At 68.3% G+C, this 230142-nt stretch carries 180 protein-coding genes, 1 tRNA gene and 7 pseudogenes (1 of these 188 only partly in view); 86 read left to right on the top strand and 102 right to left on the bottom strand.

The window, feature by feature from the left end; all coding sequences use genetic code 11:
- From ACEVQ6_RS15500 to ACEVQ6_RS15475, 6 genes are all read right to left on the bottom strand, one after another.
- On the bottom strand, window positions 1–681 hold the 5' end (the start) of the coding sequence (locus ACEVQ6_RS15500; protein ID WP_374889925.1) for a methyl-accepting chemotaxis protein. The gene continues 1104 nt to the left of window position 1, outside the view; 681 of the gene's 1785 nt are visible here — the first part of the coding sequence; the start codon lies at window positions 679–681; the stop codon falls past the left edge of the window.
- Between the two features lie 277 nt (window positions 682–958).
- Entirely contained in the window at window positions 959–2227 is a 1269-nt protein-coding gene (gene repC, locus ACEVQ6_RS15495; RefSeq protein WP_374889924.1) for a plasmid replication protein RepC, read from the bottom strand.
- A gap of 186 nt (window positions 2228–2413) precedes the next feature.
- Complete coding sequence (repB, locus tag ACEVQ6_RS15490) at window positions 2414–3424, bottom strand: plasmid partitioning protein RepB (protein ID WP_374889923.1); 1011 nt, start codon at window positions 3422–3424, stop codon at window positions 2414–2416.
- Entirely contained in the window at window positions 3421–4665 is a 1245-nt protein-coding gene (gene repA, locus ACEVQ6_RS15485; RefSeq protein WP_374889922.1) for a plasmid partitioning protein RepA, read from the bottom strand. The genes repB and repA overlap by 4 nt, the downstream gene beginning before the upstream one ends.
- 1340 nt (window positions 4666–6005) lie before the next feature.
- Window positions 6006–6515 (bottom strand): hypothetical protein, encoded by a 510-nt coding sequence (locus ACEVQ6_RS15480; protein ID WP_374889921.1) that lies wholly within the window; start codon window positions 6513–6515, stop codon window positions 6006–6008.
- Window positions 6516–6555: 40 nt separating this feature from the next.
- Window positions 6556–7332 carry a GntR family transcriptional regulator gene (locus ACEVQ6_RS15475; RefSeq protein ID WP_374889920.1) on the bottom strand — a complete coding sequence of 259 codons (777 nt, stop codon included), beginning with the start codon at window positions 7330–7332 and terminating at the stop codon, window positions 6556–6558.
- 171 nt (window positions 7333–7503) lie between these two features.
- On the opposite strand from ACEVQ6_RS15475, the gene ACEVQ6_RS15470 reads away from it, so the two are divergent.
- The 4 genes from ACEVQ6_RS15470 (at window position 7504) to ACEVQ6_RS15455 (ending at window position 11702) form a co-directional block, all read left to right on the top strand.
- Complete coding sequence (locus ACEVQ6_RS15470; RefSeq protein ID WP_374889919.1) at window positions 7504–8727, top strand: MFS transporter; 1224 nt, start codon at window positions 7504–7506, stop codon at window positions 8725–8727.
- Between the two features lie 439 nt (window positions 8728–9166).
- Window positions 9167–9373: a hypothetical protein gene (locus ACEVQ6_RS15465; RefSeq protein ID WP_374889918.1), complete on the top strand. Its 207-nt coding sequence runs from the start codon at window positions 9167–9169 to the stop codon at window positions 9371–9373.
- Complete coding sequence (locus tag ACEVQ6_RS15460) at window positions 9370–10779, top strand: amidase (protein ID WP_374889917.1); 1410 nt, start codon at window positions 9370–9372, stop codon at window positions 10777–10779. Before ACEVQ6_RS15465 ends, ACEVQ6_RS15460 begins: the two co-directional genes overlap by 4 nt.
- 2 nt (window positions 10780–10781) lie before the next feature.
- On the top strand, window positions 10782–11702 hold the full coding sequence (locus ACEVQ6_RS15455) for an NAD-dependent epimerase/dehydratase family protein (RefSeq protein WP_374889916.1): 921 nt from the start codon (window positions 10782–10784) through the stop codon (window positions 11700–11702).
- A gap of 556 nt (window positions 11703–12258) precedes the next feature.
- On the opposite strand, the gene ACEVQ6_RS15450 is transcribed toward ACEVQ6_RS15455, so the two are convergent.
- Window positions 12259–13536, bottom strand: a complete 1278-nt coding sequence (locus tag ACEVQ6_RS15450) for an NAD(P)/FAD-dependent oxidoreductase (RefSeq protein ID WP_374889915.1) — start codon at window positions 13534–13536, stop codon at window positions 12259–12261.
- A gap of 206 nt (window positions 13537–13742) precedes the next feature.
- Here ACEVQ6_RS15450 and glnT point away from each other — a divergent pair, with 206 nt between their 5' ends.
- From glnT to ACEVQ6_RS15430, 4 genes and pseudogenes are all read left to right on the top strand, one after another.
- Window positions 13743–15128: a type III glutamate--ammonia ligase gene (gene glnT, locus ACEVQ6_RS15445; RefSeq protein ID WP_374889914.1), complete on the top strand. Its 1386-nt coding sequence runs from the start codon at window positions 13743–13745 to the stop codon at window positions 15126–15128.
- A gap of 174 nt (window positions 15129–15302) precedes the next feature.
- Window positions 15303–16199 (top strand): class II glutamine amidotransferase domain-containing protein, encoded by an 897-nt coding sequence (locus ACEVQ6_RS15440; protein ID WP_374889913.1) that lies wholly within the window; start codon window positions 15303–15305, stop codon window positions 16197–16199.
- Between the two features lies 1 nt (window position 16200).
- A pseudogene (locus ACEVQ6_RS15435) lies at window positions 16201–16890 on the top strand (GltB/FmdC/FwdC-like GXGXG domain-containing protein).
- A 10-nt stretch (window positions 16891–16900) separates the two neighbouring features.
- Window positions 16901–18226: an FMN-binding glutamate synthase family protein gene (locus ACEVQ6_RS15430; protein WP_374889912.1), complete on the top strand. Its 1326-nt coding sequence runs from the start codon at window positions 16901–16903 to the stop codon at window positions 18224–18226.
- A gap of 39 nt (window positions 18227–18265) precedes the next feature.
- On the opposite strand, the gene ACEVQ6_RS15425 is transcribed toward ACEVQ6_RS15430, so the two are convergent.
- Window positions 18266–18907 carry a helix-turn-helix domain-containing protein gene (locus ACEVQ6_RS15425; RefSeq protein ID WP_374889911.1) on the bottom strand — a complete coding sequence of 214 codons (642 nt, stop codon included), beginning with the start codon at window positions 18905–18907 and terminating at the stop codon, window positions 18266–18268.
- A 505-nt stretch (window positions 18908–19412) separates the two neighbouring features.
- Between ACEVQ6_RS15425 and ACEVQ6_RS15420 the strand changes: the two genes are divergently transcribed.
- Window positions 19413–20837, top strand: a complete 1425-nt coding sequence (locus ACEVQ6_RS15420) for a GGDEF domain-containing protein (protein ID WP_374889910.1) — start codon at window positions 19413–19415, stop codon at window positions 20835–20837.
- A 33-nt stretch (window positions 20838–20870) separates the two neighbouring features.
- Here the strand turns inward: ACEVQ6_RS15420 and ACEVQ6_RS15415 are convergent, their stop codons facing one another.
- The 4 genes from ACEVQ6_RS15415 to ACEVQ6_RS15400 form a co-directional block, all read right to left on the bottom strand.
- A complete protein-coding gene (locus ACEVQ6_RS15415; RefSeq protein WP_374889909.1) occupies window positions 20871–21659 on the bottom strand; it encodes an SDR family oxidoreductase in 789 nt (262 codons plus the stop codon).
- A 15-nt stretch (window positions 21660–21674) separates the two neighbouring features.
- Window positions 21675–23162: a sugar ABC transporter ATP-binding protein gene (locus tag ACEVQ6_RS15410; RefSeq protein WP_374889908.1), complete on the bottom strand. Its 1488-nt coding sequence runs from the start codon at window positions 23160–23162 to the stop codon at window positions 21675–21677.
- A gap of 35 nt (window positions 23163–23197) precedes the next feature.
- On the bottom strand, window positions 23198–24130 hold the full coding sequence (locus ACEVQ6_RS15405; protein WP_374889907.1) for a substrate-binding domain-containing protein: 933 nt from the start codon (window positions 24128–24130) through the stop codon (window positions 23198–23200).
- A gap of 125 nt (window positions 24131–24255) precedes the next feature.
- Window positions 24256–25233 (bottom strand): ABC transporter permease, encoded by a 978-nt coding sequence (locus ACEVQ6_RS15400; protein WP_374889906.1) that lies wholly within the window; start codon window positions 25231–25233, stop codon window positions 24256–24258.
- Between the two features lie 212 nt (window positions 25234–25445).
- On the opposite strand from ACEVQ6_RS15400, the gene ACEVQ6_RS15395 reads away from it, so the two are divergent.
- The 5 genes from ACEVQ6_RS15395 to ACEVQ6_RS15375 all read left to right on the top strand — a co-directional run bounded on the left by ACEVQ6_RS15395 (window position 25446) and on the right by ACEVQ6_RS15375 (window position 30637).
- Window positions 25446–26255, top strand: a complete 810-nt coding sequence (locus tag ACEVQ6_RS15395) for a transketolase (RefSeq protein WP_374889905.1) — start codon at window positions 25446–25448, stop codon at window positions 26253–26255.
- Window positions 26255–27220, top strand: coding sequence for a transketolase family protein (locus ACEVQ6_RS15390; RefSeq protein WP_374889904.1), 966 nt, complete (start codon window positions 26255–26257; stop codon window positions 27218–27220). Before ACEVQ6_RS15395 ends, ACEVQ6_RS15390 begins: the two co-directional genes overlap by 1 nt.
- Before the next feature lie 135 nt (window positions 27221–27355).
- Window positions 27356–28825, top strand: a complete 1470-nt coding sequence (locus ACEVQ6_RS15385; RefSeq protein WP_374889903.1) for an FGGY family carbohydrate kinase — start codon at window positions 27356–27358, stop codon at window positions 28823–28825.
- A gap of 22 nt (window positions 28826–28847) precedes the next feature.
- Complete coding sequence (locus tag ACEVQ6_RS15380) at window positions 28848–29798, top strand: sugar-binding transcriptional regulator (RefSeq protein WP_374889902.1); 951 nt, start codon at window positions 28848–28850, stop codon at window positions 29796–29798.
- Window positions 29799–29851: 53 nt separating this feature from the next.
- Complete coding sequence (locus tag ACEVQ6_RS15375; protein ID WP_374889901.1) at window positions 29852–30637, top strand: SDR family oxidoreductase; 786 nt, start codon at window positions 29852–29854, stop codon at window positions 30635–30637.
- 124 nt (window positions 30638–30761) lie between these two features.
- On the opposite strand, the gene ACEVQ6_RS15370 is transcribed toward ACEVQ6_RS15375, so the two are convergent.
- Entirely contained in the window at window positions 30762–38156 is a 7395-nt protein-coding gene (locus ACEVQ6_RS15370; RefSeq protein WP_374889900.1) for a beta strand repeat-containing protein, read from the bottom strand.
- A gap of 513 nt (window positions 38157–38669) precedes the next feature.
- Window positions 38670–41621: a hybrid sensor histidine kinase/response regulator gene (locus ACEVQ6_RS15365; protein ID WP_374889899.1), complete on the bottom strand. Its 2952-nt coding sequence runs from the start codon at window positions 41619–41621 to the stop codon at window positions 38670–38672.
- A gap of 260 nt (window positions 41622–41881) precedes the next feature.
- On the opposite strand from ACEVQ6_RS15365, the gene ACEVQ6_RS15360 reads away from it, so the two are divergent.
- Together ACEVQ6_RS15360 and scpB are read left to right on the top strand one after the other, a co-directional pair.
- The gene (locus tag ACEVQ6_RS15360) at window positions 41882–42835 is read left to right on the top strand and encodes a DUF1403 family protein (RefSeq protein WP_374889898.1); all 954 of its coding nucleotides are present in this window, start codon (window positions 41882–41884) and stop codon (window positions 42833–42835) included.
- Between the two features lie 3 nt (window positions 42836–42838).
- Window positions 42839–43501, top strand: coding sequence for an SMC-Scp complex subunit ScpB (scpB, locus tag ACEVQ6_RS15355; RefSeq protein ID WP_374889897.1), 663 nt, complete (start codon window positions 42839–42841; stop codon window positions 43499–43501).
- 553 nt (window positions 43502–44054) lie between these two features.
- Here scpB and ACEVQ6_RS15350 read toward each other — a convergent pair.
- Together ACEVQ6_RS15350 and ACEVQ6_RS15345 are read right to left on the bottom strand one after the other, a co-directional pair.
- Window positions 44055–45044 (bottom strand): Tim44 domain-containing protein, encoded by a 990-nt coding sequence (locus ACEVQ6_RS15350; RefSeq protein ID WP_374889896.1) that lies wholly within the window; start codon window positions 45042–45044, stop codon window positions 44055–44057.
- 458 nt (window positions 45045–45502) lie between these two features.
- Window positions 45503–45931, bottom strand: coding sequence for a hypothetical protein (locus ACEVQ6_RS15345; RefSeq protein WP_374889895.1), 429 nt, complete (start codon window positions 45929–45931; stop codon window positions 45503–45505).
- 201 nt (window positions 45932–46132) lie between these two features.
- Here ACEVQ6_RS15345 and ACEVQ6_RS15340 point away from each other — a divergent pair, with 201 nt between their 5' ends.
- On the top strand, window positions 46133–46714 hold the full coding sequence (locus ACEVQ6_RS15340) for a DnaJ domain-containing protein (RefSeq protein WP_374889894.1): 582 nt from the start codon (window positions 46133–46135) through the stop codon (window positions 46712–46714).
- Between the two features lie 113 nt (window positions 46715–46827).
- Here the strand turns inward: ACEVQ6_RS15340 and ACEVQ6_RS15335 are convergent, their stop codons facing one another.
- Window positions 46828–47049 carry a hypothetical protein gene (locus tag ACEVQ6_RS15335; protein ID WP_374889893.1) on the bottom strand — a complete coding sequence of 74 codons (222 nt, stop codon included), beginning with the start codon at window positions 47047–47049 and terminating at the stop codon, window positions 46828–46830.
- 137 nt (window positions 47050–47186) lie between these two features.
- Here ACEVQ6_RS15335 and ACEVQ6_RS15330 point away from each other — a divergent pair, with 137 nt between their 5' ends.
- The 3 genes from ACEVQ6_RS15330 to ACEVQ6_RS15320 all read left to right on the top strand — a co-directional run bounded on the left by ACEVQ6_RS15330 (window position 47187) and on the right by ACEVQ6_RS15320 (window position 51630).
- Window positions 47187–47840, top strand: a complete 654-nt coding sequence (locus tag ACEVQ6_RS15330) for a TetR/AcrR family transcriptional regulator (RefSeq protein WP_374889892.1) — start codon at window positions 47187–47189, stop codon at window positions 47838–47840.
- Window positions 47841–47952: 112 nt separating this feature from the next.
- Window positions 47953–50703 (top strand): calcium-binding protein, encoded by a 2751-nt coding sequence (locus tag ACEVQ6_RS15325; RefSeq protein ID WP_374889891.1) that lies wholly within the window; start codon window positions 47953–47955, stop codon window positions 50701–50703.
- A gap of 207 nt (window positions 50704–50910) precedes the next feature.
- Window positions 50911–51630, top strand: coding sequence for a spermidine synthase (locus ACEVQ6_RS15320; RefSeq protein WP_374889890.1), 720 nt, complete (start codon window positions 50911–50913; stop codon window positions 51628–51630).
- On the opposite strand, the gene ACEVQ6_RS15315 is transcribed toward ACEVQ6_RS15320, so the two are convergent.
- Genes ACEVQ6_RS15315 through ACEVQ6_RS15275 form a run of 9 tightly spaced genes read right to left on the bottom strand, consistent with a single transcriptional unit; the run spans window position 51588 to window position 59402 of the window.
- Complete coding sequence (locus ACEVQ6_RS15315) at window positions 51588–52502, bottom strand: Pnap_2097 family protein (protein WP_374889889.1); 915 nt, start codon at window positions 52500–52502, stop codon at window positions 51588–51590. The genes ACEVQ6_RS15320 and ACEVQ6_RS15315 overlap by 43 nt on opposite strands.
- On the bottom strand, window positions 52499–53773 hold the full coding sequence (locus ACEVQ6_RS15310; protein ID WP_374889888.1) for an MSMEG_0569 family flavin-dependent oxidoreductase: 1275 nt from the start codon (window positions 53771–53773) through the stop codon (window positions 52499–52501). The genes ACEVQ6_RS15315 and ACEVQ6_RS15310 overlap by 4 nt, the downstream gene beginning before the upstream one ends.
- Window positions 53774–53786: 13 nt before the next feature.
- Window positions 53787–54074: an MSMEG_0570 family nitrogen starvation response protein gene (locus ACEVQ6_RS15305; RefSeq protein ID WP_374889887.1), complete on the bottom strand. Its 288-nt coding sequence runs from the start codon at window positions 54072–54074 to the stop codon at window positions 53787–53789.
- Entirely contained in the window at window positions 54067–55230 is a 1164-nt protein-coding gene (locus tag ACEVQ6_RS15300) for an MSMEG_0565 family glycosyltransferase (protein ID WP_374889886.1), read from the bottom strand. The genes ACEVQ6_RS15305 and ACEVQ6_RS15300 overlap by 8 nt, the downstream gene beginning before the upstream one ends.
- Window positions 55227–56204, bottom strand: a complete 978-nt coding sequence (locus ACEVQ6_RS15295; RefSeq protein WP_374889885.1) for a sll0787 family AIR synthase-like protein — start codon at window positions 56202–56204, stop codon at window positions 55227–55229. The genes ACEVQ6_RS15300 and ACEVQ6_RS15295 overlap by 4 nt, the downstream gene beginning before the upstream one ends.
- Complete coding sequence (locus ACEVQ6_RS15290; protein ID WP_374889884.1) at window positions 56204–56746, bottom strand: MSMEG_0567/Sll0786 family nitrogen starvation N-acetyltransferase; 543 nt, start codon at window positions 56744–56746, stop codon at window positions 56204–56206. Before ACEVQ6_RS15290 ends, ACEVQ6_RS15295 begins: the two co-directional genes overlap by 1 nt.
- Window positions 56743–57891 carry an MSMEG_0568 family radical SAM protein gene (locus tag ACEVQ6_RS15285; protein WP_374889883.1) on the bottom strand — a complete coding sequence of 383 codons (1149 nt, stop codon included), beginning with the start codon at window positions 57889–57891 and terminating at the stop codon, window positions 56743–56745. Before ACEVQ6_RS15285 ends, ACEVQ6_RS15290 begins: the two co-directional genes overlap by 4 nt.
- Window positions 57797–58864 carry a Nit6803 family nitrilase gene (locus tag ACEVQ6_RS15280; protein ID WP_374889882.1) on the bottom strand — a complete coding sequence of 356 codons (1068 nt, stop codon included), beginning with the start codon at window positions 58862–58864 and terminating at the stop codon, window positions 57797–57799. The genes ACEVQ6_RS15285 and ACEVQ6_RS15280 overlap by 95 nt, the downstream gene beginning before the upstream one ends.
- Window positions 58865–58919: 55 nt before the next feature.
- On the bottom strand, window positions 58920–59402 hold the full coding sequence (locus ACEVQ6_RS15275) for an MSMEG_0572/Sll0783 family nitrogen starvation response protein (RefSeq protein ID WP_374889881.1): 483 nt from the start codon (window positions 59400–59402) through the stop codon (window positions 58920–58922).
- A gap of 366 nt (window positions 59403–59768) precedes the next feature.
- Between ACEVQ6_RS15275 and ACEVQ6_RS15270 the strand changes: the two genes are divergently transcribed.
- The gene (locus ACEVQ6_RS15270) at window positions 59769–61172 is read left to right on the top strand and encodes an aminotransferase-like domain-containing protein (protein ID WP_374889880.1); all 1404 of its coding nucleotides are present in this window, start codon (window positions 59769–59771) and stop codon (window positions 61170–61172) included.
- Window positions 61173–61749: 577 nt separating this feature from the next.
- Here the strand turns inward: ACEVQ6_RS15270 and ACEVQ6_RS15265 are convergent.
- Complete coding sequence (locus ACEVQ6_RS15265; protein WP_374889879.1) at window positions 61750–62280, bottom strand: DUF4269 domain-containing protein; 531 nt, start codon at window positions 62278–62280, stop codon at window positions 61750–61752.
- Window positions 62281–62357: 77 nt separating this feature from the next.
- The gene (locus tag ACEVQ6_RS15260; protein ID WP_374889878.1) at window positions 62358–63860 is read right to left on the bottom strand and encodes a xylulokinase; all 1503 of its coding nucleotides are present in this window, start codon (window positions 63858–63860) and stop codon (window positions 62358–62360) included.
- Window positions 63861–64054: 194 nt separating this feature from the next.
- Between ACEVQ6_RS15260 and ACEVQ6_RS15255 the strand changes: the two genes are divergently transcribed.
- From ACEVQ6_RS15255 to ACEVQ6_RS15230, 6 genes are all read left to right on the top strand, one after another.
- Window positions 64055–64678, top strand: coding sequence for a glucose-6-phosphate isomerase (locus ACEVQ6_RS15255; RefSeq protein WP_374889877.1), 624 nt, complete (start codon window positions 64055–64057; stop codon window positions 64676–64678).
- A 29-nt stretch (window positions 64679–64707) separates the two neighbouring features.
- Complete coding sequence (gene eda, locus ACEVQ6_RS15250) at window positions 64708–65361, top strand: bifunctional 4-hydroxy-2-oxoglutarate aldolase/2-dehydro-3-deoxy-phosphogluconate aldolase (RefSeq protein WP_374889876.1); 654 nt, start codon at window positions 64708–64710, stop codon at window positions 65359–65361.
- The gene (locus ACEVQ6_RS15245) at window positions 65358–66308 is read left to right on the top strand and encodes a shikimate dehydrogenase (protein WP_374889875.1); all 951 of its coding nucleotides are present in this window, start codon (window positions 65358–65360) and stop codon (window positions 66306–66308) included. Before eda ends, ACEVQ6_RS15245 begins: the two co-directional genes overlap by 4 nt.
- A complete protein-coding gene (locus tag ACEVQ6_RS15240) occupies window positions 66305–67237 on the top strand; it encodes a phosphoglycerate dehydrogenase (protein ID WP_374889874.1) in 933 nt (310 codons plus the stop codon). The genes ACEVQ6_RS15245 and ACEVQ6_RS15240 overlap by 4 nt, the downstream gene beginning before the upstream one ends.
- Window positions 67238–67249: 12 nt before the next feature.
- Window positions 67250–68107, top strand: a complete 858-nt coding sequence (locus ACEVQ6_RS15235; RefSeq protein WP_374889873.1) for an MBL fold metallo-hydrolase — start codon at window positions 67250–67252, stop codon at window positions 68105–68107.
- Between the two features lie 84 nt (window positions 68108–68191).
- A complete protein-coding gene (locus tag ACEVQ6_RS15230; RefSeq protein WP_374889872.1) occupies window positions 68192–69076 on the top strand; it encodes an SIS domain-containing protein in 885 nt (294 codons plus the stop codon).
- Window positions 69077–69163: 87 nt separating this feature from the next.
- On the opposite strand, the gene ACEVQ6_RS15225 is transcribed toward ACEVQ6_RS15230, so the two are convergent.
- Complete coding sequence (locus ACEVQ6_RS15225; RefSeq protein ID WP_374889871.1) at window positions 69164–70078, bottom strand: LysR family transcriptional regulator; 915 nt, start codon at window positions 70076–70078, stop codon at window positions 69164–69166.
- 160 nt (window positions 70079–70238) lie between these two features.
- On the opposite strand from ACEVQ6_RS15225, the gene ACEVQ6_RS15220 reads away from it, so the two are divergent.
- The 3 genes from ACEVQ6_RS15220 to ACEVQ6_RS15210 all read left to right on the top strand — a co-directional run bounded on the left by ACEVQ6_RS15220 (window position 70239) and on the right by ACEVQ6_RS15210 (window position 75729).
- Entirely contained in the window at window positions 70239–71048 is an 810-nt protein-coding gene (locus tag ACEVQ6_RS15220) for an alpha/beta hydrolase fold domain-containing protein (RefSeq protein WP_374889870.1), read from the top strand.
- Between the two features lie 61 nt (window positions 71049–71109).
- Window positions 71110–72300 (top strand): efflux RND transporter periplasmic adaptor subunit, encoded by a 1191-nt coding sequence (locus tag ACEVQ6_RS15215; protein ID WP_374889869.1) that lies wholly within the window; start codon window positions 71110–71112, stop codon window positions 72298–72300.
- 228 nt (window positions 72301–72528) lie between these two features.
- Complete coding sequence (locus ACEVQ6_RS15210) at window positions 72529–75729, top strand: efflux RND transporter permease subunit (RefSeq protein ID WP_374889868.1); 3201 nt, start codon at window positions 72529–72531, stop codon at window positions 75727–75729.
- A gap of 703 nt (window positions 75730–76432) precedes the next feature.
- Here ACEVQ6_RS15210 and ACEVQ6_RS15205 read toward each other — a convergent pair.
- The 6 genes and pseudogenes from ACEVQ6_RS15205 to ACEVQ6_RS15180 all read right to left on the bottom strand — a co-directional run.
- Window positions 76433–77502, bottom strand: a pseudogene (locus ACEVQ6_RS15205) (IS3 family transposase); the annotation flags it as partial.
- 102 nt (window positions 77503–77604) lie between these two features.
- A pseudogene (locus tag ACEVQ6_RS15200) lies at window positions 77605–77700 on the bottom strand (oxidoreductase); the annotation flags it as partial.
- 81 nt (window positions 77701–77781) lie between these two features.
- Window positions 77782–81723, bottom strand: coding sequence for a calcium-binding protein (locus tag ACEVQ6_RS15195; protein WP_374889867.1), 3942 nt, complete (start codon window positions 81721–81723; stop codon window positions 77782–77784).
- A 318-nt stretch (window positions 81724–82041) separates the two neighbouring features.
- Window positions 82042–82461 (bottom strand): annotated as a pseudogene (locus ACEVQ6_RS15190) (integrase core domain-containing protein); the annotation flags it as partial.
- A 57-nt stretch (window positions 82462–82518) separates the two neighbouring features.
- On the bottom strand, window positions 82519–85284 hold the full coding sequence (locus ACEVQ6_RS15185) for a bifunctional diguanylate cyclase/phosphodiesterase (protein WP_374889866.1): 2766 nt from the start codon (window positions 85282–85284) through the stop codon (window positions 82519–82521).
- A gap of 99 nt (window positions 85285–85383) precedes the next feature.
- Window positions 85384–87141, bottom strand: coding sequence for a methyl-accepting chemotaxis protein (locus ACEVQ6_RS15180; RefSeq protein WP_374889865.1), 1758 nt, complete (start codon window positions 87139–87141; stop codon window positions 85384–85386).
- A 328-nt stretch (window positions 87142–87469) separates the two neighbouring features.
- Between ACEVQ6_RS15180 and ACEVQ6_RS15175 the strand changes: the two genes are divergently transcribed.
- Entirely contained in the window at window positions 87470–88663 is a 1194-nt protein-coding gene (locus ACEVQ6_RS15175) for a helix-turn-helix domain-containing protein (protein WP_374889864.1), read from the top strand.
- A gap of 341 nt (window positions 88664–89004) precedes the next feature.
- Window positions 89005–90462, top strand: a complete 1458-nt coding sequence (locus ACEVQ6_RS15170; protein ID WP_374889863.1) for a TolC family protein — start codon at window positions 89005–89007, stop codon at window positions 90460–90462.
- A gap of 204 nt (window positions 90463–90666) precedes the next feature.
- On the opposite strand, the gene ACEVQ6_RS15165 is transcribed toward ACEVQ6_RS15170, so the two are convergent.
- The 14 genes from ACEVQ6_RS15165 to ACEVQ6_RS15100 form a co-directional block, all read right to left on the bottom strand.
- Window positions 90667–91983 carry an HlyD family type I secretion periplasmic adaptor subunit gene (locus ACEVQ6_RS15165; RefSeq protein ID WP_374889862.1) on the bottom strand — a complete coding sequence of 439 codons (1317 nt, stop codon included), beginning with the start codon at window positions 91981–91983 and terminating at the stop codon, window positions 90667–90669.
- Window positions 91984–92008: 25 nt separating this feature from the next.
- Window positions 92009–93700, bottom strand: coding sequence for a type I secretion system permease/ATPase (locus tag ACEVQ6_RS15160; protein ID WP_374889861.1), 1692 nt, complete (start codon window positions 93698–93700; stop codon window positions 92009–92011).
- Window positions 93701–94115: 415 nt separating this feature from the next.
- Window positions 94116–99224, bottom strand: a complete 5109-nt coding sequence (locus tag ACEVQ6_RS15155) for a VCBS domain-containing protein (protein ID WP_374889860.1) — start codon at window positions 99222–99224, stop codon at window positions 94116–94118.
- 644 nt (window positions 99225–99868) lie between these two features.
- Window positions 99869–101596, bottom strand: a complete 1728-nt coding sequence (gene cysC / locus ACEVQ6_RS15150) for an adenylyl-sulfate kinase (protein WP_374889859.1) — start codon at window positions 101594–101596, stop codon at window positions 99869–99871.
- Window positions 101593–102432 (bottom strand): phosphoadenosine phosphosulfate reductase domain-containing protein, encoded by an 840-nt coding sequence (locus tag ACEVQ6_RS15145; RefSeq protein ID WP_374889858.1) that lies wholly within the window; start codon window positions 102430–102432, stop codon window positions 101593–101595. Before ACEVQ6_RS15145 ends, cysC begins: the two co-directional genes overlap by 4 nt.
- Before the next feature lie 182 nt (window positions 102433–102614).
- On the bottom strand, window positions 102615–103256 hold the full coding sequence (locus ACEVQ6_RS15140) for a flavin reductase family protein (protein ID WP_374889857.1): 642 nt from the start codon (window positions 103254–103256) through the stop codon (window positions 102615–102617).
- Window positions 103253–104044, bottom strand: coding sequence for a GntR family transcriptional regulator (locus tag ACEVQ6_RS15135; protein WP_374889976.1), 792 nt, complete (start codon window positions 104042–104044; stop codon window positions 103253–103255). Before ACEVQ6_RS15135 ends, ACEVQ6_RS15140 begins: the two co-directional genes overlap by 4 nt.
- Before the next feature lie 2 nt (window positions 104045–104046).
- Complete coding sequence (locus ACEVQ6_RS15130) at window positions 104047–104544, bottom strand: nucleoside deaminase (RefSeq protein ID WP_374889856.1); 498 nt, start codon at window positions 104542–104544, stop codon at window positions 104047–104049.
- Window positions 104545–104562: 18 nt separating this feature from the next.
- Complete coding sequence (locus tag ACEVQ6_RS15125) at window positions 104563–105645, bottom strand: ABC transporter ATP-binding protein (protein WP_374889855.1); 1083 nt, start codon at window positions 105643–105645, stop codon at window positions 104563–104565.
- Between the two features lie 4 nt (window positions 105646–105649).
- Window positions 105650–106465: an ABC transporter permease gene (locus ACEVQ6_RS15120; RefSeq protein ID WP_374889854.1), complete on the bottom strand. Its 816-nt coding sequence runs from the start codon at window positions 106463–106465 to the stop codon at window positions 105650–105652.
- A 2-nt stretch (window positions 106466–106467) separates the two neighbouring features.
- Window positions 106468–107403, bottom strand: coding sequence for an ABC transporter permease (locus ACEVQ6_RS15115; protein WP_374889853.1), 936 nt, complete (start codon window positions 107401–107403; stop codon window positions 106468–106470).
- 20 nt (window positions 107404–107423) lie between these two features.
- On the bottom strand, window positions 107424–108557 hold the full coding sequence (locus tag ACEVQ6_RS15110) for an ABC transporter substrate-binding protein (protein ID WP_374889852.1): 1134 nt from the start codon (window positions 108555–108557) through the stop codon (window positions 107424–107426).
- An 836-nt stretch (window positions 108558–109393) separates the two neighbouring features.
- On the bottom strand, window positions 109394–110083 hold the full coding sequence (locus ACEVQ6_RS15105) for an SDR family NAD(P)-dependent oxidoreductase (protein WP_374889975.1): 690 nt from the start codon (window positions 110081–110083) through the stop codon (window positions 109394–109396).
- Between the two features lie 340 nt (window positions 110084–110423).
- Window positions 110424–111968, bottom strand: coding sequence for a cryptochrome/photolyase family protein (locus ACEVQ6_RS15100; RefSeq protein ID WP_374889851.1), 1545 nt, complete (start codon window positions 111966–111968; stop codon window positions 110424–110426).
- Window positions 111969–112600: 632 nt separating this feature from the next.
- On the opposite strand from ACEVQ6_RS15100, the gene ACEVQ6_RS15095 reads away from it, so the two are divergent.
- Complete coding sequence (locus tag ACEVQ6_RS15095; RefSeq protein WP_374889850.1) at window positions 112601–114922, top strand: glucose/quinate/shikimate family membrane-bound PQQ-dependent dehydrogenase; 2322 nt, start codon at window positions 112601–112603, stop codon at window positions 114920–114922.
- A gap of 372 nt (window positions 114923–115294) precedes the next feature.
- Here ACEVQ6_RS15095 and ACEVQ6_RS15090 read toward each other — a convergent pair whose 3' ends face one another.
- The 7 genes from ACEVQ6_RS15090 to ACEVQ6_RS15060 form a co-directional block, all read right to left on the bottom strand.
- Window positions 115295–116071: a hydroxypyruvate isomerase family protein gene (locus ACEVQ6_RS15090; RefSeq protein ID WP_374889849.1), complete on the bottom strand. Its 777-nt coding sequence runs from the start codon at window positions 116069–116071 to the stop codon at window positions 115295–115297.
- A 181-nt stretch (window positions 116072–116252) separates the two neighbouring features.
- A complete protein-coding gene (locus ACEVQ6_RS15085; protein WP_374889848.1) occupies window positions 116253–116819 on the bottom strand; it encodes an AAA family ATPase in 567 nt (188 codons plus the stop codon).
- Window positions 116820–116828: 9 nt separating this feature from the next.
- Window positions 116829–117674, bottom strand: a complete 846-nt coding sequence (locus tag ACEVQ6_RS15080; protein WP_374889847.1) for a class II fructose-bisphosphate aldolase — start codon at window positions 117672–117674, stop codon at window positions 116829–116831.
- Window positions 117671–118471 carry an ROK family protein gene (locus ACEVQ6_RS15075; protein WP_374889846.1) on the bottom strand — a complete coding sequence of 267 codons (801 nt, stop codon included), beginning with the start codon at window positions 118469–118471 and terminating at the stop codon, window positions 117671–117673. The genes ACEVQ6_RS15080 and ACEVQ6_RS15075 overlap by 4 nt, the downstream gene beginning before the upstream one ends.
- Entirely contained in the window at window positions 118468–119283 is an 816-nt protein-coding gene (locus ACEVQ6_RS15070; RefSeq protein ID WP_374889845.1) for a carbohydrate ABC transporter permease, read from the bottom strand. The genes ACEVQ6_RS15075 and ACEVQ6_RS15070 overlap by 4 nt, the downstream gene beginning before the upstream one ends.
- Window positions 119276–120160 (bottom strand): carbohydrate ABC transporter permease, encoded by an 885-nt coding sequence (locus ACEVQ6_RS15065; RefSeq protein ID WP_374889844.1) that lies wholly within the window; start codon window positions 120158–120160, stop codon window positions 119276–119278. Before ACEVQ6_RS15065 ends, ACEVQ6_RS15070 begins: the two co-directional genes overlap by 8 nt.
- Window positions 120161–120171: 11 nt before the next feature.
- Complete coding sequence (locus tag ACEVQ6_RS15060) at window positions 120172–121437, bottom strand: ABC transporter substrate-binding protein (RefSeq protein WP_374889843.1); 1266 nt, start codon at window positions 121435–121437, stop codon at window positions 120172–120174.
- A 139-nt stretch (window positions 121438–121576) separates the two neighbouring features.
- Here ACEVQ6_RS15060 and ACEVQ6_RS15055 point away from each other — a divergent pair, with 139 nt between their 5' ends.
- Window positions 121577–122443 carry a MurR/RpiR family transcriptional regulator gene (locus ACEVQ6_RS15055; protein WP_374889842.1) on the top strand — a complete coding sequence of 289 codons (867 nt, stop codon included), beginning with the start codon at window positions 121577–121579 and terminating at the stop codon, window positions 122441–122443.
- Between the two features lie 139 nt (window positions 122444–122582).
- Window positions 122583–123641 carry a D-alanyl-D-alanine carboxypeptidase family protein gene (locus ACEVQ6_RS15050; protein WP_374889841.1) on the top strand — a complete coding sequence of 353 codons (1059 nt, stop codon included), beginning with the start codon at window positions 122583–122585 and terminating at the stop codon, window positions 123639–123641.
- A 178-nt stretch (window positions 123642–123819) separates the two neighbouring features.
- Here ACEVQ6_RS15050 and ACEVQ6_RS15045 read toward each other — a convergent pair whose 3' ends face one another.
- Window positions 123820–124830 (bottom strand): ABC transporter permease, encoded by a 1011-nt coding sequence (locus tag ACEVQ6_RS15045; RefSeq protein ID WP_374889840.1) that lies wholly within the window; start codon window positions 124828–124830, stop codon window positions 123820–123822.
- A gap of 70 nt (window positions 124831–124900) precedes the next feature.
- On the opposite strand from ACEVQ6_RS15045, the gene ACEVQ6_RS15040 reads away from it, so the two are divergent.
- The 3 genes from ACEVQ6_RS15040 to ACEVQ6_RS15030 all read left to right on the top strand — a co-directional run bounded on the left by ACEVQ6_RS15040 (window position 124901) and on the right by ACEVQ6_RS15030 (window position 126434).
- Window positions 124901–125356 (top strand): RrF2 family transcriptional regulator, encoded by a 456-nt coding sequence (locus ACEVQ6_RS15040; protein WP_374889839.1) that lies wholly within the window; start codon window positions 124901–124903, stop codon window positions 125354–125356.
- Between the two features lie 641 nt (window positions 125357–125997).
- Window positions 125998–126201 carry a hypothetical protein gene (locus tag ACEVQ6_RS15035; RefSeq protein ID WP_374889974.1) on the top strand — a complete coding sequence of 68 codons (204 nt, stop codon included), beginning with the start codon at window positions 125998–126000 and terminating at the stop codon, window positions 126199–126201.
- A 23-nt stretch (window positions 126202–126224) separates the two neighbouring features.
- Window positions 126225–126434, top strand: coding sequence for a dodecin (locus ACEVQ6_RS15030; RefSeq protein ID WP_374889838.1), 210 nt, complete (start codon window positions 126225–126227; stop codon window positions 126432–126434).
- 203 nt (window positions 126435–126637) lie between these two features.
- On the opposite strand, the gene ACEVQ6_RS15025 is transcribed toward ACEVQ6_RS15030, so the two are convergent.
- Genes ACEVQ6_RS15025 through ACEVQ6_RS15010 form a run of 4 tightly spaced genes read right to left on the bottom strand, consistent with a single transcriptional unit; the run spans window position 126638 to window position 131302 of the window.
- Window positions 126638–128134 (bottom strand): ABC transporter permease, encoded by a 1497-nt coding sequence (locus tag ACEVQ6_RS15025; RefSeq protein WP_374889837.1) that lies wholly within the window; start codon window positions 128132–128134, stop codon window positions 126638–126640.
- Window positions 128131–128976, bottom strand: a complete 846-nt coding sequence (locus ACEVQ6_RS15020) for an ATP-binding cassette domain-containing protein (RefSeq protein WP_374889836.1) — start codon at window positions 128974–128976, stop codon at window positions 128131–128133. Before ACEVQ6_RS15020 ends, ACEVQ6_RS15025 begins: the two co-directional genes overlap by 4 nt.
- A gap of 5 nt (window positions 128977–128981) precedes the next feature.
- Entirely contained in the window at window positions 128982–129950 is a 969-nt protein-coding gene (locus ACEVQ6_RS15015) for an ABC transporter substrate-binding protein (RefSeq protein ID WP_374889835.1), read from the bottom strand.
- Window positions 129951–129982: 32 nt separating this feature from the next.
- Complete coding sequence (locus ACEVQ6_RS15010; protein WP_374889973.1) at window positions 129983–131302, bottom strand: LLM class flavin-dependent oxidoreductase; 1320 nt, start codon at window positions 131300–131302, stop codon at window positions 129983–129985.
- A gap of 888 nt (window positions 131303–132190) precedes the next feature.
- Here ACEVQ6_RS15010 and ACEVQ6_RS15005 point away from each other — a divergent pair.
- Both ACEVQ6_RS15005 and ACEVQ6_RS15000 read left to right on the top strand, forming a co-directional pair.
- Window positions 132191–133120, top strand: a complete 930-nt coding sequence (locus ACEVQ6_RS15005; RefSeq protein WP_374889834.1) for a sulfurtransferase — start codon at window positions 132191–132193, stop codon at window positions 133118–133120.
- 95 nt (window positions 133121–133215) lie between these two features.
- On the top strand, window positions 133216–134388 hold the full coding sequence (locus ACEVQ6_RS15000; protein ID WP_374889833.1) for a YeeE/YedE family protein: 1173 nt from the start codon (window positions 133216–133218) through the stop codon (window positions 134386–134388).
- 79 nt (window positions 134389–134467) lie between these two features.
- Here ACEVQ6_RS15000 and ACEVQ6_RS14995 read toward each other — a convergent pair whose 3' ends face one another.
- Window positions 134468–135112 carry a peroxiredoxin-like family protein gene (locus ACEVQ6_RS14995; RefSeq protein WP_374889832.1) on the bottom strand — a complete coding sequence of 215 codons (645 nt, stop codon included), beginning with the start codon at window positions 135110–135112 and terminating at the stop codon, window positions 134468–134470.
- Between the two features lie 333 nt (window positions 135113–135445).
- On the opposite strand from ACEVQ6_RS14995, the gene osmF reads away from it, so the two are divergent.
- The 11 genes and pseudogenes from osmF (at window position 135446) to ACEVQ6_RS14940 (ending at window position 147227) form a co-directional block, all read left to right on the top strand.
- The gene (gene osmF / locus ACEVQ6_RS14990) at window positions 135446–136357 is read left to right on the top strand and encodes a glycine betaine ABC transporter substrate-binding protein OsmF (protein ID WP_374889831.1); all 912 of its coding nucleotides are present in this window, start codon (window positions 135446–135448) and stop codon (window positions 136355–136357) included.
- Window positions 136358–136552: 195 nt separating this feature from the next.
- Window positions 136553–137713, top strand: a complete 1161-nt coding sequence (locus ACEVQ6_RS14985; protein WP_374889830.1) for an ABC transporter permease — start codon at window positions 136553–136555, stop codon at window positions 137711–137713.
- Window positions 137710–138648 (top strand): ABC transporter ATP-binding protein, encoded by a 939-nt coding sequence (locus ACEVQ6_RS14980; RefSeq protein WP_374889829.1) that lies wholly within the window; start codon window positions 137710–137712, stop codon window positions 138646–138648. The genes ACEVQ6_RS14985 and ACEVQ6_RS14980 overlap by 4 nt, the downstream gene beginning before the upstream one ends.
- Entirely contained in the window at window positions 138645–139394 is a 750-nt protein-coding gene (locus ACEVQ6_RS14975; protein ID WP_374889828.1) for an ABC transporter permease, read from the top strand. The genes ACEVQ6_RS14980 and ACEVQ6_RS14975 overlap by 4 nt, the downstream gene beginning before the upstream one ends.
- 226 nt (window positions 139395–139620) lie before the next feature.
- Window positions 139621–139917: pseudogene (locus ACEVQ6_RS14970) on the top strand (transposase); the annotation flags it as partial.
- Window positions 139918–140507: 590 nt separating this feature from the next.
- A complete protein-coding gene (gene bchI, locus ACEVQ6_RS14965; RefSeq protein ID WP_374889827.1) occupies window positions 140508–141545 on the top strand; it encodes a magnesium chelatase ATPase subunit I in 1038 nt (345 codons plus the stop codon).
- A 5-nt stretch (window positions 141546–141550) separates the two neighbouring features.
- Window positions 141551–143380 carry a VWA domain-containing protein gene (locus ACEVQ6_RS14960; protein ID WP_374889826.1) on the top strand — a complete coding sequence of 610 codons (1830 nt, stop codon included), beginning with the start codon at window positions 141551–141553 and terminating at the stop codon, window positions 143378–143380.
- Window positions 143377–144324 carry an alpha/beta fold hydrolase BchO gene (gene bchO / locus ACEVQ6_RS14955; protein ID WP_374889825.1) on the top strand — a complete coding sequence of 316 codons (948 nt, stop codon included), beginning with the start codon at window positions 143377–143379 and terminating at the stop codon, window positions 144322–144324. Before ACEVQ6_RS14960 ends, bchO begins: the two co-directional genes overlap by 4 nt.
- Entirely contained in the window at window positions 144321–145937 is a 1617-nt protein-coding gene (gene crtI, locus ACEVQ6_RS14950; RefSeq protein ID WP_374889824.1) for a phytoene desaturase family protein, read from the top strand. The genes bchO and crtI overlap by 4 nt, the downstream gene beginning before the upstream one ends.
- Entirely contained in the window at window positions 145934–147085 is a 1152-nt protein-coding gene (locus tag ACEVQ6_RS14945; RefSeq protein ID WP_374889823.1) for a phytoene/squalene synthase family protein, read from the top strand. The genes crtI and ACEVQ6_RS14945 overlap by 4 nt, the downstream gene beginning before the upstream one ends.
- Window positions 147078–147227, top strand: coding sequence for a hypothetical protein (locus ACEVQ6_RS14940; RefSeq protein ID WP_374889822.1), 150 nt, complete (start codon window positions 147078–147080; stop codon window positions 147225–147227). The genes ACEVQ6_RS14945 and ACEVQ6_RS14940 overlap by 8 nt, the downstream gene beginning before the upstream one ends.
- A 37-nt stretch (window positions 147228–147264) precedes the next feature.
- On the opposite strand, the gene ACEVQ6_RS14935 is transcribed toward ACEVQ6_RS14940, so the two are convergent.
- Genes ACEVQ6_RS14935 through crtD form a run of 3 tightly spaced genes read right to left on the bottom strand, consistent with a single transcriptional unit; the run spans window position 147265 to window position 150047 of the window.
- Window positions 147265–147531 (bottom strand): hypothetical protein, encoded by a 267-nt coding sequence (locus ACEVQ6_RS14935; protein WP_374889821.1) that lies wholly within the window; start codon window positions 147529–147531, stop codon window positions 147265–147267.
- 36 nt (window positions 147532–147567) lie between these two features.
- Window positions 147568–148458, bottom strand: a complete 891-nt coding sequence (locus ACEVQ6_RS14930) for a carotenoid 1,2-hydratase (RefSeq protein WP_374889820.1) — start codon at window positions 148456–148458, stop codon at window positions 147568–147570.
- Window positions 148459–148460: 2 nt separating this feature from the next.
- Window positions 148461–150047 (bottom strand): 1-hydroxycarotenoid 3,4-desaturase CrtD, encoded by a 1587-nt coding sequence (gene crtD / locus ACEVQ6_RS14925; RefSeq protein WP_374889819.1) that lies wholly within the window; start codon window positions 150045–150047, stop codon window positions 148461–148463.
- A 100-nt stretch (window positions 150048–150147) separates the two neighbouring features.
- On the opposite strand from crtD, the gene ACEVQ6_RS14920 reads away from it, so the two are divergent.
- The 12 genes from ACEVQ6_RS14920 (at window position 150148) to pufC (ending at window position 161272) form a co-directional block, all read left to right on the top strand.
- Window positions 150148–151020 (top strand): polyprenyl synthetase family protein, encoded by an 873-nt coding sequence (locus ACEVQ6_RS14920; protein WP_374889818.1) that lies wholly within the window; start codon window positions 150148–150150, stop codon window positions 151018–151020.
- Between the two features lie 10 nt (window positions 151021–151030).
- Window positions 151031–152179 carry a methyltransferase gene (locus ACEVQ6_RS14915; RefSeq protein ID WP_374889817.1) on the top strand — a complete coding sequence of 383 codons (1149 nt, stop codon included), beginning with the start codon at window positions 151031–151033 and terminating at the stop codon, window positions 152177–152179.
- A 210-nt stretch (window positions 152180–152389) separates the two neighbouring features.
- Window positions 152390–153328 carry a chlorophyll synthesis pathway protein BchC gene (gene bchC / locus ACEVQ6_RS14910; RefSeq protein WP_374889816.1) on the top strand — a complete coding sequence of 313 codons (939 nt, stop codon included), beginning with the start codon at window positions 152390–152392 and terminating at the stop codon, window positions 153326–153328.
- A complete protein-coding gene (locus ACEVQ6_RS14905; RefSeq protein WP_374889815.1) occupies window positions 153325–154326 on the top strand; it encodes a chlorophyllide a reductase iron protein subunit X in 1002 nt (333 codons plus the stop codon). The genes bchC and ACEVQ6_RS14905 overlap by 4 nt, the downstream gene beginning before the upstream one ends.
- Before the next feature lie 9 nt (window positions 154327–154335).
- Window positions 154336–155910: a chlorophyllide a reductase subunit Y gene (bchY, locus tag ACEVQ6_RS14900; protein ID WP_374889814.1), complete on the top strand. Its 1575-nt coding sequence runs from the start codon at window positions 154336–154338 to the stop codon at window positions 155908–155910.
- The gene (gene bchZ / locus ACEVQ6_RS14895; protein ID WP_374889813.1) at window positions 155904–157352 is read left to right on the top strand and encodes a chlorophyllide a reductase subunit Z; all 1449 of its coding nucleotides are present in this window, start codon (window positions 155904–155906) and stop codon (window positions 157350–157352) included. The genes bchY and bchZ overlap by 7 nt, the downstream gene beginning before the upstream one ends.
- 55 nt (window positions 157353–157407) lie before the next feature.
- Window positions 157408–157641, top strand: coding sequence for a hypothetical protein (locus tag ACEVQ6_RS14890; RefSeq protein ID WP_374889812.1), 234 nt, complete (start codon window positions 157408–157410; stop codon window positions 157639–157641).
- Between the two features lie 115 nt (window positions 157642–157756).
- Window positions 157757–157978, top strand: coding sequence for a light-harvesting antenna LH1, beta subunit (gene pufB, locus ACEVQ6_RS14885; protein ID WP_374889811.1), 222 nt, complete (start codon window positions 157757–157759; stop codon window positions 157976–157978).
- 11 nt (window positions 157979–157989) lie between these two features.
- On the top strand, window positions 157990–158187 hold the full coding sequence (gene pufA / locus ACEVQ6_RS14880; protein ID WP_374889810.1) for a light-harvesting antenna LH1, alpha subunit: 198 nt from the start codon (window positions 157990–157992) through the stop codon (window positions 158185–158187).
- A gap of 127 nt (window positions 158188–158314) precedes the next feature.
- Entirely contained in the window at window positions 158315–159160 is an 846-nt protein-coding gene (gene pufL / locus ACEVQ6_RS14875) for a photosynthetic reaction center subunit L (protein ID WP_374889809.1), read from the top strand.
- A gap of 13 nt (window positions 159161–159173) precedes the next feature.
- Window positions 159174–160136, top strand: a complete 963-nt coding sequence (gene pufM, locus ACEVQ6_RS14870; RefSeq protein ID WP_374889808.1) for a photosynthetic reaction center subunit M — start codon at window positions 159174–159176, stop codon at window positions 160134–160136.
- A gap of 11 nt (window positions 160137–160147) precedes the next feature.
- Window positions 160148–161272, top strand: a complete 1125-nt coding sequence (gene pufC / locus ACEVQ6_RS14865; RefSeq protein ID WP_374889807.1) for a photosynthetic reaction center cytochrome PufC — start codon at window positions 160148–160150, stop codon at window positions 161270–161272.
- Between the two features lie 370 nt (window positions 161273–161642).
- On the opposite strand, the gene idi is transcribed toward pufC, so the two are convergent.
- From idi to bchF, 15 genes are all read right to left on the bottom strand, one after another.
- Window positions 161643–162194 carry an isopentenyl-diphosphate delta-isomerase gene (idi, locus tag ACEVQ6_RS14860; protein ID WP_374889806.1) on the bottom strand — a complete coding sequence of 184 codons (552 nt, stop codon included), beginning with the start codon at window positions 162192–162194 and terminating at the stop codon, window positions 161643–161645.
- A gap of 299 nt (window positions 162195–162493) precedes the next feature.
- On the bottom strand, window positions 162494–163708 hold the full coding sequence (hemA, locus tag ACEVQ6_RS14855; RefSeq protein ID WP_374889805.1) for a 5-aminolevulinate synthase: 1215 nt from the start codon (window positions 163706–163708) through the stop codon (window positions 162494–162496).
- A gap of 73 nt (window positions 163709–163781) precedes the next feature.
- Window positions 163782–164648 carry a putative photosynthetic complex assembly protein PuhE gene (gene puhE / locus ACEVQ6_RS14850; RefSeq protein ID WP_374889804.1) on the bottom strand — a complete coding sequence of 289 codons (867 nt, stop codon included), beginning with the start codon at window positions 164646–164648 and terminating at the stop codon, window positions 163782–163784.
- Between the two features lie 6 nt (window positions 164649–164654).
- Entirely contained in the window at window positions 164655–165764 is a 1110-nt protein-coding gene (gene acsF / locus ACEVQ6_RS14845; RefSeq protein WP_374889802.1) for a magnesium-protoporphyrin IX monomethyl ester (oxidative) cyclase, read from the bottom strand.
- Entirely contained in the window at window positions 165761–166078 is a 318-nt protein-coding gene (locus ACEVQ6_RS14840; RefSeq protein WP_374889801.1) for a hypothetical protein, read from the bottom strand. Before ACEVQ6_RS14840 ends, acsF begins: the two co-directional genes overlap by 4 nt.
- On the bottom strand, window positions 166075–166569 hold the full coding sequence (puhC, locus tag ACEVQ6_RS14835) for a photosynthetic complex assembly protein PuhC (protein ID WP_374889800.1): 495 nt from the start codon (window positions 166567–166569) through the stop codon (window positions 166075–166077). The genes ACEVQ6_RS14840 and puhC overlap by 4 nt, the downstream gene beginning before the upstream one ends.
- Before the next feature lie 9 nt (window positions 166570–166578).
- Window positions 166579–167265: a photosynthetic complex putative assembly protein PuhB gene (puhB, locus tag ACEVQ6_RS14830; protein ID WP_374889798.1), complete on the bottom strand. Its 687-nt coding sequence runs from the start codon at window positions 167263–167265 to the stop codon at window positions 166579–166581.
- Window positions 167262–168038 carry a photosynthetic reaction center subunit H gene (puhA, locus tag ACEVQ6_RS14825; protein ID WP_374889796.1) on the bottom strand — a complete coding sequence of 259 codons (777 nt, stop codon included), beginning with the start codon at window positions 168036–168038 and terminating at the stop codon, window positions 167262–167264. Before puhA ends, puhB begins: the two co-directional genes overlap by 4 nt.
- Window positions 168039–168061: 23 nt before the next feature.
- The gene (locus tag ACEVQ6_RS14820; protein WP_374889795.1) at window positions 168062–169501 is read right to left on the bottom strand and encodes a BCD family MFS transporter; all 1440 of its coding nucleotides are present in this window, start codon (window positions 169499–169501) and stop codon (window positions 168062–168064) included.
- Window positions 169498–170226 (bottom strand): magnesium protoporphyrin IX methyltransferase, encoded by a 729-nt coding sequence (gene bchM / locus ACEVQ6_RS14815; protein WP_374889794.1) that lies wholly within the window; start codon window positions 170224–170226, stop codon window positions 169498–169500. The genes ACEVQ6_RS14820 and bchM overlap by 4 nt, the downstream gene beginning before the upstream one ends.
- 28 nt (window positions 170227–170254) lie before the next feature.
- Complete coding sequence (gene bchL, locus ACEVQ6_RS14810; RefSeq protein ID WP_374889793.1) at window positions 170255–171184, bottom strand: ferredoxin:protochlorophyllide reductase (ATP-dependent) iron-sulfur ATP-binding protein; 930 nt, start codon at window positions 171182–171184, stop codon at window positions 170255–170257.
- A complete protein-coding gene (locus ACEVQ6_RS14805; protein WP_374889792.1) occupies window positions 171181–174948 on the bottom strand; it encodes a magnesium chelatase subunit H in 3768 nt (1255 codons plus the stop codon). Before ACEVQ6_RS14805 ends, bchL begins: the two co-directional genes overlap by 4 nt.
- Complete coding sequence (bchB, locus tag ACEVQ6_RS14800; protein ID WP_374889790.1) at window positions 174920–176503, bottom strand: ferredoxin:protochlorophyllide reductase (ATP-dependent) subunit B; 1584 nt, start codon at window positions 176501–176503, stop codon at window positions 174920–174922. The genes ACEVQ6_RS14805 and bchB overlap by 29 nt, the downstream gene beginning before the upstream one ends.
- A complete protein-coding gene (locus tag ACEVQ6_RS14795) occupies window positions 176500–177828 on the bottom strand; it encodes a ferredoxin:protochlorophyllide reductase (ATP-dependent) subunit N (protein ID WP_374889789.1) in 1329 nt (442 codons plus the stop codon). Before ACEVQ6_RS14795 ends, bchB begins: the two co-directional genes overlap by 4 nt.
- A complete protein-coding gene (gene bchF, locus ACEVQ6_RS14790; protein WP_374889788.1) occupies window positions 177825–178349 on the bottom strand; it encodes a 2-vinyl bacteriochlorophyllide hydratase in 525 nt (174 codons plus the stop codon). The genes ACEVQ6_RS14795 and bchF overlap by 4 nt, the downstream gene beginning before the upstream one ends.
- A 467-nt stretch (window positions 178350–178816) precedes the next feature.
- Here bchF and ACEVQ6_RS14785 point away from each other — a divergent pair, with 467 nt between their 5' ends.
- From ACEVQ6_RS14785 to ACEVQ6_RS14760, 6 genes are all read left to right on the top strand, one after another.
- On the top strand, window positions 178817–179596 hold the full coding sequence (locus tag ACEVQ6_RS14785) for a cobalamin-binding protein (protein ID WP_374889786.1): 780 nt from the start codon (window positions 178817–178819) through the stop codon (window positions 179594–179596).
- Window positions 179593–181041, top strand: a complete 1449-nt coding sequence (locus ACEVQ6_RS14780; protein WP_374889785.1) for a helix-turn-helix domain-containing protein — start codon at window positions 179593–179595, stop codon at window positions 181039–181041. The genes ACEVQ6_RS14785 and ACEVQ6_RS14780 overlap by 4 nt, the downstream gene beginning before the upstream one ends.
- 122 nt (window positions 181042–181163) lie before the next feature.
- Window positions 181164–182093 (top strand): chlorophyll synthase ChlG, encoded by a 930-nt coding sequence (gene chlG, locus ACEVQ6_RS14775; RefSeq protein ID WP_374889783.1) that lies wholly within the window; start codon window positions 181164–181166, stop codon window positions 182091–182093.
- A gap of 11 nt (window positions 182094–182104) precedes the next feature.
- Entirely contained in the window at window positions 182105–183478 is a 1374-nt protein-coding gene (locus tag ACEVQ6_RS14770; protein ID WP_374889781.1) for a BCD family MFS transporter, read from the top strand.
- 4 nt (window positions 183479–183482) lie between these two features.
- Window positions 183483–184733, top strand: a complete 1251-nt coding sequence (locus ACEVQ6_RS14765; protein WP_374889779.1) for a geranylgeranyl diphosphate reductase — start codon at window positions 183483–183485, stop codon at window positions 184731–184733.
- Window positions 184730–185014, top strand: coding sequence for a hypothetical protein (locus ACEVQ6_RS14760; RefSeq protein WP_374889777.1), 285 nt, complete (start codon window positions 184730–184732; stop codon window positions 185012–185014). Before ACEVQ6_RS14765 ends, ACEVQ6_RS14760 begins: the two co-directional genes overlap by 4 nt.
- Here the strand turns inward: ACEVQ6_RS14760 and ACEVQ6_RS14755 are convergent.
- A complete protein-coding gene (locus tag ACEVQ6_RS14755) occupies window positions 184989–185435 on the bottom strand; it encodes a TspO/MBR family protein (RefSeq protein ID WP_374889775.1) in 447 nt (148 codons plus the stop codon). The two genes, ACEVQ6_RS14760 and ACEVQ6_RS14755, sit on opposite strands and share 26 nt — an antisense overlap.
- A 385-nt stretch (window positions 185436–185820) precedes the next feature.
- Between ACEVQ6_RS14755 and ACEVQ6_RS14750 the strand changes: the two genes are divergently transcribed.
- Window positions 185821–186210, top strand: coding sequence for a c-type cytochrome (locus ACEVQ6_RS14750; protein WP_374889773.1), 390 nt, complete (start codon window positions 185821–185823; stop codon window positions 186208–186210).
- Window positions 186211–186981: 771 nt separating this feature from the next.
- Here ACEVQ6_RS14750 and ACEVQ6_RS14745 read toward each other — a convergent pair.
- The 9 genes and pseudogenes from ACEVQ6_RS14745 to leuC form a co-directional block, all read right to left on the bottom strand.
- Window positions 186982–187227 carry a hypothetical protein gene (locus ACEVQ6_RS14745; protein ID WP_374889772.1) on the bottom strand — a complete coding sequence of 82 codons (246 nt, stop codon included), beginning with the start codon at window positions 187225–187227 and terminating at the stop codon, window positions 186982–186984.
- Between the two features lie 179 nt (window positions 187228–187406).
- Window positions 187407–187652 carry a hypothetical protein gene (locus ACEVQ6_RS14740; protein WP_374889770.1) on the bottom strand — a complete coding sequence of 82 codons (246 nt, stop codon included), beginning with the start codon at window positions 187650–187652 and terminating at the stop codon, window positions 187407–187409.
- 162 nt (window positions 187653–187814) lie between these two features.
- On the bottom strand, window positions 187815–188972 hold the full coding sequence (locus ACEVQ6_RS14735) for an iron-containing alcohol dehydrogenase (RefSeq protein ID WP_374889768.1): 1158 nt from the start codon (window positions 188970–188972) through the stop codon (window positions 187815–187817).
- 14 nt (window positions 188973–188986) lie between these two features.
- Entirely contained in the window at window positions 188987–189505 is a 519-nt protein-coding gene (locus ACEVQ6_RS14730) for a flavin reductase family protein (protein WP_374889767.1), read from the bottom strand.
- A 37-nt stretch (window positions 189506–189542) separates the two neighbouring features.
- Window positions 189543–190484 (bottom strand): 3-hydroxyacyl-CoA dehydrogenase, encoded by a 942-nt coding sequence (locus ACEVQ6_RS14725; RefSeq protein WP_374889766.1) that lies wholly within the window; start codon window positions 190482–190484, stop codon window positions 189543–189545.
- A gap of 2 nt (window positions 190485–190486) precedes the next feature.
- Window positions 190487–191368 carry an isocitrate lyase/PEP mutase family protein gene (locus ACEVQ6_RS14720; RefSeq protein ID WP_374889765.1) on the bottom strand — a complete coding sequence of 294 codons (882 nt, stop codon included), beginning with the start codon at window positions 191366–191368 and terminating at the stop codon, window positions 190487–190489.
- Between the two features lies 1 nt (window position 191369).
- Entirely contained in the window at window positions 191370–192023 is a 654-nt protein-coding gene (locus tag ACEVQ6_RS14715; RefSeq protein WP_374889764.1) for an isochorismatase family protein, read from the bottom strand.
- 55 nt (window positions 192024–192078) lie between these two features.
- Window positions 192079–192672, bottom strand: a pseudogene (leuD, locus tag ACEVQ6_RS14710) (3-isopropylmalate dehydratase small subunit); the annotation flags it as partial.
- Entirely contained in the window at window positions 192669–194090 is a 1422-nt protein-coding gene (gene leuC, locus ACEVQ6_RS14705; RefSeq protein WP_374889972.1) for a 3-isopropylmalate dehydratase large subunit, read from the bottom strand. The gene leuC and the pseudogene leuD, both read right to left, overlap by 4 nt.
- Before the next feature lie 180 nt (window positions 194091–194270).
- On the opposite strand from leuC, the gene ACEVQ6_RS14700 reads away from it, so the two are divergent.
- On the top strand, window positions 194271–196328 hold the full coding sequence (locus ACEVQ6_RS14700) for a hydantoinase/oxoprolinase family protein (RefSeq protein WP_374889763.1): 2058 nt from the start codon (window positions 194271–194273) through the stop codon (window positions 196326–196328).
- A gap of 4 nt (window positions 196329–196332) precedes the next feature.
- Complete coding sequence (locus tag ACEVQ6_RS14695) at window positions 196333–198105, top strand: hydantoinase B/oxoprolinase family protein (RefSeq protein WP_374889762.1); 1773 nt, start codon at window positions 196333–196335, stop codon at window positions 198103–198105.
- Between the two features lie 150 nt (window positions 198106–198255).
- Here the strand turns inward: ACEVQ6_RS14695 and ACEVQ6_RS14690 are convergent, their stop codons facing one another.
- The gene (locus ACEVQ6_RS14690) at window positions 198256–199305 is read right to left on the bottom strand and encodes a LacI family DNA-binding transcriptional regulator (protein WP_374889761.1); all 1050 of its coding nucleotides are present in this window, start codon (window positions 199303–199305) and stop codon (window positions 198256–198258) included.
- Between the two features lie 158 nt (window positions 199306–199463).
- On the opposite strand from ACEVQ6_RS14690, the gene hisD reads away from it, so the two are divergent.
- Window positions 199464–200783 (top strand): histidinol dehydrogenase, encoded by a 1320-nt coding sequence (gene hisD, locus ACEVQ6_RS14685; protein ID WP_374889760.1) that lies wholly within the window; start codon window positions 199464–199466, stop codon window positions 200781–200783.
- 91 nt (window positions 200784–200874) lie between these two features.
- On the opposite strand, the gene ACEVQ6_RS14680 is transcribed toward hisD, so the two are convergent.
- From ACEVQ6_RS14680 to ACEVQ6_RS14660, 5 genes are read right to left on the bottom strand one after another with little or no spacing between them, the layout of a single operon-like run.
- The gene (locus ACEVQ6_RS14680; protein ID WP_374889759.1) at window positions 200875–201648 is read right to left on the bottom strand and encodes an SDR family NAD(P)-dependent oxidoreductase; all 774 of its coding nucleotides are present in this window, start codon (window positions 201646–201648) and stop codon (window positions 200875–200877) included.
- The gene (locus ACEVQ6_RS14675; RefSeq protein WP_374889758.1) at window positions 201617–202543 is read right to left on the bottom strand and encodes an NAD-dependent epimerase/dehydratase family protein; all 927 of its coding nucleotides are present in this window, start codon (window positions 202541–202543) and stop codon (window positions 201617–201619) included. The genes ACEVQ6_RS14680 and ACEVQ6_RS14675 overlap by 32 nt, the downstream gene beginning before the upstream one ends.
- A 16-nt stretch (window positions 202544–202559) precedes the next feature.
- Complete coding sequence (locus tag ACEVQ6_RS14670) at window positions 202560–203567, bottom strand: ABC transporter permease (RefSeq protein ID WP_374889757.1); 1008 nt, start codon at window positions 203565–203567, stop codon at window positions 202560–202562.
- Window positions 203539–205125, bottom strand: coding sequence for an ATP-binding cassette domain-containing protein (locus tag ACEVQ6_RS14665; protein WP_374889756.1), 1587 nt, complete (start codon window positions 205123–205125; stop codon window positions 203539–203541). The genes ACEVQ6_RS14670 and ACEVQ6_RS14665 overlap by 29 nt, the downstream gene beginning before the upstream one ends.
- Before the next feature lie 5 nt (window positions 205126–205130).
- Window positions 205131–206258 (bottom strand): sugar ABC transporter substrate-binding protein, encoded by a 1128-nt coding sequence (locus tag ACEVQ6_RS14660; protein WP_374889755.1) that lies wholly within the window; start codon window positions 206256–206258, stop codon window positions 205131–205133.
- A 308-nt stretch (window positions 206259–206566) separates the two neighbouring features.
- Between ACEVQ6_RS14660 and ACEVQ6_RS14655 the strand changes: the two genes are divergently transcribed.
- From ACEVQ6_RS14655 to ACEVQ6_RS14640, 4 genes are all read left to right on the top strand, one after another.
- On the top strand, window positions 206567–207640 hold the full coding sequence (locus tag ACEVQ6_RS14655) for an LLM class flavin-dependent oxidoreductase (protein ID WP_374889754.1): 1074 nt from the start codon (window positions 206567–206569) through the stop codon (window positions 207638–207640).
- 31 nt (window positions 207641–207671) lie between these two features.
- Entirely contained in the window at window positions 207672–208445 is a 774-nt protein-coding gene (locus tag ACEVQ6_RS14650; protein ID WP_374889753.1) for an SDR family NAD(P)-dependent oxidoreductase, read from the top strand.
- A 118-nt stretch (window positions 208446–208563) separates the two neighbouring features.
- Window positions 208564–209325, top strand: coding sequence for an SDR family NAD(P)-dependent oxidoreductase (locus ACEVQ6_RS14645; protein WP_374889752.1), 762 nt, complete (start codon window positions 208564–208566; stop codon window positions 209323–209325).
- A gap of 114 nt (window positions 209326–209439) precedes the next feature.
- A complete protein-coding gene (locus ACEVQ6_RS14640) occupies window positions 209440–211077 on the top strand; it encodes a GMC family oxidoreductase (RefSeq protein WP_374889751.1) in 1638 nt (545 codons plus the stop codon).
- 323 nt (window positions 211078–211400) lie between these two features.
- Here the strand turns inward: ACEVQ6_RS14640 and ACEVQ6_RS14635 are convergent, their stop codons facing one another.
- Genes ACEVQ6_RS14635 through ACEVQ6_RS14620 form a run of 4 tightly spaced genes read right to left on the bottom strand, consistent with a single transcriptional unit; the run spans window position 211401 to window position 216720 of the window.
- Entirely contained in the window at window positions 211401–212789 is a 1389-nt protein-coding gene (locus ACEVQ6_RS14635; protein WP_374889750.1) for an MmgE/PrpD family protein, read from the bottom strand.
- A 34-nt stretch (window positions 212790–212823) separates the two neighbouring features.
- Window positions 212824–213237 carry a hypothetical protein gene (locus ACEVQ6_RS14630; RefSeq protein WP_374889749.1) on the bottom strand — a complete coding sequence of 138 codons (414 nt, stop codon included), beginning with the start codon at window positions 213235–213237 and terminating at the stop codon, window positions 212824–212826.
- On the bottom strand, window positions 213234–214898 hold the full coding sequence (locus ACEVQ6_RS14625; protein ID WP_374889748.1) for a GMC family oxidoreductase: 1665 nt from the start codon (window positions 214896–214898) through the stop codon (window positions 213234–213236). The genes ACEVQ6_RS14630 and ACEVQ6_RS14625 overlap by 4 nt, the downstream gene beginning before the upstream one ends.
- 25 nt (window positions 214899–214923) lie before the next feature.
- A complete protein-coding gene (locus ACEVQ6_RS14620) occupies window positions 214924–216720 on the bottom strand; it encodes a dipeptide ABC transporter ATP-binding protein (protein ID WP_374889747.1) in 1797 nt (598 codons plus the stop codon).
- A gap of 273 nt (window positions 216721–216993) precedes the next feature.
- Between ACEVQ6_RS14620 and ACEVQ6_RS14615 the strand changes: the two genes are divergently transcribed.
- The 6 genes from ACEVQ6_RS14615 (at window position 216994) to ACEVQ6_RS14590 (ending at window position 223465) form a co-directional block, all read left to right on the top strand.
- Window positions 216994–218736 (top strand): ABC transporter substrate-binding protein, encoded by a 1743-nt coding sequence (locus ACEVQ6_RS14615; protein WP_374889746.1) that lies wholly within the window; start codon window positions 216994–216996, stop codon window positions 218734–218736.
- Between the two features lie 67 nt (window positions 218737–218803).
- A complete protein-coding gene (locus ACEVQ6_RS14610) occupies window positions 218804–219829 on the top strand; it encodes an ABC transporter permease (RefSeq protein WP_374889745.1) in 1026 nt (341 codons plus the stop codon).
- On the top strand, window positions 219826–220728 hold the full coding sequence (locus ACEVQ6_RS14605) for an ABC transporter permease (RefSeq protein ID WP_374889744.1): 903 nt from the start codon (window positions 219826–219828) through the stop codon (window positions 220726–220728). The genes ACEVQ6_RS14610 and ACEVQ6_RS14605 overlap by 4 nt, the downstream gene beginning before the upstream one ends.
- Window positions 220729–220815: 87 nt before the next feature.
- Window positions 220816–221127: a hypothetical protein gene (locus tag ACEVQ6_RS14600; RefSeq protein ID WP_374889743.1), complete on the top strand. Its 312-nt coding sequence runs from the start codon at window positions 220816–220818 to the stop codon at window positions 221125–221127.
- 1 nt (window position 221128) lies between these two features.
- Window positions 221129–221968 (top strand): SDR family NAD(P)-dependent oxidoreductase, encoded by an 840-nt coding sequence (locus ACEVQ6_RS14595; RefSeq protein ID WP_374889742.1) that lies wholly within the window; start codon window positions 221129–221131, stop codon window positions 221966–221968.
- A gap of 93 nt (window positions 221969–222061) precedes the next feature.
- Window positions 222062–223465, top strand: coding sequence for an FAD-dependent oxidoreductase (locus ACEVQ6_RS14590; RefSeq protein ID WP_374889741.1), 1404 nt, complete (start codon window positions 222062–222064; stop codon window positions 223463–223465).
- Between the two features lie 784 nt (window positions 223466–224249).
- On the opposite strand, the gene ACEVQ6_RS14585 is transcribed toward ACEVQ6_RS14590, so the two are convergent.
- Entirely contained in the window at window positions 224250–225266 is a 1017-nt protein-coding gene (locus ACEVQ6_RS14585) for a LacI family DNA-binding transcriptional regulator (RefSeq protein ID WP_374889740.1), read from the bottom strand.
- A gap of 333 nt (window positions 225267–225599) precedes the next feature.
- Between ACEVQ6_RS14585 and ACEVQ6_RS14580 the strand changes: the two genes are divergently transcribed.
- The 3 genes from ACEVQ6_RS14580 (at window position 225600) to ACEVQ6_RS14570 (ending at window position 228982) form a co-directional block, all read left to right on the top strand.
- The gene (locus tag ACEVQ6_RS14580) at window positions 225600–226475 is read left to right on the top strand and encodes a phytanoyl-CoA dioxygenase family protein (protein WP_374889739.1); all 876 of its coding nucleotides are present in this window, start codon (window positions 225600–225602) and stop codon (window positions 226473–226475) included.
- 942 nt (window positions 226476–227417) lie between these two features.
- Window positions 227418–228461, top strand: coding sequence for a hypothetical protein (locus ACEVQ6_RS14575; RefSeq protein WP_374889738.1), 1044 nt, complete (start codon window positions 227418–227420; stop codon window positions 228459–228461).
- A 431-nt stretch (window positions 228462–228892) separates the two neighbouring features.
- Window positions 228893–228982, top strand: a tRNA-Ser gene (locus ACEVQ6_RS14570).
- 591 nt (window positions 228983–229573) lie between these two features.
- Here the strand turns inward: ACEVQ6_RS14570 and ACEVQ6_RS14565 are convergent.
- Window positions 229574–230142, bottom strand: a pseudogene (locus ACEVQ6_RS14565) (hypothetical protein); the annotation flags it as partial.

Genomic DNA, 230142 nt, shown 5'->3' with positions numbered 1-230142 from the left:
GAGGATCGGATTGTAGGAGGCATTGAGGATGACCAGCCGGCCGCCCTTGCCGATCCGCCGGTATTCCCCCGCCTGGAAGGCGCCGGCGCCGAGCGACGCCCAGAAGGAGGCATAGGCGGGCGCGGACGCCTCGGCCGGTTCGACGAAGATGCGGTGGTGCTGGCCGCGGATCTCTTCCAGCCGGTAGCCCGTCGCCTGCAGGAAGCGCTCGTTCGCGCTGCGGATCGTCCCGTCCGGCGTGAACTCGACGATGGCCTGGGCCCGGCTGATCGCCTGCATCTGGTTGCGGTAGTCGACATTCTGCAGGCGGTCGGCGGCATTCGCCCATTCCACCACGAAGCCGGTCACCGTTTCTCCGCTCTTGAGCGGCGTCACCACGAGGTCGAAGGCGCGCGCGCCGACCTGGATCGTGGCGCGGTGACGCGTCCTCAGCGCCTTCAGCATGCCGCGCTGGTGGGCGGGGTTCTTGTGAAAGATGTCGATATTCGCGCCGATGAGGCTCGCGACGTCGAAGCGCGGCAGTTCCTTCTTCAGGTCGGCCTCCGCCTCGTTGAGCAGCGAACGCACCGCGTCATTCATGTAGACGATGTTGAGCTTCGCATCGGCGATCATCACATTGGCGGTCAGCGCGCCAATCGCCTCGCGGCTGAAATCGGTCTTGCGAAAGGCGGACAGGAGCATGGCAGTCATCCCGGGAATGGCGTGGCACGGACGATGCGCGGCAGAACCGCCCCCGGTCCCCTCCGCGCGCCGACGGTCTTCCCTCCCGTCGACTTGTCCCCCGAGTGTGAAGGAGAGGTGTTGATCAGCGGTGAATTATATTAGAGACTCGTTACCTTTAGGGATGCGACCTTTTTACCTTGCATAATTTTCGCGAAAAATCACGCAATATGAAGGACTTGGCGGGGAAGAATGCCGAGTGGCGACACAATCGTCGAGGTCATAATCCCGCCACAATTCATCCGGACGCCGCTTTCTGCCGGCCGACATCCGCCGCGCGCTCCGTCCGCTGGCCGGCGTTGAGCAGCGCCATCAGCATCGGCATCGGCGAAAATTCCCCGCATTCGGCCCGCCGCGTCAAATGGCGCAGGTAGCCGCCGGCGGACTGGATCCGGCCGGCCTGGGCGAGGATGCAGGCGATCGTCACCGCGGCCCCCTCCGCGCCCATCGCCGCGCGCGCAGCCTCATAGGCCGAGGGGCTGACGCCGAGCGTCGAGCGGACGACCGCCGCCGCGGCGAGAAGGTCGCGCCAGTTCTCGACCGCGCCGCCCGGCCCGTACATCGCCACATCCGGGCAGGCCTTCAGGACGAGCCCGAGGGGGAGGGACTTGCGTTCAAGATCGGCCGGCGGCAGGACCGGCATCGCCAGCGGTTCCCCGTCCTGCCGTACCGGTGCCTCCTCGCCTTTTTTCGAGGCGTGTTCAGAGTCAAGACTGGAGTCGGTATTTGAATTCTGTATGTGACGTCCGTTTTCGTCGGCATTGCCGTCTGTTTTTTCTGAAAAACCCTGCATTTCGAGCGTGTTGAGAATTCTTGCGCGTAGGCCGTCGAGGCGGTCGGCGGTCCGCGTCATCTCGGTCGTGCCGGCGGCGCGCGGCAGGGCGGCAAGCGTCGCGACGAGCTCGGCCTCGTGCCCCGTCCAGTCGCCCGCTGCCCCCTCCCCTTGCGCGGCGGAAATCAGCTTGCGCACATCGCGCCGCAGCAGCGACAGGCGCTCGCGCGCCAGCCGCTCCTCCTGTCGCGCGGCGGCAACGGTGGCGGCGCGCGCCGCAAGCTCCGCCGCCCGTGTCCGCAGCGGCGCCAGCGAAAAGCCGAAGGCCGATTCGACCGCGCCCGCCTCGTCCTTGCGGGCGTAGCGCTTGCCGTTCGGACTGTCGCGGCGGATGATCAGCCCGGCCTCGACCAGGGCGGCGAGATGGCGGCGCAGCGTCGTGCCGGCCATGCCATGGGCCCTGAGCGAGAGCTGCGCGTTGGAGGGAAACACCACGGGGCCCCTGCCCTCCTCGAGTTCCGCGGCGGGATGGAAGGAGAGGAGCGCGTTCAGCACGGCCAGCGCCCGGTCCGATAGGTTCAGCGTCGCGCGCGCCTGCGCGACATCGCGGAACACCTTCCACTTGTCGACCGCCCCGCCCGTGGTCGCGGCCGCCGCGACGGCGACCTGCCCCTTCACCTGGGCAAGCGTCATCGACCGCCGCCCGAAGGGCGTCGTCACATCTCCACTCTGCATCGTCTTTCACCTTTCGTCAGGCAAAAGAAATACGTCCACCAGAACGGTGCCAAAACGCTTGACTGCTTTTCGTGGAAATGCGATTCTCGGCTTGCTACAACACGGGAAGGGCTTCCACGGCTTCGGTCGTCGGGGGCCTTTTTCTTTTGCGGTGTCGATCTCCTGTTTCGTTCCGTCCTGCCGCGCTCAGTCCTTCGACCGGTGCGCGGCGTAGAGCGCCTCGAGATGATCGAGCACGAAGGCGGCGAAATCCGGCGCCTTCGTGCGGTCGATCACGATCGAGACCTTGTCCTCATTGTAACTGAGCTTGGCGAGGCGGGTACCGTCCGCGCCGGAAAGCACGCCGGCCTCCATCCGGCCCGACGCCGGTTTCAGGTGCGAAACCAAGGCCTTGAACCGGTCGGCGGAGGGGAGTCCCTGAACCTCCGGACGGGCCAGATAATCCCCGGCCTTCTCCTCCGCCCTCGGCCGCGCGAGAAGGTCGGCAAGCTCGATCCAGCTTCGCCGCCCGACGCCGGGCGCCGCGCCGATCGCGTCGATCAGCGCGTCCGGAATGCGGGCGACGACCGAGAGCATGTTCGACAGGTCGCTCTTGTAGAGCGACATCGCCGACATGATCACGTCGCGGGAAAAGCGGCGCTGCAGCCGGTCGGCGAAGCGGGCCTTCTCGATATAGGTGAGGTCCTTGCGCTCGTTGTTCTCCTGCCCCTGCGCGACGACGAGTTCGGCGTCGGAGAGCGCGCGCACCACGGCGTTGACCCGCCGGCCGAGCGCGGCGATCGCCGCGAGCCGCCGGTGGCCGAAGGCGACCTGGTAGCGGCCGGGGCTTTCGGGATGCGGCCGGACGAGGATCGGCACCTGCTGGCCCTGGTCGCGGATCGAGGCGACGAGGCGCTCGTGCTCCTCCGCCTCGCCCGGCATGCGGTCGGGGATGAAGGAGGGATCGACATCGGACGTGTCGAGCGAGACGACCGCAAGCCCCTTGGCGAGTTCCGCCTCGATCGCGTCCGCCCGGCGGCTGCGCTCGCTGACCTCGCTCAGGGACTGGCCGATCGCGCCGACCGGCGAGCGCGAGGGATCGTCGTTCAAGTCCGGCGAGCCGAGGATCGGCCGCACGCGGCCCTTCATCGGCCTGGCCTCCGCCGGAGGGACGGCGGCGTTTGCGCCGAGATTGGCGAAGACGTCCTTCCGGCTCATGCTGCCCTGCCCCATGCCTTGCGGATCAGCGCCTCGATCTCGGCGTTGACGTTGTTCATCGATTCGAGCGCCCGGTCGTAGGTGGCGCGGGTGAACTGACTGCGTTCGACCTCGAACAGCGTCTGGTTGGTGAGCCCCGCATCCGAGATCGCCGTCGATTTCAGCATCGGATGGATCAGCACGTTTTCGGCGAAGATCGAGCGCAGGAAGGCGACCATCTGGTTCTGCGGCCCGTCGCCGGGCTCGAAGCGGGTGACGAGATAGCGCATCCAGCTGTAGTCGGAGCGGGCGCCGGCCGAGGCGATCTCCTCGAGCAGGTCTCCGGTCATCGCCAGGAACTGGTTCATCGACATGACGTCGAGCATCTGCGGATGGACGGTGACGAGCACCGAGGTCGCCGCCGTCAGCGCCGAGAGCGTCAGGTAGCCGAGCTGCGGCGGGCAGTCGATGACGACGACGTCGTAGAGGTTTTCCGCCTGCGCCAGCGCCTGGCCGATGCGGGCGAAGAACAGCGTGTCGCCGGGCTGGCGCTTCATCAGGGCGCGCGGCGTGTCGTGCTCGAACTCCATCAGCTCGAGATTGCCGGGGATCAGATGGAGATCCGGGATATAGGTGGCGCGGACGATCTCGGCGATCGGCCGGCGCTCGTCGTCGTAGCGGATCGCGCCGTAGAGCGTCTCGTTCGGTCCGACGTCGATCTCCGGCTGGTGGCCGAAGAGCGCGGAGAGCGAGGCCTGCGGATCGAGGTCGACGGCGAGCACCCGGTAGCCGCGCAGCGCCAGATACTGCGCGAGATGGGCCGAGGTGGTGGTCTTGCCGGAGCCGCCCTTGAAGTTCATCACCGCGATCACCTGGATCGCCTCGCCGTTGCGGCGATGCGGCAGGTAGCGGCGGCTGCCGCGCGTGCCCTGATCGAGATGGCGGCGCAGCCGGTCGATGTCTTCGACGGAATAGCTGCGGCGCCCGCCCGGATGGGCGCTGGCGGAAAGATCGGTCATCTCGGCCGCGACCTGGCGCAGATACCCCTCCCCGATGCCGATCAGGCGTGCGGTCTCGGCCGGGCTGAAGGAACGGATGCCTTTTTCCGAATGGGGCGGGAAGACGCTGGCGTGGTGCGCCTGGAGCTGGCCGGCGAGGGCGGCCGAATGGCGCTGGATCAGTCCCTTGAGATCGCCCGCTTTGTCGGCCCGGTTGTCGGCCGCGCCGGTGTCGCCTATGATGCGTGCTGCGGTTTCGCTCATTGCCCTGCCCGAATTTCAACTGCGGTTTTTGCCGAAGACTTCGCTTCCGACCGCAGTTGAAAGTTAAGCGCCGATTCTCGACCGCGTGCAAGCGGTTTCTGCCGGGGTCCGCGCGCCGTCCTCCGCAAGATCGCCGGGTTAGCCGCGGCTAACTGCGCGCCGCGAACCGGCCTCCGGGGTGCTAAGGCTGGTCCGCAGGAGCGGCATGGTCATGGATCGTCGGCCGGGTGGGCGCGGGCTCCGTGTCTTCGCAAGGATGGTGCGCATCTTCGATGGCGAACCCTCGCTCACGCATGAAAGGGCCGCATCGGACGCCGAGGGGGAAAGGGTCGTGGCTGGATAAAGGGGAGCTACGCATAAAGCTCACCCGGACCCGCATTCTAAAGCGTGTCGCGATCCTTCAGATTCGCTCGTACGCTTCAGGTCTTTGTTTTTACGCGTGTCTTTTCGCAAAACCGCTGCGCACCTTTGCGAGACACGCTTTAGAAGCAAGAGCCAGCATGGGCCGGAGGCGCCGCCGAGGCGCGTCAAAAGGCGTATGACCGAGGACCGATAGCCCTTCATCGCCCTGTCGTCACGGCGGGGAGAGACTTCGGCCCGATCGCTCCGTCCCCCGTGTGATCGCCGGCCGGCCGCAGGTGTCGCATCCGGGCGCGCCACCAGCGCGGAACGCAGGCGGCGATGGGCTCGTCTTCAGACCGCACCTCATCGGCACAGCCCCGTCGCGCCGGGCCGGTACGCCCTCCGGCGGCAACGCCCCGGTCCGACAGCGCGCCGAAACGCGTGCATCCTCCCGCCGAGACAGACCGCATCCCTCCGGGGGCCTGTCGCGTTTCGCGGCGCGGGATGCCCTCAACCCGCGTTCCATCACCGGACCGTCCGGCCGAGGGGGGATGCCGCCGTCCGGGCGCCCCTCTTCGACCCAACCAGAGACCGCCCGCAGCCGCGACCCGAACCACGCCGTTGGTCCACCGACCGGCGATGGGAAGGCGCGGCCCTGTCGCTGGCGATCGAGGACTGCGCCCCGGGCCGCTCCATCGCGCCGGCACGCTGTCTCGCCAGAGCCCCTCCCGCGATGACGTGGTCCGGGCGATCTGCGTGGGACTGCCTCAAGACACGCGACGCTGCCGCGGCGAGAGCGATGTTCACGATGCGCGTGGCATTCCTTGCCGGCCGTGATCGTGGAAAGAGCCGGCGCGCCATGGGGCAAGCAGTGCCTCCGTCGTCCCGGCACGTGAGTAACATGGTGGCACGGACGAAACCCTGTTCCTGCCGGCGCCCCGCGCGGCCGGGAAGGAAGTCGCGTCGGGCATAGCCTCCGGGAAGGGCAGGGGAGGGGATCAGCGCCCCTGCGTTTCACGCGAGGAGCCGGCCTCAGGCGTCGCCTGTTCCTCGCGAAGCACGCCGCCGTCGACGCCGATCGCGCGCGGCCGATGCCGACCGGCCGACGCGTCGAAAATCGTCCAGGCGGGGTCGCCTTCTGCGGTCATGAACGACAGCACCCGGCGCCCGCCGGTCAGCGCGATCCGCAGCTCCGCGGGCCGGCCGAAGAGGGAGACATCCTCGATCCGGCGCCCCTCCAGGGCGGCGAAGGCATCCGGCCAGAGATGCTCGCCGCTCCAGCTGCCGCAATGGACGGTCGTGTCGTCCTCGATGCGCCAGCTCCACTCGATCATCACGGTGAACAGCCCCTGCGGGCCGCCGGCGGATCCGTCCCGCCGCCGTCCACCGGGCAACAGGGCGCCGAGCTCGAGGAAGAGGGCTGACCCGTGGCCGCGCCAGACGCGGGAGACGGGCATGGCAAGAAGTGCGGCGCGCCACCGGTCGAAGTCGGCATCGGACGCGGACATCAGCATCTCCCGAGGGCCGCGGCATCGCGCCTTGAACGCATCACGGCTCGATGCGCAGCGTCGACATATAGGTGAAGCGGTCGCCGGGCAGGGTCTGCACGGCATATTCGAGGAGGCGGCGGCCGGAGCCGAAATAGCGCCGGCTGACCTGCAGCGCCGGATCGCCGGCGCGCGCGCCGAGCCGCGCCGCCATCTCGGCGGACAGCACGCTCGGACGGATCTCCTGGACGATCTCCTCGATCTTCTCGCCGGTCACCGTCTCGATGAGGACGAAGATCGCCGTGCGCAGCGTCTCCGTCTCGCGCATCGCCGGCGCCAGCCGCGCATCGATAAAGACCTCGTTGAAGGAGAAGGGGCGGCTGTCGCCGGCGGCATAGCGCAGGCCGGAGATGCGCAGGAACGGCCGTCCCGGCCGGCAGCCGAGCTCGGTCGCAAGCCGCCCGCGCGCCGCGATCTGCTCGCGCTCCTCGATGACGAGTTCGGTGTCCTTGGCGAATTCGAAGAGTTCCGAGCGCGACTGCGCCACCAGCCGACGCGGCGCCTGGCCGCCGGAGGCCTCGACCCGCGTGCCGACGCCCTTGCGCGCCGAAAGCCGCCCCTGCGCGCGCAGCGTGCCGATCGCCTGGCGCACGGTCTGGCGGCTGACGCCGAGATCGGCCGACAGCGCGTTTTCGGTCGGCAGCAGCGAGCCAACCGGGAAATCGCCGGCGTCGATCCGGCGCTGGAGATGCAGCGCCACCTGGAGATAGAGCGGCGTTCCGGCCGCAGCCGGCCGCCAGCCGCCCGCCTCGTCCCCGATGCCGTCCGCCTCTGCCATGCGCCCATCCTCCTGCCGCCTCCGGATCGACGTCCGACCGGCCAGCCGTATCGCCTCATAGCCGCTTGCAGACGGAAAGAAAACCGGCCCGGCGCCCGCTTGCGCGGCGCCGGAAAAATCATTAGTACGTACTTTTACAGATTCCAACCCCCTGCCGGACCGTTGACCGCCGTGAAGACTCCCGCCGATACCGCCGCGCCGCGCCGCGTGCTCGCCCACATGCTGGCGCTCGCCACCGCCGTGCAGATCGTCGCCACCACCTCGGCCCTGTCGCTGACGGCGCTGGCGCCGGCCGCCTCCGCCGGCCTCGGGCTCGGCGCCTATGTGATCGGCTACCAGGTCAGCGCCATCTATGCCGCCGGCATGGTCTCCTCGGCGCTCGCCGGCACGCTGGTCAGCCGGCACGGGCCCGGACGGATCGAGGCGCTGGCACTCGTCTGCTTCACGCTCGGCCTGCTCGGCCTCTCAAGCGCGAACCTGACGCTGATGCTCGTCGCCACGCTCGCGATCGGTGTCGGCTACGGCCTCAACAACCCGGCCGCCTCCGAAATGCTGGCGCCGGTGACCCCGGCGCGGCTTCGCAACCTCGTCTTCTCGCTGAAGCAGAGCGGCGTTCCGCTCGGCGGTGTCGTCGCGAGCGTCGCCCTGCCGCTCGTCGAACCGGTGCTCGGCTGGCGCGGCGCGCTGGCGGTCGCGGCCGCCGCCCCCTTCCTCGTGCTCGTCTGGCTCTGTCTCGGCCATCGCCCGGCGCCGCGCCGGCCGGAAGGCGCAAGGCCGGGGTTCGGCCGCGGCATCCTCGACGAGCAGTCGCTGATCTGGAGGGATGCGGGCCTTCGCGCGCTGTCGCTGCTCGGCCTCCTCTATTCGGCCCTGCAGCTCGCCGTCTCCGCCTTCACCGTGGTCACGCTGGTGCATGATGTCGGCTGGAGCGTCATCGCCGCCGGCTCGCTCGCGGCCTTCACCCAGCTCGCCGGCGCGCTCGGCCGCGTCGGCTGGGGCGTGGTGGCCGACCGGCTCGGCGGCGCGTTCCGCACCATGGGCCTGATCGGGCTGATCAGCGGGCTCGCCTGCCTGGCGATCCCCTTCCTCGCCGACCTGCCGCTTTCCGTGCAGGCGATGCTGTTCCTGACGCTTGGCGCCACCTCGATCGGCTGGAACGGCGTGCTGCTCGCCGCCATCGCCCGCCATGCCCCGGCCGGCCGCGTCGCCGCCACCACCGGCGCCGTGCTGGTCTACACCTTCATCGGCGTCATCATCGGCCCGTCGAGCTTCGCCGCGCTCTACCTCCTCTTCGGCGATTATGGCAGCGCCTTCGCCGCCTTCTCCGTCTTCGGCCTCGCCGGTGCCGTGCTCGGCTTCCGCACCCATAGCGGCGGCCGGCGCCGCGAGAGCTGAGCGGCCTGACGGGCCGCTCATTTGTCCGTACTCCAGCGGACGCCGCGCTTTCTCCCGCCGCGCACCGCCGCATCCGGGCGAGGGCGTCGGAGCCCGCATCGCCTGCCGCATCATTGTGCAGCGCAGAAAATTTCGGCAGCCCGGTTGACGGCGAGACGATCGCCTCCGTACCTTGCGAGAAAGAACGAGCGCAACGGCGGCGCGCCTCGGGCATTGCCGGCAGCGGCGGCAGGACGGAGGAGATGCCGGCTACGCGCCGGCAGCCGCGCTGTCCTTCGCCGGCGAAGGATCCCGCCGGCGGGCCGGACGCGGTGATCGAGGCGGCCCGTCAATGACACGGTCTGCGGCGCGGTCGTCATCGATCGGCGCGCCGTGGGCGGCGATGCAACCGAACGCCTGGCGCGCGAACCGCCGGACGGCGATGGAAAAGGCCCGACGCATGCCCCTCTCTCCCCTCGAAGACCAGGACGTGGCGGCGCTCGCCCGCGCCAGCGGCCTCGACGCCACGCCCGAGCGGGTCGCGACCCTGGCCGCGACGCTGCCGATCGTCAACACCATCCGCGCCGGCCTCTGGGGCCGGACCGACCTGGCCGGAAGCGAACCGCGCCATCTCTTCGCGCCGGCGGACGGGGAGGGGGGCCGATGAGCGCGATCCCGTCGATCTCCGAGGCCGCCGCCGCGATCGCGGCGGGCCGCCTCTCGCCCGTCGATCTCGTCGAGGCCTGCCTCGACCGCGTCGCCGCCCTCGACGGCACTCTGCACAGCGTCATCCGGCTGGTCGCCGACAGCGCCCGGGCCGAGGCGAAGGCGGCGGAGGCGGAGATCCGCATGCGCGGCCCGAGGGGCCCGCTGCACGGCATCCCGCTCGGCCTCAAGGACATTTTCGACCTCGCCGGCGTGGCGACTACGGCCCATTCGCGCCGCCTCCTCGACAATATCGCGACGGAGGACGCCGTCAGCGTGGCGCGGCTGCGCGGCGCCGGCGCCATCATGACGGGCAAGCTCGCCACCCATGAATTCGCCCTTGGCGGCCCGTCCTTCGACCTGCCGTTCCCCCCGGCGCGCAACCCATGGGATCCGGAACGCTTCACCGGCGGCTCGTCCAGCGGCTCGGGCGCTGCGGTCGCCGCCGGCCTCGTGCTCGGCGCGACCGGATCGGACACCGGCGGCTCGATCCGCGTGCCGGCCGCCTTCTGCGGCATCGCCGGGCTGAAACCGAGCTACGGCCTCGTCTCGCGCCGGGGCATCTTTCCGCTCGCCTGGTCGCTCGACCATGCCGGGCCGATGGCCTGGACGGTGAAGGACTGCGCGCTGATGCTCTCCGCCATGGCCGGACCCGACGCCGGCGACCCGGCCTCGTCCGGCCGTGCGGCGGAAGACTATGCCGCCGGCATCGAGCGCGACCTTACGGGCCTGCGCATCGGCATCGTCCGGCATTTCCACGAACGCGACAATCCCTGCAGCGATGCGGTGATCGAGACGATCGCCAATGTCGAAAAGGTGCTGCTGGCGCGCGGCGCCAAGGTCGCGACGGTGACGCTGTCGCCGCTGTCGGATTATGTCGCCTGCGGCCACGCGATCATGCTGACGGAGGGTTTTTCCGTGCACCGCGACGACCTCGCCGCCCGGCCGGAGATCTACGGCAAGGCATTTCGCGACCGCCTGTCGATGGGGGCGCTGTTCACCAGCGCCGACTATCTCCAGGCGCTGCGGCTGCGCCGGGCGCTCTGCGCCGAGATGGCGGCCGCCTTCGAGGACCACGACATCCTCGTCACCGCCGCCGCGCCGGCGGAGGCGCCACGTCTCGATGCCGTCGGCCCCTTCTCCTCCTTCGACCGGCCGGCGCTGGCGCTGCCCTTCAACGTCACCGGCGTGCCGGCGCTGACGGCGCGCTGCGGGGAGGGGCCGCTTGGCCTGCCGCTCGGCGTGCAGTTCGCCGGCCGCCCCTTCGAGGATGCGCTGGTGCTCGCCGTCGGCCATGCCTGCGAAGGCGCGCTCGGCGCACGCGATCTCCGCCCGCCGCTCCTCTCCACCATCCCGCAGGGAGCCTGACCATGGAACCGCTGCTCGTCACCGGCGCGAACGGCCTTGTCGGCCATGCCGTCTGCGAAAGGCTGAAGGCCGCCGGCCGGCCCTTCACCGCCATCGACATCGTCGCCTCGACCGCCGACGGCCACAGCGTGCATGCGGTCGACGTGCGCGACGTGCACCGGCTCTACGCGCTTGCCGACGCCGAGGGGCCCTTCGGCGCGATCGTCCATTGCGGCGCGCTGTCCGGCCCGATGCTCGCGCGCGACAATCCGGTGCTGGTGCACGACATCAACGTCACCGGCACCGTCAACCTGCTGGAACTCGCGCGGGTGAAGAAAACTCGCCGCGTCGTGCTCTGCTCGTCGGTCTCCGCCTATGGCAGCACGCCGGCCGGGCTCGACCGCGTCACGGAAGACGCGCCGCTGCTGCCGTCGACCGTCTACGGCGCCAGCAAGGCGGCCTGCGAGGCGCTCGCCCATGGCTATGCCGTCCAGCACGGCGTCGACACGCTGAGCCTCAGGATCGGCTGGGTCTACGGTCCCCGGCGCACCACCGACTGCGACCTGCGCGAGATGATCCTCGCCGGGCTGAAGGGGGAGGTGTTCCGCCGGCCGCAGGGGCAGGATGCGATGCGGCAGTATGTCCATGTCGACGATATCGCCCGGGCGCTGCTTCTCGCCGCCGACGTCGCGTCGACGCCGCGCCGCGCCTACAACGCCAATGGCGGCAGCTGCCTCTCGGTGCCGGAAGTGGCGGCGATCGTGAAGACAGTCGTGCCGGGCCTGGAGACCGACATCGGTCCCGGCTGGCACCCGGACGAGGACGTTCAGGCGCGCTTCGACCTCTCGGCGGCGGAGCGCGACCTCGGCTACAGTCCCGCCGTTCCGCTGGAGGAGGGGATCGCCCGCTACACAGCCTTCCTCCGCGAACGCCTGCGGGGCTAGGGCATGTCCAGCCGAAGCGGAATCGCTTCGGTGTCGGACGATGCGGCACGAACAGAAAGAGAGGGCATGGTCGGTGAGCCGGCGTTCATCGGACGGGCGACGCCTTTCCGGGATCGGATCTGACGTCCCGATACGGCGCCGAACCGGAGAGACAGGCCCGCCGCTCGTCCGCCGTCGCCCGTCTTTTCGTGATGACCGGATTCCCCGGATACCATGGGATCCCGAAGACGCGTCGAAGCCCGGCCCGCGCGACTCGGTGGCGGTTTTGCGGAGAGACAGGACGAAACCGAAGGCCTCACGCGCAGGGCCGAGCGCGCAGGATCGCGGCACGCTTCGGCGCATCCCCGGCCCCCGGGCCTTCGCCCGGCGCGGACCTTGCGGCCGTTAACGCGAAAGGCGGGATCAAATGATCCGGTCCCTGCCGGATCCGGCCCGCCGCCTCTCGCCCGGATCCCGTCCGCGCGCGGCCGGAGCGGTCGCGCCCCGGCGCAGCAGGCGCCAACGCGGGGAGGGGGATCGCCCGCCGCCCGCGGCCGGGTCCGGCGCTGCAGGGCGGTCAGCGCCCGAGACGGTCCTTCAGCCGGTACCAGCCCTCGACGACCGGCACCATGCGCCGGGCCACCGACGGCAGCGGATAGGCGGGGAAGGGGAGGTCATCGAAGGCGGAGCGCCCCTCCGGTCTTTCCAGCATCCGCAGCGCGATCCGGCGGCCGAACCAGCTGGCGCGCGAGATGCCCGTTCCGCAATAGCCGAGCGCGTAGAAGAGACCGTCGCGGGTGCGGCCGAGATGGGGCACCGCGTCATAGGTATAGCCGATCCTGCCGTCCCAGCCATGGGTGACGGGGATGTCGCCGAGGTCCGGGAAGGTCTTCAGGAGATCGCCGGCGAGATGGCCATAGGCGCCGGGCGACGCCGCCTCCATGCCCCGCCCGACCCGGCCGCCCCAGACGATGCGGCGCGCGCCGGGGGCGGCACGGAAATAGGAGAAGACGCGCAGCGTGTTGCCATAGACCCGGCCGCCCGGCATCAGCGATGCGAACCGCGCCTCGGGGATCGTGCCGGTCGCGATCAGCGCCGAGCCGACCGGGACGATGCGCCGGCCGAGTTCGGGGACCAGCCCGTCCGTATAGCCGTTGGTGGCGACGAGCACCGCGCCGGCCCGGACGGTGCCGCGCGCGGTCGACACCGCGAAACCCGTCCCCTCCGCCGCGATCGCGCCGACGCCGGCATCGCCCTCGATCCGCCCGCCGGCCGCCTCCACCCGCGCCATCAGCCCGGCATGGTAGCGGCTGGGATGGAGCGCGGCGTCGCCGGGCAGGAGCGATCCGCCATGGAAGAGATCCGAGCCGATCTCGCGATGCTGCTCGGCGCGCGGCACCATGTGGCTTTCGACGCCGGCAAGGGCGCGCAGGTCGTCCATGTCGCGCGCCATCGCCTCGTAATGCTCCGGCCGCATGGCGCCGCGAAGCCGGCCGCAGCGGGTGAAATCACAGTCTATGCCCTCGTCTTCGACCAGTGCGGCGATGTGGTCGAGCATGGCGACGCCCTCGCGCAGCATGGCGTGCGCCTTCTCCCGGCCGCGCAGCGCGATCAACGTCTTCACCCGGAATTTCTGGTTGCCGCTGCCGACCTGGCCGCCATTGCGGGTGCTGGCGCCGAAGCCCGGTGCGCCGCGCTCCAGCACCAGCGGCATCCGGCCGTTGCGGGCGAGCGTCAGGGCCGCGACGAGGCCGGTGAAGCCCGAGCCGACGATGACCACGTCGGCCGCCGCCGGCAGCGGTTCTGCCCGTTCGAGCCGCGGCGCGGCCTCCCACCAGTAGGGCGTGAACGCCATCGCCCGAGACCCCGGCACACGCCCCGCTGCAAGGTCCGCAAGTGTCGGAACCCGTTCCCGATCCTGTCCGTCCATTGTCGCCTCCGTGCCGTCCGTTTCGCATCTCATACAAAATTCTTGCTTCATATGCAAATTATGTGTACGTCATGCACATCCGACCGAGACATGATCCGAAAACCAGAACGAAGAAGGGGAACGGTTCCGTCATGACCGAACAGTGGCGCTGGACGCCGGGCGCGCTCGCCGCGCCGGCAAGGCCCGATCTCGCGCTCGCCGCCGAGTTCCTGGCGAAGAACGACGTGCGCTTCGTCCTGGCGCAGTTCGTCGACATCTACGGCACGGCGAAAAGCAAGGCGGTGCCGGTCGACCACCTGGAGGATATCGTCACCGACGGCGTCGGCTTTGCCGGCGGCGGCGTTTACGGCATGCGGCTCGCGCCGCACGCGCCGGAATACATGCTGCGCGGCGACCTCTCGACGCTGACGCTGCTGCCCTGGGCGCCGGGGTATGCGCGGATGATGGGCACCGGCCTCGTCTCCGGCAGGCCGCACCCGGTCGACACGCGCAACATCCTCGCCGCGCAGGTGGCGCGGCTGACGGAGCGCGGCTGGACCTTCAACAGCGGCATCGAGCCGGAATTCAACCTGCTGGAGCGGACGGCCGACGGCAGCGTCCGGCCCTTCGACGCGACCGACACGATGAGGAAGCCGGCCTACGACTATCGCGGCCTGTCGCGGGTCCGCACCTTCCTCGAACGGGTGACGGCGAGCCTCCAGGCGCTCGGCATCGACGTCTACCAGATCGACCACGAGGACGCGAACGGCCAGTACGAGATCAACTCCCGCTATGCGGATGCGATGACCTCGGCCGACACGATCACGCTTTTCAAGATGGCGGCCGGCGACATCGCCCACGAGCTCGGAGCCCTCTGCTCCTTCATGCCGAAGCCGAAGGGTTCGATGACCGGCAACGGCATGCATGTCCATTGCTCGATCGCCGACGCCGAGGGCAGCAATCTCTTCCACGACGCGGCCGATCAGAACGGGCTCGGCCTTTCCAAGATGGGCTATCATTTCACCGGCGGCATCCTGAAACATGCGCGCGCGCTGACGGCGCTGCTCGCCCCCTCCGTCAATTCCTACAAGCGCCTCGTCGTCGGCCGCACCGCCTCGGGCACGACCTGGGCGCCGGTCTTCACCGCCTATGGCGACAACAACCGCACCGCGATGGTGCGGGCGCCCTATGGCCGCGTCGAGATCCGCACCGGCGATTCCGGCATGAACCCCTATCTCGCCCAGGCCGCGATCATCGCCGCCGGCCTCGACGGCATCGACAACCGCATCGATCCGGGCCCGCCGATGAACGTCAATTTCTATGCGCTGTCGCCGGCCGAAGTCGCGGCGATGGGCGTCGGCCTGCTGCCGCAGACGCTTTCGGAAGCGATCGAGGACCTGGCGGCGAGCGCCTTCTTCCGCGACGCGCTCGGTGCCGGCTTCCTCGACGAATTCGTCTCGCTGAAGCGCGACGAATGGACCGATTACCACCGCCATGTCTCCGACTGGGAGACGCAGCAGTATCTGACCTTCTTCTAGTCATGACGGGCGATCGCCCGTTCACCGGAAAGGCTCCCTCTCTCTGTTTCGACGCCGTGTCCGGACCTGCGGGTCGGCTCCGGATGTGACGGGACATGCCCATCCTCTTTGTTCTGACCACACTGTCCGACGCCGATGGGCTTCGGCGGACAGGCTCTCGAAAGGACGACCGCCATGTGTGGCATCGCCGGACTGTTCATCAAGGATCACGCGCTCGAACCGGAGCTCGGCCGCCTCATCGCCCGCATGACCTCGACGCTGACCGGCCGGGGTCCGGATTCCGCCGGCTTCGCCATCTACGGCGATGACCGGCCGGGTTTCACCAAGCTGACCTTTTCCGCGCCCGTCGGCAGCGACATCGGCGCGATCGCCGACCGGCTCGTCGCCGCCCTCGGCAACGGCGCGACGGCGCGGCTGCGCCACACCCATGCCGTCGTCACGCTTGACGCCGGCGACGCCTCCCGCGCCGAGACGTGGCTTCAGGACAACGCGCCGGAAACGTCGGTGACGAGCGCCGGCGCGCGCCTCGAGATCTACAAGGAGGTCGGACACCCGGATCGCGTGGCGGACGCCTTCGACATCGCCGGCATGTCCGGCAGCCACGCCATCTCCCACACGCGCATGGCGACGGAATCGGCCGTCACCACCAACGGCGCCCATCCCTTCTCCACCGGCGCCGACCAGTGCCTCGTCCACAACGGCTCGCTGTCGAACCACGCCTCTCTGCGCCGCCGGTTGCGCCGGGAAGGGATCCGCATCCGCACCGAGAACGATTCCGAAGTCGCCGCCGGCTACCTCACCGCCCGCATGCGCGACGGCGAGACGCTTCGCGAGGCGCTGCAGTCGAGCCTCGCCGATCTCGACGGGTTCTTCACCTTCGTCGTCGGCACGGAAAAGGGTTTTAGCGTGCTGCGCGACCCGATCGCGGTGAAGCCGGCGGTGATGGCCGAGACCGAGCGCTACGTTGCCTTCGCGTCCGAGTTCAAGAGCCTCGCCGGCCTGCCGGGGATCTCGGCGGCAAGGGTGTGGGAGCCGAAACCCGCCACCGTCTATGTCTGGGAGCACCAGTGACATGCCGGTGATCGACCTTGCGACGACGTCGCTTCGCGACCTCAACGCCACGCCGCAGGACCTGCGCCCCGACACCAACGAGACCGTCTGATCCGTGCTGAATCCCGAGGGCGAGCATGCGATCGCCGCCGGGCTCGATGCGCCCGTCACCGTCTCGATCGCGGGGCCGGTCGGCTATTTCTGCGGCGGCATGAACAAGCACGCTACCCTCCTGATCGAGGGCAGCGCCGGCCAGGGCGTCGGCGAGAACATGATGAGCGGCCTCATCCACGTGAAGGGCGACGCCAGCCAGTCGGCCGGCGCCACCGGGCGCGGCGGGCTTCTGCTGATCGAGGGCAATGCGGCGGCGCGCTGCGGCATCTCGATGAAGGGCATCGACATCGTGGTGAAGGGCGATATCGGCCATCTCTCCGCCTTCATGGGCCAGAGCGGCCGGATGGTCGTCTTCGGCGAGGCAGGCGAGGCGCTCGGCGACAGTCTCTACGAGGCGCGGCTCTACCTGCGCGGGCCCGTCGCGAGCCTCGGTACCGACTGCGTCGAGAAGGAGATGCGCGACGAGCACCGTGCCGAACTCTTCGGCCTGCTCGACGCCGCCGGCGAGGCGCAGCGCGTCGACGTCGCCGGGTTCCGCCGCTACGGCTCGGCGCGAAACCTCTACAATTTCAACATCGACAATGCCGCGGCCTATTGAGGGACGGACCATGACCTATCGCAATCCGCACACGATCCCGCGCAAGTCCGCCACCTTCGACGACTATACGCTGTCGGAAATCCGCCGGGCGGCGGCGACCGGCATCTACGACATCCGCGGCGGCGGCGCCAAGCGCAGGCTGCCGACCTTCGACGACCTCCTGCTGCTCGGGGCCTCGATGTCGCGCTATCCGCTCGAAGGCTACCGGGAAAAATGCGGCACCGACGTGCTCATCGGCACGCGCTTCGCCAAAAAGCCGGTCCGGCTCGACATTCCCGTCACCATCGCAGGCATGAGCTTCGGCTCGCTCTCGGCGCAGGCGAAGGAGGCGCTCGGGCGCGGCGCGACGCTTGCCGGAACCTCCACCACCAGCGGCGACGGCGGCATGACGCCGGAGGAGCGCGGGCATTCGAAGACGCTCGTCTACCAGTACCTGCCGTCGCGCTACGGCATGAACCCCGACGACCTGCGCCGCGCCGACGCGATCGAGATCGTCGTGGGGCAGGGGGCGAAGCCCGGCGGCGGCGGCATGCTGCTCGGCCGGAAGATCTCCGACCGCGTCGCCGAGATGCGCGACCTGCCGAAGGGCATCGACCAGCGCTCCGCCTGCCGCCATCCGGACTGGACCGGACCGGACGATCTCGAAATCAAGATCCTCGAGATCCGCGAAATCACCCGCTGGGAAAAGCCCATCTACCTGAAGATCGGCGCCAGCCGCCCCTATTACGATGCGGCGCTGGCGGTGAAGACCGGCGCTGACGTCATCGTGCTCGACGGCATGCAAGGGGGGACAGCGGCGACGCAGGAATGCTTCATCGAGCATGTCGGCATCCCGCTGCTCTCGGCGATCCGCCCCGCCGTTCAGGCGCTGCAGGATCTGGGCATGCACCGCAAGGTGCAGCTGATCGTCTCCGGCGGCATCCGCTCCGGTGCAGACGTGGCGAAGGCCCTTGCGCTCGGCGCCGACGCGGTCGCGATCGGCACGGCGGCGCTGGTGGCGCTCGGCGACAACGATCCGCATTTCGAAGACGAATACCAGGCGCTCGGCACCACCGCCGGCGCCTATGACGACTGGCACGAGGGCAGGGACCCCGCCGGCATCACCACGCAGGACCCGAAGCTTGCGGAACGGCTCGATCCCGTGCTCGCCGGCCGGCGGCTTGCCAATTATCTCAAGGTGATGACGCTCGAGGCCCAGACGCTGGCGCGGGCCTGCGGCAAGAACCACCTGCACAATCTGGAGCCGGAGGATCTCGTCGCCCTGACGATCGAGGCGGCGGCGATGGCCCGCGTGCCGCTCGCCGGCACCGACTGGGTGCCGGGGCAGAGGTTCTGAGCCGGCGATCGATGGCGACGGGACCTCGGCGCCGCGCCGTCATTCCGCATAGATGATGATCGACAGGAACACCGCGCGCTCGTCAAGGATGCGCTCCGGCCCGTGCACGACATTGCCGGCAAAGGTGAAGGCGTCGCCGGGGTCGAGCACATAGGTGTCGTCGCCGAAGCGGTATTCCATCCGCCCCTGCAGCATGTAGATGAACTCCGTGCCCGGATGGGAGAAGCGCGGCCAGGACTTGCTCTCCTTGTCCATCTCGATGAAGAAGGGCTCGAAGATTTTTCGCGGGCCGCGATCATAGGAGAGCAGCCTGTAGGTGTGGCCGTGCTTGGTGCCGACCCGCACCACTTCCATCTGGTCGGCCTTGCGGATCAGCTGCGCCATGCCGGTCTGCTGGTCCGTCTCCTGAAAAAGCTCCGCCATGGTGATGCCGAGCGCCTCGCAGATCCGCTCCAGCGAATCGAGGCTGGCGGTCGCCGCGCCGTTCTCGATGCGGCTCAGCATCGCGCTCGAGACGCCGGCGCCGGCGCCGACCTCCGCCAGCGTCAGCTTCGCGGCGGTGCGGCGCCGCTTCAGCGTCGCGCCGATCCGCTTTTCGAGCGGGATGCGCGCCGCCGACTGGCCGCTCGGCCGCTGCCCGGCCTCGCCGCCCATGGTCGTCTCGCCCGCCTTCTTCGCCATGCCGCCCCCCCTTTCCGGCCCGTCGCCGCGGCGACCGTCCGTCCGCCTGACCGGCCGGCGATGCCCCGTCGGCATCCAGAACCCAGGCACCGGCGCCCGCCGTTCAAGCGATGAATGCGGGTGCCGCCTTTGTCAACGCTCGCAGGACCGCCCTCCCGCGCACGGCGCGCCTTTCCGTCGCGCGGGCGCCTGAAGACGCTCGTCCGCTCGGTGTCACTCCTCGTCTGGACGCCGCCCTGCTTCCTCTCTTCGGCCGGCATCGGCGGGCGCTGCGCCGTGCATCACGGTCGAACGGATCCCACCGGATCCATCCCCATGCGACAAGGGCCGGATGCGCCCGCGCCTCCCGCGGTCCGCAAGGCTTTCGGCCTGGCTGATAAGGATTTGAAAGCCATGCGCGGCGCAAGATCCAATCTCCTGTTGTCTCCGCCGCTGGAAATCGCGATAGTTGCAGGGCTTGGTTCTGCGAAGAGGAGGCCGTCCCGTGGGCCCTCGGTCGGTCGGAATGGCATCCGTCGGGAAAATCGCCGAATGCGCGTGTCTGGCCTTCGTGCTGATCGTCGGCGCGTCCCTGTCGGGGATCGCCTCCAGGCCCCTCGGCGAACTCGCGTCGATCTGGCCCGCCAATGCGCTGGTGCTTGCCATGCTGGTGCGTCAGCCGGACAGGTCCCGCCGCGCCGCGATCCTGCTTGCCGCCTGCGCCGGCTCCCTCGCCGCCGACATGGCGACGGGAAGCGCGCTTTCGAAGGCCGTGCTGCTCAACATCGGCAATCTGGTGACGGTCGTGGGCGGCTATCTCGTGCTGCGCCGGTTTCCGCCGGAGGTGCGCGGGCTCAGGCAGCCGATCTCGGTGCCGCTCGTCTGCGCCGCCTGCCTTGCGGCGGCGGCCGTCTCCGCCGCCACCGGCGCCGTGCTCAATCCGCTGCTGTTTTCCGGAACCGTCTTGGACGGCGTGCGCTACTGGTTCATTTCCGAGCTGGTCAATCTTCTGGCCTTTCTGCCCGCCTTCCTGACGGTCCCGTCCGGAGCATGGCAGAGACGTCAGGCCATGCCGCACCTGACGCGCGCGGCCGTCCATCACGCCGCGCCGGCAGTGAGCGTCGTCCTCGCCTGCGGCCTGGCGCTTCTTGTCGGCGGCCCGGGCGCGATCGTCTTCGCCCTGCCGTTTCTTCTCTGGAGCGCCGTCGTCTACGGCATCTTCGAGGTGGCGCTGCTCTCGCTTCTCTATGTCGCCTGGGCGCTGCTGTCGATTTCGTTCGACTGGCTGGCGATCGGGAGCTTCTCGACGGGGGATCCGCACGCCGTCCTGTCGCTGCGCCTGGGCCTGTCCTTCATCGTGCTCGGCCCGCTCACCGTCGCCAGCGTCATGTCCGCCCGCACCGCTCTCCTGCACAGGACGCGTCATCTCGCCGACCATGACATGCTGACGGCGGTGCTGAACCGGCGCGCCTTCACCCTTTGCGCGACGGAGGTGCTGGTCGCCTGCCAGGCAGAGCACCGGCCCTGCGCGCTGCTGATGCTCGACATCGACCGGTTCAAGTCCATCAACGACCGGCATGGCCACGCGGCCGGCGACAGGGTGCTGACCGCCTTTGCCGGCCACCTGCGGCAATCCGTGCGAGAGGGCGATCTGGTCGGCCGGCTCGGAGGCGAGGAATTCGCCGTCCTCCTCCATCCGGGCGACGAGGCGGAGGCGGTCGAGATCGCCGACCGCATCCGCATCGGCTTCGCCGCCATGCCGGTGCCGCTCGACGCGGGCGCTTCCGTCGCCGCCACGGTCAGCATCGGCGTCGCCACCTCGGCCCGCGACGGTTACCGCCTGGATAGGATGCTGTCGGCGGCCGACCAGCGGCTCTACCATGCCAAGGACAGCGGGCGGGACCGGGTGGTGCGCGACCTGCCCGCCGCCGGCGCCGTCATGCCGGCGTGACACGGCGCGGCCACCACCGCGCCGGAGGCCGGCCTACCAGCAGCAGAAGCCGCCGTCGACGAGCAGGTCGACGCCGGTGACGAAGCTCGCGGCGTCGGAGAGCAGGAACACCGCCGGGCCGACCATCTCGTCGACGGTCGCCATGCGCTGCATCGGCGTCTGTTCCTCGAAGAGCCGGGTCTGATGCACCATTTCCGGCCGCGTGTTCATCGGCGTCGCGGTGTATCCCGGACTGATGGTGTTGACGCGGATGCCGCGCCCGACCCATTCCATCGCCATCGACTTCGACATGTGGATGACGCCCGCCTTCGAGGCGTTATAGTGGCACTGGCTGAGGCCGCGATTGACGATGACGCCGGACATGGAGGCGATGTTGACGATCGACCCGCGGCCGTTCTTCAGCATGGCGCGGCTTTCCGCCTGGCAGGAGAGGAAGACCCCCTTCAGGTTGATGTCGATCATCGTCTGGAACTGGCTCTCCTCCATCTCCTCGGCCGGGTTGGCGTTGGCGATGCCGGCGGCGTTGACGGCGAGCGTCAGGGCGCCGAGCTCGGCTTCCGTGCGGGCAACCGCATCGGCAAGCGCCGCGCCGCTGGTGACGTCGGCGGCGATCTGGAGACTGCGGCGGCCGGCTTTGGCGATGAAGTCGGCCGTCTGGGCAAGCCCGTCATCCGTGCGCCGGTCGAGAAGCGCCACGTCGGCGCCCGACTGGGCAAGCCCTATGGCGATCCTCTGGCCGATGCCGCTGCCGGCCCCGGTGACAAGGGCGACATTGCCGGAGAGATCGAAGAGTTTCGGCGCGTTGAGCGTGATGGCGGACATTTCAAGGTTCCTTGTTCAGAGGGTTGCCAGTTCCATGACCGAGACGTCGTTGGCGTCCTTGCGGTCGAGAATGCCGGCCTGCCTGCCTTGCGCCATCACCATGATGCGTGTCGAGACCCCGAGCACTTCCTCGAGGTCGGAACTGACCACGATGACGGCGACGCCCTCGCGGGCAAGGCCGATGATCAGGTCGTAGATGGAGGAGCGCGCGCCGACGTCGATGCCGCGCGTCGGCTCGTCGAGGACGACCACCTCAGGCCGGCGCGCCAGCCATTTGGCGAGCACCACCTTCTGCTGGTTGCCGCCGGAAAGCTCGCCGGCCTTCTGCCGGCCGCGACCCTTGACGCCGAACCGAGCGATGTAGTCGTCGGCGAAACGGAACAGCCTGCGTTTGGAGATCCAGCCGTTGCTGGCGATCGTGCCGAGATTGGCGTAGCCGATGTTCTCCGCGATCGAATGGTCGAGGACGACGCCCTGCAGCTTGCGGTCCTCCGGCACCAGCACGATGCCGTTGCGGATCGCGTCGGCCGGCGTGCGCGGCGTCACCGGCCTTCCGTCGAGCAGCACCGCGCCGGACGCGATCGGATCGGCGCCGGTGACGGCGCGCACCAGTTCGGTGCGTCCCGCGCCCATCAGCCCGGCGATGCCGAAGACCTCGCCCTTGCGCACAGAGAAGCTGATGTCGCGGAAGGTGCCCGCGGGCGAGGTGAGGTTTCGCACCTCGAGCTTCACCGTGTCGGAGGGGGTGGGCAGGCCCGGGAACATCCGCTCCAGCGCGCGGCCGACCATCGCCTCGACGATCGCGCGCACCGGCACGTCGCCGCGGTCGAATTCCTGCACCTTGGCGCCGTCGCGCATGACGACGATGCGGTCGGCGATCTGGCGGATCTCCTCCAGCCGGTGCGAGATGTAGACGATGCCGACACCCTCGGCCTTGAGGCGGGCGATCTGGCGGAAGAGAAGCTGGGTTTCCTCGCCGCCGAGTGCCGCCGTCGGCTCGTCGAGGATCAGCAGGCGCGCGTTGAGCGTCAGCGCCTTGGCGATCTCGATCAGCTGCTGGCGGCCGGTGGACAGGCCCTCGACGAGGCGTTCCGGCGAGACGTCGAGGCCGAGACGCTTCAGGCCGGCCCGCGCGCGCTCCTCCATCGCCCGGCGGTCGATCCGCCCGGCCGTCATCGGATAGCGGCCGACGAAGATGTTCTCCGCGATCGAGAGCTTCGGCAGCAGCTTCAGTTCCTGGTGGATCATGCCAACGCCGGCATCCATGGCGGCGCGGGGGTCGGCCGGGGCGTAGGGCGCCCCGAGCCATGTCATGGTGCCGGCGGAGGGTTGCACGGTGCCGGAGATGATGTTCGACAGGGTCGATTTTCCGGCACCGTTCTCGCCGAGCAGCGCCACGACCTCGCCCGGGCCGATGTCGAGGTCGACACCGTGCAGGACCTTGATCGGACCGTAGGATTTTTCAATGCCACGGAGCGACAGGATGGGGGGCGGGGTCGTCATGCGCGGGCGGCCTTTCGCGGGGAACGCGGGAGCGGTTACGGGTGGTTCTTGACGAATTCCGGCGCGTTCTCGCAGGTCGTCAGCACCGCGTTCGGGGTCTGGCGCTCCTCGACCTTCTGGCCGGCGGCCACCGCGAGGGCGGATTCGACGGCGAGGACGCCCATCTTCTGCGTGCTCTGGGTTGCCGTGGCGATGAAGGGACCGTTGCACTTGGCGAGGTATTCGAGCGCCGAGACGTCGCCGTCATAGCCGCCGATGATCACCTTGTCGGAGAGGTTGGCGACATCGACCGCCTTGGCGGCACCCATGGCGAGGCCGTCGGCCTGGCCGAAGATGATCTTGATGTCCGGGTTGGCCTGCAGCATGTTCTGGGCGATCGAGAAGCCCTCGTCGGCCGACCACATGTTGCTCCACTGCTGGGCGACCAGCTCGACGCCCGGCGCCTCGTCGATGGCGCGCTTGCAGCCGGTGAAGCGGTCGACTTCGGGCGTCGTGCCCTTCTGGCCGTGGATGATGACCATCTTGCCCGAGCCGCCGGCCTTCTCGATGATGTGCTTGCAGACGGCATAGGCGGATTCGACGCTCTCGCCGGCGATGAAGGTGTCGCCCGGAGCGCCTTCCGGAACGCGGTCGACATTGATGACCGGGATGCCGGCCTCGCGGGCGAGCCGGGTCGGGACGGCGGCGGCGGCGGCACCGGCCGGGATGTAGATGAAGGCGTCGATGCCCTGCGTCATCAGGTCCTGCACCTGGCTGACCTGGGTCGCCGTGTCGTTCTTGGCGTCGACGACGATGACGTCGATGCCCTTCTCCTTGGCGTATTTCTCGACGCCGAGCTTGATCTGGTTGAAGAAGTCGGCCTGGAGGTTCGGCACGGCGAGGCCGATCTTCTTGACCTCGGCGGCGGCGGCCGGCGACGACAGGATCGCGGCGGCGGTCGCGGCGATGAGCAGTTTCGACAGTTTCATGGTTTCTCCTCCGAGTGTATCGACCGGCATCCTGTCCCGCAGGAGACCGTCTCCCTTGCCGGCCGGCACCATTGCCGGCCGTCCTAGCCCCGGGGCGCGCGCTCGGCCGCCGGGGAAAATTCGCGTCACCGGCGCTTGCGGTAGGTCTCGGCCGTCACGGCGAGCACGATGACCCCCCCGATGATGACCTGCTGCAGGAAGGGCGAGACGCTGAGCAGGTTCAGCCCGTTGCGCAGCACCCCGATGATCAGCACGCCGATGATCGTGCCGCCGATGCCCCCGGTTCCGCCCGAGAGCGACGTGCCGCCGATGACGACCGCGGCGATGGCGTCGAGCTCGTAGGAGACGCCGGACGAGGGCTGCACCGAATCGAGCCGGGCGGCGAGCACCATGCCGGAAAGGCCGGCGAGCAGGCTGCAGACGACATAGACGAGCACGGTCGCGCGCGGCACGTTGATGCCGGCAAGTCGCGCCACCTCGGCATTGCCGCCGATGGCGTAGAGCACGCGCCCGCCATGGCGGTAGCGCTGGTAGAGGAGCCCGACCGCGAAGACGACGAGCATCACCGCCACCGTCAGCGTCAGGACGCCGCCGAAGCGCACGATCGCCATCGTGTTGAACCAGGCGGGAAAGCCGATGATCTGCTGGCCGTCGGTGATCATGTTGGCGATGCCGCGCGAGATCGACATCATCGCCAGCGTGGCGATGAAGGCCGGCACGTTGAAGCGGGTGATCAGCAGCCCGGCGACGAGGCCGTTCAGCGCGGCGACGAGAAGGGCGAGCGGAATGGCGATGCCCATCGGCACGCCGGCGACGACGTTGAGGTAGCCGAGCACCATCATCGCCAGCGCCATCACCGAGCCGACGGCGAGATCGATGCCGCCGATCAGGATGACGAAGGTCATGCCGACCGACATGACGCCGAGAACGGTGATCTGGTCGAGGATGTTGAGGAAATTGCGCACGGACAGGAACTTGTCGGTGGCGAAGGTCAGGAACAGGCAGAGCAGGATCAGCCCGATCAGCGGGCCCGTCGCGCCGCGCATCGAACCGAGGATCCTGCCGACGTCCAGTCCGGACCCGTCCTTCGTCGTCGCCTGCATGGCGCATACCCTCCCGAGACATCCCGCCTTGTCCGGCGAGTCTGTCAGAATAAATATTCATGATCGTCTGTTAATGCGTAACCGATCCTTCTGCATGCTGTCAAGGCAGTGTCTTGCGCAAAATCGATGCAGGCACGGCGCTTTCCGCTTGACTTCCATCCTCTATCGGCAAATATATAGGATATTGAATATTTATGCAGTAAGAGGACATCATGCTGCCGAACGATCTCGACCGCATCGCCCGCCAGATCCGCCTGCGCGATCTCCAGGCGGTCTACGAAGCCGGCGCCGGCCATATCGGCGGCGAAATGTCGGCCATCGACATCCTGACCGCGCTCTATTTCCGCGTGATGCGCGTCTTCCCCGACGCGCCGCGCCAGCCCGACCGCGACCGCTTCGTGCTGTCCAAGGGCCATGTCGGCCTGGCGCTCTACGTCACGCTCGCCAAGCGCGGCTTCCTGCCGGAAGACGAGATCTCGACCTTCCTGAAGCCCCATTCGCGGCTGAACGGCCATCCGAACTGCAACAAGGTGCCGGGCGTCGAGACCAACACCGGCCCGCTCGGCCACGGGCTTCCGGTCGCCGTCGGCATGGCCAAGGCGGCGAAGATCACGGGTGCCTCCTACCACACCTATGTGATGACCGGCGACGGCGAGATGCAGGAAGGCTCCAACTGGGAGGCGATCCCCGCGGCCGCCCAGTTCGGCCTGAACAACCTGACGCTGATCATCGACCACAACCGCTTCCAGCAGGGCGCGGCGCTGAAGGACACCAACAACCTCGCGCCCTTCCGCCCGAAGCTCGAATCCTTCGGCTGGCATGTGAGCGAGATCAACGGCAATGCCATGGACGAGATCGTCCCGGCGCTGGAGACGCGCTCCGACCGCCCGCATGCGATCGTCGCCCACACCAACAAGGGCCACGGCATCTCCTTCATGCAGGACCGGGTGGACTGGCACCACAAGGTGCCGAACGCCGAACAGTACAAGATTGCCGTGGCCGAGCTTTCGGAGAGCCTGTGATGAACGCCGTGACCCCTTCCGCGAAACTGCACGACTGCCGCGACGCCTTCATCTCCGTGCTCGAGCGCCTCGGCGCCGAGAACCCGAAGGTCGTCGCCGTCTGCAACGATTCCGTCGGTTCGTCGAAGCTCGGCGGCTTCAAGGCGAAATGGCCGGAACGGCTCGTCAATGTCGGCATCGCCGAGCAGAACATGGTCGGCGTCGGCGCGGGGCTCGCCAATGGCGGGCTGCTGCCCTTCGTCTGCGGCGCCTCCTGCTTCCTCACCGGCCGCTCGCTCGAACAGGTGAAGGCCGACATCGCCTATTCGAACGCAAACGTGAAGCTCGTCGGCATCTCGTCCGGCATGGCCTATGGCGAGCTCGGGCCGACGCACCATTCGATCGAGGACTTCGCCTGGACCCGCGTGCTGCCGAACCTGCCGGTGATCGCGCCCTGCGATTCGATCGAGACGGCGGCGGCGGTCGAATGGGCGGCCGCTCACGAAGGCCCGGTCTTCCTGCGCCTGTCGCGCGTCGGCGTGCCGGACCTGCTGCCGGCCGGCCACGTCTTCGAACCCGGCAAGGCCAATACCTTGCGCGACGGCGACGCCGTGACCCTGATCGGCAATGGCACGCTGACGCACCGCCTCGTCAAGGCGGCGGCCCTCCTTGCCGAAAAGGGCATCGAGGCCCGCGTCCTCAACATGGCGACGGTGCGGCCGATCGACGTCGAGGCGGTGGTGGCCGCCGCCCGCGACACCGGCGCGATCCTGACGGCGGAGGAGCATTCCGTCTACGCCGGCCTCGGCTCGGCGATCGCCGAGGTCGTCGTGGCGGAGGCCCCGGTGCCGATGAAGATCCTCGGCGTGCCCGGCATCTTCGCGCCCACCGGCTCGGCCGAGTTCCTGCTCGACGAGTTCGGCATGGCGCCGGCGGCGATCGCCGCGGCGGCCGAGGCGCTGATCGCCCGCAAGGCCCGCGCCTGATCGATCCCGTCTCCGCACCCTGCGGAGACGGCCCCTTGCGCGTTCTTGCGGTTCCTCTCCGAAGGACGTGCCACGGCGCGGCGGCGCCTCCCGGTCGCCGCGCCCCTTTTTACCCCCGCCTCTGCCGGAGCCGCCATGACGACCGCCATCCTCGCCATCGACCAGGGCACCACCAACTCGAAGGCCGTGCTGGTCTCGACGGACGGCATCATCCTTGCGCGCGGCGCGGCCGCCGTCGGCATCGAGCATCCGCAGCCCGGCTGGGTGGAGCAGGACCCGCTCCGGCTGCGCGATTCGGTCTACGAGGCGATTGCCGCCTGCCTCGGCGCCGGCCCGAAGGTCGAGATCCTCGGCCTCGCCCTCTCCAACCAGCGCGAATCCGTCACCGTCTGGGATGCCGCAACCGGCGAACCGCTCGGCCCGGTGGTGAGCTGGCAGTGCCGGCGCACCGCGCCCGACTGCGCGGCGCTCACCGCCGCCGGCCATGCGGACCGCGTGCAGGCGCTGACCGGCCTGCCGATTGACCCGATGTTTCCCGGGCCGAAGATGCGCTGGCTGCTCGACCGCGTGCCGGCCGGCAGCACTCCCCGGCTCGGGACCATCGACGCCTGGCTGATCCATTGCCTGACCGGCGGCGCGGTCCATGCCTCAGACGCCTCGAACGCGGCGCGCAGCCAGCTCTACGACCTCAACGCGCGGGCCTGGAGCGACGCGCTCTGCGCCCTCTTCGGCGTGCCGAAATCCGCATTGCCGGAGGTGCGCGACAGCGCCGCCCGCTTCGGCGAGACGCGCGGCGTGCCGGGCCTCAGGGACGGCATCCCGATTGCCGCCGCGATCGGCGACAGCCATGCGGCGCTTTTCGGCCACGGCGCCTTCAACCCCGGCGACGGCAAGGTGACCTTCGGCACCGGCTCCTCGATCATGACGACGCTGCCCGCCTTCATCGCGCCGGAACGCGGCATCACCACGACGATTGCCTGGTCGATCGCCGGTCGCGCCACCTATGCCTTCGAGGGCAACATCCTCGTCTCGGCCGCCTCGCTGCCCTGGATGGCCGGGATGCTCGGCCTTGAAGACGTGCAGGCGCTGACCGATCTCGCCGCCACCGCCGAACCCGGCGGCCCCGGCTTCGTCCCAGCCTTCGTCGGCCTCGGCGCGCCCTACTGGCAGTCCGACGCGCGCGCGCTCTTCTCCGGCATCACCTTCAACACGACACGGGCGCAGATGGCGCGCGCGGCGACCGACTCGATCGCCTTCCAGGTGCATGACGTCTTCGAGGCGATGGCGGCGCAATCGCCGGCGCCGCTCGGAAAGCTCTATGCCGATGGCGGCCCGAGCCGGAATGCCTTCCTGATGCAATGCGTCGCCGACATGCTCGACCACGCGCTGATCCAGTGCGACGCGCCGGAGGCCTCGGCGCTCGGCGCCGCCTACCTCGCCGGCCTGACGCTCGGCGTCTGGCCGGATCTCGACGCCATCGCCGCCCTGCCGCGCGCCGGCAATACGATCGCGCCGCGCCCCTCTGACGCGAAGGCGCGGCTCGCCGTCTGGCGCGACGCAATCTACCGCTCGACCGTCCCGTCGCCATCCTCTAAGGGTGAATAAAAATTCACACCCGGAGATGTCCATGGGACGGATCAACGAGCTCAGACTGATCGCCCGCGTCGCGCAGATGTACCATGTCGAGGGCAAGCGGCAGGCGGAGATCGCCGAGACGATGCACATGTCGCAGGCGACCGTGTCGCGCATGCTGAAGCGGGCCGAGCAGGAGGACATCGTCCGCACCACCGTCATCCCGCCGCCGGGCACCTTCGCCGAACTGGAAACGGCGCTGCGGGCGCGCTACGGCCTGACGGAAGCGATCGTCATCGACTGTTCGGAGGACCGCGACGGGGCGATCATGGCGCGCATCGGCGAGGCGGCGGCGCATTTCCTCGAAGTGACGCTGCGCCAGGACGAGATCATCGGCGTGTCGAGCTGGAGCCAGACGCTGCTGCGCATGGCCGACAACATCCATCCGTTCAAGAACGGCAAGGCGAAGTACATCGTCCAGATCCTCGGCGGCATGGGCGACGCCTCGGTGCAGACCCACGCCACCCAGCTGATGGCCCGGCTCGCCCGGCTGACCGGCGCGGAACCGCGCCTGCTGCTCGTCCAGGGCATCACCTCCTCGCGCGAGGCGAAGCTCGTCATGCTCGCCGATCCGGTGGTGCGCGGCACGATGGACCTGTTCGGGCGCTTGAGCCTCGCCATCATCGGCATCGGCGCCGTCGAGCCCTCGGAACTGCTCGCCCGCTCCGGCAACGTCTTCTCGCGCCAGGAGATGGCGATGCTGCACGAGGCGGGCGCCGTCGGCGAGATTTCCTACCGTTTCTATGACCGCGAGGGAAAGCAGGTGGTGACGCCGCTCGACGAGCGCGTCATCGGCATCTCGCTCGACGACCTGCGCCGCGCCGACCGGGTGATGGCGCTCGCCGGCGGCCAGTCGAAGACGGAGGCGATCGCCGGGGCGCTGCGCCTCGGCATCATCGACGTGCTCGTCACGGACAGGTTCACGGCGGCGCGGCTGACGGCCTGACCGTCCGGTCAGCGTCCCGACGCCCGCCGCGCAGACACAAGGAGGAAAGACCCATGCAACGTTTCGCAGGCCAGTCGGTGTTCGTCACCGGCGGCAACAAGGGCATCGGCGGCGGCATTGCCAGGCGCTTCGCCGAGGAAGGGGCAAAGGTCGCGATCGCCGCGATCGAGAAGGACACCGCCGATGCGGCGGCGGCGCTCGCCGACGAGACCGGCACGCAGGTGATCGGCTTTACTCTCGACGTCACCGACGGCGCGGCCGTGCGCGACGCGTATGGCGAGGCCGAGGCGAGGCTCGGCGCGCTCTCCGTCTCGGTGCAGAATGCCGGCGTCATCACCATCGCCCGGGTGGAGGACCTGACCGAGCGCGAATGGGACCTGAACCTCGACGTCAACACCAAGGGCGTCTTCCTCTGCTGCCAGGAGGCGATCCGCCGCTTTCGCGCGAGCGGCACCAGGGGGCGGCTGATCAACACCGCCTCCGGCCAGGCGCGGCAGGGCTTCATCTACACGCCGCACTACGCGGCTTCGAAATTCGGCGTCGTCGGCCTGACCCAGAGCCTCGCCAAGGAACTCGCCCGCGAAGGCATCACCGCCAACGCCATCTGCCCCGGCATCATCCACACCGAGATGTGGGACTACAACGACCGGGTCTGGGGCAAAATGCTCGGCGATTACGGCCCGGGCGAGCTGATGGCCGAATGGGTGGAGGGCATCCCGATGGGCCGCGCCGGCACGCCGGCCGAGGTCGCCGCCCTCGTCGCCTTCCTCGCCTCGGCCGATGCCGCCTACATCACCGGCCAGACGATCAATGTCGACGGCGGCCTGATCATGTCGTGACGGCAATCCGGTAAAGACCTAAAAAGAACGCCCCTTGCGGACCGCGCGAGGGGCGTTTTTTCATGCGTGATGGCCGGTCGCGCGGCTTTTCGCGCATCGTCCGGCGCCGGACGATGCGCTGCGCTCAGAGAATGAAGTCCCAGGCGTTCATCGCCGTGACGCCCTCGACGATGATCATCGCGTCGAGGAGGCCGTCGCCGTTGAGATCGATCTGCACCTGGGCATTGGCACCGTCCTTGATGACCCGGATCTGGCCGGCCGCCTCGCCGGTTCCCGGCGCGCTGAAGTCGGTGACGAAGCGGAAGGCCTGGTCGCCGGCCTGCCGGCCCGCATCGATGGCGCTGAGGTCGATCTTGTCCGACTTGGTGTAGGTCGGCACGGCGGCGGTGTCGAACTGCGACAGGCGATCGGCCGTTTCCGCCGTCTTGCCGCTGTCGCCGATCGCCTTGTAGACGAAGACGTCCTGCACGTTGTCATTGCCGGCATAGAGCTTGTCGGCGCCGCCGCCGCCGGTGATGACGTTCATCCCGGTATTGCCCCGGATCGTGTTGGCGAAGCTGTTGCCGACGGCATCGATGTTGGCCGTGCCCTCGAGCGTCAGGTTCTCGATGCCCTGGCCGGCAAGGCTGAAGGAAACCTTGCTGTAGACCATGTCGATGCCGCCATCGGCCGCCTCGATCACCCGGTCGCCGACATTGTCGACATAATAGAGGTCGTCGCCGGCGCCGCCTTCCATCCGGTCGGCGCCGAGGCCGCCGTCGATGCGGTTGATCCCGGCATTGCCGATCAGGATGTTGGCCGCGTCGTTGCCGGTGGCATTGAGCCGCGCCGCGGGGCCGATCAGCGTCAGGTTCTCGATCTCGGTCCCGACCAGCGAATAGGTCAGCGTGCTGATGATCCGGTCGATGCCGCCGGTATCGATCACGACGTCGCCGGCATTGTCGACATAATAGGTGTCGTTGCCGGTGCCGCCGTTCATCGTGTCGGCGCCGAGGCCACCGTCCAGCGTGTTGGCGGCGGTGTTGCCGGTCAACCGGTCGTTGAAGGCCGAACCGATCAGCGTTTCGATCGAGACGAAGGTGTCGCCGGCAGCAAGGCCGGTATTGATGGCGGGCGAGGCCAGGCTGACCGTGACGCCCGTGGTCGATGCGGCATAGGTCACCGTGTCGATGCCGGTGCCGCCGTCGAAGCGGTCGATGCCGACGCCGCCGATGAAGGTGTCGTTGCCGGCAAGGCCGGCCAGCCTGTTGGTGCCGGCGCCGCCGTCGATCACGTTCGCCACGCTGTTGCCGCGCAGGTCGTCGTCGAAGGCGGATCCGGTGAGGTTCTCGATCGACACATAGGTGTCGTTGCGCGCGTCGCCGGTATTGTTCGCCCTGTTGCCGAAATCGACGACGAGGCCCACCGTCGCGGTGGCGTAGGATGCGGTATCGACGCCGTCGCCGCCGTTGAGAGCATCGGCGCTCGCGCCGCCGATCAGGATGTCGTCGCCGGCGCCGCCGGCAAGCGTGTCGAGGCCGCTGCCGCCGATCAGCGTGTTGGCGCCGGCATCGCCGAGCAGGCGGTCGTTGTAACGCGAGCCGATCAGGCCCTCGATATCGGTATAGACGTCGCCCGCCGCGTCGCGGGTGTTGCCGCCCGGAGCGCCGAGATTGGCGGTGACGGCCGCCGTAGCGCCGGCATAGCTCGCGAAATCGAGGCCGGCACCGCCGTTCAGGATGTCGGCGCCGGCGCCGCCTTCCAGCGTATCGTCGCCGGCTTCGCCGAGGAGCGCGTCGATGCCGCCGAGGCCGATCAGCGTGTCGTTGCCGCCGCCGCCCTTGAACGTGTCGGTGCCGCCGGCGCCGGTGACGTGATCGGCCGCCGCCGCGCCGACGACCGTGCCGCCGGCGCCCGTGACGGTGAACTTGTTGTCGCGCGTCGAGACGAGGGTGATCGTCCGCGTCCCGTCGACGACAAGCTTGCCCGCCGTCGGCACGCCGACGTCGAGGATCAGCGTGCCGGTCGCGCCGGCCTTGAGCAGCAGCGTCTTGTTGCTCGACTGCTGCAGCACCGAGTCGCGGATCGCAAGCCGCACGGAGGTGGCGGCGGAGATATCCATGACCTCGACGCTCTTCAGGTTGAAGGTCGCGGTGTCGAGGTTCATCGTGCCGGTGAGCGCGATCACATCCGTGCCGGCGCCGCCGACCACGGGCGTTCCGTTCTCCAGATAGGCGCGGCCAAGCGCGATCGTGTCGCTGCCGTCCGTGCCCATGACGACCGGGTGGCCGTTGCCGGCATTGATCACGGTCGCCGTGCCGACCGTCTCGAAGGCGAAGTTCGCGCTGGTCAGCTTCGACGCATCGACATTCTTGAGGATCACCTCGCCGTCCTGACCGAACTCGACCAGCGTATCGGCGCCGGACTGGATCAGCGTGAGTTCGCCGAAGGATTTGGCGGCGAAACCGCGCAGCACGAGCACGTCGCCCCGCGTGCCGGGGGTGAAATCGGTGATCGTGTCGGTGCCTTCGCCATAGGCGCGCCAGACGCGGTCGGTGCCGGCGCCCGTCGTGATCGTGTCGAAGCCGTTGCCGCCGGAGATGCGGTCGGCATCCGTGCCGCCGTCGAGCGTGTCGTCGCCGTCCTGGCCGTAGATCAGGTCGGCGCCGCTGCCGCCCGCGATCCGGTCGTCCTCCGTGCCGCCGTAAAGCTGGTCGGCGCCCGCGCCGCCATCGATCGTGTCGACGCCGGAATCGCCCTGGATATAGTCGTTGCCGCCATTGCCGTTCAGCGTGTCGGACGCGCCGCCGCCGATGATGCGATCGACGCCGCTGCCGCCATAAAGACGGTCGTCGCCGCCCATGCCGTTGAGGGTCGAGCCGGAATCGGCGCCATAGACGGTGTCCGGCCGGTTCCCGCCCGTCATCTTGATGAAGCGGACGTCGTTGTCCTCGATGGTCGAGTAGGGGTGCTCCGGCGGGGAGCCCGGCGAGACGGCACGCCATTCGAGATCGCCGTCGCCATATTCGAGCACCATCTCCTTGATCAGGATCGTGTTGCGCGAGTCCGGGCCGCCGTGGAAGTTCACGTCGCGGTTGGTATAGGTGACCTCGACCGTGTTGTAGTGTTCGGCGCTGGCCGCCGAGGTGATGACGCCGTGACGGACGTTGAGCGTCGTCACGTCCTTGAAGTGGTTGTTGAACGCTTCCTGCAGGTAGAAGCCGTAGCCGTCGCCGCCGAGCTTGTTGAAGGCGCCGTCGACGAGCAGGCCCGTGCCGGTCATGTTGTAGGCGGTCTGGAACTTCATCGGCACGGAGCGTGCATTGATGACGCTGACGTCGCTGAAATCGGAATCGCGCACGCCGCGGAACTCGATCGTCGGCTTGCTGAGCCAGCGGTCGTCGACATTCTCGAAGAAGATCGGATTTGGCGCGGGGCCGTCCGTCTTCACGGTGAAGCCCGAAACGGCGAGCCCGCTCAGCATCGGCACGGTCTCGACCGTCGCCTTGCCGGCGGCAAACGCATAGGGCAGCTCATGCGACAGCGTCAGCGTGTTGCCGTTGACCGCGGTCACCTCGACCAGCGCCTCGCGCAGGATGTAGCGCTTGGAGAAGGCCTCCTCGCCGAGGATGCGCGCCCATTCCTGGTTGCCCGTCTCCGCGATATAGGCGGCGTCGTTGACCTGCGAGACGTAGATGACGTCGCCGGCCTTCACCGAGCCGACGGAATCGAGCGTGATCGTCCTGGCGTCGATCGCCGTGCTCGCCGTGAAGGTGCCGACCTTCTCGTCATTGCCCTTGGCATAAGCGAGGATCGCGGATTCGGCCCGGTCGGCCGGGATATCGTGGTAGATCACCGTTTCGCCGGCACCGGCGCCGCGCAGCGTGACGTTGTCGTTGGTGATCGTCAGGCGCTGGTCCCAGTGATACTCGCCCGCGGCAAGCTCGACCGTGACGCCCGGGCCGGCGCCGTCGAGCAGCGCCTGCACCTCCTCGACGCTGGTGCCGGCCGCGACATGGTAGACCGCCGGAGGACTGTTGGCGAAGAGGAACTTCGCCGCCGTCATCTGCGCCTGGGTGACGTTGTTCAGCGTGATCTGGGTGCCCTGGACGTCGATGGTGACGCCGTTCGGGCCGTCGGTCATCGTCAGGTCGGAGAGCCCGCTGACGGTCCCGAAAGCGCGCAGGTCGATCTGCTCCAGCAGGGTGCCGACCTGGAAATCGGTGATCGTCGCCGTGCCGCCGCCGGGCTTGACCACATAGATGTCGCCGTCGGCGCCGCCGGACACCGTGTCCGTCCCCGTGCCGATGACGATCTTGTCGTAGCCGGCGCCGCCGGAGAGGGTGTTGGTGCCGGCACCGCCGTCGAGAAGGTCGTTGCCGTCTTCGCCGAAGAGCCGGTCATTGCCGCCATTGCCGCTGATGTCGTCGTTGCCGCCGCCGCCGCGCAGCGTGTCATGGCCGGAGCCGCCGTCGATGACGTCCGCGCCGCCCGCGCCCTGGACGTTGCCGTTGACCCGGTTGGCCATGGTGACCACCTGGTTCTCGTAGCCGCGCAGCGTGACGAGGCCGGTGCCGTCGAGCAGAACCTTGCCGACGGCCTCTCCCGAGGTCGCCCCGGCGCCATCCGGCGTCGTCGTGTCGCCGACGATCCGGGACACGTCGAGCAGCATCGCGTTGCTGCCGTATTTCAGCCGCAGCACGTCGTTCGAGGACTGGTCGACCATCGCGGCATTGACCGTGACCGTCAGGCTGGTCGTGGCCTTGGAGAAATCGAGGGTCTCGATCGAGAAGAAGCCCGCGGTGATCGCCGGGGCGAGGTTGACGGTCGCGCCGGTGAAATAGACCGTGTCCGAACCGGAGCCGCCCGACAGCTTGTCGGTCGCCGTCAGCTTGGTCAGGCTGCCGTCGACGATGAACTGGTCGTTGCCGGCGCCGCCGGTGAAACTGTCGACGCCGGAGGTGATGTAGAAGGTCTGGGGTGGCGGCACGCCGTCGAAGAGGAATTCCGCCTCGGTCAGCTGCGCGCTGGTGCGACCCTCGAGCGTCAGCGTCGTGCCGGCGATGTCGAGGACGACGTCGCCGCCGACATTGGTCATGCCGATGTCGTCGAGCGACTTGATCGTCGTGAAGCCGCGAAGATCGATCACCTCGACCAGCGAGGCATGGTCGAAATCGGTGATCGTCGCCGCGCCGCCGGCCTTGAGGACGAACATGTCGTCGCCGGCACCGCCGGTGACGCGGTCGGTGCCCGCCCCCAGCGTGATCGTGTCGTTGCCGGCGCCGGCGTCGATGGTGTTGATGCCGGTGCCGCCGTCGAGCCGGTCGTTGCCGGCGCCGCCGCCGATCGTGTCGTTGCCCGTGCCGCCGGTGATCACGTCCGCGGCGCCGGCGCCCTGCACCTTGCCGTCGACACCGTCGGCGATGAGGGCGACCTGGTTCGCGAAGCCGCGCAGCGTCACCTGGCCGGTGCCGTCGAGCAGAACCCGGCCGCCCGAACCGACGGTCGAAAGATCGAGCAGCATGGCGTTGGCGCCGTATTTCAGCCGCAGCGTGTCGTCGGCGGCCTGGCCGGCGACGGCGGCGCTGATCTGCACCGTGAGGCTGGTGGTGACGGAGGTGAAATCGAAGACCTCGACGGACGTCACGCCGGCAAGGATCGACGCGCCCAGATTGACCGTGGGCGCGGTGAAATAGAGCGTGTCCTCGCCCTCGCCGCCCGACAGCGTGTCCGTCGCCGTCAGCTTGGTGAGGCTGCCGTCGACGATGAAGAGGTCCTTGCCGACGCTGCCGACCAGCGTATCGACGTTGGAGGTCACGAAGAGGTATTTCGGCGGAACCGCGCCGTTGAACAGGAACTCGCTGGCCGTCAGGTCCGCCTTCGACACGCCCTCGAGCGTCAGCGTTGTCTTGCCGATCGTGATGCGGACGTTGGTGCCGAAATCGGTCAGCGTCAGGTCGCTCATCGACTTGACCGTGGTGAAGGCGGTGAGATCGATGAATTCCACCAGCGAGGCGTGATCGAAATCGGTGATCGTCGAGGCGTTTCCGGATTTCAGCACAAAGGTGTCGAAGCCGGCGCCGCCGGTGACGCGGTCCTTTCCGGTGCCGACGGTGATGACGTCGTTGCCGTCCTCGCCGCTGATCGTGTTCGTGCCCGTGCCGCCGGAAAGCGTGTCCTCGCCGGCGCCGCCGGAAAGCGTGTCGTTGCCCGTGCCGCCGGCGATCGTGTCGGCGCCGCCGGCGCCCTGGACCTGGCCGTTGACGCCGCCGGCGACGGTGACCACCTGGTCGCCGAGACCCGAGAGCCGCACCAGGCCGGTTCCGTCGAGGAAGACCTTGCCGGCCGAGCCGACGGCCGAGACGTCGAGCAGCATGGCATTGCTGCCGTATTTCAACCGAAGGGCGTCGCCGGTGGCCTGCCCGACCATGGCGGCATCGACCGTCACCGTCAGGCTGGTGGTCACGGAGGAGAAGTCGAAGACCTCGATCGAGGTGACGCCGCCGAGAAGGGCCGGCCCGAGGGTCACCGTCGGATTGGTGAAATGCAGCGTGTCGGTCCCGGTGCCGCCGTTCAGCCTGTCGGCGGAGGTCAGCTTGGTGAGGCTGCCTTCGACGATGAAGAGGTCGTTTCCGGCGCCGCCGGTGAAGGTGTCGGTGGCGGAGGTGATGAAGAAATACCTGGGCGGGACGACGCCGTTGAACAGGAAGTCGCCGGCGGTCAGGGACGACGCCGCGACGCCCTCGAGCGTCAGCAGGGTGCCGGCGACATTGATGACGGCGTTGCCGCCGGCGCTGCCGATCGTCAGGTTGCTCATCGACTTGACGGTCGCAAACGCGCTGAGATCGATGAACTCGACCAGGGAGGCGTGGTCGAAATCGGTGATCGTCGCCGATCCGCCCGCCTTCAGGATGAAGGTGTCGTTGCCGTCGCCGCCGGTCACCGTGTCGGCGCCGACGCCCATCGTGATGATGTCGTCGCCGAGCCCGCCATTAATCGTGTTGGTGCCCGTGCCGCCGGAAAGCAGGTCGTTGCCGGCCGCCCCGTCGATCACATCGTTGCCGCTGCCGCCGGTGATCCTATCGGCGCCGCCGGCCCCGAGGATCCGTCCGTCCACCCCGTCGGCGATCTGCATCACCTGGTTTTCCGCCGTGCGCAGCGTGACCTGGCCCGTGCCGTTCAGCACCGTGCCGCCGCCGGCGCCGACGGCCGAGACGTCGAGAAACACGGCGTTGGAACCGTAGGACACCGTCAGGCGGCCGGTCGAGGATTGCCCGACGGCACCGGCGTCGAGCGTGACCTGGAGGCCGGTCGTCAGCGCGCTGAAGTCGAGAACCTCGATCGAGGTCGTCGCGGCGAGGATCGCCGGGTTGAACTTCAGGTTGGCGATGTTGCTGAAGCGCAGCGTATCGGTGCCGCCGCCGCCGTCGATCGTGTCCGTGGCCGTTAGCTTGGCTATGCCGTTTTCGACGTTGAACGTATCGTCGGCGCCACCGCCGTTGAGCGTGTCAACACCGGTCGTCAGGGAGAAGGTCGCCATCTGTCACTTTCAGGTTTCGAAAAAGCGGTCGTTCCGGGTTGGTGCGATACGACTGCGAAAACACGGTCCGCCCCGGACTCGACCGGTCGGGCCTTGCCACGGCCGGTTCCGTCCAAAAGAGCGCATGCGCGAACTGTTGCCGAAGCACGTGAAGGAACAGTTACAAAATCGGTAAAATACCACCTGCGAACATAAGAACAGAGACATTGAACACCGGCGGCGGCGCATCGGGGCTCCCACGGCATGCGATGCGGCACTGAAGCGTCTTCCGGACTCAAGGACGACGCCGGGCTCGGCGCGATCGCGCCCCTGCCGGACAATGCTTCAGGAACAAAAGGATGGACCACGCCCGATGGACCGGTGTCCGACGAAAATGCTCTAGATGCCCCCGTCGTCGCCGGGCTTCGGTCCAGCACGACGCGGTATGAAACACAGGCCTGATATTGCCCGGCTTTTTATCAAAATACCGCGTTTTGCAGGAAACCATTTTTGGGAGGATCGGGCCTTGCGCGCTCAGCCCTTGAGCACGGCGGCGATGGCGCGGGCGAGATCGTCCTCGTTGTAGGGCTTCTGCAGCAGCACCGTTCCCGCAAGCCCGCCGGCGTCGACGCTGCTGTGGCCGGTGGCGAAGACGACGCCGACCTGCGGCTGCGCGGCGCGCAGCGCCCGGGCAAGCTCGACGCCCGTGCCGTCCGGCAGGCTGACATCGGTGATCAGCACGTCGAAGCGCGCCTGCGGAAAGGCGGCCTGCGCCTCGGCGAGCGAGCCGGCCTCGTGCACCGCGAAGCCGAGGTCGGCGAGAAGCTCGGCCGTGTTGATCCGGATGAGCTCGTCGTCCTCCACCAGAAGCACGGTGGCGGCGCGGGCCTCGACGGAGGGAGGCGCGGCAGGGCGCTCGACCGCCGCTTCGGGCGGATGTGCGGCGGCGGTGTGGACCGCGCGACGCTGGCGCTGGTTCTGCAGCACATGGCGGATCTTTCGCGCCAGCGCGTCGCGGGTATAGGGCTTGGAAAGCAGCTCGACGCCGGGATCGAGCCGGCCGCCATGGACGATCGAGTTTTCGGTGTAGCCGGAGGTGTAGAGCACGGCGAGCTGCGGCATGCGCTCCTTGGCGCGCCGCACCATCTCGACGCTGGTCATCGGGCCGGGCATGACCACGTCGGTGAACAGAAGGTCGATGCCGATGCCGCTCTCGACGATGCTGAAGGCGGCCGAGGCGTTCGGCGCCTTCAGCACGCGGTAGCCGAGATCGGAGAGGAGGTCGACCGTGGTGGCCCGCACCTCGTCGTCATCCTCGACCACGAGCACGGTCTCGTCGCCGCCGCTGACCGGCAGCGCCGACAGCGCCACCTCGCGGTCCTCCGCCGCATGCGCCCGCGGCAGATAGAGCCGCACCGTCGTGCCGAAGCCGATCTCGCTGTAGATCTTGATATGCCCGCCCGACTGCTTGACGAAGCCGTAGACCATCGACAGGCCGAGCCCGGTGCCCCGCCCCTCCGACTTGGTGGTGAAGAAGGGCTCGATGACGCGCGCGATCAGCTCCGGCGGGATGCCGGTGCCGGTGTCGGAGACGGCGAGCGCCACATACTGCCCGGCCGTCACCTCGTCATGGCGACGGGCATAATCGTCGTCGAGATAGGCGTTGCCGACCTCGATCGTCAGCTTGCCCGCCCCCTCCATCGCGTCGCGCGCATTGATGGCGAGGTTGAGGATGGCGTTCTCGAACTGCACCGGATCGACCGCGCAGTTCCAGAGACCGCCCGAGACCACCAGCTCGACCTGGATCGCCTCGCCGATCGAGCGGCGCAGCAGGTCGTCCATGCCGCGCAGCAGCCGGCCGAGATGCAGCACCTTCGGCTCCAGCGGCTGGCGCCGCGCGAAGGCGAGAAGCTGGCTGGCGAGCTTGGCGCCGCGCCCGACGCCGGCGAGCGCATTGGCGACCCGCGCCTCGGCGCGCGCATTGCCGGCGACGTCCTTCAGGAGCAGGTGCAGGTTGCCGGAGACGACCTGAAGGAGATTGTTGAAATCATGGGCGACGCCGCCGGTGAGCTTGCCGATCGTCTCGAGCTTCTGCGCCTGCTGCAGCGCCAGCTCGGTCTTGCGGTGCCCGGCGATCTCCTCGGCGACGCGCGCCTCGAGCGTCTCGTTCAGCGCGCGCAGTTGCTCCTCGGCGCGCAGCCGGTGGCGCACCTGGCGCTCCAGGTCGACGGCGTGGCGCTGCATCGCGGCTTCCGCGTCGCGCTGCTCGGTGATGTCGGTGTGGACGCCGACCCATTCGACGATCGCGCCGGCCGCGTCGAGGATCGGAACGGCACGGATGGCGAAGGTGCGCCAGGCGCCGTCATGGCGGCGCACGCGATGCTCGAAGACATAGGTGGCCTTCGCCGCCACCGCCGCGCGCCAGCTTTCGACGGAGGCGGCGCGGTCGTCGGGATGGACCGCCTCGGCCCAGCCATAGCCCTGATAGGCCTCGAAGCTCTGGCCGGTCAGCGCCCCCCAGGCCGGCTGCGGCCCTTCCATGCGCCCCTCGGCGCTGTTGGTCCACAGCACGCCGTGGATCGCCTCGACCGCCGCCTCGAAGCGGGCATTGCTGGTGCGCAGGCTGAGCTCGGCCGCCTTGCGGTCGTGCACGTCGATCAGCACGACATAGATGCCGTCGATCTCGCCCGTCTCGCCGACGCGCGGCGTGTAGCGGATTTCGGCCGTGCGTTCCGTCCCGTCCGGTCGGCGCACCAGCCCGTCGGTGACCACGGTCTCGCCGGCAAGCGCCCGGCGGATCAGCGGACGGCGCCGTTCGTAATAGTCGGCGCCGATCACCTCGCCGACCGAGCGGCCGACGATCTCGGCCGGCGTCCTGCCGAACCATTCCTCGTAGCCGCGATTGGCGAAACGGTAGATCTCGTCGCGGTCGACGAAGCCGACGAGCACGGGCAGGGCATCGGTGATCCGGGCAAGCTCCGCCCGGCTCTCGGCCAGTTCCTGCTGGATGCGGACACGGGCGGTGTTCTCGAGCACGGTGCAGAGCACGCCGTCGATCACGCCCGCCTCGCTGTAGATCGGCGTGTAGAAGAGGTCGAAGATCACCTCCTCGGCGACGCCGTTGCGGTAGAGCGTGACCGGCTGGTCGCGGAAATGCTGGACGACCCCCTGGAAACCCTTTTCCAGGATCGGCCGGTTCCAGTCCCAGATCTCCGGCCAGATCTCCGGCACGCGCCCGCCGAGCGCCTTCGGATGATAGCCGCCGGCGATCTCGCGATAGCCGTCATTGTAGATCATCACATGGTCCGCGCCCCACATCAGCACCTGCGGGATCGGGGAATTGACGATGGAATTGACCTTGATCTTCAGGTGAAGCGGCCAGGAGGCGATCGGCCCGAGCGACGTCGCCGACCAGTCGAAGCGGCGCACGCGCTCGCCCAGCTCCCCGCCGCGGATCGGCCATTCCCGGGTGGTCGGCTCTGTCATCTGGAAACCTGCCCGCGCGCATGCAACATCCGGTGATTGTCTTACGGAGGCAGGGCCGGCTTGTCCACCGAAAGCAACGGCACGCACGCCGCTTGCGCCGTGAACAAAAAGGGAAAACCGCCGAAAGCGCGGCCATCGCCCCGTCGCCCGCCGAGAAGGGGCACCGGCTGGGGGCGCCGTCCATTCGCTCTTTATTATCAAGCCTCTCCTTGTGATAAAAGCCCGGCGCATTTTCCGGCGACATGCTCTAGGATCGCGCCATGGATTCGTCGGACCTGCCCCTCCTGTCGCTGCGATCGCCGCTGCCCGGCCCCCCCGCCTGGGCGCGCCCGCGCGCCGGCGACATCGGCGAGGCGGATGCCGCCTTTTCGGCCGGCGCCGCGCTCGCCGCCCTCGACCGGATCGTCGCCGCCGATCCCGCCTGGGCCGGGTGCCTGCGCCAGCGGCTGGCGCTGACGGCCGCCGCCGCCGCCGTCCGGCTGATCGGCCGGCGCGAGGAGGAGGCGGACCTGCGCGACGCCGTTCTGCTGACGCCGGCCGGCGGCGATCCGGGGCCGGGGGGCCGGGTGCTGCGCGCCTTCTCGCTTCTCGCCCGCCGGCGCGTCGCGCTGGACGGCGCCACGGTCGCGGGCCTTGCCGCCGACCTCGCCATCGGCCGGGATGCCTGGCTCGAGCGCCTGCCCGTGCTCGCCGAGGCGGCGCTGCACTCCGCCCGCGCCACGCCGCTCGCCGCCGCCGACCTCGTCGCCGCGATCCAGGCCGAGCGGCCGGAGGCCGAAGCGCTCGCCTGGTGGCTGGCCGACTGGCTCGTCGCCGAGCGGCTGAACTGGCGCGCGGGCGTGCCGATGCTGATGGCGCTGCGCCACGGGGCCGCGTTCCGCACCACCGGCGGACGGGGGCGGCTCCGGCCCGGCGAGCCGGGCTTTTCCCGCGCCGTCTGCCTGGCGCTGGTCGAGGGCGCGGCGACCACGGTCACCCGCGCCAACGAGATCGCGCGCCGCGCCGAGCAGCTGATCGCCGTCGCGCCGAAGGTGCGCACGAAGGGCGGCGCGGCCGTGGTGCGGCAATTGCTGTCGGAGGACGCGGTCGCCGCCGGCGCGCCGGGGGCGGACCTCTCGCGCTGGGCCTCGCGGCGCATGTTCGACCGGCTCGTCGCGCTCGGCGGCGTGCGTGCCTTGAGCGACCGGCCGACGCTGCGGCTCTACGGGCTCTGATCGATGGCCCGCAAGGCTGCCGGCGCGATGGGCGCGATCGACACGGAACTGTCCCACCTGCCGCAGCAGGAGCGCTGGCGTGAATGGATGCGCCGGGCCGAGGCGGTCATCTTCGCCTCGGCCGCGCCGGTCGACCGGGCGACGATCGCCCGCATCGTCGGGCGCGACTGCAACATCGACCTCCTGATCGACGACATCCGCGACGGGCTCGCCGACCGGCCCTACGACCTGGTGCCGATCGCCGGCGGCTGGCAGCACCGCACGCGCCGCGCCTATGCCGAGATCCTGCGCGCCGCCGGCGCGCCTTCCGCGCCCGCCGTCGGGCTGACGACGCACGAGGCGACCGTGCTGATGGCGACCGCCTATCTCCAGCCGGTGACGCGGGCGGACCTGTCGCGCGTCTTCGGACGGGAGATCGGCCGCGAGACGATCGCCAGCCTGCGCCGCGCCGGCATGGTCGCGACCGGCCCGCGCAGCCCCTTGCCCGGCGCGCCCTACACCTATGTGACGACGCCGCATTTCCTCGAAGCCTTCGGCTTCCAGACGCTGCGCGACCTGCCGGACATGGAGATGCTGGAGGATGCGGGCCTGCTCAGCCGCGAGCCCGTCGCCGGCGACCGGCTGATGCCGGTGGCGCGCGCGCCGGAGGGCGACGAGGAGGATTAGGGCTCAATCCGGCCGGCGTCAGACGGGGATCGGCAAGGGGCTGCCCGAGGAGAAGGCGCCCGGAGCACGTCGCCTCACGTCCGGACCGGATGGGACGTCCGCAGACGGCGTTGACACAGAGAGAGGGAGCATGCCTGCCGAAAGCGGTCTTGCGGAAGGACAGGCGGGAAAACGGCGGCCTGGCGCAGAGCGCGCCAACCTTGGAAGATCGCGGCACGGTCTGCAGCACCGTTTGGATGCAAGGGATCGGCCCCGGATCCAGAGCGAGAAAGGCGGTCTGTTCGCCGCGCGGACGCCCGAGACATCTCCGGCGACCACGACATCCGCAAAGGCCCCGTCGTGTCGTCCTTACCCGCATCGTCCGAGGCCGACGCGAGCGCGCCGGCTGGACATGTCCTCCGGTCTTGCACGCAGTGTCCAACGCCGAAGCGATGGCGTTTCGGCTGCACATGCTGCCGCAGACCTCTTCCGGCACATCGCCCGGAAACGCGAAAGGGCGACCCGCGGGGCCGCCCTTTCGACAAATCGCATCCGTCCTGCCGTCCGCCGCGGCTCACGCCGCCGACTGGATCGCGGAAACCTGCCAGTCGGTGCCGGCGCGGCGGACGAAGGTCCAGAGTTCCACGGCCTCCGTCGGCGTCTGCGCATCGCCGGCGACGACCCGGCCGGTCGAGCGCTCGCGCGTCACGTCGATGCTTTCGTAGCGCATCGCGACCGTCGCATAGTCGAGCGGTCCCTCGCGCCAGGCCTCGGCCAGGTCGCCCTGCACCAGGCGCACATCGCCGACCTCGTTGATCAGCCCCTTCGTCGCGTTCTCGCTCAGTTCCTCGGCGAGATAGGACATCGCCTCCGGCGTCGTCAGCCGGCGCAGCGCCGCGTAATCCTCGCGCGCATAGGCCTGCTGCACCTCGCCGAGCATCGCCTCGAAGCGGTCGAAGTCGGCCCCCGAGAGGCCGATCTCGTCGGCCGGTCCCTGCGGCGCGGCAGCGGGTGCTGCCCGGCCGCCGCCGATGCCCGGGATCGGCACGGGCGACCCGCCGGCGGCGGAGGACGGCTGGCGCGCATAGGCGCCGGGTGCCGCGGGCGCGCGCCCGCCGGCATAGGCCGGCTGCTGGCGCCGGCCGAAGAGCCGCATCAGCAGCATGACGGCAAGCACGACGAGGCCGACCTGCAGCAGGAGGCCGAGGAAGCCGAAGGCCCCGCCGAGGCCGTTGCCGAGCAGCATGCCGATCAGGCCGCCGACGAAGAGGCCGCCGAGCATCGACCGGCCGAAGCCGCCGAAGAGCCCGCCGGAGCGGTTCGCGGCTTGCGGCTGCTGCTGGGCGGCCGGGCGCGTCGCCTGCTGCGGCTGCTGCGTCATCGTCCGGTCGATCGGCGTCGCCGTGTTCGGCGCGGTGCGGGTCACGGGCGGGGCGGAAAAGGTGCGACTGCCGCGGCTGCCGAGCCCGCCGCCGGCGCGGCGCGCCTCGGCAAAATCGACGGCGGCCAGCGTCGTCACCAGCGCGAGCGCCACCGCCGCGAACACACGTCCGTACTGTCTCACGAAATCTCCCTTCCTCTCATTCACCCTCCCATATGGGGTTTCAGGCGGCGATGTGAAGAGGTTTACGGTTATCAGCCGGCGAAGGCCGCGCGGGGTGCGGCGGAAGACGCCGCACCGGACCGTGACGCAGGGCCCCGCGAGCCATTCGCTCCGTGCATGGCAGGCGTGAGAAAAACTGCCTCGATTTTGGGCGTGATGAATGTATAGTCAACCTCATCGAAGCACTGCTTCTCCTCCTCCCGCAGGGCTTCGATATGCAGGCGGCCCACTCCTCCTCCCAAGGGGCGCCTGCGGGAACGGCAGCACTCCTCCTCCCGGCTGCCGTTCGGTTCTTTTCGAAAGCCTGCCGCACCTCCTCCCGCGGCAGGCTTTTTCGTTTCGGCCGGCGGCCGGCACCGACGGATGCCGCCGTTCTCCATCTTCGTCCTTCGTCCCAAAATCCATGCGCGAGCGGCCTGTCAGGGCTCCCGGTAGACGCCGTCGAAGAGATCGCCGAGCGCGCGGCCCATCAGGTGCTTAAGCCGGCGCCGGCGCAGGTGCTCCGGGCGGTCGTTCAGCATGTGGCAGCGCTGGCAGAGCGCCTTCAGGTTGCTCAGGCGGTTGTGGCCGGGGTCGTGGTCGAGATGGGCCGTGGCGAGATAGACGCGCGTCGTCCTGTGGCCCTCGGACGGCGGGCCCTCCTGGCGCTTCAGCGCCCGCCCGCGCCCGTCGCGCCAGATCCCGTCGGCATCGTCGAACCAGCGCCCGTCGCCCAAGTGGCAGACCAGCGCGCCGTGCGGGCGGGCGCATTGCTCGCAGCGCCCCTTCGCCCGGCCGAAGCGGACCATCCGGCTGAGCTCGGGCCAGTCGATCGGGTAAAGCCAGCGATGCGCGCGCCTGACCGGCATCGGCGTTCCTCGGGAACCGGTTGATTCCGCGATCCTATCTCAACCCGCGCCGAAACGGAATCGCCCCGGCCCGACAAATCGCAATGCCCGTGGAGAGCGGGGAAGCGACCGTCCCCTCGCGCCGATTTTGCTGTATGCTGCCACGATATCGCCCTGCTTCGCGTGGGAAGAGCGGGCGGGAAGACGGGTACGGGTGACGGTGTGATCGATCCTTATGAGATACTGGGCCTGCCGCGCGACGCGGACACCGCCGCCGTGCGCGCGGCCTTCCGCCGGCGCGCCAAGACCGCCCATCCCGACACGGGCGGGCAGCTCAACGATTTCGAGCGGCTGAAGAACGCCTCCGACCTTCTGACCGACCCGGTGCGCCGCAAGGTCTACGACGACACCGGCTACGATCCGGCGCTCGCCGATCCGAAGGACATGAAGGGCGTCATGATCCTCGAGACCTATGTCAACGACCTGATCCTCGACGAGCGCAGCCCCGGCAGCTTCGATCCGCTTGCCGCCATCCGCCGCAAGCTTGCCGACGAGATGGTCGGCGCCCGTTTCCACATTCTCGAGATGGAGCGGCACCGCGCCCGCGTGCGCGACCATATCGGCCGCATCGGCCGGCCGGCCGGCGTCGACGTGCTCGGCAGCCTGATGAAGGCGCGGGCGGCGGCGATCACCGAGGCGATCGCCAGGGCCGAGGCCGAAATCGCGGCGCTTGAGAAGGCCTATGCGCTGCTGGAGGGCTATTCCTACACGCTGGAGATCGAGCAGCCGAAGGCGGCCGAATAGGGATGAAACAAAAAAGTGAGGCGCCCGGCAGGGGAGCGGACGCCTCACAGGAACCGCGCGACCGGCTCGACCCCGACCGGGGGAGGATCGCGCGGAACAGGGTCGGCCGCGCCTTACGCGCAGCAGAGCGCGGCTTCGGAGCGTACAAGGCCGCGGGGGGTCACGCGGGGCTGCGAGGCGGCGGCGACGGCTGCACGGGGACGCTCGAGGCGGGCGGCCGCTTTGTGCATCATCGTGCGATAGGCGGCCTCGGTGAGGCCATCGGCGCGGGCGAGCGCGAGGATCAGCGGGTCCGACAGGATGTCGGTCATGGTCAGTTCGGCAATGACGGCCATGGGACGGTCCTTTCCCGTAAAGATGATAAAGTGGGTAAATCCCTAGCCCCTGAGCACGTGCCCGCTTGCGGCTTGACTCCGATGCAGGGGGGTGTTACCGGTAAGTAACAACGCGATGTTACCGACCGGTCACACCCATGTCAACCACGCAGGCGCCGCAAGGCGATAAAAATCCTCCCTCCTCGCTCAAGGCGCCGAAACGCGTGAAGGCGGCCGAGGAGGCGGAGACACCGCCGCCCCCGCGCGAACGCATCGTCGACAGCGCCTGCGAGCTGTTTCGCCGCTTCGGCATCCGCGGCATCGGCGTCGACGCGATCGCCGAAGCGGCCAAGACCAACAAGATGACGCTCTACCGCCAGTTCGGCTCGAAGGACGATCTCGTCTGCGAGGCGCTGAAGCGGGTGTCGGAAAAGGATGTCCTGTTCTGGCAGGAGATCGAGGCCGCCCATCCGGGCGATGCGCGGGCGCAGCTCACCGGCTGGATCGACAACCGCGCCCGCTGCCTGAAGCGCGAGCCCTCGGGCTGCGACCTCTCCAATGCGGCGGTGGAGCTGAAGGATGCCGGCCACCCCGCCCACGGGCTGATCGACAGTTTCAAGCGCAGCCAGCGCGACCGGCTGGAGGCGCTCTGCGTCAGGGCCGGCGCGCGCGACGCGGGACTGCTTGCCGACACGCTCTCCATGCTGCTCGAAGGCGCGCGCGTCAGCCGCCAGGCGACCGGCACCGACGGCCCCTCCGAACGCTTCAAGTCCGCCTGCGAGGCGGCGATCCGCTCCTTCTCGGCGGGCTGATCCTTAAGGCGACGATCTTCGCAGATCCCCCTCAAACAGGGGAATGACAGGCGCTATCCAACGCCTAAGGTGGGCGGGCGCAATCGCCCTTCCGCCCCTGCGAGGATCTCCCATGGCCATCTTCACCGTCACGTCCGGGACCAACGCCGCCGATGACGGCCTCGTCAGTTTCGAGGAGGCGGTGGCGATGGCCGCCGCCACGCCCGGTGCCGACACGATCCGCTTCGCCGCGCCGCTGGCGATCGCGCTCGCCGAGGCGGTGACGATCGGGGCGGCCGGCGGGCCGCTCACCATCGAGGGCGACGTCGACAATGACGGGCTCGGCGACATCTACCTGATGGGCACCGGCAACCACCACCTGACGATCGAGGCCGGCGCCACCGTCAGGATCAGCGACATCGAATTCATCAACGGCCGCGAGAACGGGGCGGATGGCAGCTTCGGCGCGGGCGCGCCGATCGCGACCCATGGCGCGAGCGCTCCGGCCGCGACCGGCTTCGATCAGAACGGCACGACCGGGGAAAGCGGCGGCGAGGGCGGCCATGGCGGCGTCGGCTCGGCCGGCGAATCGGGCGCCGGCGCCATCGTCAACAGCGGCACGCTGACGCTCGAACGCGTCGGCTTCGGCTCCAACGAATATTTCGCCGGCAATGGCGGCAATGGCGGTTCCGGCGGGCGCGGCGGCAATGGCGGCACCGGCGGGCGCGGTGGGCCGGGCGGCGGCGACGGCGGGGCCGGCGGCAATGGCGGCAATGGCGGGACCGGCGGCGACGGCGGCAAGGGGGGCGATGCGGCCGGCGCCATCCTCAACCAGGCCGGCGCCACGCTGACGCTGATCGACACGATCTTCGGCGGGCGGCTCGGCAGCGGGCTGATCTACGAGGGCAACGAAGGCCAGGGCGGCGATGCCGGCAATGGCGGCTTCGGTGGCACGGGCGGCACCGCCGGCTATGGCGGCAACGGCACCCACGACGCCGTCGTCTCCATCGACCAGAACGTCGGCAGCGTGCGCATCTGGCCGGTCGCCTACGGCCCCTATCCCGGCGATCCCACCGATCCGCGCATCGTCACCGTACCCTATGACCGCTACAATTCCACCGATGCCGGCAAGGGCGGCGATGCCGGCAGTGCCGGCGCCGGCGGCAATGCGGGGGCGAACGGCTTCGGCGGCCACGCGGCCGGCGCCGTCCTCAACCGAGGCACGGTGACCGGCATCGCCGCCGTCACCGCCGACAACACGGCCGAGGGCGGCCCCGGGCGGGGCGAGCGCTACCAGCCCGACGCCGACCGGCGCGGCCAGGGCGGCGCCGGCGCCGACGGCGGCATCGGCGGGCAGGAGACGCGGCTCTTCGCCGTCACGTCGCCGGTCATCTCGGACGGCGACCAGATCTTGAGCCCGCTCAGTCCCGGCTTCTACGACCCGGCCGCCGCACCCGACGGACGCGACGCGGCGGCGGGCCCGCGCGGCCTCGGAAATGCGATGGGCACGGCCGGATCGAGCGATCCCGGCATCGTCCATGCCGGCGGCTCCGGCGAGGTGCGCGACTATGCCACCCTCGTCTATGCCCGCGGCCTCGGCGTCAATGCCGTCGGCGACACGCTCTCCTTCCTGATCGCCCGCGTCGGCGACGTGTCGCAGGCCGTGACGGTCCGCTGGCAGCTGCTGCCGGCCGGCGGCGGCGCCTCGGTCGACGGCGGCGATTTCGTCGGCGGCCTGCCGTCCGGCACCGTCACCTTCGCCGCGCTCGACGCCAGCGTCAATTTCGACCGCGAGCACTCCGTCGCCCGCATCAATCTCGCCCTCAACGCCGCCGGGCTTTCGAGCGTGCCGGAAGGCTACCGTTTCGTCCTCTCCAACCTCGTCGGCGGCAGCGCCTCGGCGGGGCTCGGCACCAGCGTCGTCACCGGCACGCTGACCGGCAACGGCCCGCCGCCGCCGGGACCCGGACCGGACACGCTGACCGGCGGCCCTGGCCCCGACATCCTGAACGGGCTCGGCGGCGCCGACCGGATGATCGGGCTTGGCGGCAACGACACCTACCATGTCGACAATCCCCGCGACGTCGTCATCGAGGCCCGCGGCGGCGGACGCGACACGGTGCTGACCACCGTCAGCTACACGCTCGGCGCCGGCCAGGAGATCGAGGTGCTGAAGGCCGCCGTGCCCGGCGGACGCGCGCCCCTCAAACTGACCGGCAACGGCTTCGCCAACACGATCGTCGGCAATGCCGGCAACAACGTCATCGACGGCAAGGGCGGCGCCGACCGGATGCAGGGCCTGAAGGGCAACGACACCTACCATGTCGACAATGCCCGCGACGTCGTCATCGAGGCCCGCGGCGGCGGCCGCGACACCGTGCTGACCAAGGTGAGTTACACGCTCGCCGCCCGCCAGGAGATCGAGGTGCTGAAGGCGGCGGTGCCGAATGCGAAGACGGCGCTGACGCTGACGGGCAACGAATTTTCCAACACGATCGTCGGCAACAACGGCAAGAACGTTCTCGACGGCGGCAAGGGCCTCGACGTGCTGACCGGCCGGGGCGGCGACGACACCTTCGTCTTCTCGACCAAGCCCGCGGCCGGCAACCTCGACCGCATCACCGACTTCACCGTCGGCGACGACGTCCTCCATCTCGCGCGCAGCGCCTTCAAGGGTCTGGCGGCCGGCGCGCTGGCAGAGACCGCCTTCAAGGACATCGGCGTCGCCGGCGCCACGCTCGATGCGAGCGACCGCATCCTCTACAACAGCAAGACCGGCGCGCTTCTCTACGACAGGGACGGCAGCGGCGGCGCCGACGCCATCCAGTTCGCGCTGCTCGTCAACAAAGCCGCGATCGACGCTCACGACATCTTCGTGGTGTGAGGCGCGGCGCCGTGCTAAGGCCTCGCGGGTGACGAAGGGATCACCCGAAATGCCCTATCCTTCTGTTCTGCCGCCCGGTCCGGCGCGTCCGCGTTCCGCCCCTCAAGCGTGTCGCGATCTTTCGGGTTCGCCCATACGCTTCAGGTCCTTGTCTTTTCGCAAAGCCGCCGCCCGCGTTGGCGAGACAGGCTTTCGGAAGGCCGCGCGATGATCCCCTGGGAGCTTCTCGACACGGCCGCCGTGCCCGGCGGCGGCGAATTGCGGCTGAAGCGGCGGGGCGGCGAGTTTTCGATCATGCTCGGATCGAACGAGCTGATGAACAGCCGGCTCTCCGGCTCGGAGGAGGCGCTGGCGACGCTCGCGGCGGCGCGCCTGCCCGAAGGAATGACCCGGCCGAGGATGCTGATCGGCGGCCTCGGCATGGGCTTCACCCTGCGCGCGGCACTGGCCGTGCTGCCGGAGAACGCCGAGGTGACGGTGGCGGAACTGGTTCCGGCCGTCATCGGCTGGGCGAAGGGGCCGATGGCGGCGGTCTTCGCCGGTTCGCTCGACGATCCGCGCGTGACCCTGCACGAGGGCGATGTCGCCGCGCTGATCGGCACCGCGTCGCGCCGCTTCGACGCCATCCTGCTCGATGTCGACAATGGCCCGGACGGGCTGACGCGGGCGGAAAACGACGGGCTTTACAGTCCTGCCGGCCTCGGCGCGACGAAGCGGGCGCTCGGCCCGGGCGGCGTGCTCGCCGTCTGGTCGTCCGCCCCCGATCCGGCCTTCACCCGCCGGCTGGCCCAGGCCGGTTTTGCCGCCGAGGCGGTCAATGCCCGCGCCAATGGCAAACGCGGCGGCGCCCGCCACACGATCTGGCTCGCGACCGCGCAAGGTGGTCAGGCAGGCGCGAAGAGCGTGAAGACGCGGCCGATCACCTGACCGTCCGGCCTTGCGAGGCGGCAGGCGACGCCGTCGTCCCGCCGGTCGGTGCAGGTGACGCCGACCGTCTCGCCGGGGCGGATGTTGCCGGCGAAGAACACGTCGCGGCGCCGGACGGCGCGGCCGGCGGTGTCCGGAAACCAGCGGCGGACGGCGCGGCCCGCCAGCGCCTGGAAGCCGGCGAAATAGAAGAGGCCGGCCCCGTTGAAATCCTCGACCGGATCGGGCGTGAACGCGAAGGTCTTTCCCGTGTCTCCTTGCGCAAGCAGCTCCAGATGGCGCGGCGCCCGGCCGTGGCGCAGCGCCGAGGCGGTGGCGGCGAGTGCGTTTTCTTCCGGCGCGGCCCTGACGTCCTGACCGGGAAGGCCGACGCGGGCGAGGGCATGGTTGTCGCCGCCGCCGACCCGCTGGACGAAGGCGGAGACCAGCTCGACCTCGCCGACCGGCCGGCCGCGCAGCGTCAGGCGATGGCGGCTCGCGGCCTGCGCCCGCGACAGCGGCCGAAGGTCGGAGCGGATGGAAAGCACGTCATTGGCCGCGACCGCGCCGAGATCCGCGCCCTTGAGCGCCGTGGCGCAGATCGCCGCATAGGCGGCGGCACCGTCCGGCGTGCGGAAATCCGCGTCCGCCATGCCGAGGCGGCGGGCGAGAAGCAGCCAATGCCGGTGGCCGAGCTCCTTCATCAGCCAGCTTTCAGAAAGTCCGAAGGGTGTCAGCTGCGGCATGCCGATCAGAACCTGCGGATCGAGCGCCCGCTCCATCGGCGTCCCGGGGAAGACGGGCGGCGTTGCCGGCGGCGTGGCGATCCGCCGCTGCGGACCCGTCTCGCCCGAAGGCGAAAACGGCTGCGCGTCGAAGGCGAGCACGGTCATGCGCCGGCCGCCTGCTTCATCGGCGTGGCGCCTGCCGCCAGACCCTCGGCAAGCCGTCCGACGACATGCTCGGCATCGCGCCCGACGCTGAGGAACCGGCCCGAACCCCAAGTCCAGAGCCAGGGAAGGCCGAGCACATAGGCGCCGGCAACCGGCGTGACGCCGCGCCGGTGCACCGGATAGCCGCTGCCGTCGAAGATCGGCAGCGAGACGAAGGACCAGTCCGGCGTGAAGCCGGTCGCCCAGATGACCGCCGAGACCCCTTCCGCGGCGAGGTCGAGCGCGCGCGGCTCGCTCTCGGGCCGCCAGACCGGCGCATAGACCCCTCCCTCGGGCGCCTCGATGCCCTTTTCGGCGATATGGCGGTCGATCAGCGCGTTGATGCCGTTATAGACGCGGTCGGCGCCGTCGAGATTGGCGGCAAGGTTCGGCTGGAACAGCATGGTCCCGCCGGACACCCCGGTCATGCGGCCGTAGAGCGCCATGCCTTCCAGCGCGAACCGGCGCAGGTCGATGTCGCGGCCGCCGTCGCGGCCAGTGAGATAGTGGTTGGTGTCGTGCGTCTTCTTCGCCATGCCGTCCTGCTCGACGGTGATGTCGTACTGGCCGATGTCGTCGAGCCAGTCGACGACATCGCGGCCGCGATAGAAGCGGGCGCAGCGCGGCGCATTGCCGGTGACCAGGTGCACCTTGCGGCCGGCAAGATGCAGGTCCTCGGCGATCTGGCAGCCGGACTGGCCGGAACCGACGACGACGACGGCGCCTTCCGGCAGTTGCGCCGGATTGCGATAGGCGGCCGTGTGCATCTGCACGATCGTGTCCGGCAGCCGTTCGGCCGCGCGCGGGATGGCCGGCTCGGCATAGAGGCTGGTGGCGAGGACGACGCTGTCGGCCGTCACGCTCCCCGCCGCCGTCTCGACATGGAAGAGGGCGCCGCGCTTCTCGATCCGGTTGACGGCGGTGTGCTCGAAGACCGGCGCGTTGACCTTGCGCACGAAGCGGTCGACATAGGCGAGGATCTCGTCCTTCACCATGAAGCCGTGCGGATCGTCGCCGTCATAGGCATGGTCCGGCAGCTGGCACTGCCAGTTCGGCGTGACGAGGCAGAAGGCGTCCCAGCGCTCGTCGCGCCATTTGTGCGCCACCGTCTTCTTCTCGAAGACGGCATGGTCGATGCCGTGGCGCTTGAGATAGTGGCTGGCCGACAGGCCGGCCTGGCCGCCGCCGACGACGACGGCGCTGTAATGGGAGGCGAGGGCAGGGGAGTTCATCGGAAGGATCCTTTCACAGGATGAAGCGTTCGCAGCGGATGCGCGGATCGGCATGGCCGAGAAAATGTTCGGCGGTCGCCTCGATGCGGGCGAGTTGCCCTTGCGCGAGCGAGCAGGGATAGCCGTATTTCGCCTCGACCCGGTCGCTGGCAATCGTCAGCGCCTTGCGGCTGCGGTCGAGGAAATCGCGCAGCGGATAGGTCTCGCCCTCGGCGAGATAGTCGCGGATGACCAGCGAGGGCGAGTAGCAGGTCTCCTCGCGGCCGTCCGGCCAGGCGATGACGAAGCGCATTTCAGGCATGGAGGGGCTCCTTCGCGGCGAGGGTGTCGCGCATGGCGCGATAGACGGGAAGGTGCGCGGCGGCGACGCGCGCCCAGCCGTGCCGGGCGGCGAGCGCCAGCCCGCGCGGGCGCAGGCGCTTGCGCACCGGCGGCATCAGCGCCACGGCCATCGCCTCGGCGATCGAGGCCGGCTGGGCCGGATCGCACCAGACCGCATCCTGGGGCCCGGCATATTCGGTGAAGGGGGCGATCGAGGAGAGCACCACCGGCAGGCCGCTCGCCATCGCCTCCAGCACGACGAGGCCGAAGCCTTCCTTCACCGAGGCGAAGACCAGCGCGTCCGAAAGCCGGTAGAGCGCCGGCATGTCCTCGTCGGCGACGGCCCCCAGCACATGCACCGCCGCCTGGTGCGTGCCAAGGTGGCCGAGCGCCGCGCGGAACTCCCCCTGGTAGCCGCGATGGTCGAGCAGCGAGGCACCGCCGGCGATGACGAGCTGGGCGTCCGGGCGGATGGCGCGCACCTGCCGGAAGGCGTCGAGGATGCGGATCGTGTTCTTGCGCGCCTCGATGCCGCCGACGCTCAAGAAAACCGGGCCGGGGCTCAGGCCCAGCCGCCGGCGGAGCGAGCGGGCCTCCGCCTCGCTCGTGCCGCCGAAGCGGCAGAGGTCGACGCCGTTGCCGACGATGGCGGTGGCGATACCGCGCGTCTCCCTCAGCACCCCCTGCCAGAGCGCGCTGACGGCGAGATGGGCATCGGCGGCGACGATGGACCGCTCCTGCAAGTCCATCAGCCGCGGGTCGGAGAAGCTGTCGATGTGGTGCACCGTGCGGACGAAGCCGGGGATGCGGCCGCGCGCCTTCAACGTCGCCAGCGCATTGGCCGAGATGCCGTCATGGGCGTGGAACAGGTCGACATTCGCGGTCCCGGCCGCCTCGAAATAAGCGACGTAGTCGGCGATGCGCTGCTCGACCATCCCGGTCATGCCGGGCTCGGCCGGCGCGACCGGGAAGGCCGCCACCCGGCAGGCGGGCGCGCGGAAGAAGCCGGTGCCGGCCGCATCCGGCGCATGCAGCACGACGTCGTGGCCGAGCGCGGTCAGCGCTTCGGCAAGGCTCATCGCGTGGACGACGCCGCCACGGGGATGGGTGGAATGGGCGAGCATGGCGATCCTCATGCCGCGTCCTCCGCCTTCACCATCGCCATCAGCGGCGTGGCGCGCCAGTCGCGCACCAGCGCGCGCCTGTCCCCGGCATGGAGGGTGACGCGGCTGCCCGCCGTGATCGCGCCGATGGCGGCGGCGGTGATGTCGCGGGCGGCAAAGCGGGCGAGCACGGCGTCGAGATGGTCCGGGGCGACGGCGAGGATGTAGCCGAAGCTCGGGAAGGTCGAGAGCCAGCGGTCGAGCGCGATGCCGCGCGGGACGGGGATCGCGGCGACGTCGATATCGATGCCGACGCCGGAACATTCGGCGAGCATGACGGCGGTGCCGACGAGGCCGCCCTGGCTGATGTCCTTGGCGGCGCGGGCGAGCCCGGCCTCGGCGATCCCGGGCAGGAGCGCGATGTCGCCGCGCAGCCGTTCGTGCGGCGCGTCCGTCGCCGCCTCGAAATTGTCGAAGGGCTCGCGGTAGCGGCCGCGATGGTCGATCGCCGCGACCAGCAGGTCGCCCGGCGCCGCGTCGAAACTGGTGAGCAGCGCCTTCGCCCGGCCGAGGATCGCCACCGACAATTGCCCGCGATCGGTGCGGATATTGGTGTGGCCGCCGACGATCGGCACGCCGAAGGCCTCGGCCGCCGCGCGCAGGCCGGCAAGGATCGGCGCGGCACCCGCCTCGCCCTCCGCCCAGACGGCATCGACGACAGCGAGCGGCCGTCCGCCCATCGCCGCGATGTCGGAGATGTTGACCATCACCCCGCACCAGCCGGCGAACCAGGGATCGGCGGCGACGAAGCCGTTGATGAAGCCCTCGATGGCAAAGAGCAGGTGGCCGTCGCCGTCGGGGATCGCGGCGCAGTCGTCGCCGACCGCGACGGCCCGGCCGGCGAGCCCGAGGGCTTCCGCGACCGGGCCGATATCCGCCTTGGCGGCAAGCCCGCTCGCCGTCGAAAGCCGGGCGGCCAGGCCCTCGATGTCGATGCCGTCGGCCATCACGCGGCCTTTCTCGGCAGCGCCACCAGCCCGACATCCGGCGTCACGCAGGGCGGGTAATGGGCAAGGTCCGCCTTCATCTTGAGGTGCTGCCGGCCGTGGATCTCGACGGTCTCGACCACGTCCCAGTGCAGCCGGCGGAACAGCGCGCCGTTCTGCATCTGCACATGGGCGAAGAAGGTGTGGCAGCCCATCGCATGGGCCGAGGAGACGGCGAGCCGGATCAGCGTCGCGCCCAGCGCCCCGACCTTGCGGAAATCGGCGTCGACGGCGAGCCGCGAGCCCCACCAGAGGCCGGGCGCCGCCTCGTGGATGCGCACCGTGCCGACCACCCGGTCGGCGGCGACGCCCAGCATCGACAGCGCCACGATCGGGATGGCGTGATCGTCGATGGCATCGCGGTCGTCGCCGGCAAAGATCGCCTGCTCGGCGCAGAACACGGCGCGGCGCAGCGCATGGGCCTCTTCCACCTCCCAGCGCGAGGTGGCGAACTTCACCTGGAACTCGCTCACGCGAAACGGATCGAAGGGTTCGAGGATCATGCCGTCAGCGTCCTCTCATAGGTGGAGAGCGCTGAGCAGGCGCCGCATTTGCCGCAGCCGGCCTTGATGTCGACGGCCTTCAGGCCGCTCTCGACCAGCATCGCCGACAGGGGTTTCAGGATCTGGTGCATGAAGTCCGGCGTCGGCCCGGCATGGCTTTCGAGCGGCGTGCCCGAGATCGGCACGAAAGGCACGACGAAGGGATAGACGCCGATCGCCACCAGCCTCTCGCAGATGTCGAGGATGGCCTCGCGCGTGTCGCCGAGGCCGGCGAGGATATAGGTGGAGACCTGTCCCCGGCCAAAAACCTTCACCGCCGCCGCGAAGGAGCGCATGTATGTTTCCACCGGCACCTGCGCCTTGCCGGGCATGATCTTTTCGCGCAGGGCGGGCGTGACGACCTCCAGATGCATGCCGAGCGCGTCGACGCCGGCCTCTTTCATGATCTCGAACCAGACATCGTCCTCCGGCGGCTCGCATTGCGCCTGGATCGGCAGGTCGACGGCGGCCTTGATGGCGCGCGCGCTCTCGGCGAGCATGGCCGCGCCCCGGTCCGGCCCCTTCGGCGTGCCCGTCGTCATCACCATATGCTTCACACCGTCGAGCTCGACGGCGGCCTTCGCCACCTCGGCGAGCTGCTCGGGCGTCTTGTGCGCCACGGTGCGGCCGGCGGCGAGCGACTGGCCGATGGCGCAGAACTGACAGGTCTTCGTCCGGCTCTGGTAGCGGATGCAGGTCTGCAGCACGGTCGTTGCCAGCACGTCGCGCCCGTGCAGCACCGCGATCTTCGAATAGGGGATGCCGTCGGCGGTGGAGCGCTCATAGAAGCGGGGTTTCAAGGGAAAGGAAACTTTGCCCAGCACCGCGCCGTCGCGGCTGATGCGGCTTTCGCCGCGCTCGTCCGGCTTCTCGACGACATAGGGGCTCTCGAAGGCGGGCGCGGTGTGCACCGGCACCATCACCGTCATGCCGTCGATGGTCATCGCCTTGTGGTCGGAGGGACCGGCGCCGCCGCGCCGGCTTTCGACGCCGGCCTTCGGATCGACGAGCCTAACCCCGAAGGACTGCAATTCGTTGATCAGCGTTTCCGTCGAGGGCAGCGTTGCCGGGGGAAGCGTCTCCGGGGGAAGCGTCAGGGTGTCCATCGCTGTTCGTCCTTGTGGCAAGAGCGGGGAAGGGGATCGCGCCGGCCGCATGGACCGGGGCGGTGGCGCGGCCGTCGAGCACGAGATGCATCAGTTCCGGCCGGGCATAATGGCCGACGGAATCCATCATCCGCTTGCGCTTGACGATCAGGCCCATGTCGAGATCGGCGATCAGCATGCCCTCGCCCTCGGTCAGCGGCGGCACGAGATGGCGGCCCTCCGGCGAGATGATCGCCGTCATGCAGCCGCCGCGCAGCGCCTTCTGCAAGCCGGCATCGGGCGTGATCGCGGCGACCTGCTCGTCGGTCAGCCAGCCGGTCGCATTGACGACGAAGCAGCCGCTTTCGAGCGCATGGTGGCGGATCGTCACCTCCATCTGCTCGGCGAAGATCGGCCCGACCATCGAGCCGGGGAACTGCGCGACGTGGATCTCCTCGTGATCGGCCATCAGCGCGTAGCGGGCGAGCGGATTGTAGTGCTCCCAGCAGGCGAGCGCGCCGATGCGGCCGACGGCGCTGTCGACGGCCTTGAGGCCCGATCCGTCGCCTTGGCCCCAGATCATCCGCTCGTGGAAGGTCGGCGTGATCTTGCGGCGCTTGAGGATCAGCGACCCGTCCGCATCGAAGACGAGCTGGGTGTTGTAGAGCGAGCCATGGTCGCGCTCGTTGACCCCAAGCACGACGACGATGCTTTTCGCCCGCGCGACGGCGGCGACGGCGTCGGTCGCCGCGCTCGGCACGGTGACGGCCTCCTCATAGAGGCGGATATGCTCGCGGCCGGAGAGAACCGGCGGCAGCACGAAGGAAAAATAGGGATACCAGGGGACGAAGGTCTCCGGGAAGACGACGAGGTCGGCGCCCTTGCCCGCAGCCTCGGCGATGGCGTCGAGCACCTTTGCCAGCGTCTTCTCGCGCGAGGTGAGGTCGGGCGCGATCTGCACGGCGGCGGCGCGGACGGTTGATTTCTTCTCCATGGAAAAATCCTCAAGGGTTTCGCCGGGAGGCGGGTCCCCGCCTCCCGGGCGGGGATCAGAGTGTCCAGGTGTCGAGGATGAAGGCACCGTCGCGGCGGTGGATCAGGATCAGATCGAGCACGTCGAGCGGGCTGATCGGCGTGATGCCGGGGATCAGCGCGCCCTCGCCATGGCCGTAGAGCGCCTGCAGCGCGAAGCGGCAGGCATAGACCTTGCCGCCCTCCTCCATGAAGCCCTTGATCTGGTTGTTGAAGTTGAGGTGGCCGGGAAAGGCTTCGGCGCCAAGCGTCGGAAAGCCGCGCTGCACGCCGAGCGTGACGCCGGGGCCGTAGAGCAGCACGGAGGTCTCGAAGCCTTTCCGCTTGAGGCGCTTGGCCTGCAGCAGGTTGACGAGGCCGATCGACCCCTCGAAGGCGACGGTGTGAAAGGTGATCAGCGCCTTTTCGCCGGGTGCTGCCTGGACGTCCTCGAACACCTTCTCCTCGTAATCGACGAGGACATCGCCGGTCTCGTTGGCGGGCTTGGTCACTTTGGGCATGGAGGGCTCCTCTGGTTGAATTCCGATACCGCCGCGGCGGGACGACCCTTCAATTGCAAGCGCCATGCCAGATTGACCTTGCATAAAATACCGTCAAAACGGCACTATTTGCATTCAATTATACAATCAATATTGATCCGCCGCCTGGGACGGCGCCCGTTTGCCGGGCACCGTCCTGCCGAAATTCGATGCAACAATGACTGATTTGAATGCATTCAATATGCATTCATTGTGTACGCCGATGCGGAGCGGCGTCACACCGCAGCCGCAAGGCGGCGCCTTTGGGATGCAAGCGCACAAAAGGCGTGACAGGGCGGGTTCGCAACAATATACGGTCAATCCCAGAACCCATCCGGAAGCACCCCCATGAAGAACTGGGTCCCCGACCTCGCCGAAAGCGACAGTCCCCGCTACATCGCCATCGCCGACATGATCGAGGCGGACGTGAAGAGCGGCCGGCTCGTCACCGGAGACCGGCTGCCGCCGCAGCGCATGCTGGCGAAGCGCCTCAACATCGACTTCACCACCGTCGCGCGCGGCTATGTCGAGGCGCAGAAGCGCGGCCTCGTCGACAGCCATGTCGGGCGCGGCACCTTCGTCACCGGCGCGGCACCAGAACGGCGGGCGAGCCTCGTGCTCGCCGACGCGCCGGACCCGCGCCGGGCGTCCGCCGTCGACTTTACGATGAACATGCCGCCCGAGCCCGACGACCCCGCCCTCGTCGCCCGCATGCGCGAGGGCGTGGCGGCCGTCGCCTCCGACATCATCCCGCTCTTGCGCTACCAGGGTTTCGGCGGTTCCGGCATGGACAAGGAGGCGGCCGCCGCCTGGCTCAGCCGGCGCGGCCTCGTGCCGTCGCAGGAGCGCATCTTCGTCACCCCCGGCGCCCATCCGGCGCTGCTCGCCATCCTCGGCCTGCTGGCGAAACCCGGCGAGACGGTGCTTTCGGAAAACATCACCTATCCCGGCATCCGCTCGGTGGCGGCGCAGCTGCGCCTGACGCTTGCCGGCCTGCCGATGGATGCGGACGGCATCCTGCCGGACGCCTTCGCCGACGCCTGCGGGCGGCTGAGGCCGAAGGCGCTCTACCTCAACCCGACGCTGCAGAACCCGACGACGCTGACCATTCCGGAAGCGCGCCGCACCGCGATCTGCGCGGTGGCGCGAAAATACCAGGTGCCGATCGTCGAGGACGACGCCTACGGCTTCATCCCGCTGCACGGGCCGGCGCCGCTCGCCGCCATGGCGCCGGACCTCACCTGGCACATCGGCGGACTGGCGAAATGCATCGGCGCGGGGCTGCGCCTCGCCTTCGTCGTCGCGCCCGACACGCGGGCGATCTGGCCCTTCGTCAGCGCCATGCGGGCAAACACCGTGATGGCCTCGCCGCTGACGCTGGCGCTGGCGACGCGCTGGATCGAGGACGGCACTGCCGACATGATCCTGCGCTTCATCCGCGCCGAGGCCGCCGCGCGCCAGGCGCTCGCCGCCGAGATGCTACCGGCCGGCAGCTACCGCGCCGACCCGATCGCCTTCAACATCTGGCTGCCGCTCGACAAGGGCTGGACGCGCTCCACCTTCGGCAGCCACATGCGCGCGGCCGGCATCGGCGTGGTGGCGAGCGACGCCTTCACCGTCGACGGCGCGGCGCCGGAAGCCGTGCGCGTCTGCCTCGGCGGCCCGGTCCCGCGCGAACAACTGCGCGGCGCGCTCGAATTCATGGCCCACGCCCTGGACGGCCCCCCGGAAATGGCCGCCGCCTTCTTCTGAGCCGCCGCGTGCGCCCGCGCTCCCTTCGAAGCCTCGCGGCGATCGATCCGCCCTGACGGGCGTGCCATCGATGGATGGGCACGGCCTGATCGCTCCGCCCCCTTTCACCGGCGACGCTTCGACGCCGGCATGAAGGGAGGGATGTCGTCGTGCAAACAGGCGTTCCCTGAGGCGCGCAGTCGGTGCCGGGAGGGGATTGCGCAACATCCGGCCACGTCAAACGGCAGCCGTTCGAACCGGACAGCGACAAAAAGCACGAGCAGGATGCCGATCGGAACCTGCCTGTCCTCCACCCGTGGCCATGCGCCCCTCGGGCACGTCGCAGCAGCGGGAAAGGCGCGGCGACCTCGGCCCGAAGGGCATAAGGGGCAAGCTGTCTCGCCATGCCGCAGCATCACCCAGAGCATCTCCCGTCAGAACCGGCCCGGATTTGACGTCCGGACCATGCGTTGGAACAGAGAGACAGGGCATGCCCGGCGACGCCTCTTTTCTCAGGACAGGCGCTCGTCATGGTGAACAAAAAGTCTTCTCGGAGGATCTCGGCCTCGAGGGCCGGCGCCGTCGGCGGGGCGCGGCCTCAGCAGCCGGCAAGCGCGAGCCTTCGGTCGAGCGTCTCGTCGTCCTCGGCGTCGAGATCGAGAAGCACGCGGTAGGGATCGCCGGCAAGGCCGAGGACGGCGGCGAAGGCGGGTTCGGTCTTCATGCCCGCCCGCCGCAGCGCCATCACCCGCGCGCGGAGCGCCAGGCCGCCGCGATCGAGAAGCCGCCTCTCCACGGCGAAATGCCGCCAGCCGGGCTGCCGTCGCACCGGCTCGGGCGCGGCGAAAAGTTCGATCGTCCAGCCGAAGGCGGCGAAACGGGCGATCACCGGCCGCCCGGCCCCGCGCCATTGCCAGAGGGCGAAATCCGCCCGGCCCGACTGTGTCCGCCAGACGGTCGCGGCGAAGCGGTCCGGTTCGGGCGCGTGGCAGAGGATGTCGATGTCGCTTTCGGGCAGATCGAGGCCGAGAGGCGGCGTCCCGGCGACATGCGGATCGAAAGGCGAAAGCGCGCCCTCAGGATCGAGCGCCGGCAGCACCGCGGTCCAGGCAAGGCGCGGTTCGCTCATGGTGCGGAAGCCCTTTCGGAAAGCGTCGGGCGGGCCGATCCGGCGCTGTCGCCGGTCCGGCCGGACCTTGCGGCACCTCAGGACGGCAGCCGGTCGAGATCGTCATAGAGCGACTGGCTGTGGCGGTAAAGCTTTTCGAAGACGGCCTGCATCGTCCGGTAGGTCTCCGCCCAGGCGGGGTCGGGCAGGATCTCCTCGCTGTAGGAGACGAAGGCGTCGGCGGCCTCCTCGACGCGCGCGAAGCGGCCGGTCGCGGTGGCCGCGATCGCGGCGCAGCCGACGATGCCGCATTCGGGCTCGGAGGGCACCAGGATCGGAATGCCGTAGACGCTCGCCTTGATCTTCATCCACAGCGCCGTCTTCGCGCCGCCGCCCGAGGCGATCACCCGCTCGACCGGCGCGCCGGAGATGCGATCGAGGATGTCGATGTGGCGCTTGACGGCGAAGGCGACGCCTTCGAGCACGGCGCGGTGCAGATGGGAAAGCCCGTGCGCGGCGCCGATGCCGAAGAACTGGGCGCGGGCGTTGCGATGCGCGCCGAGGCGCTCGCCGGCGAGATAGGGCATGAAGAACAGCCGTTCCGCGCCGGCCGGCGCCTCCGCCGCCTTTGCCACGATCTCCTCATAGCTCGCCTGCCGCCCGTGGAAGGCGCGGCGCGCCCAGCGCATGGCGTCGCCGCCCGATTCGAGCAGCATGAAGGCGCCCCAGTTGCCCTCGACCGTGCCGACATTGCAGACCGCCGGATCGAGGAGCGGCGCCTGCGCGATCGCCGTGACGATCGCCGACGTCCCCATCACCTCCGAACCGATGCCCGGACGGCAGACGCCGGAGCCGAGGAGCGCCACGGGATAGTCGCCGCCGCCAACCATCACCGGCGTGCCCGCGCGAAGCCCGGTCTCGCGCGCCGCCGCCGCCGTCACCTGTCCCAGGATCTCGACCGGATCGCGCAAGGGCGCAAGTTTCGCACGGTCGAGGCCGAGCAGGCCGATCATGCGGCCCGACCAGTCGCGTGTCGCCGGGTCCATCAGGAAGCTCGCGCCGCCATCGGTGCGGTCCATGGCGATTTCGCCGGTGAGCTTCAGGTTGATCCAGTCCTTCGGCATCAGCACGGCGGCGGTGCGCGCCCAGGCGTCCGGATCGGTGTCGCGCAGCCATTGCAGCTTGAAGCCCGGCCAGGCGGGCGTCGCCGGATTGGCGCTGTCGGCGAGATAGGTCTCCGCCGCATGCGCCCGCTCGAAGGCCTCGACATGGGCGACGGTGCGCTTGTCGTTCCAGAGCGGCGCGGTCTGGCGCGCGAGCGCTCCGTTCGCGTCGATCAGCACCGTGCCGTGCATCTGGCCGCAGGCGGCGACCGCCGAGATCCGGTCGCGGGCGCCGTCCTCCCGGTCGAGCACGTCGCGGATCGCCGCGGCAACGCCGTCCCACCAGTCGGCCGGCCGCTGCTCCGACCAGCCGAACTGCGGCACGATCTGCTCGTGCTCGCGCGCAGCGATCGTCAGCACGCGGCCGCGGCCGTCGACGAGGGCGGCGCGCACGCTGCCGGTCCCCACATCGATCGCAAGGAAAAGGTCGTCGGCCATCATTCGTCTCCTCCGCCGCGCCGTGTCCGGCTTTCGCCGACGATCAATGTAACGTAATTACGTGAAATTCCAGCGTCAATATCGAATGCGGCGCATATAAAGCTATTTTGCAGCGCAATATCGACATGAAAACGTCCTTGCGGAACAGGCCGCACTTCATTATGTAATAAAAATACCAAAAACAGGAGAATGCCATGGCCTTGATGGAGCCGGTCGCCTGCGTCGTCGACCCCGACAGCGGATCTATGAGCGAGAGGACGGGCCGCTACGAGAAGCGGTTTTCCGACCTCGCCGGTCTCTATGGCGACGCGGCCGCCTATCGGGCGCTGTCGGAAAGGATCGGCGATCCCGTCGTCTATGCCGTCGACGACTTCCGCCCCTCCGCCCGCGCCGGCGACATGATCCACGGCGTCACCCACATGATCCCCGGCCGGGTCGGCGAGGAATACTTCCTCACCCGCGGCCACATCCATGCACAGGCCGACCGCCCGGAAATCTATTACGGCCAGAAGGGTCACGGGCTGATGCAGATGGAATCGCCGGAGGGCGAGACCCGCATCGTCGAGATCCGGCCGCAAACGCTCTGCTACGTTCCGCCCTACTGGATCCACCGCTCGATCAATGTCGGCAGCGGCGATCTCGTCATGGTCTTCGCCTATCCCGCCGACAGCGGCCAGGACTACGGCATCATCGAGACCTCCGGCGGCATGCGCCACCGGGTGATGGTCGACGGCGACGGCTGGCGCCTCGCCGAGAACCCCACCTATCGGCCGCGCAGCGCCGAGACGGTCGCCGCGCTGATGAACAAGGGCGCGTAAGCCTCAAGGTCCGCGAAGGAGTATCCGAGATGAGCAATCCCATCGACCTGATCGCCGGCCTCGGCGTCGTTCCCGTCATCGCCATCGAGCGCGCCTCCGACGCCGTGGCGCTCGCCGACGCGCTGCTCGAGGGCGGGCTGCCGGTCGCCGAGATCACCTTCCGCACCGAGGCCGCCGCCGACGTTCTGGCGGCGATCCGCGACGCGCGGCCGGAACTCTGCATCGGCGCCGGCACCATCCTCGACACCGGCAGCCTGACGCGCGCGATCGACAGCGGCGCCCGCTTCGCCCTTGCGCCGGGCTATGACCCTCGGATCGTCGATGCGGCGCGGGCGGCGAACCTGCCCTTCTGCCCCGGCGTGATGACGCCGACCGACGTGACGCTCGCGACCGCGAACGGCGTGCGGCTGGCGAAATTCTTCCCCGCGGGCGTCGCCGGCGGGCCCAAGGCGCTCTCCGGCATCGCGGCACCCTTCGCCCATCTGGGCTTGCGCTTCATCCCGACCGGCGGCGTCACGGAGGCGACCATCGGCGACTGGCTGGCGATCCGGCAGGTCGTCGCCGTCGGCGGCACCTGGATTGCCAAGACCGAGGATATCCGCGAGGGCCGGTTCAAGGAGATCGCCGCCAATGCCGCCGCCGCCGTCAGGGTGGCGCGCGAGGCCCTGGAGACACGCGCGTGACCTACTCGCCCGCGACCCGGCCGACGCTCTACTTCATCGGCGTCACCACGGCGAAAAGCTCGATCATGACGGTGTTTCCGGCCTGGGCCGATTTTCTCGGCCTCAAGGACGCCGAGATCAGGGGCATCGACTTCAGGCTGCACGACGACCCGGCCGCCTATCGCGGCGCCGTGCAGTTCATCGCCGACGATCCGCTGTCGAAGGGGGCGCTCGTCACCACCCACAAGATCGATCTCTTCAACGCCTGCGAGGACATGTTCGACGTCATCGACCCGCATGCGCGGCTGATGGACGAGACGAGCTGCATCTCGAAGCGCGGCGGCACGCTCGTCTGCCATGCCAAGGACCCGATCTCGTCCGGGCTCGCCATCGACGGGTTCCTCGGCGAGGGCTATTTCGCCCGCACCGGCGCCGACCTCTTCTCCATGGGCGCCGGCGGCTCGACCATCGCGCTCACCTGGCACCTGATGCGCCGGTCGCGCGGCCGGGACGTGCCGGGCCGCATCGTCGTCTCCAACCGCAGCCAGCACCGGCTCGACGAGATCCGCCGCATCCACGAGGGCATCGAGACCGACGTTCCGGTCGACTATATCCTGGCGCCGAGGCCCGAGGACAATGACGCGGTGCTGGCGGACCTCGCCCCCGGCTCGCTCGTGATCAACGCCACCGGGCTTGGCAAGGACGCGCCCGGCTCGCCGCTCTCCGGCGCCGCCGTCTTCCCGGAAAAGGCGGTCGCCTGGGACCTCAACTATCGCGGCGACCTCGTCTTCCTCGACCAGGCCCGCGCCCAGCAGCAGGCGCGTGCGCTCCGGGTCGAGGACGGCTGGACCTATTTCCTGCACGGCTGGACCCAGGTGATCGCCGAGGTCTTCGACATCGAGATCCCGACCTCCGGCCCGGTCTTCGAGCGGATTTCCGACATCGCCCGCGAGGCCGCCGGACGATGAGCGCCGCCGCCCGCATCCTCGTCACGCCGCGCTCGCTGACCAGCGAGCCGCATCCCGACATCGAGCGCCTGCGCGAGCGCGGCTTCGACATCGTCTATTGCCGCGCCGGGCAGATCCCGAGCGAGGACGAGCTCGTCGACCTCGTGCCGGGCTGCGTAGGCTGGCTCGCCGGCGTCGAGCCGGTCAGCCCCCGCGTCGTCGAGGCGGCCGACGGGCTGAAGGTGATCAGCCGCAACGGCGTCGGCATCGACAACCTGCCGGCGGACGCGCTGGCGCGGCGCGGCGTCCGGGTGATGATCGCCGAGGGCGCCAACGCGCCGGGGGTGGCGGAGCTGACCATCGGCCTGATGTTTGCGGCCATGCGCTCGATCCCGCTCGCCGATGCCGGGATCAAGGCCGGCACATGGCCGCGCAGGCGCGGCATCGAGATCCGAGGCCGGAGCGTCGGGATCATCGGCTGCGGCGCGATCGGCCGGGAGGTGGCGCGCATGGTCGTGGCGCTCGGCGCCGACGTCATCGCCTTCGATCCGCTGCGTCCCGATCTCGACCTGCCCCCGGGCCGCTTCGCCTGGGGCGAGATCGACGGGATCGTCGCGACGGCGGAGATCCTGACGCTGCACTGCCCGCTGCCGCGCGACGGCTCCGTCCTCCTCGACCGACGCCGGCTTTCGACGGTGCGCGACGGGCTGATCCTCGTCAACACGGCGCGCGCCGGCCTCGTCGACGAGGATGCGCTGATCGGGGCGCTCGATGCCGGGCGGATCGCCGGCTACGCCACCGACGTGTTCGAGCCGGAGCCGCCGGTGTCGCTCCGCCTTGCCGGCCATGAACGGGTGATCGCCACCAGCCATATCGGCGGCTTCACCACCGAAAGCGTCGACCGCGCCACGCGGATCGCCGCCGACAACCTGATCGCCGCGCTGAGCTGACGGGAGACGCCGATGCTTGCGGAAATCCCCCTCGACGGGTCCTTGGAAACGGTCCTCGCCGCCGGACCGGGCGCGGAAACCGCGCTCTATTGGCTCGGCCAAGCGGGCTTCGTCCTCGACATCGCCGGAACGCGCCTCGTCATCGACCCCTACCTTTCGGACGCCCTGTCCGACAGATATCCGGACATGCCGGAGCGCTATGCCCGGATGATGCCGGCGCCGGTCGCGGCCGGCGCGCTCGCCCATGTCGATGCCGTGCTCTGCACCCATGCCCATACCGACCATATGGACCCCGGCACGCTCCCCGCCCTCTTCGCCGCCAATCCCCGCGCCGTGCTCGTCGCGCCGCGCGCGATGCGGCAGGCAGCGCTCACCCGCTCGGGGCTTGCGGAGGGACACCTGCGGCTCGTCGAGGCCGGCGAGACGCTTGAACTTGCGCCCGGCATCGCCGTCACCGCGACGCGCGCCGCGCACGAGACGCTGGAGCGGGACGGGGACGGCAACCACCGCTTCCTCGGCTATGCCGTCCGCGGACCGGAGCTGACGGTCTGGCATTCCGGCGACACCGTGCCCTTCGACGGGCAGGCGGCGGAGGTGGCGGCGCTGCGCCCGGATGTCGCGCTGCTGCCGGTCAACGGCCGCCGGCCGGAGCTGTCGCAGAACGGCGTGCCGGGAAACCTGTTCCTCGACGAGGCGGTCGGCCTTGCCGGCGCGGTCGGCGCCGCCGTCATGGTCGCCCATCATTACGGCCTCTTCGCCTTCAACACGCTCGACCCGGAGACGATCGACGCGCGCGCGCGGGACGCGTCGCATCCGGCGCTGCTGCGCGCCCGCACCGGCGTCGCGCTGCGGCCGTCGCGCGACGCCTGACGCGCTTTCGGCGTGACACCGGGCGGCCGGACATGGCATGGACGAAAGGAGGATTGAGGCAAGGCCCGCGGAGGCAGGACCGAGATGGAACCCGAAACGCGCATGGAAAGAGGCGGCGGCCGCAACATCCTCGAAGTGATCCGCACGCTGCATCCGACCCTGCGCAAGTCGGACCGCAAGGTGGCGGACGTGGTGCTCGCCGATCCGCAGCGCATCCTCAACGCCACCGTCGGCGAGACGGCGCTGCTTGCGGGGGTCAGCCAGCCGACGGTGCTGCGCTTTGCCGGCGCCATCGGCTGCGGCGGCTTCCCCGACTTCAAGATCCGGCTTGCCCAGGCCGTGGCGCTCGGCACGCCCGCCACCCATTCGGTGCTGCTCGACACCGACACGCCGGAAATGGTCGCCGAGAAGATCTTCGACTATACGATGACGAGCCTCGACTGGGCCCGCTCGCGCCTCGACAAGCAGGCGCTCGGCAAGGCGATCGACGTCCTGACGGCGGCGCGCGCGATCGTCTTCTTCGGCTTCGGCGCCTCCGGCATCGTCGCGCGCGACGCACAGCAGAAGTTCCCGCTCTTCGGCGTGCCCTGCAGCGCCGAACTCGATTCGCACCAGCAGGTGATGGTCGCCGCGATGATGAGGCCGGGCGAGGTCGCCTTCGTCATCTCCAACACGGGCACGACGCGCTCGATCATCGAGATCGCCCGCATCGCCCGCGACAGCGGCGCCACCGTCATCTGCCTCACCGGCTCGGACACGCCGCTCGCGGCGGAGGGCGACGTGTCGCTCGTCGTCGAGACGCTCGACAACACCAACATGTACACGCCGACGATCTCGCGCATCGCCGCCCTCGTCGTCATCGACATCCTGTCGACGGGCGTCGCCCTGCGCCGTTCGCCGGAGGAGCAGGAGCGGGTGCGGCGGATGAAGAAGACGCTTTCCGACATGCGCCGGACGCAGCCGATCTGAGCCTGCCCGCCTCTTTTCGCCAGGCCCCTTGTCGCCAGGCCCCTTGTCGCGAGACCCCTTTTCGCCGGGCCCCTCGCTGCGCCTAGGTCATCCGCCGCCGGAAAGCCGCGCGCCGGTCAGCAGCCGGGCGAGCCAGTCGACGAAGACCCGCACCTTGTTGGAGAGGTGCCGGTTCGGCGGATAGACGATGTAGAGCGGGATCGGCTCGGTCGTCCAGTCGGCCAGCACCTCGACGAGGGCGCCGCGCTCCAGCGCCTCGGCCGCCATGAAGCGCGGCAGGGGCGCGACGCCGAGCCCGGCAAGTGCTGCGGCGAGATAGCTGCGGGCGTCGTTGACGGAGACGCGGTAGCGGCCGTTGACCTCGATGCGCTCCTCCTGCCGGGCGAAGACGAAGGGCATGATCCGGTTGGCGGGTGCGAGAAAGTAGTTGACGCAGTGGTGGCCGGTCTCCAGCTCCGAGGGATGCATCGGCACGCCGTGGCGCGCGGCATAGCCGGGGGCCGCGCAGGTCACCATGGCGATCTCGGCGATCCGGCGGGCGATCAGCGACTGGTCCGCCGGCTCGCCGCCCCTGACCGCGCAGTCGACATTCTCCGCCAGGTAGTCGACGGTGCGGTCGCCGACGCCGAGGTCGATGCGGATGTCGGGATAGCGCCCGTGGAAATCGTCGAGCGCCGGGATGATCAGCAGATCGGCGAAGGCGCCGGCCATCTCGACGCGAAGCCGGCCGCTCGGGCTGGCGCGGGCATGGGAGAGGCTCGTATCGAGTTCGTCGATCTCGGTGAGGATGCGCAGCGCCCGCTCGTAATAGAGCGCGCCGTCGGTCGTCACCACGACGCGCCGCGTCGTCCGGTTGAGAAGCTTGGTCGCCAGATGGGCCTCGAGATTCTGCACGAGATTGGTCAGCGTCGCCTTGGGCAGGCCGAGCGCGGCGGCGGCGCGGGTGAAGTTCCCCGTCTCCACCACGCGGAGAAAGGCGCGCATGGCTGATAGCTGGTCCATGATGCTCCATGTTGCATTGCGTCATTATTCGAGATTTCGAACAGTGATATCAGATTTGCGTGACTTATGCGATGGATATGAATTCCGATATCAATGATGAGGGACCTACAGTAATTCCGGCCTGCGCGCCTTGCAAGGTCCCGAGGGAAAGCGACGAGCGATGACGGTCGAGATCAGCGACATGACATTCGACAAGGTGGCGATCGGCCCCGTGTCCGTGCGTGTCTACAAGGGCGCCGACTTCATGAAGGGCGCGCCCGTGCTTCTCTATTTCCAGGGCGGCGCCTTCCTCGATGCCGGCCTCAGGCACTGCCCGCTTGCCGAATGCCTGGCCGGCACCGGCGCCATCGTCGTCGTGCCGGATTATCTCAGCCCGATGGGCGGGGTTTTCCCGAAGCCGCTGGAAGTGGGCTTCTCGCTCTTCTCCTATCTGGCGAAGAAGCGGGCCGGGCTCGGCGACCGGCGGTCGCAGCTCATCATCGGCGGCGAGGAATCGGGCGGCAACGTCGCCGCCGGCGTCGCGCTGAAGGCGCGCGACCACTATGCCGAGGAACTGGACGGACAGGTGCTGTTCTCGCCCCTGCTCGATCCCTTCATGGGCACCGCCTCCTTTCGCGGCGCCGAGGCGATCGGCATGCGCGGCCGCTGGTCGGACGGGTGGAGCCATTATCTGAGCGGCGGCGTCTGCCATCCCTATGCCGCGCCGTCGCTCTGCTCGCGGCTCGCCGGACTGGCGCCGGCGCTGCTCGTCTCCTCGCAGGACGATCCGCTGCGCGACGAAACGCTTGCCTATGCCGAAAGCCTGAAGGCGGCCGGCGTGGCCGTCCGCCCGCATCTTCTTCCCGAGGGCCTCGGCTGGCCGTCGATCCATCACGGGGCGCTCGCCGACACCGGCGCCTGGCAGGCGCCGGTCCAGGCGCAGTTTTCAAGCTTCCTGCAAGGGGCGGGCCACGACATGCAGACGACCTGACATCGCAGGACGAGACAAGACCGACACAGAGCGTGCCCGCCGGGCACCAAGGAGAACCACAATGCCGTTGAAAAGCACGCGCCGGGCCCTTGCGGGCGCCGGCCTGGGACTGGCTGCGTCCCTTTCCGCCGCAGCCCTCTTCGTCGACCTGCCGGTCGGCACCGCCGCCGCCGAGGCGAGCGCGCCGGCGGCAAGCCCCGCCATTCCCGTGACGGTCGCGGTGGTCGAGAGCCGCGACGTCGTCACCTGGCAGGAGTTTTCCGGCCGGCTGGAGGCGATCGAGCGGGTGCAGATCCGCTCGCGCGTCGCCGGCGCCATCCAGTCGGTGCATTTCCGCGAGGGCGCGCTGGTCAAGGCCGGCGATCTGCTCTTCACCATCGATCCCGAGCCCTACCAGGCCGCCGTCAACCAGGCGGAGGGCCAGTGCGCCTCGGCCGAGGCGCGGGTTCACCTGGCGACGACCGAACTCGAACGCGGCGTCCGGCTCGTCAAGACCAGCAGCATCTCGCAGAGCGACCTCGACCAGCGCCGCAACACGCTGGCGGAGGCCCGCGCGGCCCTCAAGACGGCGCAGGCCGCCCTCGACGCCGCCCAGATCGAGCTCAACCATACCCGTGTCCGTGCGCCGGTCGACGGCCGGGTCGGCCGGGTGGAAATCACCACGGGCAATCTCGTGGCGGCCGGCTCCGCCTCGCCGGCGCTGACGACGCTCGTCTCCGTCGATCCGATCTATGCCGGCTTCAGCGTCAGCGAGGAGACGGTGGCGGCAGCGCTCGCGGCCCTTCCGGCCTCGGACAGCGCCCTGCCGCCGATCGAGGAGATCCCCGTCGAGATCGGCACGCTCGCCGACAGCGGCACGCCGGTCCGCGGCCGGCTGCAGCTCATCGGCAACGAGGTGGATGCGGCGAGCGGCACGATCGCCGTGCGCGCCGTCATCGACAATCCGGGCGGGCGGCTGATCCCCGGCCAGTTCGTCAGGGTCAGGATGGGCGAGCCGCGCGCGGCGGCAAAGATCCTCGTCAGCGAGCGGGCGATCGGCACCGACCAGGACAAGAAATTCGTCTTCGTCGTCGAGGGCGACAACACGGTCGCCTATCGCCCGGTCGTCATCGGCAGCGGCAGTGGCGGCGAGCGCATCGTCGAAAGCGGCCTTGCCGCCGGCGACCGCATCGTCGTCAACGGCTTGCAGCGCATCCGCCCGGGCGCCGTCGTCGATCCGCAGATCGAGGACAAGGTCGCCTCGGCGAAATAGCCGGCAAAGGGGGAGCGGCCTGGCCGCTCCCCTTCGAAAATTCCATCCCGACAGGTCACCGGCGAGGCACGCGTCCCGCCGGAAGGCCCCGTTCGTCCCGTATTTGCATCAAGCGTTCCCGGCGAAACCGGGATGACCCGATGTGCTCTGTCTTTTGTTTTCACCGCATTGTCCGACGCCGAAGCGAACGCACTCCGGCTGGACATGCTCCAGCGAAAGGGTGTTGACATGAACATCTCCCGTTTCTTCGTCGATCGCCCGGTCTTTGCCGCCGTGCTGTCGATCCTCATCGTCGTCGCCGGCCTCATCGGCATGCGGGCGCTGCCGATCTCGGAATATCCCGAGGTCGTGCCGCCCTCGATTGTCGTGCGCGCCGTCTATCCGGGCGCCAACCCCGTCGTCATCTCCGAGACCGTCGCGACGCCGCTCGAAGAGCAGATCAACGGCGTCGAGGACATGCTCTACATGAACAGCCAGGCGACCTCGGACGGCGTGCTGACGCTGACGGTCACCTTCAAGCTCGGCACCGATCCCGACAAGGCGCAGCAGCTGGTGCAGAACCGCGTGTCGCAGGCCGAACCCCGCCTGCCGGCCGAGGTTCGCGCCCTCGGCGTCACCACGGTCAAGAGCTCGCCGGACTTCATCATGGTGGTCAACCTCGTCTCGACGACGGATCGCTACGACGTCACCTATCTGCGCAACTACGCGACGCTCAACATCAAGGACCGCCTCGCCCGCATCGAGGGCGCAGGCCAGGTCCAGGTCTTCGGCGCCGGCGACTATGCCATGCGCGTCTGGATCGATCCGCAGAAGGCGGCCGAGCACGGGCTTGCCGCGAGCGACATCTCCAATGCGATCCGCGCGCAGAACGTCCAGGCCGCCGCCGGCATCATCGGCGCCTCGCCGACGCCGTCCGGCGTCAACCTCCAGCTCAACGTCAACGCGCAAGGCAGGCTGCGCACGCCGGAGGAGTTCGGCGACATCATCGTCAAGACCGGCGCCGGCGGCGCGATCACCCGCCTGAAGGACGTCGCCCGCGTCGAGATGGGCGCGGCCGACTACACGCTGCGCTCGCTGCTCGACGGCCAGCCGGCCGTCGCCATCGCCGTCCTGCAGGCGCCGGGCTCGAACGCCATCGAGATCGCCGACACGGTGCGCGCCACCATGGACCAGCTCCAGCTCGCCATGCCGGATGGGGTGAAATACGAGATCGTCTACGACACGACGCAGTTCGTCCGCGCCTCCATCGAAAAGGTGGTCGACACGCTGCTCGAAGCCATCGCGCTGGTCGTGCTCGTGGTCATCCTGTTCCTGCAGACCTGGCGCGCCTCGATCATCCCGCTGCTCGCGGTCCCCGTCTCGATCATCGGCACCTTCGGCGTGATGTATGCCTTCGGCTTCTCGATCAACGCGCTGACGCTTTTTGGCCTGGTGCTGGCGATCGGCATCGTCGTCGACGACGCGATCGTCGTGGTGGAAAACGTCGAGCGCAACATCGAGAACGGCCTGACGCCGCGCGAGGCGACCTACCGCGCCATGCGCGAGGTCTCCGGCCCGATCATCGCCATCGCCCTCGTCCTCGTCGCCGTCTTCGTGCCGCTCGCCTTCATCAGCGGCTTGTCCGGCCAGTTCTACCGCCAGTTCGCGCTGACGATCGCCATCTCGACGGTGATCTCGGCGGTCAACTCGCTGACGCTCTCGCCGGCGCTCGCCGCCCTTTTGCTAAAGGACCATCACGCGCCAAAAGACTGGCTGACGCGGGGGATGGACGCGCTGTTCGGCTGGTTCTTCCGCGGCTTCAACCGCGCCTTCGGCGCCGCCTCGAACGGCTACGGGCGCGGCGTCGGAGGGCTTGTGTCGCGCAAGTCGCTGGTGATGGCCGTCTATCTGGCGCTGGTCGGCGCCACCTATGCCGTCTTCAACGCCGTGCCGGGCGGCTTCGTCCCGGCGCAGGACAAGCAGTATCTGATCGGCTTCGCCCAGCTTCCGGACGGCGCGACGCTCGACCGCACGGAAGAGGTGATCAAGCGGATGAGCGACATCGCGCTCGACCAGCCGGGGGTTGCCCATGCGATCGCCTTCCCCGGCCTGTCGATCAACGGTTTCACCATCGGCTCCAATTCCGGCATCGTCTTCGCCGTGCTCGACGATTTCGAGGCGCGCACGACGCCGGAGCTTTCCGGCGGCGCCATCGCCATGCAGCTGAACCAGAAGTTCGCCGGCATCCAGGACGCCTTCATCGCCATGTTCCCGCCGCCGCCTGTCAACGGGCTCGGCTCGACCGGCGGTTTCAAGCTGCAGATCGAGGACCGCGCCGGCCTCGGCTATGGCGCGCTCGACGAGGCGACCAAGGCCTTCCTCGGAAAGGCCTACCAGACGCCGGAACTCGCCGGCCTGTTCTCCTCGTTCCAGATCAACGTGCCGCAGCTCTATGCCGATCTCGACCGGGCCAAGGCCCAGCAGCTCGGCGTCAGCGTCACCGACGTGTTCGAGACGCTGCAGATTTATTTAGGATCGCTCTATGTCAACGATTTCAATGCCTTCGGCCGCACCTACAGCGTGCGTGTGCAGGCGGACTCCGCTTTCAGAGCCAAGCCGGAGGATATCGGCCAGCTGAAGGTCCGCGCGCAATCGGGGGAGATGATCCCGCTCGCCGCCCTGCTCAAGGTCGAGGGCACGACCGGGCCGGAGCGCACGACGCGCTACAACGGCTTCCTCGCCGCCGACATCAACGGCGCGCCGGCGCCGGGCTTCTCCTCCGGCCAGGCCCAGGCCGCGATCGAGCGGATCGCCGCCGAAACCCTGCCGCAGGGCATCGATTTCGAATGGACGGACCTGACCTACCAGCAGATCCTTGCCGGCAATTCCAGCATCGTCGTCTTCCCGCTGGCGCTGCTCCTCGTCTATCTGGTGCTCGCCGCGCAGTATGAAAGCCTGACGCTGCCGATCGCGATCATCCTGATCGTGCCGATGGGCGTGCTCGCGGCGTTGGCCGGCGTCTGGTACACGGGCGGCGACAACAACATCTTCACCCAGATCGGCCTCGTCGTGCTCGTCGGCCTGTCGGCGAAGAACGCGATCCTGATCGTCGAATTCGCCCGCGAGCTCGAATTCGAGGGCCGCACGCCTGTCCAGGCGGCGATCGAGGCGAGCCGGCTGAGGCTCCGCCCGATCCTGATGACGTCGATGGCTTTCATCATGGGCGTCGTGCCGCTGGTGCTGTCGACCGGGGCGGGGGCGGAGATGCGCGCCGCCATGGGCCTCGCCGTCTTCTCGGGCATGATCGGCGTCACTGTCTTCGGCATCTTCATGACGCCGGTCTTCTACGTGCTGCTGCGCCGCCTCGCCGGCAACCGCCCGCTGGTCCAGCACGGAAAGGCGGCGGGGCCGCACGCCACGCCCGAGGCTCTGTCGGCCGCCCATCCCTGAAGAAGCCTCCCCGGCGAGGACGGGCCGAAAACGGCCCGTCCTCGCGGCCACCACGGACCACCGGTCACCCAGGCGGGAGCCCGAAGGCTCCCGCCTTCGGCTCTTCCATCCTTTCCGTCAATCCCATCAAACCCATGGATGCAGGCGCGCCGGCGGCCCGCCCCCCCCTTGGGCATTCAGCCTGCCGAAAAGGGCACTCTGCCCGCGGAATACCTCGCGTCATAGAGGATGAATGTGCGGATAATGGCACGCTCACTTCTCAAAGAGCACGAGCAGGAAAGGGCGTATAACGTTTGATAAAGTTGCATTATCGTAGATCACATTTACTTGAGGGGGCAGTGGTACAGTACGTAGCAACGCTCGCGACGATCGCACGGTCTCAAGCGCAAGATGCGTCTTTTCACAACATTCCACGGGACGCAGGGTGTGGAAACCGCGCCCTCAGCCGGTCATGCCTTAGGCGATGAGGAAATCGAGGTGGTTGACGATGGCCTTGTTGGTAAGCCTACGGGAGTGCCGCCTTGTTCGGCTGATCGCGCCGGGCGGTTTCAGTCCAGGACATAGTAGGCTCCACCAAGTCTCGCAAAATGACGGAATAATAACCTTCTGAAACCGCCCAGCTCTTTTCAGATTGTGACGTTGCCCCTACTTTATCCAGCGTATGCGAGCCTCTGGGTTTGAGTTTTGCCTGTTTTGCGGGTTGAGCAACGGGGGCTGGCACGGAGCTTTTCGGGTTGCTGAGCGTCAGGCCCGGTTGCTGGGTGAAGGTCTGGGCGAACTCGGCAGGTGTCTGCCAGCCAAGGCGAGAGTGCGGGCTTTCGATGTTGTATGAGACCTGTGCGCGGGCCTGGGACAGGGACGGGAACGGCGTTTCGTTCAACAGATCATCACGCAGTCGGCCGTTCAAGCTCTCGATGAAGGTGTTCTGGGTCGACTTGGCCGTTAGAATGTGATGCCAGTCGATCTTGCGTTTATCGGAGAAGGTGAGGAGAGCGTTCGAGGTGAACTCGGTCCCGTTATCGCTGACCACTGCCGCCGGCTTGCCCCCGCGCCTCGAACAGCGTCGCCAGTTCCCGCGCCACCCTTGCGCCGGACAGGGAGGTGTCGGCGATCAGGGCGAGCATTCCCGCGTGCCGTCGTCCACCACTGTCATGACCCGGAAGCGACGGCCATTGGTCGGCTGGTCTGGAACAAAACCGAGCGATCAGCGTTGGTTCGGAGCCAAAGGCGGCGTCATCGGTGCGCGGCCCGCTTGCGCCCGCCGCGACGGCGGACGTGCAACCGTTCCTCGCGTTAAATGCGGAACAGGCTTTGTGGTTCACCTCATCCCCTTCGCGCCGCAGGAACACATGCAGTCTGCGTTAGCCAAACCGGCGGCGGACCCGTGCCCGTTCCTTCAGCCGCTCCCGCAGCACGGGGCCTTCATGCCGAACCACCTCGTAACGCATGGTCATCCGACAACAGCCGGTGACTCGGCGCGCCCGCCGCTCGCTCATCCCGTGGCCCGCGACCAGATTGCGTGACAGCTTGCCGCTTCGCGGCGGGCGTCACCATTTTTTCCAAGGAGGTTGTTCAGCGCTGCATTGTCCAGCAGCGCACCGGCGAATAGCCGCTTCAGGCGGGCGTTCTCGTCCTCGATCCCCTTCGGTCGCTTGGCCTCGCTGACATCCATGCCGCCATACTTGGCTTTCCACTTGTCGACGTAGCATTGCTGACACCGTACTCGCGACAGAGATCGGCGACGGAAACGCCAGCGTCGTGCTCTTTTAGCATGCCAATGATCTGGCCAGAGATGAACCTGCCTGCTTCATCTCTAGCCCTCTCAGTTGGGCCAGAGTCTATCTCAAACTGGATTAGCCGTAGGGGGCAACGTCAATTTGTGTAGAAGACCGTCTGCGCTTCGGCGACGGACGTCTCCTCGACCGGTCCAATCAGTGAGACGCCGGCATTATTGATCAGGACATCGATCCTCATCACGCACCTTAATCTTTCAACACAAGGGGTCGAATCATAAAGAAACGAAGCCGTTAAATTTTAATGGGCCTTAGCGCATCAAGCGATCAGCCATGCTTCCTCAAACGCCGCCGTATTCAGAAGTGTGATGACCATCTCCACCGTCGATAGATTGCTGTCCGTGTTGAAGCTGAGGACCGTGGATCCCTTGCTCGTATGCATTCGGACTTGACCGGCCGCGGTGAAGGCATTGGTACTGACGAACGCAAAGGCGTCGTCCGCAGCCGTCGACGTGACCGCGTCGATGGCTGTTACGTCGATACGGTCACCGTCGGCTCCGATGAAATCCGTGACGGCGTCTCCGGAGCCGGTGCTCTCCCGCGTGGCACGCCAGACAAAGATGTCGGCGCCGGCATTTCCGGTGAGGGTATCCTTGCCGAGACCCCCGATCAGCACGTTGTTGCCCGCATTTCCGGAAATCGCGTTATCGAGATGGTTTCCGGTTGCGTTGAGGGCAGCGGTTCCGAGGAGGATGAGGTTCTCGACGGCCGGGTCGAGGGTCCAGGAGACGCTGGCGCGCACCGTGTCGGTGCCGGCGCCGGGCGCCTCCACGATCACGTCGGCGACGTCGTCCACCGTATAGGTGTCATTGCCCAGGCCGCCCACCAGAATGTCGGACCCGCCACCGCCGTCCAGACTGTTGTTGCCGCTATTGCCCGTCAGCCGGTTGCCAAGGCCATTGCCCTGTCCGTCGACATGGGCGCTGCCTGTCAGTTCCAGGTTCTCGACATGGGTGCCGAGAATGTAGGAAATCCCGGCAATAACCGTGTCGATACCGCCATTGGTCGCCTCGACCACCACGTCGGCCGCGCTGTTGACGACATAGGTGTCATCGCCCGTGCCCCCCGTCATCCGGTCGTCGCCAAGGCCGCCATCGAGGATGTCGTTGCCGCTACCGCCGTCGAGAACATCGTTGCCCGAGAGACCGTAAAGCGTGTCGTCGCCGGTCAGCCCGCTCAGCGTGTTGGCGCCGTTGTTGCCGGTCAGCACATTGGCCAGTGCGTTGCCGGTGCCCGAGCGGGCGACATTGTCCGGCGAACTGCCCGTATAGAGCTGCAGGTTCTCCACGGTGCTGCCAAGCGTGTAGCGGGCAAGCGAGGTGACGATCGTGTCGGTGCCGCGGTTCCTGCCCTCCGACACCACGTCATCCACATGATCGACGACGTAGGTATCGTCACCGGCACCGCCCGCCATAACGTCCGCGCCGCCGCCGCCGTCGAGCCGGTTGTCGCCGGCATTGCCGGTCAGTGTGTTCGCCAGGCCGTTCCCGGTCCCGTTAATGTCGCTGCCGCCGGTCAGCACCAGACGTTCGACGTGATTGGCCAGCGTGTGGCTGATCGATGCCTCCACCGTGTCGATGCCGCCATTGGCCACCTCGACGACACGATCCGCGGAATGGTCGACGACATAGGTGTCGTCGCCGGCAAGGCCGGTCATCGTGTCGGCACCGCCGCGTCCGTCCAGCCGGTTGCCGGCGGCATTGCCGGTCAGGCTGTTGGCAAGATCGTTCCCATAGCCGTTGAGCGCCGCCGAGCCGAGCAGGACGAGGTTCTCAAGCTTCGTGCCGAGAACCAAGGCTATATGGCTCTTCACCGTATCGATGTCGCTCCCGGTCTCGACAATCCGGTCGCCGCTGCTGTCGACGATATAGGTATCGGCGCCGGTGCCGCCCTCCATCGTGTCGTTGCCGGCGCCTCCGTCGAGCGTGTCGTTGCCGCCAAGACCCTTCAGTACGTTGTTGCCGTCATTGCCGGTCAGGACATTGGCGCCGGCGTTTCCGGTTGCGTTGAGGGCAGCGGTTCCGAGGAGGATGAGGTTCTCGACGGCCGGGTCGAGGGTCCAGGAGACGCTGGCGCGCACCGTGTCGGTGCCGGCGCCGGGCGCCTCCACGATCACGTCGGCGACGTCGTCCACCGTATAGGTGTCATTGCCCAGGCCGCCCACCAGAATGTCGGACCCGCCACCGCCGTCCAGCCAGTCGGCTCCGGCACCCGCCTGCAGAACGTCCGAACCGGCACCCCCATCCAAAAGGTGCCGAACGTCCGTCGCAGGGTTGCTGACCGTCAGCCGGTCGTTCCCGTCCTCGCCGAACACTGCCTGACGGGTACCCGCGAGATAAGCCGTGTCGTCGCCGGATGTCAGGGCGAAGGCGCCGCCGGCATCCAGGATCTCGGATACCGGAAGGACGGTTCGCGCAACGCCGTTCGACAGCGTATCGATGACGATATTCAACCCGAAGGGTCGCAATGTCTCGATCACGAGATCGCGCCATGCCGTCGTGGTCGTGTCGATGCCGACATCATGGGAGATGCTGACGGCCATGGGCAGAGCGGCAGCCCAGTAGTCCGCAATGTCCAGTGTCGTCGCTTCGGCAGGGATGGCGGCGGCCAGGTCGGCAAGAATGGCTTCCGGCGTCACGATCGACGCGAGACGATCCAGGTCCGGCATGTATCCCGCAGTGTCAGCGACGATCGCACCGAGTGATCCCGCCAGCATCAGCCGGCCGAGCAGGCCGGTGACCAACGCGTTCCAGGCGCTTTGCAGATCATTGACGGCGGCAGGCAGCGGATTGGCATTGCCGCGCACCAAGAAATCCGTCCCGAGGAATGCTTCGATCGCCGCGAGTTTGCGCCCATCGAAATTCGGTCCCCGCGAGTCGGTTGCGACGTCGGTGACATCCGCCCAGCGATAAAGAATCTGCTCGACCGCAAGACGCGCGCCATCGAGTTGCAGCGGCGCACGGTTCACCAAATCCGAAACGAGCGACGCCAGAGCGCCATCGGCGAGCATGGCCGACCGCAGCGATTCGACATTGCCGTAGCCCTGGATATCCGGCAGCGCGTCGATCGTTGCATTGCCCGTCTCGCCCACGCCGGCATTGGTGACGACATTCGACACGTCGAACCAGGCATCCACCACGGTTCCCGTCCGGCCGTCGCTCCATTCGAAGGTCGACTGCTCATGGATGCGGTTGCCCTCGGCGGTAAAACTGACGGTCGTATAGCGCAGATCGATCGAACGGATGCCCGCTTCCGCGACGCTCTTCATCTCGCCGCCGTCGACCCTTCCATTGCTGTTCGCATCCCGCCAGATCTTCAGCTTGGCGTAGATCGCATCCTTGCTGTCGATGATCTTGTCCTTGTTGAGGTCGTATGTCGCCAATTCGGCAAAGCCGGAGCGCGAGAGGTCACCGATCAGTTCCTGAATCGAATCGACATTGCCGTTGTCGTTTTCATCGATGGCCAAGAGCGCATCGTCGGGGCCGACCCAGCCGGTCAGTTCCTTCAGCCCGTCGCCGTCCATGTCGAAATAAACGTTGGACGCCTCGCGTCCGATCAGTTCCACGCCATCACCGTCCATATCAAGGACGATCGGGTCAAGCAGACGACGAAGTTGCGCCTGAGTGGCATCGATGAACTCCCGACCCGTGTCGATGATCCACTTTCCAGTGTCCTTGTAAAATTGGTCGATCGCGCCGCTGACATCCTCGCCGAATGCATCCTTGATACCGTCGACAACGAATTTCTTGGCCTGGCCACCTGCCCATTTCGCCGCCGGCAGCAGAAGAGGTGACAGAGCCGCGAGGCGGGCAGCCGTCAGCGTCAGCCCGATCGTTGTGCCGATGGCGATGCTCGGCGGCGCCAGCAGGAAAAAGGCGCCGACCGCAGCCGCACCGAGGGCGGCGCCGAGGAGCGCGTCGGTTCCAAACTCGACCGCCGCCGCCGCCATCGCCTCGGGGGTTGTATTGAAGGGCGTGCTGTTGAATTCACCGTCGATCAGAGACTGGCCAGTCCAGCGAAGGGCTTCCTTCAAAAAATCCGCCTGCGGACCGCCACTCTTGCTCTTGTTCGACCAGTAGAGTAAAGATTCTCCCGCCAGCTCTCGTGCATCGACGGCCAAATTATTGGAGGCCGCAGAAAAGTCCTTGGCAAAATTCTCAAAATTGACATCAGGATAGTTGAAATAACGATAGTCAAACATGGCTTATACCTTTTTATAAGAAATTTTCTGAGAATGTTCTATTATTCTACGTCGCGTCTCTCTCGACATTCTAACGGTATCATATGCGAAATAAATGAAAAACGCCGCGGATGCAACGATCGAAGCGTAGAAAAATGCATACCGCACAAGAAATATCAATAAAATTGCGTATAAAAAAAGTATCAATATGAATTTCAATGTATATACAACAATATGCTGGAAAATGATCCACCTCATTATTTCGATCCAATCCAGGTTAGAGTGAAATTGGGAGAAGGTGGGGCAATTCGCGTGATGGGACCGGCAATCGAGCGGTGATCACGTGTGACGGGGACTGGCAGTTCTGTGCCTTCCGCCACGGTGCGATCCGTTTGGAATGTTAGTGCATGCTCGGTCTGCTGACCACCGCCTGTGTGGACGCTGGGCCGTCTTGGCGAGGGCACAGGCGGCGGCTTCAGGTGCCGGTGGCTTGTAGCCCAGCGACGAGGGGCCCGCACGGTGTTGTCGTGGCGTCGCCAGTGTTCGATGACGATCTCTGCCTCCTCGAGCATGTAGAAGATTTCACCGTCGAGCGGTTCGTCACGGAGCTTCGGAGTTGACCCTTCGCGACAGCCGTTTTCCCACGGACTGCCCGGCATGACGGAGGCGGTCCTGGCTCCCGCCGCCGCGATCCACTCCCCGTAGCGCCGTGGCGGTGACGTCGGGGCCGTTGTCGGAGCGAATGTATGTGGGCATCCCACCGCCGGGCGATGCGGTGCGGCGATGATCTCCCCGCCCCGTCATGCGCAGGAGGTGCTATGCGGCCTCTGTGCGGGATTGCGCCGAAAGCACGGCGTCCAGCGTGTCGGGACGGCCGAAATAGTAGCCCTGGAACAGGTTGCAGCCCGCGGTCGTCAGGATCTGGACCTGCGTCTGCGTCTCCACGCCTTCCGCCAGGATCGGAACGTCGAGGCTCTGGCCGAGGGCGACGATCGCGTGAACGAAGGCTTTGGCCTGCCGGTCGGTCATCAGGTCGGACACGAAGCTGCGGTCGAGCTTGATCTTGTCGAAGGGGAAGCTGCGCAGCATGTCGAGCGAGGAATAGCCGGTTCCGAAGTCATCGATGGCGACGGTGATGCCCATCGCCTTGATGTTCTGCAGAATGAGCTTCGCCCTCGCCTTGTCGCCGATGATCGCCGACTCCGTCACCTCCAGTTCCAGTCTTTCGGCCGGAAGCCCGGTGTCCGTAAGGATCGCCGCGACCTTGTCGACGAGCTGGACGTTCGCGAGCTGCAGCGGCGAGAGGTTGACCGCGACCCTGCCGAGCGCGGGATGATCCGCCGCCATCCGGCATGCCTTGCGCAGCACCCATTCGCCGAGCGCGGCGATCGCGCCGCACTGCTCGGCCACCGGAATGAAGACGCCCGGCGGGATCATGCCCTTTTCAGGGTGAGGCCACCGGATCAGGACTTCATATCCCCTGACCTCGTGGGTCGTCGCCGCGCACTGGACCTGGAAATGCAGGGTGAACTGCTCCTCCTCGATCGCCTTCCAGATGTCCTGGCCCAGGGCCCGTCTCGCACGCTCTGCCTCGTCCATCGACGGTTCATAGAAACAGACGGCCTCGCCCATGCTCTCCTTGGCGCGGTACATCGCCATGTCGGCATTGGTCAGAAGCCGCTCGCGGTCGATGCCGTCCGTGGGGTAGACGGCGATGCCGAGGCTTCCGCTCGGAAAAATCTCCGCGACGTCGAGGTCGATCTTCCGGGTCAGGCATGCCGTCAGCCGCGCGGCGAAGTCCAGCAGGTCCGTCTGGTTCGAGTAGGTCTTCAGCGCGGTGAATTCGTCCCCCCCGGCGCGCCCCACCAGTTCCCCCTCGACCAGCCCGGCCTGCATCCGGTCGGAGAGGGCGCACAGCACCTTGTCGCCGACCGCGTGGCCGAATGTATCGTTGATCTCCTTGAAACGATCGAGATCGATGCCGATCACCGCGACGTGCCTGCCGCGCGGGCCGGCCTGCTGGATCATGCGGTCGAGGGCGTCGGTCAGATGGCGGCGGTTCGGCAGTCCGGTCAGGGCGTCGTGACCGGCCATGTAGGCGACCTGCTGCTCGGAACGGACCCTTTCCGTGACGTCTTCGAGCGTTATCACGCGGGAGCCGTCCGCGACCGGCGCATGGAAGACGCGGAGCGTCCTCCCGTCGGAAAGCTCCACCACCATGTCCGCCGGCCGGCGGCTTTCGAGGAGCGTCCTGTAGAGGCGGTGCCGTTTCGCGCTGTCGGCCCCGGCACGGCTGCAGACCTCCCACAGCGTCTGTCCCCGAAGGTCCTCGTCCGGATCGAGGCCGAGGATCTCGGCCAGTCTCTGGTTGTGCAGCACCAGGCAGCCGCTCGGATCGTAGAGCGACAGGCCGTTCGCCATATGGGACATCGCCAGATCGAGGTCGTGCAGGGCGGCCTCGAGTTTCGACGCCGCGAGCATCTGCTTCGTACAGTCGCGCGTGATCACCGCGAAGCCGAGGAAGCGATCCTCGACGAAGAGCGTCTGTATGATGACATGGGCCCGGAACCTGGACCCGTCCTTCCGCACGCGCCACGCTTCCGTCTCGAACTTGCCGTCCGAGAGCGCCCGCGACAGGTCCTGGCCGGGCAGCCCGCGCTCGCGGTCCTCGGCGCTGTAGACCCGCTCGACATGCGTGCCGATGATCTCGAAGGGGCGGTAGCCCTTGGATCGTTCCGCTCCGGTGTTCCAGCTTTTGACCCGTCCCGAGGGATCGAGCGTATAGATGGCGTAATCCTCGATCCCGTCCACGACCAGACGGAGCGTCTCCTCGCCTTCCTTGCCCGAACGCTCGACGCTGACCGCATAGGCGGCCGCGAAGGCGCCGCTGAAGAGCAGGGCGAAGGCGATGCAGGCGACGACGACACTCATGAGTGCGGGGGAGATCTCCGCCGCGCCGGGAAGGTCTTCCCCGCCCGGCACGATCGAAATCGCGCCCATCGCGGTGAAATGCATCACCAGTATCGCCGATGCGAGGAGAACGGCGCAAGCCAGGGCGGACCGGAACGTTCCCTTCAGACGGCGCGCCAGGACGAAGGCGGGCACGGAGAGGCAGACGGCGAAACACACGGCGAGGAACACGAGCGAGGGTTCCCACGCGGTATCGTGGGCGGGGATGGAGAGGGCGGCCATGCCGATGAAGTGCATGACCGAGATGCCGAGGCCGAACAGCGTTCCCGAGACGATGTCGCCGTGCCATGGGCTCAGCGACAGCGAGCTTGCGACGGCGCCCGAGATCGCGACGATGGCCACGAACAGCGAGATGAATGTCGGAACCGCCTGGTAGGCCACGCCCAGGCCGGGATCATAGGCCAGCATGGCGACGAAATGCGTCGCCCAGATGCCGAAACCGCCCGCAACGCCGCTGGAGATCATCCAGACGACACGGGCCGTTCCCTCCGTGCGCCGGGACCGCTGGAGAAGCGTCAGCGAGACGAATGTCGAGACGAGGCAGAGCAGCAGGGCGACGGAGAGCTGCCACACGTTGTGCTCATAGGCAAGACAGGTCAGAATCCGATACATGCCATCCCTCGTCTGCCGGTGTCGTCGCCCGCGCATTCCGGGGGGGTACCAGTCCCGGAGAACGCCTTTCAGAGGAGACTTCAGCACCCGACGCGCGCGTCAAAGTCCGGATGTCCTGGCACCCGTCCTCCCGCCGGCCGCGACGGCCCGGCCGGAGATCCGCGTTTCCGTCTCGGCGGTCGAGGCGCGCGTCCGGCCGGCGGCGGCAGTCTTCGCTCCGGCGCCGATGTCGAACTGGCCGAGCAGGGCGAAGAGATCCGCGGCCTCCCGGGCCAGGCTGTGCGCCGCCGCGGTGGTCTCCTCCACCATCGCGGCATTCTGCTGCGTTCCCTGGTCGATGGTGTTGACCGCGACGTTGATCTCCTTAAGGCCGATCGACTGCTCGCGCGCGGCCTCGACGATTGCCTTGACGTTGTCGTTGACGAGGACCACCTGGTCGACGATCTGCCGCAGGGCCTGGCCGGTCGTGCCGACCAGACCGACGCCGCTCCTGACATGGTCGTTCGAGGCGTGGATCAGCGTCTTGATTTCCTTCGCGGCCTTGGCGGAGCGCTGCGCCAGCTCCCGGACCTCCTGCGCGACCACCGCGAAGCCCTTGCCGGCGTCGCCGGCGCGCGCGGCCTCGACGCCGGCGTTCAAGGCCAGCAGGTTGGTCTGGAATGCGATCTCGTCGATCACGCCGATGATGCTCGCGATCTCCCGCGCCGACTGCTCGATCTTGTCCATGGCATCGACGGCCTCACCCACCACGCCTCCCGACCTCTCGGCATGCTCCTTCGTCTTGCGGGCGAGCTGGCCCGCTTCCTGCGCGCGCTGGCTCGAATCGGCGATGTTGGTGGTGATCTCCTCCAGCGCGGCGGCGGTCTCCTCGACGGATGCGGCCTGCTGCTCCGTTCGCTTCGACAGGTCGTGGGACGCAGCCTGGACCTGCCGCGACGCGGCCGCGATCGCCTCGGCGTTCTGCAGGATGATCGCGATCGTGGACCGCAGCTTCGCGGACGACTCGTTGAAATCCGTCCGCAAGGCGTCGAGCGCCGGCAGGAAGGGGTGCGGTATCGTCCGCGAGAAGTCGCCGGCGGACATGGCCTGCAGAGCGACGGCCAGCTCCTCGACATTGCTGACCCGCTCCGACACGTCGGTGGCGAACTTGACCACCTTGAAGACCTTGCCGTTCATGTCGAAGATCGGATTGTAGGAGGCCTGGATGTGAACCCGCCTGCCGCCCTTGCCGAGGCGCGTGAATTCGCTGGAGACGAATTCCCCCGCCGCAAGCCGTGCCCAGAACTGCCGATAGTCCTCGCTTCCGGCATAGTCGGGCGTGCAGAACATCGCATGGTGCTGGCCGCGCACCTCCGCGAGGCTGTAGCCGAACGCGCGAAGGAAATTGTCGTTCGCCGCGAGGATCTCGCCGCCGAGGCTGAACTCGATGATCGCCTGCGCCCTCGAAATCGCCGCGATCTTCCCGGCATCCTCCGCGGCCTTCAGCCTGTGGCCGGTGATGTCCGTGGCGAGCTTGATCACCTTGTAGGGTTTTCCCCCTTTGAGGACGGGCGTGTAGGACGCCTCGATCCAGACCTCGCGGCCGCCCTTGGCGATACGCTTGTACTGGCGGCGGTCGCATTCTCCCCGGGAAAGCTTCTGCCAGAACGCCGTGTAGTCGGCAGCGTTCGCCTCGGCGGGATCGACGAGGATGCGATGATGCTTCCCGACGATCTCCTCGGGCTGATAGTCGAAGGTCCTGCAGAAATTCTCGTTTGCCGACAGGACGGTGCCGTCCATCCTGAACTCGATGATCGCCTGCGAGCCGTTGAGGGCCAGGAAGACGGACTTCAAGTCTGCGCTGCCAAATCCGATCATATCCCTCTCCTGAACATGTCCGCCCGCATTCGCCGGGACGCACGGCCGTGACGGCTGCCACAGGTCACGGATAGATGTGCGCGTTCGCAAATTTAGGTAAGGTTAAAGTTCGGCCACGATCTGTTTTACCTGCGTCAAAAGGATACGTCTGCAGGAAAACGACAATTCAGAGCGTCAAAAATACGCGCCAGGATTGTATTTCTACCATTCCCGCCGTGATGTCATTTTTTTACATCGATGCCGCCACCTTCGTGACAGTCTCGTTCGGTGTCGTTTCTGGTCCAGCGCGGGACAGCCGGCGCGGCAGGGCCTCCACGAAAGGCGTCGCTTGCATGACGGCGCGCCATGGCCGCAGGCCTCGATTTCCCGGGGTACTGCCGCCCCGGTCGGAGCCGGAGTCGCGCGCGACATATTTAAAATCGCGCCACCGCCCCTATGTGGCACGCCATCGCCTCCGCCCGATGGGAGAACCGACACCGGCATCCCGGCATCGTGGGAGGAGGGAACCCGAAGCACATTTGAAGAAAAACCTCGATTTTCGACCCATGAACCGCCGATGACGTCAGATTTTTTCAAGACAATCTCGTTCCTGTCCCCTGCCGTTGACGCGGTGGAGAATTTCATCTCGCAGTCTTACGCACCGGTCTCGGTGAAGCCGCTCGGATATTCTCCCATCTATGGGCTCGAGGGCGTCACATGCACGCTCGGAGACGTGTTCCTCGAATGGTCGACCACGATCGGCTCGATCGAGATCACCCCGGAAACGTCATTCGACGCCGTCCTCTTCAACTTCTTGAGAAGCGGCGGGAGCACATACACGTTTCCGCAAGGCGAGGTCGAGGTCGGCGGCGGACAGGTCATCGGCTATCGCCATGCGAGCACCATCAACATTCTCGACACCAGTCGCCACGACACGGTCGTCATTCCCGACGCTCTCCTGACGCGACGGCTCGCGCTGCTCCTCGATCGCCCGGTGACGAAGGCGCTGGAGTTCCATCGCGAGGCGCTCGACGACGCCATCGTCTCACCGCTCTCGACCTTCGCCGCGAGCATGCAGGCGCCGCTGTTCGGCGATCTGGCCCACATCCTCGTCGGACGGTCGGACAGCCTGACCGACGTGATCATCGACAGTTTCCTCCTGGGGTTCCCGAGCAACTTCAGCGCCAGCCTCGGCGGCGAGGTGCCGGCCGTGATGCCGAGGCAGGTCAAGCGCGCCATCGATTTCATCGAGGCCCATCCGAACCTGCGTTCGTCTCCCGAAACGCTGGCCGCGCTGAGTTCGGTCAGCGTGCGGTCGCTTCAATATTCCTTCACGCGGTTCACGGGCCAGACCATCGGCGGCTATCAGCTCGCGCTCCGGCTGCGGCTGGCCCATGACGATGTCGTGAACCGGCCGGACCTGTCGTTGAAACACATCGCCGAATATTGGGGGTTCGGGACGCAGAGCGTCTTCACGCAATCGTTCAAGAAGGCCTTCGGCGCCACCCCGTCCCAACTGAGGAAAGACAGAAAGATCCCCTGAAACCTACCGCTGCGCAGGGTCGCGGGAGATTGTTCTGTGACGCCATGTCGCGGCTCCCGCCCCGGTCTTTCCGCGCCGTCATTAACCCGGAACCTCGGTGAGCGGAGAGACGCCGCGCCGCGCGAGGCGCAAGAGAAGCCGGACACCGGACGCGCGTCAGACCTTCACGCTCCGGCGTTTTGGCGGAAACGACGCGGCGACGCCGCGGCCATCCTCTCCGCGCAAGCCGCGTCTGCGTCCCGGCGTCTCTGCCACGTCCCCGCCACGCGCCCGGACGTGAAGCATTAACGGGTGATTAACCACGTTTGTTTACACATGGACAAGAGTGTGGAGGGAGCCGATTGCGCAGCCGTTCGATCATTCTGGCCGCCCTCGGAGCGGTGCTCGTGTCGGTGTCGGGATGCGCATCGGGCAAGCGCGTGCACAGCGATGCGGCCTGCTTCGGCAGCGATCCCGCCTGCCTGGCGCAGCCTGCGGCGGTGGCAGAGGCGCGCGATCTCGCCTTGCCGCCGAGCGCGCTTGCCTATGCGGTCGAGACGGCGCCGGTGGTGAAGGCGGCCGAGGCGCGCATCGATGCGGCGGGCGCCGAGATCGGCAAGGCGAAGGCGATGTTCCTGCCGGCCGCCTCGCTCGATGCCGGATCGACGCTGAGGGCCAGCCGCCGCCACCCAGCCCTCGCCGACGCGCCCGACAATCCCTATTCCTATGCGCTGAACGTGCGCGTGCCGATCTACCAGGGCGGCCGGGCGCAGTCGGCGCTGAAGGTGGCGGAAGCCGCGCAACGCGTCGCCGTCGCCGGCGCCCGCGACGTGACGCTCGCCACGGCCTACGAGGCGGCGCTCGCCGTGGCCGAAGTCGAGGAGCATCGCAGGGCGCTGGAGATCCTGAAGCGGCACGAAGGCAGGCTGGCGACGCTTGCCGCCGATATCGCCTCCGAGCGGACGGCGGGGGCGGCGACCAGCGTCGACACCGGCGATGTCGCCCGCCAGCGCGCCGCCATCGCCGTCAACCGCCAGACGGTGGCGATGGCGATGGCACGCGCCGAGGAGGCACTGCTCCGCCTCGGGCTGACGCGCGGAAGCGTCGGCATCGAGACGCTGTCCGGCCTGTCGCGCCGCCTGCCGGCCGACGAGGCCGGGCTCCTCGCGCTGGCGCGGGCGAACAATCCGCGGCTCGGCGAGCGCGCGCGCCGCATCGAGGTGGCGCAGGCGCGCGTCGAGCAGGCGGCCGCCGCCTACAATCCGTCGCTGTCGCTCGATCTTTCCGCCGGCGGCAGCGGCCATGAGACGGGCTTTGAGCGGATGCACGAGGCGAGCGCGCGCGTCAGCCTGTCCGTGCCGCTTTATACCGGCGGCGCCCGCGAGGCCGAGATCCGTGGCCGCAAGGACGAACTGCTGGCCACCACGCTCGACCACGACGCGGCGCTTTCCGGCGTGCGCGCGGCGATCCTGTCGGCGAAACAACGCCTTGTCGAGGCGCGCGCCATGCTGTCGGCGGCCGAGACGGAACAGGCGGCGGCGACGCGCCTTCTCGACGGCGTCCGCCAGGAGAGAAGGCTCGGCGAACGCTCCGTCTTCGACGAGATCCGCACGATCGGCGATGTCGCTTCCGCCGATCTCAACCGCAACGCCGCCCGCGCCGGCGTGCTTTCCGCCGAAATCACGCTCGCCGCCGAAACCGGCCTGCTCGGCGACCGTCTCGGAATGTCCACCTGCGCGCAGGAGGGTGTCCGGCCGACGCGGGATCGCTTCGGCGTCGGACAATGCGGCAAAGACGAAAGGAAAGAGCACGTGCGGTGAACCTGTCGCCGCCGAACGTGTCGCAGCGGCCGAAGCGGTATCTCCGGTGAAGCGAGGCGCGCCTGCGGCGTCAGGCGAGGCACCGTCCGCCCTGCGACCCCGGCCGCGGATGTCCGACACGTTCCCAGCCGGCCCGATCCCCCGAGAAAACCCGCTTTGCCCGGCGGCGCCGCGCAAATCCCGCGCTCGGCGCGGCTCCCGGGCTCACTGCCGGAAGGCGCGCTCGAAGCTCTGGATGAACGGCTCGGCGATATAGGCGGCGAAGCTGCGTTCATGGGTGGAGAGATAGGCCTCGCTCGGCATGCCCGGCAGGATCGCCGGCAGTTTCGCCCGTTCCGGCTCCGGCACCGACAGGCGCACCGTGTAGTAGGGTTCCTGGTCCGGCTGGTCCTGCCGCGCATCGGCGCCGACGAAGACGACGGTCGCCGTCACCGCATCGTAGAGATGGCGGTTGAAGGCGGACAGGACGACGCGGGCCGGCTGGCCCGGATAGACGTCGTCGATATCGGACGGCTGCACTCTCGCCTCGATCACCAGCGGCTGGCGGCGGGCGACGATCTCGACCATCGGCGCGAAGGGCTCGACGGCGCTGCCGACCGTGTTGACATGCAGCTTGTTGACGACGCCGTCGACGGGCGCGCGCACCTCGATGCGGGCGACGGCATCGGCCTTGCCGGCCAGCGCCTCGATCGCCTCCAGGCTTTCCGAGCGGACCCGCGACAGCTCGTCGCCGACCTTCTGCAGGAAGGCCGAGCGCTCCGCCGCCATGCGGTTGCCGATTTCGGCGCGCTGATGGTCGAGGGCCGAGATCTGCGCCAGCGCCTTGTCGATGCCGCCCTTCAGCCCGTCGTCCTGCCGCTCCAGCTCGCGCAGCACGCTTTCGCGACCAAGCCCTCGGGCGACCGCCGCGCGACGCAGCCGGATGTCCTCGCCGAGGCTCCTGCGCTGGCTTTCGAGTGCCGCCCGGTCGCTGTCAAGACCGCGCGCCTGTTCCTCGAGCGCGCGCCGCTGCGCGAAAAGCACCGCGAGCGCATCGGCAAGCTGGCGGCGGCGCGAGGCGAATTCGTTCTGCTGGTCGGCGAGGAGCGCCGCGAAGCGCGCGGGCGGCACCGTGCGCGCCGCCTCTGGCAGGTCGCCGCGCGCGATGGAGAACGCCTCCTCCCCCGCCTGTTCGGCGGCGAGCCGCGCCTGCTTGACGGTGAGGCTGGCGACGCGGCTGCGCATCTCCTCGGCCGCCGCCCGGTCCTCGGCGCGCGACAGCGTCGCCAGCACGTCGCCCGCCGCAACCTCCATGCCTTCGCGCGCATCGAGCCTCGCGAGCACGCCGCCGCGCTCGTGGCGCACGACCTGGACGTTCCCGTCGGTCACCACCCGGCCGGGGGCGATGACGGCGCCGGCGAGCGGCACGCCGAAGGCCCAGGCGGAAAAGCCGCCGAGGAACAGCGCGGTGGCGAGCCCGCCGGTCAGGAGCGCGCCGCGGACCGAGGTCAGGCGGGCGATGGTGCGGTCGTCGGTCGGCATCGGGGGTCTCCGGGAAACGGGCGGCTCAGCCGTTGGACAGGGCGGTGGCGATCGGGTGGACCTGGGCCCGGCGGCCCTGCGCCCCCGGCATCGGCATCGGCATCGGCATCGGCGTCAGCCGGCCGCCCTCCATCAGCCAGGCGCTGTCGGCGATCGCCAGCAGGTTGGTGCGGTGCGTCACCACGACGATCGCCCGGCCGCGGGCGCGCTCGGCGGCGAGCGTCTTCAGCAGCGCCTCCTCGCCGAAACTGTCGAGATGGGCGTTCGGCTCGTCGAGGACCAGCACGACGGGGTGGCCGTAGAGCGCCCGCGCCAGCGCCAGCCGCTGGACCTGGCCGCCGGAAAGCCGCACCCCGCCGGGGCCGATGCGGGTGTTGTAGCCGTTCGGCAGCGTGGCGATGAAACCATGGGCCTCGGCGCGCCGGGCGGCGTCGACGACCGCCTCGTCGCCGGCCTCCCTGTCGAAGCGGGCGATGTTGTCCGCCACTGTTCCCTCGAACAGCACCGTCTGCTGCGCCATGTAGCCGGTGGCGCGTCCGCGCGTCCGCGCCGGCCAGTCGGAGAGACGGAAGCCATCGAGCCGCACCTCGCCCGAGGTCGGCGACGCGGCGCCGGCAAGGAGCCGGATCAGGCTCGACTTGCCGGAGCCCGAGGCGCCGACGATGACGGCAAGCTCGCCCGGCCGGACCGCCAGCGTCACGTCGTCGACGAGGACGGGGGCATCCGGCGTCGCGCCGAGCTGAAGGCGCAGATGCCGGGCGGAAAGGTGGCCGGCAGGCGCCGGCAGTTCGACGCGGCCGCGCGCCGCGTCCGCCGCGTCCGCCAGCGCCAGCGCGGCCCCGACATCGCCCTGCGCCCGGCGCGCCTCCGCGATCGCCTTCCATGCGCCGACGACCTGCTCGATCGGCAGAAGCGCCCGCGACGAGACGATCGACGCGGCGAAGATCAGGCTCGCCGCCATGTCGCCATGGATGACGAGGAAGGCGCCCAGTCCGAGCGCGGCCGTCTGCAGCGCCTGGCGGACGAAGCGGGTGAGGCCGAAGAAACGGGCATTGACGGCTCCGGCCCGTTCGCCGGCCAAGGCCGCGTCCAGCGCCTGGCCGCGCCAGCGGCGCGCCATCGCCTCGCCCATGCCCATGGCGCGGACGTCCTCCTGGGCGGAGAGCACGTCCTGGGCGCTGCGGCCGGCGGCGGCCTGCAGGCGTGCCTGCTCCGCGCCCGGCCGGGCGGAGAGCCTCTCGTTCAGCACGGTGACGAGGACGAGCACGACCATGCCCGCGGCCGTCAGCCAGCCGAGCAGCGGGTGGGCGAGGAACATCAGGCCGAGGAAGAGCGGCACGAAGGGCAGATCGAAGAGGTTGACGAAGGCGCCGGAGCCGAGAAAGCGCCGGACCGTCATCGCCTTCGCCGCCGCCCCCGGATCGATCGCTGCGGCGCTGTCATCGGCGGCGGTGATCAGGCGCGGCAGCACGGCCAGTTCGTAGCGCGCGGCGAGCCTGCGGGCGATCGTCTGGCGCAGCGTCTCGATCAGGCCGAACAGCATCAGCGCCGCAATCGCCATCAGGCTCAGATAGGCGAGCGTCTCGATGCTGCGCGTCGGCAGGATGCGGTCGTAGACCTGGGTCATGTAGACCGGCATGACCAGCATCAGGAGATTGGTGACGACGGTGAAACCCGCCAGAACCAGCATCGGTCCGCCCAGCGCTGCCCCTGCCATCCGATCCGCTCCCCCTGCCGCCGGCGCCTGCCGGATCCCGCCCTTGCCGGAGCCTCCGGCGAAGGCGGGATCGTTTCGGCTGATCCCGCCTTCCCCGGACATGCTCCCCGCCTCTCTGCCTCGACACCGCGTCCGGATGCCGAATCCGGTCCGGACCCGGCCGGAGAGGCCCTGTTTTTTGCCACACTGCCCGATGCCGAGGCGATCCCGCTTCGGCTCGGCATGGCCGAAAGCGTGTCGCGATCTTCGAGAGTCGCCCGTACGCTTCAGGTCTTTGTTTTTACGCGTGTCTTTTCGCAAGACCGCTGCACAGCCTTGCGAGACACGCTTTAGCCGTTCACGCGTCGTTAACGCTACGCGTTTCGATCGGAAGCGTTAACGTCCGCCGCCCGAGGCGGGCGGCGAACGAGCGGCGTCACGCCACGACGTTGAAGTCCGCGCTTTGCAGGAGGTTGACCCCGTTCAGCTCCGCGATCCGGATCGCGTCGCTCGCCGAACCGCCATTGGCGTCGAAATAGAGCGTGCCGGCATCGGCGCCGCCGGTGTCGAAGATGAAATAGCCGGTGGACGCGCCGCTGACGAAGGCCGTCGCGACCAGCGTGTTGACGACGGTCACGGCGCCGCCCGCCGAAAGCCCGCCGCCGAAGCCGGAGGCGGAGATCTCGAGCCTGTCGGCGCCCGAGGTGAAGTCGTCGATGCGGTCGGCGCCGTCCGCGGTGCTTTCGAACACGACCGTGTCGCTGCCGCCGCCGGTGCGGATGCGGTCGGCGCCGGCCCCGCCGATGAGCCGGTCGGCGCCGTTGCCGCCGATCAGCAGGTCGTCGCCGCCGGCGCCAGAGAGCGTGTCGGCGCCGATGCCGCCATGCAGCGTCTCGGACGCCGCGGTGCCGATGCGCGTGACGGGCGTGGCGGACGCGCCGAAGGCGCCGCCGAAGAGCACATGGGACGAGCCCGCATTCGATACGCCGGACGGATCGGCGAGGTGGGCGCCGACGATCAGGTCGTCGAAGCCGTCGCCGTTGACGTCGCCGGCCGACGACACCGGATATCCGCTCGAATCGCCCGCCGCGGCGCCATCGATGCGGAACCCGGCGGCGCCGAGATCGGCAAGGTCGATCGTGCCGAAGCCGGACGCCTTGCCGAAGACGACATAGGAGGCGCCGGCATTGGTACGGCCCGAGGGATCGGCGCCATAGGCACCGACGATCACGTCGTCATAGCCGTCGCCGTTGACGTCGCCGGCCGACGACACCGAAAGCCCGCTCTGATCGCCCGCCGCCGCGCCGTCGATGCGGAAGCCGGCGGTGCCGAGATTGGCGAGGTCGACCGTGCCGAAACCGGACGCCTTGCCGAAGAGGACATAGGAGGCGCCGGCATTGATGCGGCCGGAGGGAGCCGCGAAATAGGCGCCGACGAGGATGTCGTCATAGCCGTCGCCGTTGACGTCGCCGGCCGAGGAGACGGCGCGGCCGCTGTAGTCGCCCGCCGCCGCGCCCTCGATGCGGAAACCGGCGGCGCCGAGATCGGCGAGGTCGACCGTGCCGAAGCCGGACGCCTTGCCGAAGACGACATAGGAGGCGCCGGCATTGCTGCGGCCGGAGGGATCGTGGTCGCGGGAACCGACGATCACGTCGTCGTAGCCGTCGCCGTTGACGTCGCCGGCCGAGGAGACGGCAAGGCCGTTGTAATCGGCCGCCGCGGCGCCGTCGATGCGGAAACCGCCGGTGCCGAGCGTGGCGAGGTCGACCGTGCCGAAGCCGGACGCCTTGCCGAAGACGACATAGGAGCTTCCGGCATTGGTGCGGCCGCTGGGATCGGCGCCATAGGCTCCGATGATGACGTCGTCATAGCCGTCGCCGTTGACGTCGCCGGCCGATGAACTCCACCAGCCGGACGCGTGGTCCGCCCCGGCGCCCTCGATGCGGAAGCCGCCGGTGCCGAGCGTGGCGAGGTCGACCGTGCCGAAGCCGGACGCCTTGCCGAAGACGACATAGGAACTTCCGGCGCCGCCCCGGCCCGAGGGGCTGGCCGTCCAGGCGCTGACCAACAGATCGGCAAACCCGTCGCCGTTGACGTCTCCCGCCTCGGAGACGGAGAAGCCGCTGGAATCGCCGGCCGCGGCGCCGTCGATGCGGAAGCCCCCGGTTCCGAGATCGGCAAGGTTCACCGTACCGAAGCCGGAGGCCTTGCCGAAGACGACATAGGAGCTTCCGGCATTGGCGCGGCCGCCGGGATCGGCACCAGGGGCGCCGATGATCACGTCGTCATACCCGTCGCCGTTGATGTCGCCCGCGCCGGAGGCCGAATAGCCGCTGCGATCTTCAAACGCCACCCCGTCGATGCGGAAGCCGGCGCTGCCGGGATCGGCAAGGTCGATCGCCGGCAGGCTCTCCGCCGTTCCGGTGATCGTCACGGTGATGACCTGCGGCGTCCCGTCGGCGGTCGTCACGGTGATGCTGTCCGTGTAGACCTCGCCCTCGACGAAGGCGTCATGCGCGGAAAACGCCACCCAGGACCAGACGCCGCCCGCATCGATCGAGAAGGTGCCGTAGCCGTTCGATCCGGCAACGCCCGTCTGTGGGACGAAGGTCGCGGGACCATCGACATCGACGGCGCCGAGCGCGCCGCCGGCTGTCAGGACGGCATTCGTCTCGATGAGGCTGACCGAGGTCGTGCCGCTGATCACGGCGGCGTCATTGGTGCCGGTGACGGTCCAGCGGGCCGAGGCCGGCGTCGTCGCGGTGCCGTCCGAGACGCCGTAAGCGACGGTCACGATCGTCGATTCGCCGTCTGCCAGCGACTGGTAGGCGGGATGGGAGGGGTCGAGCGTGAAGCTCCGGGTCGCCGCATCATAGGTGACGCCGGCCGGCAGCACCGAGGGAACATCAACGACGGACAGAACCGCGCCGCCGTCGACGTCGTCGGCATTCGCCAGTGCGGACAGCGTGAGCGGCGTGCCGTCCTCCACGGTCGCGCCGTCGACGGCACCGGAGACCACCGGCGCGTCATTGGTGCCGGTGACGGTCCAGCGGGCCGAGGCCGGGGTCGTCGCGGTGCCGTCCGAGACGCCGTAGCCGACCGTCACGATCGTCGATTCGCCGTCCGCCAGCGACTGGTAGGCGGGATGGGAGGGGTCGAGCGTGAAGCTCTGGGTCGCCGCATCATAGGTGACGCCCGCCGGCAGCACCGAGGGAACATCAACGACGGACAGAACCGCGCCGCCGTCGACGTCGTCGGCATTCGCCAGCGCGGACAGCGTGAGCGGCGTGCCGTCCTCCACGGTCGCGCCGTCGACGGCACCGGAGACGACCGGCGCGTCGTTGGTGCCGGTGACGGTCACGGTGATGGTCCTCGTCGCCGTGCCGTCGCGCGAGGTTACGGTCAGCGTCTCCGTCGCCTCCTCGCCCTCCGCGAGGGCCTGGGTGGCGGCGCGGGTGTTGTCGAGCGTATAGCTCCAGGCCCCGGTGGCCTCGTCGAAGGTGAAGCGGCCATGGGTCTGCTGCAGGTCGATGACGTCGACGGGCCGGAACGCCGCCTCGCCGCGATCGGCGTCGGCGACCAGCAGCCCGCCCTCGACGGTATCGGATGGCGCGTCCTCCGTCACCGCGCCGGCCGCGCTGCCGGTGATCGTGGCGGCGTCGTTGCGGCCCTCGACGAGGAGGGTCGCGGTGTTGGCAACCGTGCCGCCCCTGCCGTCGCCGATCGTGTAGTAGACGGTGACGGTCTCGCTCTCGCCGGCGGCGAGATCGCCGAACTGGGACGGATCGAGCACCAGCCGGCCGGCCGCATCGACGGACGCGGCAACGACGCGGGCATCGTTGGACGACACCACGGAGAGGTCCACGACGGCCAGCACGTCGCCGCTGTCGCGGTCGCTCGACGTCGACAGAAGGTCGATCGTCACCGGCGCCGCATCCTCGTCGGTATCAGGCGCCGCGATCACGGACGCGACCGGTGCGTCGTTCGTCCCGGTGACCGTCCAGGCGACGGTCGCCGGCACGCTCGCCCGGCCGTCGGAGAGAGCATAGGAGACGCTGACGACGGTCGTCGCGCCCGCTCCGAGCGACTGGTAGACCGCATGCGCGGGATCCAGGGTGAAGCTTTGCGTCGCCGCGTCGTAGGTGACGCCGGCCGGCAGGCTCGCCGGAAGGTCGACGACCGACAGCGTGTCGCCGTCGCGATCGGAAGCGCCGGCAAGCGCCGACAGCGTCGAGGCCGTGCCGTCCTCGACCGCCGTGCCGGCGACCGGGCCGGAGACGACCGGCGCGTCGTTGGTGCCGGTGACGGTCACCGTGATCGTCCTCGTCGCCGTGCCGTCGAGCGAGCGCACGGTCAGCGTTTCCGTCGCCTGCTCGCCATGGGCCAGCGCCTGGGTGGCGGCGCGGCCGTTGTCCAGCGTGTAGCGCCAGCCGCCGGTCGACGGGTTGAAGGTGAAGCTGCCATAGGTCTTCTGCAGATCCCCCGACGGCACCGCCTGGAAGACCGCCTCGCCCTGGTCGACGTCCTGCACCGACAGGGTCCCGGCGACGAAGGCGGTTGCCGCATCCTCGAGAACCGCGCCGGTCGCCATGCCGGTGATCGTCGCGGCGTCGTTGCTGCCGTTGATGGTGACCGTCACCGTCGCCGTGTCGCTGTCGCCATCGGCGTCCACCACCTTGTAGGTGAAGCTCACGGTCGTCGTCTGGCCGGCGCGCAGCCATTCGAACGCCGTTCCGGCCGAATAGGTGAAGCTCCCGTCCGCGTTGAGCGTCAGGCTGCCGGCCGGGACGCCGGAGACAAGGGAGACGGACTTCACCAGGTCCGGCACGCTGTCATTGGCAAGCACCTGGCCGGCGACCTGTCCGCCTTCGGCGACGGACACCGCGTCATTGCGCGCATCGACGGCCGCGTCGCGCGCGTCGAGTTCCACGCCGTCGACGAAGACCTTCAGGCTCTCGATCGTCTCCACCTTCAGATTGAAGGCGGAAAACTGGAATTTCGCCGGAAGCAGGCACTGCCAGAAGGAGGGCTGCTGCACGGCGCTCGCGAGAAAACGGGCGATGTCGGCCTGCACCGCCGCCGTCAGCCATTCGGCGCGGGTGAGTTGCAGCGCCAGCGTATCCTGGCCGCCGGCACCGACATAGCTGTCGGCGGCGCCGGCATTCTCGGCGACGCGGTGGAGGAAGACATCGTCGCCGGACGATCCGAGCGCAGTGTCCGAGCCGGCGCCGGCATCGAGGAGATCGTCGCCCGCGCCGCCTTGAAGCGTGTCGTTGCCCGCGCCCCCGACCAGATGATCGTCGCCGGCACCGCCATCGAGAAGATCGTTGCCGTCGCCGCCGTCGAGCACGTCGTCGCCCTGGTTGCCGGTCAGCGTGTCATGGCCGCCGAGCCCGCGAAGACTGTCGTCGCCGCGCCCGCCGATGATGATGTCGTTGCGCGTCTGGCTTCCGGTCAGCGTGTCGCCGCTGCGCGTGCCGATCGTCACGTTGCCGGCGATGTTGCGCAGGACCCATTCGAGCGTGCTGAGAAAATTGATGGCCATCGCTGTTCCCCCCGGCAGTGCAGGCGTGGGTGCACTGCTTTAAAATTCAGAAATAAACGAAGAACTGTATATCAATCCGGGAGACGAGCGGGAACAGGGTCGTTAACATCTGGTTAATACAGAGAATTTTAACCAATTCCCCGGATGCCGAAGAGAGCGACCGACAGCACGCTGATCACCGAACCGCCCGCCTGTCGAAGCCGCCCCGACAGAAGGACCGGCATGGATGTTAGCAGCCTCTCCGGCCGGCCGTCTTCACCCGACAGGGTGAGGCCGGCATGCGGATGAACCCCGGGACGATGGTCGGATAGGGCGATGAGGTCGGGCGCACGGCGCCGAGGTCTCCAGCCCATGTCCAGCAGAAGCGGCAAGAACAGAAGGGTAAGAGCACGTCGGTGAGCCGCTGTTCACCGACGTGCTTGCGCCGCCGCTGCCGTGCTGCGGGCGGCCGCGGCCTTGCCGGACGCCGCCCGGGCATCGGGGCCGCAGGCCGCGTTGCGTCTTCCGCGTCGCCCGGAGCATTTCCCGTTGGATCCGGACACCGCGTCGAAACAGGGAGACGGGCTCCGGCGAAGGCCTGCGAGCCTCGCGCGGCGGATCCTCAATCGTCGCTTCGGCCCGCGCCCCTCATCGCAGCGCGCCCGTCACGGCAGCCGGCCGGTGTCCCTCAGATAGGACAGGATGGCGAGTGCGGCGGCCTCGGGCGTGCGGCCCACCGCCTCGATGCGCAGCTCCGGCGCCGGGGGTCGGTCGTAGGCGGCGCTGATGCCGGTGAAGTTCTTCAGTTCCCCGGCGATCGCGCGGCGGTAGAGGCCTTTGTGGTCGCGCTCGATGCAGACCGCGAGCGGCGTGTCGACGAAGACCTCGACGAATTCGTCCGGCGCCACCAGGGCGCGCGCGGCATCGCGCTCCGCCTGGCCGGGCGAGATGGTCGAGACGATCGCGATCAGCCCGGCATCGACCATCAGCCGCGCCACCTCGCCGACGCGGCGGATGTTTTCCGCCCGGTCCGCGGCCGTGAAGCCGAGGTCGCGGTTGAGCCCGTGGCGGACATTGTCGCCGTCGATGAGCACGGCATGGTGGCCGGCGGCCAGCAGCAGCTTGTCGAGCGCATTCGCGGTCGTCGACTTGCCGGAGCCGGAAAGGCCCGTGAGCCAGACGACGCAGGGCTTCTGGCGCTTCAGCGCCGCGCGCTCGGCCTTGCCGATCTCGAAATGCTGCTGGTGGATGTTGGTCGACAGGCGCAGCGCCCGCTCGATCATGCCGAGGCCGACGGTGCGGCCGCTGGCGGGCTCGACGAGGCGAAACCGGCCGGTCGCCCGGATCACGGCATGGGGGTCGAAGGCGATCGGCGCCTGCAGGCGCAGTTCCGCCGCGCCGATCTCGCCCTGCGACAGCGCCGTCGCCGGCAGGCTTTCCCCGGTCGAGGGATCGCGCCTTGCGCGGATCGCCGTGACGACCGCGAGCGTGGCGTCGACCTCCGTCTCGAGGCGGAAGCTGCGTCCGGGCGAGAGCGGGTCGGCGTCGGTCCAGACCAGCATCGCCTCCAGCTCGCCGGCGACCTCGGGTCGCGCCGCGACCGCCGCGAGCATGCTGCCGCGCACAACTGCGACGGTCTCCGAAAGGCGCAGCACGACGGCGTCGCCGGCGCTTGCCGAGCGCCGGGGCACGCCGGCGACGAGGATCTCCGCCACCCGCGCGATCTGTCCCGACTGCGCCACGACCACCGCGTCGCCGACTGCGACCGCGCCCGCCGCCACCGTGCCGGCGAAGGCCTGCATGTCCGGGCGCGGCGCAAGCACGAGCTGGACCGGGAGGCGGAAGGGCGCACCGCCGGCGTCGACGGCCGGCGGCAGGCCGTCGAGCCAGTCGCGGACGTCCTGCCCGTCCTGCCAGGCCGGTCCGCCGTCAGAGGCGGGAAGAGCGGTGACGCTGCAAAAGCCGAGCGTCCCGGCAAGCCTGCCGGCCTCGTCGCGCGCGCGGCGGAGATGGTCGGCGCTGGTGCCGCCGATGCCCGTCACCGCGAGAAGCAGGTGGCGCACGCCGAGGAGGGCGGCAAGGCCCGCCCGTCGGCGCCCCTCGGGCCCGAGCCCGCGCGCGGCATCGAGGCTGAGGAGAAGCGCGTCGGCGTCGGCCGCCGCCACGGCGAAGTCCGCCGTGGAGACGGATCCCCCGGGGAGACCGGCGACGAGGGCGATGCGCCGCGCGCCGGTGACGACGACCGCCGCGCCGAGCGGACCGGCCGCGCCGGGCGCACCGGCGGGAAGGATCGGCGGATCGCCGCCGCAGGCGAGGATCCGGACGAGGTCCCGCCCGTCCCGTTCCGCCGCTGCGAACGTGTCCGGCCGGAAGGAAAACAGTTCGACTCTCATGGGACGGGCCCTCCTCTGTCCTGACGTTGCGGAAAATGGCGCGCCTCGCGGATCTCGCGCAGGAGGCTCGCGGCGTCGCCGGCCGTCGACGGGATCGCGCCGGTTCGTCCCGCCGCGCCGAGGGAGGCGATCCGCACGGAGCGCAGCCGCACCGCCTCGCCTGGCCGCACGGCAAAGTGCGTGTCGTCGACGAGCAGCAGCAGGCCGGCGCGCTCGACGACGAGGCGCGGCCGGGCGAGGTAGAGCGGCATGACCGCAACCCCCTCGCGCGCGATATACTCCCAGAGGTCGAGCGTGGCCCAGCGGCCGAGCGGACGCACCGGCACGGCCTCGCCGGCGCGGGGCGCCGGCGGGTCGGCCCAGCCCCGGCCAAAGGGCCCGGCGCCAAGCGGCGGAGGGCGTTCGAAACGGCGTGCGGGATCGCGCCCGCCGTCCGGTCCCTCCGCCTGCGGCGCTGCTGCGTGACCTTCGACCGTGTCTCCGCCGATCGCCGCGTCGAAACCGCCCGGCACCGTCGCGCGCGCCGCAGCCGATCCGCCCAGGCCGTCCGGCAGCGGGTGGACCGTCATCCGCACGTCGGGGCCGGCCGCGACCGTCTCGCGGAAGCGGAGCATCTCCCTGAGGCCGCAGCCCGTGTCGAGATGGAGGAGGGGGAAGGGCAGCGGCGCCGGACGAAACGCCTTTCGCGCCAGATGCAGGAGAACCGAGCCGCTCTTGCCGGCCGAAAACAGCAGCACCGGGCGCTCGAAACGGGCCGCGACCTCGCGCAGCGCATGGATCGCCTCCGCTTCCAGCGCGTGCAGACAGGGCGAGGGCGTCACGGGCTCCAACGGCAACGAACCGCTCCAAGGGTGAACGGCCGGGCGCCGTCCCGGCGACGACGGCATCACCGGAGGGCGCGGGTCTGGCCGCAGGGTCCTGCGCCGGGGCGGTGGCGCCCCGGCCGGACATGCCCTAGCATGCGGGGATTGCCCGGGGGTTGCGCATCGGGGCGGAGCCGCCTCGCGCCGGCCGGCCGTCAGAGCCTCGGCGTCGCCATGTCGAAGCGGTCGCGGATCGTCGCGCAGGTGTCGCCGCCGAGCCGGGCGATCGCGTCGATGCCGGACGGATCGACATGCAGCGCCTCGTCGACGATGCCCTCGGTATAATGGGCGAAGAGGATCTCGCCCAGGATGATCTGGCGCGAGCGGCCGAGCTCGAGCGTGACATGCCGCCGGCATTCGAAGGCGGCGGGTGCCTCCCTGATATAGGGCGCGGCGATCCTGGTCCCCGGCACCGCCGTCAGGCCGGCCTCCTTCAGCTCGTCGACGCCGCGCGGAAATTTCGCCGCGCAGACATGCATCGCCTCGGCGATCGCGAAGGAGACGATGTTGACGGTGAACACCTCCGTCATGCGGATGTTGTGGCCGGTGTGCTTGAACGACATGTCCGGATTGTTCTCGACGCCGAGCGCCAGGATCGGCGGATCGGCGGAAAGGCAGTTGAAGAAGCTGAAGGGCGCGGCATTGACGCGGCCCTCCTCGTCGACGGTCGTCACCAGCGCGATCGGCCTCGGGATGATCGTTCCGATCATCAGCTTGTAGCGCTCGCGCGCACCCAGCGCGGAAAAGTCGAAGGCGGTGCGGTCGCCGGCGGCGGGCCGGGGGAGAGAGGCGGTCATTCGCTCATTCCTTTGACGCGGGCGGCGTAAGGGGCGAGCAGCTCGCGGATGTCGTGCTCGGTGCGCGCCTCGAGCATCGCCCGCCCGGCGACGGATTCGAGGTGATGATCCATCAGGTGCGAGGCGCGGGCCGCGTCGCCGCGTTCGAGCGCGGCGATGATTTCGGCATGCTCGTCGACGCCGCAGTCGGCCGAATGCGGCCGGCCGTACATGGCGAGGATCAGCGAGCAGCGCGAGACGACCTCGGTGACGTAGCGGATCAGCAGCTGGTTGCCTGTCATGCGGGCGAGCACGAGGTGGAACTCGCCGGCGAGCCGGATCGATTCCCGCTCGTCGATACCGGAGACCGAGCGCTCCTTCTCGTTGAAGGCCTTCAACTGCGCGACCTGCTCCGGCTTCAGCCGGCCGGCGAGCAGGGAGGTGACGGTCTGTTCGAGGCCGCGGCGGACGAGGAAGATGTCGCGCCCTTCCTCCAGCGTCGGATTGGCGACGAAGGCGCCCTTGTTCGGTTTCAAGTCGACCAGTCCTTCCACGGCGAGGCGGCCCAGCGCCTCCCGTGCAATGGTGCGGCTGGTGCCGAAGGTTTCGCCCAGCGCATCCTCGGGAAGACGGGCGCCGGGCCTGAGCTTCTGCTCGATGATCGCCTGGCGCAGCGCCTCCTGCACGGCTTCCGTGCGCGACGACGGCGCGGGCCTGGCGGTGATGTCGTCGTCGGCGGGCGGGCCCTTGCCCTTGGCGGTCGGGTCGTTGACGGAGCGCGACGTCGCCCCGCTCTGCGCATTCTTCATCGTCACTGGCCTTTCTTCATGCGGACCCAGGCGTCGAGGATCTCCGTCGCCGCCCCGGCGAGATGCTGCTCCGAGGGCATGTCGCGATCGCCGACGAGGGCGCCGGCGGCCGCGCGCAGCCTGTCGACGTCGATCGGATGGCGCTCCGCCGTCGTCAGGGTCTGAAACGCGCGTCCCGCCTCTTCCATCGACGAGGCGTAGTAGAGCCGCGACAGGCCCGCAACGCCCATCGTCGCCACGCACATGGCGCAGGGTTCGCAGGATGTGTACATGTCGGCGCCCGTAAGGTCGACGGTTTCGAGCCTGCGGCAGGCATCGCGGATCGCCTCGACCTCGCCATGGGACGTCGGATCGAAACGGGCGGCCGAATGGTTCAGCCCCTCGCCGACGATCCGCCCGTCGCGCACGACGACGGCGCCGAAGGGCTCGGTGCCGGGTTCGCTGAGCGCGCGGCGCGAGATCTCGACCGCGCGTTTCATGAAATCCTCGTTATAGGTCATGGATGGGCCTCCTTCTGTTCATGTGTTCTGCGGCAGCACCCAGGCATGGGCGGGCTGCCAGGAGAGATGGACGGCGCGGCCGGGCGCGAGATCGAGCGCGTCGATCTCGTGCTGCTGCTTCTGCACGCGGAACTCCGCGCCGCCGGCCTCGACGAACACCGTCTGGACCGAGCCGACGAACTCGATGCCGATGACGGTGCCGGCGAGCCGGTTGTCGGCCTCCGGCGCCGGCGCGGCGGAGAGCGCGATGCGGTCGGCGGCGACGACGAAGCGCGCCGGCCCCGAGGAGGGGAGCGCGCCCGCCGGAATGCGGAACCGCCCGGCACCGGTGTCGATCCGCGCGAAGGCGCCGTCGCGGCCGCAAAGCGTGCCGGAGAGGATGTTGTTCATCCCCATGAACTCGGCGACGAAGGCATTGGCCGGCTCGCGATAGACGTCCTGCGGCCGGCCGGACTGCTGGATCGCCCCGTCGCTCATCAGCACGATGCGGTCGGCGAGCGCGAAGGCCTCCGACTGGGCGTGGGTGACGTAGATGAAGGTGATGCCGAGTTCCTTGTGCAGGCGCGACAGCTCGGTCTGCATGCGCACCCGCAGATGGGCGTCGAGGGCGGAGAGCGGCTCGTCGAGGAGCAGCACCGGCGGCTGGGTGACGAGCGCGCGGGCGATCGCGACGCGCTGGCGCTGGCCGCCGGAAAGCTGGGCGATGTCGCGCCCGGCCATGGCGGAAAGCCCCATGCGGTCGAGCCATTCCATCGCGCGCCGGCGCCGCTCGACCGGGCCGATCCTCTTCATCCGGAGCGGGAATTCGACGTTCTCGACGACGGAGAGGAAGGGAAAGAGCGCGAGGCTCTGCCAGACCATCGGCGTGTCGCGCTGGAAGGCCGGCACGTCGTTCATCCGCCGGCCGCCGATCCGCACTTCGCCGGAGGTCGGCGTGTCGAGGCCGGCGATCAGCCGCAGCGTCGTCGACTTGCCGCAGCCGGACGGGCCCATCAGCGCGACGAACTCGCCCGTCCGGATGTCGAGGTCGATGCCGCGCACGGCATGGTGGCCGGGATACTGCTTGTCGAGCTTTTTCAGGGATACGAAGGCATCGGTCACGGCGTCATCCTTCCGTCTTTTTCGGGCGGGCGGCGGCGCTGACGCCGACGAAGCGTTGGGCGAGAAGCACCAGGGTGATGCTGATGGCGAGGACGACCGTGCCGATCGCGTTGATCTTCGGGTTCACCTGGCCCTGCAACAGGTTGAGGATGCGCACCGGCAGCGTTTCCACCGTGCCGCCGACGAACCAGGCGATGAGGAACTCGTCGAAGGAGACGGCGGCGGTCAGGAAGAAGGAGGCGACGAGCGCCGGCTTGCAGAAGGGCACGACGACGCGCATCAGCGTGACGAAGGGCGGCGCGCCCAGGTTCCAGGCGGCCGGCTCCAGGTCGCGCGGGAAGTCGCGCAGCCGCAAGCGTATGATCGCCATCGCAAACGAGGTGGCGATCGCGACATGGCAGGCGACGATGGCGCCGACGCTGCCGAAGAGGCCGAGCCGCGACAGGAAGGCGAGCATCGCCATGCCGAGGATGCTCGCCGGAACCGCCGGCGGGATCGCGACCATGAGCCCGAACAGCGCCTTGCCGCGAAAGACGTAGCGGTAGTCGAGATAGGCGGCGCAGAAGCCGAGGATCGTCGAGACGATGGCGGTCGACAGCGCCACCGTCAGGCTGTTGGCGAAGGCGGTGCGGATCATCGTGTCGCCGAGCGCGGCCACATGCCAGTCCAGGCTGAAGCCGCCCCAGGGGATCGTGGGGAAGCGGTTGGCGTCGAAGGAAAAGACGGCGATCACCAGCATCGGCGTGGCGATGAAGCCGAAGAGAAGGACGAGCAGCGCGTATTGCGCCGCGCGCGAGAGACGTGTTGCGGACCGGGCCATGGTCATGCCTCCTTTCGCCCGCGGCGCCCGCGGCGCTCGCGCCCGAGCCGGTTGAAGGCGAGGAGGACGACGGTGAGGATCGCCAGCATGCTGACGCCGATCACCGAGGCGCGCGGCCATTGCGAGCCGGACTTCACCGTGTCGACGATCAGGATCGACAGCGTCGGCGGCTTGCTGCCGGTGAGGAAGACCGGGCTGATATAGTCGCCGAAGGCCATGAGGAAGGCGGTCGAGGCGGCAAGCAGGATGGCGTTGCGCACCGAGGGCAGCAGCACGTGCCAGACGATGCGGGCGCGCCGGCAGCCGAGATTGGCGGCGGCCTCGATCAGGCTGCGGTCGATGCCGGAGAAGGCGAGCACCAGGATCAGCACCGCGACCGGCAGCGTCAGCGTGAGGAAGCCGACCTGCAGCGAGAAGGCGCCGCCGAGCAGCGCCAGGTCGAGGCCGAAAAGAGGCCGCGTCACGCTGTTGACGATGCCGCCGGGGCTGAGCACGATCTGCCAGGCGTAGATGCGCAGCAGGTAGCTCGAAAAGACCGGGACGACGAGCGCCGCGACGGCGAGCGCCCGCAGCCGCGGCGAGAGGCGGAACGCGATGGTGTAGGCCGCCGGCAGGGCGACGGCGAGCGTCAGCACGGCGCAGAGCGCCGAGACCTCGACCGTGTGGACCAGCGCCTTCTGGAACGGCGTCGAGGCGAGCACCTTCTGCCAGTTGTCGAAAGAGAAGGCCGGCGACAGCTTGAAGGACCGTACGGTCCAGAAGGTGACGACGAGGAGGAAGACGAGCGGGGCCGCGAAGAACACGGCCTGCCAGAGAAGGACGGGAGCGCCCAGGATGACGGGCACGGCTGCCGGCGATCCGGCGGTGCGCCGGCTGAGGAAAAATCCCCTGACCGGCGCGCCGGCCGCATCGGCGTAGGAATGGTCGGCCTGTGTCATGCGAAACGCTCCCCTCGCCCTCACGCGGACTTGAACTCGCTCCAGACGTCGTTCCAGTCCTCGATCGACTGCTGGACGGGAAGCTGGCGCAGCGCGATCTTGCCGGCCTTGTATTCGTCCATGACGTTCGGCCTGTCGAACTGCAGGCGCAGGATCTCGGCCTCCTGCGGCATCGTCTTGTTGAGCAGTTCCCAGCCCTTGACCGAGGGGATCGATTTCTTGTTGTCGACCTTGGTCGCCATCTTCACCTGGCCTTCCGGCGCGGTCGTGTACTGGATGAACTTGCGGGCGAGATCGACCTTGGGCGAGCCCTTGACGATCGAGAGCGATTCCGTCCACTGCAGCCCGCCCTCGTCGGGGATGATCGTGTCGACGGGCACGCCGCTCTGGCGCAGGCCGAGCGTGATCCATTCGCCGATGCCGGGGATGAGCTGGGCGCGGCCGTTCGTCAGCGAGGAGAAGATGTCGGCGATCGTGTAGAAGCCGGACGCCTGCGGCTTCAGCGAGAAGAGCTTCTCCTTCAGCATGTCGAAATGCGCGCCGTCGATGTCGAAGGGCGGGCGGCTGCCGTTCGACAGGCTGATCGCGCCCATCGAGGTCAGGTACCAGTCGAAGAAGCCGACCTTGCCCTTGGCCTTGTCCGTCCACATCGAGGCATAGGACTTCACCTCGTCGGCGGTGAATTCCTTGGTGTTGTAGGAGAGGCCGAGATAGCCGAAATCGGTCATCACGCCATAGAGCCTGTCGTCGAACCAGTGCAGCGGGAATTTCTGGAATTCGGGGAAGAAGTCGGCGAGCGGATAGTCGGCCGGATCGAGCTCCTCGAGGAAATCGGCCTCGTGCAGCAGGTGCATGTATTCGGCATCGGCGAGCACGACGTCGAAGGAGCCGGGCGGTGACTGGTTGATGACGGCGAGCATCTGGTCGCCGCCGACATATTCCTTGATCTGCACCTTGACGTTGTTCGCCTTCTCGAAGTCGGCGATGAGATAGGGATCGGCATTGCCGGGCCAGGACAGGTAGTTCAGCACCTGCGGATCGTCGGCGCGGGCCGGCGACCATGACGAGGCGGCCGACAGCGCCACGCCCGCGGCACCGGCCTTGAGGAAACCGCGGCGGCTGATGTCGCGCGCCATGAAGGGAAGTTTGCGCATGTCCGTCTCTCCTATTGTATGCGATCATCGCATGCAATAGTAAAAGCAAGCACCGTGCCAGATCGTGGTTACGTTGAAAAATCCCGCCTTTCCGTGAGCTTAGACCACACGCACCGTTCGGCAAGAGAAGTTGCGCGCTTCTGCATGCATAAAGCTTGAGCATTCGCCCGCATGTAACGTCACAAAAGCATGCAATAATCGCATGCAATTTCGAAAGGTCTCGCCGCGAAGCGCCTTGCTCAATGACCACCGTCGGCGGGCGGGCGGTCTCAAGCAGCCTCGGACCGGAGCGAAGCGGGGGCCGGCACGGTGATGCTTCGAGAGGAAGCGCGGGAGCGCCCGTCGGAAGGGGTTGCGTCGCCTGCGCTCCGGCATCGCCGGTGCGTCTCCTGGTCCGGTGAGCGCGTCATCCGGTGGTCTGGTCGGCGCGCCCCCGACATGGCCATGCGACGCCGGGGAAATCGGGTGGCGATGCGCCGGGCGTCCCGGACGGGTCCTACCGATCGGGTCCTGACGGTCGGCATCCACTGTCTTTTTCGAGGCGTCATGTCGCGGGCGGTCTTGGACCACCGTCACCATGGCGAAAGCGCGCTATGTTCGAGGATCTCAAGACCGGACCGAAGGGGTCGCATCCGACCGTTCCGCGTAAAGAACAGGAGGCGACCGCCGTCCGGGCGACGCTGAATCGTGTGCTTTCCGAGCGTCTGCCTGATGCCCATCGGCTCGACGGGAGCCGCGCCTGCCTCGACAGTGCGAGTGCCGCGGCCGGGCGGCGCGCCGGGGCCATGTGCGCCCGCGTTACCCGAAGACCGCCCGACGCGCTCGGCCTGCCGTGCCTACCAGGGCACCGGCGTGCCGTCATAGGCGAGGAACGAGCCGCTGTCCTCGTTGCGCAAGCCATCGGCGACGGCGAGCATCGCCTTGGCGCTTTCGTCCGGCCGCATCCGGGCGTGGTTTCCGGCATAGGCCTCGGTGAGCGCGGTCGCCACCGTACCGGGATGGAGGGCGGCGACCACGGCGTCGGGGCGGCTGCGGGCGATCTCGATCGCCGCCGTATGGACGATCTGGTTCAGCGCCGCCTTGGCCGCGCGGTAGGAGATCCAGCCGCCGAGGCGATTGTCGCCGATCGATCCGACCCGCGCGGAGAGAAAGAGCATCAGCGCGCGCTGCTGCCGCGCGAGCTTCGGCGCGAAATGCTTGAGGACCAGCGCCGGCCCGAGCGCGTTCAGCGCGAACTGCTCCATCATCGCGGCGGGAGAGATCTCGCGGATCGCCTTTTCCGGGCGGGAGCCGGCGATCGAAAGCGCGCCGGTGGCGCAGAAGACGAGATCCAGATCGTGGTCGATGGCGCGGGCGGCGCCGGCGACGGTCTCCTCGTCGGTCAGGTCCAGCCCGTCGCCGCTGCGCGACAACCGCGTGAGGCCGCCACAGCGCGGATCGGCCGAGAGCGCATCCGCCACCGCCGCGCCGATCCCGCCGCTGGCGCCGATCACGAGCGCCCTGTAGCCCGGCGCAAGGGACATCATCGACATGCCATCCTCCTTCAAAGACGTCCGCCGGAGCCTGATCGCCCGGGCCGGACATAGCCTGTTGTCTCTCTCCAACGCCGGGAAGAACCCGCTCCGGCGCGGCATGGTCTGGGGCATTGCGCGCCCGGGCCGCATCGGATGCCATCTGCGGGCAGGGCGTGGGAGCGGAGAGCGTCTCTCCGGTGAAGCCGTGTCCGCCGGACATGCCGTCCGCTCCTTTGTTGTCCGTGTGTCTCCGGAATGACCGGAGTCCACCTGATCCCTGACGGACCTTCTCTCCTTTTGTTTCTGCCGGATTGTCCGGCGCCAACGCGGTCCCGCTTCGGCTGGACAGGCCCTATACGTTCTCTCCCGCATCGAGCCGGGCGAGAAAATCGCGGGCGCTGTCGCGGCAGGCGGTCCGGTCGGCCTCCGTCATCCGCCGCCAGGTCGACAGCGTCTGCGCCATGCGCCGGTTGCCGGAAAGCAGCGCCTCGTTCCGGCCGATGAAATCCCAGTAGAGCGCGTTGAAGGGACAGGCGCCCTCGCCGGTCCTGCGGCGCACGTCATAGGCGCAGCCCTCGCAATAGTCCGACATGCGCGAGATATAGGCGCCGCCCGCCGCATAGGGCTTGGAGCCGAGCAGGCCGCCATCGGCGAACTGGCTCATGCCGATGACGTTCGGCAGTTCCACCCATTCGACCGCGTCGGCATAGACCTCCAGGTACCACACATGCACCGCCTTCGGATCGAGCGCGGCGAGAAGGGCGAAATTGCCGGTGATCATCAGCCGCTGGATGTGGTGGGCATAGGCGTTGCGGATCGTCGCGCCGATGACGGTGGCAAGGCAGGCCATCCGCGTGCGGCCGGTCCAGAAGAAATCGGGCAGCGGCCGTCGCGCGCCGAAATGGTTGCCCTCGGCATAGGCCGGCATGAAGCGCCAGTAGATGCCGCGCATGTATTCGCGCCAGCCGATGATCTGGCGGATGAAACCCTCGACGGCGTTGAGCGGCGCGTCGCCCTGCTCATAGGCGCGCTCCGCACTGCGGCAGAGCGACAGCGGATCGAGGAGCCCGACATTGAGATAGGGCGAGAGCAGGGCGTGGTTGAGGAAGGGATCGTCGCGCAGCATCGCGTCCTGGGTGTCGCCGAAGGCGGGCAGGAAATCGGCGATGAAATCGTCGGCCGCCCGTTCCGCCTCCGCCCGCGTCACCGCGAGGCCGAACCCCCGCGCGTCGCCCATATGGCCGGGGAACCGCGCCTCGACGAGGGCGATCACCGCGCGGGTGATCGCATCCGGTGCGAACGGCCGGCGGGGCGGCCTGAAGAGATCGGGGCGGGCGGGCTTGCGGTTCTCGCTGTCGAAGTTCCATCGTCCGCCGGCCGGCCGGTCGCCCTGCATCAGAAGGCCGGTCCTGCGCCGCATCTCGCGGTAGAAGAACTCCATGACGAGGCTGCGCCGCCCGTCTGCGAAGCGGGCGAAATCGGCGCGCGAACAGAGGAAGCGGTCGTCCTCGCGCATCTCGACGGTGGCATCCCCGAGGTCGACGGCCGAAAGCGCCTGCTCGACCCGCCATTCGCCGGGCTCGGTGATGACGATCCGCTCAGGGTTCAGCGCCGCCGCCGCGCGCCGCAGCTCGCCGGTAAGCGCGCCCGTGTTTTCCGGATCGTCGAGCCGGACGTAGCGGACCCGGAAGCCTGCGGCTGTGAGCTCGTCGGCGAAATGGCGCATGGCGGAGAAGAAGAACACCAGCTTCTGGGCGTGATGGGCGACATAGGTCGCCTCCTCGGCGACCTCGCAGATCAGAACGACATCGCGCGCCGGGTCGGCCTCACGCAGGCTGGACATCGCCGGCGAAAGCTGGTCGCCGAGGAGGAAAATGAGATGGCGGCAACGGGTCACGGCGGGACGCTTCTTCGCTTGTCTTTTGTGCGTGTCTTCGCCCCTGTTACGCTCCGGGCGGCGGATCGGATCTGGAGCCAGGGCGACGAGGTGGCCGGGCGGCCGCGCGCAGCCGAGGCGGGACAGGGCGACGGCTCCTGTGCCGCCGGGAGCATGTCCGGATGTGTCGGGAAAGGCTCCGGCCCGCGAGGCGCCGCCTGCCGGGCGCCGGACGGTCCGGCTGCGGCGCGGCGCGTCGGCATCCGCCATCCCCGGGGCCGCCGGGCGAGCCTGCTCGACACCGCGACGGGAGCGGAGGATCGCAGGCGGGAGGAGGCCGGCAGGGCATCCCGGCCCGTGCCGGGGGCGGCGCGAGGCCCGTGAAGGAGGGATCGCTGCCGATCCGGCCGTCTCTCGACCGGGGCATGCGCCCGCAATCGCCGATGCAGCGCGGAACAATCCGGTGTCCCGGCCTGTTTCAGGACTTGGGGCATCGCGCGAAGGTCGAGGATCGTGGAACCCGTGAAGGCTCGCACGCGTCCCGCCGTCGCCGTGGCAGCCTTTGCCGGGCACGATCCGCGCCCCATGCGGCCGGAACGGATCCGTGAGACCCGCGGCGGCCGCGATGCAGACTGTTCTTCGAGGGAGCCAGCATGACGATCACCATCACCGCCGTCCTCATCGCTCTTCTCGGCCTGGTGCTCGGCGGAGGCGGTCTCTGGCTCGTGATGCTGGGCGGGACGCCGTTCTATCTCGCCGCCGGGGTCCTGTCGCTCGCGACCGCGTTCCTGCTTCTGCGCCGCTCGGCCGCCGCCCTCTGGGTCCATGCCGCCCTTATCCTCGGCGCCCTCGGCTGGGCGCTCCTCGAGGTCGGCTTCGACTGGTGGCAGCTTGGCCCGCGCGGCGGCCTGCTGATCGTCATCGGCCTGTGGCTCCTGACACCGTTCGTCCGGCGGCGTCTTTCCGGCGGACGAACGGCCCGGGCCGGCGCCGCCGCGCTCGGCCTTTCGGTCGGCCTCTCGGTTCTCGTCGCCGGCTATGCGATGACGGTCGACACGCATGAGGTCGCCGGCAGCCTGCCGGCCGAGCGGGTGGCGCAGGCCCCCTCCGCCGGCGTTCCCGATGGGGAATGGCACCAGTATGGCCGCACCCCGCTCGGCCAGCGCTTCTCGCCGCTCGACCGCATCACGCCGCAGAACGTGGCGACGCTGAAGGTCGCCTGGCAGTACCGGACCGGGGACGTCAAGCTGCCGGAGGATGTCGGCGAGACCACCTATCAGGTGACGCCGCTGAAGGTCGGCAACACGCTCTATCTCTGCACGCCCCACAATCTGGCGATCGCGCTCGATGCGACCACGGGCAAGGAAACGTGGCGCTACGCCCCCAATGCGGGCCTCAACCCGGACCGCCAGCACCAGACCTGCCGCGGCGTCTCCTATTTCGAGGACGAGGCGACGCCCGCCGGCGCGCCCTGTGCGCAGCGCGTCTACCTGCCGACCTCGGATGCCCGCCTGATCGCGCTCGACGCCCGGACCGGTGCCGTCTGCACCGGCTTCGCCGATCGCGGCACGCTCGATCTCGGGGCGGGCATGCGCTACAATCCGGCCGGCTACTACTACTCCACCTCGCCACCCGTGATCACCGACGGCCGGATCATCATCGGCGGCGCGGTCAACGACAATTACTCCACCAAATCCCAGTCCGGCGTCATCCGCGCCTTCGACGTGCGCAGCGGCGCGCTCCTCTGGAACTGGGATTCGGGCAATCCGGATCAGACCGCTCCGCTCGGTCCGGGTGAATTCTACACCACCAATTCGCCGAACAGCTGGTCGGTCTTCAGCTACGATCCGGGCCTTGGCCTCGTCTACATCCCGCTCGGCAACCAGGTCCCCGACCAGCTTGGCATGGGCCGCAGCCCCGCCGTCGAACGTTTTTCCTCGTCGATCGTCGCGCTCGACATCGCGTCCGGTCAGGTGCGCTGGGTGCGCCAGACCGTCCATCACGACCTCTGGGACATGGACGTGCCGGCCCAACCGGTGCTGCTCGACCTGGCGCGGCCGGACGGCAGCACGGTTCCCGCGCTGGTCGGGCCGACGAAGCAGGGCGACATCTACGTCCTCGACCGCCGCACCGGCGAGCCGGTCATCCCCGTGCGCGAGGTCCCGGCGCCGGGCGGCGCCATCCCGGAGGATTTCACCGCGCCGACCCAGCCGGTCTCCGACCTTTCCTTCGAGCCGCCGAGGCTGCGCGAGAGCGACATGTGGGGCATCACGCTGATCGACCAGCTCGCCTGCCGCATCCAGTTCCACCGCCTGCGCTACGACGGCCGCTATACCCCGCCCTCGCTGCAGGGCACGATCGTCTATCCCGGCAATTTCGGCACGTTCAACTGGGGCAGCGTCGCGGTCGATCCGGAGCGGCAGATCCTGTTCTCGATGCCGACCTATCTCGCCTTCACCTCGCGGCTGGTGCCGCGCGACGAGATCCCGCCCAAGGGCGAGGACGAGACGGCGAGCGAGCAGGGCCTGAACCGCAATGACGGCGCCCCCTACGGCGTCTTCATGGGTCCCTTCCTCGGGCCGCTCGGCATTCCCTGCCAGGCGCCGCCCTGGGGCTATGTCGCCGGCGTCGACCTGAGGACCGGCGACATCGCCTACAAGCGCCGCAACGGCACCGTCTACGACATGACACCGCTGCCGCTGCCCTTCCGGCTCGGCGTTCCCGGCATCGGCGGACCGATCGTCACGCGCGGCGGCGTCGCCTTCCTCGCGGCCGCCGTCGACGACTACCTGCGCGCCTACGACGTCACCGACGGCCGTCAGCTCTGGGAGGCGCGCCTGCCCGCCGGCGGCCAGGCCACGCCGATGACCTACGCGACCGACGACGGCCGGCAGTTCGTCGTCATCGTCGCGGGCGGCCACGGATCGATCGGCACGAGGGCCGGCGACTATGTCATCGCCTATACCCTGCCATGAGGGAGAAGACCGTTGAGCTGGATCCGGCAGGCTGGAAGGACGCCGCGCCTTCCGCCGGCCGGTTCGGCGCCCGCGGCGATGCCGGCCGCCGGTGTCCGACGCCAGGCTGCCGTCGTATCGCGGCGGCGTCCCGCACTCCGCGTGGCACTCCGGGCGCCGGCAAGATCGGGACGAAGGCCGGGCCTCCGGAAGGATCTCTGGAAACCGGGGCATGTCCAGCCGACGCGGGACCGCTTCGGCATCGGGCAATGCGACAAGGACAAAAGGCTTGAGCCCATCCGGTGAACCGGTCTTCGCCGGTGAGGCCCCGGAGGCGGTTCCGGCGAGTCGTCGGGACGCCGGGTCGGGCGGCGCGTAGACGCCCGGTCGTCCTCAGAGCGTGACGCCCAGGGTCCGCACCCAGTCGAGCCCGGGGTCGGTTCCGGCGCGGGGCCTGTATTCGCAGCCGACCCAGCCGGCATAGCCGAGCCGGTCGAGGGTGTCGAAGACATGCCGGTAGTCGACCTCGCCCTCGTCCGGCTCGGCGCGGCTCGGCACCGCCGCGATCTGCACATGGCCGACGAGCGGCAGGTAGCGTTCGAGGCGGCCGAGGACGTCGCCCTCGGAGAGGCCGACATGGTAGGCGTCGAACAGGATCCGGACATTCGCCGCGCCGGTTTCGGCAAGAACGCCCGCCTTCGCCTCGAGGGTCGAATAGAAATAGCCCGGCCTGTCCGTCTGGTTGATGCCTTCGAGGAGAAGCGTCATCTCCGGGGCCATTCCTGCCGCGCGGCGGAGATTGTCGATGAGGGTCGCGCGCGCGGCGTCCCGAGCCCCGGGCGGAACGACGCCCGCCATCACATGGATGGCGCCGGCGCCGGCGCGCCTTGCCCAGTCGAGCGTTACGGAAAACCCGTCGAGAAACTCCGACTCCCGGCCCGGCAGGGCGCCGAGGCCGAATTCGCCGAGCTCGGTGCGCCCGGGCGGCGTGTTGATGCCGAGAAGCCGGAGCCCCTGCGCCGCGCAGCGCGCGCGAACCGCATCCGGCGCCACGTCCTGCGGCCAGTGCAGCTCGACAGCGCGGAAGCCGGCGGCCCCGGCGGCGTCGATGCGCTCGAGAAGCGGGCGATCCGGCCAGAGAAAGCCGAGATTGGCGGAGAAGCGCGGCATGGTCTCTCCCGGTTCTGGAATTTGTCGGGGACAGGGGAAATCCGGTTATACCGAAAAGACAGGCGACGACAAAAGAGCAAAGCCCGTCCGGTTCGGGATGCCCCCGACAGGCTCCCGCGTGGCGGCGCGGTCGTGACCGATACCGGTGGGCCGCAGCGATGCCGAACGGTGCCGGGACGGCTCAGGATCCGGAGGCCGAAAGGCCGGGGCGGCCCTCGACATAGGCGGCGGCCAGCGCCACCGTGTCGTCGAGCGGTGTCGTCATGTCGAGGCGCAGATGCGGCACGGCGAGCGGCTCGAAGGCGCCGTGGATCCGCTCGGCCTTCTGCGGTGTGCGCTCGGCCCGCTGGTTGACCGGTTGCGCCAGTCCCCGCGCCAGCCGCTCGCGGATCACGTCGAGCGGCGCGTCGCAATGGAGCACGCGCACCGCCGCGCCGTGCTCGGCCGCAAGCGACAGGATGGTCTCCACCTCGCGGGCGCGCGAGAAGGGCTTGCCGTCGATGATGAGGAAGGGCGGCCGGTGCCGCTTCAGGAGATAGCCGAGCACCGCCATCAGCGCGTCGGTGCCGACCTGGTTCTGCTCCGGCGAATAGTCAAGCCAGCGATCCGGGAAGATCGCGTCGCGGATCAGGTCGCGGCTGAGGATCTCGGCGCCGAGGCGGGCGGCGAGCGCCGTGGCGAGCGTGGTCTTTCCGACGCCGGGCAGGCCCACCAGCAGGATGACGTTGGAGTGCGGCATGACCGGCATGGACGATCCTTACTCCGCGCGTCCGTCCGCGCCGAACAGTCTCAGGCGGTGATCGACGGCCGCTTCGGCGAGCCTGCGCGCCTCGGCAAGGGGGGCGCGGGTGTCGACGACGGGATCGGCGACGCCGTAGGCCTTGATGAAGGCCTCGCGGAAGCCGCCCTTGACCGCCGCGTCGATATTGACCTTGGCGATGCCCGCCTTGATCACCGCCGCCACCGTCTCGGCCGGCACGCTGGTACCGCCATGCAGGACGAGCGGCATCTCCAGCGCCGCCGACAGGGCCTCGACCAGCGGCACGTCGATCGCGGCACCGCTGCCGAGCACGCCCGGCGTGTTGCCGATCGAAACGGCGAGGTAGTCGACGCCGGTGTCGCGGACGAAGGCGACCGCTTCCTCGACCGTCGTCTTGCGCTCGACGACCGCGTCGCCTTCCTCGGCCAGCGTCTCGCCGATCTGCGCCTCGACGCCGACGCCGTGGCGACGGGCCAGCTTGACCACCTTGCTGACCAGCGCGACATTCTCGTCGTAGGAGGCGCTCGACGCATCGATCATGACGGAATCGAAGCCGGCCTCGATGCACATGGCGACGGTGTCGTAGTCGGCGCCGTGGTCGAGATGCAGGATCAGCGGCACGGCGACGCGCCGGCGCGCCACCTCGGCCATGGCGACGAAATAGTCGAGGCCGACATGCCGGATGCCACCCATCGTCGTGCTCAGCATCAGCGGCGCCTTCGCCCTTTCGGCGGCGGACGCGATCGCCTGCACGGCCTCCAGGTGATGGGCGTTGAACATGCCGATCGCCCAGCCTTCGCGATAGGCCCTGCCGATCCAGTGGGTGGCGCTTTCTCTGATCATGATGTCTCCAGCGAGAGGATGAGGGCGCCGCAAAGGTTCGGCTCGGCCGCCTTGGAGCGGACGAAGCGCGGCTTGCGGGCCGCGGGATAGGAAAAGGACGAAACGAGATCGGCGAGCGCGACGAGGTCGAACCAGGGCTGGTTCAGCGCGCCGCCGGAGAGGATGATGCATTCCGGCTCGATGAGCGTGACGGCGTTGCCGACGGCGAGCGCCAGCATTTCGAGCGGCCGGGCATCGGCGGGCTTTCCCGCCTGCGCCCGTCCGGAGGCGACGGTGCAGAGGCAGCCGCGATGGCCGCAGTAGCAGGCCTCGCCGTCGGGTTCGACCACCAGATGGCCGAAGGCGTTGGCGCCGCGCCGCGACCCGCGCCAGACGCGGCCGTTCAGGATGAAGGCGTGGCCGATGCCGGTGCCGATACCGAGATAGAGCGCCGATCCGGCCCCCTTCGCCGCGCCGGCCGTCGCCTCGAACGTGGCGCCGCAGACGACGTCGGTCTCGACGGTGACCGGGCAGGCGAAGGCGTCCTTGAGCAGGCGCCCGAGCGGCACGTCCTTCCAGCCGAGGTTCTCGGCGGCAAGCAGCAGCCCGCCCTCGCCGACCACGGCGGCGGCGGAGACGCCGATCGAGCGGGGCATGCCAGTTCCCCATGCGTCGGCGAGGCCGGACAGCAGCGTGACGAAATCGCCGGGCGTCATGCCGGCGGGGCGGCGCGAGCGGTGCTCGTGGCGAAAGTCGCAGCCGTTCTCTGCGGTGGCGACGCGCACATGGGTTCCGCCGAGATCGACCGCGTATCTCATTTGACCCCCGAGGCGACGGCGCCTTCGACGAAATAGCGCTGCAGGCAGAGGAAGAAGATCGCCGTCGGCAGCGCGCCGAAGACGGACACGGCCATCACCTCGCCATACTGGGTGTTGAAGCCGGCCTGGAAGGCGGCCATGCCGAGCGGCAGCGTGCGCAGGCTGTCGTCGGAGGCGACGATCAGCGGCCAGAGATAGCTGTTCCAGGTGAGGTTGAAGGTGAGGATCGCGACGACGCCGGCGGTCGGCAGCACCATCGGCAGGATCACCGAGAGAAGGATGCGCAGCTCGCCGGCGCCGTCGATGCGCGCCGCCTCGATATAGGCATCCGGGATCGAGACCATCGCCTGGCGGAAGATGAAGATGCCGACCACGTTGAAGGCCGTCGGCAGGATCAGCCCGGCATAGGTGTTGGTCCAGCCGAAGGCATGCACCTCGAGGAAGAGCGGGATGACGATCGCCTCCAGCGGGATCATGACGGAAACGAGCACGACGATCCAGAAGAGCGGCGCCAGCCGGTGCGGGAATTTCGCGAAGCCGTAGCCGGCGAGCGCGCTCAGCACCAGCGTCAGGAGGACGGAGATGCCCGAGGCGAGCACGGAATTGAACAGATAGAGGAAGAAGGGCCGCTGGCCGAAGGCGGAGAGGTAGTTTTTGAAGCCTGCGGTGCCGAGGGAAAAGAGCGAGGTGGAGAAGATCTCGCGGCTCTGCTTCAGCGAGGCCGACAGCATCCAGGCGACCGGGTAGAGCGTCAGCGCGACGGCGACGGCGAGGATGGCGAGCGCGGCGATCCGGTGGGCGGCGTTAGACATTGCGCTCCCTCAGGAACCAGATCTGCACCAGGCTGATCAGCAGGATGCCGCCGAACAGCACGACGGAATAGGCGCTCGCCCGTCCCATGTCGAGATAGCTGAAGGAGGTCTTGTAGATCAACAGCGTCAGGATCTGCGTCGAATTGGCCGGCCCGCCATCGGTGACGATCTGCTGGAAGGCGAAGGTCTTCAGCCCGTTGACGGTGGCAAGCACCACGGCGAGCGCGATCGTCGGCTGCATCGCCGGCAGCGTGATGTGCCGGAGCACCTGGAGGCCCTGCGCCCCGTCGATCGCCGCCGCCTCGTAATGGTCGCGCGGGATGGCGAGGAAGCCGGCGAGGAAGATGATCATGTAGTAGCTCGCCGCATGCCACCAACTCATGATGACGAGCGCCAGCGGCGCGTAGCCGCTGCTGTTCAGCCAGGGGATCCGCGAGCCGCCGAGAAAGGCGACCGCGTCGTTCAGCGGGCCGTTGACGTTGAAGATCAGCTTCCACACCAGCGCCACCGTGACGATCGGCAGCACCGAGGGGACGAAGAGGAGCGTGCGCCAGAGTGCGCGCGAGGTCCGCACCTGGGTCAGCGCCCAGGCGAGCAGGAAGGACAGGCCGAGCACCGGCACCACGGTGTAGACCACATAGGCGACGGTGATCCAGAGCGAGGAGACGAAGGCCCGGTCCTGGGGAAGGGCCGCGAAATGCTTGAACCCGACGAAGACGGGATCGGAGAGCAGGTCGTAGTCGTGCAGGCTGATATAGAAGGAAAAGAGGATCGGATAGAGCTGGAACAGCAGGATATAGGCGAGCGCGGGGAGCGCGAAGATCGCCCCCCACAAAGCCCGATGATGCCGGCCGAAGCCGCCCCGTCCGATCCCCATGCCCCGTCCGCCTATTTCTGGCGCACGCTGTCGATGTCGGCCGCCGCCTGGTCGAGCGCCTCCTTGACCGGAACGCCTTGGGCGAACTGCTCGATCGCCGCCTTGATGGCGTTGCCTTCCTGCGTCCAGGTCTTGGAGCGCCAGACGAAGGAGCCGTGCTTCTGGCCCTCGGCGAAGATCTGGGCGCCCTTGGTGTTCTTCGCCGTTTCCGACTCGTTCCAGCCCTTGCGGCCGGTGACGTAGCCGGTCGCGGCCAGATAGCCGGCGCTGTCGGAGGTGAGGAAGCTGACGAATTCGAAGGCTTCCTTCTTGTGCTTCGAGCCGGCGGTCACCGCGAGCGCATAGGAGTTCAACAGCGTCTTCGGATTGGCGGGATCGAGCTGCGGCAGCGGCGCCACCACATATTGCGCCTTGACCTCCTCGGAATAGAGCGGCGGCGCCCAGATGCCGGCGATCGCCATCGACTGGCGCCCCTCGCTGAAATCCTGCAGCGCGTTGACCGGGTTGACCGTCGCAAGGGTCGGGCCGCCGATCTTCTTGTCGATCAGCACTTGCCACGTCTCCGTGAAGGCCTTGACGCAGGCGTCCGAATTGATCGTCGCCTTGCCGGCGGCATCGACGACGTCGCAGCCATATTGCTGCAGGATCGGCCAGTATTGCTGGGCATACCAGTAGGGATCGAGGTTCCAGACCCAGTTGAAGCCGAGGCGCGAACCGTCCTCCTTGGTCAGCTTCGTCGAGACGTCGATCAGGTCGTTCCAGGTCTTCGGCCAGGTCGCCTGGTCCTCGGCATCGAGGCCGATCTCCTTGAAATGCGCCTTGTTGATGAAGAGCGCCAGCGTGTTGAACTCCTCCGGCACGCCGTAGACCTTGCCGTCGATGGTCAGACCCGACAGCGCCTGCGGCTGGTAGAGCGCCTCGAGCTCGGCCGCCGAGGCGACGCCGAAGGCGGCGTTGTCGACTTCGGCGAGGATGCCGCGGCCGGCATATTGCGGGAAGAGGTAGTCGAGCACGTTGACGATGTCGGGGGCGTTGCCGGCGGCGATCGCGGCGAGCAGCTTGACCTCGTAGTCGCCATGCGGATCGTCATGCAGCTTGATGGTGATGTCGGGATGCCGGGCGGTGAACTCGGCCGCCTTCTTCTCGATGAAGTCGCGCGCCGGCGGATAGGTGTGGTGCCAGAACGTCAGCTCGACGGCCGAGGCGACGCCGCCGGTCGCCAGCATGGTGGCGGCCGAAAGGGCCGCGATCCACGCGCTTTTCTTCGCGAAATTCATGTGCTTCCTCCGTTTGAAACCGGACGCGCTCCCGAGCGCCCTTTGAACAGGGTCGTATCGGTACATGACAATTTATGTTTCGCAAAACATTTTTTTATGCAATTCATGACGCAAATTGCTTCATTTTCAGGAGGTTTTCATGGCCGAAACCGGCGATTCCCTGCTGCATCGCGTCTCGCGCATGAGTTTTTCGGCGGCGGAGAAGCGGGTGATCGAGCTGTTGCTGTCGATCGCCGAATATGACGTCGCCGGCCTTCCCTCCTCGGCGATCGCGGAGAAGACCGGCACGAGCCGCTCCACCGTCGACCGGCTGTGCCGGCGGCTCGGCTATGGGGGGCTGAAGGAGCTGCGCCGGGCGCTTTTGCAGGAAAGCCGCAGCATGCAGGGCCCGGTCTCGGCCGGCAGCGTGTCCGGGACGATCGCCCATTCCGACAGTTTTTCCGAGATCGCCTACAAGGTGTTCCACAGCGCCTCGGTGCGGGCGCTGCGCTTCGCCGATCTCCTGTCCCATTCGAGCGAGCTCGACCGGCTGGTCATGGCCATCCGCGAGGCCAAGTCCATCCAGGTCTTCGGCGTCGGCGCGTCCGCCGTGGTGGCGCTCGACATGCACCAGCGGCTGATGCGGCTCGGCATCCGCATCAGCTTTTCCGACGACCACCACAACCAGATCGCCGGGGCCTCTCTGATGGAGCCGGGCGACCTCGCCATCGCCATCTCCTATTCCGGCCGCACGCGCCAGACCGTGCATGCGGCGACGATCGCCAGGGCGCGCGGCGCCACGATCGCCGCCATTCTCGGCGTGCCCGGTTCCGCGCTCGAGGAGATCGTCGACATCCCGATCATCACGCCGCCCGGCATCAACCTGTTCGGCGCGGACGCGGTGATGACGCGGGCGCTGGAGATCATGTTCAACGAGGTGCTGTTCCACTGCCTCGCCTTCGGCGATGCGCGCATGATGCAGAATGTGTCACGGATCGAGGAGGATCTGCGCGGCGAGCGGGCCTGACGGCTGCAATTTTTTCTCGACGGGCGGGCGAGGGGCGGCCGGTCGCCCGATCACTTTGCTGCCGGACCGGCCCGTCGCGGCTTGTCTTGCGGCCGCGGCCCATGGCATGGAGAGGGCCTCATCCCCTGGGAGACGGCCCATGATCACTGCGCACGGCACGGGACGACGCCTTCGACGAGGGCTTTCGGCGGTCCTTCTTCTTCTCGCCGCCACGGCGCCCGCCGCGGCGACGCCGGTGCTCGTCGTCGATGCCGACAGCCACCGGGTGCTCTACGAGGAGGAGGCCGGCCTGCCCTGGTATCCGGCCTCGACGGCCAAGCTGATGTCGGCCTTCGTCGCCTTCGAGGCGCTGCGGGCCGGCAGCGTGACGCTGTCGACGCCGGTCACCATGACGCGCAACGCGGTGCGGCAGGCCTTCACCGACTCCGGCCTAGCGGTCGGGCGGGCGATGACGATGGAGGACGCGCTCTACGCCATGATCGTCGCCTCGGCCAACGACGTCGCCGTGGCGCTCGCCGAAACGGTCGCCGGCGACGAGGCCTCCTTCGTCCGGCGAATGAACGCGGCCGCCGAACGCCTCGGCCTCACCGGCACGCATTTCGCCAATCCGAACGGCCTCTTTAACCGGGAGACGCGGACGACGGCGCGCGATCTGGCGCTGCTCGGCCTGGCGATCGACCGGATGTTCGCGGAGCACCGCCGTTTCTTCCGGGCGACGGCGGTCACGATCGACGGCAAGGAGATCCGCTCGAACAACCTGCTCCTGACGCGCTTTGCCGGCACGAGCGGAATGAAGACCGGTTTCCTCTGCGCCTCCGGCCGCAACCTCGTCGCGCTCGCCGAGCGCAACGGCCGGCGCGTGATGGTCGTCATCCTCGGCGCGACGACGGAGCGGGAACGCAACGAGCGCTCGGCGCTTTACCTGACCGAGGCGTTCGAGGGCCGCCTGCCGCCCGCCGCCGGCCTGGTGGAAGGCCTTGCGAACCGCGCCGATCGCCCGCCCGAGGACATGCGCCTGCGGCTCTGCACCGACCAGAGCGCGGCCTACGAGGCGCGCCGCGACGCGCTCTACCCGATGGGCCTGCCGGGCCAGCCGACCTACCTGCGCGACGCGCTCGCGCCCGAGGTCCACGCGATCGGCACCTGGCGCGACGACAGCGCGGCGGACGTGCCGGTCCCGACGCCACGGCCGTCTTGAGGCACGGCCGGGCCGCGCCATCCGGTTGTTTCGACCGCTTCGCCCCGGATGGGTCCGCCTGCCCGGACGGTGGCGGCTATTTTCGCCGGTTGGCGCCCGCCGGCATGAAACGTTCCATGCGGAGCGGGCATCCTATTCCCCGAAACTCGGGAATCCCGGATCCCCACGGGCTCCAGGGTCACTTGATCGTCAGGCCGCGCTGGGAGGCCATGGTGAAGATGGCGGCGATGACGATGACGGCACCCTTGATCATGATCTGGGCGAAATCCTGTACGCCGAGCTGGTTGAGCCCGTTGACGAGAACGGTGATGATCAGCACGCCGAGGAAGGTGCGGTGAACGCCGCCGACGCCGCCCGACAGCGCCGTGCCGCCGATGACGATTGCCGCGAGCGAGTCGAGCAGCGACGTCGAGCCGAGCGACGGACCGCTCGAGGACAGCTGCGCGGTGATCAGCAGTCCTGACAGCGCCGCCGTGATGCCGGAGAGCACGAAGGCGAGGATCTTGTAGCGCCGGAGCGGCACGCCGGACAGCGCCACCACCCGTTCATTGCCGCCGATGGCGTAAAGATAGAGGCCGAAGCGGGTGAAACGGGCAAGTCCGTAGACGACGACAAAGGCAGTGATGCCGATGATGGCGCTGTTCTGGATGTTCGGAATCCACTGGCCGATCGCGAGCTCCAGCACGCCGGGCGCATCGAAATTGATCGAGCGGCCGCCATTGATGGTGAGGCCGAGGCCGCTGAAGAAGGAGAGCGTGCCAAGCGTGGCGATGAAGGAGGGAACCCGGCCGAAGGTGAAGATCGCGCCGTTCAGGAGGCCTGCGAGGGCGACGATGGCGATGGCGGCAAGAAGCACCAGCACGGTCGACTCGTGGCCGGCGACGATCAGTCGCGACAGGATGGCGCCGGTCAGGAGGATCACCGACCCGACGGACAGATCGATGCTGCCGGCGACGATGACCAGCGTCGCCCCGAGCGAGACGAGCAGCAGAATGCCGACCTGACCGCTGATGACGAGAAGATTGCGGCTGCCGAGAAAGGAGTCCGCCTGGGTCGCGAAGAAGACGACGAGGCCGACGAGAACGAGGACGGGGAGGACGTCGAGGAGCTTCATGCGCTGGAGAAACGCCAGCGGCGGCGCGGCGGCGACCGGGGCGACGGGCGGCAGGGCGGCGGATCGTTCGGGCATGGTGTCTTCCTGGCTTTTGACGCCCTATCTTGAAACACACAAGATCAGTGATGAATTGGAATGGCCAGCGATGCACATCTCGGCGAAATCGGACTATGCGGTGCGGGCGATGATCGAGCTCGCCGCATCCAGCGGGGAGCCGCAAAAATGCGAGGCGATCGCCCGCGCCCAGGCGATCCCGCTGAATTTCCTCGTCAACATCCTGTCCGACCTCAGGCGTGACGGGATCGTCAACAGCCAGAGGGGAGCGGACGGCGGTTACTGGCTGGCGCGCTCGCCCGCGACGATTTCGGTCGGCGAGATCATCCGCGCCGTGGAAGGGGAACTGGTGCTCATCCGGGGAACGACGCCGCAGGCGCTCGACTACAATGCGACCGCCTCGGCACTGCGCGATGTCTGGGTGGCCTACCGGGCAGGCATCGTCCGGGTTCTCGATGGCGTCAGCCTCGCGCAGATTGTGGCGGGCGCGCTGCCGGATGTCGTTCGCGACCTCGCCGCGCCCCCCTCCGCCTGGCGGCTGACCTGACGGCGGCGCAGCGCCGGCGCGTGTCGACGGGACGCGAAACGGCGGCTCGACGCCGTTCAGGTGACACGGGCCGACCGCGCGGGATGTCCAGCGGAGCGGATCGTGCAGGGTGTGCGTCGGGCATCGCGCCAGGAACAGTCGAGAGGGTGGCGGCTATCCTCTGCATTCCGTTCCCCCGGTCGCTTGACACGGTCGCCCTTCGGGCGGTCGCATCCGGACTGCCGCCGATGGTCTCTACCGTCCGTCACACCTGTCGACCGGACCATGGTTCCCTGCGCCGCCAACAGGCCAAGCTGCCGCAGTTTCGCAACGATCTCTTCGGTCTCGTGTCTCCAATCCAGCTGTTTCAAGTCCCTGCCCGATTCATGAACCATACGCCATGACCGATCCCCTTCCAGGGCGGCGGACCGTGCGGCTCCCCCGCCAGCATCGGGCGATCCGACACCCGCGCCCGGAGCACGCGGATCCGCAGCCGCCTTTGATTTTGAACAAGATGTCGCGTCGAACGTTGGATTTGGGCAAACCATGCCGTGCAATCCGCGACGATGAAAAATAATCTATAAAAATACTAGATTATTTTGTCCCGGCCCCTAGCTGATGATCAGCGGGCCGGTCGCGCTCCAGGGTGAAGAGACATGAACATCGGAAAGCAGGTCATCGAATATGCGGGCATTCCGGTCGGCATCGTCATTCCGGAGGCAGGCATGCTGCGCTTTCTCGCGGTCAAGCTCCATGTGATCGATCTGGATGGACGGATCTATGCCTCGACGGGCGACGTCGTGGCATCGATCCACCAGCTGATGGCGGGAGCCGGAGGCAAGGCGCCGTCCTCGCTGGCGGCATAGATATCAATCGAAAGGAAACACCCATGAGTGACCATGTCTACAAAAAGGTCGAACTTGTCGGCAGTTCGGAAACCTCGATCGAGGACGCCATAAAGGGCGCGATCGGCAAGGCTTCCCAAAGCCTGCGCAATCTCGACTGGTTCGAGGTCGGCGAGATCCGCGGTCATATCGTCGACGGAGCCGTTGCCCACTATCAGGTGACCCTGAAGGCAGGCCTGCGCATCGAGGACTGACGGGCCGTCGCCCGACCGGCGACAGGACCCATTGCGCGTCGAGGGCAACGCCTTGTGCTGATGATGAAGGCGAGACGGCCGACCGACGATGCCCTCGGACATGCTTGCCGCGACAGTCGAACCCGGATGTCGCGGCAGCGTTACGGGATCGCGACCGTCCACGATCCGCGACAGCCCGGCAGGAATGGACAGCCGCCTGGAACTCAGGGGTCTCCACGCCGGCCCTGCACCATGCGGTCGAGCACGATGGCGCAGACGAGGATGGCGAGGCCGGCGAGCAGTCCCTGTCCCTGCGCCGCATATTGCAGGGCATGCAGCACGTCCTCCCCCAGCCCCTTGGCGCCGATCAGCGCCGCGATCACCACCATCGACAGGCACATCAGGATCGTCTGGCTGATGCCGGCCATGATCGAGGGTGCTGCGCTCGGCAGGTCGACCTTGAACAGAAGGAACGTGCGCGTGGCGCCGAAGGCGACCGCGGCCTCGCGCACCGATGGCGGCACGGAGGCGATGCCGAGCGCCGTCAGCCGCACCACCGGCGGCACGCCGAAGATCACCGTGGCGATGATGCCCGACGTCTTGCCGATGCCGAACAGCGCGATCACCGGGATGAGATAGACGAAGGCCGGCATGGTCTGCATGAAATCGAGGAGCGGCCGCACCACCGCCATCGCCCGGCGCCTGTAGCCGCAGAGAATGCCGAGCGGAATGCCGATGAGGATCGAGATCAGCGCCGCCGTGCCGAGCAGGGCGACCGTCTGCATGCTCTTTTCCCAATAGCCGAGAATGGCGAGATAGCTGATCCCGACCGCCGTCAGCAGGAAGACCCGGAAACCCGCGAGCTGCCAGGCAAGCGCCAGGATGATCGCCATCACCACCGGCCAGGGCGTCCGGGTCAGCGCCGCCTCCATCAGATCGAGCAGGCCGCCGATGCCCGAGGTCAGCGCGGAGGCCGCCGGCGCGACGCCGCGGCTGATCGCGCCGATGGTGCCGTCGAGCCAGGCGGCGGCGGCGGAATTCCACTCGGGATTGGCGGGAACGGCGGCAAACAGCGTCCGGTCGGCGAAGCTCAGAACAATGGTCGGCACAAGCGCCACGACCAGCAGGAGCGCACCCAGTGCATGCGGCAGGCTGACATCCGCCGTCCCCACCGTAGCCTCCAGCCGCCAGGCGCGAAAACGCCGCTCCGCCAGATGGTTGGCGATCAGACCCGTCAGGACGTGGGCGGCAAGCAGCAGGGCGAGACCGAGCGAGGCGACCCGCCATGCGCCGGATTGCGCCGCGTCCGCGGCCTCCCGCGCCTCGCGTGCCGCCTGTTCGAGCGCGGTCGCGGACCGGGACAGCGACCGTGTCATCGCGGACTCCGGCTCCCGCGCGGCTGCGGCGCTCGCCTCGGCCGATCGGGTGGCGGCCAGCCCCTCCAGCCGGTCGGCCCGCGCGCCGAGATCGGCGCCCGCCCCGCCGCTCAGCGCAAAGGAAAGGAGCACGACGGCCAGGAGATCGGCGATGAGAAAGGCCCAGAAGGCGGACCAGAGCCTCCGTCCGGCAAGCCAGACCGGCCCGAACACGCCGGCGGCGATGTTGAAGGAGGCGACATAGCCGCGTTGCTTCCCGATCGCCTCGAAGGCGCTCAGATAATAGGGCGCGCTGCGCCCGGCAAAACGCGAAATCGCGTCCTCGCGCGTCGATGCGTCGGTCATGCGATCGCCTTTTCTCGGGCTGGGGCGGTTGGCGCCAGATGGCGTGCGGCGCCGGCGACGAAACGGCGGACATAATCGTCCGCGGGGTGATCGACGAGATCGCGCGGCGTGCCGATCTGGACGATGCGGCCGAAGCGCATCAGCACGACGCGATCGGCCATGCGGAAGGCCTCCTCGACATCATGGGTGACGAAGACCGTGGTCTTCTTCAGGTCCTGCGACAGGGCGATGAACTGCGTCTGCAGGTCGTGCCGGATCAGCGGGTCGAGCGCGCTGAACGGCTCGTCCATCAGCAGGATGTCCGGGTCGGCCGCAAGCGCGCGGGCGAGGCCGACACGCTGCTGCATGCCGCCCGAAAGCGCCGAGACGCGCCGGTCGCCAAGCCCGGAAAGGCCGACGCGGGCGAGCAGTTCCTCGGCGCGATCCTCGCGCGCGGTGCGCGCCACGCCGCAGATTTCCAGCGGCAGCGCGACATTGTCGCGGATCGACAGATGGCCGATCAGCGCATGGGACTGGAACACCATGCCGATCCGCCGGGCCCGAAGGCGGCGCAGGGCTTTCGCGTCGAGCGTCAGGATATCCTCGCCATCGATCAGCACGCGGCCCGCATTCGGCTCCAGGAGCCGGTTGATCAGCCGCACGAGCGTCGACTTGCCGCTGCCCGACAGGCCCATCAGGCAGACGAGTTCGCCCCGCCCGATGGTGAGCGAGGCGCCGGCGACGCCGATCACGCCGGAGAGCCGCTTGAGGGCGTCCGCATCCGGCGTCTCGCTGCGGGCGAGCCGCAGAACCGCGGCCTCGTCGGCGCCAAAGACCTTCCAGACGTCCTCAAGCGTGATCATCGGCTTCAGTTCCCGGTCCAGCCGGCAATGGTCTCCGGGTTGGCGGCGATCCATTCCTTCGCCGCCGCCTCCGGCGTCTTGCCCTCGACGGCGATGGCGAAGGCGAGCTTGCTCACCGCATCCGTGGTGAACGTCACCTTTTCGAGGATCGCGGCCACCTCCGGCGCGGACTTCGCCAGCGTGTTCGAATAGGCGATGTGGATCGCGGCATCCTTGTAGGCCGTCGCAATCTTCGATTTTTCCAGCCAGTTCGGATCGGACGGCTCGACGAAGGTCCATTTCGCCGGATCGTTGGCGGGCTCCTTCAGCACTTCAAGGTCGTAGCGGGCAAAATTCTGGTGCGGACCGTAGCAATAGCCGACCCATCCGGTGCCGGCCTTCACCGCCGCATCGAGATCCGCCGTCGCCACGGCCTCGTCGGTCGTCTGCAGCTCGAAGAAATCGGCAAAGCCGTAGTCGCGGGCGCGCACGGTCTCGATATTGGTGGACAGCCAGCCGGCGGCGCCGAGCCAGATGCGGCCCTTGCCCTTGCCATCGGCCGAGAAGACCGCCGCCTTCGCCGGATCGGAGAGATCGTAGACCGAGTGAATGTCGTATTTGTCGGCGATCGCCTTCGTCGTGCAATAGCCCTGCGTGCCCGGATAGGAATGGGCGGCGAGCGTCACGGTGCCGCCGGCCTTGGCATACTGGTCGACCAGCGCCTGCTGGTTCGGCAGCCAGACATCCGTCCAGATGTCGACTTCGCCGGCGTTGCGGTTCAGCGCTTCCCAGATGACCGGCACGGAGCCGGCCTTGACGGCCTCCACGTCCTTGCCGAGCTGCTCTTCGAGCAGCACCTTGACGACATAGGCGGTCCCTTGCGCCGTCGCGTAGCCGGGATCGGCGATGGTGATCGGCGCGGCGCCGGCGAAGGCCGGGAAGAGCGTGCCGAGAAGCGCCGAGGTGGCGAGAAGCGTCTTGATCAGGGATTGCATGAGAGATCCGTTCGTTGAAGGAGCGATGGGGATCAGGCGCGTTCGCGCCGGTGATGGGGAAAGGCGGCGTCGACGGGCGGCAGGGCGAGCCGCTCGCGCACCGTGCCGGAGGCATCGGGTGCCGCGATGAGCCCGCGTTGCCGCAGCAGCGGCACGACATGGCGGATGAAATCGGTCTGTCCATCCGGGAAGGTCGGCGGCAGCAGCATGAAGCCATCGGCGGCACCGCCGGCCACCCAGTCCTCGATGGCGCCGGCGACATCCTCGGCCGTGCCGATCAGCTGGAAATGGCCGCGCGCCCCGGCGATACGGCGGGCAAGGCCGAGAACGGTCAGGTTTTCGCGCCGGGCGATATCGACGAGCAGCGACTGGCGGCTGCGGATGGAATTGGAGACGGGGAGATCCGGCAAGGGACCATCCGGGTCGACGGCCGAGAGTTCGACATCGCCGAGATAGGTTTCGAGCAGCGACAGGGCCACATCGGTCTGGATCAGGTGCTGAAGCTCGGCGTAGCGATCCTCGGCGTCGGCCCTCGTTGCACCGATCACCGGAAAAATGCCGGGGAGAACACGCAGATCGTCTGCGTTGCGGCCGGCGGCCACCACGCGCCTCTTCACATCCTGGTAGAAGCCGCGCGCGGCGACGAGATCGGGCTGGGCGGTGAAGACGACATCGGCAGTGCGCGCGGCCAGCGCCTTGCCGGCCTCCGACGATCCCGCCTGCACGAGCAGCGGCCGCCCCTGGCGCGAGGGGATGACATTGAGCGGCCCGCGGGTGCGAAAATGCGGGCCCGCATGGCCGGCCTCGTTCACCGTGCCCGGCTCGAAGAAGACGCCGCTTTCCTTGTCGCGGACAAAGCCGTCCGGCTTCCAGCTTCGCCACAGCGCCGTCACCGCATCGACGAACTCGTCCGCCCGCCGGTAGCGGTCGCCATTGTCGAAGCTCGGCACGGGATTGAAATTCTCGCTTTCCTGCTCGAGCGAGGAGGTGACGATGTTCCAGCCGATGCGGCCGTCGCTGATCAGATCGAGGGAGGCGAGCTGCCGGGCGAGATTGAACGGCTCGTTGAAGGTGGTGGACGCGGTGGCGACGACGCCGATGCGGGTGGTGGAGACAGCAACGGCGGAGGCCAGCGTCAGCGCCTCGAAACCATGCGACCACTCGTCGACCCGCCGGAGCGCCTCTTCCCGCGCCTTCGGCACGCCGAGCCGGTCGGAGATGAAGGCGATCTCGAAACCGGCATCCTCGGCTTCACGCGCCGCACGGATATAGTGGCCGGCATCGATATTCGCCGTCACCGAGGTCGCGGGATGCCGCCAGGCCGCCACATGATGGCCGCTGGGATAGAGGATGGTGCCGAGGGCGATGGTCTGGCGAGATATGAAAGCAGGAGCGCCTTTGAAGGAATGTACCCGATCATAAGGGCGAGGACCCGTCCTCACAGAAATGCTAATCTTTTTTATGGATTAACTCTGAAATATCTTTTTTGAGGGATATTTCCGTTCGACCGCCGATCAGGCCGTGTTTCGGTGTGGACTATCGACCCGTCCGGCGGGACGGCCGGCGAAGGGGATCATCCGGAAGCTGCATGTGTCGCACAACACGAGACCCGTTTGCGACGGGCGATCCCTCCCAATCCACATCGTCGACGACGGTCGGGCCGCGGGTCTGCCTCGCGCCGTCGCGCGACCAGCCAGGCGAACGCGACCCCTCGGGCGGGATCGCCAGAGCGGGGACGTCCGCCTGCGCGGCGCGCTGTGCCAGGCTGCAGCCGTCATCACGCATCGTGGCCGCCCGGTATGGCCGGGACACGGGCCGCGCAGGTCGCTCGCCGCCGCGCCGACCATGGGGCGAAGCATGCAGCCGAAGGATCCCAGACGAAGGCGGCGGCGCCAGCGCGCGGCGCTCAGGGTCACGCGACAGCCGAGGAGAGGCGAGCCTGCGGACCGAAGGCGACGGGAACCGCTGAATTCCCCCGTCGAGCAACCGCAATGGCCGGCGCCGTGCAAGCAGACGTCGAATGATCATGCGGATCGCCGGCAATCTCCCTGACATCCTGCCGGTGGATGTTCCGGCCGGGACGAGATCTTGCTTCAGGAATATCACGACAGTGTGATGACGGGGAATGCCGTTGCCAGAACGATCTCATGTTGAGTGAATCTATAGAATATCATTTCTTTCTGTGGCTTTGAAATTCCATGAAGCTTCAACCGTATCAACACAGGATCCGGAGGAATTTCATGGCAAGGATTTGGGCCGCAACGACATTTCTGGCACTGGCGACGTCTGCCCTGTCGTTTTCAGGCGCCGCGCAGGCATCCGAGGCGCTGGTGGATGCGGCATGGTTGCAGGAGAATCTGGCAAATCCGAAGGTGCGGATTTTCGAGGTGAGTGTCGACACGGGCGTCTATGAGCGGGGCCACATTCCGGGCGCGGCGCATCTCGACTGGCATACCGATCTCGTCGATCCGACCCGGCGCGACATCGCCAGCCGCGAGGCATTCGAAAAGGTGCTGCGCGATGCCGGGGTCGAGAAAGACACGACGATCGTGCTTTACGGCGACAACAACAACTGGTTTGCGGCCTGGGGCGCCTGGGTGTTCGAAGTCTATGGGCTCGGCGGCCAGGTCAAGCTGCTTGACGGCGGGCGGAAGCTCTGGGAAGCCGAGGGTCTTCCGCTCGACACCGCGCTGCCGGACCACGCGGATTCCAGCCTGACGCTGGCGGAGCGCGACACTTCCGTTCGCGCGCGCTTTGTCGATGTGGTTGCCGTCGCCGAAGGCAAGCACGACGTCAAGCTGGTCGATATCCGCTCGGCGGACGAGTATGCCGGCAAGATCTTCGCGCCCGACGGCGTCAAGGAGCTGTCGGTGCGCGCCGGCCATATTCCCGGGGCGGTCAATGTTCCCTGGGGCAAGATCGTCAACGAGGACGGCACGTTCAAGAGTGAGGCGGACATCAGGGCCATCTATGCCGCGCAGGGCATCGACGGGTCGACGCCGGTCATCACCTATTGCCGCATCGGCGAGCGCTCGAGCCATACATGGTTCGCCCTCAAGAAGATCCTCGGCTATGACGTGCGCAACTATGACGGGTCGTGGACCGAGTACGGAAATGCGGTCGGCGTGCCCGTGACGAACCTCGCCGGCACGATCTGGACCGGGAAATAGGCCGTCCCGGCCTTGACCGTCCGCCCCGTGCCGGGCGTCTGCCGGGGCAGGTGCCACCAGGCGCCTGCCCCTTGCCGTTCCGCGATCGAGCCGCCATGCCCCTTCTCCTTCCACGCGTCCTGTCCCTCGCCGTCATCGGCGCCATCCTGATCTGGAGCCTGTGGCTTTCACAGGATGCCGCCGGTCGAACCCTCTCCTTCTCCCTCCTTGCCGGCGCGGCATTCGGGATCGTGCTGCAGCGGGGCCGCTTCTGCTTTCTCTGCAATCTGCGCGATTTCGTCGAGCGCCGGGAGGCCTCGGGGCTGATCGCGATCCTGGTCGCGCTGGGCGCCGGCGTCATCCTCTATCAATCCGTCTTCGGCGCCTGGGTGCCGGTGCCACAGGCCGATCGCCTGCCGCCGGGGGCCCATATCGGTCCCGTCGGCTGGGTGCTCGCCTTGGCCGCCACGGCTTTCGGCGTCGGAATGGCCCTTTCGGGTTCGTGCCTCTCGGCGCATCTCTACCGTCTGGGTGAAGGCGCCTTCGGATCGCTGGCGGCACTCCTCGGGTCCGCCGTCGGCTTCCTCCTGGGCTTCCTCAGCTGGAACCGGCTTTATACAGTCACGGTCTATAATGACCGCCCCTTATGGCTTCCCTCCATCTTCGGTCATGCGGGCGCGACCGGTCTGGCGCTCGTCGTGATCTCGCTCCTGGCCTGGCTTGTCCTGCGCAAGGCGAAAAGCACCGGGGCGGCATCTGCGACGGCTCCCGCATTCGAGCAGATGTTCATCCGGCGCTGGCCGCCGGTCGTCACGGGGCTTGTCGTTGCCGTGATCGGCGCCGTTTCCTATCTGCGCGTCGCGCCACTGGGCGTGACGGCGGAACTGGGCAGCCTGACGCGAACGGCCGGCCTTGCCGCAGGTCTCGTGCCGGAAACGCTGGTCGGGCTGGAGACGGTGCGCGGCTGCATCAGCGCGCTCAAGACATCGGTCTTGTCTGCGAACGGGGTCTTCGTCATCGGCCTCGTCTCCGCGAGCTTCGCGGCCGCGCTTGCGGGCGGCCAGTTCAAACCGTCCTGGCCGGATCCGCGCGGCCTCTGCGCGCGCTTTGCCGGGGGCGTTCTGATGGGATGGGGCGCGATGACCGGGCTCGGCTGCACCGTCGGCGTCCTGCTGTCGGGCATTCAGGCCGGAGCCCTGTCGGGATGGCTCTTCCTCGCTTTCATGCTTCCCGCCGCCGTCGTCACCCTGCGCGCAATCGACCGTTTTGAACGTGCCTTCCGTGCATGAACGGAGACGGCGTCGCTTCGACCCGAAGCGCATTCCGGACGAAAATGACCGTCTTGCGGCTCTCTTTCGGGGATTTCGCTCAGACTGCGGCGAGGGCGCTCAGGATATCCTCGGGTTCGGTCCGTCGCGTGAAATCCGCGTCGGCATCGATGAAACGCACGACGCCGTCCCGGTCGACGATCAAGGTGGCAGGCAGCGGCAGTTCATGGCTCTCGTCGCCGTTCCAGACGGGGAGGTCGATTCCGATCTGGCGATAGAGCGGACGCAGACCCTCCGGCAGCGCGAACACGATGCCGAGCGAGCGTGCAAATTCATTGTTGGCGTCGACCGCCACAGGAAATCCGAGCGCGTTCTTGCCGGCCGTTGCGAGAGCATTATCAGGCGTTTCCGGCGATATCGCGACGAGCGCCGCTCCCCGTTGCTTCAGATCGTCGGCAATCGCTGACAGGCCGCGCAGTTCGATCGAGCAGTACGGGCACCACCCCCCGCGGTAGAAGGAGATGACCAGGGGACCGTCCGCAGCAAGTCCGGCCAGATCGATGCGTCCGCCATCTGCACCTGTCAGCACCGGCAATGAAATCCGCTCTCCGACCTTCGGAGCCCGGTCTTCTATCCCACTTTGCTTGAGGTCTGCGATCGACTGACCGATCGCGTCAAAGATCGGTGCGGGAAGCGCATTGCGCAGGGTCTCGACGGTCTGCTGCAAAACTGCTGAGAGTGCCATTCGTCACGTCCTCCGTTGATAAGGCACTGAATACCGGCATCCCGCGGAAGGAGACGAGAGAAAATCGTCTTATTCTATGAAGAATATTGAAATTACGTCCTCCGAGGGCGAAGGCCGCGGCGACTGACGGAGCCGTCCGGTATCCTGCCGGTCCTTCGCCTCCTGCGTCCGCCGCAGAACGGGCCGCGATGTGTTTTTTATCCGGCGCTGACCTATATCGGAATTTCATGCCCCGACGGGCGGGGCGATCCGTGATCAAAAAATGACCGGGCCGCACGCGCCGTCGCGAACGTGCATCCGTCAGGCAAAACACACGATGATAGGAAACGGAATATGTCTGGAAAGACGAAGTTGATCGCCGGCGCCTTCCTGCTGCTCCTTGCAGGGACGCAGGCCGAGGCCCAGGTTGTCGTATCCTCCAAGATCGACACGGAGGGCGGCGTCCTCGGCAATATCATTCTTGCCGTGCTGAATGCCAACAACATCGAGACGACCGACCGCGTCCAGCTTGGCGGCACCCCGGTCGTGCGCCAGGCGATCACGGCCGGCGAGATCGACATCTATCCCGAATATACCGGCAATGCCGCCTTCTTCTTCGAAAAGGCCGACGACCCGCTCTGGAAGGATGCTGCCAAGGCCTATGCGGAGGCGAAGAAGCTCGACTATGAGGCCAACAAGATCGTCTGGCTGACGCCGTCGCCCGCCAACAACACCTGGGCCATCGCCCTTCGCAAGGATGTGACGGAGGCGAACAAGCTCGCCACCCTGTCCGACTTCGGCGCGTATGTCGCCAATGGCGGCCAGGTGATCCTGGCGGCCTCGTCGGAATTCGTCAATTCCGCCGCCGCGCTTCCCGCCTTCCAGACAACCTATGCCTTCACGCTGAAGCCCGAACAGCTGATCACGCTGTCCGGCGGCGACACGGCCGCAACGATTGCTGCGGCCGCCAACCAGACCAACGGCGCGAACGCCGCGATGGTCTACGGGACCGATGGCGGCATCGCGCCCTCCGGGCTCGTCGTGCTTGCCGATGATAAGGGCGTGCAGCCGGTCTACCAGCCCGCTCCGATCATTCGCGAGGCCGTGCTGGCCGAGCATCCGGAAATCGAAACCCTGCTGAAGCCGGTCTTCGAGAAGCTCGATCTGGTGACCCTGCAGGAGCTCAACGGTCGCGTCCAGGTCGGCGGCGAGCCTGCAAAGGCCGTGGCCGAGGATTTCCTGAAGAAGAACGGCTTTCTGAAGTAGGAAAGGTCGGCGCCGCCTTCGCGCAAGGCCCGCCGTGGCGCGTACCCGCCGCAGCTCTCCGCAACGCGGGATCGGCTCGCGACGAGCCGCTTCCGGCAGGACGACGCATCTCCCCCGTCGGGGAGATGCTCCCGGACCATGCGGCACAGGGCCTGCCTTGCCTCCCCACGCACATTCATGTCGGAAGTCCGTTTCATGACCGCTCGTTTCGACAAACTTGGCCTGATCGTCGCGCTATGGATCGCCTGCAGCATCGCACTGTCCCCGTTTGCGACATTCAGGGCGAACAGGATCGTCCAGGGGGAACCGCGGTCCATCCTGGAAGCGCTTCCGCAACCCTTGGGATACGCCCTCGTCGTGCTTCTGGTGGCCGTCGCCGCGATGGCGCTTTTCCGGACGCCGATACCGATCCGGCTTGCGGCAAGCCTCGCCGCGCTCCTCGCGCTCTCGGTCTTCATCGGTCTGGCGGCAACGCATCTCACGCCGCCGGACAACAGCTACGCGCGCGTCTCGCCGGCGTCCGGCTTCTGGCAGCTGTCCTTTGCCTTCGCGCTGCTGACGGCGGATTCCGTCACGCGGCTTCGCCCCTCGCCACCCCTGCGCGTCGCGGTTCTCCTCGCGGTTGCCGTCGCCATCGGCGGCATCCTCGTCTCCGGCAGCTGGAACGGCCTGTCTGTCCTGAAGGAATATGCCAGCCGGGCGGAGACGTTCTGGAACGAGGCGGCCACCCATCTGACGCTGGCGCTCGGTTCGCTGCTTGCGGCCGTCCTCGTCGGGCTGCCGCTTGGCGTGCTCTGCCACAGGGTCGAATCCCTGCGCCCCGGTGTCCTGAACGTGCTCAACATCATCCAGACCATTCCGTCGATCGCCCTGTTCGGCCTGTTGATCGCGCCGCTCGGCTGGATCGCGCTCACCATACCGGGTGCATCGGCGATCGGCATTCGCGGCATCGGCGCGGCACCGGCCTTCCTCGCCCTGTTCCTCTATTCGCTGCTGCCGGTCGTCTCCAATACGGTCCTGGGGCTGCGCAACGTTCCGCGCGATGCCAACGAGGCCGCACGCGGCATCGGCATGACGGACACTCAGCGGCTGTTCACCATCGAGTTTCCGCTGGCCCTGCCGGTCATCCTGACCGGCATCCGCATCGTTCTGGTGCAGAATATCGGCCTTGCGACCATCGCGGCGCTGATCGGGGGCGGCGGCTTCGGTGTCTTCGTTTTCCAGGGGATCGGCCAGACGGCGATGGACCTCGTGCTGCTTGGCGCCGTGCCGACCGTCGCCCTGGCCTTTGCCGCGGCGGTCGTCTTTGACGCCATCATCGAAATGACGACGCCAGCCCGGGGCAGGACCGCATGATCGAGATCGAACACGTTACGAAGCGCTACGAGACCACCACCGTCGTCGACGACGTGTCGATGACGATCGAGCCTGGCACGATTACCGTCGTGGTCGGAACGTCAGGCTCCGGCAAGACGACGCTCCTGCGGATGATCAACCGGCTGGTGGAGCCGACATCGGGCATCATCCGGCTCGATGGCGCGGACACTCGCGCAATCCCCGCCTTTCGGCTGCGCCGGCGGATCGGCTATGCCATCCAGGGCCACGGCCTGTTTCCCCATCGCACGGTCGCGCAGAACATTGCCACGGTGCCGGTGCTGCTGGGCTGGGACAGGGCCCGCATCGATGCGCGCGTCCGCGAACTGCTGACACTGTTCCAGCTCGATCCCGAAGCCTTCGGCCCGCGCTTTCCGCATGAATTGTCGGGCGGCCAGCAGCAGCGCGTCGGTGTGGCGCGTGCGCTCGCGGCCGCGCCGAACGTGCTCCTGATGGACGAGCCGTTCGGCGCGCTCGACCCGGTCATCCGGGCGAAGGCGCAGGACGATCTTCTGGCGATCCAGAAACAGTTCGGCACCACGATCGTGCTCGTCACCCATGACATGGAAGAAGCCTTCCATCTCGCCGACAGGATCGCGGTGATGGACAAGGGCCGGCTCGTCCAGTACGCGACGCCGGCCGAAATGCTGGTGCGGCCTGCGACCCCGTTCGTCGAAACGCTGATCGGTACCAGCGAACGGCCGTTCCGCATGCTGTCCATCGAAACCGTCGGTGCCGCCGTCGAGGCGGGCGGCGCCGAGGGCCCCGCCCTGTCCTCCACGCTCAGCCAGCGCGATGCCCTGGCCGCGCTGCTCTGGTCGGGACGCAACGCTCTTCCGGTCGAAGGTCCGGGCGGCGAGCCGCTCGGCCATGTCAGCCTCGAGGGCCTTGCCAGGCGCGCAGCGAGGCCGCGATGACGCCCCGTCTGCCCACTCTCCTGCGACTTGCGGTCTTTTTCGCGCTCGTCGCGTTCCTTCTCAAGCCGGACTGGTTCGCGCCGCTCCTGAAGCCGCTGACGCAGAACAATGCGCCGGTCATCTACAATCAGGGCAGCCTGCTTTCCCTCACCCTGTCTCACCTGCGCACCGTGCTGATCGCGACGGTGGCGGCGACCGCACTGGCGGTGTCGCTCGCCGTCCTCGTCACCCGGCCGTTCGGCGCGGAGTTTCTGGCCCTGTCGCGAAGTCTCGTCAATATCGGCCAGACGTTTCCGCCGGTCGCCGTGCTGGCGCTTGCCGTGCCGGCGGTGGGGTTCGGCGAGAAGCCAACCCTTATCGCGCTGTTTCTCTACGGTCTTCTCCCGATCTTCGAGAATACCGTGACGGGGCTCACGACGCTGCCCAAGCCGGTGATGGAAGCGGCGCGCGGCGTTGGCATGACCGGGTGGCAGAGGCTGCTGACGATCGAGCTCCCGCTGGCGCTGCCGATCATCATCGGCGGCATCCGGCTCTCCGTCGTCATCAGCCTCGCAACCGCGACCATCGGCTCGACGGTGGCGGCAAAGACCTTGGGCGAAGTCATCATTGCCGGGCTGCTGTCGAACAACCTTTCCTTCGTGTTCCAGGGAGGACTGATCGTCGCGGTGCTGGCGGTGCTGATCTACGACGGGCTTTCCGCAGTCGAGCGAATGGCCGCACGGCGCAGCGGCCTGACGGCGTCATGACGGCGCGGCCGAGCCCGAGGTCGCGGCCGCGTTTTTCGAGAGGCCGGTCGAGCCGGCCGACCTCGATCCCGGGCGCCGCGCTCACCAGCCGCTGCGTGTAGGCGTCGAGGGGCGGGGAGAACACGGCATCCCTGTCGCCCTGGCGCACGACCTGTAAGCGATGCAGGATCGTCACCTGTGACGCCGCCGCGCGCACGATGGTGAGGTCGTGGGTGATGAAGAGACAGGCGATGCCGCTGTCGCGCCGCATGATCAGCGAACCCGATCGGCCTCTATCTTCGGTGCCATCTGCCCTAAGCAGGGCAAGGCCGCCGCTCTCGTCATGCCGTGGTGCGACACCCATGCCATGAACCAGCACCTGATCGAGATATCCCGCAACGTCACTGAAAGTACCCACGCGGTCCTCGTCATGGATCAGGCGGGATGGCACATGTCCAACAATCTCTTCGTTCCGGAAAACATCACCATCCTGCCACTGCCGTCCAAGTCGCCCGAGTTGAACCCTGTCGACAATATCTGGCAATGTCAAAAATAAAATTATCCAGATTTACTCTCTATTTTTCAGACATGATCTCCATGCACGCTTCAGCTATGTCCCCGTATAGGCCCAGGTCGTGATACAGTCTTGTATGGGCATCGCCTCTTTTATCTTCCTTGAGGAAATTCCGCACTCGAGAAGATACCCGGTCACAAATGTCGGAATTTCTTTTTCCATCGTCTTCTCAAGAAATAGAAGAGATAAATTGGATCTGCTGCAGTGGCATAGCCGGCACAGCGGAGTCTAGGCGGCGCCGGTGCAGGAATGGTGAATGGCAGGGTCGTGCGCCGTGCCAAGCACCGGTGCGTCCCGCCCAAGGCGGCCATGGCCCGGCCTGACATGTCGCTTTCCGATCCGGGCAAGGACCTCAGCATCAGGCGTGTTCCCCTCTGGAGATAGGCCGGTCCCAGGGGCGGAGGCAGGGATCACGGGAAAGGCGCGCTCGGCCTGACGCAGGATTTCACCTGATCCCGCCGACACCCTGCATGCCTGTCAACAAATATCGACAGGCCCCTTCAAAAACCCGATCGAAAGTGTCAATGTCAATTGACACTTTCTCCATCGAGGTCAGGCCTATGCTGAAGCCCTTTCCCTTTTCGGCCATTGTCGGGCAGGAAGACATGAAGAAGGCGCTTCTGATGGCGGCGGTGGAGCCGCTGCTCGGCGGAGTGCTGATCTTCGGTGACAGGGGCACCGGCAAATCGACCGCCGTCAGGGCGCTCGCGGCGCTGCTGCCGGCGATCGCGACACGGAAAGGGTGCCGCTACAACTGCCTGCCGGATCAGCCGCAGGCGGCCTGCCCCGCATGCACGGCGCCCGAGGCGCAGCGCATCCGCGCGGTGGTCCAGGTGCCGGCGCCGATGGTTGATCTGCCGCTGGGGGCGACCGAGGACCGGGTCTGCGGGGCGCTGGATATCGAGACGGCGCTGATCTCGGGCGAAAAGCGATTCGAGCCGGGCTTGCTGGCCGCCGCCAATCGCGGCTTTCTCTATGTCGACGAGGTCAATCTTCTCGAGGACCATCTGGTCGATCTGCTGCTCGATGCCGCCGCGTCCGGGATCAACGTCGTCGAGCGCGAGGGCATGAGCATCCGCCATGCGGCGCGCTTCGTGCTCGTCGGCAGCGGCAATCCGGAGGAGGGGGATCTTCGCCCGCAGCTGCTCGACCGGTTCGGGCTCGCCGTCGATATCCGCACCCTCGACAATCTCCAGCAGCGCATCGAGGTGATCCGACGCCGTGACGCCTACGAGACCGATCCGGACGCCTTTGCGGCACACTGGAGCAGGAAGGAGGCGGCGGTGCGCAAGACGGTCGTCGCCGCAAGGACGCGCCTGCGCGCCGTCACCCTCTCCGACGCGATCCTGTCGCGGCTCTCGCAGCTGTGCATGCGTCTCGGCATAGACGGGATGCGCGGCGAGCTGACATTGATGCGCGCCGCCCGGGCCGCCGCGGCGCTGGACGGGCGGGAGGCCGTCGGCTGGCCCGATATCGAGCAGATCGCCCCGATGGTGCTCTGCCATCGCCTGCGGCGCGACCCGCTCGACGATGCCGGAAGCGCGCCGCGCATCGAACGGGCGCTCGCAGCCCTCGAGACGGTCCCTGTCCATGGATGAGCGCCATGGATGATGTCGGGGGCAACGCCCGTTTTCAGGACGCCGTCGCCGCGAGCGGCGAAGAGCGCTGGCGCGACGCGCTGCTGGCCGCCGACGTGCTTGCGGCCGGGCGCGGGGCGCTCGGCGGCCTGTGGCTGACGGCGCGCGCCGGGGGCGTGCGCGATGCCTTCGTCGATGGCCTTTTGCACGCCTTCGGCCCGGAGGCGCCGGTGCGTCGCCTGCCGCCCGGCGCCGGCAGCGATGTCCTGCATCCCCGGCTGGACCTCGCCGCGACGGCGCGGACCGGCCGGCCGGTCGCCGCACGGGGCCTTCTCTCGGCCGTCGACGGTGGCCTGATGATCGTGCCCATGGCCGAGCGGCTGGAGCCGGGAACCGCCGCGACCCTCGCCGAGGGCATGGAAGGACGGCGCGTGAGCGTTCTGGCGCTGGATGAGGCCGCCGAGACGGACGCGCCACCCCCGGGCGTGCTCACCGGTCGGCTCGCCCTGCATGTCAGCCTCGAGGGCATTCCCCTTGCGGCGACGCGCGCCGCCCGGCCCGCCCGTGCCGCAGGCGCCGCCGCGCCGCGGGACTGGCGCGCGGTCACCATGCCCGCCGGGCTTCTGGAGCAGATGCTGGCGCTGGCCCTTGCCGCCGGCCATGGCTCGGCCCGCGCCCATCTGCATCTCTTCACCGTCAGCCGGATCCTCGCCATGCTCGCCGGCCAATCGCAGGTGCGGCCGCAGGATGCGGTGAGCGCGCTCGGCCTGTGTCTCGGCATCCGCCTGCTCTCGGCCGAACCGCCCGCCGAGGCGGAGTGCGAACCGCCCGGCGACCCGCTGCCCGGCGACACGCTGCCCGACGCCGCGCCGCCGCACGCATCGCAGGCACACCATGCCCCGGACGAGGCGGACGCATCGCAGGCACAGGCGGCGCCCGCCGATGCGCTGGGCCGCCTCGAGGCGGCCATGGCGGCGGGCATGATCGACGGCCTGTCGCTTCTCGTCAGCGAACGGGCCGCGCGCCAGGCGAAGCGGGCCGGCAAGGCGGGCGCGCAGATGCGCAAGGCGCGGCGCGGACGGCCCTATGCCACCGGCCCGACGCCACCCTTCGTCGATGCGCGGCCGGATCTCTCCGCCACGCTGCGGGCCGCAGCACCCTTCCAGCGCCTGCGCCGGCGCGCCGCCGCAGCGGCCGGGGCGAGCCTGACCGGGGCAGGGGAGGAAGCCCCTGGCGCGCCGCAGATCCGCAAGGACGATTTTCGCTACCACCGCCGCCGCCACGCCGCGCCCTCCACGGCGATTTTCGTCGTCGATGCCTCCGGCTCCACCGCGCTCGACCGGCTGGGCGAGACCAAGGGTGCGATCGAGCAGCTTCTGGCGCGCTGCTACGTGCGCCGCGACGAGGTCGCCCTCATCGCCTTTCGCGCCGAGGGTGCCGATCTCCTGCTGCCGCCGACGCGCTCGCTCGTGGCGGCCAAGCGGCGTCTGGCGGCCCTTCCGGGCGGCGGGCCGACGCCGCTGGCGGCCGGGCTGAAGACGGGACTGGAACTGGCGCTGGCCGTGCGGCGGCGCGGCAACACGCCGATCGTCGTCATCCTCACCGATGGCGCCGGCAATGTCACGCTCGACGGCGAGGCGGACCGTGCACGCGCCGCCCGGCAGGCCGAGGACATTGCCCGCCACTACCGCGCCGAAGCGCTGAAGACGATCTGCGTCGACATCGCCCGGCGCCCGCGCCCGGCCGTGGCGACGCTGGCTGGCCAGCTCGGCGCGGATCTCCATCGGCTGAGCGCCGCCCGCGCCTCCTGCCTCTCCGCCCTTGTCGAGACCGCGATGATGGGGGCACGGCCATGAGCGCCCGCGCCCGGCCGGGCGAGGCCCCCGCCGATCGCTGGCTCGACTGGAGGCGGGACGGGCAGGACTGGCCGCACCGCGCCCACAGCCGCTTCGTGGAGGCCGCCGGCCTCGCCTTTCACGTCCAGGTCGCCGGGCCCGAGGGCGCGCCGCAGCTCCTCATGCTGCACGGCACGGGCGCGGCCAGCCATTCCTGGCGCCACGGGCTGCCGATCCTTGCCCGCCGCTACCGCGTCCTGGTGCCCGATCTCGTCTGCCACGGCTTCACCCGGCCGCTCTCGGCGATGGCGGACCTGTCGCTGGCGGGCATGACGGCGGCGCTGGGGGCGCTGCTTCTTGCCCTGGAGGTACGGCCCCACGCGATCATCGGCCATTCCGCCGGCGCGGCGATCGCCGTGTCGCTCGCAACCGCCCTCGGCGCGGGGGACGGGGGGCGCGGCACGCCCGCCGTCATCAGCATCAACGGCGCCTTCCTGCCGATCCGGGGCGACCGCCTGTTCTCGCCGATCGCCAAGGCGCTGTTTTCAAGCCGCCTGTCGGCGCGCATGTTCTCGCTTCTGGCGCGCACCACGCCCCTTGGCGGCAATCTCCTTTCCGCCACCGGATCGGCCATCGATGCCGAAGGCGCCGTGCTCTATCGCCGGCTTCTCGCAAGCTCCGGCCATGTCCGCGGCGCGCTCGGCATGATGGCGTCCTGGGATCTGCAGCGCTTCGATCGCCTGCTGTCGGCCTTTCCGGCCCCGCTCATCCTGATCGCCGCCGACGACGACCCGATGGTCCCCGCCGGGAACTCCGCGCATGCCGCGCGCCTTGCGCCGAAGGGGCGATGGATGCGCATGCCCTCCGGCGGACACCTCGTGCACGAGACGGCGGCAGAAACGGTCTGCCGGATGATCGAGACCGCGCTCCAGGACGGGCGACCGGCAGGAGCGGATGCAGCATGACCGTGGCGCAGCGCCTTTCCCTCGCCGATCCGGCCCACCGCGACCAGGTTCCCCCCGGCCAGGTTCCCCCCGATCCGGGTCCCCCCGATCCGGCCCGCCCGCATGCGGTCGTCATCGGCGCCGGCGTCGGCGGGCTCTCGGCCGCGGCCCTCCTGGCGGCGCGCGGCTACGGGGTCACCGTCGTCGATCCGCTGGAGGCGCCGGGCGGGCGGGCCTGTGCCCACCGGCAGGACGGTTTCGTCTTCGATGCGGGGCCGACCATCATCACCGCGCCCTGGCTCTTCGAAACGCTCTGGAAGGATTGCGGCGGCACATTCGCCGACGATGTCGATCTGAGGCCCTGCCTGCCCTTCTACCGGGTGCGCTTCGACGACGGGACCTGGTTCGACTATTCCGGCGACCGCGCGGCGATGGAGGCGGAGGTGGCGCGCATCGATCCCGTCCATGGCGTTGCCGGCTATCGCGGCTTCATGGAGGAAAGCCGGCGCATCTACGAGGTCGCCTTCGAAGAGATGGCCGACAAACCCTTCCACAGCCTCGCCGTCACGGCGAAAGCGCTTCTCGGCCTGGTGCGGCTCGGCGGCTATCGCTCGGTGCATTCGGTCGTTGCGCGGCATTTCCGGCATGAGAAGCTGCGCACGCTGTTTTCCTTCCATCCGCTGCTCATCGGCGGCAATCCGTTTTCGGCAACCTCCTTCTATTGCCTGATCGCGCATCTGGAGAGCAAACATGGCGTGCATTACGCCATGGGCGGCACGAATGCGCTGGCCGCCGGCATCGCGAACCTCGTCCGGCGCAATGGTGGCAGGATCCGGCTCGGCGAGACGGTCGAGACGATCCTGACGGAAGGGCGGCGGGCGACCGGCGTGCGGCTCGCCTCGGGCGAGACGATCCCGGCCGACATCGTCGTTTCCAACGCCGATCCCGCCATCACCTATGGCAAGCTGCTGGCCCATCTGCCGCGCCGGCGCTGGACGGACGGGAAGATCGGCCGCGGCGATTATTCCATGGGCCTCTTCGTCTGGTATTTCGGCACCAGCCGCCGCTACGACGCGGTGCATCACCATTCGATGATCTTCGGCCCGCGCTATCGCGGCCTGCTCGACGACATTTTCCACCGCAGGCGTCTGGCCGCCGATTTCAGCCTCTACCTGCATCGGCCGAGCGCCGTGGATCCCGCCGTCGCGCCGGCGGGCTGCGACAGTTTCTATGTCCTGAGCCCCGTGCCCAATCTCGCCGGCAACGCCGACTGGGCAAGCGAGGCGGACATCTACCGCCGGCGCATCGAAAGGCGGCTGGAGGAAACCGTCCTGCCGGACCTCGGCCGCCACATCGTTTCCTCGCGCATCGCGACGCCCATCGATTTTCGCGACCGGCTGCATTCGTTCCAGGGCGCGGCCTTCGCGCTGGAGCCGAAGCTTCTGCAAAGCGCCTGGTTCCGTCCGCACAACCGCTCGGAAGAGCTCGACAATCTCTATCTCTGCGGCGCCGGCACCCATCCCGGCGCGGGCCTGCCCGGCGTGCTCTGCTCGGCCCGCATCGTCGCCGGTCTCGTGCCGGATCCGGTGACACTCAAGGCCCGGGAAGGGCAGGCCCGGGGAGGGCAGACATGAGCGACGTCGTCACGGCTCCGCCCGCCTCCGCCATCTACCGCCCGGCGGCGCTCAACTATGGCTTCAGCGGTGCCGGAACGGACCTCGACCGGTGCTCGGCCTCCATCCGGCGCGGCTCCAAATCCTTCCACATCGCCTCGCTGCTGCTGCCGCGCGGCACGCGGCAGGCGGCGCATGCGCTCTATGCCTTCTGCCGCCATTCCGACGATGCCGTGGATGCGCGGGGACGGCGGGCGGATGTGCTGGAGCGGCTGCGGGAACGGCTCGACCGGCTCTATGCCGGCACGCCTTCCGATCACGCCTGCGACCGCGCCTTCGCGCGGCTGGTGGAGACGCATGCGATCCCCAAGGCCGTGCCGGTGGCGCTGCTCGACGGTTTCGAGATGGACATGACCGAGCGACGCTACCGCACGATCGCCGAGGTCAAGGACTACGCGGCCGGTGTCGCCGCGAGCGTCGGCATCATGATGGCGCTGGTGATGGACACCAGCGAGCCCTGGGCGCTGTCGCGCGCCGCCGATCTCGGGCTTGCGATGCAGCTGACCAACATCGCCCGCGATGTCGGCGAGGATCTCGCGAACGGCCGGCTCTACCTGCCGGAGGACTGGCTGGCGGAGGCGGGCGTCGACATCGCCGCCTTCCGCGCGGCACCCCGCTTCACGCCGGAGATCGGCGCGGTCGTCGCGCGCCTGCTCAGCGAGGCCGACCGGCACTATGCGCTCGCCCATGCCGGGATCGCGGCCCTGCCCGCCGACTGCCGGCACGCGATCCGGACGGCGGCGCTGACCTATCGCGAGATCGGCCGCGAGATCGCGGGCGCCGGTTACGACAGCCTGTCCCGCCGCGCGCGCACCTCCCTTCCCCGCAAGCTCGCGATCATGCTCGCGGCGCGCCGGCCCGTCGCTCTCCCGGAGGGCCTCGCGGCCGCCGCCCGCCTTGCGCCGCCCGATCCCTCCGTCACGGCCCTCGTCGCGGCCGCGGCCGGCCATTCCGGGGCGCGCGCATCGGCACCCCCCGGCGGCGCGGGCGGCCTCGACCGTTTCGCAACGCTGCTGCTCGATCTCGAACGCCGCGCCCGCGCCGATCGTCGCCCGGTCCGGCCTGCGGCGGGCGAAGGGGCACAAGGAGGGATGGCCGGACATGTATGAGACCTATTTCGGCCTCATCGAGGCCCTCTTCGTCTTCGGCCTCGCGCTCGCCTTCTACATCTGGCAGAAGCGCGATCTCGCCCGCTACGACGATCGCAAGCCGGAGACGAAGACGCCGGACGGCGAGGACGGCAACGCCTAGAGCATTTCCGGTGATCACGGGATCACCTTCAATGCTCTCAGTCGTTATTTTTGGCGCATTCTCCGGCGCCGAAGCGATCACGCTTCGGCTGGAAATGCTCTGGAGCACGCTCTTCGGACGCCGGTTCACCGGACGTGCTCCTTCCTTTTGTTTTTGCAGCATCGTCTGACACGGAAGCGATCGGGACCTGGCGTCCGGACGATGCGTTGAAACAGGGCGATAGCGTATCCCCGGTGAACCAGCGATCGCCGGACATGCTCCAGCGCGCCCGGTCGATCCGGTCGTACCAGAACGGCGTTCCCACGCCTCTTCCTGAAGCATCCCCGTGCCGGTCCGCGCTTCACTCCGGTCGGATCATGCTCCAGCCACCCCGCCGCGGCATGCGGAAGGGCAGCATCAGCCGCACCAGCGGATGGGCGAGCCGGCGGCAATCGAGCGTTTCGTGCATGAGGCGCACGCTGCGGCCGGCAAGCCTGACATCGACCAGCGCGCGCGTGTAGAAGGGCGTATCCTCCAGCCGGCGGCGCAGCCCCGGCTGCGTACCGGGATCACAGGCAACCGAGACGGGCACGCCCCAGAAGCCGCGCGGCAGGGACTGGCGGGGGGGCAGCGCGAAGACCTCCGGCGCGGTTGCGGCCATGCCCGCCGGCTGCCGGAGGCCGAAGGCGCGGCGCGTCCCGTCCGCAAGCCGGGCATCGTAGAGGATCAGCGTCTCGCCCGTTTCCGCCACACGGCCGCGCGCCCAGTCCCAGCCGCTGAAATCCTGCTCCAGCGGCCTGCGGCCCATGTTCCAGTCGTGATAGCCATGGCCCTGCCAGCCGCCGCCTGGCAGGAGATCGCAGACGACGGTCGCGCGCCCCGCCGGCATGCGCGGCGCCCAGAGATGATCGCCCGCGCCGTCCAGCGCCACCGCCGGCCCGCCGGCGGCCTCGGGCGCGAGGGTGATCGTCCCGGCGATGCGGCGGGGCAGGAGACGCTGGCCCGGCCAGGGCAGGGCGGTTTCGTCGAACCGGATCGACAGGGTGCCGTCCGCCTCGACCGCCATCCGGCTCTGGCCGATGCCGATCGCGTCGTCGGCGATGTCGAGCGCCGCGGCGCCGCGCTCCGTCATCGCCCAGACATTGCCCTCCGGCGTATAGAGCGCCACGTTGAAGGCGACGTGGTTGTCCGGGCGCCTGCGACCCGACCAGTGGTAATAGGGCGAGAAGACCGAGCCGACGAAGGCGATCACGGTCAGCGCGTAGGCGCCGCAGTCGCTGACGGCATCGGCATACCACCATTGATAGCCACCGGGCGGGACCGGCCGTCCGAACGGTGATCCGCCATCAGGCTTGCCGCCGCGATCTTGCCCGACAGCGCCGCCATCGGCACGCCAGGCCCCGGATGGATGCTGCCGCCCGCGAGATAGAGGCCCTTCAGCGCCGTGCGCGCCGCCGGCCTGCGGAAGGAGGCCGCCCATCCGTGCGAGGCCATGCCGTAGAGCGCCCCGCCCGTTTCCGGAAAGAGCCGGGCGAAGCCGTCCGGCGCCGTCACCGTCGTCCGGCTCCTGTCGAAGCGCAGCGCCGATCCGTTCGCCGCCAGCCGGCCTTCCATCGTGGTCAGACATCGCTCGATCTCGCTTTCGTCATAGGCGCGCCGGTCGCCGTCGGCGGGCATGTTCATGAGGGCGTAGAGACGCTCGGGCGCCTCGACCTCGCCCCCGTCGCGCCGCATCCCCCCGGCGGTGCGGTCGGGCGCGCAGAGATAGACGGTCGGATCGGCCGGCGCCCGGCCATTTCGGAAGATCGCCTCGAACTCGGCGCGGCTGTCGTCGGAAAAATGCACCGTGTGATGGGCAAGGCTTTCGCCCTGCGGCGCCACCAGCCCGCAGGCGACAAGCGCCGAAAGCGAGCGCTCCGGCTGCGCGTCCGGGCGGGGCGGGGGGCGGCCGACAAGGCCTGCCAGCGCTGCCGCATCGCCGTTGAAGATGACGCCGGTTGCCGGCAGGACATGCTCGCGGTCGGTGCGCACGCCCGCCACCGCGCGGCCCGACCGATCGCGCATGATCGCGTCGACCCGCTCGCCATAATGAAACGTGACGCCGAGATCGGCGGCGATCTTCGCAAGCCGCCGGGCCAGCACGGACATGCCGCCCTCGACGATCCAGACGCCTGCCTGCTCCACATGCGCGACCAGCATCAGCGTCGCCGGCGCGCGGAAGGGCGAGGCGCCGCAATAGGTAGCATAGCGGCCGAACAGCTGGCGCAGCCGCGGATCGGTGAAATAGCCCTCCAGCGCCGACCAGAGGGTGGAGAAGGGCCGAAGCGCGAGGAGCGAGGCAGGGCGCAAGAGCCCGATCCGCGCCGAAAGCGACAGCGGATCGGGCCTTTCGGCGTCGATGAAGGTGTCCTTGAGCAGCCTGTAGATGCGGGCGCTGTCGGCGGCGAAGCGCGAAAAGCCCTCGGCCTCGCGCCGGCCGGCGAAATCCGCGATCGCCCGGCGGCTTTCGGCCACCTCCGCGAAGAGGTCGAGGCTTTCGCCGCCGCGCCAGACATGGCGGGCGAGCGTGGTCGCGCGCGTCAGGGCTATCTCGTCTTCGAGGCGCGTGCCGACGAGCGACAGGAGGTCGTCGAAGACCCATGCCATCGTCAGAACGGTCGGGCCCGCATCGATCGCGACTGCGGCGTCGCCGGCCGGCACCTGCCGCAGCTTGCCGCCGGGCGTGTCGCCGATCTCGACGACGCTGACCCTAAAGCCCGCGGCCGCCAGCCGGATCGCCGCGGCAAGGCCGCCCATGCCCGCCCCGACGACCACGACCGGTTCGTGCGCACCCTCCGGCAAAAGAGCCTCCCGACACGTTGACATTCCGTTTCCATCTGTCAATTTATGTTGACACAAGAATTCGTCAACACATTTTGACAGACCTTGGGGGAGGGCGAAGATGGACGTGTCGGACCGCATCGAGACCGGCATGCAGCACGCGCTGCGCATGGCGACGGCAAGCGGCTGTCCGCCCCGCCTTGCCCGCGCATTGCGGCATGCGGTGTTCCCCGGGGGCGCCCGCATCCGTCCCCGCCTGTGTCTGGCGGTCGCCGTCGCCTGCGGCGACCGCGACCCCGTCTCCGCCACGGCTGCCGCGACCGCCATCGAGCTCCTGCACTGCGCCTCGCTGGTGCATGACGACATGCCCTGCTTCGACAATGCCGCCATCCGCCGGGGGCGGGCGTCCGTGCAGGCCGAATTCGGCGAGGCGACGGCGCTGCTCGTCGGCGACGGGCTGATCGTCGCCGCCTTCGAGACGCTGGCGCGCGAGACCGTGCATGCCCCGCGGCTCACCGGGGCGCTCACCGCCCTCATCGCCAAGGCCGTGGGGGCACCCTTCGGCCTCGTCGCGGGCCAGGCCTGGGAAGGCGAGCCCGAGATCAACATCGACCAGTATCACCGCGCCAAGACCGCCTCGCTGTTTGCCGGCGCCGTTTCGACGGGCGCCGTCGCCGCCGGGGGCGAGCCGCAGGCCTGGCTGGCGCTCGCCGACGCGCTGGGCTCGGCCTATCAGGTCGCCGACGATCTCTATGACGCGCTCGGCGACGGCGGCACCGCCGTGGGCAAGCCCGCCCATCAGGACCAGCGGAACGGCCGGCCGAACATCGTCGCGATACGCGGCGTCGCCGGCGCCATGACGCATCTGCGCCACCTCGTGGACACGGCCGCCGACAGCGTGCCGGAATGCGCCGGGGCGGACGGCCTGCGCGGCATGATCCGCAACGAGGCGACGCGCCTGATGCCGAAGAAGCTCGCCGCGAGCGCGGCGTGAGCGCCGCGCCATGGCCGCCGACGCCGCAGTCCCGGAGGAGCGCCGGCGCCCGCCGCTCGCAGTGCGCCTGCGGCTCTGGCGCAACCGCCAGATCGCGAGGCCGGGCTTCCGCCGGCTGATTTCCCGCCTGCCGTTGCTGCGACGCATCGCCGACCGCAACGCCGCCGCCCTCTTCGGCCTTATGAGCGGCTTCGTCCATTCCCAGATCCTTCTCGCCGGCGTCAGGCTCGGTCTTTACCAGGCGCTGCTCGCCCGGCCCGCCGACACGGCGAGCCTTGCCCGTCAACTGGGCTTGACGGCGACGCGGATGCGCCTGCTGCTCGGCATCAACGCGGATCTCGGCCTGACGATCGAGGTGGCGCCGGATCTGTGGACGCTGGACGATGCCGGCGTCGTCCTCGCCAGCGACCAAGGCCTCTCGGCCATGGTGCGCCACCACGATCTCCTCTACCGCGACCTGCTGGAGCCGGACCGGTTGCTGAAGGGGACGGCCGGCGAGACCGCGCTTGGCCGCTACTGGGCCTATGCCCGAAACGCGGAACCCGGCCTGCTTTCCCCGGAGGCGGTCGCGGACTATTCGACGCTGATGCGCGAGAGCCAGGCGATGATGGCAGCCTGCCTGCTCGACGCCCATGACTTCGGCCGGCATCGACGCCTCATGGATGTCGGGGGCGGAGAGGGCGCCTTCCTCATCGCGGCGGGCCGGCGGCATCCGGGCCTCGGCCTGCATCTCTTCGACCTGCCGGCCGTTGCCGACCGGGCGACGGGCCGCCTCGATGCGGCCGGCCTTGCGGCGCGCGCCAGCGTCACCGGCGGCGATTTCGCCCGCGACCGGCTGCCGGGGGAGGCCGACTGCGTCACGCTGATCCGCATCCTCTGCGACCATGACGACGCCCGTGTCGCCGCCATCCTCGCCAATCTCCACCGGTCGCTGGCCCCCGGCACCCGGCTGGTCGTCGCCGAAGCCATGCGCGGGACGGATGCGGGTGCGCGGCTGTCGTCGGCCTACTTCGGCCTCTATTTCCTCGCCATGGGCGCGGGCCGCTGCCGCAGCCCCGGCGAGATCGCCGATTGTCTCGTCGCCGCGGGCTTCCGCGACATCCGTCCCGTGCCCTCGCCGAACCGCCTGATCGCCGGGATTGTCACGGCTGTCCGCTGAAGCCGTCTGACGCGACGGTGCAGCGTGACGGGCACAAAGACATGCGCGAAACCAAAGGCTTAAGGCACCGGCGCAACGTGGAGGGGCGGCGACGCGCTCCGGCCCGGACAGGGCGAAGAACGGAAAAGTGTAAATTCTTGTTGACGATCCATACTGTCAATCTAAGATGACAGTCGGAGTTCGAATGAACCCGAGGCGGGGAGGGACATCATGGAGGCGGCAGGCGTCATCTTCGAAAGACCGGGCAGCGTTGCTGTCCGCCGTCTTGCGCTGACGGCACCCGGCCCGGCCGACGTGGTCGTCGAAACCCTTGTCTCCGGTGTCTCGACCGGCACCGAGAAGCTGCTGTTCACCGGCACGATGCCGGCCTTTCCCGGCCTTACCTATCCGCTGGTCCCCGGCTACGAATCGGTCGGGCGCGTCGTTGAGGCCGGCGAGCGGTCCGGCCGGGACGTCGGCCGCCTCGTCTTCGTGCCCGGCGCGGCCTGCTACACCGAGGCGGCCGGCCTGTTCGGCGCGACAGCGTCCCGCCTCGTCGTGCCGGGCGCGCGCACCGTCGCGATCGACGGGACGATGGGCGAAGAGGCGGTGCTGCTGGCGCTTGCCGCCACCGCCCACCATGCCGTCTCGCGCGCCGGCGGACCGGTCGATCTGGTGGTCGGCCATGGCGTGCTCGGCCGGCTGATCTCGCGGATGCTGCCCGCCCTCGGCAGGCCCGCGCCAATCGTCTGGGAAACCAATCCGGACCGCCGTCGCGGTGGGGCGGGCTGCACGGTCATCGATCCCGCCGAGGACGGGCGCACCGGCCTTGCCGGCGTGATCGACGCCAGCGGCGATGCCGGCCTCATCGACCGCATCGTGCCGCGCCTGACGCGGCCCGGCGATCTCGTGCTGGCCGGCTTCTATGGCGAGCGCATCGATTTCCGGTTCACACCCGCCTTCATGCGCGAGCTGCGTCTGTCGATCGCGGCCGAATTCACGCCCGCCGATGTCGAGGCCGTGCTGACGCTGGTCGCCGCCGGCCGCCTGTCGCTCGCAGGCCTCGTCACCCATCGCGCGGCACCCGCCGCCGCGCAGTCCGCCTACCTGACCGCATTCGAAGATGCCGACTGCCTGAAAATGGTGATCGACTGGAGGACCGCCGCATGACCCTCGACCTCGACAGTCGCGACCTGATGCATGATCAGCTGCGCGAAGAAGCCATGATCGAGCCGGACCTGCCCGCCACCGGTCCGGTGAAAAAGGAAACGCAGATCATCGCCATCTACGGCAAGGGCGGGATCGGCAAGAGCTTCACGCTCGCCAATCTCTCCTACATGCTGGCGCAGCTCGGCAAGAAGGTGCTGCTGATCGGCTGCGACCCCAAAAGCGACACGACGTCGCTGCTCTTCGGCGGGAGGGCCTGCCCGACGATCATCCAGACCGCATCCATGCGCAAGGCGGCGGGGCAGGAGGTCTCGATCTCCGACGTCTGCTTCAAGCGCGACGGCGTCTTCGCCATGGAGCTCGGCGGGCCGGAGGTCGGGCGCGGCTGCGGCGGGCGCGGCATCATCCACGGCTTCGAGACGCTGGAAAAGCTCGGCTTCCACGACTGGGACTTCGACTACGTCCTGCTCGATTTCCTCGGCGACGTCGTCTGCGGCGGCTTCGGCCTGCCGATCGCCCGCGACATGTGCCAGAAGGTGGTGGTCGTCGGCTCGAACGACCTGCAGTCGCTCTATGTCGCCAACAATGTCTGCTCGGCGGTGAAATATTTCCGCAATCTCGGCGGCAATGTCGGCGTGGCCGGCCTCGTCATCAACAAGGATGACGGCACGGGCGAGGCGGCCGCCTTCGCCGAGGCCGTCGGCATTCCCGTGCTCGCCGCCATTCCCCAGGACGAGGATATCCGCCGCAAGAGCGCCAACTACCAGATCATCGGCACGCCGGACAACCGCTGGGGCCCGCTCTTCGAGGCGCTGTCGATCAATCTTGCCGAGGCGCCGCCGGTCCTGCCGCGCCCGCTCGACCAGGACGGCCTGCTCGCCCTTTTCGACGCCAGCGAGACCGGCGCCGACTACCAGCTGCAGCCGGCGTCTGCCGCCGACATGTGCGCGGCCGGCAAGCTGTCGCGCCCCTCCCTCGAAGTCGTCTACGACGCGGTGTGAGGCGGAGCCATGGATGATCTGAAGGCGTTCGACGCCGCCGACACGAGACAGGCCGAGCCGGTCGGCGACCACGCGGCCGTCGGGACAGTCGCCGCCGCAGACGCGGACGGCGCCTGCCACAGCGGGGCCGAGCGGTCGCGGGCTGCGGCGCGCGCCGCCGGCAACGGCGCGCTGCTCGACCGTTTCGAGGCCGACTATCCGAAGGGCCCGCACGACCAGCCGCAGTCCATGTGCCCGGCCTTCGGGTCGCTGCGCGTCGGCCTTCGGATGCGCCGGGTCGCCACCATCCTCTCGGGCTCGGCCTGCTGCGTCTACGGTCTCACCTTCACCTCGCATTTCTACGGCGCCAAGCGCTCCGTCGGCTATGTGCCCTTCAGTTCCGAGACGCTCGTCACCGGCAAGCTCTTCGAGGACATCGTCGAGGCCGTCCACCAGATGGCCGATCCGGAGAAATACGACGCCGTTATCGTCACCAATCTCTGCGTGCCCACCGCCTCCGGCGTGCCGCTGAAGATGCTGCCGCGCGAGATCTCCGGCGTGCGCATCGTCGGCATCGACGTGCCGGGTTTCGGCGTGCCGACCCATGCGGAAGCCAAGGACGTGCTGTCGGCGGCGATGCTCGCCTATGCCCGGCAGGAGGCGCTCGCCGGCCCCGTGCAGCGCCCGCGGCAGCGGACGACCGACCGGCCGAGCGTGACGCTGCTCGGCGAGATGTTCCCGGCCGATCCGATGGTCGTCGGCGCCATGCTGGAGCCGATGGGCCTTGCCGCCGGGCCGACCGTGCCGGTGCGCGAATGGCGCGACCTCTATGGCGCCCTCGACTGCGCGGCGGTCGCCGCCATCCACCCCTTCTATACCGCGAGCATCCGCGAATTCGAGGCCGCCGGCCGGCCCGTTGTCGGCTCCGCGCCCGTCGGGCTCGAGGGAACCGACGCCTGGCTCTCGGCTATCGGCGCGGCCTGCGGCGTCCCCCGCGCCCGCATCGACCAGAGCCGCGACGCCATGCGCGGCGCGATCTCGGCGAGCCTTCAGGCCAAACGCATCGACGGCCGCATCACGCTATCCGGCTATGAGGGCTCCGAACTGATCGTCGGCCGGCTGCTGGTCGAGCTGGGCGCGGACCTGCGCTATGTCGGCACGGCCTGTCCGCGCACGCCGTGGAATGCGGCGGATGCCGAATGGCTGGCGGCGCGCGGCGTCGAGCTCCGCTTCCGCGCCTCGCTGGAGGACGACCTCGCCGCCTTTGCTGAATTCCGCCCCGATCTCGCCATCGGCACCACGCCCGTGGTGCAGAAGGCCAAGGAGACGGCGACGCCGGCGCTCTATTTCACCAACCTCATCTCCGCCCGCCCGCTGATGGGCCCGGCGGGTGCCGGTTCGCTGCCCGACGTCATCAATGCCGCCATCGCCAACAGGGCGCGCTTCGAGGCGATGGATGCCTTCTTTGCCGGTGTCGGCGCCGGCGAGACGGCCGGCATCTGGCAGGAGACGCCGAAGGACCATTCCTCCTTCCGCAAGACCTATGCCGCCAAGATGCGCAAGTCGATGAACGCGGTCGACAACGGGGAGAGCGTCGGATGCTGATCCTCGACCACGACCGGGCCGGCGGCTACTGGGGCAGCGTCTACGCCTTCACGGCGATCAAGGGCCTGCAGGTCATCATCGACGGCCCCGTCGGCTGCGAGAACCTGCCGGTGACCTCGGTGCTGCACTACACGGACGCGCTGCCGCCGCATGAATTGCCGATCGTCGTCAGCGGCCTGTCCGAGGACGAGCTCGGCCAGCACGGCACGGAAGGCGCCATGAAGCGGGCGCGCCGCGCGCTCGATCCGGACCTGCCGGCCGTGGTCGTCACGGGGTCCATCGCCGAGATGATCGGCGGCGGCGTCACGCCGGAAGGCTCCAACATCCTGCGCTTCCTGCCGCGCACCATCGACGAGGACCAGTGGCAGAGCGCCGACCGGGCGCTGCGCTGGCTGTGGACGGAATTCGGCCCTAAGGGCGGCAAGGTGCCGGCGCCGCGCCGCCGGCCGGAGGGGGCCAGGCCCCGCGTCAACATCATCGGCCCGATCTACGGCACCTACAACATGCCCTCCGACCTCGCCGAGATCCGCCGGCTGGTGGAAGGCATCGGCGCCGAGATCAACATGATCTTCCCGCTCGGCAGCCATCTGGAGGATGTCCGCAAGCTGGCGGATGCCGACGTCAACATCTGCCTCTACCGCGAATTCGGCCGCCTGCTCTGCGAGAGCCTCGACCGGCCCTATCTGCAGGCGCCGATCGGCATCCATTCCACCACCGCCTTCCTGCGCAGCCTCGGCGAGCTTCTCGGCCTCGATCCGGAACCCTTCATCACGCGCGAGAAGCACACGACGCTGAAGCCGCTCTGGGATCTCTGGCGCTCGGTGACGCAGGACTTCTTCGCGACCGCGAGCTTTGCCATCGTCGCGACCGACACCTATGCCCGCGGCGTGCGCAATTTCCTCGAGGAGGAAATGGGCCTGCCCTGCACCTTCGCGGTGGCGCGCCGCCCGGGCGAGAAGACCGACAATGCGGCCGTCGCCGATCTCGTGGCGAAGCGCCCGCCGATGATCCTCTTCGGCTCCTTCAACGAGCGCATGTATCTCGTCGAGAGCAATCTGCGGGCGACCTTCGTCCAGCTCTCCTTCCCCGGCGCGGTGGTGCGCCGCCATACCGGCACGCCGGTGATGGGCTATTCGGGCGCGGCCTGGCTGATCCAGGAGGTCTGCAACGCGCTGTTCGACATGCTGTTCTCGATCCTGCCCAAGGCGAGCGAACTCGACGCCATCGAGGCGACGACGGCGCGGCGGGCGGGGGAACTGCCCTGGCAGGCCGAGGCCCAGTCGCTCTTCGACCGGCGCATGGCCGACGAGCCCGTGCTGGTGCGCATCTCCGCCGCCCGGCGGCTGCGCGATGCGGCCGAGCGGGAGGCCGAACGGGCCGACGCCGGCGAAGTCACGCCCGCCCATGTGGAGCGGGCCGCAAGAATGCCGATGCCCGCCTGAGCGCGGACCGGCCGGTCAGACACCATGGCCCGACGGGCCTTTAGGAGGACATGCGATGCCCCAGACGACAACCGTCGGAACGGCCGGACGTTTCCATATCGACCGGCGCGCCGAGCGCCACGAGATGCGGCAGCTCTTCCTGATTTCCTATCCGCTCTGCCTTGCGGCGGCGCTGGCGCGGCGCGGGGCCGCGCTTGCCACCGGCAGGAGCGCAACATCCGGACAATCGGTCTTCGCCGAGGCCAGCGCCTCGGCCTATGCGGCCGTCGGTTATGCGTTTCACGCATGACCTTTCGCTTCGACGGTGTTCTCGACACCGCCGAGACACCGGCACCGGCCGTTCGCGGCATGCCGGAACCCCGCCGCGGGGGTGCCGCGGTATTCGAGGCTAGGAGGTGCGTTTGATGGCTGATCCATCGAGTGTTTCACTTTCGGGTCTGACCGAAAGCGAAGCGCGCGAGTTCCACGGGCTCTTCATCCAGGGTTTCCTGATGTTCACGGCGATTGCCATCGTCGCGCACATCTTGGTCTGGATGTGGCGTCCCTGGATCCCGGGGCCGGAAGGGTATGTGTTCCTTGAACACATGAACCAGTCGGCCCAGGCGCTTCTGCCGATGCTGGCCTGAGGAGAGCGACGATGTGGAGAATCTGGCTGATGTTCGATCCGCGCAAGGCGCTGGTCGCACTGTCCGTCTTCCTGTTCACGCTCGCCATTCTGATCCATTTCATCCTGTTGAGCACGGACCGGTTCAACTGGCTTGAGGGCAAGCCCTTAAAGACCAGCGCGATCGAACACACGCTCGGCAGCGATCAGGATCAGCGGCTCATCGGCTGAACCCGAGAGGGCAGCGGGCGCGGCCGGCCACCATGGCCCCGCCCGCCGCCGGACACAAGGCTGAGACGCCCCGCGATACCGCGGCGGCGACCGCCAAACACCTGCGGACGGCCCGAGGAGGAACCTGATGGCGCTGCTGAGTTTCGAACGCAAATACCGCGTGCGCGGCGGCACGCTGATCGGCGGCGACCTGTTCGACTTCTGGGTCGGGCCCTTCTATGTCGGCTTTTTCGGGGTCACCACGGCCTTCTTCGCCATTCTGGGCACCGCGCTCATCGTCTATGGCGCGGCCATCGGCCCGACCTGGAACATCTGGCAGATCTCGATCGCGCCGCCCGACATTTCCTACGGCCTGGCGCTGGCGCCGCTGAAGGAAGGCGGGCTCTGGCAGATCATCACCGTCTGCGCGCTCGGCGCCTTCTCGTCCTGGGCGCTGCGCGAGGTGGAAATCTGCCGCAAGCTCGGCATGGGCTATCACGTGCCCTTCGCCTTCTCCTTCGCCATTCTCGCCTATACGACGCTGGTCGTCGTCCGCCCGCTGCTGCTCGGCGCCTGGGGTTATGGCTTCCCCTACGGCATCTTCAGCCATCTCGACTGGGTGTCGAACGTCGGCTACCAGTATCTGCACTTCCACTACAATCCGGCCCATATGATCGCGGTGTCGTTCTTCTTCACGACGACATTTGCGCTCTCCCTGCATGGCGGCCTCATCCTGTCGGCGGCCAATCCCGGCGCCTCGCGCGACGCGCCCGGCAAGCAGGCCGAGGTGAAGACGCCGGAATACGAGGACACCTTCTTCCGCGACATCATCGGCTATTCCATCGGCACGCTCGGCATCCACCGCCTCGGCCTGATCCTGGCGCTGAATGCCGGCTTCTGGAGCGCGGTCTGCATCGTCATCAGCGGCCCCTTCTGGAATCGCGGCTGGCCGGAATGGTGGAACTGGTGGCTCGAACTGCCGATCTGGAAGTGAGGGGGAAACCGTCATGGCGCAATATCAGAACATCATCACGCCCATCCAGATCTCAGGCCCGATCGAGGAGGGGATGCCGCTGCCGCGCGGCGACAGTGCGCGCACCGGCAAGGCCTTCTTCGTCCGCCTGTTCGGCATCATCGGCAATGCGCAGATCGGCCCGATCTATCTCGGCTATCTCGGCACGCTCTCGCTGGTCTTCGGCTTCATCGCCTTCGAGATCATCGGCCTCAACATGTGGGCCTCCGTCGGCTGGGATCCGATCCAGTTCGTGCGCCAGCTCTTCTGGCTGGGGCTGGAGCCGCCGCCGGCGAAATACGGGCTGAAGGTGCTCCCGCCGCTGGCCGAAGGCGGCTGGTGGCTGATCGCCGGCTTCTTCCTGACCATGTCCGTCATCCTCTGGTGGGTGCGCATCTACCGCCGCGCCCGGCAGCTGGAACTCGGCATGCACGTCGCCTGGGCCTTCGCCTCCGCCATCTGGCTCTTCCTGGTGCTCGGCTTCATCCGGCCGCTTCTGATGGGCAACTTCTCCGAAGCCGTGCCCTTCGGCATCTTCCCGCATCTCGACTGGACCGCCGCCTTCTCGATCCGCTACGGCAATCTCTACTACAACCCGTTCCACTGCCTCTCGATCGTCTTCCTCTACGGCTCGGTCCTGCTCTTTGCCATGCACGGCGCGACGATCCTCGCCGTCGGCAAATATGGCGGCGAGCGGGAGCTTGAGCAGATCACCGACCGCGGCACGGCCTCGGAGCGCGCCGCCCTCTTCTGGCGCTGGACCATGGGCTTCAACGCCACGATGGAATCCGTGCACCGCTGGGCCTGGTGGTTCGCGATCCTGACCCCGCTGACGGGCGGCATCGGCATCCTGCTCACCGGCACGGTGGTCGACAACTGGTACCTGTGGGGCGTCAATCACGGCCTCGTCTCGCCGCTGCCGCGCCTTTGGCCCGGCGTCGTCGATCCGGCGCTCTAAGGAGAACGACGATGAAACTCTGGATTCCCTTCGCCGTTTCCGCCGGAACGCTTCTGGCCATCGCAAGCTTCGTCGGCGCCGGCTGGGATGCGCCGCCGGTGGAATCGACCCAGCTCGGCTATCGCGGCACGGGCATGGTCATCCACAGGGACATCGAGACCCAGGAGGCGCTGAAGGCCGCGAACGTCGTGCCGGCGGCGCCGTGGGAGCCCGATCCCTCCGGCGAAAAGGCCAAGGACCTCTACCAGAACGTCCAGGTTCTCGGCGAGCTCTCCGATGACCAGTTCAACCAGGTCATGGCCTCCATCACCGCCTGGATCGCACCCGAGGAACAGGGCTGCAACTACTGCCACAATCCCGAGAACATGGCGTCCGACGAGATCTACACCAAGGTCGTGGCGCGGCGCATGATCCAGATGACGCAGGCGATCAACGTGGACTGGACGCCGCATGTCGGCGCCACCGGCGTCACCTGCTACACCTGTCACCGCGGCAATGCGGTTCCGGCCCAGGTCTGGAGTACCAGCCTCGAGCCGAAACCGGCCGGCAACATGACGCAGGACCGCGCCGGCCAGAACGTCGCCTCCGCGCTGGCCGGCAATACCTCGCTGCCGCAGAACGCGCTCGCCTCTTATCTCCTCGGCAGCGAGCCGATCCGCGTCCACGCCACCACGGCGCTGCCGGGCGGCACGACCACCGCGGGCGTGAAGGAGACCGAGAAGACCTGGTCGCTGATGATCCACATGTCGGAATCGCTCGGCGTCAACTGCGTCACCTGCCACAATTCGCGCGCCTTCAACGACTGGGACCAGAGCCCGCCGCAGCGCGTCACCGCCTGGCACGGCATCCGCATGGCCCGCGACATCAACGCCACCTACATCACCGGTCTCGCCCCCGTCTTCCCCGCAAACCGCAAGGGACCGGAAGGCGACGTGCTGAAGGTCGGCTGCGGCACCTGCCACAACGGCGTGCAGAAGCCGCTCTACGGCGTCTCCATGCTGAAGGATTACGTCGATGCGCTCGGCAAGAAGGGCGGCACCGCCGTGCCCGACTATACCACATACGAGCCCGGCAAGACCCAGGTCATGGGCGTCGACGCCGTAACGACGCCCCCGGCGCCGGCAGCGACGAACTGACGGGGCGGCCGCGCGCCGCAACGGATCTGTCGGCGGCGCCTGCCATGGCAGGCGCGGCCGACGTTTCGTCTTTCGGTTTCGCAAATGCCGGGCGGGGGGCAGACCGTGCGCTTGCGGCGCCCGTCCTCGCCGGGAAGGTCGAAGGACCGGCCGTCGCGATCCCGGCCTTCGCCTCGACGCCGCGGCCGGCGTGCCGAATTCGGCGTTGAAAAGTCAGTCTCCGTGGCACGCTGGGCCACCTCGCGACAGAGCCTTTCAAAGACATGGGATCGATGTGGTTTTCCCCCGGGCGATCCGTCCGCGCGCGATGCCGTCACGGGATCGCGCGGACAATCGCATCACGGCCCGTCACGACCTATGAAGGCCCTTTTCAACCCGCCAGCCGGGTGGACGGGAAATGCAGGCCGGGGAAGCGGGCGAGGTAGATGCCGAGCCAGGGCGTGAACCGCTCCGGTGTCGCGGCGATCTCCGTCATGAGGTCGGCGCGGGTGATCCAGCGGGTCTCGGAGACCTCGCACGGGTCCGGGCTTAGGGCGAGCGTGGCGCGGTCGGCCACCGCGCTGAAGAGGGTGACGCGCTCATGCTCGCTGAGCCCGTTGCCGACATCGGCGGCGTAATCGACGGTGACATGGCGCACGAGCGGAAGCGTGACGCCGAGTTCTTCCGTCAGCCGGCGGCCGGCGGCGGCGTCCAGCGTTTCGCGCCAGTGGGGGTGGGTGCAGCAGGTGTTCGCCCATTGCCCGCCGCAATGATATTTCGCCTGCGCCCGGCGCTGCAGCAGCAGGTGCTCGCCATCGAAGACGAAGACCGAGACGGCGAGATGCAGTTGCCCGTCCACATGCGCCTTCATCTTCTCGATCGGGTACAGCGAGCCGTCGCCGGCGACGGCGGGGATGAGGACGGGGGCTTCAGAACGCGGCATGGGTCTCACCTGTCGTGTCGATCGTCCGGCCCGTCGTCCCGAGCGTCCGGAAGGGAGGGGCGCGTCTCCGGTCAAACCCGGATCGCCGGACATCATCCGTCTGTCTGTTTTCTCTCGGCCCGACGCAAGGCCGCTGAGGCGGTTTTAACGGACCTTGCGCGAGATGGATCGGCGATCGCGCGGACTCCGGCTTTCCCGACCGGAGATCCGAAGCATAAGGCGCGGCACGGAAAGAGCGCGACACGCCTCGGGGCTCGGCCGCTCATGCCTGTCTTTTCGGCGCAGGGCCCCTGTCGGCCTCACGCCACCCTGCGGGCGAGCGCGCATTGCGACCAGAGCGAACAGAGCGCTGCGGCCAGATGATCGATGTCGGCGTCGCTGTGCAGCGGCGTCGGCGTGATGCGCAGCCGCTCGGTGCCGACGGCCACCGTCGGATAGTTGATCGGCTGCACATAGATGCCGAAATCGTTGAGCAGCACGTCGGAGATCCATTTGCACTTGGCGGCATTGCCGACCATCACGGGGACGATGTGGCTCGGATTGGCCATGTGCGGAATGCCGCGCCGGTCGAGCGCCGCGCGCACCTTGGCGACGGCGGCGCGGTGCTGCTCCCGCTCCACCTGGCTTTCCTTGAGATGGCGGATCGAGGCCGTGGCGGCCGCCGCCAGTGCCGGGGGAATGGCGGTTGTGAAGATGAAGCCCGAGGCAAAGGAACGGACGAAGTCGACGAGCGTCGCAGACGCTGCGATATAGCCGCCCATGACGCCATAGGCCTTGCCGAGCGTGCCCTCGATCACCGTCAGGCGATCCATCAGCCCCTCGCGCGCCGCGACGCCGTCGCCGCGCGGGCCGTACATGCCGACGGCATGCACCTCGTCCAGATAGGTCATCGCCCCGAATGCGTCGGCGACATCGCAGATCTCGCGGATCGGCGAGATATCGCCATCCATCGAATAGACGGATTCGAAGGCGACCAGCTTCGGGGCGGCCGGATCGTCGGCGGCCATCAGCGTGCGCAGGTGCCGGTAATCATTGTGGCGGAAGATGCGGCGCGGGCAGCCCGACGCGCGGATGCCCTCGATCATCGAGGCGTGGTTCAGCGCATCGGAATAGACGATGATGCCGGGGATCTTCGCCAGCAGCGTGCCGAGTGCGGCCCAGTTCGAGACATAGCCGGAGGTGAAGATCAGCGCTGCCTCCTTGCCGTGCAGGTCGGCAAGCTCGCGCTCCAGGAGTACGTGATGGTGGTTGGAGCCGGAAATGTTGCGCGTGCCGCCGGCACCCGCGCCGCACTTGCGGATGATCTCGATCATGCGATCGGTGACGACCGGGTTCTGGCCCATGCCGAGATAGTCGTTCGAGCACCAGACAGTGACCTCGCCGATCCCCCCGGCCGTATGGATGCTGGCCTTCGGAAACGCCGTGCACTGGCGTTCGAGCTCCGCGAAGATGCGATAGTTGCCGGCGGTGCGCAGCTCGTCCAGAGCCCTTGCCATGTGCTGGTTGACGTCCATCTGCCATTCCTCCCCTGTCATGTCCGACCCGTGCCCGCGGCCGCTTTTCGCGCGGAGCCCGGGCGCGGTTCCCTCAAAGTCGTTCCGGTGTGACGCCGGCCACCGGGACGGCCGCCGTCTGTGCCTGTGTTTCCCGCGCCGACGCCAAGACGGCAGGCGTCCTCTCGGCCTTGCCGCGCGGCATGGCCCAGCGCCACAGCGCCGTGTCCGACACCGGCAGCACGAGGATCAGGTGTTCGAGAATGGCGAGCGCCATGAAGCTCGCCAGAAGAATGTGGCCGACCAACGAATGGACCTCGCTGGCGCTCGCGGCAGCCACCACCAGCACCACGAAGAGGCCGGCCGCCGCCGCCATCAGCAGCGGGAAGATCGGCGCGACGCGGTCGGTCTTGAAATAGCTCTTGAGATGCGAGACGGGCCGCGGCATCAGCTCGCTGACGGCATGCGGCGCGCCGAGGAAGATCAGCAGCTTGGCCGAAATCCGCATGCCCCAGAGCAGGCCGAAGGTGGCAAGCCCGAAACGGTTCTCCGCCCCGTGCAGCACCAGATAGAGGGCAAGCGCGGTGACGAGGATGGCGATCTCGTGGTCGCAGACCGCCTCGAAGGCGGCCCTGAAGCGCTTCAGCCCCGTCAGCCCCGGCGGGCATTCGCCGGTGCGCCGGCCCGTCAGCGCGCCGGTGAGAAACGCCGCCTCGTGCCAGGCCCAGACGAGCAGCGCGCCGAAGAAGCCGGCATAGGAGCCGAGCGCGGTCCGCTCCGCGCCCCCGAAGACCATCAGCGCCACGCCGAGCCCGCCGGCAAGCGTCATCACCGGCAGCACCTGGCGCGCGCGCCAGCCGCCCCGCTCCGTGCGGTTGACCATGGCCAGCACCAGCCCGGTGGACAGCCACCAGACGCCGATGGCGACGAGGACGACGACTAGCGGGTGCGAGAACGCCATGGCCGCCTACCAGACCGGCTGCAGGCGCGAGGTGGCGGGAATGGCGTTCTTCTTAGTCGGGATCGCATACATGCGCACGAAATTGGCGGCGGCGGCGAGCGTCCAGACGCCCTTGCGCAGCCGGCCGCCGATGCCGCCGGCGGCATTGGTCGCCATGATCTTGCGGTTGATGCGCTCCATGCGGCGGAAGCCGGCGCGCATGGCCGGATGGTCGAGATCGAGCACCAGCGGGAAGCACTGGCGCGAGATTTCCGACGTCAGGCGGAAGACGCGCATGTCGTAATCGTCGATGTCGACGCCGAGGGCTGCGTGGAAGGCCGGGCGCATGTGGTCGCGCACATACATGGTCGCGAAGACGGCGAGCAGGAAGAACTTGATCCAGTAGGCGTTGACGCCGTGCATCAGCTTTTTGTCGGAGCGGATGATCAGCGAGAAGGCCTCGCCATGGGAGAACTCGTCGTTGCACCACTCGCGGAACCATTTGAAGATCGGGTGGAAGCGCTGTTCGGGATGCTTCTCCAGATGGCGGAAGATGGTGATGTAGCGGGCATAGCCGATCTTCTCGGAGAGATAGGTGGCGTAATAGATGAACTTCGGCTTGAAGAAGGTGTATTTCTTCGCCCGGGCGAGGAAGCCCATGTTGACGCCGATGCCGAAATCCTTGAGCGCATCGTTGATGAAGCCGGCATGGCGGGATTCGTCGCGGCTCATGTAGCCGAAGAGCTCGCAGATCTCCTGGTTCTTGCCGCGCCGCTTCATCTCCTTGTAGAGCACGCAGCCGGAAAATTCCGAGGTGAGCGAGGAGACGAGGAAATCGATGAACTCCTCGCGCAGGCCGTCGGGCAGCGCCTCGATGTCGATATCGTCCCAGTTGGCATTGCGCTTGAAGTGGCCGCGATTGGGATCGCTCTTCATCTGCGCGATCAGCTGGTCCCATTCGGCGCGCACCGGCTCGACATCGATCCGGTCCATCTCCTCGAAATCGGTCGTATAGAAGCGCGGCGTCAGCATGGTGGAGACCAGCGCGCTGCGCGTCGTGTCGTTGACGCCGGCGAGGCGCTCCTCGATGGCCGGCTCGTGGTCCTGCAGGTCGCTGCTCGGGACGTGGTTGTTCATGACAGGGCCCTCTCCGTGAAGCTGAATTCGCACAGTTCCATCATGTCGAGATCGCCGGTGGCGCGGGTCCAGGCCCGCTCCAGCGCGCCGGCGCGCGTGATCGTCGCCCTGCGGCGGAAGCTCCTGCACTGGCCGTAGGGGATCTGCACCGGCGCGCCGTGGACCTGCACCTCGTCGCCGGGATGCACGATCACGCCGTTGTCGAAGCGCAGATGCGCGCCCAGCGCCTCGAAGGTGTTGTTGATCTCCACGGTACAGTCGACGTCCTCGCGCCGGCGCATCAGGGCAAAGAGCGCGGAAAGGGGCGACATCATGGGCGGGCTCCTCCTTGGTTGCCGAGGAGCGCGGCGAAGGATGCCGCATTGTCCCGGCCGAATGCTTCGAGCGTGATGCGTTCGCCGGTCGCCGTATCCGACAGGCTGACATGGCCGCTTTCCCAGCGGATGAGGCGGTAGGGTGTCGCGACGGGCACGGCCGAGACCTGGCGCATGCGCTCGAAGGCGCGCAGCGAGCCGCGCACGAAGCCGCCGGTGTCGGGCTGGTAGCGGGCGATCGTCTCGCCGGTTACGGCATCGGAGACGGTCACGACATCGCCGTCGGCCCGGCCGAGAACAATGTCGCGCACGGCCATCGCCCGGCCGTTGTCGACCCTGACCACGCCGCGGCCGGTCGTCTGGCCGAAGAGCACGGCGCCGGTCGCAAAGACCAGCAGGCCGAGGGCGGCGGCGATCAGCGGCGCGGGAATGCGCGCCGTCCTGCCTGAGCGACGCGTGTCGAGATAGCCGAGGCTGAGGGCCGATCCCATGACGTCCTCCTATTCCGCCGCCGCGGCATGGCCGCCGGCGACGTAGCCGGGCGAAACGGCGACCGGCGCGGCCGGGCGGGCAAGGCCGGCCGCCATGTGGCTGTTGCGGAAGGCGATGACGGCCCGCGCCAGGACCTCGGAGACGCCGGCCGCATCCTCCAGGCAGATCAGCGCCGGCTGCGGCTCGGAAAAGCGCCAGCCGCGCACATGCGGCCACTGTACCAGCCAGGAGAGGCGATGACCCGGCAGCAGCGCGACCGCGATCGAGCCGCCGCGTTTTCCCCGCTCGACCATGGAGACGGCATTGATCTGGCGATAGGGAAGGTTCAGCGTCATGGAGAGCGCCACGCCGAAGCGCATCACGAGACGCTCCGAGGTGATGGTGTAGAGCGTCGTGCGCTCGACGCCCCAGGCGAAGAGCTCGACGAGGCCGATCAGCACCGCGCCGATCGCCGTCAGCACCGCGACCGCGAAGAGGATGCCGCCGGCCGGCTGGCCGTCCGAGAGCCCGGCGGCCACGGCCCAGAGCGCGAGAACGACGAAATAGGCGGCGAGATAGACATTCTTCAGGCTGTGGCGGGCGACCAGCCGGGCGCTGGGGCGCCCCTGCCAGAGAATGCGCTCGCCGGCCGGAAGCGCGCCCGGCAGGCCCGGCACCGGCTCGATCTCATGCTCGCGGACGACGAACTGTTTCACAGCAGCGGCTCCTGTCTGGCGCTGGTCGCGTAGAGCAGGCCGGCGCCGAAATAGGCGACGACGCGGTCTTCCTCGCGCAGCGTGATCGTCTCGGGCGCGGCGGTCGCCGGCACGTCGGCGAACTGCGCCGATGTCAGCGCGTGGACATAAAGCTGGCGGCGGCCGCGCACGGTTTTGAAGACGACGAAATTGTTCGGCAGGAGAACGCTGCGCGCCCCCCCCTCCAGCGTCACCTCGTAGTAGCGCAGCAGCTGCTCGGAGCGGTCGACCCAGACATCGGTGACCGTGCCGGCGACCGCCCGGTCGCAGCCGACGACGACAAGGCCGCGCGGATCCTTTTGTCCCTCGGCGATGCCGAAGCCGGGCGCGACCCGCAGCGGCACGATGCGGGCCTCGCCATGGGCGGTCATGTCGGGCCGCTCGGCGCGCTCGGCCCAGGAGCCGGGGCCGACGCCGGCCAGCAGCGGATTGCCGACGGGCTCGATCGGCGAGCCCGGAGCTTTCGCGATGCGGCGGGCCGCAAGCGGGCGCGTGTCGCGCACGAAGTCCGGGACGGAATGGGTGCCCTGGCCATGGGGCAGCACGAAGGTCTTCTTCGGCGGGACGAAGAGGAAGGGATGCTTGTTGTAGCGGCCCGTGGCGTCCTCCTCCAGCGGATAGCCTTCGCGGCGATCCTCCTGGCGCAGATACCAGACGAGCCCGGCAAAGAAGAGCCAGAAGGCGTAGAGCACCACCTGCGCCACGTCCATGCTGCCGACGAGAGATCCGGTCATGTTTGCCTCCCCAAGGATGTCTGTCAGCCGGGCATTTCCGCCAGGCCGAAACGGGTTTCATTGCGATCCACATGGCCATGGCGGGCGCCGCACAGGGGGCCGATCACCGCAAGGCAGAAGAACAGAAGCACGACCTCCAGGCCGTAGACGACGAGGTAGCCGGACGCGGGCGTCAGCATCGCCGTGCCGAGCGCGCCGGAGAGCGCCAGCGCATTGACGAGGTTCTTGATGACCCCGGCGATCAGGAGCGCCGCCCCGATGGACGTCGCCTGCACCGCGCCCCAGGCGCCGACGACGACGCCGCTGTCGGCCCGGCGCGAGATCGCCATGGCGGCCAGCAGCGTGCCGACCGAAAAAAGCCCGTTGCCGAGCCCGATCGCGGCGGCGCCGACATAGAAGAGCCCGTCGAAGGCCATGGGTTCGGCGAAGATGATGGCGCTGAAGGCGGCAATGCCGATCAGCAGGCCGCGCGCCGCGATGCGATAGACCTGCCCGCCGCGCTGCAGGCTGCGGGCGGCGAGCGTGAAGCCGATCATGGCGCCGGCGGCCCACAGGCCCGTCAGCAGCGTGGTGCGGCCGACCGGCATGCCGAGGATTTCGCCGCCATAGGGCTCCAGGAGGATATCCTGCATGGAAAAGGCCATGGAACCGATGGCGACCGCCACGAGCAGGCGGGTGACGCCGGGATCGCGGCGATAGGCGGAAAGCGCCTCGAAGAAGCCCGGCACCGTGCGGTCCGCCGCCGTCAGCCGCGGATTGCGCGGCTCCTGCTTCCACATGGCGACGACGTTCAGCGCCAGCGTGAGGACGGCCGTGCCCTGGATGACCTGGATGAGCTGCACGGCGGTAAAGTCGGTGAGCGCCACGCTGTAGAAGGCCGACGCCGCCATCATGCCGGCGAGCAGCATGAGATAGAGCAGCGCCACGACGCGCGGGCGCCTGTCCTTCGGGACGAGATCGCTCGCGAGCGCCAGGCCGGCGGTCTGCGCCATGTGCAGGCCGAAGCCGCAGAGCAGGAAGGCGAGCGCGGCGCCGGCCGCACCGGCCCATTCCGGCCCGACGGTCTGGGATTGCAGGAGGAGCAGCGCGAAGGGCATGATCGCCAGGCCGCCGAACTGCAGCATGCTGCCCATCCACACATAGGGCACGCGCCGCCAGCCGAGCACGGAGCGGTAGGTGTCGGACCGGTAGCCGAAGAAGAGGCGCAGCGGTGCCGCCAGCACGGGAATGGCGATGACGGCGGAGACGAGCGCGACGGGCACGCCGAGTTCGACGATCAGCACGCGGTTCAGCGTGCCGTTCAGAAGCACCATGATGCAGCCGGCCGAGACCTGGAAGAGCGCGAGGCGCAGGAGCCGACCGAGCGGCAGATCGACCGTCGCGGCATCGGCGAAGGGCAGGAAGCGCGTGCTGAGCTTCTGCCAGACCGTGACGAGCCTGCGATGGGCGAGAAGGCGGCTCATGCGCGCGTCACCTCCATGGCCTGCGAGGTGTAGAAGCCGATGGAGACGCGGGCGCTGCGGCCTGCCGCCCAGCCGGCCATCTCGGGACGGCCGACGAGGCCGGACACGAGGCGATCGGGCGCGACGGGATAGAGCGCGGGGGCGCGGTTGCCGCGCGGGAAGACGCGGCCCGCCGCCAGCATGGCGCGCAGGAGCCGCGAGCCCGGAGCGAGCGTGAAGAGGAGCCGGCGCGCGGTGCGCGCCGCCATCTGTTCGAGGATGCGGGCCTGATCGGCCGCGCGATAGTGGATGAGCACGTCCATGGCGACGATGGCGTCGAAATCGCCATGGCGGGGGTCGAGCATGTCGCCGCTCTCGAAGCGCAGGCGGCCCGGCCGTGCGCCCATCGCCTTCACGGCCGCCTCGCCGCGCTCGCGCGCGTGGTCGACCATCTGCGCGGAGAGATCGACGCCGAGCACATCCGCGCCGCGCCCCAGAAGCGCGAGCGACAGCACGCCCGAGCCGCAGCCGGCATCGAGGATACGCCAGCCGGTCAGATCCTGCGGCAGCCAGTCGATAAGGGTGGCGCGCATCGTGTCGCGGCCCTTGCGCACCGTCGCGCGAATGCCGCCGACCGGCTCGGTGCCGGTCAGCCGCTTCCAGGCATCGAGCGCCGTGCGATCGAAATAATGTTCGATCTCTCCGGTGCGGCGCCTGTAATCGGCGATGGGGTCTGCATGGCTCATGTCGATCCGCTTTCCTGCTGCCGCCGCGTCATTCGTAACCGAGAAAATCGAAGATCTGCCGGTCCTTCATCGGCTCGGCGGAAAGACCGGGCACGCCGGCCCAGAGCCGCTCGGCGAGCTGCATGTACTCCCCCTGGATCGCGAGGATTTCCGGGCCGTCGCCCATCTCGAAGAGCGTGCGCTTCTTCAGGCGGCTCAGCCGCACATGGTCGGAGTCCGGCACATGGGCGAGGCGCTTCAGGCCGATCGCCGCGTTGTAGCGGTCGATCTGGTCGGTCTCGCGCGAGCGGTTGGCGATGACGCCGCCAAGGCGCACGTCGTAATTCTTCGCCTTCGCCTTGATGGCGGAAACGATGCGGTTCATCGCGAAGATCGAATCGAAATCGTTGGCGGCGACGACCACGGCGCGCTCGGCATGCTGCAGGGGGGCCGCGAAGCCGCCGCAGACGACGTCGCCGAGCACGTCGAAGATGACGACGTCGGTGTCGTCGAGCAGGTGATGCTCCTTGAGGAGCTTCACCGTCTGCCCGACCACGTAGCCGCCGCAGCCCGTGCCCGCCGGCGGGCCGCCCGCCTCGATGCACTGCACGCCGTTATAGCCCTCGACCACGTAATCCTCGGGGCGAAGCTCCTCGGTGTGGAAATCGGCCTTTTCGAGCACGTCGATCACGGTCGGGATCAGGCTTTTGGTCAGCGTGAAGGTGCTGTCGTGCTTGGGGTCGCAGCCGATCTGCAGCACGCGCTTTCCAAGCTTGGAAAAGGCGACCGAGAGGTTGGACGAGGTGGTCGACTTGCCGATGCCGCCCTTGCCGTAGATGGCGAAGACCTTGGCGCCGTCGAGCTCGGCCGTCGGGTCGAGATGGACCTGCACGCTGCCTTCCCCGTCTTCGCCCCGGCCGAGCGCCGCCTTCAGCCGCAGGTCGCGTTCGCTCGTCTTGGGATGGGTGAAGATGTTCATTGGGCAGCCTCCCTGACCAGGCCTTCCAGCCGGTCTTCCAGTTCCTCGCCGGCAAGCCTCAGCGCCTCCAGCGTTTCGGCATCCGGCTCCCAGAAGCGGCGCTCCTGGGCTTCGATCAGGCGTGAGGCGACCTTGGCCGCGGCGGCCGGATTGAGCGTGGCGAGCCGCCTTCGCATCTTGGGATCGAGCATGAAGGTCTCGGTCATCTGCTGGTAGACCCAGGGCTCGACGCCGCCCGTCGTCGCCGACCAGCCGAGCGTGTTGGTCACCTGCGCCTCGATGTGGCGCACGCCCTCGTAGCCGTGCTTCAGCATGCCCTCGAACCATTTGGGGTTCAGCGTGCGGGTGCGGGCCTCCAGCGCCACCTGTTCGCCGAGCGTGCGCACCTTGCCCTCGCCCTGCGTCTGGTCGGAGATGAAGACGGGCAGCGTGGTCTCGCCGCGCGCCCGGAGCACCGCGCGGGTCAGCCCGCCCAGCGTGTCGAAATAATGCTCGATGGTGGTGATGCCGACCTCGACGGAATCGAGGTTCTGATAGGCCATGTCGACGCCCTCGAGCACGGCATCCAGCACCTCGGCCTGCTGGCTCGTCCTGCCCTTGCGGTCGATGGCGAAGCTCTTGCGGCTCGTATAGGTCTCGGCGATCTCCTCGTCGTCGGTCCAGGCCGACGACGCGATCAGCATGTTGACATTGGCGCCATAGGCGCCGTTCGCATTGGAGAAGACCCGGTAGGCGGCCGCCTCGACGTCGCAGCCATGGGCCTCGGCATAGGCGAGCGCATGCTTGCGGATGAAGTTCATCTCCGGCGGCTCGTCGGCGGCGGCCGCGAGGCTGCTCGCCTCCGCCAGCATGCTCGCCTGGATCGGCAGGAGGTCGCGGAAGATGCCGGACAGCGTCATCACCACATCGATGCGCGGCCGGTTCAGCGCCTCGAGCGGGATCAGCGTCGCGCCGCAGACCCGGTTATAGGCATCGAGCCGCGGTCGGGCGCCCATCAGCGCCATGGCCTGGGCGAGCGGCGCGCCGCCGGTCTTCAGATTGTCGGTGCCCCAGAGCACGACGGCGACCGTTTCCGGCAGGCGCCCCTCGGTCTTCAGGAACCGGTCGAGGACGCGCGCGGCCTGCCGCTCGCCATCCTGCACGGCAAAGGCGCTCGGAATGCCGAAGGGGTCGAAGCCGTGGATGTTGCGGCCGGTGGGCAAAAGGTCCGGCGTGCGCAGCAGGTCGCCGGAGGGCGAGGGCGGCACGAAGCGGCCGTCCAGCGCCCGCACGATCCCGTCGAGCTCGCGATTGTCGGCAAGGCCCGCATTCAGCCGCACGAGCGTGACGACGCGCTCCCGCAACGATGCCTCCGCCCCGGCCAGGAGGGTGGCCAGCGCCCGCTCGTCGCCATCGGCGATCGCCTCGGCGATGGCGGCAAGGGCAGGGCCCGTCTCGCCCATGCCGCGCGCGACATGCTCGATCATGTCGCGCCGCGCATCGCGCGCCATGCAGCGTCCGGCGACATGCAGGCCATCGGGGATCAGCGCATATTCAAGCTCGGTGATCGCCTGCACGAGATGGCGCACCAGCGCATCGTCGCCATCGACCGGGGTGGCGGGCGCCAGATCCAGCGCCTCGGCCTGGGCGGTGATGAGGTCGATCAGCCGCTGCCGCTCGGAAAGGGCCTCCGGCAGCGCCTGCCGGTAGCGGTCGAGGCTCGCCTTCAGCTCCGCCAGCCCCTTGTAGAGCCCGGCATGGGTGACGGGCGGCGTCAGGTAGGAGACGAGCGTGGCGGCCGAGCGGCGCTTGGCGATCGACCCTTCCGACGGGTTGTTGGCGGCGTAGAAATAGAAATTCGGCAGGTCGCGGATCAGCCGGTCCGGCCAGCAGGTGGAAGACAGGCCCGTCTGCTTGCCCGGCATGAATTCCAGCGCGCCATGGGTGCCGAAATGCAGGACGGCATGGGCGCGGAACGTGTCGCGCAGATAGGTGTAGAAGGCGGCAAAGGCATGGTTCGGGGCAAAGCCCCCCTCGAAGAGCAGCCGCATCGGGTCGCCCTCGTAGCCGAAGGAGGGCTGGAGCGCCACGAGCACATGGCCGAACTGGCGGCCGAGCACGAAGATGCCGCGCCCGTTGGAGAGGATGCGGCCCGGCGCGGGGCCCCACTGCGCCTCGATGTCGGCGAGATGGCGCTCGCGGCGCACATGCTGGTCCACGGCGACGATGTCGTGGACATTCGCCTCCGTGCCAGCGAGCGCGGCATTGCCTTCCAGCAGCATGGCCTTCAGCATGTCCGGGCTTTCCGGAAGCTCGACCGTATACCCTTCGGCCTTCAGGCGGCGGAGCGTCTCGTAGAGGCTTTCGAAGACGGCGAGGAAGGCGGCCGTGCCGATGCTGCCGCCGTTCGGCGGATAGTTGAAGAGGGTGATCGCAAGGCGGCGCTCGGCGCGCGCCGAGCGGCGCAGCGTCGCGAGCGCGGCCAGACGGTCGGCCAAGAGCCCGACGCGCTCGTCGTCGGGATGCATGCAGGCGCGGCCTTCAGGGCACGCGCCCAGCGCGCGGGCGCAGATGCAGGCCTTCGCCGCGCCGCCGCAATCGGAGCGCCCGCCGATCACCATCGAACCGATGGCGCCATCGAGTTCGGGGATCGCCACCATCAGCGTCGTCTCGATCGGCGTCAGCCCCTGCGTCGAGGCGGCCCAGACCTCGCGGGACTGGAATTCGGTGACGAAGGCCGAGAGATAGGGCACGTCGAGCCCTGCAAGCGTGCCGGCGGCGGCGGCCGCATCGCTGTAAGCGGGACCGCCGACCAGCGAGAAGCCGGTGAGCGAGCAGAGCGCGTCGATCGCGACCCCGCCGTCGGCCGGGTCCATGTAGCGGGCGATCGCCGCCCGCATGTCGAGACCGCTCGAAAAGACGGGAACGACGCGGTAACCGCGCGCTTCGAGCGCGGCGATGACGCTGTCGTAATGGCCGGTGTCGCCGGAGAGGATATAGGTGCGCAGCAGCAGCAGCCCGATCGTGCCGCGGACCTGCGCCGGCGCCGGCAGGGCCCGCTGGTCGGTCGTCACGCGCGGCCTCAGGCGCGGGTGGTAAAGGCCGACATCGGGATAGTCGACGGGATCGGCCGCCTGGATGCGACCCGAGAGCGTCTTGCGCTCGCCGCGCGCGTATCGGCCGACCAGCAGGCGCACCATGTTGGCGATGTTCTCGTCCGAGGCGGCGATGCGGTATTGCAGGGTGAGGAAATAGGCGCGCACGTCCTGCGCCGTGCCGGGCACGAAGCGCAGAAGCTTCGGTAGCCGGCGCAGCATCGCCATCTGCCGCTCGCCGGCCGTCTTGCCGCTGTCGCGGCCCTCGCGCGAACTCGACCCGCGCAGTTTTTTCAGGAGCGCGAGGGGCCCCTTCTGCTCCTCGCCCATGCGGAAGCGGCCCATGGCCGTGTACTTCATGACGGTGCCGGCCGACATGCAGCAGACCATGGCGTCACACAGGCGATGGCGCTCCTCCAGCACGTCGGCGATGGCGCGCACATGCTCCTCGACGAAGATCATCGAGACGATGACGATGTCGCCGGCGCGGATCGCGGCCCGGCAGGCTTCGAGCTTTGCCGGGCTGTCGGCCCAGTCGGTGGCGGCGTGGACGGAGAGCGTCAGGCCGGGCATCTCGGCGTTCAGCGCCATGCGCGCATCGTCGACCGCCGCCACGATGTGGTTGTCGAGCGTCACCAGCACGACCCGGACCGGGGTGCTGTCAACGGGCGAAATGGGCTTTCGCGTCATACAGCGTCTCCACGGTGATGGACCGGATACCGCGGCTCGCGGCAAAGGTCTCGGTGTTGCGGCGTGCCTTGCCGCGCACGAAAAACGGCACCTTTTTCAGTTCCCGCTCGGCATCCGACGTCCAGAGCGTGCCGATATCGACGGCGGCGACGCTGTCGGCGCCGTCGGCGCGCGCGGCGGTGATCGGGTCCGGCACCGCCTTTGGCCGCGGGTCCGGAGCGAATTGCGGATGCGGATGGAGATGCGAGGCGGCGGCGTGATCGTTGAATTCGAAATCGGAGCGGAACATCTGCAACAGATGCTCTTCCAGCCCCATCATCAGCGGATGGACCCAGCTGTCGAAGATCACGTTGGCGCCCTCATAGCCCATTTGCGGGGCATAGCGGGCGGGGAAATCCTGCACATGGGCGGGCGAGGAGATGACCGCGCAGGGCAGGCGCAGGCGCTTGGCCACATGGCGCTCCATCTGCGTGCCGAGCACCAGCTCCGGCCGGGCCGCCATGATCGCGTCCTCGACCTCCAGGTGGTCGTCGGTGATCAGCGGCTCCACGCCGTAAAGGGCGGCCGCCTCGCGGATCTCGCGGGCGAATTCGCGCATATAGGTGCCGAGCCCGCAGACCGTGAAGCCGAGTTCCTCGGTGGCGATGCGCGCGGCAGCGACCGCGTGGGTCGCCTCGCCGAAGATGAAGACGCGCTTGCGGGTGAGGTAGGTGCTGTCGACGGAGCGCGCATACCAGGTGAGCCGGTCACGGCCCGCCTCTGCCCCCGGCGGGCGCGGCGGCAGGCCGGCGGCAGCGCGCACTTCGGCGAGGAAGTCGCGGGTCGCGCCAATGCCGATCGGCACGGTGGAGACGATCGGCATGCCATGGCTGCGCTTCAGCCACTGGGCGGCGGGAGTGGCGATCTCCGGCGACAGCACGATGTTGAAGGCGGCGTCCGGCAGGCGGGCGAGGTCGGCGGGGCTGGCGCCGAGGGGCGCGACGACGCGGACATCGATGCCCTCGCTTTCGAGCAGGCGGCGGATTTCGGTCACGTCGTCGCGCACCCGGAAGCCGAGCGCGGTCGGCCCGAGGATGTTGCAGCTCACGGGGTCGATCGTCCCGGGGCGCTCACGGTTGGCGGCGAAGGCGCGCACCACCTGATAGAAGGTCTCGGCAGCCCCCCAGTGCTCCTTGCGCTGGTAGCTCGGCAGGTCGAGCGGAATGACCGGCAGGCCGAGATCGAGCGTGCGGGCAAGGCCGCCCGGGTCGTCCTGCAGCAGCTCGCCCGTGCAGGAGGCGCCGACGATCAGCGCCTGCGGCGCGAAGCGCTCCACCGCCTCGCGGCAGGCCGAACGGAAGATGTCGGCGGTCGAGGCCGAGAGATCGCGGGCCTGGAAGGTCGTGTAGGTGACCGGCGGGCGCGAGGGTCGCCGCTCGATCATGGTGAAGAGCAGGTCGGCATAGGTGTCGCCCTGCGGCGCGTGCAGCACGTAATGCAGCCCGGTCATGGAGGCCGCGATGCGCATGGCGCCGACATGGGGCGGTCCCTCATAGGTCCACATGGCGAGCTTCATGACAGGCGCTCCCGGTTCGCGCCCGCATCGAGCAGGGCGGCGCGCATGAGCGGGCGGGCGAAAAGCTCGGCGAGGTCGCCCGCCTGCTCGAAACCCTGGATGGGGGTGAAGGCGAACTCGATCGACCATTTCGTCACGCGCCCCTCCGCCTCGAAGGGATTGGCCAGGCCGAGGCCGCAGACGATGAGATCGGGGGCGGCCGCCCGGCAGCGCTCGATCTGACGATCGACGTCCTGGCCCTCGCTGACGAGGACATCGGGCGAGAGGCGCGCCAGTTCGCCGGCGACGTGCTCGCGGTGCAGATAGGGGCTGCCCACCTCGACGATCTCAGCGCCGAGTTCGCTCTGCAGATAGCGGGCGAGCGACGGTTCCAGCTGCGAATCGGGGAAGAAGAAGACGCGCTTGCCGGCAAGCCAGTCGCGATAGTGACGGGTGGCCTCGGCGGCCCGCTGCATCGGCTTGGCGACGACCTCGGCAAACAGGGCCGGATCCACCCCGAAGGCATCCGCGATGGCGGCGAGCCAGGCGCGCGTGCCCTCGCCGCCGAGCGGGAAGAGGGCGTCGATGCGCGTCGCGCCCGCCTTTTCCAGCGTCGCGGCGGTGGCGCCGAGATAGGGCTGGGCGAGCACGTAGCGTGTGCCCGGGCCGACCGTCACACCCTCCGTGGCGCTGCGGCCGGGCAGGAAGCGGACGCCGTCGATGCCGAGCGCGGCGAAGAGGCGGGCGAACTGGTCTTCCACGACATCGGCCAGGCAGCCGGCGACGACGAGGCGGTCCGCGGTCCGACCCTTACCGTGCTTCGCCTCGTCGGCGAGAAGGGCGGCGAGGAAATTGTCCTCGCCCTGCGTGAAGGTCGTCTCGATGCCGCTGCCGGAATAGGCGATGACCCGGCGGGCCGGCTGGTGGCGGGCATCGAGCCGTCCGGCGGCGCGCGCGAGATCGAGCTTGATGACCTCCGACGGGCAGGAGCCGACCAGCACCAGCATGCGGATATCGGGCCGGCGGGCGAGCAGCCGCTCGACGACGCGGTCGAGCTCGTCATGCATGTCGGCGAGGCCGGCGAGATCGCGCTCCTCCATGATGGCGGTGGCGAAGCGCGGCTCGGAGAAGATCATGACGCCGGCGGCCGACTGCATGAGATGGGCGCAGGTGCGCGAGCCGACGATCAGGAAGAAGGCGTCCTGCATCTTGCGATGCAGCCAGATGATCGAGGTCAGGCCGCAGAAGACCTCGTGCTGGCCGCGCTGGCGGAGTATCCCGCTGACGACTGCCGGCGGGCTGGCGCAGGCGCCGTCGAGGGCTGCGGGGGTGAAGGGCTTGTTCATGGCGCGCGCCCCGCGACCGACAGCCCGCCGGTGCGGCTTGACACCGCGGGTGCGGAAAGCCGGGCCAGGCGCAGCTTCCAGAGAAACTGCCCGGCATTGACGAGGTAGGTGGCGTAGGCGGCAAGCGCCAGCGCCATCAGCGCGCCCGGCGCCAGCAGGCCTTGGTGGAAGCAGACGAGATAGACGCTGTGCAGCGCCAGCACGAGGATCGAGAAGACATCCTCCCAGAAGAAGGCGGGCGCGAAGAGATAGCGGCCGAAGACGACCTTTTCCCAGATCGCTCCGGTGATCATGATGGCGTAGAGCGCCAGCGTCTTGACCACGACGGAGAGGGAGGCGGTCCACAGCCCCTCGCCGGTGGCGAGATAGCGGAGCACGAGAGCGAGGCTGACGAGGAAGATGACGAACTGCACGGGCGCGAGAACGCCCTGCACCAGCGTCCAGACGCTCTCGTCGCGGCGGCGCCGTTCCTCCTGCGTATAGAGGGCGGGGTATCCTGCCGATCGTCCGGTCCTGCCCATCTCGCCTCCTCGCCTCCCGAGCGCGCCCCGCAACGGTCGGGACGCGTTCGGGCCATTCCGGGAGACTAATCCCCTAAACCGGAAAGTGTCAACTTGAGTTGACGTAACTTTTCATTTACATCGCCCGCCGTTCCCGTCATGCTTGAGGCTGCGGGTGGATCGGCGGCCGGGACCGCGGCCGATCGCCGCGCGCCATGGATGCTTGTTGTCGGTCAGGGAGGCGTTTCGGCGCGGGGCAGATGGACAATTCGCCAATGGACAGCCGGCCGGGAAACCCCGGAAGGAACGGCGGCGGGGGGACCGCGCCGGGGATCGCCGCGCCCGATGCCGCCCCGCTGCCATCCGCGGGAACACGCCACCGTGCCCATGCGTCGAAGGGATTGCTTGCCCCGGCGACCGTGGCACGCTACCTAGGGTCTGGCGAACGGGATGGACTTCGCCGTCTCATACAGGGAGCGGTGGCTTCGATGACCGCCGGCAAGCTGGCAGCGCGCTACGAACTGGGACTGGAGCACGATCGTGACTACGATGGTCCTCTGGCGCGTTTCTGCGACATGCTGGTGGATCGCGATGTCAGCCTGCCGGCGCTGCGCGATTTCCTGCGCACCGACCTTCCGCCGGAGCGCCCGGATGTCCATCGCATCCTTTTTCTCGAGACCGCCGCGCGGCTCCTCGGCCAGAAATGGGTCGAGGACGATTGCAGCTTCATCGACGTGACGATCGCCACCGCCCGGCTTCAGGAAATCATCCGGGGCATGTCGGGCGAGTTCCGCGACATCCAGCTTCGCCCCGCCACGCCCCATGTGCTGCTGGTCTGCCCGGCCGGAGAGCAGCACACGCTGATGCTGCATCTTCTCGCGCTGCTCTTCGACGCGCTCGGCTGGACGCACCGGCTGGTCGACGGACGCGCGGCAAGCGGGCCACCGCTCGAGCGCGCCATCGAGGAGGCCGACATCATCTGCATCGGCTGGAGCAGCGAGCACCTGCGCGGCGCCTTCACCGATCTCGTGGAAACGATCCGGCGCGCGGCTCCCGACCGTCAGGCCCCGATTGTCGCCGGCGGGTTTGCCGCCCTCGATTGCGTTGATTTTCTTGTGAGTTTGGGGATTGACTGCATCTGCGACAGCATTTACTCCGCCTCCCGTATATGCGAATGCTTCTATGAGTTCAGGAAGGCCAGCCAGCAGGCTCCAGGTCATGGCCGCACCGCGGCCGGGACGGCCGGAAACGATTGGCTCGTTCCATGAAGACCGTCAACGGTCACGGCGAAAGCGACGGGTTTGAAGGCGTGGTCGGGCTGCTTCAGTCGCTCGATCCGGATGCTGTCGGCGCGCTCGTCGGCCTTGGCGCGGACATCGTCATGCTCCTCGACGACGCCCATGCCGTTCACCGCATCTATCTCGCCGATGATGAGCTCGGCCATTCCGGCCTGGCGCGCGCCGTCGGCAAGCGGCTCCAGGACCTCGTCACCATCGAATCGGTGCCGAAGATCGATGCCATGCTGGCCGTGACGGGGGCAGAGCGGCGCGTGCGCGGCTATCAGGTCAACCACCGCGCCAGCGGCCGGCCGGATCTTCCGGTCGTCTATTCCGCCTATGGCGGCGCCGGTTTTCGCTACACGCTCGTGGTGGGGCGCGAACTGCGCCAGCAGATGCGCGACCAGCAGCGCCTCGTCGAGACGCAGATGGAGCTGGAATCGGAATATCGCGAGCTGCAGGAGGCCGAGGCCCGTTATCGCACCGTCTTCCAGAGCTCGGCCGTCGGCCACATCATGGTGGACGGCGAAAAGCGCAGCGTGCTCGATGCCAATGCGGCGGCGCTGTCGCTGCTCTCGCTCGGCACCAGCGGCGTCGTCGGCAAGCCGCTGCGCGACCTCTTCGACAAGGAAGAGCGCGACCGGCTGAGCGATGCCGTGGGCGAGGCGCGCCATGCGCCGCATCCCGTCTCCGTCGAGGCGATGCTGAGCGCCAGGGGCGTGTCCGTGTCGCTCAACCTCAGGGCCTATCGCGAAAACGGCTTCACCAACCTCATCGTCACGGTCTGGCCGAGCGCCGATGCGGGCGAGGGCCGGCGCCAGCGGGCCGTCAAGCCGGAACGGCATGTGGTCGACCTCTCCGACCTGCCGGAGGCGGCGGTTCAGACCTCGGCGGACGGCATGGTTCTGGCCGCCAACGCCGCCTTCCTCGATATCGTCCATGCGCCGTCGCTGCCGCAGGTGCTGGGCCGCCCCATCGCCTCCTGGTTCTCCAAGTCCTCCCTCGACATCCATGTTCTCTATTCCCGGCTGGCCGAGGAGCCGGTGGTGCGCGGCTTTTCCGCGACGCTGACGGACAATCTGGCCGCCGACCGCAACGTGCTGATTTCCGCGCGGCGCAATCCGCAGACGCAGGAGATCCAGATGATCGTCGCCGCCCCGCCCGCCCTTGCCGAGCGGCTCGCCATCCCGGCGCCCGGCGCCGGCGAACAGCAGGCGGAGGGCTTCGCCAATCTCGTCGGCAAGGTGCCGCTGAAGGACCTGATGCGGGAGTCGCTCGATGTCATCGAGAAGATCTGCATCGAGGCGGCCCTCGACCAGACCCACAACAACCGCGCACTCGCCGCGCAGATGCTCGGCCTGTCGCGCCAGAGCCTCTATATCAAGCTGCGTCGCTACGGCCTGGAGGATTACCGCCCGGCAGGCGACGCCCTCTGATCGGGCCCGCCTGTCAACCGGCGCCATGAGCCGGGGAGGCGGGGGAGGCTTCGCTCCGGCGCTCGATCCCAAAAGTGTCAATTTCATTTGACACTCCTGCCGGGCGGGCATAGCCTCCCCGCATGGAGATCACACCCTCTCACAGCCTGCGGCCGGATGTCCCCGGCCTCTCCGCCATCGTCGCGCTCCTGAAGCCGATCACCTGGTTTCCGCCAATGTGGGCCTATGCCTGCGGAGCGATCGCGTCCGGCGCGCCGATCCACGCCATGGCGCCGACGGCGCTTCTCGGCATCGTGCTGGCGGGGCCGCTGCTCTGCGGTTCGAGCCAGGCGGTCAACGACTGGTTCGACCGGCATGTGGATGCGATCAACGAGCCGCACCGGGTCATTCCCTCCGGCCGTATGCCGGGCCGCTGGGGGCTGGCGATCGCGATTGCGACCTCGGGCCTTTCGGCGGCGGTCGCAGCCCTGCTCGGCCCCTTCGTCTTCGTGGCCGCCCTTCTCGGCATCGCCTTTGCCTGGGGCTACAGCGCGCCGCCCTTCCGTTTCAAGCGCAATGGCTGGCTCGGCAACGGCGTCGTCGGCCTCAGCTACGAGACGCTGCCCTGGATCACCGCCGCCGCCGCCCTGCAGGGCGGGACGCCCGCGCCGGAGACCCTCGCCGTTGCCCTGCTCTACGGCGTCGGCGCCCACGGCATTCTGACGCTCAACGATTTCAAGTCGATCCGCGGTGACCGGCTGATGGGGATCTCGACCCTGCCGGTGCTGCACGGAGCGGCCAATGCCGCGCGCATCGCCTGTCTCGTCATGGCCGTGCCGCAGATCGTCGTGGCCGGCCTGCTCGTCCACTGGGGCCTGCCGGTCCTTGCCGGCGTGCTGGCGCTGCTGATCGCGGTGCAGGTCGCCTGCATGGCGCGCTTCCTCGCCGATCCCGTCGGCCGGGCTGTCTGGTACTCCGCCATCGGCGTCGGCCTCTATGTCGGCGGCATGATGGTCACGGCGTTCGCCATGCGCGGGCTTGCCGTGTCCGCCGTCCCGTCAGCGGCCATGTAAAGGAGAAAGCGATGCGAGGCCTGCGCAGATGGCTTTCCGGCAGGACGCCGGCCGAGGGCCTCGGCTGGCTCGACATCCTCAGGCTCGGCCTCGTGCAGGCCGCGCTCGGCGCCGTCGTCGTTCTCACCAATTCGACACTGAACCGCGTAATGGTGGTGGAACTCGGCCTTGCCGCCGTCATTCCCGGCCTGCTGGTCGGCCTTCATTACGGCGTGCAGATCACCCGGCCGCTGTGGGGCCACCGCTCCGATGCCGGCGCCTCGCGCACGCGCTTCATCCTTGCCGGCCTGGCGCTGCTCGCCCTTTCCGGCACGCTGGCGGCCGCCACCACCTTTCTCTTCGAACGGGACCTCCGGCTCGGCCTTCTCGTCGCCGTCGTCGCCTATACGCTGATCGGCATCGGCATCGGCGCCAGCGGCACCTCGCTGCTTGCCCTCATCGCGACCCGCACGGCGCCGGGACGCCGGGCGAGTGCTGCCACCATCACCTGGATGATGATGATCCTCGGCATCATCGTCACCTCCATCGTCACCGGCGCCGTGCTCGATCCCTATTCGCATGCCCGCCTCGTCACCATCACCGCCCTGACGGGCGTGGTCGCCTTTGCCCTGGCCGTCCTCGCCCTGCTCGGCATCGAGCGCCGGTCCGTGTCCCTCGCCGCTCCGGCGCCGGAGAAGGCCGGCCTCGCCTTCCGCGACAGCCTGCGCGAGGTGTGGCAGGACCGCGAGGCGCGGCTTTTCACGCTGTTCATCTTCCTGTCCATGCTGGCCTACTCGACCCAGGACCTCATCCTCGAGCCCTTTGCCGGCCTGCTCTTTGCCATGACGCCGGGCGAGACGACGACGCTGTCCGGAACGCAGCACGCCGGCGTCTTCCTCGGCATGGCCGCCGTCGGCATCGGCGGCTGGCAGGCGGGGCGGCGCGCGCCGGCGCTGGCGCGGTTCTTCATCCTCGCGGGCTGTCTCGGCTCCGCGGCAGCGCTCGGCCTTCTCGTCATGGCCGCGGCGGCCGCGCCGCGCTGGCCGCTCGAGGCGACCGTCTTTGCTCTCGGCGTCGCCAACGGCCTTTTCGCGGTCGCCGCCATCGGCACGATGATGGGCCTTGCCGCCGACGGACGGACGCCCAATGCCGGCCTGCGCATGGGGGTCTGGGGCGCGGCGCAGGCCATCGCCTTCGGGCTCGGCGGCCTGACGGGCAGCCTCGTCGTCGATCTCGGCCGGCGCATGACCGCCTCCGACCGCGACGCCTTCATGATCGTCTTCGCGCTGGAAGCGGGGCTTTTCCTCGCCTCGAGCCTCGTGGCGCTCGGCCTTGGCCGAGGCGGGCCGGCGCGGGCGGCCGCACAGGCGGCGCCCTCCCGCCAACACCCCCTTCCGGCGGAGTAGACCCATGCAGACGCATCGCCACACCGATCCCGCAGCCGGCGCCACCCCGCCCGCGCTCGTCGACGTCGCCGTGATCGGCGGGGGACCGAGCGGCGCGATTGCCGCCGAATGGCTGGCGCAGCGCGGCTTTTGCGTGCTGCTCGTCGATCCCGGCGACCGGATAAAGCCCTGCGGCGGCGCCATCCCCTCCCGAACCCTTGCCGACTTCGCGATCCCGCCGGAGATGCTTGTCGCCCGCGCGGATGCCGCCCGCGTCATCGCCCCCTCCGGCAGGACGGTGGAGATGCGCATCGGCACTGCCGGTTACGTGGGCATGGTGGATCGCGCGAGCTTCGATCCCTATCTGCGCGGCCGGGCCGAGCAGGCTGGCGCGACGGCCTTCGCGGGTAAGCTCGACAGCATCGAGGAGCAACCGGGCGGGCTGCTTTCGCTGACGGTCGCGCCGGCGCGGTCGGCCATGCCGGGCGCCGGCCCCGTCACCGTGCGGGCCCGGATGGTGATCGGCGCGGACGGAGCGAACTCCACCGTGCGGCGCCTGATGTTCCCGCCCGCCGACAGGCCGCGTTACGTCTTTGCCTATCACGAGATCGTCGAGACCCCGGCGCAGCCGGAGGCGGCCGATTTTCGCGCCGATCGCTGCGACGTCGTCTATGACGGGCGCATCTCGCCGGATTTCTACGGCTGGGTCTTCCCCCATGGCGGACAGGTGTCCGTCGGCTGCGGCTCCGGCGTCAAGGGACACGACCTGCGCCGCGCGACCGGGGCGCTGCGCCAGGCCGCCGGCCTCGGGCAGGCGCGCATCCTTCGCCGCGAAGGCGCGCCGCTGCCGCTCAAACCCATGCGACGCTGGGACAATGGCCGCAACGTGCTGCTGACCGGCGATGCCGCCGGCACGGTTGCGCCCTCCTCCGGCGAGGGGATCTACTACGCCCTGCACTGCGGCGTGCTGGCGGCGCAGGCCGTGGAGGCCTGCCTGACGAGCGGCAGGCCGCAGACGCTGAAGACGGCGCGCAGGCGCTTCATGCAGGCGCATGGCCGCGTCTTCCTCATCCTCGGCCTTCTCCAGGCCGTCTGGTACCGCTCCGACCGGATGCGCGAGAAGTTCGTGACCATGTGCGCCGATCCGGACGTGCAGCGCCTGACCTGGGAATCCTATCTCGAGAAACGCATCGTCCGGCGCGATCCGCTCGCGCATCTGCGCGTTTTCCTGCGCGATCTCGGACAGTTGCTGACACCCGCCGCGAGGCAGAAATGAACGGCGTCGTCGCGTGGCTGATGGCGGGCTGGGTGGGTGCGCTGGCGCTTCTCGTCCTGTGGCTGGAAGTGGCCGTGCTCTGCCTTGCCGCGCCGCGTCCCGGCGCGCGCCTTGCCGTGCTGGCGCCCAATGCGCTTGCCGGCAGCTTCCTGCTGTCGGCCGTCGGCCTTGCGCTCGCCGGCGCAGGCGCGCTGCCGATCCTCGCGCTGATGGCGGGATCGCTCGCGGCCCACGGGGTGGACATGCTGGCCCGCTTCAGGCGGCCGGGTTCAGGCGCATGACGGCGCGGTTGAGAAAGGCGGCCGTGGTGACCCAGGCAAGATAGGGAAGGAAGAGCAGCGCGGCGAGCGGCGAGACCGGCCAGGCAGTGACGATGAAGACGACGATCGACAACCAGAGCACGGCAATGTCGGCAAGGGCGAGATCCATGCGGCGCAGGCCGAAGAACAGCCAGGACCAGGCGGCATTGACGAGGATCTGAACCGCCCAGGCGATCATCGGCAGCGACCAGCCGGCAAGCGTCCACACGCTCCAGCCCGCATAGGCGATGGCCGCGTAAAGCACCGACCAGACGACCGGAAAGGCCCATTTGGGCGGCGTCCAGCCGGGCTTGCGCAGGGTTTCGTACCAGGGCCCGGGTTTGAACACCGCGCCGCTCGAAGCGGCAAGGACCACGACGGCGATGATGATGATGGCGGCCATGGGCTCCCCCGGTGATCCAAATGCGTCCGCAGACAGTACATAAAGGTCCGCCTGGCGCAAGGCGGCGTCTCGTGCCCCACACCATCGCGCAGCGGACAGGAGGAGGCCTGCCCGCGACACCTGCCGGAGGATCGCCCCCGATGCGCCAGGGCGCGGACGGGAAGGACCTTCGTTTCGACTGTGCCTGAACCCTCGCGAAAGCGTCGTCGCGTCGTTCGTGAGGCACCCGGGAATCCATGAGGTTGCTTGAGGTTGCATGAGTTTGATTGTCACCGGACGGCCTCACGCGTGATGTGCCGTTCCGGTTCGCGAGCCGGGACACCGGATCGCGTTCATCGCTGGTAAACGCTTGCCCACATATCCCAGCCGTTACGGGAGGTAACGCATGTCCAAGCTTGTCGCATTCACCATCGCCATCGCCTGTCTCTCCGCCCCCTCGCTCGCCCTCGCCCAGGAGGGCGATGCGGCGGCGGGCAAGACCGTCTTCAACAAGTGCATGGCCTGTCACAACGTCGACACCGACAAGGCCAAGGTCGGCCCGTCGCTGAAGGGCGTGATCGGCCGCCAGCCTGGCTCCGTCGAGGGCTACAAGTATTCCACCGCCATGGTCGAGTTCGGCCAGGGCAAGACGTGGGACGAGGCCTTGCTGACAACCTACCTGCCCGACCCGAAGGGCCTCGTGAAGGGCACCAAGATGTCGTTCCCGGGCCTGAAGAAACCCGAGGACGTCGCCAACGTCATCGCCTACATCAAGACCTTCAGCGCCGCCAACTGAGGCGCAGCGGCCCTTGCCGGGCATCGCGAGACGACCGGCGCCATCGTGAACGTGACGGCTGACCGCCAGAACGATGACGCCGGCCCCGTCCTGCCTGTTATGCCCCGAAGATGTTCGCCGGGCGGTTCATCACCGCGGCGTGCAAGCCGCGATGACGAGACGAGGCTATGCCGCTGCGGCGAATTTTGAACAGGCCGGCATCAGGTGACGGATGGGGCGACGCGTCGTCGATGTCGCGATGACGCGTCCTGATCCTCAGCCGCCGCCGGACGGGCCGGCGGAGACCCTCCCGCCCGGCCGCTCAGGTCTGCTTAGGGGAGCGACGCCTCGCACCGCGCATCGCGCGGTCTCGCCAGGGGTTTCATGGCGTCCGGGCGTATCGGTGATCGTTCCGCGCGGGGCCCGGCCTCGACCCTCCCGCACAAATCCGCGCTGGTCGACGGCGCGATCACCGCTGTCTCGTGCCTCCTGTCGAACGTCACGTGTCACCAGGCCGGCCGTGGGAATGGTGAAGACCGCCTGACGAAATCGCCTTGAGCAGTGGTTGGCGCATGGTGGGGCGCGAAGACCTTCTCGCTCTCGGTCCCATAGCGGGCGGCACGAGGCGGCGGAGCGTTCCCCGCACGAACGGATCCGGCAGGGTTTCCTTTTCCGCAGCGTTGTCAGTCAGGCTTTCTGCCGGTGGCAGGAGGCCAGCATGGATGGAACGAACGCTTTCGCGGGATCTTCGAGGCGCGGGGGTGTTGCCGCGATTGACGGCGGCTTCAGCTTTCAGACGGCTGCGGCACGCCTTGGCGTCAGCGCGTCGAGCGCAATCCGCTGGCGCCGGGACATGCTCCGCAGCACGGTCAGGCGGCCGCAGGGCCGCGTGGCTTTGACCGGCCTTCGGCCAACATCGAAACCCATGGCGGGTTCATTCGCGCCTTGATGGCCGAACAAGGCGAGACGGCACTGACGTGTCATGCGAGCGAGCGCCGATCGGAGCTGACGCGTCCATTCGCGGATGCCGATCGGCATGATTGTCCACGGCCGATCGGCAAGCGCATCCCATGCCTCGCAGCCGTGGGTGACGATATCGCACCCCTGAAGATGCGGCTCGACAGCCCGTTGTCGCGCATGAACTGCCAGATCTTTCGGGCGAAGTCATTCCGGTGATCCCGGCGGCGGGAACACCGAGGTCACGGTGCCGGAGACCTTCAATTCCGGCGAGCTGCGCCATCCTGCCTGATCGAGCCTGCCTGATCGAGAATGAGAATGGCGCGCGCTCCGTCATCGACGGCAAGGCCGATCTCGGTGAGACGCTGCCGCAGGGCGTCGGTGTCGCCGGGGAGGACGAGACCTGAGCCCTTGCCCTTTTTCGGGCAGATCACGCCGAAGGCCGTGGCCCCCCTGCGGCCGCGGTCCATCCCTCGGTTGCAGATCGTCGGGCGCGGGAAGGTCAAGGCCCGACCGGTCCGATGGCCGGCGACGCGCCGATCCGCGAGCCCATCCCGATCGACCTGGATGCCTCCTGTGCCTCCGTCGACGGGCGGGACAGTCCCGAACGCCGGGGCAGGCCGCCGCGCCATCGGCAGCCCGGCGGCGCGCGGCGGCCGCCAATCCTGTCACCAGGCGGCGCGATAGATCGACAGGGCGTCGTCCTGCGTCAGGCGGCGCGGATTGTTGACGAGAAGCCGTTCCTGCTTCATCGCATCGGCGGCGAGTTTGCCGATGGCGCTTTCCGGCACGCCGGCGTCGCGCAGCCGCACCGGCATCTTCAGGTCGCGGGCGAGCGCGGCCAAGGCCTCGACGAAAGCCTCGGCCCTCACCTCGTCGGCCACCCTAAGCAATGCGGGGAAGGCGTCACCGGCGATCTCGGCATAGGCCCCGGCCGCCTCCGGCAGGTTGAAGCGCAGCACATGCGGCAGGACCAGCGCGTTCGAGAGGCCGTGCGGGATGTGGAAGGTGCCGCCGAGCGGATAGGCCAGCGCATGGACGGCGGCGACCGGCGAATTGGCGAATGCCTGGCCGGCGAGCATCGCGCCGAGCAGCATCGCGCCGCGCGCCCTGAGGTCTGAACCGTCGAACACCGCCGTCTTGATGTTGGCGCCGAGCAGCCGCAGCGCCTCGCGGGCGCGCATGCGCGACAGCGGGTTGTTGTTCGGGCTGGCCGAGGCATAGGCCTCGATCGCATGCACCATCGCGTCGATGCCGGTCGGCGCGGTCACGTTCGCCGGCAGGCCGAGCGTGAGCGTCGCATCCAGCACCGCGAGGTCCGGCAGGATCGCCGGGCTCGACACACCGCGCTTTTCCTCCTCGCCGACGGTGATGATCGCCACGGGCGTCACCTCCGAGCCCGTGCCGGCCGTCGTCGGAACCAGAACCAGCGGCAGGCGCGGTCCCTTCGCATTGCCGACGCCCCAGGCCTCCTCAAGCGCCTCGCCGGATCCGAGAAGGAGCGCCACGAGCTTGGCGACATCCATCGGCGAGCCGCCGCCGAAGCCGAGCACGCCGGTTACGCGCGCTTCCCTGCCCGCCTCGACCGCGCGCATCAGGGTCGCCAGCGACGGATCGGCCTCGACCGCGTCGAAGACCGTGCAGGCGGCGCCGGATGCCGTGAGCGAGGCGATGGCGCGGTCGGCGAGGCCAAGCATGCGGATGCCGGGATCGGTGACGACGAGCACGCGGGGGCCGAGGATCCGGCCTGCAAGGCCTGCGAGGTCCGCGGCCGCGCCCTCGCGGAAGACGATCGACCTGGTGGTGTGAAACTGGAACGGCTGCAAGGGCCCGCCCTCCGTCAATGGGCGATCTGCGGCGATGCGCCGAGATGGAAGGTGCGGTCGAGATAGATCAGCGGCTCGACGCCCTTTTCGCCGATCTTCACGTCGACGATACGCCCGAAGAAGATGGTGTGCGAGTGGTAGGGCATGGATTGCGTCACCGCGCAGTCGAACGCCACCAGCGCCGAGGACAGCACGGGCGAACCCGTCGCCAGCGCCTCCCAGTCGCCGCTCGAAAAGCGTTCGGCGCGTCGCGCGGTCGAAGAGAACTGGCCGGCGATGTCGACGCTGTCGGCGCGCAGGATGTTGACGCAGAATGTGCCGCTGCCGGCGATGACATCATGGGCCGACGCGGTCTGGTTGACGCAGATCAGCAGCGTCGGCGGATCGGCGCTGACCGAATTGACGGCGGTGGCGATCAGGCCGACGCGCGTGTCGCCGGTGCCGCTGGTGATCAGCGACACGCCCGATGCCAGCCGGCGCATGCCGGCCTTGAAGCGGTCGGCCAGGTCGGCCGGGCACGTTTCGAGATTCATCCTCATATCCTCTCGGCCGTTTCGTTTCGATCGTTGGTTACGGGCTGCGGCTCTCCGCATCGCGCTGCATCGCCCGCGTGGCGACGATGTTGGCGTCGCGCCAGCGCTGGCGCTCGGCCAGACGCTCGATCGGCGCCTTTTCCAGCATTTCGCGGTGGATGCGGCCGGCGAGGTCCGCCGGCCAGTCGTAATCGGTGCGAGCGCTGCGGCCCATATGGCGCATCATGCCGCCGAGATGGTCGACAAAACCCTGGAAGCCTCCGGGCGAATTGAGATGGGCGACCTCGAACGGCCCGATCGTCGCCCAGCGCAGCGCCAGTCCGTCGGTCACCACACGGTCGATGTCGGCGGCGCTGCAATAGCCTTCGCCGACCAGATGCAGCGCTTCCGCGACCAGCGTGTATTGCAGGCGGTTGAGCAGGAAACCGTCGATCTCCCGGTTGAGCGTCACCGGCTTCATGCCCATCGACGTCATGAACGCGCGCGTCCGGGCGACGGTGTCCGCGCTCGTCTTCGGCGTGCCGCAGAGTTCCACCAGCGGGATCAGCGAGGGCGGATTGACCGGATGGGCGACCAGCGCGCGCGCGCCGGTCTCGATGTCGAGGAACTGCGACCCCATGATCGCCGAGGTCGAGGATGCCAGCACCGCATCCGCCGGCGCATGGCGCTCGATCTCGAGGAAGGTCGCGCGCTTGACCGCGACATCCTCCTTCACCGATTCCTGCACATGCACGACGCCGGACACGGCGTCGGCGATGCTGTCGGCATAGCGCACCCGTGCCTCGATCGTCCCTGGCGGCTCGGACAGAAGCTCCGAGGCCTCCAGCAAGGACAGGGTCGCCGCCACCGCCTTGCGCGACTTTTCGTAGGCGTCCACGCCGCCGATGTCGTAGATCGCGACGTCCATCCCGCCGCGGGCGAACACCACCGCCCAGGCACTGCCGACGAGTCCCGCGCCGATGCAAGCGACCTTTGCCATGGTCATTCCGCCGCCTGTGCCGCGGGACGGGCCCATTTGCGCTCGAATTCCCAGACCTCCTCGAAGCCGATCAGGGTGTTGAATTCCTTGAACGGGAACAGCGGCAGGTTCGGCGAGTTCGAGGTGCCCTCCTGCTTCAGGACGGTGAAGGCATGCTCGGCGGCGTGCGCGGCGGCAAGACCTGTGATCGACGGGAAGATCGCCATGTGGTAGCCGATGTCGGCCAGTTGCCCGGCGGTCCGGATCGGAGTGAGGCCGCCATCGGCCATGTTGGCCATCATCGGCTTGCGCAGGCGCCGGCAGGCCTCGCGCATCTCGTCCTCGCTTTCCAGCGCCTCGACGAAGAGCACGTCGGCGCCGGCCTCGGCATAGGCCTCCATCCGCTTCAGCGCGCCTTCGAAACCGTCCGTCTGTCGCGAATCCGTCCGGGCGATGATGGCGGTGTCCGGGTTGGTGCGGGCCTCGCAGGCGACCTTGATCTTCTCGACCATGTCGAGCACCGGCACGACGCGCTTGAAGGGCGTGTGGCCGCATTTCTTCGGAAATTCCTGGTCCTCGATCTGGATCGCGGTGACGCCGGCCTCCTCGTAGCCGCGCACGGTGTGATGAACGTTGAGCAGGCCGCCATAGCCGGTATCGGCATCGGCAATCACGCCGGCATCGACCATGCCGCAGAGCGTGCGCACCCGGTCGACCATCTGCGTGTAGGTGGCGATGCCCACATCGGGCAGGCCATAGGCGGACGCCGTCATCCAGTAGCCGGAGGCATAGGCGAAATCGAAGCCGATCTTGTTGAAGACGGCGGCCGTGATCATGTCATGGACGCCGGGGGCGACGACGAAGGCGCCGGACTTCAGCGCGTCTTTCAGAACGGACTTCGGCATTTCAGGGTCTTTCCAGTGTTTGCATGTAGGTGATCGCCTCGGCTTCGCCGACGACGTCGCCATATTTGGCGTCCATGTCGAAGAGGTTGGCCTCGTGCGGCGCGGGATGGCGGTCGCCGACGGCATCGCGCACGATGATCGGGATGAAGCCGTGCGAACAGCAGTCGACGCAGGTGGCGCGCACGCAGCCGCTGGTGGAGACGCCGGTGTGGATCAGCGTGTCGACGCCCATCGAGGCGAGCGTCGAGGCGAGCGAGGTGCCGAAGAAGGCGCTCGGATACTGCTTCGAGATCACCAGCTCGTGCGGCTCGACCTCAAGCCCCTTCGGCCACTTTCCCATCGGGTTGCCCTCGACGAAATTGTGCAGCGTCATCGACTTCTGGTAGAAGCGGCCGCCATCGACGCCGCCCGGCCGGTAGACCACATTCGTGTAGATCACCGGCACGCCGTTGTCGCGCGCGACCTTCTGCAGCCGCAGCGCCGAGGCCAGCGCGTCCTCGCAGCCGGCATAGAGCGCGCAGCTTTCGTCGAAATAGGCCTCGACGAGATCGATCAGGATCAGCGCGGGCTTCTTGCCGAAGCCGATGCGCTTGCCGAAGGCGCGGCTGTAGTTGGCGTCGAGCGCTTCCTGTTCACGCGCTTCCTGTTCAGTCAAGGGCTTTCTCCCGTTCCAGATCGTCGAAGGTGGCGAGCGCGTCGCGCCCGAGAAAGAGCCACGGGCTCTCTTCGCGCTGCCGCGCCTCGAAGGCCTCGATCTCGCCTCTGTCGTGGCCAAGGATCGTGCCGATCTCGTCGAGCCCCTCCAGGAGGGCGTGCCGGCGATAGGGATCGATGTCGAAGGCGATCACGGTCTCATCATACAGGATGATCGTCTGGGAGCGGAGATCGACGGTCAACGTTTGCCCCTCGCCCGCCGCCTGCCGGAGGGCTGCGAGATCGGCGCCGGACTTGACGATCGGCAGCACGCCGTTCTTGAAACAGTTGGCGTAGAAGATCTCGCCAAAGCTTTCCGCGATCACGCAGCGTATGCCGAAATCGGCGAGCGCCCAGACCGCCTGTTCGCGGCTCGAGCCGGTGCCGAAATCGCGCCGGGCGACCAGGATCTGCGCCCGGTCGTAGGGCGCGACGTCGAGGATGAATTTCCGGTTCGGGGTCGCATTGTGCCGACGCTCGTGGAAGGCATGCCTGCCGAGGCCGGCCTTGTCGAGCAGCAGCAGGAAGCGTGCCGGGAAGATGATGTCGGTGTCGACCGCATCCTCGTCCAGATAGGCGGCGACGCTGGAGATGGTGGAGAATGGCTTCACGGATTGCGCCCCATCTGGCGGACATCGGTCAGGCGGCCGGTGAGCGCCGCGGCCGCGGCCATGGGCGGGCTCATCAGGTGGGTGCGCCCGCCCTTGCCCTGGCGCCCCTCGAAATTGCGGTTGGAGGTGGAGGCGCAGCGCTCGCCTTCGGCGAGGCGATCGTCGTTCATCGCCACGCACATGGAACAGCCGGCGGCACGCCATTCGAAGCCGGCGTCGATGAAGATGCGGTCGAGGCCTTCTTCTTCGGCCTGGAGGCGCACGGCCATCGACCCCGGAACGACGATCGCCGCGACGCTCTCAGCCACCTTGCGGCCCGAGACCACGTCGGCCGCCTTGCGCAGGTCTTCGATGCGGCCATTGGTGCAGGAGCCGATGAAGACGCGGTCGATGCGGATGTCCGACAGCGCCATGCCCGGTTCCAGCGCCATGTAGTCGAGACTGCGCTCGATCTTCGCCCGGCGGCCGGCATCGGGCTCGGCGGCCGGATCCGGCACGGTGCCGGTGATCGGCGCGCATTCCTCCGGCGTCGTGCCCCAGGAGACGAAGGGGGCGAGCGCGCCGACGTCGATGACGACCTCGCGGTCGAAGACGGCGCCCTCATCGCTGGCGAGGCTCAGCCAATCCGTAACGGCGCGGTCCCACAGCGCGCCCTTCGGCGCGAGCGGCCGGCCTTTCAGATAGGCGATGGTCTTTTCGTCCGGCGCGACCATGCCGACGCGGCTGCCGGCCTCGATCGACATGTTGCACAGCGTCATGCGCTGCTCCATCGAGAGGGCGGCGACGGCGGGGCCGGCATATTCGATGGCATAGCCCGCGCCGCCGCCGACGCCGATCGTGGCGATGATCGCCAGGATGAAATCCTTGACCTCGACGCCCTCCGGCCGTTCGCCCTCGAGCCGGATCCGCAGGGTCTTCTGCCGGCGCTGGCGGAGCGTCTGGGTCGCGAATACGCATTCGCATTCGCTGGCGCCGATGCCGAAGGCGATGGCCCCGAAGGCGCCATGGGTGCAGGTATGGCTGTCGCCGCAGACAAGCGTCGTGCCCGGCAGCGTGAAGCCGAGTTCCGGGCCGATGACATGGACGATGCCGTGCCGGCGGTCGCGCACCGGGATATAGGGAATTCCGAAGGCATGCGCATTCTCGACCAGCCGCGCCACCTGCCGGCGCGCGAGCCCCTCGGCCAGCGGCAGGCTTCGATCGGTCGTCGGCACGGCATGGTCGGCGACGGCGAGATGGGCGTCCGCACGGCGAATGCCCCTGCCGTTCTCCGTCAGCCCGGCGAAGGCCTGGGGGCTCGACACTTCCTGGACGAGGTGCCTGTCGACGTAGAGAAGGGCGCTGCCGTCGTCATAGGTTTTCACCACATGGCGGTCCCAGACCTTGTCATACAGGCTCGATGGCTTGATCAATGCAATGCTCGCGCTTCACGCTCTCCGCCCGGCGCTACCGCGCCGGCGGGGATAATCAGAAAATGACTTTCGCCGGTTCACTTTGACCCTTGCGTCGTCGGCTCAGGCGGAACTATACTCAGTTTGCATGCGCATGCAATAACTTTCCGCCGACGCGGCAAAGAACGTAAAGAGGAAGGAATAGCGATGAGACTGGGAGTCGACGTAGGGGGCACGTTTACCGACCTGCTCCTGCATGACGATGTGACCAAGAAGACCTATCAGGCCAAAACTCCGTCGACACCCGAGGATCAATCGATCGGCGTCGCCAATGGCGTGAAGTTGATCTGCGAGAAGGCCGGCATCGCGCCGAAGGACATCTCGCTGATCCTGCATGGCACCACGGTCGCGACGAACGCAGTGTTGGAAAACAAGGGTTCCCGCGTCGGCCTTTTGGTGACGGAAGGCTTCGAATACACGCTGCATCTGGCGAAATCCTGGACGCCCGGGCCGCTGTTCGGCTGGATCGTCATGGACAAGCCGGATCCCCTCGCCTCGCTCTCGGACACCCGCGGCATCCCGGAGCGCATGAATGCGCGCGGCGAGGTGGTGCGCGCGCTGGACATCGAGCGCGCCACCCGGCTCATCGATGATCTCTGCTCCTCCGGCATCGAGGCCCTGACCATCTCTCTCATGCATTCCTATGCAAATGCGGCGCATGAACAGGCGCTCGCAAACATCGTGCGCGAGCGCTTTCCGGAGATCCCGGTCTCCGTTTCGTCCGACATCCTGCCGGAATTCCGCGAATACGACCGGGCCATCACGACGGTGATGAACGACTATGTCCGACCGATCATGAAGCGCTATCTCGGCCGCATCGAGAACCGCCTGAAGGACGACGGCGTCACCGCGCGCCTCCACATCGTGCGCTCCGACGGCGGGCTGATGAGCGCGCAGGCGGCCTCCGAGCGTCCCGTCCACACGGTTCTTTCGGGGCCCGCCGGCGGCGTCACCTCGACTGTGATGGTCTCGCGCCGCACCGGCATCGGCAAGCTGCTCGCCTTCGACATGGGCGGCACCTCCACCGACGTCTCCGTGATCCTCGACGGCGAGCCGACCATCTCGCGCTCGACGGAGGTCGGCGCCTTCCCAGCCAAGGTGCCGACGCTCGACGTGCGCTCCGTCGGCGCCGGCGGCGGCTCGATCGCCGAGGTGTCGGAACTCACCAAATCGCTGCGCGTCGGCCCGCGCAGCGCCGGCGCCCGTCCGGGACCGGTCTCCTACGGGCGCGGCGGAACCGAACCCGCCGTCAGCGACGCCAATGTCGTGCTCGGCTACCTGCCGCCGGTGCTGCTCGGCGGCGACATGACGCTCGACGTCGAGGGCGCCCGCAAGGCGGTCGGCAAGATCGGCGAGGCCCTCGGCCTGTCGCCGGAGGATGCCGCCCAGGGCATCATCGACATCGCCAACGAGGTCATGCTCGGCGCGCTGCGCGTCATCACCGTCCAGCGCGGCCTCGACCCGCGCGATTTCGGCATCGTCGGCTTCGGCGGCGCCGGTCCGCTGCACGCCAATGCCATGGCCGAACTGCTCGGCTGCTATCCGGTGGTCATCCCGGCCAATCCGGGCGTTCTCTCGGCCCTCGGCTTCCTCGAGTCGGAGTTCAAGAACGAATTCGTGCAGACCTTCATCCGCTCGACCTCGGCGCTCGACCCGAACGACATCTGGAACCGCTTCGGCCAGCTCGAGGAGAAGGCGCGCCACTGGCTCGACGAGGAAGAGGTTCCCGAGGCGGACCGGACGCTGAAATACTCGCTCGACCTGCGCTACGAGCAGCAGGGCTTCGAAGTGGCGATCGACATCGACAGGCATGTGATCGCCGGACGCGGCGATCTCGCCCCGGTCTTCGAGGCGTTCCATGCGACGCATGAGCGCCTCTACGGCGTGCGCTTCCATGTGCCGGTGGAACTGGTCGCGCTGCGCGTCATCGCCACCGGCGCGACGCTGCCGGTGGAAGAGGCGGCGGCCGCCGCGGCATCGGGCGGCGACACCGGCGCGCTGATCGAAACACGACCGAGCTATTTCAAGGGCCGGTGGATCGACACGCCGAACTACGACCGCTCCAGGCTGGCCGTTGGCGAAAAGGTCGCCGGGCCCGCCATCATCCGCCAGTACGACACGACGACCGTGCTCTTGCCCGATCATTATGCCGAGGTCGACCGGCACGGCAACCTGCTGATCTGGCCGAATTCGAAGGGGAACTGAATCCATGAGCAACGTTGATCCGATCACCCTCGACATCATCGAGAACGCCCTCAAGAACGCCCGCTTCGAAATGGACGGCGTCGTGGTGCGCATCGCGCTCTCCCCCGTCATCCGTGAACAGCACGACGAATTCCCGATGATCTGCAACGCCCGCGGCCAGATGGTCGTCGGCCAGTTCGGCTCCTACATCCCGGCGATCGTCGAACAGTTCGAAGGCGACATCAACGAAGGCGACGTCTTCGTCTGGAACGATCCCTATGCCTGCAAGGGCTCCATCTCGCACAACAACGACTGGTGCGTGATGATGCCGATCTTCCACGAGGGCGTGCTCGTCGGCTTCTCGTCGATCTTCGGCCACATGGTCGATGTCGGCGGCAAGGTGCCAGGCTCCATGCCGTTCGACGCGCGCAGCATCTGGGAGGAAGGCCTGCGCATCCCGCCGGTCCGCATCTTCGAGAAAGGCGTGATGAACCGGGGCGTGCTCGACATCATGCTCAACAACACGCGCACGCCGGACATGAACCGGGCGGATCTGATGGCGCTGATCGCCGGATGCCGCACGGCCGCCACCCGCGTGCGCGAGCTTTGCGACCGCTTCGGCCGCGAGACCTACATGAACGCCTGCGACATGCTGCTCGAGCGTACCCGCGACGCGATGAAGGTGCTGATCGACAAATACATCTCCGAGGAGCCGGTTTCCTTCACCGACTATGTCGACGACGACGGCGTCGGCAACGGTCCCTTCAAGATGACGCTGTCGATCTACAAGCGCGGCGACAAGGCCGTCTTCGACTGGACCGGCACGGACGACCAGGCGGAAGGGCCGATCAACTTCCACATTCACGAGGGCCTCTGCAAGCTGTTCTTCGGCGTCTATATGATCATGGCCTTCGATCCGTCGATTCTCTTCAACGAGGGCTTCTACGATCTGTTCGAGGTCGTGCTGCCCGAGGGCAGCCTGCTCAATCCGCGCTTTCCCGCAGCCCTCTCGAACCGCCTCAACACCCATACGCGCTTCTTCGACTGCCAGGCCGGCGCGCTCGGCCAGCGCGCGCCGCACCTGTCGATGGCGGCAGGCTACGGCACCAGCCCGCACTTCATCTTCACCGGTCACGACAAGGACAACAAGTATTTCCAGCTGATGGAACTGCTGTTCGGCGGGGTACCGGGCCGTCCGCGCGGCGACGGCCTCGACGGCCATGCCTGGTGGCCGCTCTTTTCCGCGACGCCGATCGAATATATCGAGAACTACTATCCGGTTCTGGTCGAGAGCTACCGTCCGATCCGCGATTCCGGCGGCGCCGGGCTCAATCGCGGCGGCGCCGGCATCGAGAAGGTCTATCGCGTGCTCGAACCGGGCAAGGTGTCGATCCATGACGACCGCGAGGTGGTGCCGCCCTGGGGCATCAATGGCGGCCAGTTCGGCGGCACGTCGAGCAAATGGCTGATCCGCAGCGGCACCGGTGAGCCCGAGCGCATCCCGTCGAAGATCGACAATCTCGCGGTCAATGCCGGCGACGTCGTCGTCTTCAACACGGCAGGCTCGGGCGGCTGGGGCGATCCTCTCGACCGTCCGGCCGAGACCGTCGCCCGCGACGTGCGCTACGACCTCGTCTCTGTGGAAAAGGCCCGGGACGCCTATGGCGTCGTCCTGACCGCCGACATCACCGTCGACGATCTCGCCACGGCCCGGCTGCGCGAGGGCATGCGCAAAGAGCGCGGCGAACCCGAACCCTTCAATTTCGGCTACTTCCCGCCGGCCGAGGCCGCCGAGTAAAGCCGCAGACATCGCAACAGGAGCCCGCCGGTCCCTCCGGCGGGCAATTTTTTGAGGCGCTGCTGAAGGATCGGAGAGCGCTCCAGACGGCACTCCAACATGAATGCGCATTCAGCGCCGTATTCTGGTCAAGACCGGCAACGCCGGCTTTCAGCGGCGCGGGACGGTGGCGCCCCAGATCATCTCGCCCGGCAGGGGGTGGTCCTGGATGAGGTCGAGCGGCTTGATCGCGTCGTCGAGATGCAGGAGCTCGATGGTCTCCGCGACCATCTGCGCCATCGGCTGGCTGACCGTCGTCAGCTGGTAGGTGGGCCGCGCGCTTTCGGGGATGCCGTCGAAGCCGGCGACCATGATGTCCTCGGGAATCCGTTTGCCGTAGCGGATGCGCAGAGTGTCCATCGCCCCCATCGCCATGATGTCGGCAATGCCGAACACCGCATCGGGGAACGGTTTGCCGGTCTCGGCATGCATGTCGATCGCCGCCGCGCCGCCGTCATAGGAGGAGCGGCCGGGATAGTCGAGGATCGCATCCCGCCGCACGCCGGCTTCGAGCAGGCGCTCGACGAAGCCGCGCACGCGGTCCTGACTGGTCGTGCCGTTCGGATCGCCGGTGATCATCATGAACGAGGCGGCGCCCGCCGCCAGAAAGGCATCGGCGATCATCCGCCCGCCGCCGACATTGTCGCAGCGCACGCCATAGGCACCGCTGTGCGGGATGTAGCGGTTGAAGAGGATGACGGGGATGCCCCGGTCGTGGCACAGATTGATCATCCGCGTCGACAGTTGCGCCGAGGTGAGGATCACCGCGTCCACCTGGTATTGCAGCACGCGCAGGATCGCCTCGTCCGTGCCCATACCCTCGCCCAGCGTGAAGGTCAGCGTCTGCCGCCCTTTTCGCTGCAGGTCCTGGCTGAAGGCGTGGAGAACGTGGACGTAGAAGGGGTTTTCCAGGCTTCCGAGAATGATCGCCACCATGTTGGACCGGTTGGTGGTCAGGCTGCTGGCGATCGAGTTCGGAACGTAGTTCAGCTTGCGCGCCGCGTCGAGGATCTTCTGCCGGGTCGTCTCCTTGATGCTCGAGCCGGGCGTGAAGGCGCGCGAGACGGCCGACTGGGACACGCCTGCAAGTGCCGCGACATCGAACGATGTCGTCCTGACGGAGGCGGCGCGCGTCTCCGTCCCCTTCGAATTCGTATTCATTCTGAATGTCCTCTTTGGGACCAGTGTAGTTGCTGCGCCGCAGAACGCAACTTCCGAACAGTCCGTGGTCCCCGTTTTTCACCATGCCGGCGGCCCCGTCAAGCCGATGGAATATTGACAGACGCCCTCCTGCCGAAGTAATGAATACGCATGCAAAAATGAGGAGTGACGTTGTGGAAATCATCAAGGACGCGGCCCGGGCGAGCGCGGTCGAGGAAGCGGATGCGGGCGTGCGCCGGACGGTCGAGACCATTCTCGCCGACATCGCCAGCCGAGGCGACGAGGCCGTGCGGGCGCTGTCGGAGAAATTCGACGCCTGGTCCCCCGAGCGCTTCCGCCTCGGCGACGCCGAGATCGAGGCCGCTCTTGCCAAAGTGTCGAAGGCCGACCTCGAGGATATCGCCTTCGCCCAGGCGCAGGTGCGCAACTTCGCCGAGCACCAGAAGGCGGCGCTGCGCGACATCGAGGTCGAGACCCTGCCCGGCGTCGTCCTCGGTCATCGCAACATTCCGGTGAATTCGGTGGGCTGCTACGTTCCGGGCGGCAAGTATCCGATGGTCGCCTCGGCCCATATGAGCGTGCTCACCGCCAAGGTCGCCGGCGTCAGGCGCGTCGTCGCGGCCGCCCCGCCGTTCAAGGGCGGCGCCCATCCGGCGATCGTCGCCGCCATGCACCTGGCCGGCGCCGATGAGATCCTCGTTCTCGGCGGCGTGCAGGCGATCGGCGCCATGGCGCTCGGCACGGCGTCGATCGCGCCGGTCGACATGCTGGTCGGTCCGGGCAACGCCTTCGTCGCCGAAGCCAAGCGCCAGCTCTACGGCCGCGTCGGCATCGACCTCTTCGCCGGACCGACCGAAACGCTGGTCATCGCCGACGACAGCGTCGACGGCGAGCTCTGCGCCACCGACCTGCTCGGCCAGGGCGAGCATGGGCCGACCTCGCCCGCTATCCTGCTCACCACCTCGCGCAGGCTGGCGATGGACACGCTGGCCGAGGTCGAGCGGCTGCTCGGCCAGTTGCCGACCGCCGACATCGCCCGCGTCTCCTGGCACGATTTCGGCAAGGTCATCCTCTGCGACAGCGAGGCGGAGATGCTCGCCGTCGCCGACGACATCGCCTCCGAGCATGTGCAGGTCATGACCCGCGATCCCGACTACTTCCTCGAAAACATGACGAATTACGGCGCCCTCTTCCTCGGGCCGCGCACCAATGTCGCCTATGGCGACAAGGTCATCGGCACCAACCACACCCTGCCGACCAGGAAGGCCGGCCGCTATACCGGCGGTCTCTGGGTCGGCAAGTTCATGAAGACCTGCACCTATCAGAAGGTCCTGACCGACGAGGCCAGCGCCCTGGTCGGCGAACGCTGCTCGCGGCTGTCCCTGCTCGAAGGCTTTGTCGGCCATGCGGAGCAGGCCAATGTCCGCGTCCGCCGCTATGGCGGCAAGAACGTCGCCTATGGCGAACCCGCGCTCTGACAGCCGGTCTTCGGGCTCCCTCTGAACAGGATGCGCCGCCGGACGGAAGACCGGCGGCGCATCTCTGTGTCCGGGTCGGTGGAGCCTGCGCTCAGGCCGCCGTCCAGCCGCCATCGACCGGCAGCACGACGCCGGTGATAAAGGACGCCTGCGGGCTCAGCAGGAAGGCCGCCGCCTGCGCCGTCTCGTCGGCATGGCCGAAGCGGCCGAGCGGGTGGCGCTGCCGCGCCTTCTCCCGGCTGTCGGGGGAGATGTCGCGGAAGGAGCGGGTCATCATCGGCGTCTCGGTGGCGCCGGGCGCGACCGCGTTGACGCGGACCCCGCGTTCGGCGCAATCGAGTGCAAGGCTGCGGCACATCGCGTTGATCGCACCCTTGCTGGCGGCATAGGCGACGCAGTCGCGCCCGCCCGAAAGGGAAAGCTGCGACGAACAGAGGACGATGGAGCGCAGTCGCGAGGTTTCGAGATGGGGCAAGGCGGCGCCGACGGCATTGGCCGTGCCGATGACGTTGACGTCGAGGACCCGGCGCCAGTCGCCGGCCGTGCGCGCCTCGATCCGGCCCGGCATCTCGATCCCGGCGAAGGTGGCGAGCCCGTCGATGGCGCCGAGACGCGCGGCGATCTCGCCCATCCGCGCGGCGCAGGCAGCCTCGTCGCACACATCGAGGGTATGGCGGATGATCTCGCCGTGGAGGTCGTCGCCAAAGGCGAGGTCGAGGCTGACGACGGTCGCGCCTTCGGCAAGAAGCAGGTTGGCCGTCGCCAGCCCCAGCCCCGATCCGGCACCGGTGACGACGATCACATGGCCGTCGAAGCGCCGGCCCGCCGCCGTCTCAATACCGGTTGTGCCGGAGCCAGTCGACATAGGTTCGCAGTCCTTCCTCGAAAGCGATCGCCGGCGTCCAGCCGAGATCGCGGGCCGCAGCCGCGATCGACATGACGCCGTGTGTCTCGACGCCCTCCATCGGGCCGGGCCCGACGGTGGCCGTGACGCCCGGCACCTGGCCTGCGACGAGGTCGAAGATCCGGCCGACGCGCACGGTGTCGCGGCCATTGATGTTGTAGGCGGCCTGCCCCAGTGACGGTGCGTCATGGGCCGCGAGCACGGCGGCGACGACATCGTCGATGTGGACGAACTGCAGCCGGTGGCTTGCGCCCGAGGCCATGGCATAGGCCTCGCCCTGCGCCGAGCGGACGATCGGCTGGATGATCGCGTCGGTCACCCTGCCCGGCCCGTAGACCCAGCCGATGCGCAGCGCGACCGCGCTCAGCTTGAAGAGGCGGTGATAGGTCTCGACGACGAGGTCGGACGCGGCCTTCGACGTGCCGTAGACGGTCGAGGCGCGAAGCGGCGCGCTCTCGTCGACGGTCTCCATGCCCTCGGGCGTGTCGCCATAGGCCGAGACCGAGGAGAGGGTGACGACGCGGCGCATCCCGTGCGCGGCGGCGAGCGACAGGAGCTGCGTCGTGCCGCGCATGTTGATGTCGATCAGTTCGGCGGGATTGTCGGCAAGAAGCATCGGCCCCGAAATACCGCCGCAATGGACAATGGAGCCGCAGCGCGCCACCGCCGGCGCATGCCGGACGAGGTCGCGCACATCGGCCGTGTAGAACGCCACGCCGTCCGGCAGGTCCGTGCGCGGGCGGGCGACGTCGGTCGCGATGACCCTGTCGCCGCGTGCTGCGAGCGCCGCGAGGACGCGGCTGCCGATATAGCCGGCCGCGCCCGTCAGGAACACGGCCTTCTCTCTTGTGCTCACGGTTCGTGTCCTCCCGTCAGCCGATGTCGGTTTCTTCACGGCCGCGGGCGAACTGCGACACGGTGACGGCGAGGATCAGCGCGGCGCCGTTGAAGACGCTGGTCACCCAGAGCGGGATGCCGAGCATGGTCAGCCCGGTGATGCCGGTCGCCAGGAAATAGACGGCGATGACGGCGCCCCAGGGATTGAACCGGCCGGGAATGATCGCGGTCGCGCCGAGATAGGCGGCGGCGAAGGCCGGCAGCAGGTAGTTGAGGCCCGAAAACGGATCGGCGGCGCCGAGCAGCCCGGCATACACGATGCCGCCGACCGAGGCGAGCACGCCGGAGGCGACGAGGCAGCCGACGCGCACTCGGTCGACGTCGATGCCCGACAGGCGCGCCACCTCGCGGCTGCGGCCAACGAACAGGATGCGGCGGCCGAGCGGCGTGAACTCGAACACCAGCCAGATGACGATGGCGATCGCGATCACATAGTAGAAGGCATAGGAAATGCCGAAGAGCCGGCCGCGCGACACCATGTCGACCAGATGGGGCGAGATGCCGCCGATGGTCGAGGAATTGGTCATCCACTGCACAAGGCCCGTCAGCACCGAGGTCGTGCCGAGCGTGACCACCAGCGAGGGAATGCGGACATAGACGATGAAGAACGAATTGATAAGGCCGATGATCAGGCCGAAGACGAGCGCGATCGGCAGCACCGCACCGATCGGCAGCTGGTAGACGACGTTGAGCACGCCGACCGTCACCGCCGACATGGTCAGGGTCGCGCCGACCGAGAGGTCGTAGTCGCCCGCCGTCAACGGGATGATTAGCGCCAGCGCCAGGATCGCGCCGGGGGACTGGGTGGCGAACAGGATGGAGAAATTCATCCAGCTGAAGAAGATCCCCGGAAGCAGGATCGAGAAGACGACGATGATGGCGAGCCAGACGGCGACGAGCGCGAAGCGCTCGACGTGACGGCCGATCTTCTGCCGGGACGCCGCCGGCTTGGCGCTAAGCTGCGTCGAGACTTGAGTGACCATAACAGGCCTCCGCTATGTTGTCCTTGCTGATCTGGTCGCCGACGAGCTCGTTGACGATGCGCCCGCGGGAAAAGACCAGGACGCGGGTGCACAGATCCGCCAGTTGTTCGAAATCGGAGCTGGCGCACAGGACCGCGGCGCCGCCGGCGGCGGCCTTGCGGATCACGTCCCAGACCTGCTGGCGGGTGCCGACGTCGACGCCCTGCGTCGGCTCGTCGAGCATCAGGAGCTTCGGGTGGCGGATCAGCCATTTGGCGAGCAGCACCTTCTGGGCATTGCCGCCGCTGAGCGCGCCGAGCCGCAAGGCCGGATCGTTCGGCCGCACCTCGTATGCGCTCGACAGTTCCGCCGCCCGCCGGGCGATCGCCTTGCGGCGCAGGCCGAACCTGCCCATGAAACGGTCGAGGTCGAGGACGAGCATGTTGTCGGCGACGCTGAGGCTCGAAACGCCGCTCGCCTTCGGCCGGTCCGAGGGCAAAAGCGCGATGTGGCGGCCGACGGACTGCCGGGGCGTGACCGAGGCGAGGTCGTAAGCCTCACCGTCGAGCGCCAGCTGCCCGCCCTTCGCCGGCGTGGCGCCGAAGACGAGATAGGGCAGCCGCTCGAAGCCGGACCCCAGAAGGCCGGTGAGGCCGAGGATCTCGCCTTCGGCGATCTCGATCCTCGGCACATGCAGGCCGGCTTCCGAAATATCCGTGATCGCCGCCTTGATGCGCCGGCTGGCGCGGTCGCCCGCGACCGAGGTCCTGCGCACGATGCGTCGGCCGATGATGCCCTCGACGAAGTCGTCGTGGGAGGCCTCACGGGTCACCAGCGACCCGCTGACGGCGCCGTCGCGCAGGATGGTGGCGCGGTCGGTGATCTCGCGCACCTCGTCGATGTCGTGCGAGATGAAGATGACGCTGTCGCCCTGCGACGCCACCTGGCGCACGAGTTCGAACAGGCGCTCCACGCCCTCGCGCGGCAGGAAGGGCGTCGGCTCGTCGAGGATGAGCAGGCCGTGCGAGCCGCTCTTCGTCTCCGCCGCGCGCAGGTCGTCCGCCGCCCGCACGATCGCCAGCAGGGCGCGATCGATCTGCGAGATCGCGCCGGTACGCGCGTCGAGATCGAGCGCGATGCCGAACCGGTCGAGCGCGGCGCGAGCCGCCACGCGTTCGGCCCGCCAGTCGATCCGGCGCTTCGACCGGTCGGTGACGGAGGCGACCCGCATGTTCTCGAGCACCGACAGCGACGGCACGAGGCCGAGATTCTGGTGGACGAAGGCCATCTGGTGATCGCGGAACGCGCCCGCGCGCATCGGCAGCTCCAGCGGCCTGCCGAAGACGGAAATCGAGCCGCCCGGATCGGGCGCGTGGAAGCCCGACAGGATCTTGACGAAGGTGGACTTGCCCGAGCCGTTCTGCCCGAGCAAGCCGTGGACTTCTCCAGCACTGACGGTGAAGTCGATGCCCTTGAGGGCGCGCGCGCCGCCGAATGTCTTGGCCACGCCGGAGACGAGCAGCGCCGGCACTAGGCCTTGCGTCCCGTCCCCTGTCGTCGGTGGGTTCCTTTCCGCCATGACGCTTACTTGGACATCATCCAGGTCTCGTGGAAACCCTTGACGTAGTCGTCGCCGTAGCCCTTGTTCGGCTCGGCGGGAACGCCGGCGGATTCCACGTTGGACGCGTCGAAGATCAGGTAGGGAACGCCGATATCCTTCGGCATCGGCAGGCCTGCCAGCTTGCGCAGGTAGCCGTCGATGGTCGAGCGGGCGATCCAGTCGAGGCTCTCGCCGATGTCCATCTCCACCTTGCCTTCGCGGATGAAGTCGAGGACGAAGGGCGTGCCGTTGGAGGTGGCGATCTTCACCGTCTCGCCCTTGCCGGTCAATTCGACGGCGGGCACGACGAACTGGCTCATCGAGTCGTAGATCGGGATGACATAGTTGGCGGTCGGGTTGGAGATCAGCGCCGACTGCACCGACGGCTGGATCTTGGTGCCCCATTCGGTGATGCCGACATTGATTTCCTGCAGGATGGTGCAGTTCGGGCAGTTCTTCGTGAAAGCGTCACGGATGCCCTGGACCAGCGGCGCGGTCGGCGGGACCTCGTCGGACTTGACGACGATCGCGTTGGCGGCACCCTTGGTCTTGTAGACCATCCAGTTGCCGAGCAGCCACCCCTGATTGTAGAAGCTGACCGGCAGGTCGCCCTCGAGCAGCGGGCTTGCCGGCTGTGACGGATCGTAGAAATGCGAGGTGAAGACCTTGACGCCGGCGTCCTTGGCCGCCTGCAGCTGCGGCTCGACGACCGCCGGGTTGACGCCGGAAATCAGGTCGACGATGTCGATCTTGTTCTGGATGGCATATTCGATGCCCTGCACCCACTGGCTCGGCTGGCCCTGGTTCTCCCATTCGCGCACGTCGAGGCCGATTTCCTTCCCGACCTCGATTTCGCGGGCGATGATCCCTTTCAGGAACTGGTTGGCGGATGTGTTCGGGATCGACAGCATCGTCTTGCCGGCGGCGACGGCCTTGATGTCGAAAGGCTCTCCGGCCGGCGTGTAGACCGGCGGCTTGCGGTACTGCTCGATGATCTCGGTCGCGCGGGCCACGCCGTCGGCGACCGCGTCGGCGCGGGCGGACACGCCCGAGAACGAAAGCGCCAGGCCGACGCCGGCAAGGAGCAGACCGTAACGGTTGGTGAGTGACATTCCTGAGTTCCCCTGTACGTGGGCCCGTATCACGATGACCGGGCTTTTGCATTCGTATTCACAGAATGAGGCCATGCTGGCCCGGCCTTGTCAACCGGAATTTCCCGCGAATGACGAAATGCGCTGGCGCCGCGCCCGGCCGACGCCCTGCCTTTCCCCGCCAGCGATGCGTTTGCCGCAGGAAAAGGCCGGGCGCGCCGGGCGCCGTCACGGAAATCTGACCCGATCGCGTGTCATCGGCCTTGACAGGTTTTCGATATGCGTAAATCCTGCATACGTATTCTTACATTCGTGCGGAGGGCATCGCGGTGGCAAACTATCTGGAACTCGGGCTGTTTCTGCCCAGCACCAAGGGCAGCCTGATCATCGCCAAGAATATGCCGTCCAGGCGCGAGGCGACCTGGGGGCTGAACAAGGAGGTCGTTCTCGCCGCCGAGGCGGCCGGAATGGAGTTCGCCCTGTCGCAGGTCAAGTGGCGCGGCTATGGCGGCGCATCCGGCCATTGGGACGGCGCGCAGGAATCCTTCACGCTGATGGCGGGCCTTGCCGCGGTGACCTCGAAGATCAATCTCATCGCCTCGGTCGCGGTGCGCACCGTGAACCCGGCGGTGCTCGCCAAGATGGCGGCGACGATCGACGACATCGCCGACGGCCGCTTCATCGTCAACATCGTCGCCGGATGGAACAAGTTCGAATATGCCCAGATGGGTCTGTGGAGCGACGACGACTATTACCTCAACCGCTACGACTATGCCGACGAATATCTCACCATCATGAAGCGCCTCTGGACCGAGGACAACGTCACCTTCGACGGGAAATACTTCAAGATGGAGGAATGCCGGTCCAACCCGAAGCCGAAGCGCCCGCTGAAGATCGTCAGCGCCGGCCAGTCGGAGGGCGCGCTCTCCTTCGTCGCCCGGCATTCGGACTATTCCTTCATCGGCCGCATGAACGACACGGCCGAACAGCTGGGCGTGGTCGCCCGCAAGATCGCGGCGCTGGCGGCCGAGCACGATCGCACCGTCACCTCCTACACGCTGCTCAACGTCATCGCCGGCAGGACGCAGGAAGAGGCGGAGGCGCGCAAGGCGACCTTCATGGCCGACCGCGACGAGGTGGCGATCGAGGAATGGCTGCGCGTTTCCGGTTTCGACAGGAACCGGGCCGACTATCAGGAACTGCCGCCGGAGACGACCACCTTCATGTCGGTGCCCTATATCGTCGGCTCGCACGAGGCGATCGCCAGGCATCTCGATTCCCTGGCGGAATACGGCGTCGGCGGCGTGTCGCTCTGCTTCCCCGATTTCGAGAACGACGTCCCGGACTTCATCGCCAACGTCATGCCGCGGCTGACATGCCGCGAGAGGCCGGCGGCGGCCTGACCGCCGCGTGCCGCCGCCGGGATCGATCGAGATGACAGGGACACCTCTGCCGAAAACGCCCGCCGCCGGTCTTGCGGGAAAGCGCGCCATCGTCACCGGCGCCGGCCGCGGGATCGGGGTCGCCGCCGCCGCCGCTCTGGCCGAGGCCGGCGCCGAGGTGACGCTGGTGGCGCGCTCTCCCGGCGAGATCGAGGCCGTCGCCGCCGAGATCGTGCGTGGGGGCGGCAGGGCCACGCCGCTCTGCCTCGACGTCACCGATCCGGAGGCTGTCCGCCGGGCGGTCGCGGCCGAGGCGCCCTTCGACATCCTCGTCAACAATGCCGGCACCAATAGGCCCGGTCCCTTCATCGAGACGAGGATCGCGGATTTCGACGCGGTCATGGGCATCAACGCGCGCGGCGCCTTCATCATGGCCCAGGCCGTGGCGAAGCGCCTGGTCGAGGCTGAAAGGCCGGGCTCGCTCATCCATGTCTCCTCGCAGATGGGTCATGTCGGGGCCGCCAACCGCACCGTCTACTGCATGTCGAAATGGGCGATCGAGGGGCTGTCCAAGGCCATGGCCGTGGAGCTCGCGCCCTACGGCATCCGCTCCAACACGCTCTGTCCGACCTTCATCGAAACGCCGATGACGCGGCCCTTCCTCGACAATCCGGATTTCAGGGCAAGCGTGCTGTCGAAAATCAAGCTCGGCCGCGTCGGCCAGCCGGAAGACCTGATGGGCGCGATCCTGTTCCTGGCCGGCGACGCGTCGGCCTTGATGACGGGCGCCTCGCTGGTGATCGACGGCGGCTGGACCGCCGAATAGCGCCGCAGCCGGGCGGTGCCGTGCCGTGAGAATTTTTGCATGCGCATGCAATTCAAGGGCCTGCACCTGCCGCTCCTCCAAGGGCCGCAGTCACATCGACGAAAACGGGGAATCAGGAATGAAGACGCATGAAGGAAGGACGGTGATGGTCACCGGCGGCGCGAGCGGCATCGGGCTCGGCATCGTCGAGCGCTTTCTCGACGACGGCGCCAATGTCGTGTCGCTCGACCTGAAGCCGACCCTGCTGAAAGCGCATTCAGAGGCGTTCCTCTCTTATGTGGGGAACGCGGCCGACGAAGGGTCGGTGGACGAGGCGGTGGCGGCGGCCGTGGCGCGCTTCGGCGGCCTCGACATCATGGTCTGCAATGCCGGCGTCATCGCCATCAATCCCGTCGTCGAGATGGATTTCTCCGAGTGGAAGCGGATCACCGAGATCAACCTGCATTCCGTCTTCCTCGGCTCCCGCGCCGCCGCGCGCCAGATGATCCGGCAGGGCAGAGGCGGCGTCATCGTCAATGCATCCTCCGGCGCCGGCCGCCGCGGATCGCCCCATCTCTCGCATTATTGCGCCTCGAAGGCGGCGGTCGTGATGTTCACCCAGTCGCTCGCCGTCGAACTCGCGCCGCATCGCATCCGGGTCAACTGCTACACGCCCGGCCATATCGAAACGCCGTTCTGGCGCGACATCGCCGACGGCTTCGCCAGGGTCACCGGCAAGAGCGCGGACGAGGTGGTCGAGGGATTCCGCGCCAGCGTGCCCTGGGGCCGGTTCGGCACGCCGGCCGATGTCGCCGCCGCCGTCTCCTGGCTCGCCCGGCCGGAGGCCGAATATATCAGCGGCCAGGCGATCGCCATGAACGGCGCCGAGATGCCCTACTAACGGCCTGTCCGCTCATCACAGGTTCGCCTCAAATGAATCAGGCTGTTGGTGTTGCCGTCTTGTCCGGCGCCGGAGCGGGCCCGCTCCGGCGGGACATCTTCCAGGATTTCCTTCATGGATGAGTTCGATTTCATCGTCGTCGGGGCCGGCTCCGCCGGCTGCGTGCTGGCGAACCGGCTGTCGGAGGACGGCCGGCATCGCGTGCTTTTGATCGAGGCGGGCGGCTCGGACCGCAATCCGGTGTTTTCGATCCCGCTCATGGCCGGCGCGGCCTATTTCTGGAAGCCGAGCAACTGGCATTATCAGACCGAGCCGCAGGTGCATCTCGACGGACGCCGGATCAGGTGGCCGCGCGGAAAGGTGCTCGGCGGCAGTTCCTCGATCAACGGCATGATGTACATGCGCGGCAGCCGCCGCGATTACGACACCTGGCGCCAGCTCGGCCTCAGCGGCTGGGGCTATGAGGACGTCCTGCCCTATTTCCGCCGCGCCGAACACAATCCGGAACGGCCGGCGAGCGCATTTCACGGCCAGGGCGGGCCGCTGCATGTCGAGCGGGCGCGGGCGGACAACCCGCTCTATCGTGCCTTTCTCGAGGCCGGCCATGCGCTCGGCCATCCGCCGAACGCGGATTTCAACGGCGCCACCCAGCACGGCCTCGGCGTCTACGACTTCAACGTGCTGAAAGGCCGCCGCGTCTCCTCCGCCACCGCCTACCTGCGCCCTGCCGCAAACCGCGCCAATCTCGTCGTCTGGACGGGCACGCTGGTCGCGCGCATCCGCATCGACAAGGGCCGCGCGGTCGCGCTCGACGTGCTGAGGGGCGGCACGCCGGCGACCGTCCGGGCGCGCCGCGAGATCGTCCTCAGCGCCGGCGCGATCAATTCGCCGCAGATCCTGCAGCTCTCCGGCATCGGCGATCCCGAACATCTCAAGGCGGCGGGCATCGAGCCCCTCGTCGCCTCCCCCGATGTCGGCCGCAACCTGCAGGACCATATGGGCGTCTATCTCAAATATGCCTGCCGCGAGCCGGTCACGCTCTATTCGCTGTTCCGGCCCGACCGCGCCGTCTCGTCGATGCTGCGCGCCTATCTCTTCGGCACCGGGCCGGCGGCAGCCGTTCCTCTCGAAGCCGGCGGCTTCCTCAAGACGCGTCCGGAGATGGGCGAACCCGACATCCACATGACCTTCGTCCCCGGCCTCAACCTCGAGACGACCCGGGCGGGCCAGGGCGGGCATGGCTACATCATCAGCTTCTACCAGCTCAGGCCCGAAAGCCGCGGCACCGTGATGGTCAGGAGCCCGGACCCGCGCATGGCGCCGGCCATGGACCCGGCCTATCTCGAGGCGGAGAGCGACCGGATCGTGATGCGCGACGGCACGCGTCTCGCCCACCGCATCGGCCGCTCGCCGTCCCTCGAGCGTTACCGGGCCCGCGACATCACCCCCATCGAGGCGGACATGGCGAGCGACGAGACAGTCGACGCATGGATGCGCGGCAATGCCAGCACGACCTTCCACCCGACCAGCACCTGCCGCATGGGCGCGGACGGGCGCGCGGTGGTGGACGGGCAATTGCGGGTGACGGGCGTCGACGGGCTGCGCGTCGTCGACGCCTCCGTCATGCCGCTGATCGTCAGCGGCAATACGTCCGCGCCGACCATGATGATCGCGGAAAAGGCCGCCGACATGATCCTCGGCCGCCAGCCGCTGCGACGGCAGGAGGTCGACCGGGCGGGCGAGAGTGTGTGAGGGACAAGGGGGAGCCGTTGTCGCTCACACACGAGAACAAAGGACCCGGGTGCCTGCCTGGTCCGGAAGGAACCTGACAGATTCCAAGACAGGTCCAGCCGAAGCGGGACCGCGTCGCCGTCGGACGATGCGTCAAAACGGAAGAGACAGAGCAGCCCGGTGAACCGGTGACCGCCGGGAATGCGCCTGAGACATGCGCCGCCGGGGCGCGCTGCCCCGGCATGAACACCATGGCGGACGAAGCCGCCCGGCACTGGCGCCGTCCCGTGCTTCAACGCCCGGGAGCCGGCGCGTGACCCACGCGGCCGTTTCTGTTGCCGCCGCTATGCGGCGGTCAGGTAGCCGACGATCTCGGCCACGTCGTCGAGGTCCTCGATCGCGTCCACCACCTCGATCAGCGCTTCGCCGGCCGCGGGGTCGAGCGCCGGCACGCGGGCCCAGCAGCGGCGGAACTTGTCGAGATGTTCCGCGCGGGTCAGCGCCCGGTCGGGATGGCCGTAGACGGCGTCCATCGTCACCCTGTGCTCGGCGCCGGAGGCGAGCCGGACCGTGACGGTCTGCGGCGCCATGGCGCTGTTGTTCGGATTGTCGTCCTGAAGGACGGTGACGCGCGAGGCGAAGGCGTGCGTGCGCGGGTTGCGCAGCATTTCTGGCCCGATGAAATGCTCGACATCGACCTTGCCGTGGTTGAGATAGGTGCCGGCGACGAAGGCGACGCAGAGCTTGGCATAATTCGGCGCCGGATCGGGAATGTCGGGCCGTCCGGTGAGGCGGTTGACGAGCGGCGGCACGGTGCAGGTCACGGACTCGATCTCGTCGGGTGAAAAGCCATGCGCCCCGATCAGCCTGTCGAGGCCGTCGACGACGCCGTGGGTCAGCCGGCCCGAGGGGAACGGCTTGTGCGACATGCGCTCGATCTGGAAATGCGCCTCGAGTTCCTTAAGACCGTGGGCGATGTCGAACGCGTCGCGCTCGAACAGGCGGAAATAGCCGTAGCGGCCGGTCAGCACGTCGGACGGCCCGAGAATGCCTTCGGCGGCGAAATCGACGGAGCCCATCGCCGAGCGCGCGTTGAAGCCGACCTGCATTCCGAGCAACGGCGACCCTTCCACATGCGGCTGCAAGGTGCCGCTCGCCTGGCCATACTGGTTGCCGAGCGCGCGCGTCAGCGTCTCGGCATCGAAGCCTTCGAGCTTGCCCAGCGCCGACACCGCGCCGAAGCCGCCCGCCGTCGCCGGCCGGAAGAAGCCGATCGGGCCGGTCGAGGCCTTGCCGAGGAAGACGGACATGTCGACGCCCATCACGGCGGCGGTGAGGAAATCCCTGCCGCTGACCGGCCGGCCGGCCTTCGAGCGCCGCTCGGCATGGGCCATCAGCGCCGACAGGATCGTCGCCATCGGATGCAGCACGGCATCCTCGTTGACGCAATCGAATTCGAGGCTGTGGATCTGGTAGGCATTGACGAAGGCGGCGGCCGACGCCGGCAGGCGCTGGCCGCCGACCCAGACGGTCGCCTCGTCGCCCGACCCCCAGCTCCGCGCCACCTTGAGGATGCTGTCGAGCCTGAAGCCGTGGCAGCCCGCGACACCGACGCCGAACGTGTCGAGCAGGAAGGTCTTCGCCTTCGCGACCGCGTTTTCGGGCAGGTCGTCATAGCCGGTGGCGAGAATCCGCTCGACGAGCCAGGGAAGTGGATTTTTCTGTTCGGTCAAGGCCGTCGTCCTTCTTGGCATCCTGATGGGTGGGTCATGCTGTGGTCGGCCGCCAGCTGACCGGATTGTTGCGCACGGTCGCCATCACCGCCTCGTCGAAATCGGGCAGGACATAGCCGCCCGGCTGGGGCGGATGGCGGTAGCCGGACATCGCCGATATCACCGCGAGCACGGCCGGGGACGTGTAGTAGGCGGCATAGGCGAGCGTCGTCGTCGCGCGGAACCGGTCGGGGTCGGCCGCCTCGATCCGTTCGAGACAGGCGATGCGCTCGCCTTCGTCCATGCCGGCGAAGGCATCGCCCGCAAGCGCCAGAAGGGGTGATAGGGCCTCGGCCAGTTCGCTGTTGGTGTCGAGCGCTGCCGCAAGGCCCGCCTCTGAGGCGCAGGGGAAGCCGTCGCCGCCGGGCAGCAGCGTGTCGAGCACGATCATGGCCTCAGTTGGCGTCATCGGCCTGCTCCTTCCATGCTGGACGCCGGCGTCCACCCGGCGCGGGTCGCGGCCGCAGCGCCGGCCCGGTCGCGGCGCGTCGCGATGATGCGGTCGGCGGCGCGCAGCGCGATCGCCTGCACCGTCGGCGTCGGGTTCAGCGCGGCGGCGGTGACGAAGACGCTGCCGTCGACGATGAGGAGATTGTCGCAGTCATGCACGCGACAGTCGGCATCGACGACGGATGTCGCGGGGTCCTTGCCCATCTTCGCCGTGCCCAGCATATGGAAGCCGGTATAGGCGAGCATGCGCTGCGGATAAGTGCTGACCGCGCCGGCCTCGGTGAAGGCGCGGGTGGCGCTTTCGATGCCGTGTTCGATCATCTTCGCCGTGTTCTCCGAGATCCGGTAATGGAATTTCGGCGCCGGCATGCCGAAGGCGTCCTTGAGGTCGGGGTCGAGCGTGATGCGGTTGCTCTCCTCGGGCAGGTCCTCGGTGGTGACGGTGAGGCTGGCGGTGCGCCCGAACCCCGCGACGAAGCCCTTGTGGTGCTCCCTGCCCCAGGGCAGGCGCGGCTGGTGGCCGCCGAGCGCGAAGGTCAAAGGCGCCTCGGAGCGGACGAGCTGCATCTGGTAGCCGCGCACGAAGTCATGCTCGGGCCGCGTCTCGTAGAAATGCTGGCAGAGGAGCGTGCAGGCGAAGGCGCCGCGGAAATTGTCCATCGGCTCGGGGAAGACGGCCGAGACCATGCCGGTCGGATGGTGCATGAGCCGCTTGCCGAGCAGGCCGGAGCGGTTGCCGAGGCCTTCGGGATGCCTGCCCGACGCCGACAGCATCATCAGCCGGGGCGAGCCCGCGCCGTTCGCCGCGAGGATCACCGTGCCGGCCGCGACATGACGGGTGGCGCCCTTCGCGTCGTAGTAGGAGACGCCCGTCGCCCGCCCGTCGCTGCCGGTGGCGATCTCGAAGGCGCGCGCGCCGGTGATCAGCCGGGCGCCGGCGGCGAGCGCCAGCGGCCAGTAGGTGATGTCGGCGCTGGCGCGCGACAGGCGCGGGCAGCCCATGTCGCAGGGGCCGCAATGATTGCAGGCGCCCCGGCCGCGATAGGTGCGGCTGGTGATCGCCACATCCGACACCCACCAGTGCCAGCCGAGGCGGTCGAAGGCCTTCGCCATGCGCTCGCCGCCGGGGCCGAGCGGCAGCGGCGGCATCGGCCGGGCTTTGCGCGGCGGATTGCCGGGATCGCCGGCAAGGCCCGACGTGCCCATGATCTCGTCATTGATGTCGTAGTAGCGTTCGAGGTCGAAATAGTCGATCGGCCAGTCGTCGGCGACGCCGTCGAGGCTTTTGACCCGGAAGTCGGACGGCCGGAAGCGCGGAAACTGCGCGCCCCACTTGATCGTGCTGCCGCCGACGCCGTTGAACATCACCGGCTTGATCGGCGTGTCCGTGTCGTTCACGGGATAGTCCTCGGGCAGCCGGCGCAGATTGGGCGACCAGGCGTCGTCGAAGGTGCGGGTGATCTCCCAGTCGTCCTTCGTCGTCGCGGTGTCGGCGTGGTCGCGCCAGTAGCCCTGTTCGAGACAGGTCACCTTCATCCCGGCCGCCGCCAGCCGCCAGGCGCAGGCCGCGCCGCTGGCACCCGCACCGACAATGACGATGTCGTCCGAGGCATCATTCATCCGCTCGATCCTTCCCGTTCACCCATCAGAAATCGACGCTTTCCAGCGCCCGCCAGCAGCGCACCGTCCTTCCGATGGCATCGGGGACGAGCGGCTGCGGTTCGGACCGGCACCGCTCCTTGCGGTACGAACAGCGGCTGTGGAGGAAGCACCCCTCCGGCAGGTCGATCGGGCTCGGGATCTCGCCGGCCAGCGTGTCCGGAGTGTCGCGGTCGACGCGGCGGTTTTCGGGATCGGGCGCCAGATGCGAGGCGATCAGCGCCTTGGTGTAGGGATGGCGCGGCCGGTCGAACAGGTCCTCGGTGCGGCCGATCTCGACGATCTGGCCGAGATACATCACCGCCACGCGGTCGCAGACCTGGCTCACGGTCGTCAGGTCGTGCGAGATGAACAGGAAGGACAGGCCGAGCTCGGCCTGCAGCCGGCGCAACAGGGCGATCAGGCTCGCGCGCGCCGACGGCGCCAGCACCGATGTCGGCTCGTCGAGCACGACGAATTCCGGATCCGTCGCCAGCGAGCGGGCGATGTTGACCCGCTGCAGGGCGCCGGCGCCGAGATCGCGCGGGCGCCGGTCGAGCAGGGCCTCGTCGAGCTCCACCAGCCGCATCAGCGCGCGCACCCGTTCCAGCTTGCCCGAACGCGACAGGGTGCTGTGGACGTCCAGCGGCTCCATGAGGATTTTGGCGACCGTCCAGCGGCTGTCGACGCTGTCATAGGGATCCTGCAGCACGATCTGCACGCGGGCGCGAAAGGCCTTCAGCTCCTGCCGGGGCATGGAAGCGAGATCCCGGCCGCGATAGGCGATGCGGCCCTTGTTGGCGTCGATGAGGCGGATGATCAGCCGCCCGACGGTCGACTTGCCCGAGCCGCTTTCGCCGACCAGCCCGATCGCCTCGCCCGGACCGACGCTGAGATCGACGTCGCTGACGGCGTGGACCTTCCTGTCGGAATTGGCGATCGGGAACTGCTTGGAGAGGTCGCGGACATCGATCAGCGCGTTGCCATCGAGCGCGCCGTCCGGCGTCGCGGACGCGGATGGCCGCTCGACGAGGTGATGCTTGCGCGCCGCACGGCGGAAATAGGCGCGCGTCTCGTCCTCGTCGACCACGCGGCCCCGGTCGAGCACGACGACCCGGTCGCAATAATTGGCAATGATGCCGTCTTCCTGGGTCACCATCAGCACGGACGAGCCGGTCTCGCGCACCGTCTGCCACATCTGGTCGAGAAACTGCGCCTGGATCGTCACGTCGAGGCCGCTGGTCGGCTCGTCGGCCACGAGCAGTTTCGGCATTGAGGAGAGGGCCATGGCGATCAGAACGCGCTGCGCCATGCCGCCGGACAATTCGTGCGCGAAGGCGTCGAGGCGCCGTTCGGGATCGTTGATGCCGACGAGTTTCAGCATCTCGACGGCGCGCGCGCGGGCGTGTGCCGCGTCGCCCCCGTTGTGCGCGCTCCAGGCATTGCCGATCTGGGCGCCGACCTTGAGCATCGGATGCAGCGCCGCGCGCGGGTTCTGCACGATGAGGCCGACCGTGCCGCCGCGCATCTCGCGCAGCCGGTCCTGCGGCATCGTCAGGAGATCGCGCTCTTCGAGACGGACCGTGCCCGAGGCGATCCTGCCCGGCGGCTTGACCAGGCCGAGCATCGCATAGGCCGCCGTCGACTTGCCCGCGCCGCTTTCGCCGAGCAGTCCGACGATCTCGCCGCGGCGCACGTCGATCGAAAAGCGGTCGAGCGCGCGATAGGCGCCGAAACAGACGGTGAGATCGCGCACCTCAAGCAGCGCCTCCGCGCTGGCGCGCGGCTGTTCCTGAGCAAGCATCCAGTTCCCCTGTCGACGTCACGCCCGGCCACACGGATCGGCGCGAGGTCGATCTTCTCAAATTATGAATTCGTATTCAAATTTAGCTTCGCCCATCTGTCAAGAACGAAATCGCGGGCTTTGGCACGATTGAAAAAAATTATCTTTATTTTGCAGCATATTAAATCAGGAGTCAGCTTTCGAGGCGGCCAAGGATGCCGGACATCCGCTTGACAAGCAGGAAATGCGGACAAATTATGAATTCGCATGCAACAATAAGTGGGGAACTTCGCTATGCGCTTCATGTCCAAGCATCATTCCGCGGATCCGGCCAGCCGGCCGATCCGCCGCCGCCTGTTGACGGCCGCCGCCGGAACCGTCCTTTCGACAATGGTCGGCCTTGGCGCCGCCCATGCCTCCTCCCTGCTCTTCCTGGTCGAGGACGTGCCGTCGGGGCTCGATCTCGACGGTCCCTCGATCGCCATCCCGACCTCGCAGCTCGGCATGGCGCAGCTGATCGAGCCGCTGATCGCCTACGAGAAGAAGGCGGAACCCAATGAGGACGGCGTGTTCATGCCCGACTTCACCAAGCCGGTCGGCCGCCTGCTCGAAAGCTGGGATTACGATCCCGCGACCGTCACCTGGACGCTGCATGTGCGCAAGGGCGTCAAGAGCTGCGCCGGCAACACGCTGACGGCCGACGACCTGATGTACACGTTCGAGCGTTCGCTGAACGTCGGCAGCGCCGTTCCGAACGGCTGGTTCCTGCTCAACATGGCCGGCGTCAAGGGCTACACGTCCGACGTCTTCAGCACCGATCCGGCCGTCGCCACGGCGGCGAAGAAGCGGATGCACGAGGGCATCAACAAGGTCGACGACTACACGGTCACCATCCAGCAGGAGAAGCCCAACCCGCTGCTCCTCGTCAATCTCGCCGTCGGCAACTCGCAAGGGATCTACGATTCCAAGGAGATGAAGAAGCACGCGACCGAGAAGGACCCGTTCAGCTACGACTACGCCAACAACGTCAACGCCCCGTCCTTCGGTCCCTATTGCCTGGAGAGCTGGACGAAGAATTCCGAGATCCGCTTCAAGGCCAACCCCGATTACTATCGCGGCAAGGCGGCCATCGAGACGGCGATCTTCAAGAAGGTGCCGCAGGGCGGCAACCGCATCTCCATCCTGCGCTCCGGCCAGGCCCAGCTCATCCAGAGCATGACGCCGAACCAGTATGACAGCATCCGCAAGATGCCCGGCCTGAAGGTCAGCGGCGTGACGGGCAACGAAGGCCTGTTCGTCGTCATGAACTTCAACACGCCGCCCTTCGACAACATCAAGCTGCGCCAGGCCATCGCCTATGCCATGCCCTACCAGCGCATCATCGATGTCGGCTATTCGGGCCAGGCCAAGCAGTGGGAGAGCGTCGTTCCCTCGAGCTATCCGAGCTTCGTCAAGCACGAGCCCGGCTACACCTATGACGTCGAGAAGGCCAAGGCGCTGCTCGCCGAGGCCGGCTATCCCGACGGCAAGGGCCTCGAGGACTTCGCCGAGCAGTTCAAGCTGACCTATGTGGCCGAGAAGGAGACGACGCTCGGACCGGTCGTCAACCAGATCCGCACCGCGCTCACCGGCGTCGGCATTCCGGTAACGCTCGATCCGATCCCGCAGACCCAGTATGGCGACCGCCAGATCGTCAAGAAGGATCTCGCCTTCGCGGTCAACGACCAGGAAAAGCCGATCGGCGTCGATTCCGGCTATGCCATGCAGCTGTTCTTCGTGTCGAAGGAGGCGGGCGGCCTCAACAACATGATGAACTACAAGAACAAGGAGCTCGACGACACCTGGGCCAAGGCCCGCATCGAGCCCGACACCGCCAAGCGCGACGCCATGCTGGCTGACATGCAGGGCTGGCTGATGCGCGACCTCGGCTGGCTGCCGCTCGTCGAGTTCAAGACCCAGTGGGCCCACAGCGACAAGCTCAAGGGCCTGACCTGGAACCCGTCCAACGCGGTGCTGATCTACGACCTGCACTACTGATATCCGACCCATGTCCCTGTGACGGCGCCCCTGGGTTCAAAGGGGCGCCGTCCGCCGGAGATCTGCCATGCTCAAGCGCTTCATCCTCCGAAGGCTGGCGACGGGTTTCGTCCAGATGCTCGGTCTCACCCTCGCGGTCTTCTTCCTCGTCCGCATGCTGCCGGCCGATCCGGTTTCGCGCCTCGTCGGCCTCAATGCCTCGCCGGAAGCCTATGCCCAGGCGCAGAAGAGCCTCGGCCTCGACAGGCCGGTCATCGACCAGCTGCTCACCTATCTCGGCCTCGGCGACGGCACCGGCCTCTTGCAGGGCGACTTCGGCATCAGCTGGGTCACCAGTTCCCCCGTCTTGAGCGAGATCGGCGCCTCCCTGCCCGTCACGCTCGAGCTTCTGACCTACAGCTTCCTCCTGACGCTGCTCATCGCCGTTCCCGTCGGCGTCGCAAGCGCGGCCAATCCCGGCAAGCTCATCGACAAGATCGTCTTCGCCTATGGCCTGTTCGGCGGCTCGCAGCCGGAGTTCTGGTGGGGCCTGCTCTTCGTGCTGATCTTCTTCTCGACGCTCAATGTGGCGCCGGCGCCGCTCGGCATGATCGACCCGCTTTTGACGGCGCCGCCGCGCGTCACCGGCTTCTTCACCCTCGACGCGCTGATCGCCGGCGATCTCGCCGCCTTCCTCGATATCCTGCATCACCTGATGCTGCCGATCGCCACGATGATCTTCGTCCTCTCCGGACCCGTCATCAAGATGGTGCGCCAGAGCATGATCCGCGCCCAGGCCTCCGATTTCGTGCTCTATGCCCGGGCGGCGGGCCTCGCCGGCCCCACCGTCACGCGCTATGCGATGCGCGCCGCGATGGCGCCGACCATCACGCTCGTCGGCATTCTCTACGGCGTCATGCTCGGCGGCGCGGTGCTGGTCGAAAGCGTCTTCTCGCTCGGCGGCATCGGCCAGTATGCGGTCCGCTCGGTGCTCGCCTTCGACTATCCGTCGATCCAGGGCATCGTGCTCGTCATCACCGGCATCTCGCTCTTCATCTACCTGCTCCTCGACATCCTCTACGCCGTCATCGATCCAAGGGTGGTCTACGCATGACCGACATCGCCACCATCCACGACGCGCCGGCAGCGAGGGAGCATCCGAAGCTTTCCGTCCTGCTCGTCTTTGCGGTCCTCTTCGCCGGCTTCACCCTGTTCCTCGCGGCCTTCGGCGACTATGTCGTGCCGCACGACCCGGTCGTCAGCGCCTTCCCGCCCAACATGCCGCCGCCGGCCTTGAGCGAGATCCCCGGCCTCGTCGTGCAGGCGGTCACGGGCACCCATGTCGAGCCGATCCACTGGTTCGGCACCGATTCCTCCGGCTTCGACGTGTTCTCGCGCGTGCTGTGCGCGCCGCGCATCGACCTGTCGATCGCGCTCGCCGCCAATCTCTTCGCCATGCTGCTCGGCATTCCCTTCGGCCTCGTCGCCGGCTATTTCCGCAATCCGCTGACCGAGTTCATGATGCGCGTCTCCGACGTGCTGCAATCCTTCCCCGTCTTCATCTCGGCGATGATCCTGGTGGCGCTCGGCGGCCAGTCGATCCTCAACGTCATCCTGGCGCTGTCGCTGCTCTATGCGCCGATCTATGTGCGCCTGACCCGCACCGAGGTGCTGGCGCAGAAGAGCCGCGGCATGGTGGAGGCCTCGCGCGCCATCGGCCAGAGCGAGCTGATGATCGCCATCCGCCATGTGCTGCCCAATTCGATGGGTCCCTCGCTGGTGCAGAGTTCCGTCACCATCGGCTTCGCCATCCTGCTGACCGCCGGCCTGTCCTTCGTCGGCGCCGGCGTGCGCCCGCCGAGCCCGGAATGGGGCCTGATGATCTCCACCGGCGCCAACGACATCGTGCTCGGCCAGTGGTGGACCTCCGTCTTCCCGGGCATCGCCATCTCGCTCACCGTCTTCGCCTTCGCGGTGATCGGCGACGCGCTCGAGCGCCGCTACAACGCCTGAACGCATGCCCAGCCGAAACGGACCCGTTTCGGCTGGGCATGCGGAAGAAACAACAAAAAGCAAAACCGACACATCGAGGGTATCGACATGCGCATCATCGTCCTCTTCAACCTTCGCCACGACGTCTCCGTCGCCGACTACGAGGCCTGGGCGGTGAAGACCGACATCCCGATCGTCAACGCGCTCGGCTCGATCAAAAGCTTCACCGTTCTGAAGGCGACCGGCGTGCTGGGCTCGGATGCCGCCCCACCCTACCAGTATGTCGAGATCGTCGACGTCGCCGATGAGACCCAGTTCGGCACGGATTGCGCCACCGAGACGATGAAAAAGGTCGCGGCCGAATTCCAGGCGCTGGCCGACAACCCGGTCTTCATCGCCACCACCGAGCTCGGTGCGTGAGATGGCGGATCCGGTCCTCAAGGGCAAGGTGGCGCTGGTCACCGGCGCCGGGCGCAAGGCCGGGCTCGGCCAGGCCATCGCCGCAGCGCTCAGCCGCGCCGGTGCCTGCGTCATGCTGCATGACCGCGGCGCGGTCGAAGGCGAGATCGCGCCCGAACACGGCGTCGGCACGCGCTCCGAGCTGGAACAGGTCGCCGCCGGGATCGCGGCCGAGGGCGGCGACGTCGCCACCGTCACCGGCGACCTCCTCGACGAGGCCGGCATCGAGGCGATCGTCGAAGCCGCCGTCGCCCGCTTCGGCCGGCTCGACATCCTCGTCAACAATGCCGGCATCGGCTATCTGTTCGGCCCGACCACCGAGCTTGCGTCCGATCATCTCGACGCCGTGCTCGGCGTCAACCTGCGCGCGCCGATCCTCGCTACCAAGCATGCCGCGCGGCAGATGATCCACCAGGGCGATGGCGGCCGGATCATCAACATTGCCTCGCAGGCCGGCAAGTCGGGCTTCGCGCTGACGACCGCCTACACGGCCTCCAAGCATGGCCTCATCGGCCTGACCCGGGCGACGGCGCTGGAATTCGGCGCGCACGGCATCACCGTCAACGCCATCTGCCCGAACCATGTCACGACCGGGCTCGGCAGCTGGCAGAACGCCTTCATGTCGAAGGCGCGCGGGCAGTCGATGGAGGACTATATGGGCGAGATGCGCCGGCGCATCCCGCTCGGCCGGACCTGCACGCCGGAGGACATCGCCGGGGCGGCGCTGTTCCTCTGCTCGCCGGCCGCCGCCTACATCACCGCCGAGGCGATGAACGTCTCCGGCGGCGAGGAATATCACTGAGCCTTATCCCTGCCTCCATGACGCAATGGGGGCCATTTTCGTCCCGGCGCTGCATTCTTGATCGGCGCCCGAACAGCAAACCGAGGTACTGACATGTCCGGCGTGGAACGGTCGAACGCGGAATTCGAGATCGAGGTGCCCGTCATCGTGGTGGGCGCAGGGGCGGCCGGCCTGACCGCGGCCCTTGCCGCGCGCGAGGCCGGCGCCGAGGTGCTGCTGCTCGAGCGCGATGCCGTGCCGCGCGGCAGCACCACCATGTCGCAGGGCTATGTCTGCGCCGCCGCCTCGAAGGTGCAGCGCGAGAGCGGCGTCGAGGACGATGCCGATGCGTTCTACCGCGACATCATGGCGCGCACGAAGAACACCGCCGATCCCGGGGTCGCGCGCACGGTGGCGGACCATTCCGGCCCCGCCATCGACTGGCTGGTCGACCGCCACCGGATCCCCTTCCGCATGAACCTGCCCTGGCAGGGCTTCTTCGGCCATTCCGTCAACCGCATGCACGGCATGCCGAGCCGGCGCGGCGAGGAACTGCATGGCGCCCTGACCCGCGCCGTCGACGAGATCGGCGTCGACACGATCACCGGCGCCCATGTCGAGACGCTCTATGCCGACGACGACGGCCGGGTCACGGGCCTCAGCTTCCGCCGCGAGGACGGCAGCGTCGAGCGGGTCGGCTGCAAGGCCCTGGTGCTCGCCACCTGCGGCTTCGGCGCCAATCGCGAGATGGTGCGCCGGTTCATCCCCTCCTTCGGCACCGCGCCCTACTACCGCTATTTCGGCCACGAGGGCAATGAGGGCGAGGGCATCGAATGGGGCATGGCGCTCGGCGGCGCGGTCGGCAGCATGGATGCCTTCCAGGGATATGGCGCGCTCGCCGATCCCTATGGGGTGATCGTCAATTACGACATGGTCATGCGCGGCGCCGTCACGGTCAATATCAGGGGCGAACGCTTCTCGAACGAGAACCTCGACATTTCCGCCCAGGCCCTCAACATCCTAGAGCAGCCGGACGGAACGGGCTGGATCGTCTTCGACGAGGCCCGGCGCGCGATCGTCGAAGACCTGCCGGAATTCCGCGACCTGCTGGCGCTCGGCGGCGTGCGCAGCGCCGGAACGGCGGCCGAACTGGCGGAGATCATCCGCGTTCCGGCCGAGGCGCTGGCGCGCACGCTGGCGGACGTCGTCGAGATGGCCGCCGGCCGCGCCGCCTGCCCTTTCGGCCGCGACTTCACCGGGCACGCCCCGCTCACCGGCCGGCTTTACGCGATCAGGACCACCGGCGCGCTCTTCCACACCCAGGGCGGCCTGAAGATCGATGCCAACGCACAGGTCGTTCGCGCGGACGCCACGCCGCTGCCCAATCTTTTCGCCGCCGGCGGCGCCGCCCAGGGCATTTCCGGCAACGGCGTCGACGGCTACCTGCCGGCCGCGGGGCTCTGCACGGCCATCACGCTCGGCATGCTGGCCGGAAGGGCTGCGGCAAGGATCCGGTGAAGACCGGCCGACCGCTTCCGCAAAGCTCCCGACCGCCGACTGGCGGCAGGCCTCACACCGCCGATCCTCGCAGAGACCGGATGGATGAGCTCCTGTCGTGGACGCGGCCACGTCGTCAGGCAGGGCCCGCAAGGGAAGGACGCTCCCACGGGCGGCGGTCCGCACAGGACGCTCGACACCCGCTTCATCCGCTGGAGCCGGCCCGGTGTCTCCGGCCGCATTTTCGCGAGCCCCTCCGGCGAAGGGCCGGGTTCGAGCGCATCATGATCGCCGCCACGCACCCGAAGGCCCGCCGCGCGGCGGCGCGCCTCTTGAAAAAGGGGATGTTCCTCGTCGTATCGGACGGACCGAAGGTGGACGGAACGCCAAACTGCACACAGTCTGCGATGGCGAGGGACGCCCGGTCATCCTGCGCTTCAGCAAAGGCCGGAGGAGCGACCACAAGGGCGCTCGCCCTGTCCCGGATGCCCTGCCGCCCGCCAGGACGCTTGTGGCCGATCCCGGCTGTTACGGCGAACCTGCGGGCAAAGGGCATCGGGCCCTGCATCCCTTCGCGTTGCGGCAGGAACATGCCATACGCTTGCGACAACGCGTTCAAGAAGCGCCACGGGGTCGGGAACCTCTTCGCCGGGTTCGAGGACTGGCGGCGTATCGCAAGCCGCTACGAGCGATGTGCCCACACCTTCCTCTCAAGCATCTGCATCGCTGCAACCGTGATCGTCCGGTTCTGATCTGGTGAGCCCCGGGTCTAGCCCGCAGGGATCGGCGGCCGGTTTCCCCGGGGCTACGCGGAGGCGGCGTCGGGACCGGCGGAGATCGCCGAGGTGGAGCCGCGCACGATGAGGTCCGCGGGGAAGACGGCCGACCGTGTTTCCGCCGCCGGATCGGCCAGCCTTTCCGAAAGGATCGCCCAGGCCTCCCGCGCCATCTCCGCGACGGGCTGGCGGATCGTCGTCAATGCGGGACGGAAACTGTCGGCCCAGGGAAAATCGTCGACGCCGAGGATCGACATCTCCTCCGGCACGCGCACTCCCGCCTCCGCGAGGCCCCGCATGACGCCGATGAGCATCTGGTTGTTCGTCACGAAGATCGCCGTCGGCCACTGCGTCTTCGCGAGCAGCGCCCGGCAGGCAAGGTATCCGCCCTCCGCGGTGAAGTGCCCGTCGGCGACCTCCGGCGCGCATGGCAGATCGGCGCAGCCGGCGAGAAAGCCCTCCTTGCGTCCGCGGGCACTCACCCGTTCCCCCGGGCCTGCGACGATCGCGAGCCGGCGGTGGCCGAGTTCGGTCAGGTGCCTTGCCGCCATCCGTCCGGCGCCGTGGTTGTCGAGCGTCACGCTGTCGACCGGCCCGGCAGGATCGGCGGCGTCGACGGCGATCAGCGGGTCTCCATAGGCCTTCGCCAGCGCGACGACGCTTCGGGGCGGGCCCGAAGGGCAGAGGATCGTGCCTTCGACCCGGTTCGAGCGCAAGAGGTCGAGGATCGCCGCCTCCCTTTCCAGGTTCCCCTTGCTCAATCCGAGGATGATGGAAAACCCCGCCGCCGTGGCGTGCCCCTCGATCAGGTCGATGAAATCGGTAAAAAACGGATTGGTGATGTCTGGAACCACGAGGCCGACCAGGTGGCTGCGTCCGCTCTTCAGGCCGCTGGCGAGCTTGTTGCGCCGATACCCGGTCTCGGCGATCGCGCGCTGCACCCGCTCCGCCAGTTCCGGGCTGACATAGCGGTTCCCCGTCAGCACCGCCGACACCGTTGCGACGCTGACCTGCGCCTTGCTGGCGACATCCCTGATGGTGCTCATCGACGGCTCCCTGCGCGAACGGTGCAGCATGGAGGGCCGTTCGCGCGTCAAGTCAAGCCGGGACCGCGGCCCGGCGCAGGCTGCGGCCCGGCGCGGGCTGCGGCCCCACGGGAACCGCGGTTCGCCGGCGGCTGCGGTCGCGCGGCGGCGGCGTCCGTCCTGCCCGTTGCCGCCGTCGATCCTGCGACGGATCCGGCCTCCGAGGAACGGTGCCACGGGTCCGCCGACCTGCGGCGCACCGCGCCTTGACAAGGCGTCCTCTCTCTGCGAAACGTTTAGCTATACGGTTCGCCAAAAGACCGCAAGACGAAACACAACGGGAGGAGACACGACATGTATACAAAGCAGGCATTGCGCGACCTCGGTGTCGGCGCAGCGGATTTCACGGCGGCGCAGAAAGAGGCACTGGATCGGGACGGCTTCTACATCGTCCCGGACGTCCTCTCGCCCGACCAGTGCCGGGCGATGGCGGAGGCCTTCGAGGCGCTGCATGCCTCCGAAGCCGAAAGGGGCGGCCACGAGGTCCATGTCGAGCCGGGTGCCCGGCGCGTGTCCAACATCTTCAACAAGTCCGACGCCTTCGACGCGTGCCTGGAGCTTGGTCCCGTGCTGGCCGCATCCCACTATCTGCTTGGCGAATTCAAGCTGCACGGCGCCAACCTGCGCGACCCCAACAAGGGCTACGGCCATCAGCAGTACCACGCCGACGTCCCCAAGTTCTTTCCCGACGACTGGTGGGTCCTGAACGCCATCGTCCTTTTCGACGACATGACGCTTGAAAACGGTCCGACGCGCGTGGTTCCCGGCTCTCACCACTGGGCGCCGATCAACATCCCGGTGATCAACCAGGGCGACTGGGAGCCGACGGAACTGAGCGAGGAGGACAAGGCGCGCCTGCCGGCCGACCTCAATGCGCCCTATCCGAACGAGGTCTATGTCACGGCCAGGGCCGGATCCGTCGTCATCATCAATTCGTCGCTCTGGCACAGCGGCACGTTGAAGAAGGACGACGCCCACCGGCGCGTCTGCCATCTGACCTATACCCGCCGCGACCTTCCCCAGCAGCTCATCCAGGTCGATTATCTGACCCGGGAACTCTACGACCGCATGAGCCCGGCCCATCGGTTCCTCCTCGAGATCGAGCCCGGCGCCTCGGGCGACGGCGTGAAGAGGCCGCCGAAGCGCGATCACGCCGGCTGGTGGAACTGAGGGAAAGCCGGACCCTGGCGGCGCGATGCGGGGCGAGGCCGATGCGCCCTCCCCTTCGACGAGGCTCCGGACGTTGCCAGGGACGGGCCGCTCGAGACACCGGCGGTGCGGGCGCCGACCGCCGCGGGAAACTGCGGCGGTCCACCTTGCGGAAGCCCCCTGCCCTGCGACGAGCGGCGCTGCTCTCAACATCCGGCGGGCCGCGGTGCCGGCCCAGAGCATGTCCGGTGATCCCGTGATCACCGACATGCTCTGAATCCTTCTTTTGTCGCATTCTCCGACGCCGAAGCGATCACGCTTCGGCTGGAAATGCTTTGAGCGTTCGGGCGTTGCGCTCCCGATCGGCGACAGGGTCGCGACGGCGCCACCTGTCGGACCGGCCGTCCGGTGGCATGGGCGTCGCTCCCGATCGGACCGTCGGCCACGCCACGGGCGTGGCATTGCCCGTCACACCCCCGGCACACCTGATCCCCCGCCCGGGATCCGCTTTCCGTGCCCGTTCGGCGTGCCTTCAAACGGGTCGCGTCGATCATGACGGCGTTCCGACCGTCCTTCCGGCGGCAAGCCCATCTCCCGCTCGACCGGGTGCCTTTTCCCGCTCCGCCTTTCCCATCTGTTCCGACGCATCCTGCGGGCCGCCGTTCCAGAGGCGGGCTCCGCCACCCGCCCCGTCGTCGCGGTCGACGACGGCGATCCCGCGTCGCGCCGGCCGTTCGTCCGGGCGAGGTTGACGGCGCCGTTGCGCACGACATGCTGCAGCAAACACTTTTTCCGCGCGTCTGTCGGCCCGCGAGGGTCAGCACCGCCCCGCCCCGGCAGGATGCCGGTCGCCGCGCCCGCACCGGATCGACGGCTCCTCGCCCCAAGGGAAAACCCGGTGGGACGGCAAGCCCAAAGCCAGCTTCGAGGGTTAGTCTGGCGCGCGTGAAACCGGAGATTTCGATGCAACAGAACGTCCAGACCCTGAACGGCAAGATCGAGCAGCTTCATCGGGCGATCCTCGACACGGACGACGTCGCCCTGCTGAAGGCCCTTGCCGATCAGGTGAAGGCCGGCCTCGGCGAGAATGCCGCCCGCGTGCTCATCGACGGCAACCGCAACAATCCCTTCTTCGTGCCCTCGGAGCTCGCCTGGGACCGCGACATGGTCGAGGGGCGGCTGGCGGAGACGACGCTGATCGCGCGGACGATGGCGGGGGTGCGGGCCACGGCGCCGAACATCCTCGTCGCCTGCGCGCCGAAATCCGGCTCCACCTTCATTTCCGCCATGCTGGCGGAGGCGGCGAACCTTGCGATCGTCAGCCTGACCTTCCCGGCCGGCAGCCAGAAGCTCTTTTCCCAGACCTATCTGCGCGAGCAGGAATTCGACGAGCTGGCGCTCCTCCAGCACGGCGTGCGCGGCAAGGGCTACGTCGCCCAGCACCATGTGCGCTGCACGCCCTATCTCTGCCGGCAGCTCGCCTTCTTCCACATCCGGCCGATCGTCACCTATCGCAACGTCTTCGACTGCCTCGTCAGCCTCGACGACATGTTCATGTCGTGGCGCGACCAGGAGCCGGATGCGGCGACGCGCTATTTCAAGGACGGCCTGCCGGACCGCTTCACGCGCATGGAGCGGGCAGACCGGCTGATCGCGCTCGCCCACCGCTACGGCGCCTGGTACCTGCAGTTCTACCTCAGCTGGAAGACCTGCGAACGCATGGGTCTCGTCTCGCCGCTGTGGATCTCCTACGAGCGCGATTTCCTCGCGGACAAGGCGAAGATGGCATCGGACATCGCCGGCTTCGTCGGCGCGCCGTCGCTCTCCGCCGAGGCGGTGCGCCAGCGGCTCGAGGGCGAGGCGGAGACCGCAAGCCATCGTCTGAACCGCGGCATCGCCGGGCGCGGCGAAGACGTGCCGGCGCCGGCGCGCGCGGTGATCCTGTCGATCTTCGCGCCCTACGAGGACGAATTCGACCTCACCGACCTGCTCGGCAGCGGGCCTTGAAGCCGGCCCCCCGCGGGAAAGCCGCCGCGGCAAGGAAAGGGAGCGCGCCTTCCGCTAGAATCCGGCGATCACCCAAGGGACCGGGGCCCGGTGCGCAAGCCCCGCGATCGGCCTTTCTTTCCCGTGATGTGCGTGACGACACCGTGATGGATGACGCGTTGCCGCCGCGCCGAGCGGCGGATGGCTCGGCTCCCGCCGCGTGCTCCTCCGCACAGAACGTTTAATGCGGCGACGCTCGCCTTGTCCTCGGCGGCATTCTCCAAGACCGGCATGCGATACCGCGAATGCAGGCGCGGCAGAACGAGTTGACGTGGCGTTGCCCGCGGCTATAAACGCAAGGTGAAAATCGAGATCGTTGCAGGCTCGTCACCGCGAGCAGCACGTCCCGGAGTTCGGGTGGAAGTGCCATACGCCAGGCACTTCATGCAGATGGAAGAGTGTCCGAGTGGTTTAAGGAACCGGTCTTGAAAACCGGCGTACGGGAGACCGTACCGTGGGTTCGAATCCCACCTCTTCCGCCATTTCGTTTTTCATGTTGCCTAATGCGTTGGAAGGCAAGCTGGTTTTCGCGGTATGAAGTCCGGTTTCGGGGCATCGTGCGAGATGACCGGAAAACGTCAGCCGAAGCACCGGTTAGATGCTCGAACTTGCCGGAACGCCAGAGGTTCGAACGGCTTCTGCTGAAATGCATCGCGAGTTGGAAAAGTTACGTCGAAGGTCATGTCGCGGTGCGCCCGCTGCGGTCGCCCCCGGTCAGAATCCGTTTTTCATGTCCCAGTGCGGCGATCCGCTTCTCGTAGTGCCGACGCGCGCTGGAGCATTTCCAGCCGGAGCGGGATCGCCTCGGCGTCGGACAATGCGAAAAAACAAAAACTGAGAGCATTTCCGGTGAACCGGAGCTCACCGGAAATGCGCCAATCATGATGGATGCGGCTGTTGGCGATGTCCGATCGACATGATCCCCGGCGGCGGGTCGGTGAGCGTGTTTCAGCGTCACAGCAGTGGGTGACGACATCGTCGCCGTCCTCGACGATACGGGTTTGACGGCCGTTCTCCCGTATGAACTGCGGCAGGTTCTCCGACCGGGTTAGGTTCCGCTCACAGTACACGGCTCACGCTTTGGAGATTGGTATGCATTTTCGGTTTGGGCATTTTTCAGTCCATGCGTGGATTGCTTTTTGGAGATCGTTCACGATCCAGGTTCTGAGTGCGTCGAGCCCGATGCGGAACCATGATTTTGCACGCCTACCGTGGGTTTTGCGGGCGATGGCCTTCATGCCCATGCAGGCTGTGGCGCATCGGTAGGCCCATGTGATGGCCAGCGTGGCCACGACGAGCAAGCAGGCGAGTTTGTCGGGAGATCTGATGCGGGTATCCTCGATATTGAGGCCGCGCGTCTTTGCGTCGCCGAACAGGCACGCGATCGCCCATCGCTTGCGGTCGTCGTTCAACGACTGCCTGGCATCGGGCCGGTTGGTGGCGATGATCAGCCATTCGTCTGTCTTGAGTTGCTTTGCGACGAACTGGAGCAGGATTTGGCTGCGACCGCCCGTGCCATTCAGGAAGGCCTGCCATACGGGTGTCGCGCGTCGCGCGCGCTTGCTTGTCAACAGCGTTCCGAGCGAGCAGGTCTGGCCGGCTTGCAGGGTGACGCTCATGTCCACCTTCACACGGATGACAA

Source organism: Ensifer soli (assembly GCF_041928815.1).
In the GTDB taxonomy this organism is placed as follows: Bacteria; Pseudomonadota; Alphaproteobacteria; order Rhizobiales; family Rhizobiaceae; genus JBHFEI01.
The sequence above is the reverse complement of the archived record's forward strand: the minus strand, read 5'-3'. Positions and strand labels throughout refer to the sequence as shown.

Bases quoted from the DNA above. Each gene is read 5' to 3' on its own strand.
- repC (WP_374889924.1), bottom strand. From the start codon at position 2,227: ATGCAGAGTGGAGATGTGACGACGCCCTTCGGGCGGCGGTCGATGACG.
- repB (WP_374889923.1), bottom strand. From the start codon at position 3,424: ATGAGCCGGAAGGACGTCTTCGCCAATCTCGGCGCAAACGCCGCCGTC.
- repA (WP_374889922.1), bottom strand. From the start codon at position 4,665: ATGAGCGAAACCGCAGCACGCATCATAGGCGACACCGGCGCGGCCGAC.
- ACEVQ6_RS15480 (WP_374889921.1), bottom strand. From the start codon at position 6,515: ATGTCCGCGTCCGATGCCGACTTCGACCGGTGGCGCGCCGCACTTCTT.
- ACEVQ6_RS15475 (WP_374889920.1), bottom strand. From the start codon at position 7,332: ATGGCAGAGGCGGACGGCATCGGGGACGAGGCGGGCGGCTGGCGGCCG.
- ACEVQ6_RS15465 (WP_374889918.1), top strand. From the start codon at position 9,167: ATGCCCCTCTCTCCCCTCGAAGACCAGGACGTGGCGGCGCTCGCCCGC.
- ACEVQ6_RS15460 (WP_374889917.1), top strand. From the start codon at position 9,370: ATGAGCGCGATCCCGTCGATCTCCGAGGCCGCCGCCGCGATCGCGGCG.
- ACEVQ6_RS15455 (WP_374889916.1), top strand. From the start codon at position 10,782: ATGGAACCGCTGCTCGTCACCGGCGCGAACGGCCTTGTCGGCCATGCC.
- ACEVQ6_RS15450 (WP_374889915.1), bottom strand. From the start codon at position 13,536: ATGGCGTTCACGCCCTACTGGTGGGAGGCCGCGCCGCGGCTCGAACGG.
- glnT (WP_374889914.1), top strand. From the start codon at position 13,743: ATGACCGAACAGTGGCGCTGGACGCCGGGCGCGCTCGCCGCGCCGGCA.
- ACEVQ6_RS15440 (WP_374889913.1), top strand. From the start codon at position 15,303: ATGTGTGGCATCGCCGGACTGTTCATCAAGGATCACGCGCTCGAACCG.
- ACEVQ6_RS15430 (WP_374889912.1), top strand. From the start codon at position 16,901: ATGACCTATCGCAATCCGCACACGATCCCGCGCAAGTCCGCCACCTTC.
- ACEVQ6_RS15425 (WP_374889911.1), bottom strand. From the start codon at position 18,907: ATGGCGAAGAAGGCGGGCGAGACGACCATGGGCGGCGAGGCCGGGCAG.
- ACEVQ6_RS15420 (WP_374889910.1), top strand. From the start codon at position 19,413: ATGGCATCCGTCGGGAAAATCGCCGAATGCGCGTGTCTGGCCTTCGTG.
- ACEVQ6_RS15415 (WP_374889909.1), bottom strand. From the start codon at position 21,659: ATGTCCGCCATCACGCTCAACGCGCCGAAACTCTTCGATCTCTCCGGC.
- ACEVQ6_RS15410 (WP_374889908.1), bottom strand. From the start codon at position 23,162: ATGACGACCCCGCCCCCCATCCTGTCGCTCCGTGGCATTGAAAAATCC.
- ACEVQ6_RS15405 (WP_374889907.1), bottom strand. From the start codon at position 24,130: ATGAAACTGTCGAAACTGCTCATCGCCGCGACCGCCGCCGCGATCCTG.
- ACEVQ6_RS15400 (WP_374889906.1), bottom strand. From the start codon at position 25,233: ATGCAGGCGACGACGAAGGACGGGTCCGGACTGGACGTCGGCAGGATC.
- ACEVQ6_RS15395 (WP_374889905.1), top strand. From the start codon at position 25,446: ATGCTGCCGAACGATCTCGACCGCATCGCCCGCCAGATCCGCCTGCGC.
- ACEVQ6_RS15390 (WP_374889904.1), top strand. From the start codon at position 26,255: ATGAACGCCGTGACCCCTTCCGCGAAACTGCACGACTGCCGCGACGCC.
- ACEVQ6_RS15385 (WP_374889903.1), top strand. From the start codon at position 27,356: ATGACGACCGCCATCCTCGCCATCGACCAGGGCACCACCAACTCGAAG.
- ACEVQ6_RS15380 (WP_374889902.1), top strand. From the start codon at position 28,848: ATGGGACGGATCAACGAGCTCAGACTGATCGCCCGCGTCGCGCAGATG.
- ACEVQ6_RS15375 (WP_374889901.1), top strand. From the start codon at position 29,852: ATGCAACGTTTCGCAGGCCAGTCGGTGTTCGTCACCGGCGGCAACAAG.
- ACEVQ6_RS15370 (WP_374889900.1), bottom strand. From the start codon at position 38,156: ATGGCGACCTTCTCCCTGACGACCGGTGTTGACACGCTCAACGGCGGT.
- ACEVQ6_RS15365 (WP_374889899.1), bottom strand. From the start codon at position 41,621: ATGACAGAGCCGACCACCCGGGAATGGCCGATCCGCGGCGGGGAGCTG.
- ACEVQ6_RS15360 (WP_374889898.1), top strand. From the start codon at position 41,882: ATGGATTCGTCGGACCTGCCCCTCCTGTCGCTGCGATCGCCGCTGCCC.
- scpB (WP_374889897.1), top strand. From the start codon at position 42,839: ATGGCCCGCAAGGCTGCCGGCGCGATGGGCGCGATCGACACGGAACTG.
- ACEVQ6_RS15345 (WP_374889895.1), bottom strand. From the start codon at position 45,931: ATGCCGGTCAGGCGCGCGCATCGCTGGCTTTACCCGATCGACTGGCCC.
- ACEVQ6_RS15335 (WP_374889893.1), bottom strand. From the start codon at position 47,049: ATGGCCGTCATTGCCGAACTGACCATGACCGACATCCTGTCGGACCCG.
- ACEVQ6_RS15330 (WP_374889892.1), top strand. From the start codon at position 47,187: ATGTCAACCACGCAGGCGCCGCAAGGCGATAAAAATCCTCCCTCCTCG.
- ACEVQ6_RS15325 (WP_374889891.1), top strand. From the start codon at position 47,953: ATGGCCATCTTCACCGTCACGTCCGGGACCAACGCCGCCGATGACGGC.
- ACEVQ6_RS15320 (WP_374889890.1), top strand. From the start codon at position 50,911: ATGATCCCCTGGGAGCTTCTCGACACGGCCGCCGTGCCCGGCGGCGGC.
- ACEVQ6_RS15315 (WP_374889889.1), bottom strand. From the start codon at position 52,502: ATGACCGTGCTCGCCTTCGACGCGCAGCCGTTTTCGCCTTCGGGCGAG.
- ACEVQ6_RS15310 (WP_374889888.1), bottom strand. From the start codon at position 53,773: ATGAACTCCCCTGCCCTCGCCTCCCATTACAGCGCCGTCGTCGTCGGC.
- ACEVQ6_RS15305 (WP_374889887.1), bottom strand. From the start codon at position 54,074: ATGCCTGAAATGCGCTTCGTCATCGCCTGGCCGGACGGCCGCGAGGAG.
- ACEVQ6_RS15300 (WP_374889886.1), bottom strand. From the start codon at position 55,230: ATGAGGATCGCCATGCTCGCCCATTCCACCCATCCCCGTGGCGGCGTC.
- ACEVQ6_RS15295 (WP_374889885.1), bottom strand. From the start codon at position 56,204: ATGGCCGACGGCATCGACATCGAGGGCCTGGCCGCCCGGCTTTCGACG.
- ACEVQ6_RS15290 (WP_374889884.1), bottom strand. From the start codon at position 56,746: ATGATCCTCGAACCCTTCGATCCGTTTCGCGTGAGCGAGTTCCAGGTG.
- ACEVQ6_RS15285 (WP_374889883.1), bottom strand. From the start codon at position 57,891: ATGGACACCCTGACGCTTCCCCCGGAGACGCTTCCCCCGGCAACGCTG.
- ACEVQ6_RS15280 (WP_374889882.1), bottom strand. From the start codon at position 58,864: ATGGAGAAGAAATCAACCGTCCGCGCCGCCGCCGTGCAGATCGCGCCC.
- ACEVQ6_RS15275 (WP_374889881.1), bottom strand. From the start codon at position 59,402: ATGCCCAAAGTGACCAAGCCCGCCAACGAGACCGGCGATGTCCTCGTC.
- ACEVQ6_RS15270 (WP_374889880.1), top strand. From the start codon at position 59,769: ATGAAGAACTGGGTCCCCGACCTCGCCGAAAGCGACAGTCCCCGCTAC.
- ACEVQ6_RS15265 (WP_374889879.1), bottom strand. From the start codon at position 62,280: ATGAGCGAACCGCGCCTTGCCTGGACCGCGGTGCTGCCGGCGCTCGAT.
- ACEVQ6_RS15260 (WP_374889878.1), bottom strand. From the start codon at position 63,860: ATGGCCGACGACCTTTTCCTTGCGATCGATGTGGGGACCGGCAGCGTG.
- ACEVQ6_RS15255 (WP_374889877.1), top strand. From the start codon at position 64,055: ATGGCCTTGATGGAGCCGGTCGCCTGCGTCGTCGACCCCGACAGCGGA.
- eda (WP_374889876.1), top strand. From the start codon at position 64,708: ATGAGCAATCCCATCGACCTGATCGCCGGCCTCGGCGTCGTTCCCGTC.
- ACEVQ6_RS15240 (WP_374889874.1), top strand. From the start codon at position 66,305: ATGAGCGCCGCCGCCCGCATCCTCGTCACGCCGCGCTCGCTGACCAGC.
- ACEVQ6_RS15235 (WP_374889873.1), top strand. From the start codon at position 67,250: ATGCTTGCGGAAATCCCCCTCGACGGGTCCTTGGAAACGGTCCTCGCC.
- ACEVQ6_RS15230 (WP_374889872.1), top strand. From the start codon at position 68,192: ATGGAACCCGAAACGCGCATGGAAAGAGGCGGCGGCCGCAACATCCTC.
- ACEVQ6_RS15225 (WP_374889871.1), bottom strand. From the start codon at position 70,078: ATGGACCAGCTATCAGCCATGCGCGCCTTTCTCCGCGTGGTGGAGACG.
- ACEVQ6_RS15220 (WP_374889870.1), top strand. From the start codon at position 70,239: ATGACGGTCGAGATCAGCGACATGACATTCGACAAGGTGGCGATCGGC.
- ACEVQ6_RS15215 (WP_374889869.1), top strand. From the start codon at position 71,110: ATGCCGTTGAAAAGCACGCGCCGGGCCCTTGCGGGCGCCGGCCTGGGA.
- ACEVQ6_RS15210 (WP_374889868.1), top strand. From the start codon at position 72,529: ATGAACATCTCCCGTTTCTTCGTCGATCGCCCGGTCTTTGCCGCCGTG.
- ACEVQ6_RS15195 (WP_374889867.1), bottom strand. From the start codon at position 81,723: ATGTTTGACTATCGTTATTTCAACTATCCTGATGTCAATTTTGAGAAT.
- ACEVQ6_RS15185 (WP_374889866.1), bottom strand. From the start codon at position 85,284: ATGTATCGGATTCTGACCTGTCTTGCCTATGAGCACAACGTGTGGCAG.
- ACEVQ6_RS15180 (WP_374889865.1), bottom strand. From the start codon at position 87,141: ATGATCGGATTTGGCAGCGCAGACTTGAAGTCCGTCTTCCTGGCCCTC.
- ACEVQ6_RS15165 (WP_374889862.1), bottom strand. From the start codon at position 91,983: ATGCCGACCGACGACCGCACCATCGCCCGCCTGACCTCGGTCCGCGGC.
- ACEVQ6_RS15160 (WP_374889861.1), bottom strand. From the start codon at position 93,700: ATGGCAGGGGCAGCGCTGGGCGGACCGATGCTGGTTCTGGCGGGTTTC.
- ACEVQ6_RS15155 (WP_374889860.1), bottom strand. From the start codon at position 99,224: ATGGCCATCAATTTTCTCAGCACGCTCGAATGGGTCCTGCGCAACATC.
- cysC (WP_374889859.1), bottom strand. From the start codon at position 101,596: ATGAGAGTCGAACTGTTTTCCTTCCGGCCGGACACGTTCGCAGCGGCG.
- ACEVQ6_RS15140 (WP_374889857.1), bottom strand. From the start codon at position 103,256: ATGACCGCCTCTCTCCCCCGGCCCGCCGCCGGCGACCGCACCGCCTTC.
- ACEVQ6_RS15135 (WP_374889976.1), bottom strand. From the start codon at position 104,044: ATGAAGAATGCGCAGAGCGGGGCGACGTCGCGCTCCGTCAACGACCCG.
- ACEVQ6_RS15130 (WP_374889856.1), bottom strand. From the start codon at position 104,544: ATGACCTATAACGAGGATTTCATGAAACGCGCGGTCGAGATCTCGCGC.
- ACEVQ6_RS15120 (WP_374889854.1), bottom strand. From the start codon at position 106,465: ATGGCCCGGTCCGCAACACGTCTCTCGCGCGCGGCGCAATACGCGCTG.
- ACEVQ6_RS15115 (WP_374889853.1), bottom strand. From the start codon at position 107,403: ATGACACAGGCCGACCATTCCTACGCCGATGCGGCCGGCGCGCCGGTC.
- ACEVQ6_RS15110 (WP_374889852.1), bottom strand. From the start codon at position 108,557: ATGCGCAAACTTCCCTTCATGGCGCGCGACATCAGCCGCCGCGGTTTC.
- ACEVQ6_RS15105 (WP_374889975.1), bottom strand. From the start codon at position 110,083: ATGATGTCCCTTGCGCCGGGCTACAGGGCGCTCGTGATCGGCGCCAGC.
- ACEVQ6_RS15095 (WP_374889850.1), top strand. From the start codon at position 112,601: ATGACGATCACCATCACCGCCGTCCTCATCGCTCTTCTCGGCCTGGTG.
- ACEVQ6_RS15090 (WP_374889849.1), bottom strand. From the start codon at position 116,071: ATGCCGCGCTTCTCCGCCAATCTCGGCTTTCTCTGGCCGGATCGCCCG.
- ACEVQ6_RS15085 (WP_374889848.1), bottom strand. From the start codon at position 116,819: ATGCCGGTCATGCCGCACTCCAACGTCATCCTGCTGGTGGGCCTGCCC.
- ACEVQ6_RS15080 (WP_374889847.1), bottom strand. From the start codon at position 117,674: ATGATCAGAGAAAGCGCCACCCACTGGATCGGCAGGGCCTATCGCGAA.
- ACEVQ6_RS15075 (WP_374889846.1), bottom strand. From the start codon at position 118,471: ATGAGATACGCGGTCGATCTCGGCGGAACCCATGTGCGCGTCGCCACC.
- ACEVQ6_RS15070 (WP_374889845.1), bottom strand. From the start codon at position 119,283: ATGTCTAACGCCGCCCACCGGATCGCCGCGCTCGCCATCCTCGCCGTC.
- ACEVQ6_RS15065 (WP_374889844.1), bottom strand. From the start codon at position 120,160: ATGGGGATCGGACGGGGCGGCTTCGGCCGGCATCATCGGGCTTTGTGG.
- ACEVQ6_RS15060 (WP_374889843.1), bottom strand. From the start codon at position 121,437: ATGAATTTCGCGAAGAAAAGCGCGTGGATCGCGGCCCTTTCGGCCGCC.
- ACEVQ6_RS15055 (WP_374889842.1), top strand. From the start codon at position 121,577: ATGGCCGAAACCGGCGATTCCCTGCTGCATCGCGTCTCGCGCATGAGT.
- ACEVQ6_RS15050 (WP_374889841.1), top strand. From the start codon at position 122,583: ATGATCACTGCGCACGGCACGGGACGACGCCTTCGACGAGGGCTTTCG.
- ACEVQ6_RS15045 (WP_374889840.1), bottom strand. From the start codon at position 124,830: ATGCCCGAACGATCCGCCGCCCTGCCGCCCGTCGCCCCGGTCGCCGCC.
- ACEVQ6_RS15040 (WP_374889839.1), top strand. From the start codon at position 124,901: ATGCACATCTCGGCGAAATCGGACTATGCGGTGCGGGCGATGATCGAG.
- ACEVQ6_RS15030 (WP_374889838.1), top strand. From the start codon at position 126,225: ATGAGTGACCATGTCTACAAAAAGGTCGAACTTGTCGGCAGTTCGGAA.
- ACEVQ6_RS15025 (WP_374889837.1), bottom strand. From the start codon at position 128,134: ATGACCGACGCATCGACGCGCGAGGACGCGATTTCGCGTTTTGCCGGG.
- ACEVQ6_RS15020 (WP_374889836.1), bottom strand. From the start codon at position 128,976: ATGATCACGCTTGAGGACGTCTGGAAGGTCTTTGGCGCCGACGAGGCC.
- ACEVQ6_RS15015 (WP_374889835.1), bottom strand. From the start codon at position 129,950: ATGCAATCCCTGATCAAGACGCTTCTCGCCACCTCGGCGCTTCTCGGC.
- ACEVQ6_RS15005 (WP_374889834.1), top strand. From the start codon at position 132,191: ATGGCAAGGATTTGGGCCGCAACGACATTTCTGGCACTGGCGACGTCT.
- ACEVQ6_RS15000 (WP_374889833.1), top strand. From the start codon at position 133,216: ATGCCCCTTCTCCTTCCACGCGTCCTGTCCCTCGCCGTCATCGGCGCC.
- ACEVQ6_RS14995 (WP_374889832.1), bottom strand. From the start codon at position 135,112: ATGGCACTCTCAGCAGTTTTGCAGCAGACCGTCGAGACCCTGCGCAAT.
- osmF (WP_374889831.1), top strand. From the start codon at position 135,446: ATGTCTGGAAAGACGAAGTTGATCGCCGGCGCCTTCCTGCTGCTCCTT.
- ACEVQ6_RS14985 (WP_374889830.1), top strand. From the start codon at position 136,553: ATGACCGCTCGTTTCGACAAACTTGGCCTGATCGTCGCGCTATGGATC.
- ACEVQ6_RS14980 (WP_374889829.1), top strand. From the start codon at position 137,710: ATGATCGAGATCGAACACGTTACGAAGCGCTACGAGACCACCACCGTC.
- ACEVQ6_RS14975 (WP_374889828.1), top strand. From the start codon at position 138,645: ATGACGCCCCGTCTGCCCACTCTCCTGCGACTTGCGGTCTTTTTCGCG.
- bchI (WP_374889827.1), top strand. From the start codon at position 140,508: ATGCTGAAGCCCTTTCCCTTTTCGGCCATTGTCGGGCAGGAAGACATG.
- ACEVQ6_RS14960 (WP_374889826.1), top strand. From the start codon at position 141,551: ATGGATGATGTCGGGGGCAACGCCCGTTTTCAGGACGCCGTCGCCGCG.
- bchO (WP_374889825.1), top strand. From the start codon at position 143,377: ATGAGCGCCCGCGCCCGGCCGGGCGAGGCCCCCGCCGATCGCTGGCTC.
- crtI (WP_374889824.1), top strand. From the start codon at position 144,321: ATGACCGTGGCGCAGCGCCTTTCCCTCGCCGATCCGGCCCACCGCGAC.
- ACEVQ6_RS14945 (WP_374889823.1), top strand. From the start codon at position 145,934: ATGAGCGACGTCGTCACGGCTCCGCCCGCCTCCGCCATCTACCGCCCG.
- ACEVQ6_RS14940 (WP_374889822.1), top strand. From the start codon at position 147,078: ATGTATGAGACCTATTTCGGCCTCATCGAGGCCCTCTTCGTCTTCGGC.
- ACEVQ6_RS14920 (WP_374889818.1), top strand. From the start codon at position 150,148: ATGGACGTGTCGGACCGCATCGAGACCGGCATGCAGCACGCGCTGCGC.
- ACEVQ6_RS14915 (WP_374889817.1), top strand. From the start codon at position 151,031: ATGGCCGCCGACGCCGCAGTCCCGGAGGAGCGCCGGCGCCCGCCGCTC.
- bchC (WP_374889816.1), top strand. From the start codon at position 152,390: ATGGAGGCGGCAGGCGTCATCTTCGAAAGACCGGGCAGCGTTGCTGTC.
- ACEVQ6_RS14905 (WP_374889815.1), top strand. From the start codon at position 153,325: ATGACCCTCGACCTCGACAGTCGCGACCTGATGCATGATCAGCTGCGC.
- bchY (WP_374889814.1), top strand. From the start codon at position 154,336: ATGGATGATCTGAAGGCGTTCGACGCCGCCGACACGAGACAGGCCGAG.
- bchZ (WP_374889813.1), top strand. From the start codon at position 155,904: ATGCTGATCCTCGACCACGACCGGGCCGGCGGCTACTGGGGCAGCGTC.
- ACEVQ6_RS14890 (WP_374889812.1), top strand. From the start codon at position 157,408: ATGCCCCAGACGACAACCGTCGGAACGGCCGGACGTTTCCATATCGAC.
- pufB (WP_374889811.1), top strand. From the start codon at position 157,757: ATGGCTGATCCATCGAGTGTTTCACTTTCGGGTCTGACCGAAAGCGAA.
- pufA (WP_374889810.1), top strand. From the start codon at position 157,990: ATGTGGAGAATCTGGCTGATGTTCGATCCGCGCAAGGCGCTGGTCGCA.
- pufL (WP_374889809.1), top strand. From the start codon at position 158,315: ATGGCGCTGCTGAGTTTCGAACGCAAATACCGCGTGCGCGGCGGCACG.
- pufM (WP_374889808.1), top strand. From the start codon at position 159,174: ATGGCGCAATATCAGAACATCATCACGCCCATCCAGATCTCAGGCCCG.
- pufC (WP_374889807.1), top strand. From the start codon at position 160,148: ATGAAACTCTGGATTCCCTTCGCCGTTTCCGCCGGAACGCTTCTGGCC.
- idi (WP_374889806.1), bottom strand. From the start codon at position 162,194: ATGCCGCGTTCTGAAGCCCCCGTCCTCATCCCCGCCGTCGCCGGCGAC.
- hemA (WP_374889805.1), bottom strand. From the start codon at position 163,708: ATGGACGTCAACCAGCACATGGCAAGGGCTCTGGACGAGCTGCGCACC.
- puhE (WP_374889804.1), bottom strand. From the start codon at position 164,648: ATGGCGTTCTCGCACCCGCTAGTCGTCGTCCTCGTCGCCATCGGCGTC.
- acsF (WP_374889802.1), bottom strand. From the start codon at position 165,764: ATGAACAACCACGTCCCGAGCAGCGACCTGCAGGACCACGAGCCGGCC.
- ACEVQ6_RS14840 (WP_374889801.1), bottom strand. From the start codon at position 166,078: ATGATGTCGCCCCTTTCCGCGCTCTTTGCCCTGATGCGCCGGCGCGAG.
- puhC (WP_374889800.1), bottom strand. From the start codon at position 166,569: ATGGGATCGGCCCTCAGCCTCGGCTATCTCGACACGCGTCGCTCAGGC.
- puhA (WP_374889796.1), bottom strand. From the start codon at position 168,038: ATGACCGGATCTCTCGTCGGCAGCATGGACGTGGCGCAGGTGGTGCTC.
- ACEVQ6_RS14820 (WP_374889795.1), bottom strand. From the start codon at position 169,501: ATGAGCCGCCTTCTCGCCCATCGCAGGCTCGTCACGGTCTGGCAGAAG.
- bchM (WP_374889794.1), bottom strand. From the start codon at position 170,226: ATGAGCCATGCAGACCCCATCGCCGATTACAGGCGCCGCACCGGAGAG.
- bchL (WP_374889793.1), bottom strand. From the start codon at position 171,184: ATGAACATCTTCACCCATCCCAAGACGAGCGAACGCGACCTGCGGCTG.
- ACEVQ6_RS14805 (WP_374889792.1), bottom strand. From the start codon at position 174,948: ATGACGCGAAAGCCCATTTCGCCCGTTGACAGCACCCCGGTCCGGGTC.
- bchB (WP_374889790.1), bottom strand. From the start codon at position 176,503: ATGAAGCTCGCCATGTGGACCTATGAGGGACCGCCCCATGTCGGCGCC.
- ACEVQ6_RS14795 (WP_374889789.1), bottom strand. From the start codon at position 177,828: ATGAACAAGCCCTTCACCCCCGCAGCCCTCGACGGCGCCTGCGCCAGC.
- bchF (WP_374889788.1), bottom strand. From the start codon at position 178,349: ATGGGCAGGACCGGACGATCGGCAGGATACCCCGCCCTCTATACGCAG.
- ACEVQ6_RS14785 (WP_374889786.1), top strand. From the start codon at position 178,817: ATGACCGCCGGCAAGCTGGCAGCGCGCTACGAACTGGGACTGGAGCAC.
- ACEVQ6_RS14780 (WP_374889785.1), top strand. From the start codon at position 179,593: ATGAAGACCGTCAACGGTCACGGCGAAAGCGACGGGTTTGAAGGCGTG.
- chlG (WP_374889783.1), top strand. From the start codon at position 181,164: ATGGAGATCACACCCTCTCACAGCCTGCGGCCGGATGTCCCCGGCCTC.
- ACEVQ6_RS14770 (WP_374889781.1), top strand. From the start codon at position 182,105: ATGCGAGGCCTGCGCAGATGGCTTTCCGGCAGGACGCCGGCCGAGGGC.
- ACEVQ6_RS14765 (WP_374889779.1), top strand. From the start codon at position 183,483: ATGCAGACGCATCGCCACACCGATCCCGCAGCCGGCGCCACCCCGCCC.
- ACEVQ6_RS14760 (WP_374889777.1), top strand. From the start codon at position 184,730: ATGAACGGCGTCGTCGCGTGGCTGATGGCGGGCTGGGTGGGTGCGCTG.
- ACEVQ6_RS14755 (WP_374889775.1), bottom strand. From the start codon at position 185,435: ATGGCCGCCATCATCATCATCGCCGTCGTGGTCCTTGCCGCTTCGAGC.
- ACEVQ6_RS14750 (WP_374889773.1), top strand. From the start codon at position 185,821: ATGTCCAAGCTTGTCGCATTCACCATCGCCATCGCCTGTCTCTCCGCC.
- ACEVQ6_RS14745 (WP_374889772.1), bottom strand. From the start codon at position 187,227: ATGCCGATCGGCATCCGCGAATGGACGCGTCAGCTCCGATCGGCGCTC.
- ACEVQ6_RS14730 (WP_374889767.1), bottom strand. From the start codon at position 189,505: ATGAATCTCGAAACGTGCCCGGCCGACCTGGCCGACCGCTTCAAGGCC.
- ACEVQ6_RS14725 (WP_374889766.1), bottom strand. From the start codon at position 190,484: ATGGCAAAGGTCGCTTGCATCGGCGCGGGACTCGTCGGCAGTGCCTGG.
- ACEVQ6_RS14720 (WP_374889765.1), bottom strand. From the start codon at position 191,368: ATGCCGAAGTCCGTTCTGAAAGACGCGCTGAAGTCCGGCGCCTTCGTC.
- ACEVQ6_RS14700 (WP_374889763.1), top strand. From the start codon at position 194,271: ATGAGACTGGGAGTCGACGTAGGGGGCACGTTTACCGACCTGCTCCTG.
- ACEVQ6_RS14695 (WP_374889762.1), top strand. From the start codon at position 196,333: ATGAGCAACGTTGATCCGATCACCCTCGACATCATCGAGAACGCCCTC.
- ACEVQ6_RS14690 (WP_374889761.1), bottom strand. From the start codon at position 199,305: ATGAATACGAATTCGAAGGGGACGGAGACGCGCGCCGCCTCCGTCAGG.
- hisD (WP_374889760.1), top strand. From the start codon at position 199,464: ATGAGGAGTGACGTTGTGGAAATCATCAAGGACGCGGCCCGGGCGAGC.
- ACEVQ6_RS14680 (WP_374889759.1), bottom strand. From the start codon at position 201,648: ATGTCGACTGGCTCCGGCACAACCGGTATTGAGACGGCGGCGGGCCGG.
- ACEVQ6_RS14670 (WP_374889757.1), bottom strand. From the start codon at position 203,567: ATGGTCACTCAAGTCTCGACGCAGCTTAGCGCCAAGCCGGCGGCGTCC.
- ACEVQ6_RS14665 (WP_374889756.1), bottom strand. From the start codon at position 205,125: ATGGCGGAAAGGAACCCACCGACGACAGGGGACGGGACGCAAGGCCTA.
- ACEVQ6_RS14660 (WP_374889755.1), bottom strand. From the start codon at position 206,258: ATGTCACTCACCAACCGTTACGGTCTGCTCCTTGCCGGCGTCGGCCTG.
- ACEVQ6_RS14650 (WP_374889753.1), top strand. From the start codon at position 207,672: ATGACAGGGACACCTCTGCCGAAAACGCCCGCCGCCGGTCTTGCGGGA.
- ACEVQ6_RS14645 (WP_374889752.1), top strand. From the start codon at position 208,564: ATGAAGACGCATGAAGGAAGGACGGTGATGGTCACCGGCGGCGCGAGC.
- ACEVQ6_RS14640 (WP_374889751.1), top strand. From the start codon at position 209,440: ATGGATGAGTTCGATTTCATCGTCGTCGGGGCCGGCTCCGCCGGCTGC.
- ACEVQ6_RS14630 (WP_374889749.1), bottom strand. From the start codon at position 213,237: ATGACGCCAACTGAGGCCATGATCGTGCTCGACACGCTGCTGCCCGGC.
- ACEVQ6_RS14625 (WP_374889748.1), bottom strand. From the start codon at position 214,898: ATGAATGATGCCTCGGACGACATCGTCATTGTCGGTGCGGGTGCCAGC.
- ACEVQ6_RS14620 (WP_374889747.1), bottom strand. From the start codon at position 216,720: ATGCTTGCTCAGGAACAGCCGCGCGCCAGCGCGGAGGCGCTGCTTGAG.
- ACEVQ6_RS14615 (WP_374889746.1), top strand. From the start codon at position 216,994: ATGCGCTTCATGTCCAAGCATCATTCCGCGGATCCGGCCAGCCGGCCG.
- ACEVQ6_RS14610 (WP_374889745.1), top strand. From the start codon at position 218,804: ATGCTCAAGCGCTTCATCCTCCGAAGGCTGGCGACGGGTTTCGTCCAG.
- ACEVQ6_RS14605 (WP_374889744.1), top strand. From the start codon at position 219,826: ATGACCGACATCGCCACCATCCACGACGCGCCGGCAGCGAGGGAGCAT.
- ACEVQ6_RS14600 (WP_374889743.1), top strand. From the start codon at position 220,816: ATGCGCATCATCGTCCTCTTCAACCTTCGCCACGACGTCTCCGTCGCC.
- ACEVQ6_RS14595 (WP_374889742.1), top strand. From the start codon at position 221,129: ATGGCGGATCCGGTCCTCAAGGGCAAGGTGGCGCTGGTCACCGGCGCC.
- ACEVQ6_RS14590 (WP_374889741.1), top strand. From the start codon at position 222,062: ATGTCCGGCGTGGAACGGTCGAACGCGGAATTCGAGATCGAGGTGCCC.
- ACEVQ6_RS14585 (WP_374889740.1), bottom strand. From the start codon at position 225,266: ATGAGCACCATCAGGGATGTCGCCAGCAAGGCGCAGGTCAGCGTCGCA.
- ACEVQ6_RS14580 (WP_374889739.1), top strand. From the start codon at position 225,600: ATGTATACAAAGCAGGCATTGCGCGACCTCGGTGTCGGCGCAGCGGAT.
- ACEVQ6_RS14575 (WP_374889738.1), top strand. From the start codon at position 227,418: ATGCAACAGAACGTCCAGACCCTGAACGGCAAGATCGAGCAGCTTCAT.